Here is a 220,038-nt window from a genome sequence, read left to right as displayed (position 1 = left end):
TTCCAGCTCTGGCGCATATGCGGCGGCATAGGTGCGGTGACGTCGATGAAACCCTGGTCCGGATGCGGGATGACGATTCGGCGCGCGTGCAGATGCAGGCGGTTCTGCATCCCGCCCGGAAAATCCCAATTGGTGTCGGCCTCGAAATATTTGGGATCGCCGATGATGGGACAACCGATATGGGCGGCATGAACGCGCAACTGATGGGTGCGGCCGGTATAGGGCTCCATCTCCAGCCAGGTCAGCGCCTGCGCCGCCTGCTCGATGATGCGATAGTAGGATACGGCATGGTCGGCGCCCTTTTCGCCGTGCTTGGCAATGCGCACCCGATCGCCATCCGGCGTGGCTTCCTTGATCAGCCAGGTCGATATCTTATCCTCGCGCTTGGGCGGCACGCCTTTGACCAAAGCCCAGTAGGTCTTCTTAGTCTCGCGGGCGCGAAACGCCTCGGAGAGCTTCATCGCCGCCAGCCTGGTGCGGGCGACGACCAGCACGCCAGACGTGTCGCGATCGAGCCGGTGCACCAGCCGCGGCTTCTCGCCCTTCTGGTTGCGCCAGGCTTCCAACATGTCGTCGACGTTACGGGTGACGCCCGAGCCGCCCTGCACCGCAAGGCCAGCCGGCTTGTTGAAGACGAAAACCTTCGGATCCTCATGGATCAGCATCTTTGCCAGGACTTCGGCATCGCCCTGGTTGCGGATCGAATGGCCGGTCAGCGGGCTGTCGCCCTTCTTGTCCACTTCCAGCGGTGGAATGCGCACCGTCTGGCCAGGCTCGACACGGGTGTCGGCCTTGACGCGGCCGCCGTCGACGCGGATCTGCCCGGACCGAAGCAGCTTCTGCAGATGACCAAAGCCAAGGCCCGGGAAATGGGTCTTGAACCAGCGGTCGAGCCGCATGCCCGCCTCGCCGGCCTCCACCGTGATCTGTTCAACGCCTGCCATATTGTTTTCGCTTACCCGTTTCCTGGCAGGCCCAGGCCTGCTCTCGGCGCGGCAATAGCATTAAGGCAGGCTTCTTGCGAGCCAAAGACCCAAAAACAGGGCAATGATGGCGCCAATCACGCTGGCCAGCGCATATCCAAACGCCGGCAAGGTGGCTCCCCGCTCCCACAAGGTCGCGAAATCGAGCGAAAAGGCGGAAAACGTCGTGAAGCCGCCTAAGATGCCGGTGGCAACAAACAGCCTGACTTCGTTAGACCCGCCGCGGCGCGCCAGGGTGGCGATGAACAGGCCCATCGCGAACGAACCGACGATGTTGATCGCCATCGTGCCCCAGGGATAGTTGGGGCCGACAAGGCGCAGCGAGCCCATATTGGTCAGATGGCGAATGCCGGCGCCAATCCCGCCGCCGGCGGCCACGAGAAGCAGATTGAACATCGCCGTCTACTGTCCCCGACTGTTCATACCTATCCGGCGCGCCGGCTACGTTCGAAAACTTGCCAGCTCAGGTGGTTTCGACCTTTTTCGGCTTGGTCGAGCCGATCATCTTCCAATTCTTGTAGAACATCGAATTGATCCTCTCGACGCTCACCGAGACGATGGCGAGAAGGCCGGCGATAAGCCTGGGGACCGGGGACGGCCTGATAATGTCCATGAATACGCAGTAGCGGCGGCCGTCATACTCGTTGACCGAGCGGTGCAGCAGCGTGTCGTCGAAAATGAACAGCGGATTGTCGTGCCAGTAGTTCTTGACGTTGCCGCACTCGACGAAGATCTCTGACTTCACCGGAATGAGGTTGTAGAGGATGCGCAGGCTGAGCCGCAGCGGCCCGAAGTGCCAGGAAGTCGATTCACGCTTGCTGAAGACGGAGACGGCTATGGTCTTGATGTATTTGAAATCCTTGTTGAATTCGGCGACATTGTCGATCCTGTGCTTGCCATACCATTGGTAGACATACATGCCGCGCCGGCCGGCGCCGAAATTGGCGTCGATGTCGGCGATGATTTCGGCCTTGCGCGCCTTGAAGACATCCAAGACCTCGTTGACTTCGCGCTGATAATCCTCCGGGAACTGCTCCAGCTTCCACACGCCCGGATTTCTGTAGCACAGGAGGTCGACCAGCAGGTTGAACGGCGAAAGCAGCCAGGTGAAGATGCCATTGCCCAGGAAATAGCCGCTGAACAAGGACAGATTCTTGCGGTCGTTGCGCAGCACATCGATCAGGCCACAAACGATGAAAATCGTCGTGAGGATCGGGATGAAATAGAAGCCAAGGGCAAGGAGCGGGATGGCAATGGCGAATTTGCGAAGGGTTTTGCGAAGGTTTTTTGTCATTTTTCCACGCGCCGAGCGCGATCCTGTTGCGAACGAATAGCCAAAATCACGACAACGACCACCGCCCGGCCGTGCGCCTTGATAAGGTCTTTTGGGTTGCCACACAACGGCCACGGCATCGCGGCCGGCTGGCTGCCTTGTCAAGTTTGCCGATTGGGGTCAATGCACCGCCGGCAAGCCAAGCTCATCCCATTTTGCCCTGGGCACGGGATCGCCAACGAGGAATTCAAAGCCGACGACGCTTTCGCCGCCCCCAGCCAGCTGGCATCTGAATTTCAGACCATACCATTTTCCGCGACTGCGGAAAGCCGCACCATTTGCGGCGATTGTCGTGCCGGTGACCTTTTCCTGTGCCGTTGCATAAGGCACCACCCGGTCCGGCTGGAAATCCGCGCGCCATTGGCGGATCTGATCCATGGCCTCGAGATTGCACAACTGCACCATGCGCTCATCCGAGGCGAAGGTTTTGAGATCGGCGCGTGCCTGCCGGCTACGCGGGTCGGCGAGCGTCCTGGCCGACAGCATCTGCGTCGGGCGAATCATGGCTGGCGCCGAAGGTCGAGGCTGAACAGCGGCGGGAGCGGGCGGGGGCGGTTCAGGCGCTTGCGTGGCCGGCACCTCTGGCTCACGCTGCCGAAGCGGCCTTGTCGAGGCCTCGAACTGTCGCGAGGTCAGGATGTCGACCGTCACCCGCTCTTCCACCGGCCCGCTCGGGGCTTTCGGCATTGGTATCGATATAATCGTGGCCGCCAACACCACGTGCAGAAGAACCGACGTGGAGATGCCCCAAGGCGAAGCCTCGTTTCGGACCGCAACCGCTATCGGCCGCCGCAAGCCTGCTATTCCCGCTCTTTGCGCAGCTTCGCCCAGTAGTCGAGCCGTTTCCTGATATCGCGCTCGAAACCGCGTTCGGGTGGGTCGTAGAAGGTCTGGCGGCCCATCTTTTCCGGAAAATAGTCCTGGCCGGAAAACGCGTCCCGTTCGTCATGATCGTAGCGGTAGCCGGCCCCGTAATCTTCGTCCTTCATCAACTTTGTCGGCGCGTTGAGGATGTGCTTGGGCGGCAGCAGCGAACCGTGCTCCTTGGCAGCGCGCGTGGCGGCTTTGAAGGCGGTGTAGACCGCGTTGGATTTGGGCGCCGTGGCGAGATAGACGGTGGCCTCGGCGAAGGCGAGTTCGCCCTCGGGCGAACCCAGATAATCGTAGGCGTCCTTGGCCGCATTGGCGACGACCAGCGCCTGCGGATCGGCCAGCCCGATGTCCTCCATCGCCATGCGCACCAGCCGGCGGCCGAGATAGAGCGGATCCTCGCCGGCGTCGAACATGCGCGCGAGGTAGTAGAGCGCGGCATCGGGATCGGAGCCGCGCACGGATTTGTGCAGCGCCGAAATCAAATTGTAGTGACCGTCCTGGCCCTTGTCGTAGATCGGCGCCCGACGCTGGATGATGCGCTGCAAGCCTTCGGGGCCGAACACTTCGCCTGGTTTGGCGGCGCGCCACACTTCTTCCGCCAGCGTTAGCGAGGCCCGGCCATCGCCGTCGCTCATGCGGATGAGCATCGCTCGCGCCTCATCATCGAGCGGCAGCGCCCTGCCCTCCGTCTCTTCGGCCCTGGCCAGAAGCTTTGCGATGCTTTCCTCGCCAAGCGAATGGAAAACCAGCACGCGCGCACGCGACAGCAGAGCTGCATTGAGCTCGAAGGACGGATTTTCGGTGGTAGCGCCGACGAGCACGACGGTGCCGTCTTCCATGACTGGAAGGAAGCCGTCCTGCTGGGCGCGGTTGAAGCGGTGGATCTCGTCGACGAACAGCAGGGTCTGGCGGCCATTGGCGCGGCGCAGCTTGGCCGCCTCGAACACTTTCTTCAGGTCGGCTACGCCGGAGAAAACCGCCGAAATCTGCTCGAAGGCAAGGCTGGTTTCACCGGCAAGCAGGCGCGCCACCGTGGTCTTGCCGGTGCCGGGCGGCCCCCAGAAAATCATGGAGCCGAGCGAACCGGAATTAATCAGCCGGGTCAGCGCACCATCGGGGCCGGTCAGATGCTCCTGGCCGACGACCTCGCCAAGGTTTTTCGGGCGCAGCCTGTCTGCCAGCGGCCGGCCTGGCGGCGCCTTTTCCGGTTCATCGACACTGAACAGATCGGCCATGCACTTCTTTTTGGGTTTGGAGCGCGATCTCTTCAGCGATCGAGCTCAGTAACGCAACACCTGGCGCAGTATCTGCCCGCCGCGCTCGACGGTAAAGCGCCACCAGCGCGTATCCTGCTGGGAAGCCTGCGCCAGCGTCGCCGCCGTATCGATTGTCGTGCCGTTGACCTCGCGCACGATGTCGCCCGGCTGGAAGCCGAAATCGGCGGCCGGCGAATCGCGATTGATGTCGACCACGGTGACGCCCTTGATGTCGGTGCGCAGGCCGAGCTTCTGAGCCAGCCGCGGCGATAATTCCGCAACCTTGGCGCCCGAGAAGGGGCTGCGGCCATGCAGCGTCACCTCCGAGGGTTTTGCACCCTCGGGCGCGCGTTCCAGCGCGATGTCCATCGCCGCCTGCTGGCCTTTGGTCAGCACCGCGAAATTGGCCTTTGTACCGATCGACAGCGTCGCCATGCGATAGTCCAGTGCCTCGATGCTCTCGACCGGCCTGCCGTTGATCTGCAGGACGACATCGCCAGGCTTCAATCCGGCCTTGCCGGCCGGTCCGGACGCGTCAACGGACGAGACCAGCGCGCCGGCAGGCTTTTCCATGCCGAGCGACTCAGCGATCTGCGGCGTCACCGCTTCGAACTCGGCCCCGATGTAAGGCCGCTCGAAGAAATCGAGACCGGCCTTGGCGGCATCGGCGAAAGCGCGCACCATGTTGGCAGGAATGGCAAAGCCGATGCCGATCGAGCCGCCGCTGCGGCTGAAGATGGCGGTGTTGATGCCGACCAGCTGGCCGCCCATGTTGATCAGCGCGCCGCCGGAATTGCCGGGATTGATGGCAGCGTCCGTCTGGATGAAATAACCCGAATCCGAAACGCCTATATGGCTGCGGGCAAGTGCGGAAACGATGCCGCTCGTGGTGGTCTGCCCGACACCGAAAGGATTGCCGATGGCCAGCACCAGGTCACCGACTTCGAGCGCATCGGAATCGCCGATGGCGATGACCGGGAATGGCTTGTCGGATTCGATCTTGAGCACGGCAAGATCAAGCGTCTCGTCCTTGAGCATCACCTTGCTGGTGAATTCGCGCCCGTCGGCGGTCGCGACCTTCACCTCGTCGGCATTCTTGATGACGTGGAAATTGGTGACGATGACGCCGCTCGGATCGACAAGCACGCCCGAGCCCAGGGAGGACTGCGCGCGCGGCTGCGCGCGACCGAAGAATTCTTCGAAGAACGGATCGCCTTCGAAGGGCGAAACGACCTTGGCCGTTTGCGAGGCATAGACATTGACCACGGCTGGCGCCGTCTGCTTGACCAATGGCGCGAACGACAACTGCACCTCCTCACGGCCGAACGGCACGCGCTTGTCGGGGCCCGAGGTGGCGTTTTCGCCCTCGACGCCGTGCAGCAGGTCGGTGAGCACGTCGGAGAGGCCCGGATCGGCTTTGGGGGCATCCTCGGCCAATGCCTGCCGGACTGTCGGCGTGGTTGCGAACGCCATAAAGGCGCAGAGCAGAACCAGGGACAGTCTTTTAGCGCGCATTGCGAATCCTCCGTGCGAGTTGGGGCGCATTGTCCCGACGAATGTGCAAAATGAAAGGCTAAGGCGATTAAATCGAATTATTTTGACGCAGGAGCAGCCGAGGCGGCCAGAATATGAAAAAGGGGCCCGCAGGCCCCTTTAAATCATTTGAAAAGCGAAGCCTTAAGCGGCTGCGGCTTCCGCATCGGTGCCTTCGGCTTCGAGGCGGGCGCGGTCGCCGGCGCCCTTGGCCTCCGTGTCGCGGTCTACGAATTCGATGACCGCCATCGCGGCATTGTCACCGTGGCGGAAGCCCGCCTTCATGATGCGCAGATAGCCGCCGTTGCGGGTGGCGTAGCGCGGCGCGATGGTGTCGAACAGGCGCTTGACGACGCCTTCATTGCCGATCTGCGCGATCACCTGGCGGCGGGCGTGCAGGTCGCCGCGCTTGCCGAGCGTCACCAGCTTCTCGACGATCGGACGCAGGTCCTTCGCCTTGGGCAAGGTGGTGACGATCTGCTCGTGTTCGAGCAGCGACACGGCAAGGTTGGCAAACATCGACTTGCGATGGCTTATACTGCGGGCGAACCGGCGGCCTTTAAATCCATGGCGCATGGCTCTTCTCCTTCATTCCGGGTTCGAGAAGCTCCTCGGAGCCTCAATATTGATCTTCGTAACGCTTGGCGAGGTCTTCGATGTTTTCCGGCGGCCAGTCCGGCACTTCCATACCGAGGTGCAGGCCCATCGCCGCCAGGACTTCCTTGATCTCGTTCAGCGACTTGCGGCCGAAGTTCGGGGTACGCAGCATCTCGGCTTCGGTCTTCTGGATGAGATCGCCGATGTAGACGATGTTGTCGTTCTTCAGGCAGTTGGCCGAACGCACCGAAAGCTCGAGTTCGTCGACCTTCTTGAGCAGCGCCGGGTTGAAGGCAAGCTCGGTGACGGCTTCGGTGGCGACTTCCTTCTGCGGCTCGTCGAAATTGACGAACAGGCCAAGCTGGTCCTGCAGGATGCGGGCGGCGAAAGCCACCGCGTCCTCGCCAGAGATCGAACCGTCGGTCTCAATGGTCATGGTCAGCTTGTCGTAGTCGAGAACCTGGCCCTCACGGGTGTTCTCGACCTTGTAGGAGACCTTCTTGACCGGCGAATAGAGGCTGTCGACCGGGATCAGGCCGATCGGCGCATCCTCGGCGCGGTTGCGGTCGGCCGGCACGTAACCCTTGCCGGTATCGACAGTGAATTCCATACGGATTTCAGCGCCCTCGTCCAGCGTGCAGATGACGTGATCCGGATTGAGGATCTCGACGTCGCCCACCGTCTGGATGTCGCCGGCGAGAACCGCACCCGGGCCCTGCTTGCGCACAACCATGCGCTTGGGGCCGTCGCCTTCCATGCGGATGGCGATTTCCTTGATGTTGAGGACGATGTCGGTCACATCCTCGCGCACGCCGGCGATGGACGAGAATTCATGCAGGACGCCGTCGATCTGTACGGCGGTGACGGCCGCCCCGCGCAGCGAAGACAGAAGCACGCGGCGCAACGCATTGCCGAGGGTGAGGCCGAAGCCGCGTTCGAGCGGCTCGGCCACCAGCGTGGTCAGCGTCTTCTTCTTCGACGAGAACTCGATCTTGTTCGGCTTGATCAGTTCCTGCCAATTTTTCTGGATCATGATGCTTTCCTTCCGTTGACCCGCCACCATCCAATCGTGGCGGGCGACCTGGAAAACCGCGGAGGAACGCTTCTGGCGTTCACGCGGCGTTCGGTAATTCCTTAGACGCGACGCTTCTTGCGCGGACGGCAGCCATTGTGCGGGATCGGGGTCACATCACGAATCGAGGTGATGGTGAAGCCAGCCGCCTGCAGGGCGCGCAGCGCCGATTCACGGCCGGAGCCGGGTCCGCAGACCTCGACCTCGAGCATGCGCATGCCGTGTTCCTGGGCCTTCTTGGCAACATCCTCGGCAGCCATCTGGGCGGCGAAGGGGGTCGACTTGCGCGAACCCTTGAAGCCCTGGGCACCGGCCGACGACCAGGCGATCGAATTGCCCTGCGCGTCGGTAATGGTGATCATGGTGTTGTTGAAGGTCGAATTGACGTGGGCAACGCCCGACGAGATGTTCTTGCGTTCGCGACGGCGAACACGAGCGGCTTCCTTGGCCATGGTATTCCTTTCAGTTGATCTCTACACCGCCGTAATGCCAGCGGCTCCACCTTGGTAAGGGAGTGGGGAATAGGGCAGTAAGGGAGTAGGGAAAGTGCGACCCGATTGCCGGGCATTCCCTACTGCCTTACTCCCCTACTCCCTTACTGCCCTAAATTACTTCTTCTTGCCGGCGATCGACTTGGCCGGGCCCTTGCGGGTGCGTGCATTGGTGTGCGTGCGCTGGCCGCGAACCGGCAGCGAGCGACGGTGACGCAGGCCGCGGTAGCAGCCGAGGTCCATGAGCCGCTTGATGTTCATCGACACTTCGCGGCGCAGGTCGCCCTCGACCTGATAGTCGCGGTCGATCGTCTCGCGGATCTGCAGCACTTCCGCGTCGGTCAGCTGGTTGACGCGGCGCTCGGCCGGGATGCCGACCTTGTCGACGATTTCCTGGGCGAACTTCTTGCCGATGCCGTGAATGTACTGAAGCGCGATGACAACGCGCTTGTTGGTCGGAATGTTGACGCCGGCTATACGAGCCATGTTCTTCTCATCTCCATATGGGCCGGACGAGCCGGCGCTGTCTGCGTTGCCCCGCGTCCGGTGGAGGCCGGCCCTTGCGGGAGTTTCCTGGTCAAAAACGGCTGCCCTGCCCTTGCGGGCAAGCAAACTCCATGCCTGACAGGAAGACGGGCCGCCATACCCCAGCGGACCGCTTCAGTCAAGCACAATCGCTATTTGGCCGAGGCGGCCTCTTTCACCGTCGCCGCGAGCACGGCTTCGATCTCCGACGTCACGGCATCAATACCAGCCATGCCGTCCACGCTCTTCAGCCGGCGCTTGGCATAATAATAGCCGATCAGCGGAGCGGTCTTCTTGTAATATTCCCGCAGCCGCTCCTCGAACACCGCCGGATTGTCGTCCTTGCGCACCGGCTGACCGGCTGCCTTGGCCTCATCGGCTCGCTTGACGATGCGGCCGACCAGCGCCTTGTCGTCGACGACAAGCTCGATGACGGTGTCGAGCGCAATGCCACGTTCGTCAAGCATCGATTCAACCGCATCAGCCTGCACCAGCGTACGCGGGTAGCCGTCGAGGATGAAACCATTGGCGCAATCGGGCAGGTCAATGCGCTCGGCCACGATGGCGTTGACGATGGCATCCGAGACCAGCTCGCCGGCATCCATGACCGCCTTGGCGCGCTTGCCGACTTCGGTACCGGCCTGCACCGCGGCGCGCAGCATGTCGCCCGTGGAAAGCTGGGGGATGCCGTGTCTCTCTACCAGTCTTTGTGCTTGTGTCCCCTTGCCCGCTCCTGGCGGCCCAAGCAAAATCAACCTCATCTGGCTTTCTTCCCCCCGCGCAGCTTCGACTTCTTGATCAGGCCTTCATACTGGTGCGCGATCAGGTGGCCCTGAATCTGCGCAACCGTGTCGAGCGTGACACTGACCACGATCAGAAGCGATGTGCCACCAAGGTAGAATGGTACGCCAGTCGCCGAGATCAGGAACTCCGGCAGCAGACAGACCAGCACCAGATAGATGGCACCGACGACAGTGATGCGGGTAAGAACGTAGTCGATATAGTCGGCGGTGCGCTCGCCCGGACGATAGCCGGGGATGAAGCCGGAGTGCTTCTTGAGCTGGTCGGCGGTGTCCTTCGGGTTAAAGACGATCGCGGTGTAGAAGAAGGCGAAGAACACGATCATCGCCGCGTAGAACAACATATAGAGCGGCTGGCCATGGCCGAGCGAGGCCAGGATGGTGCTGGCCCAGGCCGGCATGTTCGTGGTCTGCGAGAAGCCGGCGACGGTGGCCGGCAGCAAGAGCAGCGACGAGGCGAAGATCGGCGGGATGACGCCCGACGTGTTGAGCTTGAGCGGCAGGTGGGAAGTGTCGCCCTGGAACATGCGATTGCCGACCTGACGCTTCGGATACTGGATCAGCAGACGCCGCTGGGCGCGCTCGAAGAAGACGATGAGCGCGATGACGACGATGGCCAGCACGATGATCGCCAGGATCAGGCCGGTCGACAGCGCTCCGGTGCGGCCGAGTTCCAGCGTGCCGGAAATGGCATGCGGCAGGCCGGCGACGATGCCGGAGAAGATGATCAGCGAAATGCCGTTGCCGATGCCGCGCGCGGTGATCTGCTCGCCGAGCCACATCAGGAACATGGTGCCGCCGACCAGCGTGACGACGGTCGAGATGCGGAAGAACATGCCGGGATCGCTGACGATGCCGTTGCCGCCTTCAAGCCCGACCGAAATACCATAGGCCTGCACCAGCGCCAGGAGCACCGTGCCGTAGCGCGTGTACTGGTTGATGACCTTGCGGCCCTGCTCGCCTTCCTTCTTCAGCGCTTCCAGCGACGGGATGACCGAGGTCATCAGCTGCATGATGATGGAAGCGGAAATGTAAGGCATGATGCCGAGCGCGAAGATCGCCATGCGTTGCACGGCGCCGCCGGCGAACATGTTGAACATGCCCAGCACGCCCTTGCTCTGCGAAGAGAAGGCCTGCGCGAAGGCATCGGGATTGATGCCGGGAAGCGGGATGTAGGTGCCGAGGCGGTAGACGAGCAGCGCGCCGACGGTGAACCAGATTCGTTTCTTCAGGTCCTCCGCTTTGGCGAAGGCTGAGAAATTCAGATTCGAGGCTAGTTGTTCAGCAGCCGAAGCCATGCCCGATTCTCCGCTTGGTCACGCTTGATGGCCCTAAGGTCAGGCGGCGCGTGTCACCGAAGCTCACGAGATAAGCTCCGGACTGTAAACATGCAAGCGGCCGCGTTGACGCGGCCGCCATATTGAACAGGTCGAAGCGCGATCGAAAGCAAAACCGGATCCGGCCTTGCCGAGCGCGCTTCAAATTGCTGTTACTCGGCGGCCGCCTCTTGCGGCAGCTTGACCGAACCGCCGGCCTTTTCGATCTTCTCGATCGCGGCCTTGGAGGCCCCGGCGACGTCAAAGGCGAGCTTCGCCTTGAGATCGCCGTCCGACAGCACGCGCACGCCGTCCTTCACGCGACGGATGACGCCGGCGGCTACCAGCGCCTCGGCCGTCACGGTCGCCTTCGCATCGAGCTTCTTGGCGTCTACAGCGGCCTGGATACGGGCCAGCGAGACGACGGTGAAGCTCTTGGCGAAGATGTTGTTGAAGCCACGCTTCGGCAGGCGCCGATAGAGCGGCATCTGGCCACCCTCGAAGCCGTTGACGGCGACGCCGGAGCGCGCCTTCTGGCCCTTGACGCCGCGACCGGCAGTCTTGCCGGAACCGGAGCCGATGCCGCGGCCGAGACGCTTCTTCGAATGCGTCGCGCCGTCCTTGTCACGCAGATCGTTGAGTTTCATCTTGCTTCTCCTGCGCCTGTGCTCAGCCCTCGTCCACGACGCGGACGAGATGCTGGACGGCAGCGATCATGCCGCGCACGGAAGGCGTATCTTCCAGCGTGCGCTGCTTGTGCATCTTGTTGAGGCCGAGGCCGACCAGCGTCGCGCGCTGTTCCTTCGGGCGACGGATCGGCGAGCCGATCTGCTCAACGGTGATGGTCTTGGTTGCTTTCTTGGCCATGGTCAAAATCCCTGGTCAGATCGACTATTCTTCAGCCGCGACGGCGGTGCCGCGGCGGGCCTGAAGGGTCGAATACTTGATGCCGCGCGCGGCAGCCACATCCTTGGGATGCATCTGGCTCTTCAGCGCGTCGAAAGTGGCGCGAACCATGTTGTAAGGGTTCGACGAACCCATCGACTTGGCGACCACGTCATGCATGCCGAGCGTCTCGAAGACGGCACGCATCGGGCCGCCGGCGATGATGCCGGTACCTTGCTTGGCGGCGCGCAGGAGAACACGGCCGGCGCCCCAGCGTCCCTCGACATCGTGGTGCAGCGTGCGGCCCGAGCGCAGCGGCACGAAGATCATGTCGCGCTTGGCCGATTCGGTTGCCTTGCGGATGGCTTCCGGCACTTCGCGCGCCTTGCCGTGACCGAAGCCGACGCGGCCCTTCTGGTCGCCGACGACGACGAGTGCTGCAAAACCGAAGCGGCGGCCGCCCTTGACGACCTTGGCGACACGGTTGATGTGGACGAGCTTGTCGACCATGCCGTCATCGCGTTCTTCACGATCGCGGCCGCGGCCGCCATCCCTACGTTCCTGTGCCATATCCTGTTCCTTGTTCTTTTCCGGAAGCACGGGTTGCTGAATGCCGACGCCTCATTGCGGGTCGCCGACGGTGAAAATCATCACTCCCTTGCATGATCCGTTTCGAAAAGTCTGCAACTTTCTGCCGACTTTCGGTCCGGATCAGGCTTAGAAGCTCAAGCCGCCTTCACGAGCCGCCTCGGCCAGCGCCTTGACGCGGCCGTGATAGATGTACGGGCCGCGGTCGAAGACGACTTCCTTGACTCCCGCCTTGGCGGCACGCTCGGCGATCAGCTTGCCGATCGCGGCAGCGGCAGCGGTATCGGCACCGGTCTTGAGCGAACCCTTGAGGTCCTTCTCGAGGGTCGAGGCGGCAGCGATGGTGTGGCCCTTGGCGTCGTCGATGACCTGGACGTAGATGTTCTTCGACGTGCGGTGAACCGACAGGCGCGGACGCTCGCCGGCGACCTTCTTGATCTGGCGGCGGACGCGCTGCGCGCGGCGCTGAGTGGCTTCCTTGGTACCCATGATGGTCTTCCTTGCCTTCAGAAAACGGGGGCCGCCCTGTGCGGTAGGCGAAAGCGCCTCCCGCGACCGCTCCCCGCGGCGTTACACTTCCTGGCTTGGCCCCTTCCGAAAAGTCTGCACCTTCCCCGGGGCCAAACCCACTACTTCTTCTTGCCTTCCTTGCGGACGATCTTCTCGCCTGCATAGCGGACGCCCTTGCCCTTGTAGGGCTCGGGACCACGGTATTCGCGGATTTCCGCGGCCACCTGGCCGACCTGCTGCTTGTCGATACCGGCAACGGTGATTTCGGTCGGCTTCGGCACGGTGATGGTGATGCCTTGCGGCGTCTCGTAGACGACGTCGTGGCTGAAGCCGAGCGCCAGCTGCAGGTTCTTGCCCTGCAAGGCCGCGCGATAGCCGACGCCGGTGATCTCGAGCTTCTTCTCGAAGCCGTCCTTGACGCCCTGCAGGATGTTGACGATCTGCGTGCGCGACATGCCCCACTTGAGCGGGCGGTCTTGGACTGGTCGCGCGGCTCGACAGCGATCTCGCTGCCTTCCATCTTGACCAGCACTTCGTCGTTGACCACGAACTTCAGCTCGCCCTTGGGGCCCTTCGCCGTCACGGTCTGGCCGTTGACGGTCGCGGTCACGCCCTGCGGCAGCGAAACGGGTTTCTTTCCAATACGAGACATTTTGTTGTCCTCGTCACTTCTCTTGTTTCAGGTCTCTGTCTTCGGGACGATCCGAAGACCGAATTCCATTTTTTCGGGATCACGCTGCCGGATCAGAAGATCTGGCAGAGGATCTCGCCACCGACGTTCTGTTCGCGCGCTTCGTGGTCGGCCATCACGCCCTTCGGCGTCGAAAGGATGGCGATACCGAGGCCGTTGGCGACATGCGGGATCGACTTGGCCGAAACGTAAACGCGGCGGCCCGGCTTCGAGACGCGGGCGATTTCGCGCACCACCGGCGCTCCGTCGAAATACTTCAGCTCAATCTCGATTTCGGACTTGCCGTTGTCGAAATCGGTCTGGCTGTAGTCGCGGATATAGCCTTCAGCCTTCAGCACGTCGAGGACGCGGGTGCGCAGACGCGAGGCCGGCGTCGACACGCTCGACTTCTTGCGGCCATAGGCGTTGCGGATGCGGGTCAGCATATCGCCGAGAGGATCGCTCAATGACATGTTATGTCCTCCTTACCAGCTCGACTTGACCAGGCCCGGGATCTGGCCGTTATTGCCGAGATCACGAAGCGCGATGCGCGATACTTTGAGCTTGCGATAGTAGGCACGCGGACGGCCGGTGACTTCGCAGCGGTTGCGGATGCGGATCTTGGCCGAGTTGCGCGGCATGGCGGCAAGCTTGAGCTGAGCGCGGAAGCGCTCCTCCATCGGCTTGGACTGGTCCATGATGATCGCCTTCAGGGCAGCGCGCTTGGGACCGTACTGGTCGGCAAGCTTGCGGCGCCTGTTGTTCTTCTCGACTGAGCTGGTCTTTGCCATTTCAGATTTTTCCTTTTCTCGCTGCCGTTACTGGCGGAAGGGGAAGTTGAAGGCCTTGAGCAGTGCCCTGGCTTCGTCGTCCGTCTTCGCAGTCGTACAAACGATGACGTCCATGCCCCAGATCTGATCAACCTTGTCGTAGTTGATCTCCGGGAACACGATGTGTTCCTTGATGCCCATGGCGTAGTTGCCACGACCATCGAAGCTCTTCGGATTCAGCCCGCGGAAGTCGCGGACGCGCGGCAGCGCGATGTTCACGAGGCGGTCGAGGAACTCGTACATGCGTTCCTTGCGCAGCGTGACCTTGGCGCCGATCGGCATCTTCTCGCGGACCTTGAAGCCCGCGATCGAATTGCGGGCGCGGGTGACGACGGCCTTCTGGCCGGCGATCATCGCCAGATCCTCGGCCGCGATCGAAGGCTTCTTCGAATCGCCGGTCGCTTCGCCAACGCCCATGTTCAGCACGATCTTGTCGATGCGCGGAACCTGCATCTCGTTGTCGTAGCCGAACTGCTCCTGCAAGGCCTTGCGGATGGTCTCGTTGTAGACCTGCTTGAGGCGCGGCGTGTTCTGGGCAGTCGCCTGCTTGGTTTGAGCCTTAGCCATTGATGACTTCTCCCGAGCGCTTGGCGACGCGCACCTTCTTGCCGTCCTTCTGGAAGATGAAGCCGACGCGGGTCGGCTTGCCATCCTTGGGGTCGGCCAGCGCGATGTTCGACAGCTGGATCGGCGCTTCCTTGGTGATGATCCCGCCCTCTTGGGACTGGGACTGCTTCTGGTGACGACGGATCATGTTGACGCCGCGCACCAGCGCGGTGTCGTCCTTCGGCTGAACCGACAGGACTTCGCCCGAACGGCCCTTGTCCTTGCCAGCAAGCACGACGACCTTGTCGCCTTTTCTAATCTTCTGCATTGGTCCGGCTCCTTACAGCACTTCAGGCGCGAGCGAGATGATCTTCATGTGGTTCTTGGCGCGGAGTTCGCGCGGAACCGGTCCGAAGATACGCGTGCCGATCGGCTCTTTCTTGTTGTCGACGAGAACGGCCGCGTTCTTGTCGAAACGGATCACGCTGCCGTCCGGGCGGCGGATGTCCTTGGCCGTGCGAACCACGACCGCCTTCATCACATCGCCCTTCTTCACGCGGCCGCGCGGGATGGCTTCCTTGATCGACACCACGATGATGTCGCCTACGGAAGCGTATTTCCGCTTCGAGCCGCCCAGCACCTTGATGCACATGACACGACGGGCGCCGGAATTATCCGCGACGTCGAGGTTTGTTTGCATCTGAATCATGACTGGCCGCCTTCTTCTTTTCTAACGGGACGGGTTCTTCACCCCTCCCCGGTCTGTCCAAAATTCGTTTGTTTACGCCCAGAGATCAGGCTTGGTCCGAAGACACGACGATCCAGCGCTTGTCCTTGGAAATCGGCTTCGATTCCTGGATGAACACCTGATCGCCAACCTTGTGGGCGTTGTTCTCGTCGTGCGCCTTGTACTTCTTGGTCATGCGCACGGTCTTCTTCATCACGGGATGCGTGAAGCGCCGTTCGACCTTGACGACAACCGTCTTCTCGTTCTTGTCGCTGACGACGGTGCCCTGCAGAATGCGCTTTGGCATGGTTTTCGTCCTTAAGCCTTCTTAGCCGCGGACTTTTCCGCAGCGATGGTCTTGATACGCGCAATGTCCTTGCGGACCTGCCTCACGCGCGCGGTCTTTTCGAGCTGGCCGGTCGCCTTCTGGAAGCGCAGGTTGAACTGCTCTTTCTTCAGGCTGGCCAGGTCGTCGGTCAGCTGGTCCTGGGTCTTGGTCCGGATGTCTTCGGCTTTCATGATCAGCCCGTCCTTATTCTGCGATGCGCTGTACGAAGCGCGTCCTGACCGAGAGCTTGGCCGCGCCGAGACGCAGTGCCTCACGGGCGGTTTCTTCGTTGACGCCGTCGATCTCGAACATGATCCGGCCCGGCTTGACGCGCGCCGCCCAGTAGTCGACCGCGCCCTTGCCCTTGCCCATGCGGACTTCGGTCGGCTTCGAGGTGACCGGCAGATCCGGGAAAATACGGATCCAGACACGGCCGGCGCGCTTCATCTCGCGGGTGATCGCGCGGCGGGCCGCTTCGATCTCGCGCGCGGTGACGCGGTTCGGCTCAAGCGCCTTCAGCCCGAAACCACCGAAATCCAGGTTGGTGCCGCCCTTGGCGGTACCGTGGATACGGCCCTTGAACTGCTTGCGGAACTTTGTGCGCTTTGGCTGCAGCATCGTTCTAACTCCAAATTCCTAAATGTCTCAGGCGTTTTCGCGACGACGACCGCGTTCGCGATCACCACCACCACCGCCATGCGCATGATCGCCCTCGGTCGCGCGGCGCTCCGAAGCCATCGGGTCGTGCTCGAGGATCTCGCCCTTGAACACCCACACCTTGACGCCGCAGATGCCGTACGCCGTATTCGCCTCGGCCGTGCCGTAGTCGACATCGGCGCGCAGCGTGTGCAGCGGCACGCGGCCTTCGCGGTACCATTCCATGCGCGCGATTTCGGCGCCGCCGAGACGGCCCGAGCAGTTGATGCGGATGCCTTCAGCACCGAGGCGCATCGCCGACTGCACGGCACGCTTCATGGCGCGGCGGAACGCGATGCGGCGCTCGAGCTGCTGGGCGATCGACTGGGCGACCAGGGTCGCGTCGATTTCCGGCTTGCGCACTTCGACGATGTTGAGGTGCGTCTCGGACTTGGTCATCTCCATCAGCTTCTTGCGAAGCTTCTCGATGTCGGCGCCCTTCTTGCCGATGATCAGACCCGGGCGCGCGGCATGGATGGTGACGCGGCACTTCTTGTGCGGACGCTCGATCACGACCTTCGAGATGGCAGCCTGCTTGAGCTCCTTCTCGAGGTACTTGCGGATCTTGATGTCCTCATGCAGCAGCTTGCCGTACTCGCCGGTGTTCGCGAACCAGCGCGAATCCCAGGTGCGGTTGATGCCGAGGCGAAGACCGATCGGATTGACTTTCTGGCCCATTATGCGGCCTCCCCTTTTTCTTCGACTTCACGAACGACGATCGTGAGGTGCGAGAACGGCTTCTCGATACGGCTGGCGCGACCACGGCCCCGGGCATGGAACCGCTTCATGACGATCGACTTGCCGACATAGGCTTCCGCCACGATCAGCGCATCGACGTCGAGGTCGTGGTTGTTTTCCGCGTTGGCGATCGCCGATTCCAGCGTCTTCTTGACCGTGCCGGAAATCCGCTTGGCCGAGAATTCCAGGTCGGAAAGCGCTGTCGCGACCTTCTTGCCGCGGATCAGCGCGGCAACCAGGTTCAGCTTCTGCGGGCTGATACGGATCGTGCGCAGTACGGCGCGCGCTTCGTTGTCAGCAAGCCTGCGCGGAGCTTTGGCCTTGCCCATGATTATTTCCTCTTCGCCTTCTTATCCGCGCCGTGACCGTAGTAGGTCCGCGTCGGAGCGAATTCACCGAACTTGTGACCGACCATGTCCTCGTTCACCGAGACGGGAACATGCTTCTGGCCGTTATAGACACCGAAGGTGAAGCCGACGAACTGCGGCAGGATGGTGGAGCGACGGCTCCACATCTTGATCACCTCATTGCGACCACCTTCACGAACCTTGTCCACCTTCTTGAGAAGGTAGCCGTCGATGAAGGGGCCTTTCCAAATAGAACGAGTCACTTGGCGTTACCTCTTCTTAGCTCTTGCGCTGATGGCGCGAGCGCAGGATGAACTTGTCGGTCGCCTTGTTGGACCGCGTCTTCTTGCCCTTGGTCGGCTTGCCCCACGGCGAGACCGGATGGCGGCCACCGGAGGTGCGGCCTTCACCACCGCCATGCGGGTGGTCGACCGGGTTCATGGTCACGCCGCGATTGTGCGGGCGCTTGCCACGCCAAACCGTGCGGCCGGCCTTGCCGTCGTTGATGTTGCCGTGGTCCGGGTTGGACACGGCACCGACGGTGGCCATGCAGGAGCCGTGAACGACACGCTGCTCGCCCGAGTTGAGGCGCAGGATCGCCATGCCCTGGTCGCGGCCGACGAGCTGGGCGTAACCGCCAGCCGACCGGGCGACCTGGGCGCCCTTGCCCGGCTTCAGCTCGATGTTGTGGACGATCGTGCCGACCGGCATCGAGGCCAGCGGCATCGCATTGCCCGGCTTCACGTCGACCGCTTCGCCAGCCACGATCTTGTCGCCGGCGGCAAGGCGCTGCGGAGCGATGATGTAGGACAGCTCGCCATCGTCATACTTGATCAGCGCGATGAAGGCGGTGCGGTTCGGATCGTATTCAATGCGCTCGACCGTGCCGACGACGTCGAACTTGCGGCGCTTGAAATCGATGATGCGGTACGAACGCTTGTGACCGCCGCCGATGAAGCGGGCAGTGATGCGGCCGTAATTGTTACGGCCGCCCGACTTGGTCAGGCCCTCGGTCAGACCCTTGACGGGCTTGCCCTTGTAGAGGCCCGAGCGGTCGACGATGACCAACTGACGGGTGCTCGGCGTTATCGGGTTGAATTTTTTAAGTGCCATTGTCCTGTCCTCGCGGCCTTGCTCAGAGACCCGTCGCGACGTCGATCGACTGGCCGTCTGCCAGCGTCACTACCGCCTTCTTGACGTCGCTCTGGCGGCCGATCGTGCCGCGGAAGCGCTTGATCTTGCCCTTGCGGACAAGCGTGTTCACGGCCATCACCTTGACGCCGAACAGCGCTTCGACGGCGGCCTTGATTTCCGGCTTCGACGCCTTCTTGGCGACGTTGAAGACGACCTGGTTCTGCTCGGAAGCCATGGTCGACTTTTCGGTGATCGCCGGGCTGACGATTACGTCGTAGTGACGAAGGTCGGTCATTTAAAGCGCTCCTCGAGAGCCTCGACGGCGGCCTTCGAAAGGACCAGCGTGCCGCGGCGCAGAATGTCGTAGACGTTGATGCCCTGGATGGGCAGCACGTCGATGTTCGGGATGTTGGTCGCGGCCAGCTTGAAGTTCCGGTCGAGCTCGGCGCCACCAATCACCAGGGCGTTCGTCAGGCCCAGCGTCGCGAAATTCGCGATCAGCGCCTTGGTCTTTGCCTCGGTCAGCTTCAGCTCGTCGATGACGATGATCGACGCGCTCTTGGCCTTGGCCGAGAGAGCATGCTTGAGGCCGAGCGCGCGGACCTTCTTCGGCAGCTCGTGCTCGTGGCTGCGAACGACCGGGCCGTGAGCCTTGCCGCCGCCGCGGAACTGCGGAGCGCGTGCCGAATGGTGACGGGCGCGGCCCGTACCCTTCTGCTTGTACATCTTGGCGCCGGTGCGCGCGATCTCGGCGCGGCCCTTGGCCTTGTGCGTGCCCTGCTGCTTCTTGGCGAGCTGCCAGCGCACGACGCGCTGCAAAATGTCCTCGCGCGGATCAAGGCCGAAAATCTCCTCGGAGAGTTTCACCTTGCCGGCGTCCTTGCCGCCCAGCGTTGTGATCTTGAGATCCATTATTCCGCTCCCTCTGTGGCCGGAGCCTCATTCTTCGTGCCCATACCGGCAGCAACTGGGCGGATCGCGGCGGGCTTCGGCGCATTGGCCGGAAGCGCCACCTTGGCGGCGTCGCGAACCAGGATCCACGCACCCTTCGACCCGGGAACCGCGCCGCGGATCAGGATCAGGCCGCGGTCGGCATCGGTCGAGACGATCTCGACGTTCTGCGTGGTGACGCGCGTGTCGCCCATGTGGCCGGCCATCTTCTTGCCCTTGAACACCTTGCCGGGGTCCTGGCGCTGGCCGGTCGAGCCGTGCGTGCGGTGCGAGACCGAGTTACCGTGGGTCGCGCGGCCACCACCCATGTGGTGGCGCTTGATGACGCCCTGGAAACCCTTGCCGATCGTCGTGCCGGTGACGTCGACCTTCTGGCCGGCGACGAAATGCTCGACCGTGATCTCGGCGCCGACATCGATCATGTTGTCGGCGGAGACGCGGAACTCGGCAAGCTTGGCCTTCGGCTCGACGGAAGCGGTCGCGAAATGGCCGCGCATCGCCTTCGACGTGTTCTTCACCTTGGCAAGGCCAACGCCGAGCTGAACGGCGGTGTAGCCATTCTTCTCCTGCGTGCGCTGCGCCACGACCTGGCAGTTCTCCATCTGGAGAACGGTGACGGGAACATGTTCCCCGGCATCGTTGTAGATGCGGGTCATTCCCACCTTCTTTGCAATCACACCTGAACGCATCGGTTCAATTCCTTTAGAGTTCCGGGCCAGGGGCACCGCCCCTTACCGCGCTCTCATTCCCTTAGAGCTTGATCTCGACGTCGACACCGGCGGCCAGATCGAGCTTCATCAAAGCATCGACGGTCTGCGGGGTCGGATCGACGATATCGAGCAGACGCTTGTGCGTGCGCATCTCGAACTGCTCGCGGCTCTTCTTGTCGACGTGAGGCGACCGGTTGACCGTGAACTTTTCGATCCGCGTCGGCAGCGGAATGGGGCCGCGGACGTTGGCACCGGTGCGCTTGGCCGTCGACACGATTTCGCGCGTCGAGGCGTCGAGCACCCGGTGATCAAACGCCTTCAGGCGGATGCGGATATTCTGTCCGTTCATGCGTCACTTCCTTGTTCTGGCGCGGCGCGGGCACCCGCGCCCGCGACAGATCGGTTTAAGTCCAAATTACTCTTTGATGGTGACGACGATGCCGGCACCGACGGTGCGGCCGCCTTCACGGATGGCGAAGCGCAGCTTCTCTTCCATGGCGATCGGCACGATCAGCTCGACGTCGACCGTGATGTTGTCGCCAGGCATCACCATCTCGGTGCCGGCCGGCAGCGACACGATGCCGGTCACGTCGGTGGTGCGGAAGTAGAACTGCGGACGGTAGTTGGTGAAGAACGGCGTGTGACGGCCGCCCTCGTCCTTGGTCAGGATGTAGGCTTCGGCCACGAACTTCTTGTGCGGCTTCACCGAACCGGGCTTGGCCAGAACCTGGCCGCGCTCGACACCTTCACGGTCGACACCGCGCAGCAGCGCGCCGATGTTGTCGCCCGCCTGGCCCTGGTCGAGCAGCTTGCGGAACATCTCCACGCCCGTGCAGGTCGTCTTGGTGGTCGGACGGATGCCGATGATCTCCAACTCCTCGCCGACCTTGACCACGCCGCGCTCGACGCGACCGGTCACGACCGTGCCGCGGCCCGAGATCGAGAACACGTCCTCGATCGGCATCAGGAACGGCTTGTCGAGCGGACGAACCGGCGTCGGGATGTAGGCGTCGACCTGAGCCATCAGCTCGCGGATCGCGTCCTCGCCGATCTTCTTGTCCGAATCTTCAAGAGCCGCCAGCGCCGAACCCTTGACGATCGGAATGTCGTCGCCGGGGAACTCGTTCTTGGTCAGCAATTCGCGAACCTCGAGCTCGACCAGCTCAAGCAGCTCGGCATCGTCGACCTGGTCGACCTTGTTCAAGAACACCACGATCGACGGTACGCCGACCTGGCGGGCCAAAAGGATGTGCTCGCGCGTCTGCGGCATCGGGCCGTCGGCGGCCGACACAACCAGGATCGCGCCGTCCATCTGCGCGGCACCGGTGATCATGTTCTTCACATAGTCGGCGTGGCCGGGGCAGTCGACGTGGGCGTAGTGGCGGTTCTCCGTCTCGTACTCGACGTGAGCCGTCGAAATCGTGATGCCGCGCGCCTTCTCTTCCGGCGCCGCGTCAATCTGGTCATAGCGCTTGTATTCGCCAAAATACTTGGTGATCGCTGCCGTCAAAGACGTCTTGCCATGATCAACGTGGCCAATCGTGCCGATGTTCACATGCGGCTTGGTGCGCTCGAATTTACCTTTTGCCATGTGATGTCTCCATTCCTGCTCGCCCGTACGGGCTCTTAATTAAGTTGCCGCAGCACCCTGCCGGGTTACGCGTATTTCTTCTGGACTTCCTGGGCGACCGCGGTCGGGACCGGCTCGTAGTGGTCGAACTGCATCGTGTAGGCCGCACGGCCCTGGCTCATCGAGCGCAGATTGTCGACGTACTTGAACATGTTGGCGAGCGGCACCATCGCGTTGATGACGACTGCCACGCCGCGGGCTTCCTGGCCCTGGATCTGGCCACGACGGCCGTTGAGGTCGCCGATGACACCGCCGACATAATCTTCCGGCGTCACGACCTCGACCTTCATGATCGGCTCGAGCAGCTGCACGCCGAGCTTCGGCGAAGCTTCCATAAAGCAAGCGCGGGAAGCGATTTCGAATGCGAGCACCGAAGAGTCGACGTCGTGGAAAGCGCCGTCGATCAAGGTAGCCTTGACGCCGATCATCGGGAACCCGGCAAACGGGCCGGAACCCATCTTGCTCAGCAGGCCCTTCTCGACACCCGGGATGTATTCCTTCGGCACAGCGCCGCCGACGATCTTGGATTCGAACACGAAATCCTCGCCATCGGGGTTCGGCTCGAACACGATCTTCACGCGGGCGAACTGCCCGGTACCACCGGTCTGCTTCTTGTGCGTGTAGTCCTGCTCGTGCCTGCGGGTGATCGTCTCGCGATAAGCCACCTGCGGCGCACCAACATTGGCCTCGACCTTGAACTCGCGGCGCATGCGGTCGACGATGATGTCGAGGTGCAGCTCGCCCATGCCGGAAATGATGGTCTGGCCGCTTTCCTCGTCGGTCTTGACGCGGAAGGACGGATCCTCGGCAGCCAGGCGATGCAGCGCGAGGCCCATCTTTTCCTGGTCGTTCTTGGTCTTCGGCTCGATGGCGATCTGGATGACCGGATCGGGGAATTCCATACGCTCGAGGATGACCGGATGCAGCGGATCGCACAGCGTGTCGCCGGTGGTCGTGTCCTTGAGACCTGCGAGAGCGACGATGTCGCCGGCATAGGCCTCTTCAACGTCGGCACGGGAATTCGCATGCATCTGCAGCATACGGCCGATGCGCTCTTTCTTGCCCTTCACGGTGTTGTCGACCGAGATGCCCTTGGAGAGCTTGCCCGAATAGATGCGGGCAAAGGTCAGCGAACCGACGAACGGGTCGTTCATGATCTTGAACGCCAGCATCGACAGCGGCTCGTTGTCGTCGGCGTGACGCTCGATCTCGGCATCGGTCTTGGCATCAACACCCTTAATCGCGGGCACATCGGCCGGCGACGGCAGGTATTCCACGACGGCGTCGAGCAGAGGCTGCACGCCCTTGTTCTTGAATGCCGAGCCGCAGAACATCGGGAAGAACTTGACCGCGATGGTGCCCTTACGGATCAGCGCGCGGATCTCGTCATTCGACGGCATCTTGCCTTCAAGGTAATTTTCAAGAGCCGTCTCGTCCATCTCGACGGCGGCCTCGATCATCTTCTCGCGGTATTCCTCGGCGCGGGCCTTGAGGTCGGCCGGGATCTCGACGACATCCCAGGCAGCGCCCAGCGTCTCATCGCGCCAGACCAGCGCGTTCATCTCGACCAGGTCGACGACGCCCTTGAATTCGGTCTCGGCGCCGATCGGCAGCTGCATGACGACAGCCTGCGCACCGAGGCGCGAGCCGATCATCTCGACCGAGCGGTAGAAGTCCGCGCCGGTCTTGTCCATCTTGTTGCAGAAGATCATGCGCGGCACGCGGTACTTGTCGGCCTGGCGCCAGACGGTTTCCGTCTGCGGCTCCACACCGGCATTGGCGTCGAGCAGCGCGATGGCGCCGTCGAGCACGCGCAGCGAACGCTCGACCTCGATGGTGAAGTCGACGTGTCCGGGCGTGTCGATGATGTTGAAGCGGTGCATCTTGCCGTCACGACCCTTCCAGAAGGTCGTGGTCGCGGCCGACGTAATCGTGATGCCGCGCTCCTGCTCCTGCTCCATCCAGTCCATGGTCGCGGCGCCGTCGTGCACTTCGCCGATCTTGTGCGACTTGCCCGTGTAATAGAGGACGCGCTCGGTGGTCGTCGTCTTGCCGGCGTCGATATGCGCCATGATACCGAAATTGCGGTAGTCTTCGATTTTATATTCGCGGGCCATCGTAACTGCCTCTCAGTCTCTTTCGCGCTTTACCAGCGGTAGTGCGCGAAGGCGCGGTTGGCTTCAGCCATCTTGTGGGTGTCTTCACGCTTCTTCACGGCGGTGCCGCGGTTGTTGGCCGCGTCCATCAGCTCGCCGGAAAGGCGGTCGACCATGGTGGTCTCGTTGCGGTTGCGGGCCGCGGCGATCAGCCAGCGGATGGCCAGCGCCTGACGGCGCTCGGGGCGCACGTCGACCGGAACCTGGTAGGTGGCGCCGCCGACGCGACGCGAACGCACTTCCACATGCGGCGCGACATTGTCGAGCGCCTGATGGAAGACGGTGACCGGCTCCTGCTTGGTCTTCGACTGGACCTGGTCGAGCGCGCCGTAGACGATGGTCTCGGCAACCGACTTCTTGCCGTCATACATGACGGCGTTCATGAACTTGGTGACGATCAGATCGCCGAACTTGGGGTCCGGATTGATCTCACGCTTTTCTGCACTGTGACGACGGGACATGGCTTTTGTCTCTCAATCTCTCATAGCCCGGCGCAGTCAAAAAAGCGCCGAAGCCGGAAAACCTTACTTCGGACGCTTGGCACCGTATTTCGAACGGCGCTGCTTGCGGTTCTTCACACCCTGCGTGTCGAGCACGCCGCGGATGATGTGGTAACGGACACCCGGAAGGTCCTTGACGCGGCCGCCGCGGATCATCACCACGGAGTGCTCCTGAAGGTTGTGACCTTCGCCGGGGATGTAACCGATCACCTCGAAACCATTGGTCAGGCGGATCTTGGCCACCTTGCGCAGCGCCGAGTTCGGCTTCTTCGGCGTCGTTGTGTAGACGCGCGTGCAGACGCCCCGCTTCTGCGGGTTCTGCTGCATGGCCGGGACCTTGTTGCGCTTCACCGGCGCAATGCGCGGCTTGCGGATCAGCTGGTTGACGGTAGGCATTAAACCCTCTTGTCTCTCAATTCCGTGTCTCGTGCCGGTCAAGGCTCGCTCAAAGCGTCATTTCCATACGCAAATTCGGGCCACAAACCGCGCCTTGCGGTCTCGCCCGAACAAATCGCAGAGGAAGCGGATACCGCTTCGTGCACGCCGGAAATGTCTTTTTCGCTCGTAAAACGAACCCTGTTTGAGGCAAACTCCAAAGCGTGTCGCTTCGGAAGGGAGAGCCTCACATCGGTTCTGACTGGGCGGCTTCTACTCGTAAGCCCGCGTACCGTCAACCCCGGAGCGGCAAATATTGCATTGAAGCCGGGGCTTGGCAGCCATGCGTAAACCGCATGTAATTTTCTTTCGTAATTTTGCAAGGGCGAGGAAGAAAGTGCCAAGCCTCTAGCAAAGTGAATGGCTTTTGGCTGTTGCGCGGCGCGGCTTCATGCGAAAAAGCCGCATGAACAGTCAAAGCCCCTCGCCGCGAAGGAATCGGCCCGTGAACGACAACGAGGAACGCCCGGTCACCATCATCACTGGCCGGGTGTGGAAGAGAAAAGGCGGCAAGCCGGAAGGCGTGCACGTCATGCTGGTTGCGCCCGATGACGATTCGGCGGTGCGCCGTGCGCTCGAATCGCTGGCGGCGGAGGGTTACGCCGAAGCCGAGCTCGACCAGATCGGCGACATGGAGGGCGAGCCCGACGAGGAGCCGCATCTTTCGGCCTTCCAGGGCGCGCTCGAAGGCGAAGTGTCGATCGTGACCTTCGATGTGCCGATCTGAAAGCGTGCCGGCCCTCGCCGTTCGAATCGGCGCTGGAGCCTTCCAACGAGTGAAAGGCCGGCGCTGCAGCTCCGGCAAAGACGGAGTTGACCTTTCGGCTTCGGCTTGCCCAGGGCAAGTGTTCTGATAAGAAGCGCTCACCATTATCCAACAGACGGAGCGGCCGTGTCCCAGCCCATCAAGATAGGCATTGTCGGTGTCGGCAAGATCGTCCGCGACCAACACCTTCCAGCGCTCGCCAAGGACCGGGACTACCGGCTGATCGCCGCTGCCAGCCGGCATGGCAAGGTTGAAGACATCCATAACTTTCCCGATATCGAGACGATGCTTGGCGCCGTTCCCGAACTCGACGCCGTCTCACTCTGCATGCCGCCGCAATTCCGCTACGCTGCGGCGCGCACCGCGCTCGAGGCGAAGAAGCACGTCTTCCTGGAAAAGCCGCCCGGCGCCACGGTCAGCGAGGTCGAGGACCTGAAGGCGCTGGCGACGAAACAGGGCGTGTCGCTGTTCGCCAGTTGGCATTCGCGCTACGCGCCGGCGGTGGAAGCGGCGCGGACATTCTTGGCCTCGACGCAAATCAAATCAGCGGCAATCGTCTGGAAGGAAGACGTGCGCCGCTGGCACCCGAACCAGGACTGGATCTGGCAACCTGGCGGCTTCGGCGTCTTCGATCCAGGCATCAACGCGCTGTCGATCGCGACCTACATCCTGCCCGCCATGTACATCACCTCGGCCGCGCTCGACTTTCCGGAGAACCGCGACGCGCCGATCGCCGCCCAGGTCGCCTTCCGCGCGGCGAACGGGTCGGCGGTGACGATGGATCTGGATTGGCTCCAGACCGGACCGCAGAGCTGGGACATTCTCGCCGATACCGATGCCGGCAAGATGGTGCTCTCGGGCGGTGGCTCGAAACTCGCCATCGACGACCGCGTCGTCCATGAAGAACCGGAAGGGGAATATCCTGAACTCTACAGGCGTTTCGCCGAAATCGTGCACGCCGGCACTTCCGATGTCGATCTCGCGCCCCTCCAGCATGTCGCCGACGCCTTCATGCTCGGCAAGCGCAATGTGGTCGAGGCGTTCTTCGACTGAACAGCGGCCGTAGACCGGATCCGCGATCCGGTCCGCCTATCGCAACAACTCAATCGACGATCGCTATGGCAAACCCGTCATAGCCCTTGGCGCCGACAGTCTGGATCGCGGTGCCGTCCAGGCGCTTGTCGCCGCCGATGAAAGAGAATGCAGCGCGTGCACCTTCGACGTTGGCGTCGCGGCCATTCTCGTCGAGCACCGCGCCGTCACGGATGACGTTGTCGCAGACGATGACCGTTCCCGAGCGCGACAGCCGCATGGCCCAGGAGAGATAGTTGGGGTTGTTAGGCTTGTCGGCGTCGATGAAAACGAGGTCGAACGGCCCGGCGTCTTCGGCGCCCAGCGCAGCGAGCGACTGCAGCGCCGGCCCGACCCGCAGATCGACCCGTTCGGAAACCCCTGCCCGCTCGAAATTCGAACGCGCGACCTTGGCGTGGTGCGGATCGAGTTCGAGCGTCACGATCTTGCCGCCGGCCGGCAATCCCCGCGCCATCCAGATGGTGGAATAACCGCCCAGCGTACCAATCTCGAGCACCTTTTTCGCGCCGCGAATGCGCACCAGCAGCGAGAGCAGCTTTCCTTGCGCCGCCGAGACGTCGATCGCCGGCAAACCACCGTCGCGGTTGGCCGCCAAGACCGCGTCGAGAACGGGATCCGCCTCGAAGAGCAAGGAAACGATGTAGTTATCGACAGCCGTCCAGGTTTTCGTGCTCATCTGCCTTCCTCGATTGTTCGTTGAAACGACAAGGCCGCCGGGTTGCCCCGGCGGCCTTGTTGCCTGAGATTTCTTGCCGCCGCGCCTACTGCGCGGCGGTTGTCATGTCGGCCAGCATCGGCTCGGCGACTTCGACACCGGAGGCCTTGCGGCGCTCGTCGATGATCAGTTCGTCGCGCGAGGTGGCGATGCGGCGGATCTGGCTCATCGTGCCGCCGGTACCGGCCGGGATCAGCCGGCCGACGATGACGTTTTCCTTCAAGCCCTGCAGCATGTCGGTCTTGCCGGCAACCGCGGCTTCCGTCAGCACCCTGGTCGTCTCCTGGAAGGAGGCGGCCGAGATGAAGGACGGCGTCTGCAGCGAGGCCTTGGTGATGCCGAGCAGCACCGGCTGGCCTTCGGCCGGCTTCTTGCCGTCCTCGACCAGGCGCTCGTTGACCTCTTCCAGTTCGATCACGTCGACGTGGTCGCCCGGAATATAGGTCGAGTCGCCCTGCGTGGTGATCTCGACCTTCTGCAGCATCTGGCGAACGATCACCTCGATGTGCTTGTCGTTGATCGACACGCCCTGCAGACGGTAGACCTCCTGGATCTCGTTGACGAGGTAGGACGCAAGCGCCTCCACGCCCTTGATCGCCAGGATGTCGTGCGGCGCCGGATTGCCGTCGAGGATGTAGTCGCCCTTCTCGATGACGTCGCCGTCCTGGAGATGGAACGGCTTGCCCTTCGGGATCAGGTATTCGACAGGCTCAAGCGTCGAGTCATGCGGCTCGATGATGATGCGGCGCTTGTTCTTGTAGTCGCGGCCGAAGCGGATCGTACCATCGATCTCTGCGATGATGGCGTGATCCTTCGGACGACGGGCCTCGAACAGCTCGGCAACACGCGGCAGACCGCCGGTGATGTCCTTGGTCTTGGCGCTTTCCATCGGGATACGCGCCAGGACGTCGCCAGGGCGAACCTGAGCACCCGGCTCGACCGAGAGAATGGCCTCGACCGAGAGCAGGAAGCGGGCATCGCCGCCCTTCGACAGCTTGCCGACCTTGCCCTTGGCGTCCTGAACGACGATCGCCGGCTTCAGGTCGTTGCCGCGCGGCGTCGAACGCCAGTCGATGACCTCGCGCTTGGTGATGCCGGTCGACTCGTCGGCCGTTTCCTGGACGGAAATGCCGTCGACCAGATCCTCGAACGCCACCTTGCCCTCGATTTCGGTGAGGATCGGGCGGGTGTAAGGATCCCATTCGGCGATGCGCTGGCCGCGCTTCACCTTGTCGCCATCGTCCACGAAGATGCGCGAACCATAGGTGACGCGGTGCGTGGCGCGCTCCTTGCCGGCCTCGTCGAGGATCAGCACCGCCATGTTGCGGCCCATGACCATCTGCTGGCCGTCCGAGTTGCGCACCACGTTGCGGTTGCGGATCTCGACCTTGCCCTCATAGGAGGCTTCAAGGAACGAGCTATCCACCACCTGCGCCGTACCGCCCATGTGGAAGGTACGCATGGTGAGCTGGGTGCCCGGCTCGCCGATCGACTGCGCCGCGATGACGCCGACGGCCTCGCCCTGGTTGACCGGGGTGCCACGGGCCAGATCGCGTCCGTAGCAGACCGCGCAGACGCCGACCCTGACTTCGCAAGTCAGCGCCGAGCGGATGCGGACCGACTGCACGCCGGCCTTCTCGATCTGCTCCACGTCGCGCTCGTCCATCAGCGTTCCGGCCTTGACCAGCAATTCGCCGGTCACCGGATGGTTGATGTCGTCGAGCGCGGTGCGGCCCAGCACGCGCTGGCCGACCGAAGCGACGACCTGACCGGCATCGACGATCGGCTGCATGGTGAGGCCCTTGTCGGTGCCGCAATCCACGGAGTTGACGATGCAGTCCTGCGCCACGTCGACCAGACGACGGGTGAGATAGCCCGAGTTCGCCGTCTTCAAGGCGGTGTCTGCCAGACCCTTGCGGGCGCCGTGGGTCGAGTTGAAGTACTCGAGCACGGTCAGGCCTTCCTTGAAGTTCGAGATGATCGGCGTCTCGATGATTTCACCCGACGGCTTGGCCATCAGGCCGCGCATGCCGGCGAGCTGGCGCATCTGGGTGGGCGAGCCGCGCGCACCGGAGTGCGACATCATGTAGATCGAGTTCATCGGCTTCTGACGACCATTGTCCTCGAACTCGACCGCCTTGATGCGGGCCATCATTTCGTCGGCGACCTTTTCCGAGCACTTGGCCCAGGCGTCGACGACCTTGTTGTACTTCTCGCCCTGCGTGATCAGGCCGTCATTGTACTGCTGCTCGTATTCCTTGGCCAAGGCCTCGGTGTCCGACACCAGCTTGATCTTGGTATCCGAATCAGCATGTCGTCCTTGCCGAACGAAATGCCGGCACGGCAGGCATGGGCGAAACCGAGCGCCATGATGCGATCGCAGAAAATGACCGTCTCCTTCTGACCGCAATGGCGGTAGACGGTGTCGATCATCTTGGAGATGTTCTTCTTGGTCATCTCCTGGTTGGCGGTCTCGTAAGGCACGTTGACGTTCTTCGGCAGAAGCTCGCCGATGATCATGCGGCCAGGCGTGGTGTCGTAGATCTTCGACACGACCTTGCCCTCGGCGTCGACCGAGCGGAAGCGGCCCTTGATCTTGGCGTGCAGGGTCACCGCCTTGGTCTCGAGCGCGTGCTGGAGTTCGCCCATGTCGGCAAACACCATGCCCTCGCCCGGCTCGTTCTGGTTGACGATCGAGAGGTAGTAGAGACCCAGAACCATGTCCTGCGACGGCACGATGATCGGCGCGCCGGAAGCCGGGTGCAGGATGTTGTTGGTCGACATCATCAGCACACGGGCTTCCAACTGCGCTTCCAGCGACAGCGGCACGTGGACCGCCATCTGGTCGCCGTCGAAGTCGGCGTTGAAGGCCGTGCAGACCAGCGGATGCAACTGGATCGCCTTGCCTTCGATCAGGATCGGCTCGAACGCCTGGATGCCGAGGCGGTGCAGCGTCGGCGCGCGGTTCAAGAGCACCGGATGCTCGCGGATAACCTCGTCGAGGATATCCCAGACTTCCGGACGCTCCTTCTCGACCAGCTTCTTCGCCTGCTTGACGGTCGAGGAGTAACCCTTCGCGTCGAGGCGGGCGTAGATGAAGGGCTTGAACAGTTCGAGCGCCATCTTCTTGGGCAGGCCGCACTGGTGCAGCTTGAGCTCCGGACCGGTGACGATGACCGAACGGCCGGAATAGTCGACGCGCTTGCCGAGCAGGTTCTGGCGGAACCGGCCCTGCTTGCCCTTGAGCATATCCGACAGCGACTTCAGCGGACGCTTGTTGGCGCCGGTGATGACGCGGCCACGGCGGCCGTTGTCGAACAGCGCGTCGACGGCCTCCTGCAGCATGCGCTTTTCATTGCGCACGATGATGCCGGGGGCACGCAGCTCGATCAGCCGCTTCAGACGGTTGTTGCGGTTGATGACGCGTCGATAGAGATCGTTGAGATCCGACGTCGCGAAACGTCCGCCGTCCAGCGGGACGAGCGGGCGCAGGTCCGGCGGGATCACCGGAACCACCTTCATGATCATCCATTCCGGACGGTTGCCGGACTCCATGAAGTTCTCGACGACCTTGAGCCGCTTCAGATACTTCTTCTGCTTCAACTCGGACGTGGTCGAAGCCAGCTCTGAACGCAGGTCGCCGGCGATCTTCTCCAGGTCCATGCCGGCCAGAAGGTCATGAATGGCCTCGGCGCCGATCATGGCGGTGAAGCTATCCTCGCCATATTCGTCGACGGCGATCATGTACTCTTCCTCGCTGAGCAGCTGGTGCTCCTTCAGCGCGGTGAGGCCGGGTTCGGTGACGATGTAGTTCTCGAAGTAGAGGACGCGCTCGATGTCCTTCAGGGTCATGTCGAGCAGCGTGCCGATGCGCGAGGGCAGCGACTTCAGGAACCAGATATGAGCGACGGGTGCCGCCAGCTCGATATGGCCCATGCGCTCGCGGCGAACGCGCGACAGCGTGACTTCGACACCGCACTTTTCGCAGATGACGCCCTTGTACTTCATGCGCTTGTACTTGCCGCACAGGCACTCGTAGTCCTTGATCGGGCCAAAAATGCGCGCGCAGAACAGACCGTCACGCTCCGGCTTGAAGGTGCGGTAGTTGATGGTCTCCGGCTTCTTGATCTCGCCGAACGACCAGGACAGAATCTTCTCAGGGCTGGCGAGCGATATCCGGATGGAATCGAACACCTGCGCCGGCGCCTGGGGATTGAAGAGATTCATGACCTCTTGGTTCATGCCGTTCTCCTTTCGGGGTCCTCGAAAACCCCTTGCATCTGATGCGGGGCAAATGCCCGCTGAGTGGTCGGCCCACCGGCCGAAGAATTTGGTGCACCCGGTCGCGGGAGCCTCTCCCGCGACCGGGTGTCTTGTTTATTCCGCTGCGTCGGGCAGCCGAACCGGGGCTTCGTCGAGCTTGGTGTTCTCCAATTCGACGTTGAGGCCGAGCGACCGCATCTCCTTGACGAGAACGTTGAAGCTCTCGGGAATGCCGGCCTCGAAGGTGTCGTCACCGCGGACGATCGCCTCGTAGACCTTGGTGCGGCCAGCGACGTCGTCCGACTTCACCGTCAGCATTTCCTGCAGCGTATAGGCGGCGCCGTAGGCTTCCAGCGCCCAGACCTCCATTTCGCCGAAGCGCTGGCCGCCGAACTGCGCCTTGCCGCCCAGCGGCTGCTGGGTGACGAGCGAGTACGGACCTATCGAACGCGCGTGGATCTTATCATCCACGAGGTGGTGAAGCTTGAGCATGTAGATGTAGCCCATCGTCACCTTGCGATCGAACGGCTCGCCGGTGCGTCCGTCATAGAGCTGCGACTGACCGCTGGTGTGCAGGCCCGCCTGCTCCAGCATGACGTTGATGTCGGCCTCGTGCGCGCCGTCGAACACCGGGGTTGCGATCGAGACGCCGCGGCGCATCTGCTCGCTCAGGCGAACGATGCTCTCGTCGTCATACTCGCGGACCGGCTCGTTGCGATCGTTGGCGGGCATGAAGCTCTCCAGCGTCTTGCGCAGCGGCTTGATGTCGCCGGCAGACTTGTAGGCGTCGATCATCTCGCCGATCTTCCTGCCCATTCCGGCGCAAGCCCAGCCCAGATGCGTTTCCAGGATCTGGCCGACATTCATGCGGCTCGGCACACCCAGCGGGTTGAGCACGATATCGGCATGCGTGCCGTCCTCGAGGAAAGGCATGTCCTCGACCGGAACGATGCGCGACACGACACCCTTGTTGCCGTGACGGCCGGCCATCTTGTCACCCGGCTGCATCTTGCGCTTCACCGCCACGAAGACCTTGACCATCTTCATGACGCCCGGAGGCATTTCGTCGCCGCGCTGCACCTTCTCGACCTTGTCCATGAAGCGCTGTTCGAGTGCCTTCTTGGAATCGTCGTACTGGCCGCGCAGGGCTTCCAGTTCGCTCTGGAGCTTTTCGTTCTCCACGGCGAACTGCCACCACTGCGAACGCGGATACTCGTCGAGCGTGTCCTTCGACAGCGTCGAGCCCTTCTTGAAGCCCTTCGGTCCGGCGATCGCTTCCTTGCCGACGAGCACGTCGGAAAGGCGCGCGTAGACGTTGCGATCCAGGATCGCCTGCTCGTCGTCACGGTCCTTGGCGAGGCGTTCGATCTCCTCGCGCTCGATCGCCATGGCGCGCTCGTCCTTCTCCACACCGTGGCGATTGAACACGCGCACCTCGACGACGGTGCCGAAGGTGCCCGGAGGCATGCGCATCGAGGTGTCGCGCACATCGGATGCCTTTTCGCCGAAGATGGCGCGCAGAAGCTTTTCTTCCGGCGTCATCGGGCTTTCGCCCTTCGGCGTGATCTTGCCGACCAGGATATCGCCCGGCTGAACTTCGGCACCGATATAGACGATGCCGGCTTCATCGAGGTTCTTCAGCGCTTCTTCCGAGACGTTCGGAATGTCGCGCGTGATTTCCTCCGGTCCGAGCTTGGTGTCGCGCGCCATGACCTCGAACTCCTCGATGTGGATCGAGGTGAAGACGTCGTCGGCGACGATGCGCTCGGACAGGAGGATCGAGTCCTCGTAGTTGTAGCCGTTCCACGGCATGAACGCGACCAGCACGTTGCGGCCGAGAGCCAGATCGCCGAGCTCGGTCGAAGGACCGTCCGCGATGATGTCGCCCTTGTTGACCCGGTCGCCCATGCGCACCAGCGGACGCTGGTTGATGCAGGTGTTCTGGTTCGAACGCTGGAACTTCATCAGCCGGTAGATGTCGACGCCGGACTTGCCCGGATCGAGGTCTTCCGTTGCGCGGATGACGATGCGCGTCGCGTCCACCTGGTCGACGATGCCGCCGCGGCGGGCGCCGATGGCGGCGCCCGAGTCACGAGCGACGATCGGCTCCATGCCGGTGCCGACGAACGGCGCCTCGGCGCGCACCAGCGGCACGGCCTGGCGCTGCATGTTCGAGCCCATCAGCGCGCGGTTGGCGTCGTCGTTCTCAAGGAACGGGATCAGGGCCGCGGCCACCGACACCATCTGCTTGGGCGAAACGTCCATCAGGTCGACGTTTTCGCGCGGCGCCATCATCACTTCGCCGGCACTGCGGCAAATGACGAATTCGTCGACAAAGCGACCATCCTTGTCGAGCTCGGCATTGGCCTGCGCGACATGGTGCTTGGCCTCTTCCATCGCCGACAGATAGACGACGTCATTGGTCAGCTTGCCGTCGACGATCTTGCGGTACGGGCTCTCGATGAAGCCGTACTTGTTGACGCGCGCGAAGGTGGCGAGCGAGTTGATCAGGCCGATATTCGGGCCTTCCGGCGTCTCGATCGGGCAGATGCGGCCGTAATGCGTCGGGTGCACGTCGCGCACCTCGAAGCCGGCGCGCTCGCGGGTCAGACCACCCGGTCCAAGCGCGGAGAGACGGCGCTTGTGGGTGATCTCCGACAGCGGATTGGTCTGGTCCATGAACTGCGACAGCTGCGAGGAACCGAAGAACTCGCGCACGGCGGCAGCCGCCGGCTTGGCGTTGATCAGGTCCTGCGGCATGACCGTGTCGATCTCGATCGAGGACATACGCTCCTTGATCGCGCGCTCCATGCGCAGCAGGCCGACGCGGTACTGGTTTTCCATCAGCTCGCCGACCGAACGCACGCGGCGATTGCCGAGATTGTCGATGTCGTCGATCTCGCCCTTGCCGTCACGCAGTTCGACCAGCGTCTTGACCACGGCCAGGATGTCGTCCTTGCGCAGCACGCGCACGGTGTCCTCGGCCTTGAGTTCGAGGCGCATGTTCATCTTGACGCGGCCGACGGCGGACAGGTCGTAGCGCTCGCTGTCGAAGAACAGCGAGTTGAACATGGCTTCGGCGGTTTCGAGCGTCGGCGGCTCGCCGGGGCGCATGACACGATAGATGTCGAACAGCGCGTCCTGGCGGCTCTCGTTCTTGTCGACGGCGAGCGTGTTGCGGATGTAGGCGCCGACATTGACGTGATCGATGTCGAGGATCTGGATCTCGTCCTCGCCGGTGCCAAGCAGCACCTTCAGCGTCTTGTCATCGATCTCGTCGCCGGCCTCGAGGAAGATCTCGCCGGTGGCGTAATTGACGATGTCCTCGGCGAGATAGTTGCCGAGCAGGTCCTCGTCGGTCGCCTTGATCGCCTTCAGGCCCTTTTCGCCGAGCTGGCGGGCCTGGCGGGCGGTGATCTTCTTGCCGGCCTCGACAACGACCTCACCCGTGTCGGCGTCGACCAGGTCGCCGACGGCCTTGAGGCCGCGGAAACGATCCACGTTGAACGGAATGCGCCAGTGATCGCCGGCGCGCTTGTAGGTGATCTTGTTGTAGAAGGTCGACAGGATCTCTTCGCCGTCCATGCCGAGCGCCATCAGCAGCGACGTCACCGGAATCTTGCGGCGACGGTCGATGCGGGCGTGCACGACGTCCTTGGAATCGAACTCGATGTCGAGCCACGAACCGCGATAGGGGATGACGCGCGCGGCAAACAGGAGCTTGCCCGACGAGTGCGATTTGCCCTTGTCGTGGTCGAAGAAGACGCCCGGCGAGCGGTGCATCTGCGAGACGATGACGCGCTCGGTGCCGTTGACGATGAAGGTGCCGTTCGAGGTCATGAGCGGCATGTCGCCCATGTAGACGTCCTGCTCCTTGATGTCCTTGATCGACTTCGCGCCGGTATCCTCGTCGATATCGAACACGATCAAGCGCAGCGTCACCTTCAGCGGCGCGGCATAGGTGAGGTCGCGCTGACGGCATTCGTCAACGTCGAATTTCGGTCCTTCGAACTCGTACTTCACGAACTCCAGCATCGAGGAGCCGGAAAAATCGGAGATCGGGAAGACCGACTTGAAAACAGCCTGCAGTCCCTCGTCCGGACGTCCGCCCTTAGGCTCGTCCACCATCAGGAACTGGTCATAGGACGCCTTCTGAACCTCGATGAGGTTCGGCATCTCCGCAACTTCAGGGATCTTTCCGAAGAACTTGCGTACGCGTCTGCGGCCATTGAAAGTCTGGGTCTGGGCCATCGTCGCTCCTTAGCTCTAAACTCGGGGCGAGCCTCGCCGCGGCTCGCCTTGCATCCGAACCGCCTGGGCAGCGGCTCTCTGTCTGTTCTCCGGCCCCATTACCAAACTACTTGGCGGCGGCCGGCTAAAACGGGAGAAAACCCGTTTCCTGAGGGCCGGTTTTCGGCCCTCAGGAAAGAGGTTTTCGTGCATCTCGCGCTACGCAGCCTCCCCAGGTCGCCCGAGGGAGTGGCGGACGGCGCGAGACCGTCCGCCGATTGTTACGCTTACTTCAGCTCGACCTTGGCGCCGGCTGCTTCCAGCTGGGCCTTGAACTTGTCGGCGTCGGCCTTGGAAACGGCTTCCTTGACCGGCTTCGGAGCCGCTTCGACCAGGTCCTTGGCTTCCTTGAGGCCAAGGCCGGTGATGGCGCGGACTTCCTTGATGACGTTGATCTTCTGAGCGCCGGCATCGGTGAGGACGACGTCGAATTCCGTCTTTTCCTCGACCGGAGCAGCGGCAGCGGCAGCGCCGCCGGCAGCGGCAACAGCCACCGGAGCAGCAGCCGAAACGCCCCACTTTTCTTCCAGAAGCTTCGACAGCTCAGCCGCCTCGAGGACGGTCAGCTTCGAAAGGTCGTCTACGATCTTTGCGAGATCAGCCATTGTTGTATTCCTTCATAAGGTTCGAACGTGTGTTTGTGATAGCGAGGAACGGCCTCATGCCGCCTCGTCCTTCCGGGCGTAAGCGCCGATGACACGCGCGACCGAAGCCGCGGGCGCATTGACGATCTGGGCGATCCGGGTTGCCGGCGTGGCGATCATGCCAACCAGCCTGGCGCGCAGCTCGTCGAGCGACGGGAGTGTGGCGAGTGCCTTCACACCGTCGGCGTTAAGCGAGGTGGTGCCCATTGCGCCGCCGAGAATGACCAGCTTGTCATTCCCCTTGGCGAAATCGGACGCGACCTTCGGCGCCGCAATCGGATCCTCCGAATAGGCGACCAGCGTCTGTCCCTTGAACAGATCGATGATCGATGCGGAGTCCGTGCCCTGAAGAGCGATTTTGGCGAGACGGTTCTTCGCGACTTTAACGGTGCCACCGGCAGCGCGCATTTTCGACCGGAGGTCGTTCATTTGCGCGACGGTGATACCGGCATAGTGGGCCACGACCACTGAACCCGCGTTCGAGAACGCATCGTTCAGGCCCGTGACGAGTTCGCGTTTTTCCGCTCTGTCCACTGCCTATCTCCAGTTGACCCCCACCCTGCTAACGGGAACATTCCCATTCACGAGGACAGGCGTCGGGTTGCCTTTTGCCGGCCGGGCCATCCAGTAACGGATCTCCCGAACAGCGCTCGAGGATCCTGCCCCCTTTCGCCACACCGCCGGCAAGCCGGACGATGCGCAGACAAAAGGCAAACACGGTTCGAACCTTTCATTGGAGCGCTTGCTCCGTTGTCAGGTCTTCACCCGTCTCATGCAGGCCCACATGAATTAAGGCCCCCCTTTTCAATCAAGGCCGGGCCGCCTGCAATCTCGGACAGGATGTCCGGAAACCTTTCGGCTCCCGGTACCGGGCCCAGAACGATCCAGGCCCGGAATTCACTTACGGATCGGCCCGTTCAGCGGCCGATCCAAACGGTTAATCAGGACGCCGCGAGCGTCGAGACGTCGAGCTTGAGGCCCGGGCCCATCGTCGAGGTGACGGACACCTTCTTGACGTAGTTGCCCTTGGCACCAGCCGGCTTTGCCTTGGTCACCGCATCGGCGAAGGCGCGGACGTTTTCTTCCAGCGCCTTGACGTCGAACGAGACCTTGCCGACGCCGGCGTGAACGATGCCGGCCTTCTCGACGCGGAACTCCACAGCGCCGCCCTTCGATGCCTTGACGGCGGCCGCGACGTCGGTGGTGACGGTACCGACCTTCGGGTTCGGCATCATGCCGCGCGGGCCGAGCACCTTGCCCAGACGGCCGACGAGCGGCATCATGTCCGGCGTGGCGATGCAGCGATCGAAATCGATCGTGCCCTTCTGGACGATGTCGACCAGGTCCTCCGCGCCGACGATGTCGGCGCCAGCGGCCTTGGCTTCCTCGGCCTTGTCGCCACGGGCGAACACGGCGACGCGGACCGAGCGGCCGGTGCCGTTCGGCAGGTTGACCACGCCGCGGACCATCTGGTCGGCATGGCGAGGATCAACGCCGAGATTCATCGCGACTTCGATCGTCTCGTCGAACTTGACCGTGGAGCGATCCTTGAGCAGCTTCAGCGCGTCACCCAAGGTATAAGCCTTGTTGGGATCGATGCCTTCGCGGGTCTTCGATACACGCTTTGCAATCTTTGCCATGATCTCAGCCCACCACTTCCAGACCCATCGAGCGGGCGGAGCCCTCGACCATGCGCATGGCCGCCTCGACGTCGTTTGCGTTCAGATCCTTCATCTTCTGCTCGGCGATGGCGCGCACCTTGTCGCGGCCGATCGTGCCGGCCTTGACCTTGCCCGGCTCCTTGGAGCCCGACTTCAGGTTCGCGGCCTTCTTCAGGAAGTAGCTCACCGGCGGCGTCTTCATGACGAAGGTGAACGACTTGTCCTGGTAGTAGGTGATGACGACCGGAATCGGCGATCCCTTTTCCATTTCCTGGGTCTGCGCGTTGAACGCCTTGCAGAACTCCATGATGTTGATGCCGCGCTGACCAAGCGCCGGGCCGATCGGGGGCGACGGCGTAGCCGAGCCCGCGGCAACCTGGAGCTTGAGCTGGCCTGCAATTTTCTTAGCCATCTCTATTCCTGCCTTTGTCTATGCCGGCCCCTCGATCTGGGAAAACACCGGCTGTTGCAGTCTGGTGGTGCGGTTCCTGCGGCCGGCTAAAGCCGCATTCGCCTCCCACCGTTCTCAGGCCGCGCGTTGCCGCGCCGCCTCCCTGACCACCGGAACGGCGCCAGGGATTTCGGATCAGCCTTTTTCGACTTGCCCGAATTCCAGATCGACAGGCACGGCGCGCCCGAAGATCGAAACTTCCACCTTGAGCCGCGCCCGCTCCTCGTCCACTTCCTGGACGAAGCCGTTGAAGGACGCGAAGGGGCCATCCGAAACGCGGATCGCCTCGCCGATCTCGAAGGTAACCGAGGGCTTCGGCCGCTCGACGCCTTCCTGCACCTGGTTCAGGATGCGCTGCGCCTCGGCCTCGGTGATCGGCACCGGCTTGGAGTCGCCCAAAAACCCGGTGACCTTCGGCGTGTTCTTGACCAGAGAGAACACGGCGTCGGTCAAGTTGGCCTTCAGGAGCACATAGCCCGGAAAGAACTTGCGCTCGGCGTCGACCTTGCGGCCGCGACGAACCTCGACGACCTTCTCGGTCGGCACGACGATCTGCTCGATATCGGCGGACAGGCCCTTCTGCTTGGCCTTGTTCTCGATGTCCTCGGCGACCTTCTTCTCAAAGTTCGAATAGGCGTGGACGATGTACCAGCGCGTAGTCATTTCACGACTTCTCCGTAATCGCCGGACTTAGCGTCCAATGCCCAGAATCTGTTCGACCGCGAGGCCCATGAGCTGATCGGCGGTGAAGAAAAAGATCATCGCGATCACAGCGAAAGCCAGAACCATCACCGTCGAGATCATCGTTTCGCGTCGCGACGGCCAAGTCACCTTGGCGGTCTCCGCGCGAACCTGCTGGAGAAAGACGAAAGGATTTGTGGTTTTCGAAGCCATATGCCGCTCTGTCTTCAAGACCCGTTGGCCGGGTCTCCTGGATGATCCCGCTGGCCGGGACGTGCCGCCTGGGTCCATTTTCGCGCCGAATCAGCGCAATCATTTCGCCCATGCAAATCAGACGCGTAAAGCCGGCTTCCCAGCTCCACGCGTCGCGTGTCTGTTTCGTCTACATAAAACCGATTCTTGATCCACGCAAGTGGCAAGTGTCCGCTTTATGACCAAACGCCGCCTCGGAACCATCCAGTCGTTCCGTCCCGGCTATGGCGCCCTTATGCCTCAATCAGCCTAATATGGCAAGCCGGTCGCCGATTTTCAAAGGGCAGCCCGCAGAAATATCGTTTCTGATGGCCATTTAGGAAATGGCTGAGTTTTTGTTTTGGCGTGCCATTTCTCGAAATGGCACGGGCAGCAGGGCTCGAACCTACGACCTGCGGTTTTGGAGACCGCCGCTCTACCAACTGAGCTATGCCCGTACACGTGCGCCTCGGCGCAGCAAGGGCTTCCTAAAAGCTTCCGCGCGCTCTGTAAAGAGCGGTTTGCAAGCAAACGCGCCTTCATCCCCTTTCCCGGAAATCGGGATGGTCGACGACCAGCCCGCCGCCATCGATCTCCGGTTTCATGCTCGAGTGCGCCGGCATGCTGTTCGCGGAGATCTTGCCTGCCGGCCCGTGTATCCGTTGGACGCTATTTGGTGTCCGGGACCCGGTAAGGCCCGCCGGGCACGCCCCAGCCCCAGGCCGGCATCGGCTCGGTCTCCGGGTCGCACGTTTCGCCGAGATTGGAATTCATCCTGGCGAGCCGCGATCCCCACTCGACATAGCCCATGAAGGCGGAACGGAACTCCGGATCGTCAGGCAGCCCGACGGCATCCGCGGCATCGGCCAGCAGGTTGATCCAGCGGCGGCGCTGCTCCTCCGTCAAATGCTTGCCCAGGTGATGCATCACCATCTCGCGGTGGCCGCCGAATTTTTCGCTGTAGGTTTTCGGCCCGCCGAAAACCTCGCCGATAAAGGCCGCGACATGGGCGGGATGGTCGGGCGACATATGCTTGAACACCGGCCCGACGACCGGATCCTGCGCCACCTTGTCATAGAAGGTCTGCGTCAGCCGGTTGAGCGCTTCGCTGCCGCCGGCCCATTCGTACAGTGTCGGAACATCCTGGCTCATACTTGACCTCCGCCCAGCGCCGCCTGCAGCGACGATAGCGGAAAAATCGAGCAAGCCTCAACCTGCCTCGATGGCCAGTTCGATGACGCGGCTACCGTTCGACCGCGTGTCGGCCCCTGCATGCCAACGCTGACCTTCGGTCGCCGACAAAAAGGGCGGCCCGAGGACCGCCCTTCCTTCTCGATCCGGCTGATGCCGGTGTCGATTACTCTTTGATGGTGACGACGATGCCGGCACCGACGGTGCGGCCGCCTTCACGGATGGCGAAGCGCAGCTTCTCTTCCATGGCGATCGGCACGATCAGCTCGACGTCGACCGTGATGTTGTCGCCAGGCATCACCATCTCGGTGCCGGCCGGCAGCGACACGATGCCGGTCACGTCGGTGGTGCGGAAGTAGAACTGCGGACGGTAGTTGGTGAAGAACGGCGTGTGACGGCCACCCTCGTCCTTGGTCAGGATGTAGGCTTCGGCCACGAACTTCTTGTGCGGCTTCACCGAACCGGGCTTGGCCAGAACCTGGCCGCGCTCGACACCTTCACGGTCGACGCCGCGCAGCAGCGCGCCGATGTTGTCGCCCGCCTGGCCCTGGTCGAGCAGCTTGCGGAACATCTCCACGCCCGTGCAGGTCGTCTTGGTGGTCGGACGGATGCCGATGATCTCCAGCTCCTCGCCGACCTTGACCACGCCGCGCTCGACGCGACCGGTCACGACCGTGCCGCGGCCCGAGATCGAGAACACGTCCTCGATCGGCATCAGGAACGGCTTGTCGAGCGGACGAACCGGCGTCGGGATGTAGGCGTCGACCTGAGCCATCAGCTCGCGGATCGCGTCCTCGCCGATCTTCTTGTCCGAATCTTCAAGAGCCGCCAGCGCCGAACCCTTGACGATCGGAATGTCGTCGCCGGGGAACTCGTTCTTGGTCAGCAATTCGCGAACCTCGAGCTCGACCAGCTCAAGCAGCTCGGCATCGTCGACCTGGTCGACCTTGTTCAAGAACACCACGATCGACGGTACGCCGACCTGGCGGGCCAAAAGGATGTGCTCGCGCGTCTGCGGCATCGGGCCGTCGGCGGCCGACACAACCAGGATCGCGCCGTCCATCTGCGCGGCACCGGTGATCATGTTCTTCACATAGTCGGCGTGGCCGGGGCAGTCGACGTGGGCGTAGTGGCGGTTCTCCGTCTCGTACTCGACGTGAGCCGTCGAAATCGTGATGCCGCGCGCCTTCTCTTCCGGCGCCGCGTCAATCTGGTCATAGCGCTTGTATTCGCCAAAATACTTGGTGATCGCTGCCGTCAAAGACGTCTTGCCATGATCAACGTGGCCAATCGTGCCGATGTTCACATGCGGCTTGGTGCGCTCGAATTTACCTTTTGCCATAGTCTCTTTCCTTGGACGGCCTGGACCTTCAGTTCAGTCGAATGCGGGGCGATTAGCGACAAAGGCCAAAAAACACAAGCGTCTTTTGCCCGGGCGCCTTCTCACTCGGTCCGAACCCGTGATCCGATTGCGGGGATATGACGCTGATATAGGAACGTGCCGCGCGAAATGGAATGGCCTAAAACCCCGGCGCAATGGCGCCGGTCTCCCGCTCGTCGGTCGCTGTCGGATTTGTCGGCGCTTCATGGCCCATTGCGGCGGTGTTCCCGCTCTGATTTCCTGCACCGATGCATTTCATCCCGACAGCCGTTCGCGGCCCCCTGTTCATGATCGTCTCGACCGGGTCGTATCTCGTCAACGATACGATGATGAAGCTCGCCACGGCGGGCCTGCCGTCCTATGAAGTGCTGTTCCTGCGCGGCGCAGCGGCAGCGCTCTGGGGCTTTCCGCTGCTGTTTGCGCTCGGTTATGGCAAGCAGATCCCGCTGATCTTCGACAAGCGCGTGCTGCACCGCAACCTGCTCGAACTGGCCGCCATCCTTTGTTACGTCGTGGCGCTCGCCAACATGCAGATCGCCGATTCCACCGCGCTCGGACAGGTCACGCCGCTCTTGATGCTGGTCGGCTCCTCCATCCTGTTCGGCGAGCGCATCGGCGGCCAGCGCATGGCGCTGATCGGGCTCGGCTTCATCGGCGCGCTGATGGTGGCGCAACCGACCATGCAGGGCATCTCGGTCTACGCCTTGCTGGCGCTCGGCAATGCGGCATTGTCTGCCGCGCGCGATCTCACCGGCAGGCGGGTTCCGGCCGAGGTGCCGGGAATGATCGTGGCGATTTCCGCCGTCGTCGTGGTGCTGATCGGCGCCGGTGCGGCACACCTGGTTTCAGAGCGCTGGATCATGCCCGGAGCACATCATTTGCTGCTCATGGCCGGAGCCGGGTTCTTCCTGATCTTCGGCCATTTCTTCATCTTCATGGCCTATCGCGTCGGACCGACCAGCGCGGTGGCGCCGTTCTACTACTGCTTCACCGTCTGGGCGATGATTTCGGGCCTGCTGGTGTTCGGACAATTCCCAAACGCGCTGGCGATTTGCGGCATCCTTCTGGTTGTCGGCAGCGGATTGGCCATCGTCTCGCTCGACCAGCGCAAGCGCCGGCTGACTGTCGTCGCCTAAGTCGGCTCCAGTTGCGGCCGATCATCGCCGGGGGTCTCGCCGCAAAGCTCAACACGCTGCCCGCGAGATCCTCAAGAGGGTCGGATAGGGCGCGCCAGACAGCGCTCCGCGGTGGCAAACACCGCCGATGATGGACAGACGACGGCGCATGACCCGAAAGGCGGGATCCGGTTTCGGGAAAGGTCATGGACAAGCGAACGGATAAAATCCCATCCCGAACCTTCGGAATGGGACTGGTGCTAAATAGTCCGCTTGCCGGCGAACTGGTGGTAGGCCCACAACACGACCACGGCGCCCACCACCGCGACGATCAGGCTGTATATGTTGAGACCGGTCACGCCCGACGCGCCGAAAGCGCTGAAGATCAGGCCGCCGACAATGGCGCCGACAATGCCGAGCACGATATCCATGATCATGCCCTGGCCGCTCTTGTTGACGATCTTGCTGCCAAGAAAGCCGGCGATGACGCCCAGAATAATCCAGCTGATGATTGACATTTTTCCTCTCCAATCCCCTGCCGCGTCCATCATTTTCATATGATTGTCAAAAGCTCAAGCCAGCTTGAAATTCCGCCCGATTGCGTCATTGTGAAGATGGGACGGGCTTGGTTGACAAGGAGATCCACGATGGGACTGTTTGACAATGCCGTTCCGGGCGGCAACATCACCAAACCCCTGATGATCGCGCTCGGCGCGCTGCTGGTCGGAAAGATGCTGAGCGGCAGGAGTGCCGAACAGCCGGAGCAACCCCAAGCTCCCGTACCGGCCGAGCCCAGTGAAACCACGGCCGGCGATGGCGGCCTGCTTGGCGGACTGGGCGGCCTGCTCGACAAATTGAAGAACTCCGGCCACGGCAACGTCGCTGATTCCTGGGTCGGCACCGGCCAGAACCAGCCGATCAACGCCAACGACCTGGGCAACGCGATCGGACCGCAGGTCATCCGCGAGATCGCGCAACGGACGGGACTCGACGAGCAGGAACTGCTCAAGCAATTGAGCACGGCCTTGCCTGGCATCGTCGACAAGCTGACGCCGAACGGCCAAGTGCCCCAGCAACACCAGGTCGCGTCGGCCTTCAACAGCTGAAGCGAGCGGACTGCCATCCTCTGCAGCGCTGCGCGACCTGGCCGTGCAGCGTTTCAGCTTACCGATGGCATGGGGTTGGAAATCTGGAGCGGGTAGCGGAATCGAACCCGCATATTCAGCTTGGAAGGCTGCTGCTCTACCACTGAGCTATACCCGCGCCGTGCACTGAAGTACCGGATTCCACGGAAAAGCGCCATGCGCTTTTCGCCTCCGATGCTTTCACGTTTCAGGGCTTCCGGGCCGGCAGTGGTGGAGAGGGTTGGATTCGAACCAACGTAGGCTAAGCCAACGGATTTACAGTCCGTCCCCTTTAACCACTCGGGCACCTCTCCAGTCTGCCGCCGGAGCCATGCAACGAGGCATTCTTGCCGATCCGGACCCGAGTATCACTTCTCCGAAATCAGCGAAGCGCCTTATGGCGGCAAGGCCAGTGGGTGTCAACCGCGTGGGAAGGGTTTTTCGATGTTGTTCGCCGGCTGCGGCGACGGGCCATATCCCTGGCCGCCGGAGACCGCTATAGAAGCCGGCCATGAGCAACAAGACCGGCACCCCGAAAGACACCCACTACGCCAAGCTGCGTCGTGCACACCGCGACGAAAAGAGCGGCGGCGCGCCGGCATTCCGGCCGCGCCAGCCCATGCCGCCGGGCGAGAACGCAGCCGACGGGCTGGTGCGGCTCTATGGCCTGCATACGGTGCGCGCGGCGCTCGACAATCCGCGCCGCAAGATCCGGAAAATGCTGGTGACGCGCAATGCCGCCGAGCGGCTGGGACTGGCCGACCTCGCGGCCCTGCCCTTCAAGGCGGAGTTGGTCGAACCCAGGGACATCGACAAGATCACGGGTTCGGATGCCGTGCATCAAGGCGTGTTGATCGAGGCCGAGCCGCTGAAGCCCAAGCGACTCGACGCTCTCGGCGATACAAAGCTGGTGCTGGTGCTCGACCAGATCACCGATCCGCACAATGTCGGCGCCATCCTGCGCTCGGCGGTCGCCTTCGATGCCGGCGCGCTGATCACCACGGCGCGCCACAGCCCGCAGGAATCGGGCGTGCTGGCGAAATCCGCCTCGGGCGCGCTCGAACATATCGACCAGATCGAGGTCAAGAACCTGGCCGACGCGCTCGCGCAACTGCATGAGGCCGGCTTTCAGACAATCGGTCTCGATTCGGACGGCCCGGCCGAACTCGAAACGAGCTTTGCCGGCGACAAGCTTGCCCTGGTGCTGGGCGCGGAAGGCAAGGGCTTGCGCCAGAAGACGCGCGAGACGGTGACGACACTGGCCCGCCTCGACATGCCCGGCGCGATCCGCTCGCTCAACGTGTCGAACGCGGCGGCGGTAAGCCTTTATGCGGCACGGAAATTCTTGAGGCAGTAGGGCAGTACGGCAGTAGGGTTTCCAAATCGGCCGGAACGGGCGGCTCCCACTGCCCTACTGCCCTACCTCATGCCCGGCCATCCGCTCCAGCGCCCTGACCAGGGCCGAGTGATCCTCCCTGGCGCCGCCATTGGCCGTGCAGGAATTGAACAGTTGCTGGGTGGTCGACGTGTTGGGCAGGGAGACGCCGAGCGCCCTTGCGCCTTCCAGGGCGAGGTTGAGATCCTTCTGGTGCAGTTCGATGCGGAAACCCGGCGCGAAGGTGCGCCTGACCATGCGTTCGCCATGCACTTCGAGGATGCGCGAGGCGGCCAACCCGCCCATCAGCGCCTGCCTGACCTTGGCGGGGTCGGCGCCGGCTTTTGAAGCAAAAACAAGCGCTTCGGCGACGGCTTCAATGGTCAGCGCGACGACGATCTGGTTGGCGACCTTGGTGGTCTGGCCGACGCCGTTCGGTCCGACCAGGGTGATGTTCTTGCCCATCTTCTCGAAAACGGGCCTGGCGCGCTCGAACGCCCTCTCCTCGCCGCCGACCATGATGGTGAGCGATGCGGCCTTGGCTCCCACCTCGCCGCCCGAGACCGGCGCATCGAGATAGTCGCAGCCCAGTTCGTTGATTTTTTTGGCGAAGACCTTGGTCTCGATCGGTGAGATCGAGCTCATGTCGATGGCCAATTTGCCTTTGGAAAGACCTGATGCGACGCCGTTGTCGCCGAACAGCACCTCGGCCACCTGCGGTGTGTCGGGTACCATGGTGATGATGATATCGGCGGCCTTCGCCACGGCGGCATGGCCGGTGACAGTTTTCAGTCCCTTGGCCACCAGTTCGGCCTGTGGCCTGGAGCGGTGGTCGCTGGCGATCACCGTGTAGCCGGCGTCCAGCAAATGTCCCGCCATCGGCGCGCCCATGATGCCAAGGCCGATGAAGCCGATGGTTTCCATTGTGGTTCTCCGTCTTGTTGAGGTTGCGTTCCTTCACGCCCCCCTCTGGCCTGCCGGCCATCTCCCCCACAGGTGGGGAGATTGGCAGTTTCGGCGCTGGCCCCAACTTTCCCGGTTCAAAATTTAGCGAAGCCGCCGGTGACATCCAACCTCCGCCCTTGGTGGGGGAGATGGCCGACAGGCCAGAGGAGGGCGTGAAGGAACGCGAGTTCGATTTCGACAGCTAAGCCGCCGCGCTTCCCTGCCCGGCCAGTTCCCGGAACCACCCCAACCCTTGCTCAGTTCCGGCCTTCGGCTTGTATTCCGCGCCGACCCAGCCGGAATAACCAATGCGGTCGATATGCTCGTACAGGAAGGGATAGTTGATCTCGCCCGTCCCCGGCTCGTGACGGCCGGGATTGTCCGCAAGCTGGATATGCGCGATGCGGCCGAGGTTTGCCTCGATGGTACGGGCGAGATCCCCCTCCATGATCTGCATGTGGTAGATGTCGTATTGCAGGAACAGGTTCTTCGAGCTGACGCGGTCGATCAGCGCCAGCGCCTGGTCGGAATAGTTGAGGAAGAAGCCTGGAATGTCGCGCGTGTTGATCGGCTCGATCAGCAGCCTGATGCCGGCCTGCTCCAGTTTCTCCGCCGCGAAGGCGAGGTTCTCGGCAAACACATCCTCGAGCACCTTGCGGTCGACGCCGGCGGGCGCGATGCCTGCCAGGCAATTGACCTGTGAGCAGCCGAGCGCCTGCGCGTAGGCGATCGCCTTGGCGATGCCCTGGCGGAATTCCGGCACTCGGTCCGGCAGCACTGCGATACCGCGCTCGCCCTTGCCCCAGTCGCCGGCCGGCAGGTTGAACAGCACCTGCGTCAGACCGTTCTTCTTCAGCCGCGCGGCCACCACCTCGGGCGCATGGTCGTAGGGGCCTATATATTCAACGCCTTTGAAGCCCGCGCGGGCAGCTGCGTCAAAACGTTCGAGGAAGTCATGCTCGCCAAAGAGCATCGAAAGATTGGCTGAAAAACGCGGCATTCTTTTTGTCCTTCTTCCGTCCTAGTCGAGCATGACGATCGCTGTCGGGGCATCCTCTTGATGTTCGGTAAGGTCTTCGAATTCGGTGATCTTGTCGATCTCGGTGCCCATCGAGATATTGGTGACGCGTTCGAGGATGAATTCGAGCACTACGGGAACCTGATGCTCCTTCATCAGCCGCTGCGCCTCCTTGAAGGCACCGGCGAATTCTTCCGGTTTGCGCACCCTGACCGCCTTGCAGCCCATCGCCTCGGCAACAGCGACGTGGTCGACGCCGTAGCCGGCCTCGGGATCGTCCGATCGGTTGATATTCTCGAAAGCAAGGCTGACCTCGTAATCCATCGAGAAGCCGCGCTGCGCCTGGCGGATCAGGCCGAGATAGGCATTGTTCACGACGACGTGGATGTAGGGCAGCCTGTGCTGCGCGCCGACCGCCAGTTCTTCGATCATGAACTGGAAGTCATAGTCGCCCGACAGCGCCACGATGGTGCGGTCGGGATCGGCGGCGCGCACGCCAAGGGCTGCCGGCAGTGTCCAGCCGAGCGGGCCGGCCTGGCCGCAATTGATCCAGTTGCGCGGCTTGTAGACATGCAGGAACTGCGCGCCGGCGATCTGCGACAGGCCGATCGTGGTTACGTAGGTGACGTCGCGCCCGAACGCCTTGTTCATCTCCTCATAGACGCGCTGCGGCTTCAGCGGCACCTGGTCGAAATGCGTCTTGCGCTTCATGGTCTTCTTGCGGCCTTGGCATTCCTTCGCCCAGCCCGACCAGTCGCGCAGTCTTCCGGCCGTTTTCCACTCGGTGGCGACGTCGAGCAGTATCTTCAGTGCGGCGCCCGCATCCGAGACGACGCCGAGATCAGGTGCGAACACGCGGCCGATCTGCGTCGGCTCGATGTCGACATGGATGAACTTTTTTCCCTTGGTGTAGACATTGACCGAACCGGTGTGGCGGTTGGCCCAGCGGTTGCCGATGCCGAACACGAAGTCGGCCTCGAGCATCGTCGCATTGCCGTAGCGGTGCGATGTCTGCAGCCCGCACATGCCCGCCATCAGCCGATGATCGTCGGGGATCGCGCCCCAGCCCATCAGCGTCGGGATAACCGGCACGCCCGTGATTTCGGCGAACTCGATCAACAGGTCCGACGCATCGGCATTGATGATGCCGCCGCCGGCGACGATCAGCGGCTTTTCGGCGGCGTTGAGTATCGCCAGCGCCTTCTCGGCCTGGGCGCGCGTCATCGCCGGCTTGAACGGCGCGAGCGGCTCATAGGTGTCGATGTCGAACTCGATCTCAGCCAATTGGACGTCGACCGGCAGGTCGATCAGCACCGGTCCCGGGCGCGAAGACCTCATCAGGTGGAATGCCTTCTGCAGCGCCATCGGCACGAGATAAGGCTCCATGACGGTGACCGCCCATTTGGCGACGGGCGACGCGATAGCGGCGATGTCGACGGCCTGGAAATCCTCCTTGTTCAGCCGCGCCCGCGGCGCCTGGCCGGTGATGCAGAGGATCGGGATGGAATCGGCTGCGGCCGAGTAGAGCCCGGTGATCATGTCGGTGCCGGCCGGGCCTGACGTGCCGATGCAGAGCCCGATATTGCCTGCCTTGGCCCTGGTGAAGCCTTCGGCCATGTGCGAGGCGCCCTCGACATGACGGGCCAGCACATGGCGGATCGTGCCCCTCGCCTTCAGGGCCGAGTAGAGCGGATTGATCGCCGCTCCCGGCACGCCGAAGGCGCAGGCGATGCCTTCCTTTTCGAAAACGAGAACCGCAGCGTCGACAGCGCGCATCCTGGCCATTGTTCCGGCCCTCCACAGGGTTGTGATTGTTGGATGACCGAGAATGTCAGCAAGCGGCCTATTTTTCAATTTTTTCAGAATATTTTTTCATTTCTAGGAAGCTGCCGTTGCCAATTGATTTCCTTTCTCTTTTTGTTTTCCAAAAAATGGCAATGCAGAAGAGTGAAAAACTTTTTCATTGTCCATTCGGGAAAATCGGGCATGATGGCGTGATGGAAACCGCCGAAAAACGCCAGCGCGGCCGGCCGCGCGCCTTCAACGGCCCGTCGGAAGCGGCTTCGGTGCAGTCGTTGGACCGGGCCTTGCGCATCCTGGCCATCGTTGCCGAAGGCAGCGGCCTGTCGCTGAGCGAGATATCCGCGCAAAGCGGCCTGGCTGCCTCTACCGCCTACCGCATGCTGACGACGCTCGAAAACCACGGCATGGTCGAGTTCGACAGTTCGGACCAGCTTTGGTCGATCGGCGTCGAGACCTACCGGATGGGCGCGGCGTTCCTGCGCCGCCGCAAGCTGGTCGACCGCGCGCGCATCGTCATGCAGGAGCTGATGGAGAAAACCGGCGAGACCGCCAATCTCGGCGTCGCCGAGGACGATTGCGTGGTCTTCGTCAGCCAGGTCGAGACGCACCAGGCGATCCGCGCCTTCTTCCGACCGGGCACGCGCAGCCCTTTTCACGCATCCGGCATCGGCAAGGCGGTGCTGGCCCATCTCGAGCCGGAGCGCGTCGGAGCCATCCTGCGCAAGGCCGGCCTGCAGCGCTTTACCGACAGGACGCTGTCCGACATCCCTGCCCTCGCGCATGATCTCGCGACGATCAAGCTGCGCGGCTGGTCGGTCGACGACGAGGAACGGCACCCAGGCATGCGCTGCGTGGCATCAGCCATCTTCAACGAATTCGGCGAGCCGATCGGCGGTGTCTCGGTGTCGGGGCCGACCGTTCGGGTTACGCCTGAGAGGCTGGCCGAGATCGGCCCGCTGGTGCACAGCGCCGCGGCCGAGGTGACCAAGATGATCGGCGGCGTGCAAACCGGATGATCAACCTGCTCCGGGCAGCGCGCTTCTGCTCGCAAGATCGAAGAAATCGAGCAGGATCGCCATGCCGACACCGCAGGCGGTGAAGACGAGGCCGGTGATGAAGATGCGGTTGGCGCGTTCATAGGCGCTCAGCCGCAGGCACTTTGTGTCGAGCAGAAGCGACAGTGCCCGCATCTGTAAGGCGATGCCGGCCAGGATGGGCAGCACGGCGACGAGATGATAGGTCTGCCACGGGATCGGATTGGCGGCCCAATGCGTGATGAATCCCAGCGAAAACGCCAGCAGGATGCCGACGGCCGGGACCGTGCCGTTGCGGAAAATAATCTCGACCTGTTCCTCTTTCGGGTCCTGCTCGTCCAAGGATCACCCTCCCCCATATCGCCCGCAGATTATCGCCAAGCAGATTAGGCCTTCGGGAAATGCCTGTACATTGCCGATCGCATCGACAAAAGCCGATGACCGAGGGTTCAGGCGTCTCCGTGAAAGTCGGCTAATCCAACAGGTGTGCCGCCATCCAAGCGTAGAAAAGGGGCTCGCCTGAGCCCCTCTTCTGGTGCTGAACGGTGCTCCTCCTCTCAGAGACGGCAGTAATGGCGATAGCCGTCGTAACCGATGTAGGTGTCGGAGTCCGGATCGTAGCTCGAATAGCGATCGAAGCAGCGGCGGACGTGCCACGAGCCGCCGCCCTCGTCGACGTAGACGGTGCGGGGCTGGGCAAGCAGGCTGCCCAGGACAAAACCGCCGACGCCGGCGGCAATGCCGATGCCGATGCCATGGTGGTGGTGATGCGAATGAGCCGCCGAGGACTGAACGGTGCCGACCAAAGCGGTGGCGGCGACGGTGGTGGCGATGAGGCTGGAAACGAGTGCGCGCTTGAACATGATGATCTCCTTGCTTCGTTTGGAGAGGCGACCCATCCGCCTCTTGATCATCTGTCGTTCGGCACAAGAAAAAGGTTCGAATCTTTTTTGAACGTGAACCGAGGAGGTCGTGCTGACGGCGGCCTGCAAGGGCCTGGCTAGACATTGATGACCGGTCCCATTTCGCCCAACGAAAAAGGACGGCCGAAGCCGCCCTTTCGGGAGAATTGGGTCCCTCCATCAAAGAAAGATGATCACCTTGCCGTGCTTGTGGTAATGATGGTTATGGTGCTTCCACCAAAACTTCTTGAAGTGCTTCTTGTGATGGTTGTGGTGATGATGGTGGCCGTGCATGCCGTGGGCCGACGACGTGCCGACGGTGCCGGCGAGCGCGCCGGTGGCGACGAAAATGGCAACGAGGCCTGAAACGAGAGTGCGCTGGAACATGATGATCTCCTGGATCTTTTGATCGAGGCGACCCATTCGCCTCTGACCATCAGTCGGCGCGGCGCGGGAAAAGGTTCGAAAGGTGGAGGAGATTTTTTTCGGCAAGGCCGGAGATGGGATGAATCGTGAGTGGTGAGTAGTGAGTACTACTGACTACTGACTACTGACTACTGACTACTGACTACTGACTACTGACTACTGACTACTGACTACTGACTACTGACTACTGACTACTGACTACTATTCACCACCCCATGCCCGTGACATGGCGCAGCCAGAAGGCGAGCGCGATGAAGCCGATGATGGTGGTGACGCCGGTCCAGTCGATATTGGCGTTCTTGAGGTTCCTGATGAGCTTCACCAGCAGCATCCAGGCTATGACGACGATCGGCAGGATGATGACGAATCTGATCATGCGACAGCCTCGCCCAAGCGATTGCACCTGCCAGAGATATAGGAAGCGAATTGGCCGTTTTCAGGATGCCGTGTCTGTTGCCCGGCAGCGTTCATGAGCGCCTCAAAACCGACATTTGTCTTTACTGGCGCCGCAAATATGGCTAACCGGTGCCGCATGCCCTTGTAGCTCAGCTGGTAGAGCAGCGGTTTTGTAAACCGAAGGTCGCGGGTTCGATTCCTGCCGGGGGCACCACCCTTCGTTCTTCGAGCTTCGGGTGGCAGGCCACCTTAGAGCTCCCTTGAGTCCAGTATGGCCCTTGTAAGTTTCCCCTTCCGGGACAATTTTCTTACCCGGTCACGACAGGCAGAACGATATAGTTGCCCTAGAGAGACACAATGAGAAGGAATGAGGCCATGATCGGCCGCGCATAGGCGGCGCTGGTCTTATCTTTCAGCCTTTGCTCTCGGCCGGGCCAGCTGACATAGACAAGCCAGATCGAGAAAAGGGTCAGAGCAATCGAGAACCCGAATATGACAAGCTCGAAGGCGTGAAAACTGTAGTGCCGAAGAAGTACGCCACCAACAACGAGAGGCATACCGATTAGCAGCCTCATCCTGATCCGATGGCATACATCCAAACTGGCCATGACGTGCCTTGCGATCCATCCTGCTTGCCAGGTGATCATAGGCAAACGAAATTACCCAACCCTTGATCTGGCGAAAACATACTGCACTGCGGATAAGTTCGGGCGCGGCGCTGCAGGCGATTTAGCCCAGCGCAACCGGCGCGCGGCCCGCCCGGATGGTAGGCCAACCAGCGCCCACTAGACTGAGGAGTCCTCCGAAGCCTTCGACGAAAGAGGACTGCTCATGGGAAGAGAGCCTGGCGGACTCTCGCTAGGAGGCTGTCGCAACCTGGCCGGCTGCCACTTCGCCGCCGAACGTGTTCTTCACCCTGACGGACTTGTAGACGTAGGCGACCCAAGCCCCGGTGAGGATGAACGACAGGACGGGTGTCGCCAGCGCATCTCCAGCAAGGATCTGGCTCACCGGGACGCCCAGAGTTGATGAGATCAAGATCGTGTCCAGGACGAACACAACCGGTATCGCAATCCACTGAACCAGAAACAATTGTGGAAAGCGTCGGCTTCGCCGCAGCATCGAAATGAGCACAACCAGTTGAAGCGCCAGAAATGCCAGATTGAGGGCAACCTCGCTATACACCGCAACCAGTCCATTTGGCAGGGGCATGAGTTGCCGGTAACCCTCGACCGAATTGGCCAAGTCGGCGAGCGTGCGCAGCGGCGACAACACCTGGCCGATCGCCAGCAGCATAAGCCAGCCACCGAATCCTACAAGAGCCGCCGGGCCCTGTGACGGCTTCACGGCTCGCGTGCAATGAGGTCGGTGCCGAAGCGGCGACTTTCTCCTGCTGTCCTGAGTCTCGAGCCCCAACCCGGAACCAAACCCGGCCGGGGAGGGTTAACGACCGAAGGGACCGCAAACTCTGTAGCGGAACAATGATCGAACTCTTGGATATGGAACTGGCCCAAGCCAGGCAGCGAATTGGCCGAGCGGAACTCGCCCTCAAGCGGGCGGAAGAAATGTTGGACGGAGACTGTGGCGTCGGCATCAATCTCGCGCTTTGCAGCAGGATAAGGTCCGCGCAGCGGCGCGTCACCGAAGCGCGAGAGCGCCTGACGAAGATCGATCCGACCGATCACTGATTTTTACCTGCGACACTGCGGCCGCGTCTTTCCTTTCGGTCGATGCTTCGAAGGGATCGCTGATTAGGCCCAGCGGCTACGCTGCCAAGTCCCCGTAACCTCAAGCCGCAGGGCCACCCTGTGCGCGGGGCCCGGCGGTGTAGACGGGCGCCGCCGTTGGCACTCATCGTCAGTCACACTGGCAGCGGAAGCTGGTTTCATGCCGCGGTCGCTTCCATCCTCACATCCCGATCGCCGCCACCAGGATCCGGTTCTGCCGTCGGATCGCCGCGCGCAGTTCCGCTATCCTTGCCTCGTCGCGCTTCACGAACTCGATGAACATCATGTTCATGTTGTTGAAGACCAGCTCACCCACCGCCTGCCCGTCGATGTCGCGCCGCACCAGGCCGATCTCCTGCAGCCTTGCGATCAGGGCGCGGATCTGTTGCGTCAGAGCGCGGTCGAGCGCTGTGTAGGCCTGGCCGAACGGGCTGTCGGGCAGTTGCGTCGAGATCGCCATCGCCTGGCGCCACATTTCCTTGCTGAGATAGTGCAAGGAGTGCTCGATATAGATGCCGATCAGCGTGTCCAGCGCATCGCCGACATTGGCCGGTGGGCTGTCGACCACGCCTCGCCCGGCATTCAGCACCTCGTTGACCTCCATGGAGACGATGGCGCCGAGGATGTCGCCCTTATTCTGGTAGTAATTGTAAATCGTCCCGATCGACACTTCGGCCTGGGCCGCGATCACCTCGATCTTGGCGCCTTCATAGCCGGCCTCGCGGAAAAGCTCGGCCGCCGCCTCGATGATGCGGCGGTGCCGGTCGGCCTTTTGCCTTGCCCTCAATCCACTCATACCGGCTGTCTGCCACAAAAACAGAATTGACTCAATTTTAGAATTGGTTCAACTTTTTGCAAGAAGCCACAAAGGCAAGGGAGAACACTCGATGTCCGCACGATCCGCAGCCAACAATCCGCTTTCAATCCTGAAGAGACATCTGGGCGCCGCTTGCGGCGCCACGGCGCTGGTGCTCTCAGCAGCCGGCGCCAGCCAGGCCGCCGATCTCAACGCCCTGATCTGGTGCGATCATGCCGACCCGGCGCTGCTGCAGCCCTTCGAAGAGGCCAACAACGTCAAGGTCAACGTCAAGGAATTCGAGGGCACCGGCGCGGGGCTCGCCATCGTCGAACAGTCGCAACCCGGCGACTGGGACGTGATGGTGATCGACAGCATCGACGTGCCGCGCGGCGTGGAAAAAGGCCTGTTCGAGCCGCTGCCGGAGGACAAGCTGCCGTTGGGCGACCTCTTTCCGCAGGTGAAGATGGACAACTCCACCGTGGTCGGCGGCAAGCGCTACGGCATCACCGAAAAGTTCGGCTACAACACGATCGGCTTCGACAAGACCAAGGTCGACCCGGCCGACATGCAATCCTTGGCGTCGCTGACAAGCGACAAGTACAAGGGCAAGGTCGCCATCTACGATTATTACCTGCCGGTCATCGGCATGGCGGCACTCGCCATCGGCAAGAAAACGGCTGAACTCACCGAGGCCGATCTTCCCGCCCTCAAGGCCGAACTGCTCAAGATGAAGGCCAACGCCAAGCTGGTCGGCGAGGTGACCGCCAGCCAGACAGCGCTCGCCACCGGTGAAGTCGATATTCTGGTCGGCGGCGGCGAATGGGTGACGGCGGGCCTGGCCAAGGAGAACCCGGCGCTGGACTTCTCGATCCCCAAGGAGGGAGCGGTGCTGTGGTCGCAGTCGCTGGCCATGTTCAAGGACTCCAAGAACAAGGACGTGGCGCTGAAATTCATCCAGTACATCATGAGCCCGGAAGGCCAGGCGCGGCTTGCCACCTCGTCCTGCTATTGGGGCATGCCGGCGAACAGCAAGGCGGCACTCACCGACGACCAGAAGAAGATCCTGCGCTTCGACGAGCAGCCCGAATTCCTTGCCCGCGCCCAGGCCTATCCGGCGCCGAATACCGATCTCGACAAGAAGATGCAGGACATGTGGACCGAGATGCTGCAGGCGCAGTAGACGGGCGTCGTGAGCAGCACCGCGAACAAGGCCTTGCCCTGGGCGCTGGTTACGCCGGCGCTCGGCTGGACCTTGCTGTTCTTCGTTTTGCCTTTCATCGCCGTGGGGCTTTCCAGCCTGACGTCGCATGAGGGCGGCGGCTTCACATCGGCCAATTACAGCCAGTTCTTCACCAATCCTGCCTATTGGCAAGCCATGGTGAACTCGCTTCAGGTGACGGCGATCGTCACCGTGGTCTCGGTGCTGCTTGCCTACCCTTTCGCCTGGATCCTGGCCGAACAGATACCGGAACGCTGGCAGCGGCTGGCGCTGATGCTGGCCGTGCTGCCGTTCTGGACGTCCTATGTCGTGCGCTCCTATTCCTGGCTTCTGGTGGTGGCGCAGAACGGCGTCATCAACCGGACGCTGACCGGCATCGGCTTGACCAGCGAACCGCTGCAGCTCGCCAATACGCGCTTCGCCACCGTGACCGGCTTCGTGCATTTCTTCGTCATGCTTTTGACGCTAACGATCTTCGCCAATTTGAAGCAGCTCAGTCCGAGCTACCGCAAGGCCGCCGCTGATCTCGGCGCCGGGCCGGTGCGCACCTTCCTGCACGTCATCCTGCCGCTGACCTTGCCCGGCATCATGGTCGGCGCCTTCCTGACCTTCGTGCTGTGCATCGGCGATTACATCACGCCGCAGATCCTGGGCGGCAACAACGAGCTGGTCATGCCGCAGCTGGTGATGATGCAGATCGGCCGGCGCGGCGACTTTCCGCTGGCCTCGGCGCTCTCGATCATCCTGATGGCGGTCGTGACCATCGCCTATCTCGCCTGCGCCCGCTGGCTGAAGATCGAGCGGGCCTGAGATGCGCCGGATCGTCCGAACCGCTTCCTGTCTCTACGCGATCGCCATCTATGGCTTCATTTTCCTGCCGGTGGTCGTGCTCGTGCTGTTCTCGCTGCAGGCAACCTCCTTTCCCATCCCGCCCTTCACCGGCCCGTCGCTGCGCTGGTACCAGGCCGTCCTGTCCGATGCGCGGCTGACCTCGGCGCTGGTGAACTCGCTGCTGGTGGCCGTCCTTTCGTCGCTCGCGGCCGTCACGCTCGGCTTCCTCAGCGCCTGGGCGTTCGCGCGCTTCGTGCTGCCGGGTTCGGCCCTGCTGCGAGGGTTGATCACGCTACCGCTTACCGTCAGCTATCTCATCATCGGCATGGGGCTGCTGGTGCTGTTCAACTGGGCCGGCGTGCCGAAATCGCTGATGGCCGCCGGCATCGGCCATGTCGTGATCAACCTGCCGCTCTGCTTCGCCATCGTCTACAGCCAGATGGGCGACCACCAGATCAACATCGAGCGCGCCGCGCGCGATCTCGGCGCGCCAGAATGGAAAGTGCTGCTCTTGATTACTGTGCCTGTCATGGCGCCGGCCATCTTCGCCGGCTTCTTCCTGTCGATGACCTTTTCCTGGGACGAATTCGTGATCTCCTTCCTGCTGACACGCTTCGAAACCACGCTGCCGGTCGAAATCTGGAATCTGCTGCGCTCTGGCCTCAACCCCAAGACCAACGCAGTCGGCTCGCTGGTGTTCGCCGTTTCCATCGTGCTGGTGGTGCTGTTCGAATTGACATTGCTGCGGAGGAAGCCGGCATGAGCGCGCCCCTGGTCGACATCCGCGGGATCTCGCACCGTTTCGGCCAGCTGGCGGTGCTGAAAGACGTATCGCTGCGGATCGAGCCCGGTAGCTACACCATCCTGCTCGGACCGTCGGGCTCCGGCAAGACGACGCTTTTGTCGATTTTGGGCGGCTTCGTCACACCGAGCGAAGGCAAGGTGTTCATCCGAGGCGAGGACTGCACCGCCGTTCCGCCGGCAAAGCGCCCGACAACGACGGTGTTCCAGGATTATGCGCTGTTTCCGCATATGAGCGTCGGCGGCAATGTCGGTTTTGGCCTGCGCATGCAAGGCGTCGATGGCGCGACACGCGCCGCGCGGGCGCGTGAGACGCTGGCGCTGGTCGGGCTGGATGCCGCCTTCGACAAGAAGCCGCACCAGCTCTCCGGCGGCCAGCGGCAGCGCGTAGCGCTGGCGCGCGCACTGGTGATCGAGCCGGCGGTGCTGCTGCTCGACGAGCCGCTCGGCGCGCTCGACCTCAAACTGCGCCGGCAGATGCAGGACGAATTGAAAGCGATCCAGAAGCGCGTCGGCACCGCCTTCATCCATGTCACCCACGACCAGGAAGAAGCGATGGCGCTGGCCGACCACTGCGTGGTGATGAGTGACGGCCGCATCGAGGACGAAGGGCCGCCCGAACGCGTCTATGCGCGGCCAAAGACACGCTTTTCGGCGACTTTCATGGGCGAGAGCACCATTCTTCGCGGAACGGTGGCGGAGATGATGGACAGGACAAGCACTGTCGCAACACAGGTCGGGCCGGTCTTGGCGTCCGGAGCGTTGCCGGTGGGATCGGCGGTTGCCTTGGCCATCCGGCCGGAGCACCTTGCCCTGGGCGCGACCTCAGGCGCCACAAAGCTGGGAAAGGCGCAGGTCAGTGATGTCGTGTTCCAGGGCAGCTTCAAGCGCGTGCTCGCGGTCTCCGCTGAAGACGCCAGGCTGCAATTCATCGCCAAACTGCCCGCGACGTCCGCCGTGGAGCCGGGCGACACGGTCTCGGTTTCCTGCGACACAGACAAGATCATCCTGCTGACGGATTGAACATGGGCATGCTTGCGGTCGTCGACGCACCTGACTGGTACGAAACCATCGGCATGGGCGACGGTGTCACGCTGATCCACGAGCCATGGATCAAACCGTTCTTCCGCTGCAATATGTGGCATGTGCGCGGCCGCGACCGCGACCTGCTGTTCGATACCGGGCTTGGCCATTTCAGCCTCAGGCGCCATGTGCCGCTGGTCAGCGAGCGCAAGCTCACCTGCGTCGCCAGCCACACGCATTTCGATCATATAGGCTGCCACCATGAATTTCCCGAACGTTGCGTGCATGCGGCCGAGGCTGAAATCCTCGCCGATCCGCGCAACGAATGGACGGTGGCTGACCGCTACGCCAATGAAGAGATGTTCGATCGCCAGCCGGAAGGCTGGGACACGGCGCGCTATCGCATCATGCCCGCCCCGGCGGACCGCCTGCTCGAACATGGCGACCTCGTCGATCTCGGCGATCGCGCCTTCGAAGTGATCCACACGCCCGGGCATTCGCCAGGCGGTATCGCTCTGTACGAGAAGAAGACCCGCATCCTGCTTTCCGGCGACATCATCTATGATGGCCCGCTGATCGACGACGTCTACCATTCCGATATCGATAATTATCTGGGGACGCTGCTTGCCATGCGCGACCTCGACGTCTCGGTCGTGCATGGCGGCCATTTCCCGAGCTTCGGCAAGGTACGCTACCGGCAGTTGATCGATGAGTATCTGGCGCAGAAGCGACAGGCCGGCTGCCATCTGCAACCACGCTCCTAGCAGTCAGCTTGTTTTGACCTACAGCGCCCTTTGCGGACAAGGCATACCGGCGGCGTCGCCGCAGCGCGAGGCCGTGGGCAAGGGCCTGAGGCTTGTTTCTTCCGAGCGGCGCACCAGTTCGGCGAAGACAAGCGCGAAGCTTCCCAGCACGACGGAGATGATGATCAGGCGTGTTACCAGCAATATGTTGGTCCCGGCTGGCGCGTGTCCCCGGAATCGGGCTCGACTCTCGAAGGATTCACGCACGATCAAAAGTGCCACAGCGTCTTTCGTATCCTGAAAGGCATAAAATCGCTGTGGGCGCCCCCACGCCACCATGCCGGCTAACATGATCGATGCGGCTTTACGAGAGTTTAAGCCCGGCCTTAACCATCACATTGGCTCGTTCCCTGATATGATTCGCGACTGCCGGTTCGAACCGCACGTCTGCGGGCTCTCTTTGCACACAGGCCCGCCCATGCTACCCCGGCCCAGCCGCCAACCGGTCACCGTCGGGGAGCCATGAGCAAAGCCGCCAACAGCATCGCCTTCGTCTCGTCCGGCACGCCTGACGCCAAAGCGGCGCTGGAAAGCCTGTCGGCGCGCTATGGCCAGCATTCGGTCGCGGAAGCCGAGGTCGTCGTGGCCCTGGGCGGCGACGGTTTCCTGCTGCAAACTTTGCGCGATACGATGGGGACCGGCAAAAAGGTCTACGGCATGAACCGTGGCACAATCGGCTTCCTGATGAACGAATACCGTTCCGGAGGTCTCGCCGAGCGCATCGCGGCCGCGGTCGCCGAAACGATCCGTCCGCTGGAGATGCAGGCCGTTACCTCGGATGGCGAAACCGTCTCGGCGCTGGCCATCAACGAAGTGGCGTTATGGCGCCAGTCCTATCAGACGGCCAAGATCCGCATCACCATAGATGACCAGGTACGGCTCGAGGAACTGAATTGCGACGGCGTGATGATCGCCACGCCGGCCGGCTCCACCGCCTACAACCTTTCGGCGCATGGGCCCATCCTGCCGCTCGACGCGCCGCTGCTGGCGCTTACCCCCGTCAGCCCGTTTCGCCCCCGCCGCTGGCGCGGCGCTTTGCTTTCCAACAAGGCAACCGTGCGCTTCGACATACTAGAGGCGGAAAAGCGGCCGGTGAACGCCGCCGCCGACCATACGGAGGTCAAGGCCGTAGCTTCCGTGACGGTGAGGGAATCTGCGACGGCGACCGCAACTTTGCTGTTCGATCCCAATCACTCGTGGAACGAACGCATACTGGCGGAACAGTTCCGTTATTGACCCGATATTGAGCCGGCGCGCGGATAAGCGGCCGGATCACACATAGTAATTAAGGTTACGACTTCACAATCGAACCATTGCCGGCCGTTTGTGTTGACAAATCGCGGGCTTGCGCCTAGTTGCAGTGATGATCTTGCGGGCGCGCGGCGCCTGCCGCGACGGATGCCGTTGCGCTTCCCCGAACAGCCAAAGACAGCCAGAACTTGTCCTCAGACACCCAGACCGCTCAAGAAGCATTGACTTTCGCGGACCTCGGCCTATCGCCGAAGGTCCTTTCCGCAGTCACCGACGCCGGCTACCTCAAGCCGACGCCGATCCAGGCCGGCGCCATTCCGCACGCGCTTCTGGGCAAGGATGTGCTTGGCATAGCACAGACCGGTACCGGCAAGACGGCCTCCTTCGTGCTGCCGATGCTGACACGACTGGAAAAGGGCCGCGCCCGCGCCCGCATGCCCCGCACGCTGATCCTGGAGCCGACCCGCGAGCTTGCGGCGCAGGTCGAGGAAAACTTCATAAAATACGGCAAGAACCACAAGCTCAACATCGCACTGCTGATCGGCGGCGTGTCGTTCGACGAACAGGACAAGAAACTGGAGCGTGGCGCCGACGTGCTCATCGCGACGCCCGGCCGCATGCTCGACCACCGCGAGCGCGGCAAGCTCTTGCTCAACGGCGTCGAGATCCTCGTCATCGACGAAGCCGATCGCATGCTCGACATGGGCTTCATTCCCGATATCGAGCGTATCTGCGAGATGATCCCCTTCACCCGGCAGACGCTGTTCTTCTCGGCGACGATGCCGCCCGAGATCACCAAGCTGACCGAAAAGTTCCTGCACGCGCCGGTGCGCGTCGAGGTTTCAAAGGCCGCCTCCGCCGCGACCAACATCATCCAGCGGCTGGTGAAGTCCGGTTCCAAACCCTGGGACAAGCGCGAGACGCTGCGCAACCTGATCAAAGCCGAGGATGCGGAGCTGAAGAACGCCATCATCTTCTGCAACCGCAAGATCGAGGTGTCGGAGCTGTTCCGCTCGCTGCTGAAATATGACTTCGACGCCGGCGCGCTGCATGGCGACATGGACCAGCGCGCGCGCATGCAGATGCTGGCCAATTTCCGCGACGGCAAGCTGCGGTATCTGGTCGCCTCCGACGTGGCCGCGCGCGGCCTCGACATTCCCGATGTCAGCCACGTCTTCAACTATGACGTCCCGATCCATGCCGAGGATTACGTCCACCGGATCGGCCGTACCGGCCGCGCCGGGCGCTTCGGAAAATCCTTCACCATCGCGACCAAGTCCGACACCAAGTACATCGACGCCATCGAACGGCTGATCGGCACCAAGATCGAGTGGCATGACGGTGACCTGTCGACGGTGGTGGCCAGCGAAGGCGAGGACGAAGCACCGCGCCGTGGCCGCGGTGCGCCGCGGCGCGCCGGCCGCAAGGACGACGACCGCAAGGACAGGGGCGAGCGCAAGAGAGGCGGACGCCAGGCCAAGCACGGCGAAGACGCGGCACCGGAAACCGTGCGCGAGGAACAGCCGGTCGCGACCGAGGAAACAGTCGCCGGCACTGGTGAGCGGCGCACGCGCAAGGACGCTATCCGCTCGGAAAATTCCGAGCGCAAGAGCTCCGCGGCGCGCAGCGAGCGACGTGCACCGGAGCGCGGCGACACCAGGCCCCAGCGCGATGACCGTCGCCCTGCCCGCAACCGAGAAGACGAAAACGACGCCACCGTTGGCTTCGGCGACGACATGCCGGCCTTCATGCGCATCGTCGCCAAGGGCTGACCGACGAGTGGTTCCAAGACAAGACGGCCATCCGGCTTGCCCTCCCGGCAAGCTCCTGGCTGGGCTGGCCGTTACATCGGCCCAGGCATCATCTTGGTCGGTTTCTCCAACATCGGAAACTCGGCCTTGTTGCATTTCACGTTCGGGTTCGTCGGACTGAACATGCCGTTCGGATTATCACCCAGCCAGGCGTGAAGATCGTAGTGGACGAACTCCCTCGGGATGAGCGGATAGTGTCCCTCCATCGGACCCATGAAGGTTTGGCCAAACAGCTTCGGCGGCTCTTTGAGGTCCGGCGTCAGCGGCACCAGCCATTCCGCCCCGACCAGGCGCAGACCGTTTTTCGTCGGCTCGTAGATCAGCACATTGGGGCGCATCGGGTCGAGTTTTTGGCCGACACTTGGGACGTTGACGAAATGGATGCCCATGGCGCCTTTCGGGTAGTACATCGCTCCGGATATCTTTTCTCCGCTATAGTAGACGCAGCCGACCGTCGACAGATAAAGGTCGCGGACGGCGGCGGTGTAGTCCTCATATTTGGCGAGCGACTTTTTCAAGGCCTCGATGTCAGCTTTGTTGACATCCTCGGCTCGAGCCGCCGCGACGCCCAACCATGCGCTTACAAGACCTGTTAAAGCGAAGACGCCGCAGCGCCCGAGGCTGGCTGTTCTTGTCATGCATTCCTCCCAGATTTTTTTGATCTGGCCGTGCAAGACCGAGGCTGAAAAAGAAAATGCTTATTGCGCGGCCAAGTGTACCGCCTCATCCCCTCCGGAACAGCGACGATGCTATTCCTTTCCATGGCTGCGGGAAAGCGCTTATTTAGGACTGGCTAATTCTCTGGCACGCCAATCTCAATCTGAGCGCGGCCGGTCGCGGCCGGTGAAGCTGTTGCCGTCATCGCCGAGTGACGCCACCGTTGGCTTCGGCTACGACACACCGGCCTTCATACGCATTGTCGCCAAGGTCTGATATCGTGGTGTGTTGCAAGGACGCACGGCCTCGCCGAAGATGGCGTGATGAAGCGTCTGGTGGAAGATTGGGTCTATGGTGGCGTGCTCGCCGGCCTCACCCTGTGCGTGGTGGCGATCGGGCTGGCCGCTCGATTGGAGACAGCCGAGTTCGCCGTCTTCCTGCTGATTCCGATTTACATGCTCCACCAATACGAGGAGCATGCCGAGGACCGATTCCGGCTTTTCGTCAACAAGATGCTCGGCGGTGGGGCGCCGCTGCTTACCCGCTTCGATGTCTTTGTGATCAACGTACCGGGTTTATGGGGCATCTATTCCCTGGTTTTCACCCTCGCTGTCACGGTCAATGCCGGGATAGGGCTGATCGCCGCCTACACCACCCTGATCAACGCTTTGGTTCACGTCGCGCAGGCCATCAGGATGCGCAGCTACAACCCCGGGCTCATCACCGCAATTGTCTTGTTCGTACCCGCATCCATCTGGTCGATCCTGACGCTTTCCGGTTCGGGAACGGGTTTCCATGTCCTTGGACTTGCGGCCGGGCTGCTCATTCATGGACTGATCGTTGCCCATGTCGTCCGGCGGCAGCGCCTGACCCAATGAGCGACGGTCGATAAGCCGACCTCACCGCAACATCATGGAAGAACCAGGCGGCCGCAGGCCTGGCCGTCGGTCGCATTTTGCAAACAAAAACGGCCCCTTGCGAGGCCGTTTTTGCATTCTGATCGATGCTGCTCAGGTGAGCGGCGAAAGCTGGATCTCGACGCGACGGTTTTGAGCGCGACCCTCGGCGGTGGCATTGGACGCTACCGGACGGGTCTTGCCGAATCCCGTGACGGCGAAGCGGCGCAGATCGACGCCCTGGCCAGCCAGGTAGTTGGCGACCGCCAGCGCGCGGCGCTGCGACAGATCGAAATTATGCTGGTCGCCGCCGGTCGAATCGGTATGGCCGAACACGTCGACCGTGGTCTGCTTGAACTTCTTCAGCACCAGCGCGACCGAATTCAGCACCTGGTAGAAGCCGGGCTTCACCGCATCCTGATCGACGTTGAAGGTGATATCGGACGGCATATTGAGGATGATCTGGTCGCCGGAGCGGGTGACGCTGACGCCTGTGCCCTCCAACTGCCGGCGCAGTTCGGCTTCGTTCTGGTCCATGGTGGCGCCGATGGCGCCGCCAGCCAGCGCCCCGATGCCGGCGCCGATCAGCGCGTTGCGACGATCATTGCCGCCCGCAAGCAGGCCAAGACTGGCGCCGGCCAAGGCGCCGAGGCCGGCGCCGGCCGCCGTATTGGAAATCTTCTGGTCGCCGGTATACGGATCGGTGGTGGTGCAGGCGCTCACCAGCACAGCCGTCGCCACGACGACGAGCACGGTCTTCTTCATAGGATTGTCCCTCTCCAAGTCACGCCTTGCGGTGGCGCCAAATCAGCCCTTCGCGCGACTTGTACCATGAAATGCGGCGAAAAGCGGAACGGGAAAAGCACCGGCGACGGCTTTTCCCCGGGGCACGATTTCCCGATTGGGCGTCCAGGAATCTACCAGAGATTCTTGCCGTCGATGGCCACCACTTCGACCTTGTCCAGGTCGAAATCGTCGAACAACCGCGAGTTGACACTGATCTTGGGATTGTCGAAATCCGGCTCTCCGCTCGACCAGTCCGGTGTTTCGGTGAAGGTCCCGCAGCCGCAGGTGTCGCAAAAACCGTGCTTAACGGTCTTTGATCCCCACTGATAGAAGGAAACATTCTTCTGCGGCGTGAGGAGCTTGAACTGCGCCGGAGTGTAGTAGGCCCAAAGCGAGCCGCGTTTCGAGCAGAACGAACAAGTGCACTGCGTCAGCGTCTGCGGTGCTTGCGAAACCTCGAATATCGTCGCCTTGCAGTGGCAGCTTCCCTTGATGGTCATGGACGTCACCTCTCCCTTGTCCGCCGCCCTCAGGCAACGCAACACAAAGAAGCGGTCCTGGCAACTGTCCGTCAGCAGGCCCCCTATCGCGGTCCGGGCCGGTCGCCGCTGCGCCTTTCGGGCTTAGTAGGAACGCGGCGGCACGAACAGGCAGATCGTCTTACCCGCGTCGAGACCCGCTTGATGCGCGCACCAGTGGAATTCGCCGTCCGGGCTGTCCTTCACACGCTTATCGGTCATGGGGACAACTTCCCCCGTGCCGGCGATCACATAACCCTCGGGTTTTTCCAAAACCTCGCCCGTATGGGCCGTGCGGCAATCGTAGTTAGCGCAGCATGCGAATGGATAGCTCCAACCCAGCGGCTTCGCCGCTGTAGGCTTGGCGTCGTGGGCGAAGGCAGGCGCCATCGGCAACGCAATCGCTGCGATTGCAAGCAGGCAGAGCATGAGTCGGCCCACCGCGGCCCGAGCCGATTTTGATGGGGCAGCAGACATGGAAGCGCTCCTTTCGACGAGCATCAAGCGTTTCGCTTGCCCGTTCCTGAAACGTGTCTTCCCAGCGGCCGGATCGTCAGCAGGCATTTCTGCCGCGCCCGGCCATAGATGCTTTTGTCTCCCCTCGACCATGGATGGTGGGCCGATTTGTGAGTCGGCGCAAGAAACCACTGCATGCCGATGTCGCAGGCTGAATGCCGCGCATCGGCAACAGAAAACAGGCGCCGTCTCTCGATTGGATAGGCAGGCACAACCATGCCCAGCAGACGGGATCGCAGATAACGAGATTCAGCGAGAGAAGTTCCGGCCTATTCGCCAGCAGGTCCTGTGATCACGTGTTCGTCATACTGCGGCAGGCCGTCGCTGATCGTGTACCATGGCGCCTTGGAACCGACGAAGATATGCTCGGTCGGGCGGATGCTCGGGTTGTCGACGAGCGTTCCCATCGCGACATGGACGAAGGCGCCCTGGCGCACGACCGAATAGAGCAGCGAACCGCACCGCTTGCAGTGCGCGTCATGGCCGTTGTCGTCGCCGAAGACCAGCAACATGTCGTGGCCCTTGGTCAGGACAAACTTGGCGCGTTCGATGCCCGCGAAGGGCTTGAAAGCCGAACCTGTCGTGCGCCGGCAGTTCGAGCAATGGCAATTCGCCGCGTACAGGAACTCGTCAGCGACCGCATAGTGCACCGCGCCGCAGAAGCACTTTCCAACAAGCTTGCGAGCCATCATCCAATCCAAATGTGTGGCACTGTAGGCGCCGGCCCTAATCCAGGTCCGCCACCGCTTCCCCAGCACCACCCTCGATGCGTTGCGACAGCGAGGCTTCCATGAAGTCATCGAGGTCGCCATCGAGCACGCTCGACGGGCTGGTGCTTTCGACACCTGTGCGCAGATCCTTCACCAGCTGATAGGGCTGCAGCACGTAGGAGCGGATCTGGTGACCCCATCCAATGTCGCTCTTCGATGCTTCGGTGGCGTTGGCGACGGCTTCGCGCTTCTTCAGCTCTTCCTCGTAAAGCCGCGAGCGCAGCATCTCCCAGGCCTTTGCCCGATTTTTGTGCTGCGAACGTTCGGCCTGGCAGGCGACCGCTATGCCGGTGGCGAGATGGGTAATGCGCACCGCCGAATCGGTGGTGTTGACGTGCTGGCCGCCTGAACCGGACGAACGATAGGTGTCGATGCGCACGTCGGATTCGGAAACGTCGATCTCGATCGTATCGTCGATGACGGGATAGACCCAGACGCTGGCGAAGGATGTGTGCCGGCGCGCGTTGCTGTCATAGGGTGAAATGCGCACCAGGCGATGGACGCCGGATTCCGTCTTCAGCCAACCATAGGCATTGTGGCCCTTGATCAGCAGCGTCGCAGACTTGATGCCTGCCTCTTCGCCGTCATGCACTTCCAGCACCTCGACCTTGAAGCGGCGGCGCTCGGCCCAGCGCGTGTACATGCGCAGCAACATCGAGGCCCAGTCCTGGCTTTCGGTGCCGCCGGCGCCTGCGTGGATTTCGAGATAGGTGTCGTTGGCGTCGGCTTCGCCCGACAGCAGCGTCTCGACCTGGCGGGCCTTCGCCTCGCCTTGCATCGAGCGGATCGCTGCCTCAGCCTCGGCAACGACGCTCTCGTCGCCCTCTTCCTCGCCGAGTTCGATCAGGCCGATATTGTCTTCCAGCGCCTGGGTCAGGCCCCTGACCGCCGCGATGCCTTCCTCGAGGCCCTGGCGCTCGCGCATCAGCTTCTGCGCTTCCAGCGGTTCGTTCCAGAGGCTGGCGTCCTCGGCGCGGACGTTGAGATATTCAAGCCGCTTTATGGCCTGATCCCAGTCAAAGATGCCTCCTCAGCAGGGTAATTGCCTGCCTGATCTCGTCGACAATATTCTGCGTTTCCGCGCGCATGGCCTGATGTTTTATCCTGTTGCTGAAAGTGACGCCTGGTCGGCGCGATACATAGGGACGGCGCCGCCGCCTGTAAAGCAAATTGGACCGGCCCAGGGCCGGCCCAATCCTGCATGCATACCCGTCAGTAGAGGCCGCCGCCGCCCGACTGGATGGCCTGGTTGGCCTGAGGCGACAGCGCGCCGCCGGAGGCATTGGACCCGTCAGCGCCCATGCCGATCACCCAATAGCTGTCGGCTGGCCCGGTGCCCGGCTTGAAGGCCTCGATGATGGTGCCGGGATCGCCCGAATTGGCCCGCATGCCGGTCTTGCGGTTGATGGCGACCAGATTCATGCCTTCGGGAACCTTGAAGTCGACATTGGGCGTGCCATCCAGCGCCACGCGCATGAAATCCTTGAAGATAGGAGCGGCGAGGCCGCCGCCGGTGGCGCCATGGCCAAGGCCGCGCGGCGTGTCGTAGCCCATATAGAGGCCGACGACGAGGTTCGGCGTGTAACCGATGAACCAGGCGTCCTTTTCGTCGTTGGTGGTGCCGGTCTTGCCGGCGATGTGGCGTCCGAGCTCGGCGATGGTGGCGCCGGTGCCGCGCTGGACGACGCCTTCCATCATCGAGGTGATCTGGTAGGCGGTCATCGGATCGAGAACCTGTTCGGAATTATCGACAAGCTCAGGTTCGGGCTGGTTCTGCCATTCGGCCGCGTTGCAGCCTTCGCAGCCGCGTTCGTCCTGCTTGAAGACGGTCTTGCCGTAGCGGTCCTGGATACGGTCGATCAATGTCGGCTTGATCGACTTGCCGCCATTGGCCATGATCGAATAGGCCGAAACCATGCGCATCACCGTCGTCTCGCCGGAGCCCAGCGCCATCGGCAAATACGGCGCCAGATGGTCATAGACGCCGAAGCGCTCGGCATATTCGACGACCAGCTTCATGCCCATGTCGTTGGCGAGGCGCACAGTCATCAGGTTGCGCGACTTTTCGATGCCGGAGCGCAGGGTTGCCGGACCAGCGACCGTGCCGTCGTAGTTCTTCGGCGTCCAGGTCGTGTTGCCGCTCTGGATGGTAATCGGCCCGTCCATGATCACCGACGCCGGCGTATAGCCATTGTCGAGCGCCGCGGAATAGACGATCGGCTTGAACGAAGAGCCGGGCTGGCGCATGGCCTGGGTGGCGCGGTTGAACTCCGACTGCGCGTAGGAGAAGCCGCCGACCATGGCCAGCACGCGGCCGGTGTGTGGATCCATGGCGATCAGGCCGCCTTCCACTTCGGGGACCTGGCGCAGGCTGTAGGCGTCGTCGGAGCCTTCGTTCTTCTGGACGAAGACGACGTCGCCCGGCTTCAGCACATCGGCCGGCGACTTGGCCCTGACCGTCTTGCCGCCGACCACATGGCGCATGGCAAAGCCCATGTCTTCCTTGCTGACGGTGCCTTCGACGCGCTCCTTGACGATGTCGCCCGACGCCTGGCGTGCCGGCTGCAAGCCAATCGACAGGCCGGATGCCGAACTGTCGAGCACGACTGCGAGCTTCCATTCGGGAACGTCTTCCAGTCCCTTCACATTGCCCAGCGGCACACCCCAGTCGCCGGACACGTCGATCGTCTTCAGCGGCCCGCGGTAGCCGCGCAGCGTGTCGTATTTGATCAAGCCGTTCTGCATCGCCTTGCGGGCGATGAGCTGGATCTTCGGGTCGAGCGTGGTGCGGACGGACAGGCCGCCTTCATAGAGCGCGTTCTCGCCGTAGCGGGCGATGATCTGGCGGCGCACCTCCTCGGTGAAGTATTCGCCGGCGAACAGATAGGTGCCGTTGCGGCGCGGTGTGACGCCGAGGGGCTCCGCCTTGGCCTTGTCGCCTTCCTCGCGCGTAACGTAGTCGTTCTCGACCATCTGGTCGATGACCCAGTTGCGGCGCTCAAGCGCGCGGTCGGCATGCTTGAAGGGGTGATAATTGTTCGGCCCCTTGGGCAGCGAGGCCAGATAGGCGGCCTCGGCCACGGTCAGCTCGTTCACCGACTTGTCGAAATAAGTGAGCGCGGCACCCGCCACGCCATAGGCGCCGAAACCGAAGAAGATTTCGTTGAGGTAGAGTTCGAGAATGCGGTCCTTGGAATAGGCCTGCTCGATGCGGAAGGCGAGGATCATTTCCTTGATCTTGCGCTCGTAGGTCTGGTCCGAGGTCAGCAGAAAATTCTTCGCCACCTGCTGGGTGATCGTCGAGGCGCCAACCTGACGCCTGCCCGAGCCGAAATTCTGCAGGTTGACGATGATAGCGCGGCCCAGGCCGGTCACGTCAATGCCGGGGTGGTTGTAGAAATTCTTGTCCTCGGCCGACAGGAAGGCCGCCTTGACGCGGTCGGGGATGGCCTGGATCGGCAAATACAGGCGCCGTTCGCGCGCGTACTCGGCCATCAGCGCGCCGTCCGAGGCATGGATTCGGGTGGTCACCGGCGGCTCGTACTTGGCCAGCACCTCATAGTCGGGCAGATCCTTGGACAAATGCCCGATATAGATGGCAACCCCCGCCGCGACCAGCAGGGCCAGCGTCGTGCCGATACCGAAGAAATAGCCAATGAGACGAATCATGCCCGCTCCAGTCCTTGGTTCGGGAATTTCCTAAACGAAGCCGCCTTCCGCGCAAGCATTCGAGCCGGTCCCAACCCGTAATCGAAAACCCATGTCGCTACCATGTGGGCAAAATACGGCAAGGCCGGATTTCGCGGCCGTGAGTCGGAAATAAAAGCGTCGGGTGTTGTCGCCGCGCAACGCTGCCTGTGGTTGCAGGCGTCGTCAGGCATTTCAGCCCCCGGTTCCCGTTCCGGCACGCGCGGAAGCGAACAGCGCGACGGCGTTGGTGATGCTTTGCGCCGCCTTGCCGCGCCAGTCGGCGTCGAGCAGTTGCGCCTCGTCCTTGGCATTCGAGAGATAGCCTAGTTCGACCAGCACGGAGGGGACGTCAGGCGCTTTCAGCACCTTGAACCCAGCGGAACGCTGCGGATTGTTGATGAGGCCGACGCTGGTCGACAACTGGCCGACCAGCGTGTGGGCGAAACTCATCGAAAAGGTGTGGGTCTCGCGGCGGATCAGGTCGATCAGGATATCGGTGACTTCCTTGTTGTCGTCCTTGATCACCATGCCGGCGAACTGGTCCGAGAGATTTTCACGGTCGGCAAGCGCCTGCGCTTCCGGATCCGAAGCCTTGTCGGAAACGGTATAGACGGTCGCGCCACGGATGCCCTTGAGGCTGATAGTGTCGGCATGAATGGAGATGAGCAGGTCGGCCTCATGCTGGCGAGCGATGCGCACGCGGTCGTCCAGCCGCAAATATTCGTCGGTGTCGCGCGTCATGAAGACATCGTATCTGCCGACGGCGGCGAGCTTGTCGCGCAGTTCCGTGGCGAAAGCCAGCGTGACGTTCTTTTCGACGGTGCCGTTCAGGCCCTCGGCACCGCCATCGACGCCGCCATGGCCCGGATCGATGACGACGGTGAAGCGATGGCCCGGATTGGAGACCGGCCCGGTGCCGACCCGCCCGCCCTTGTCGGTCGAAACCGTGGAACCGGTGGTCAGCGCCTGATTGGCAAGGGCAGTGTCGAACTCGCGTTCGGAGGCCGCCGACATGTCGATGGCGATGCGGTAGCCCGCGCCGTCCTCGTTCTTGAGAACATCGAGCTTGTCGACCGCGAACGGCCCCTTGCCGGTGAGAACCAGCCGCGACACGCCTGCCTCCAACTCACCCAGGCGCACGCCCTTGACCAGCCCGCGAGGCTTCAAATCCTTGGCATCGATGGCTAACTTCGTATTCGCCAGATCGATGACCAGACGATTGGGCCCGCGCAAAAGGAACCATTTGACGTCGGGCTCACGGTCGAAATCCATGACGATGCGCATCTTGGTGGCATCGCCCGCCATCTTGTAACCGGTTGCCGTGAGCGGGGCATCGGCGGCGTTGGCGACCAACGAGATGGTCATCGACAGCAGGAGGCAGAAGATCGCGAGCAAACGGCCGCCGGCACGACTGCCCTTGTCTGTGAAGCCTGCCAGTCCCATCTCTTTGCAGTCGCTCCCGGTTTGGCGCCAAGGCGCCCGGTCATGTAGTCGAAGTGCCGGTTAGGCCGCGAACTCGATTAACGATTGGTATCCAGAGAAGGTTAACCAAGCCTTTTCACGCGAGGCCCGGACCCGTGCTTACGTGGCGGAACCGCTTTTGCCGGCGTCGGAAATCGGGGTTGCCTTCCAACCCGCCAAATCATAAAAGCGATAGTGGATCACTGCAATCCTGGAACCGCCCTCCTCCGCAGCTTCCCGCTACAGGTGAGACGAAAGGCGGCTCCTTTCGCTCCATGAGAGAAGGGTTCAGGTGATCGCGACGAATTTCGCAGGTGTGCGCCCGTGGCGGGGGAATCGCCTGCGTGAGGAAAACGGCCGGGTTTGTCCCGCGCCGGCTCTGTATGAGCAAACAAGCTGGTCCGGTTTCCGGGCTTTGGTTCAAAAGGTTCTGCTGGTGACGATGGCTTCAAGCGCAATCATGGAAAGGTCCGCATCAAACCGCGCCAATATGGCTGCGGGCGGCACCGCCATGGCGCGCAGGCACCGTCCGGCGGACATTCAGACATCCGGCACCCACATTCATCCAGACACACAGCAGCGGCCTTTGCGCCGCAAGCTGCGGCTGACGGCTGCCGGGGGAAACGAAATAATGCCCAACAAAATGCTGATAGACGCCTCCCACCCGGAGGAAACACGCGTTGTCGTCGTACGCGGTAATCGTATCGAAGAATTCGACTTTGAATCACAGGACAAGAAGCAGCTCAAAGGAAACATCTATCTCGCCCGCGTAACGCGCGTCGAACCCTCCCTTCAGGCAGCCTTTGTCGAATATGGCGGCAACCGTCACGGTTTCCTCGCCTTCAGTGAAATACACCCCGACTACTACCAGATCCCCGTCGCCGACCGTCAGGCGCTGCTGCGCGCCGAAGCGCAGGAAGCCGAGGACGAGGACGATGAGGACGGCGAAGGCGACGACCGCCAGAGCCGTGATCGCGGCCGGCGCGGACGCCGGCGCGGCGGCAAGGGCCGCGACCGCGCAGAACACAAGCGCGATGCGGGCGGGACCGATGCCGACGAGGCAACCGAAACAGCCGGCGAGGCAGGCGACGCCGACAATGGCAATGACGCCGTCTCAGAGAACATTTCCCACGGTTCGGAAACCATCGAACATGCGGCCGATATCCCGGAACAGGCCGCGGATGCATCCAATCATGGCGAAGCCTCTCCCGAGCAGAGCGACGAATCGTCCGGACAGGACGAAGGCGAGACCCGCGAGGGCGGCCCGACGTCAATCGCCGCCTCCGTCGACGCCGATGTGATTTCCGAACCCGTCCCGCAGACGGAACAGGGCAGTGAATCCAGCGACGATGATCGCGGCATGCTGGAAGAGGTTCAGTCTTCGCATCCGGACGATCACGAGGTCGAATCGGTCGGTGCCGAGGATGCCCTGGAGGAAGCGCGCAACCGCCGCAAGCCGATGCGCCGCCAGTACAAGATCCAGGAAGTGATCAAGCGCCGCCAGATCCTGCTGGTGCAGGTCGTCAAGGAAGAACGCGGCAACAAGGGCGCGGCGCTCACCACCTATCTGTCGCTTGCCGGCCGCTATTCCGTGCTGATGCCGAACACGGCGCGCGGCGGCGGTATTTCGCGCAAGATCACCAGTGCTGTCGACCGCAAGCGCCTCAAGGAAGTGGTCGCCGATCTCGAAGTGCCGCAAGGCATGGGCGTCATCCTGCGCACCGCCGGCGAGAGCCGCACCAAGGCCGAGATCAAGCGCGATTATGAATATCTGATGCGGCTTTGGGAGAACGTGCGCAATCTCACGCTCCAGTCCACGGCCCCTGCCCTCGTCTACGAGGAAGGCAGCCTGATCAAGCGTTCGGTGCGCGACCTCTACAACAAGGACATCGATGAGATCCTCGTCTCCGGCGAAGAGGGCTACCGCGAGGCCAAGGACTTCATGCGCATGCTGATGCCGAGCCACGCGAAGGTGGTTCAGCCGTTCCGCGATACGACGCCGATCTTCGTGCGCAATGGCATCGAGGCGCAGCTTGACCGCATGCTGCAGCCGCAAGTGACGCTGAAGAGCGGCGGCTACATCATCATCAACCAGACCGAGGCGCTGGTCGCCATCGACGTCAATTCGGGCCGCTCGACCAAGGAGCACTCGATCGAGGACACCGCGCTCCACACCAATCTGGAAGCGGCGGAGGAAGTCGCCCGCCAGCTCAGGCTGCGCGACCTTGCCGGCCTGATCGTCATCGACTTCATCGACATGGAGGAGAACCGCAACAACCGTGCCGTCGAGAAGCGGTTGAAGGATCATCTCAAGAACGACCGCGCGCGCATCCAGGTCGGCCGCATCTCGCATTTCGGCCTGATGGAGATGTCGCGCCAGCGCATCCGCGCCAGCGTGCTGGAATCGACCATGAAGCCTTGCCCGCATTGCGGCGGCACCGGCCATGTGCGCTCCGATTCGTCTGTCGCGCTGATGGTGGTCAGGGCGATCGAGGAGTTCCTGCTCAAGGATCTCGCGCAGCCACATCACAGTTCGCACGCCCGCGGCGACCGCGCTCTATGTGCTCAACCACAAGCGCGGCACGCTGGTGGAACTGGAAAGCCGCTTCGGCCTGACCATTACGCTTGAGGCCGACGACACGGTCGGTTCGCAGCATTATGCGATCTTCCGCGGCGCGCTGGCCGAAAAGCCTGAAGGCTTCGTCGAGGCACGCACCCTGCCGGCCTATGTCGAACCGGAAGAGCTCGAGGATGAGACCATCGTCGAGGAGGAAGACGAAGCACCGGCCCAGGCCGAACAGCCGCGTCAGCCGCAGCAAGGTCAGCACCAGCAGAGGCCCGGCGAAGAGGGCGAAGGCCGCGACCGCAAGCGCCGCAAGCGTCGCAGACGCCGCGGCGGCAAGGATCGCGATCGCGAGCATGGCCACACCGACGGTGCTTCCGTGTCGGCGCAGGCCGACGAGTTGTCCACATCGGAAAACCTGTTGAGCCGTGACGAGGCGGAAGCCGGCGACGAGGCTCCGGTCCCCGCGGCCGGAACTGCCGAAACGGCGGAAGCATCCGACGAGGGCCAGGGCAAGAAGCGTCGCCGCGGCAAGCGCGGCGGCAAGCGCAACCGGCGCGAGGACGGCGAAGGCGAGGCCGAGGCAAGCGCCGATGAAGCGACCGAACCTTCCGGGGTCGATGCTTCCGAAAGCGAGCCTGCGATCGAGCCGGTAACCGTCGTGGCTGCGGAAGAGCCGGTGGCTCCAGTGAGCGACGAGGCGACGACCGCCGAGAAGCCCAAGAAGCCGCGGCGCGCAGCCAAGCCGAAGAAGGCAGCCGCCGAGGCTGTCGCCGAGGAGCCGATCGCTGAACTGGCCGTTCCGGCACCCGCCGAGACGCCAGCCACGGCATCGGACGAGGCAGCGGCAGCGACCGCCGAGGAAACACCGAAGGCCCGTCCGTCACGACGCAAGCCGGCGGCCATCGATGCGCCGGTCGTGCCGGTGGTTTCCTCGACTGTCGCCGAAGAGCCGGAAACCAAGACCGAAGAGAAGCCGAAGCGCGCCGGCTGGTGGCAGCGGAAAGGCTTCTTCTGAGATTTCAGCCCGTTGAACTGACTTCCTGAACAAAAAATCCCGCGCCGGTCGAAAGACGGTGCGGGATTTTTCATATCTGGTTTGCCGGAACGTTACGGCGCGAAGATCGACCAGTTCATCATCCTGGCGAGCTTTTCCAGGGCGATCGAGCCCAGCCTGGAATTGCCGTTGGCGTTGAGGCCGGGCGACCAGACGGCGAGCGAGGCGACGCCGGGCACGATGCCCAATATGCCGCCGCCGACGCCGCTCTTGCCCGGAATGCCGACGCGGAAGGCAAAATCACCGGAGCCGTCATAATGGCCGCAGGTCAGCATCATGGCGCCGATGCGGCGTGCCCGCTCGACTGACACCACGGAATGTCCGGTCGCCGGATTTTTGCCGCCATTGGCGAGGAACCGGCCGGCCATCGCCAGCTGCCGGCAGCTCATGGCGATGGCGCAATGATGGAAATAGACGCCGAGCGCCAGCTCCGGCGCATGATGAAGATTCCCGAAGGATTTCATGTAGTTGGCGAGCGCGAAGTTGCGATAGCCGGTGGCGCGCTCCGACGCCGCAACCTCGCGGTCGATGATGATGGTCTCGTCGTCGGCGAGGAACTGGATGAAGCGCAGGATCTCGCCGATCGCCTCGCGCGGCTGATGACCGGCAAGCAGGATGTCGGAAATGACGATAGCGCCCGCATTGATGAAGGGATTGCGCGGAATGCCGTTCTCATGCTCGAGCTGCACGATCGAGTTGAACGGATTGCCCGAGGGTTCGCGCCCGACCCTTTTCCACAGCGCATCGCCGACATTGCCCAGCGCCAGCGTCAAGGTGAATACCTTCGAGATGCTCTGGATCGAAAAGGGCTGGTCGGCGTCGCCCGCCATCAGCACACGGCCGTCATTGGTGACCGCTGCGATGCCGAATTTCTTGGGATCAACCTTGCCGAGTTGCGGGATATAGGTGGCAACCTCGCCGCGATCGGTGCGTTCGGCCATTTCGGCCGCGACTTCGGCCAGGGCCTGCTCGAGTTCCGGCATGTATCTACCTCAGCCAGCGTTCGATGCGCGCCAATGCCTCGACCATGTCGTCATGGCTGCCGGCATAGGAAAAACGCATGGTGCGGTGCCCGGCCTGGGTGTCGAAATCACGGCCGGGCGTGGCCGCGACATGCGCCTCGGCCAGCATCTTGCGGGCGAAAGCCATGCTGTCATTGCTGTGCCGGGTGACGTCGCAAAAGGCATAGAAGGCGCCATCCATCGGTGCGGCCAGCGGAAAGCCGAGCTCCGGCAGACGCGTCATCAGGAGCTCGCGGTTCCAGGCATAGCGACCCTTGACCGCTTCCAGCTCCTCGGTAGCGGCAAAGGCCTCGATTGCAGCGACCTGCGACAGTTCCGGCGGCGAGATGTAGAGGCTCTGCGCAATGCGCTCGATGGGCCGCACCAGCGCTTCCGGCAGCACCATCCAGCCGATGCGCCAGCCGGTCATGCAATAGTATTTCGAGAAGGAGTTGATCGCCGTGACACCGGTGCCAAAGGCGAGTGCCGTGGTGTCGGGCGCCGCATAGGCCAGCCGGTGGTAGATCTCGTCGGAGATGACGGCAATGCCGAGCGCCTCCGCCGTCCGGACCAGGTCCGCGAGATCATCGGCCGGAATGACCGCGCCGGTCGGGTTGGCGGGACTTGCGAACAGCACGCCCTTCAGCGGTTTTTCGCGATGCGCGGTCTCCAGGTGAGCGGCATGAAGATAGGCCGCGTCGCCGAGCTCTATCTCGATCACTTCGATGCCCAGCGCCGCCATGATGTTGCGATAGGCGGGGTAGCCGGGCGCTGCGATGGCGACGCGGTCACCGGGATCGAACATTGCCAGGAAGGCGAGATTGAAGGCGGCCGAGGATCCCGTGGTGACCGCGATCCGGTCGGGCGCGACATCAAGCCCGTAGTGATCCCCATAGTGTTCCGCGATCGCCTTGCGCAATCCAGCCAGGCCCAGCGCATCGGTATAGCCAATACGCCCGTCCTGCAAAGCCCTGGCCGCCGCGGCACGAACGCGGGCCGGAGCCGGATCGGACGGCTGGCCGACGGCCATGGAAATGACCGGCGCGCCCGTCGCTCTCAGCCGGTTCGCCTCGGCCAGCACATCCATGGCGTGGAAGGGTTCGACATTGCCACGGCGTGAGAGCGAAACGACCATTTTGACCTCGATCCGACGATTGAGCGCACCACGTCCTGGCGCATGCGCCGCACAAATGCCCGATTGGTGTGAGGATCACAAGTTGAGGAAGTTTTTCCGGTGCCGACTTTTCATCTTTCGCCCGCTCGTCTACCAGTGGACACGTCATGTTGAGCCGACCCAAATCGATGGTTGCCCGGGTAGCGCGCGTCGTTGCGACGCTTTCGCTTGGCGTCGCTGTCGCGGTGTCTGGTTCCATCAGCGCCTTGGCCCAGAACGTGCCGGTGGTGCGCGATGCCGAGATCGAGGCGCTGGTGCGCGACTACGCCCGCCCGATCTTCAAGGCCGCCGGTCTGGCGAATGACGGCATCGACATCGTCCTGGTCAACGACCAGAGCTTCAATGCCTTCGTCACCGGACGCAGGCTGTTCATCAACACGGGCGCCTTGATGGAAGCCGAAACGCCCAACGAGATCATCGGCGTCATCGCCCACGAGGCCGGCCATATCGCCGGCGGCCACCAGCAGAAACTGCGTGACCAGCTCGAGCGCGCCAAGACGATGGCCATCATCGCAACCTTGCTGGGCGCCGGCGCCATGGTCGCCGGGGCGACCACCAACAGCCGCGGACTTGCCGGCGCCGGCGTGGGCGTGGCGGCTGGCGGCGGCGAGATGGCGCAGCGCAGCATTCTCGCCTATCAGCGCACCGAGGAAATGACGGCCGACCGCTCGGCGATCACCTATCTCAACGCCACCGGCCAGTCCGGCATGGGCATGCTGAAGACGTTTCAGCGTTTCCAGACGGCCTTGTCGCTGTCGGGCGCGCAGGTCGATCCCTACCGGATCAGCCATCCAATGCCGCGCGATCGAATCTCCAACCTCGAAGTGCTGGTCAAGCAGAGCCCCTATCTCGACAAGGTCGATGCGCCGGCACTGCAATTGCGCCACGACATGATGCGGGTGAAGATCGCTGTCTACATGGAAGGCCAGGCCGCCGCGTCGCGGCTGATGCGAAAGATGCAGGGCAGCCTTGCCGCGCAGTATGGCGAGGCCCAATCGGCCTATCTTTTCGGCAACATCGCCACCGCACTCGCCAAGACCAACGCCTTGATCAAAGCCCAGCCCGGCAACGCCTATTTCCAGGAATTGCGCGGCGATATATTGATGAAGGCGAACAAGCCCAAGGAAGCTGCCGATGCCTACGCCAAGGCAGTCAGCCTCGACAAGGCGCGATCTGGATTGCTGCCGGTTTCGCTCGGCCAGGCGTTGATGGCGACGGGCACCCCAGACGCTCTGAAAAAGGCCGTGGTGCAGATCAACAACGGCTTGCGACGCGACAAGGAAAATTCCGTGGGATACCGCTATCTGGCGCAGGCCTATGGCGAATTGGGAGACATACCGGGCGCCGAGCTCGCCACGGCCGAGGGTCATTTCTATTCCGGTAACTACAAGGATGCGAAGATCTTCGCCATGCGAGCGCAGCAGCAACTCAAACGCGGCGAGCCGCGATGGATACGCGCCCAGGACATCATAAACTACAAGCCGTCGGGCAAGGTATAGTGAACCTTCCGGCCGTGCGCTGCGACGCAGCCAGACCGGAAAACAGGCAAAGGAACGGAACGATGAAAAAGGCACTGCTGCTGGGCACCACGGGAGTTGCGATAGCCCTTGCCATGCTGGCGTTCGGTTTCGTGGCCGGCAGCCCGCAAATCGCGGAAGCCGGTGCGGCGCAACCGCTTCAGACGGCAGCGGCCGATACCAAGATCGACCGCACCGAGGTCGAAGGCATCATCCGCGATTATCTCCTGAAGAATCCGGAAGTGCTGCTGGAAGTCCAGGATGCGCTCGAGGCCAAGCAGAAAGAAGAGCAGCGCATTGCCCATCTCGGCGTCATCAAGGGCGCCAAGGAGCAGATCTTCAACTCCTCCTTCGACGGCGTGGTCGGAAACCCGAAAGGCAAGGTCACGATCGTCGAGTTCTACGACTACAATTGCGGCTTCTGCAAACGCGCCATCGAAGACATGCAGGCGCTGACCAAGGCCGATCCGGACCTGCGTTTCGTGCTCAAGGAGTTCCCGATCCTCGGCCCGGATTCGCAGAAGGCCAGCGTCGTCTCGATGGCCTTCCACCTGATGATGCCGCAGAAGTACGGCGAGTTCCACAATGCGCTGCTCGGCGGCCAGGGACGCGCCACCGAGGCGGCGGCGATCAAGGTCGCGCTTTCGCTCGGCGCCGACGAAGCGACGCTGCGTGAAAAGATGAAGGACCCGTCCATCACCGAAGCCTTCTCCAAGACCTACGATCTCGCCAACAAGCTGGCGATCACCGGAACGCCGTCCTATGTCGTCGGCAACGAGGTCGTGTTCGGGGCGCTCGGACAGGAAGTCCTGGCGGAGAAGATCGAGGCGGCGAAAGCCGCGCTTTGATCGGCCGCGGGTTTTCTTCACGGGCGCATTTCCGCCTGTTGTGGACAGTGAAAGAACGCACTTGCGCTCTTTCCGCGGGCGTCTATGCCCATTATAGAGGGCCCAGCGCCGGTTTGACGCCGGTGCCGGAAAAGGTCGGCATTTTTTGAAAACGGTTTTCGTCCTGAACGGTCCCAATCTCAACGCGCTCGGCAAGCGCGAGCCTGGCATCTATGGCGGCAAGACGCTTGCCACCATCGCGGACGACTGCAGAGAGGCGGGCGCGGCGCTCGGGCTCGAAATCGATTTCCGCCAGTCGAACCACGAGGGCGACCTCGTCGACTGGATCCAGGAAGCCGGCGACAAGGCCGCCGGCATCGTCATCAATCCCGGCGCCTATAGCCACACCTCGATCGCGATTCACGACGCCATTCGTTCCGTGGCGCCGCTGCCGGTCGCCGAGGTCCATCTTTCCAATATCCATGCGCGGGAATCATTCCGCCACGTCTCCATGGTCGCGCCGGTCGCTGTCGGCATGATCTGTGGCTTTGGGCCGCTCGGCTACACGCTGGCGCTTCAGGCGCTGGCCGCACGCCTATGACCGGCCAACAAACAGAAGGCTCGAAAATGTCGATAAAGAAGACCGGTGTTGACCAGCAGCTGATCCGCGACCTGGCGGGCATACTGAACGACACCAATCTCACCGAGATCGAAGTCGAGCTGGGTGACCTGAAGGTGCGCGTATCGCGGCAGGCACCGGCCGTTCACGCGATAGCCGCGCCGCAGCCGGCCTTTGCGCCGGCGCCGGCGGCCCAACCTGCCACCGCAGCCGTTCCGGCCGCGGCCGACGTGTCGAAAAACGCCGTGGCCTCCCCCATGGTCGGCACCGCCTACCTGGCGCCCTCGCCGGATGCCAAGCCGTTCATCGAGATCGGCCAGAACGTCAAGGAAGGGCAGACGCTGCTGATCATCGAAGCGATGAAGACGATGAACCAGATCCCCTCGCCGCGCGCCGGCACGGTGACGGCGATCCTGTTCGAGGACGCACAGCCGGTCGAATACGGCATGCCGCTCGTCGTGATCGAGTAGAGCGGCCCTAATGTTCCAGAAGATTCTCATCGCCAATCGCGGCGAAATCGCGCTTCGGGTGCTGCGTGCCTGCAAGGAGCTTGGCATCCAGACGGTGGTGGTGCACTCGACCGCCGACGCCGACGCCATGCATGTTCGGCTCGCCGACGAGAGCGTATGCATCGGGCCACCGCCATCGCGCGACAGCTACCTCAATATCCACCAGATCGTCGCCGCCTGCGAGATCACCGGCGCCGACGCCGTGCATCCCGGCTACGGTTTCCTGTCGGAGAACGCCAAGTTTTCCGACATATTGGCCGCGCATAACATTACCTTTATCGGTCCGACCGGTGACCATATCCGCATCATGGGCGACAAGATCGAAGCCAAGCGCACCGCCAAGCGCCTCGGCATTCCGGTGGTTCCCGGCTCCGATGGTGCGGTGACCGAGGAAAAGGAGGCCAAACGCATCGCTGCAGAGATCGGCTATCCCGTGATCATCAAGGCGTCGGCCGGCGGCGGCGGACGCGGCATGAAAGTGGCGCATACCGAGGCCGACCTCGAAGTCGCCTTGCAGACGGCCCGCTCGGAAGCGGGCGCGGCCTTCGGCGATGACGCCGTCTATATTGAAAAGTACCTGCAAAAGCCGCGTCATATCGAGGTTCAGGTGTTCGGCGACGGCTTTGGCCGGGGCGTGCATTTCGGCGAGCGCGACTGCTCCTTGCAGCGCCGCCACCAGAAAGTCTGGGAAGAGGCCAACTCACCCGCCCTCAACGCCGAGGAACGCTCGCGCATCGGCGATATCTGCGCCAACGCCATCGCCGACCTCGGCTATTCCGGCGCCGGCACGATCGAGTTCCTCTACGAGAATGGCGAGTTCTATTTCATCGAGATGAACACGCGCCTGCAAGTCGAGCATCCGGTGACGGAGGCTATCACTGGCATCGATCTGGTGCATGAGCAGATCCGTGTCGCCTCGGGCGGCGGTCTTTCGGTCAAGCAGGAAGACATCCGCTTCCAGGGCCATGCCATCGAGTGCCGCATCAATGCAGAGGATCCGCGCACCTTCACGCCCTCGCCCGGCACGATCACCCATTTCCACACGCCAGGCGGCCTTGGCATCCGTGTCGATTCCGGCGTCTATTCAGGGTACAAGATCCCGCCTTACTACGACAGCCTGATCGGCAAGCTGATCGTGCACGGGCGCAACCGCGTCGAATGCATGATGCGGCTACGCCGGGCGCTGGACGAATTCGTCGTCGACGGAATCAAGACGACGTTGCCGCTGTTTCGCGACCTCGTCGGCAACGCCGACATCGCCAATGGCGACTATGACATCCACTGGCTGGAAAAATATCTGGCCAAAGGCGAATAGCCCCGGACTTGCCGCTATAATGAAGCGATGACTCGCCCCTACGCGCCAGGCTATCGTATCCCGACCGACCTTCTGCTCAAGGCCTACGCCTCGGGCGTCTTCCCGATGGCCGAAAGCGCCGCCGATCCGGAAGTGTTCTGGGTGCGGCCGGAGACGCGCGGCATCATTCCGCTCGACCGCTTCCACACGCCGAAAAGTCTGAAGAAGGCGCTTCGGCGAAACCTCTTCGACATCCGTTTCGACTTCGATTTCGAGGCGACGATCGATGGCTGCGCCGAAAGGCGCGAGGAGCGCCGTTCCACCTGGATCAACGCGCCGATCCGCGAGGCCTATGTGCAGTTGCATCGCATCGGCCATTGCCATTCTGTCGAGGCCTGGCGCGAGGGGCGGCTGGTCGGCGGCCTCTACGGTGTCTCCCTGGGGAGGGTGTTCTTCGGCGAAAGCATGTTTTCCCGGGAAACGGATGCTTCGAAGATCTGCCTTGTGCATCTCGTCGAACGCCTGCAGGCGCGCGGTTTCGCGCTGCTCGACACGCAGTTCACCACCGAACACCTCAAGCGCTTCGGCGCAATCGACGTGCCGCGCGGCAAATACGAGAAGATGCTGGCCGACGCGCTGAAGGGTGAAGCGGTGTTTTTCCCCTGATGATCCAGCCCGTCAGCGGACCTTCGTTTCCAGCGGAGCCTGCGAATGGAACATCATCTTCCAGCCGTTGACGCGATGGACATAGCCGGTGCTGACCAGCGCCGCGTAGGCTTCGCCATTGCCCCTCACGGCATGCGCTTCATAGGCCAGGATGACGATGTCGCTGCCTGGTTCGACCACGCCCTTGAGATCGATCTCGAGATCACGCCATCGCTTGGGATCGGCGGCGGTTTCGGCGAGATCGGCATTGCTCATGGTCTGGGCCATCCGCGGAAATGCCACAAGGCACTCGGTGTCGGCATTGGCCGCGAAAAATGCCGAATCGCCTGTCCAGAAGCCCTTTTCGAGCTCAAGCAGTTCCTTGATGCTGGCGGTGATCCGCTTTCTGGCAGACATTGGAAAATCCTCCCGGCGCGCATCGTATGGCCGTCAGGGCCCCAACGCGTTGCCATCAGGGCGGTTCCGAAGGATCAGTTGGTGCTGGTCGTAGGCGGTTCCGTTGCTTCCGGCTCGGTCGCAGCCGGAGCGGTCGTGGCATTCGGCTGGGCGGTATCGGACTTGGCCGCGTCGGTCTTGGCCGCATCGGGCGCTGGCACATCCGACTTCTGCTTGCAGGCCTTCAGCCAGACGTCATAGACGGCATGCTCCACGGCATTGAGACCAGGGCTTTCGGCAAACATCCAACCGGTGAAGATGCGGCGGATCTTGCGGTCGAGCGTGATCTCGTCGACTTCGACAAAAGAATCGGTCTTCGGCTCCTCGTTCTGCGGCCGGGAGTAGCAGACGCGCGGCGTCACCTGCAAAGCACCGAACTGCACCGTCTCGTCGATATAGACGTCGAAGGTGATGATGCGGCCGGTGATCTTGTCGATGCCGGCGAATTCGGCGACCGGGTTGGTGATTCGATCCGACCCCGGCGCTGGCGCGGGTGCGGCCGGCGTTGGCGAAGCGGCAAGTGCCGCGGTGCCAACGGTGAGCCCGGCGGCTACCATCAGTGCGCCCATCGATGTCAGGCTGGAAATGCTCATGCAGGGATACCGGTGGTTAGCGCCCGGGTGATTCTCTATCACAAAGGCTAGTCGCCGTTTTCTGATCAGCAAGCAGCTAAACACCAATTGTGGCGATAAAGGATCGACGCCCGCTTATGATCCGGGCGTCCAGGCGTCGTAGTCGCCGGTGACCTGCGGGCGGTGCTGGTTGGTCAGCACCGAGCCCTTCGGACGATAGGCTGAGGGCGAGCCGGTCAGGTTCGGTTGATGCGGTTTCTGCCAGTCGCGCGGCTTGTAATCGTCGCTCGGCGGCGCGACGTCGACGCGGTGATGAATCCAGCCGTGCCAGCCGGGCGGGATAGAAGAAGCCTCGGAATAATCGCGATAGATGACCCAGCGGCGCGTGCGTCCTTCGGAATCGACACCGCCTTCGTAGTAGACGTTGCCCACCTCGTCCTGCCCGACCTTCCTGCCGTGCCGCCAAGTGTGCAGGCGCGTGCCAAGCGTCTGGCCGTTCCACCAGGTGAAAAACTGCGTAAGGAAAGTCTTCATCTTCAAACCCTCGCGCCGATGGCGTCCGTTTCCTGCTTATGGCGTCAGCCCTTCGTGAAGGCAAGGGGCTTGCCGCCAAGAGGGCGCAAATGGCGCGCCGGTAAGGCGACACAAGCCTGTGATGCATTGCCGGCGCCGTATGGTGCTTGCCAAGCACCCTCAGCCTTTCTAAAGCTCTGCGCGCGCCCCGTGCGGGTATCCGGCCGACCGTTGGCCGAGGGAGGTGACGATTGGCCAGGAAATCGCCGACCGCCGACATTCGCATCGGCGCCGATGCCATTCGCCGCCGAAAGCGTGACGTGCCGATCGTCTGTCTCACCGCCTATACCTACCCCATCGCCCGCCTGCTCGACGAGCATGTCGATCTGCTCCTCGTCGGCGACAGCGTCGCAATGGTCCTGCATGGCCACAAAACGACGCTGGGCGCCTCGCTGGAGATGATGATCGCGCATGGGCAAGCGGTGATGCGCGGCTCGGCCAGGGCTTGCGTCGTCGTCGACATGCCAGCCGGCAGCTATGAGGATTCGGCTGCCCAAGCCGTTGCCTCGGCGCGGCGTATCGTTGGCGAAACCGGCTGCCAGGCTGTGAAACTCGAGGGCGGCGTCGGTATGGCCCGGCAGATCGCCGCGGTCGTCGATGCCGGCATCGCGGTCATGGGCCATATCGGCCTGCTGCCGCAATCCGTCGAGAAGGATGGCGGCTACAGGATCAAGGGCCGGACCGACGAGAATGCGGCAGCGCTGTTTGCCGATGCGCGCGCCGTCGAAGAAGCCGGCGCCTTTTCGATGGTCATCGAGGGCACGGTCGAAGCGGTCGCGGCCGAAATCACCCGCCGCATCGCCATTCCGACTATCGGCATCGGCGCGAGTGGCGTTTGCGACGGCCAGATCCTGGTCATAGACGACATGGTCGGGCTCACCGTCGACCGCGTGCCGAAATTCGTCAAGGAGTACGCCGATTTGCGCAGCGTGGTCTCGCAGGCGGCCGCACGTTACGCCAGGGAGGTACGAGACCGGACATTCCCCGGTTCCGAAAATGTGTTTTCGGCCACCTTGGGCAAGGACAACCGATGAGCCGGCCCCTCGTCGTCGACACGGTCGCCGGCCTTCGCGCGCGGATCCGCGACTGGCGGCGCGACGGCCTTCGCGTCGCCATGGTGCCGACAATGGGCGCCTTGCACGAAGGGCACCTATCGCTGGTCAGGATCGCGCTTGAAAGAGCCGAGCGCTGCATCGTCTCGATCTTTGTCAACCCGACGCAGTTCGCGCCGAGCGAGGATCTCGACAAATATCCACGTCAGCTCGCCCGCGATCTCGACCAGCTGGCTTTGGCCGGAGCCGATCTTGCCTACACGCCTGGGGTTGGTGAGATGTATCCTGCCGGCTTTGCCACCAAAATCTCGGTCGGCGGTCCCTCCGCCGGGCTCGAATCGGATTTTCGACCGACTTTTTCGAAGGCGTCGCCACCGTCGTGGCGAAGCTGCTCCTGCAGGCGTCGCCCGACGTCGCGGTCTTTGGCGAAAAGGATTATCAGCAATTGTGCGTCGTCAGGCAGCTCTGCCGCGACCTCGACCTGCCCGTCGAAATCATCGGCGCGCCGACGATCCGCGACGCGCATGGCCTCGCCATGTCATCGCGTAACGCCTATCTCGGTGAGGCCGAACTCCAGATCGCCCGCCGGCTCAACGTGATCCTGCGCAAGGCAGCCGCGGCGCTGGCGGCCGGCGCCGACCAGAACGGCGCGACAGGCGAAGCCAGCCGCGCCCTACTCGCGGCCGGCTTCCACAAGATCGATTATGTCGAAGCTCGCGAGAGCCGGACGCTGACGCCGTGGCGCCGCGGGCACGAGGGCCGCCTGCTCGCCGCCGCCTGGCTGGGCAAGACCAGGCTGATCGACAATGTGGACGTCTCCACCAGTTAGGCTGCGGCTCGATCGCTGAATTCGACCGCCGGATTGCGCACCCGAAAGGTCCGCCGCTATGCGGCAAGCGGCCTTTCATAGACGAGCGCCGGGATAGCGGATTGGGCCGAACCGCAATTGTCGGTGCGGCCGGTCTGGACGAAGCCGTTCGCCTGGTAGAAGGCAATTGCGCGCGTGTTCTTCTCTTCCACTTCCAGCCGGATGGCGCGGGCCTCAGGGAAGCTTTCGATGATCTCGTCGAGAAGCATGCCGCCGATGCCCCGGCCCTGCAGGCCGGGCTGCACGTAAAGCTGCTTCAGCATGACCACGCCGCCGCCATCGAGCGCTTCGGCAAATGCCATGCCGCCAATGCGCTGGCCATCGTCGGCGACGAGGAACTCGCTGTTTGGCTTCGCCAGCCGCGCCTTGAGCGAGGCGATCGAATGCCACGCATCGGTGATCTCTGTCACCCGTTCGGCGCCATAGATGGCGTCGTAAGTCGCATGCCAAGTCTCGACCAGCAGCGCCCGGATGGCGGCGAGGTCGCGATCCCCGGCGGTGCGCACGAACATAGCCTACTCGATGCCCAGCTTGGCCTTGACCAGGTCATTGACGGCCTGTGGGTTGGCCTTGCCGCCGGTCGCCTTCATCACCTGGCCGACGAACCAGCCGGCCATGGTCGGCTTGGCGCGCGCCTGCTCGACCTTGTCCGGGTTGGCCGCGATCACCTCGTCCACCGCTTTTTCGATAGCGCCGGTGTCGGTAACCTGTTTCATGCCGCGGCTCTCGACCAGTTGGCGCGGGTCGCCGCCCTCGTTCCAGACGATCTCGAACAGGTCCTTGGCAATCTTGCCGGAGATGGTGCCATCCTTGATCAGGTCGATGATAGCGCCGAGCTGGTCTGGCGAAACCGGAGCGTTTTCAATGTCCTTGCCAGCTTTGTTCAATTGTCCGAGTAGGTCGTTGATGACCCAATTGGCGGCGAGCTTGCCGTCGCGGCCGGCGGCCACCTTCTCGAAATAGTCGGCGATCGGCTTTTCCGACACCAGGATCGAGGCATCGTAAGTCGAGAGGCCGAGCGAGGAGATCAATCGCGCCTTCTTGTCGTCGGGCAGTTCCGGCAACTCCTTGGCCAGCGCTTCGACATAGGCCTGGTCGAATTCCAGCGGCAACAGATCGGGATCGGGAAAATAGCGGTAGTCGTGCGCCTCTTCCTTGGTGCGCATCGAACGGGTTTCGCCCTTGACGGCGTCGAACAGCCGCGTTTCCTGGTCGATCGTGCCGCCATCCTCGATGATGGCGATCTGCCGGCGCGCCTCGAAATCGATCGCCTGGCCGATGAAGCGGATCGAATTGACGTTCTTGATCTCGCAGCGCGTGCCGAATTCGCCGCCCGGCCGGCGCACCGAAACATTGACGTCGGCGCGCATGGAGCCTTCGTCCATGTTGCCGTCGCAGGTGCCGAGATAGCGGACGATGGTGCGCAGCTTGGTAACATAGGCCTTGGCTTCGTCGGCCGAACGCATGTCCGGTTTCGACACGATTTCCATCAGCGCCACGCCGGAGCGGTTGAGATCGACATAGGACATGGTCGGATGCTGGTCGTGCATCGATTTGCCGGCATCCTGCTCCAGATGCAGGCGCTCGATGCCGACCTCGATGTCCTCGAACTCGCCCTGGCGGTCGGGCCCTACGGAGACGATCACCGTGCCCTCGCCGACGATCGGCTGCTTGAACTGCGAGATCTGGTAGCCCTGCGGCAGGTCCGGATAGAAGTAGTTCTTCCGGTCGAAGACGGACTTGTGGTTGATCTGCGCCTTCAGCCCGAGGCCGGTCCGGATCGCCTGCTTGACGCATTCCTCGTTGATGACGGGCAGCATGCCGGGCATTGCGGCATCGACCAGGCTGACATTGGCGTTGGGGGCGGCACCGAACGACGTCGAAGCGCCGGAAAACAGTTTTGCTTCCGATGTCACCTGCGCATGGACCTCGAGCCCGATGATGATTTCCCAGTCGCCGGTGGCGCCGGGGATCAGGCGTTTCGCGTCGGGCGTGCGGGTATCGATGATGCTCATGGTGGCCTGCGTAGTAGAACGATGGAAACGTGCGTTTTGCACATCCTGATTTGCAACTTCGCTAGTGCAAACCGCCTCCCGAGACAAGCGTAAAGCCGCCCGCTGGCCTTTTCCGCCGCTTTCGCCTATAGGCCATCCATCCCAATGGAGAGTGGATGTCCACTTACGCTCAGTCCCGGTAAGGCCCTGACCTCATAGCGAGGCAGGGTAGAAAACCTGAAACCCCGCGCCGCGAAGCTTCGCGGCGGCGGCTTTTGTTGTTTTCCCGGAAACTCTCCCATGGATATTTCGCGTATTGAACAACGCGTCCTGCACCTGCTCGCGCAGGGCGGACGCATCGAGATCGAAAAAAGTGAGAAGAAGCGGATCGCGTCCGTCAAATGCCTGACCCGCGACGGCTGGCACTACCCCGGCGTCGATCTCGACCTGTTCGGAAGCTGAAGCGCAAGAAAGCGGTTTCGTCGTCGGACGGCGGCCCCTACCGCATCACGCGGCGCGGGCTCCAACTCGTCCGCTCCGAACTCGACAACAGGTAGCCTATCGCCCGCCGGCCGTTTGCGCGGCCGGCGGTTGCTTGCCGCTCAGGCGGTAGCGATATAGGCGCGGATTTCCTCAGCCTCGCGCTCGACATCCTCGATACGACGCTTGACCACGTCGCCGATCGAAACGATGCCGTCGAGCATGCCGTCCTTTTCCACCGGAAGATGGCGGAAGCGGCCCCGGGTCATGATCTCCATCACCTCGTTGACGGTGTGATTCTCGTTGCAGATCTTCACTTTCGGCGTCATCGCGGAACGAACGGCTATGTCGAGCGCGGCAGCGCCTTCCCTTGCGACGACGCGCACGATGTCGCGCTCGGACAGGATGCCGACGATCTTGCGGTCTCCATTGGTGATGACCAGCGCCCCGATCCTGTGTTCGGCAAGGATGCGGATGGCCTCGCTTAGTTTTTCGTTCGGCCCGAGCGTCAACACGTCGTGGCCTTTTTGCTCGAGAATGGCCTTAACCGTCATGGCGTCCTCCTCTACTTTGCCAACCGGTTCCTGCCCTGACCGGCTTTCACGTAAGAGTGAACATCGTGCGCCGCGATCGGTTGCATTTCAAGTGCGGTGGTCGGTCGTCTCCCAGTCGAGCGGCTGCCAGCGCCTGTCGAACCAGCGCAAGCTGAAGAAGCCGGCGACAAAGCCGCCAATGTGAGCCTCCCAGGCGATCTGGCTGTCGACCCCGGGGGCGAAGCCGACAAGGCCGGTGACAAGGTTGATCACCATCCAAACGGCAAGGAAGATCATCACGCCACGCGAGCGCAGCACCATTGCGATCGGCAGCACGGGGCCGGCGAAAGCGGCTTTGCCCGCCGAACGATCCGTACGGAAGCCAAAGCGTGCCGCCGCTCCCATCATGCCCGATATCGCACCGGAAGCGCCGACCAGCGGCGCTTCGCCATATGGATGCATGGCCCAGAAAAGCGCCACTGAAGCCAGTCCCGTCGCGGCGAAGAACAACGCGAACCAGAAGGCTCCGAGCCGATTGGCCAGCGGCGAGCCAAAGGCAGCGAGCCAGACCATGTTGATGGCGATATGGGCAAATCCACCATGCATGAAGGCATAGGTGAAGGGCCGCGTGAACAGGAACCAGTCGAAGCCGTATTGGCCGGTGTAGAGGACAGGGATGAAGGCCCCATCGTAAAGCAGTGTCATTTGCTGAGCATCACTCAGCACGTATTGCTGCAACAGGTAGATGGCCACGCAAATGGCGATCACCGCCAGCACGATCGGCGGCAGGTTGAAGATCGGCTCGCGACGCGGCTCGGGCTCGCGATCCGCCTGTTCTATTTCCGGTGGGCTTACAGGTTCACTCATGCGCACTAGCACTCGGTCCAGGATCTGTTGTTGCGAGCATCTAGACCACTGCCCGCCGGACCACAAAGGGCGAATCGCCGAGCGCGAATCAAAAGTGCCGAATCAAAAGAAAGCCGTCCAAGGTTTCCCTTGAACGGCTGTCGAGTCCCCTGTTCCCCCGAACTCTTGACTGAAGTGCTGCCGATCGTCGCGAAACGACCGCTTCTGGAGTGGTTTTTGTGTGCCACGCGGCTCGACCGGGCGCAACGTAAACCACTTGTTAACCTTAACGGCCCCGACCCGTGAACAAGTGTTAACGACGCTGGCACGCTTCCTGCTCCGCAACGCATGTAGGTCATCGGAGGGCGCCCTTCTGTTCACCGATGGGACATCAGACGACAGAATGCGCGGAGCTGCTTAGCATGAACCAGAACGGATCGATCACGCTGTTCCAGTATTGGAACCGCTTGCGTGATGGACGCCCTGCCCCGAAGCGCTCGGAAGTGGAGCCGGCCGATATCAAGTCGCTGCTGGCCGACACCTTCATCCTGGAAAGGGACACGCGTGGGCAAGCGGTGTTCCGGCTGGCCGGCACAAGGCTCTGCGCCTCCTATGGCCGCGAACTCAAGGGGTTCTCCTTTCCCTCGCTATGGCGCGAGAAGGACCAGCGGCTGGTCTCGAAGCTGATCCATGGCGTGTTCGACCAGAAATCCGTCGTGCTGATCATGTTCGAGGGCTTCAACCGCAACGGCCGTTCCAACAAGTTCGAACTGCTTGCCTTGCCGCTGGATGGCGGCGTCGAAAACCCGCGTTGCCTTGGCGTGATCAGCGCTGTGGAGAAGCCGTTCTGGCTGGGCGCCGACCCGCTCACGGACGCGTTGATCGATTCGATCCGTGTCATCGATCCCGAAAAAGAGTTGCTGGCGAGCCGGCCGGCGATCGACGTTCCCTCGCTTGTTCCCGCCGAACTGGAGGCGCCCGAAACCATCTCCGCGCTCGGCCGAGCGCGCCGCATCCGCCACCTCGTCGTCTTCGATGGCGGGCGCGAGGAATAGTTGACGATCCTACAGCCCCGCCTGCCCGTTTTTCCCCTTTGTTAACCCGCTTTGCTGTAGTTCTGGGATGAAGTCCCTGGCATCGGCGCGCGGGGATGCCAAACGGGGTGTAGGCAGTCATGAGGTCAGCGGCGGTCGACTACGCGCCGTCCCAAGCTGAGAGACGTAACTTTCAGCGCGTCCGGGTCAAGATATACGGGCGCTTCATGCTGGAAGACCGCACCGAACATCCTTGCCAGGTCGTCGATATGTCGCCGGGTAACGTCGCGTTTCGCACGGACCGCATCGGCATGCCCGGTGAAAAGGTCATCGCCTATATCGACCATATCGGCCGCATAGAAGGCGTCGTCACCCGCACCTTGCAGGACGGTTTCGCAATGACGGTGATTGCGTCGGACCGCAAGAAGGACAAGCTCGCCGCGCAATTGACGTGGCTCGCCAACAAGCACGAGCTCGATCTGCCGGAAGACCGCCGCCACGAGCGCGTCGCCCCCCGCAACCCGACCAGCATCCTGCAGCTCACCGACGGCCGTCAGTACCAGTGCCGCATCATCGACCTGTCGCTCTCCGGCGCCGCGATCGAGATCGATGTCAAGCCGGCGATCGGCGTCCAGGTCATGCTCGGCACCATGCGCGGACAGATCGTGCGTCATTTCGAGGATGGCGTCGCCATCGAATTCGCCGTCATCCAGCGGCCTGAGACGCTCGATTCGGAATTCAACACGCCGCGCGCCTGAAGGCCGAACAGCGTCCAGATCAAAACCGGCCTTCGCGGCCGGTTTTTTTGTATTTCACGACAGCGCAATTAGAGTCACTTCAGTCCCCGAAACGTTAAACGATTGACCGTTCAAAAGTTTCAACTTTGATACTTATTCTAGGGGCGTTTTACTCAATGTCTACTGCGCGCTTTTGCGTCGAATAAATCCACCTGTGGCAATGTCTCCCTCGAACGGGGAGACAAAAACAATGAAGAAAACGAGGGGCAAGCTGTTGCTGATGGCGATGGCGATGCAGCTTTCCGCTTGGGGATCAGCATATGCCGCGGGACCGGCCTATATGCACACCGGCGGCCGCACCACACAGCCTGTCGGCCACTATGAATTCTGCCAGCGCATGCCGGGCGAATGCAGCGAGCGGACGCCCAAGGGGGCGCCGGTCGAACTGACCCGCAAGCTGTGGGCGACGATCCTCAGCATCAACAATTCGGTCAATACCCGCGTCAAGCCGCGCACCGACATGGAAAACAACGGCGTCGAGGAATATTGGGCCTATCCCGACAACGGCTATGGCGATTGCGAGGACTACGCGCTGGAAAAGCGCCGCGAGCTGATGGACGCCGGCGTTCCGGCCGGCAACCTGTTGATGACGGTCGCGCGCCAGCCGAACGGTGACGGCCACGCGGTGCTGACCGTGCGCACCAGCCTCGGCGAGTTCATCCTCGACAATCTGGAAACCAAGGTCCTGTCCTGGACGGACACCGACTACACCTACCTCAAGCGACAGTCGGATACCAATTCCGGCGTCTGGGTGACGATCAACGACGGCCGCGCCGACGCGGTCGCCAGCGTCCGCTGACGGCGTCGATCCGGCACGCGTGAACCAGAGACCAGGCGCTACGCATCAAGGCGATGCGCCTAAGGAGAAACCCGGTCGAGTCCCCACCCTCCCCGTCCCAACGACCGGGTCCAAGGAGCCGGCCCCGTCCCCGGGCCGGCTCCGCCATTTCTGGCTTAGACCTTCTCCAAACCCGCCTTGAAGCGCCTGCCGTTGGCGACATAGTGCGCGGCCGAGGCCCGCAACCTTGCAATCGCAGCCTCGTCCAGGACCCTGATCGCCTTGGCCGGCGAGCCGACGATCAGCGAATTGTCCGGGAATTCCTTGCCTTCGGTGACCAGCGCGCCGGCGCCGACCAGCGAATTCTTGCCGATCCTGGCGCCGTTGAGCACGATTGCGCCCATGCCGATCAGGCTGTTATCGCCGATGGTGCAGCCATGCAGCATGGCGCGGTGGCCGATCGTGCAGCCTTCGCCAATGGTCAGCGGGAAGCCGGGATCGGTGTGCATGACCGTGTGCTCCTGCACGTTGGTGTCGGCGCCGATCACGACAGGCTCATTGTCGCCGCGAATGACGACGCCGAACCAGAAGCCGGCATTGCGGCCGATGCTGATGTCGCCGATCAGCATCGCATCGGGCGCGATCCAGTTTGAGCCCGCATCCGCGAAGTTCGGTTCGGTGCCATCGATCGCATAAAGCGGCATTTCTGGTCTCCGATTCGTCTCAAGCCTAGAAGTCGAACGACCCTAGGTTGGCACCTCCCAACACGCAACGGCCACAAGAACGATGCCGAGCGCCAGCGTCCAGGCGACCGCCGTGCAGCCACAGGAAATCAGCGCCACCGACGAAATGCGACCGTCGCGGCGGGCGTCCAAGGCATCGTTGACCAGCATGAACGGCCCGGCGCACGCGGTGGCGGCGAGCGAACGCAGTACGTGCGCGGAGGACACATAAGGCTCGGTGAACGCGACCTTGCGCCCGGCAACCAACTCCATCGCCGATCCGACCAGCCCGCAAGCCGTCAACCCGACAAGAAAAGCGAACGCAGTTAGCTCAACCGGGCCCATCTTTACCTTCCGTTTACCATGAAATCGCACAGTCGCTGGAAGGACTGCAAGAGCCGTGCCGTGCGATGCGTGCCGTCACGGGACAGGATCCGGGGACAGAGATGAAGCAGGCAGCGATCGCCGACGACCCCCAATTCACCGTGGTCGATTCCACGCTGATGAAGCGGGTGTTCTACGCCTTTGCAGCACTCGCCCTGCTGTCGGTCGCAATCAGCCTGGGCGGCAAATGGTTCGGCCATTCGATCGCCATGGCCGGCTACACGGATGATGCGACGATGCGCAAGGTGGTGGTCGGCAACAATGTCATCGCCGTGCCTGCCAACTTTATCCGTTTCGAACAGGCGCGGCGCGACGGCATCGCCTCGCGGCTCGACCTCTACCTGCGCTATCCCCAGATGGATGGCTACAGCGAGGCCGCCCGCGGCGATTTCAACCACACGGGGCCAGCCAAAAGCATCGTCTTCCTGTCCTTCGAACAGCAGATGATGTCTCGCGACATGAGCGGACGTTTCGGGCCGATCTACAGCGCGCTGATCGTGCAGCCCGGCACGGCAGGTCCGGGCGGCACGGCGATTTACGGTTTCAACGCGAAATCAGGTTACCTCAACGAGGTGCTCGTTGTCGGCAACCGGCCCGGCAAGGACCCATTCGTGGCCCGCTGCCTGAGCGGGCCGGCAGCAGAACAATCGCTGGCGCCTTGCGAGCGCGACATCCATGTCGGCGAGGATCTCAGCCTCACCTATCGCTTCCCGAAGGAATTTCTGGGGGATTGGCAGGCGCTTGACGCGGCAATCACCGCCGAGGCCGGGCGTGTCCTGAAGGCCGGACATTGACGGGAAAGGCCGGTCGCGTTTGCGTCCGGCATCGCCATGGGCCGGTGGGATCAGCCCAGATCGATGTCGAGGATCGCCATCGAGAAATTGTAGTCGCCGTCATCCTCGTCCTTGAAGACGATGCCGAGGAACTCGTCGCCGACATAGACTTCGGCCGAATCCTCCTTGCGCGGCCGTGCCTTGACCTCGAGCTTGGGGTTCTGGAAGACGCGCTTGAAATAGGCGTCCAGCTTTCTGATTTCGTCAGGCTTCAACAGTCTTCTCCGATCATCGGGCTTGCTCGTTTGAACGGCGCTTCTGACACGTCGACGATGGCCATGTAAAGGCAAGCTCGCCGTATTGCACGGCAATCGAAGCCGCCGGCGCGAGCAGTGCGAAACTCCGCGACGCCCCTCAGTAAAACTAGATGTCGAAGCTGACGACCTGGTCCATCGTCTGCGACGGCAGAAGCTGGTCCATCTGGCGCGACGGCTGGTCGCAGCCGGTCTCGCCGACGACGCGAGCCGGCACGCCTGCGACCGTCTTGTTATGCGGCACCGGCGACAGCACCACCGAACCGGCGGCGATCTTGGAGCAATGGCCGATTTCGATGTTGCCGAGAATCTTGGCGCCGGCGCCGATCAAGACGCCACGACGAATCTTGGGGTGACGGTCTCCGCCGGCCTTGCCGGTGCCGCCGAGCGTGACACCGTGCAGGATCGATACGTCGTCCTCGATGACCGCTGTCTCGCCGACGACCAGGCCGGTGGCATGATCGATGAAAATGCCCTTGCCGATGCGGGCCGCCGGATTGATATCGGTCTGGAAGACCGAGGACGAACGGCTTTGCAGATAGAGCGCGAAATCCTTGCGCCCCTGATTCCACAGCCAATGCGCCAGCCTGTGGGTCTGGATGGCGTGAAAACCCTTGAAGTAGAGCACCGGCATGATGAAGCGGTCGCAGGCCGGGTCGCGGTCGTAATAGGCCTGGATGTCGACACGCACGGTGGTCGGCCAGTCCTTGTCGTCGGCCAGCATCGACTTGAAGGTCTGGCGGATGAGATCGGAGCCTATGTCCTGGTGCGCCAACCGCTCGGCCAGCCGGTGGATGACCGCCTCCTCCAGGCTCTCCTGGTTGAGGATGGTCGAATAGAGGAAGGCGGCGAGCAGCGGGTCGCGATTGACCGCGTCCATCGCTTCGTCACGGATCGAGCGCCAGATCGGATCGACCGGCTGCAACGCGCTGTGTCGGGAAATGCTGATGCTGTTCATCGACGTCGTCCTGCCGCCTTGCCTAATATCGGGCCGCACATATAAGCCAGATCATAGCACGATTGAACTCAATTTTCCTTAGTGCTCTGTCAAATGGATTTGGTTCGCGGGAATTCAAGCCGGCATGGAAAATGAACTCTTGCTCGACAATGCCCTCAAACGCGAGCTTTCCGTCCTCTATGAGGGACGGGATCGCCACTACCACAACCTTGCCCATATCGAGGCGATGCTGGCGCTCGCCGGCGAGTACCGGAAGCTGCTCGGCGATCCCGAGGCCGTCGAGGCGGCGATCTGGTTCCACGACGCCGTCTACGACAGCCGGGCCAAGGACAATGAGGCGCAAAGCGCGGCGCTCGCGGAAAAAAAGCTCGCGGGCCGCATCGACGCCCAGCGCCTCGGCCGCATCAGCGCCATGATCCTTGCCACCGCAACACACCAGTTGCCGGGCTTCGAAGACACGGCCGCGATGCATGACGCCGCTCTTTTCCTGGACATGGACCTGTCGATCCTCGGCGCAGCGCCGGATGCATTCGATGCTTATGAGCGCGCGATCCGCGCCGAATATCAATGGGTGGAGGAGCCGATCTGGCGGGCCGGACGCGGCGCGGTGCTGAACAGCTTCCTGACACGCCCGCACATCTTCCACAGCGAGGAATTCCGTCGGCGCTTCGAGCAGCAGGCCAGGCTGAATCTCACCCGATCGCTCGAAGCGCTGCAAAAACCAGCGTGACATCTGGCTTGTGCATCAGGTTTTATCGGGCTCTTGCGCCGGGTCAAAGCGGATTTTCGGCGTAGAATTCCAGCACACGCCGCTTGAAGGTCTTGTCGCCGACGGCCAGCATATGGTCACGGCCTTCGATGTGGAAAGCCTTGGCATTGGGCATCAGTGCGGCAAGTTCGTCGGGCGAGCCGCCAATGTCGTCGGTGGTGCCGACGGCGATCAGCGTCGGCTGGGCGATCCGGGCGATTTCATCCTCGCTCAGCAACTCGCGGGAGGTGGCGATGCAGGCCGCGAGCGCCCGGCGGTCGCTGCGAGTCTGGTCGGCGAAGGCGCGAAACGAACGGCCGCGGGGATGAGTGGTCTTGGCCGGATCGTCGGCAAGAAGGGCTGCGGCGATCGGATCCCAATCGCCGACGCCGTCGATCATGCCGATGCCGAGACCGCCGAAGACCAGCGTCGCCACCTTGTCGGGATCCGACAGCGCCAGGAATGCCGCTATCCTCGCGCCCATCGAATAGCCCATGACATGGGCGCGCCCGATGCCGAGATGATCGAGCAAAGCAGCCGCGTCCGAGGCCATCCGGGCCGGGGTGTAATCTGCCTCTTCGTAGCTTTTCGATGACGAGCCGTGGCCGCGATTGTCCAGCGCAATGGCGCGGTAGCCGTCATCGTTCAGCGTCTTGAACCAGCCGGGCGAAACCCAGTTGACGTAATGGCTGGAGGCAAAGCCATGGATCATCAGCACAGGATCGCCCCGGCCCCATTCCGGCTGGCGGTCGAGGAAGGCGATATCGAACCCGTCATGGGAAAAAAACTGCATCGGCTATACTGCCCGCGTCCTCAACCGCCACCGCCGTTCGGCGCATCGCCATTGTCCGATGGCGGCACCTCGGGGCCTGATATGGTGCCAACGGCCGGATGCCGCACCAGGTCGCCATAATCGATACCGTTCCTGGCGGCGGTGCCCGCCTTGAGCTCAAGCACGAAGCGCACCGGCACGCCGGGCGAAATGAGCGCCTGGGATTGCGGCTCGCCGTGCTTGACCGCCCGGATCTTGCCATCCTGGCCGATAAAAACCAGGTCAAGCGGCATCGGCGTGTTCTGCATCCAGAAGTTGACCTGCTGCTGCATGTCGAAGACGAACAACATGCCGTGATCGTCCGCCATGTCCTGGCGATACATCAAGCCGGCCTCGCGTTCAGCATCGGTGTCGGCGATTTCGATGGAAAAGGAGCGATCTCCGCCTTTCGTCGCCACGACCAGCGGCGTCGGGTCCACCGGCAGGGTCATCACCCGGCTGTCGGCCGCCGTCGATGCAGGCGAATAGAAATAGGCGCCCGCGGCGACGATGACGGCAGCCAGGACGCACATTGCGCCCGCCGTCAGCCAGTTCCTATGTGTCATGCGAAAATCCTCGGCAACCGCCCTAATGCGCGACCGGCAAGGTTCCCATATCGGGGTGGATTTCGGCAGCCATAAGGCCTTTGTCGCCGCGCCCGAAGCGGACAAGCACGACCTGCCCCGGCCGAAGCTCGGTGATGCCGTAACGACGCAAGGTCTCCATATGGACGAAGATGTCCTCGGTGCCCTCGCCCCGGGTCAGGAAACCAAATCCTTTGGTGCGGTTGAACCACTTCACCAAGGCACGCTCCAGCCCGCTTTCGGGCGTCACCGAGACATGGGTGCGCTGTTCCTGCATTTCCGCCGGATGGACCGCTGTGGTGACATCCATCGAGAGAACCCGAAAAGCCTGCAATCCGCGCTCGCCCTGCTTGACGAGGCAGACAACGCGCGCTCCCTCCAGAGCAGTCTGGAAACCATCCCGTCTAAGGCATGTCACATGGAGGAGGATGTCGCCTGAAACGCCGTCATCCGGGAGGATGAAGCCATAGCCCTTGGCTACATCGAACCACTTGATGGCGCCGGATATTTCGGTCAGATCGACGGCATCGCCGCCTTCGTCGCGCTTCATGGCGTCGCCAAGGGTTTCGGACCGCCCCGTCAAAGAGGCTTTTTCCCCCATAAGAATGCCCCCTTTTTTCAAGAACACCGCAACTGATTCTTGACACCAGATTAACACTGCGGCTTCCGGTGAGTGCAAGACCTGACGTGCCTTTTTTCACGGTTCATTATGCGAATACCGGATTTGTTCTTTGGCGGCGCCGGCAGCCGCCTGGGATTTGCCCTTTGGACGGCCCACCCCTATGTTGCGCCGCAACCCAACAAGTCGAGGAAATCACATGCGCTATCTGCACACCATGGTTCGCGTCGCCGACATCGATGCTTCGCTCGATTTCTACTGCAACAAGCTCGGCCTGAAGGAAGTGCGCCGCTACGAGAACGAGCAGGGCCGCTATACGCTGATCTTCCTGGCCGCGCCGGAAGACGAGCAAAGCGGCATCGACGAGAAAGCACCGCTGGTCGAGCTCACCTACAATTGGGACCCGGAAGACTACAAGGGCGGCCGCAATTTCGGCCACCTCGCCTATGAAGTCGACGACATATACGCCACCTGCCAGCGGCTGATGGACAGCGGTGTCACCATCAACCGGCCGCCGCGCGACGGCAACATGGCTTTCGTCAAGTCGCCGGACGGAATCTCGATCGAACTTCTGCAGAAAGGTCCGGCGAAGGCAAAGGCCGAACCGTGGGCGTCGATGCCGAACACCGGAAGCTGGTGATCGATCACCTTTTCGAGCGGTCGGCAGCCGGCCTATGGCGGCGGGCGAGCTTGCGCCTATCTATGCGGCGATAGCGCCCGCCTCGAAAGCGGGCACCGTTTCGTGCGTTTCACCCTCGGAGATCCCTTCATGACGATCAGCCATGCCGATGTCACCACCGCACATGCAAGCCGTTATCTGCAGCAATTGTGCAAACATTGGGCGCACAAATTCCCCGTGGAATTCGATCCCAATCATGGCGCCATCGACCTTTCGCTCGGCCGCACCATCATGGATGCCGATGGAGCTGCGCTGCACATCACCGTATCGAGCGACGACCCCGGCTCTATCGAACGCCTCGAAAGCGTCGTCGCCGACCACATCAAACGCTTTGCGTTTCGCGAGGAGCTGACGTTCGACTGGAAACGCGCCGAGGCGGCGTAGGCTCTTGTCTGCGCATTACGGCAGGCATCAATCAGCCGCCGCCGGGCTTGCCAGCCATCTCCAGCAGCGCCAGCACCGAGCGCCAGTTGCGCGCAGTGCCAGGTACCTTCAGTACGCGTGGGATCAGATTGGCAAACACCGATTTGCCCAGTCCGCCGGGTGCATGCAGGTAAAGCACGTCGCCCTTGATCTCGAACCGCTCCGGACCCGTACATTTTTCGGCCAGCCGCGCCGCCTCCTCGGCGGTAGGCGCGCGCTCCAGCGCATACGCGTGCAGCTTGGTTGGCTCCTCGGCAATCTCCGGATAGGGATTTTCCCTGACCAGCCGTTCGACCCAGCCGAGATCGCGCACCATGATGCGCGAATGAAAACCCCATTTCTCCTCGAAAGCCGCTTCGATCTGTTTGGTCAGCGTGGCGGCGTCACCTTCCTTGGCCCGGAACACCGCATTGCCGCTCTGCACGTAGGTAGCGACATCGCAAAACCCGAGATCCTCCAAGAACGCCCGCAACTCGGCCATCCTGACGATGCGGTTGCCGCCGACATTGATGCCTGAAAACAGGGCGATGAAGACGTTTCCGCTCATATGATGAACCCGGCCAATGTCTCGTTGTCGGTGATATCCTGATACTGGACGCCTTCGGCCTCGAAATTCGCTTTCAGCAGGTCGAAATTGCGGCGATCCTTGGTTTCGATGCCGATCAGAACCGAGCCGAAATTGCGTGCCGACTTCTTCAGATATTCGAACCGGGCGATGTCGTCGTCCGGCCCCAGCATTTCAAGGAAGTCGCGCAGCGCGCCCGGCCGCTGCGGAAAGCGGATGATGAAGTATTTCTTCAGGCCCTCGAAGCGCAGTGCCCGTTCCTTGACGTCCGGCAGCCGTTCGAAATCGAAATTGCCGCCCGAAACCACCGCCACGATGGTCTTGCCGCGGATTTCCTTCCTGGAAAAATCCTTCAGCGCATCGATAGCCAGCGCGCCGGCCGGCTCCAGCACCACGCCCTCGACATTGAGCATCTCGATCATGGTCGCGCAGAGCCGGTTTTCCGGGATCAACCGCACCGTGTCGGCGGCGAAGTCCTTGAGGTGACGCAGGGGCTCACGGCCGATCTCGGCGACCGCCGCGCCGTCGACGAAATTATCGACCTTGGCGAGTTTGAGCCGTTTTCCCGCTGCAAGGCTCTCGCGCAGGCTTGGCGCCCCTGCCGGTTCGCAAAAGACGAAGCGCGCCTCACGCCCCTGATCGGCGAAGTAGTGCGTCACCCCTGCGGCCAGACCTCCGCCGCCGACCGGCAGCACGACGATGTCGGGCATGCCCGCGCCGGGCATCTGGTGGGCGATCTCATAGGCGACCGTCGCCTGTCCCTCGATGATGTCCTTGTGGTCGAAGGGCGGCACCATATGAGCGCCGGCGCTTTCGGTGAATTCGATGGCGGCGCGATAGCAATCGTCGAAGAAATCGCCGACGAGCCTGATCTCGACGAAGTCGCCGCCGAACAGCCGCGTCTTGTCGATCTTCTGCTGCGGCGTCGTCACCGGCATGAATACAACGCCCTTTTTACCGAAATGGCGGCAGACGAAGGCGAAACCCTGCGCATGGTTGCCGGCGGAAGCGCAGACGAACAGTTCGGCCTGGTTGCCTTCGCCAAGTGCCTTGCGGAAGAAGTTGAAGGCGCCGCGGATCTTATAGGAGCGCACCGGGCTCAGGTCCTCGCGCTTCAAAAGCACCCGCGCGCCGGTCTTCTTCGACAGATAGTCGTTCTCCTGCAGCGGCGTTTCCGGAAAGATCCGGCGGATCGCGGAAGCAGCGGTGGCAACACGGGAAGAGAAGCTGGTCATCGGAAAGCCACCTTGAACGCATGTCGTTTGGGAACGTCTATCATCGATTGGCCGCGGAACGACCGTTTGTCGCGAGCCTTGCCGCCGAGCAACCCGATTCCGTCTATTGCACAGGCGACCCCGTGAAACCATTGCCCGGTCACTCATGTTCCCAAGCGGTCGGCATTTAGTCACATGTTTGCCGTTAGTTGGAGGCGAATATTCATGTGATTCTTGAAATTCATGTGGGTGCCAAGCCTCGAAAGGGCCCGCCCTGATGCCAGTCTGGCTTTCGTGCAACACTGTGGCGGCGGTCGCCGTACGCCGATCGCTTTTCGGCTGGGCACGACTTACTTCCGCCGCACTTGCGCTGTCGGGGGAGACTTGCGGAGGCGATTGGCCTTTTCGGGCCGGAGTGGAATTTCAGACGTGCCGTTGAAAACGATTTTTGCCATTGGCCTAGCCTTGCTTGTCGCGGGCTGCGCGGGACAGCAGACCCAGGAACTACTCGGCAGTGCCATCGTGGCAGCGCCGGTGACCGAGATCGCCGGCAATCACAGCATCTTCATCGCCACCACGCGCAAGAAATCCGACGATCCGAACAAGGTCTTCGACGGCGAGCGATCGGCCACGCTGAACTACGCCCGCGTCAACGTCACCGTGCCCGGCATCCACCAGACCGGGCAGATCGAACGCCGCTCGCGCGGCAAGTCGAACGATCCGGCCAAGTATTTCATGGCCTCCGAGGTGGTCGGCTACGACACCCAGCCGAAATTCGCCAATGCGCTAAGTTCTGACATCGCGGCGCGCGGCGACCGCGTCATGGTCTTCGTCCATGGCTACAACACCGGCTTTGACGACGCCGTTTACCGCCTGACCCAGATCGTCCACGATTCTGGCTATCCCGGCACACCCGTGCTGTTTTCCTGGGCATCCGGCGCCAAGACCACCGACTATGTCTACGACAAGGAAAGCGCCAGCGCTGCGCGCGACCAGCTCGAGGTGACGTTGCGTATGCTTGCGCAGACCGGCGCGCGGCGCATCGATATCGTCGCCCATTCGATGGGAACCTGGGTGACCATGGAGACGCTGCGCCAGCTCGCCATCACCGGCGACCGTGATCTCGGCGGCAAGCTCGGCGACGTCGTGCTCGCATCGCCCGACATCGATGTCGACGTGTTCAAGAGCCAGATGCGCCGCTATGGCAAACCCAACAAGCCGTTCATCCTGTTGTTGTCCGATGATGACCGCGCGCTCCGGCTCTCCGGCCTGATTGCCGGCGCGCGGCCGCGCGTCGGCGACTACAAGGACGCCGCCGACCTTGCGTCCTACGGCGTAACGGTCGTCGACCTCTCCAAGATCAAGGGAGGGGACAGTTTCAACCATACGAAATTCGCCGACAATCCCGCGCTGGTGAAGATGATCGGCCAGCGGCTGCGCGAAGACGATGGATTTGCCAGCGACCGCGACGTGACCGACCGCATCAGCCTGCTCGGGCAATAGATGCATCGCCGCGGGTTCGCGTGGCCCGCTCGGCCTTGCGACGGTGTCGATCAACTTTGAACTGGACCGCGCCCGCCTCTGGCCTTATCGAAACATCCAGCGACGTCACGCGTTTGACGTCCTCCTTTGCGGGAGCCGGCGTGTGACGGTGCATTCGAAGAGTTTCGTCGTCATTGCGTTCGCGCTGCTGGTCGCAGGCTGCGCCGGCCGAAACACGCACGATCTGCTGAACAGGACGACAATTGCGGTACCCGCGTCCGACATCGCGGCCACCCACGAGATATTCGTCGCCACCACCCGCCAGAAGGCGACGAAGGACCCGCGGCAGGTGTTCGACGGCGATCGCTCCTTGACCACCAGCTTCGCCCGGGTCGACGTCACCGTGCCGAAAAGCCACAAGGTCGGCATGATCGAGCGTGTCCGAGGGTCTGCCAACAGCAATCCAGCCAAGGATTTCACCGCCAGGGATGTCGCATTCTATGCGGATGCGCCGCAATTCGCCAAGGCGGTCGGTGCCGACATCGCCATGCGCGGCGACCGTGCGTTGGTTTTCGTGCACGGGTTCAACAATGGTTTCGACGACGGCATCTACCGGCTGACGCAGATCGCGCACGACACGAAATATCCGGGCACGCCGGTGCTGTTCTCCTGGGCTTCGAGCGGCAAGACGACGGGCTACATCTATGACAAGGAGAGCGCCAACGCGGCGCGTGACGACCTCGAGGCAACGCTCAGGATGCTGGCCAAGACGCGGGCCAAGAGCATCGACATCGTTGCCCATTCGATGGGAACATGGGTGACCATGGAGGCGCTGCGCCAGCTTGCCATCACCGGCGACCGCGATCTCGACGGCAAGCTTGGTTACGTCATCCTGGCCTCGCCCGACATCGACGTCGACGTGTTCAAGAAACAGATGATCCGCTACGGCAAGCCGGACAAACCGTTCGCCATCCTGCTTTCCGCGGACGACCGGGCGCTCAAATTGTCTTCCCTGATTTCGGGCGACAAGCCCCGCGTCGGCGACTATGGCGACGCGGCCGATCTGGCCAGCTATGGCGTGTCTGTGGTCGATCTCAGCCAGACCAAGGGTGGCGACCGGCTGAACCACGCCAAATTCGCCGACAATCCGATCCTGGTTCAGTTGCTCGGCGACCGGCTGCGGGCCCCGGCCGGCCTGGCGTCGGACGAACCTCCAGTGCAGCTCAACAATCTCGGCCAAGGCCTCGGCAAGGCCGTCGGCTCGGTTGCCGAGATCGTCATCACTACGCCGTTCAAGGTGCTGACGATCGCCACCGGCGGATGAGCGAAGCGACCGCAACTGCTCTTACACGAAGAGGTCGACCTTCTGGAAGGTCGTCACGTCGATCAGGCCGACATCGGAAATCCTGAGCTCCGGAATGACGACCAGAGCCAGCAGCGAGTGCTGCATGTAGGCGTTGTTCAGCGAGCAGCCCATCTGGCGCATGGCCTCGGTCAGTTTGTCGGCCTTGGCCGCTACGATTTCGGCCCGCTCGTCCGACATCAGCCCGGCGATCGGCATTTCGACCAGTGCAAGTTCCTTACCCTTGGAAAACAGCACGACGCCGCCACCGACCTCGCCCAGTCGGTTGACCGCAAGCGCCATATCCCGCTTGTTGGTGCCGACGACGATGATGTGGTGGGCATCATGCGCCACGCTCGACGCCATCGCGCAATCGCCGATGTAGCCGAAGCCGGAGACAAAGGCATTGGTGACGCCGCCGGTACCCCTGTGGCGCTCGACCAGCGCGATCTGGCAGACGTCGTTGCGGCGATCCATGGCGACCAGCCCGTCCTCGACGGCGAGATCCGCTTCCAGCGCCCGCGTCGGTGCCTGATTTTCAATGACCCCGATGACCCGAACCCGAACCTCGTTCGCGCCCTTGGGTGCCGTGATATCGAAATCGTTGGCCTTCAGCTTCTTGCCGAGCTTGACGGTGTTCTTCGCCGCCTTGGGATAGTCGTAGACCGGAATGTCGATGTCGAGCTTGCCGGCCCTGGCCAGCCTGACGCCACGCGCATAGACCTCGTCGATGGTCATTTCGGCGAGATCCGAGACGATCAAAAGGTCAGCCAGCCGCCCCGGCGCGATCGATCCGATCTCGCGCTCCAGCCGGAAATGCTGAGCGGTGTTGAGCGTCGCCATCTGGATCGCTGTCACCGGTTTCAAGCCCTGGCTGATGGCGTGGCGGACCACGCGGTCCATATGCCCCTGGTGAACCAAGGTGCCGGAATGGCTGTCGTCGGTGCACAGGATGAAATTGCGCGGATCGATGCCGCCCTCGGTAACCGCCTTGATCTGCGAGGCGACGTCGTACCAGGCCGAGCCTAGCCGAAGCATCGCCTTCATACCCTGGCGCACGCGGGCGATGGCATCTTCGGCGCGCGTGCCCTCATGGTCGTCCTCCGGGCCGCCGGCGACATAGCCATGGAACGGCAGGCCGAGATCGCGCGAGGCATAGTGCCCGCCGACGGTCTTGCCGGCTTTCACGGTCGCGGCGATCTCGCCCGACATCACAGGATCGTTGGCGGCGACGCCAGGGAAATTCATCACCTCGCCCAGCCCGATGATATTTTCCCAGCCCATCGCCTCGGCGACGTCGGCGACCGTCAGTTCGGCGCCGGCATGTTCGAGCCCGGGGGCCGAGGGCACGCAGGACGGCATCTGGACATGCACGTTGATCGGCATGGCGACGGCCTCGTCATGCATCAGCCGCACGCCGGGCAGGCCGAGCACATTGGCGATCTCGTGCGGATCGATAAACATCGAAGTCGTGCCGTGCGGGATCACCGCGCGGCAGAATTCGGTCACCGTCACCATGCCGCTCTCGACATGCATGTGCGCGTCGCAAAGACCGGGCACCAGATAGCGCCCGCTGGCATCGACCACCTTGGTGCCCTGCCCGATGGCATGGCCGGCATTCGGGCCGCAATAGGCGAAGCGGCCGCCGGCAATGGCGATGTCGGTGCCGGCTACGATCTCGCCGGAGTGGACATTGACCCAGCGCCCGTTGCGGATGACGAGATCCGCGGGTTTCCTGCCCATGGCGACATCGACCAGATGTGTCGCCATTTCAGTCCAAGGTCTGGGCTTATTGCCCGAAGGCGTGTTCGCCATGAAGCGACTCCTGTTTGCCCGACTGTGCCAAGCCGCCACGGTTTTGACCAGCCTCACACTTTCTCCCGATCGTTCCAAGACCGACGGGGGGCGTAAATCAGCCGCACAGAAATGCGATTCCGTTTTGCCGCAAATCGGGTTACCGTGCCTGCCAGGATCTTCCAGCTCTTCGTTCGGGGAGTTCGATGCGTCGCCTAATGCTTGCAAGTGTCGGTTTTCTTGCCGCTCTGGCCGCACCGGCTTTCGCAGCCGAACCTGTGGCCGATGTGCCGATGACCGCCCCCGGTTTCGACTGGACCGGCTACTATGCCGGCCTGCAAGGCGGTTATGGCTGGGGCAGTTCCGACATTTCGGGAACCGAGGGCGAGCCGTTTGCCGCCTCGCCAGACCTCGACGGCGGTTTCGTCGGTGGCCATGTCGCCGGTCTGTGGCAATTCGACCAGGCTGTGCTCGGCGCCGAAGCAGAGCTTAACTATTCCTCGGCAAAGGGCGCCGAAGAACTGGGTGCGGGAAATCTGCTCGGCACGGATGTCAAGTGGTTCGGTTCCATCAATGCCAAGGCCGGCTATGCGATGGATCGGTTCCTGATCTACGGCATCGGCGGCGTCGCCTTTGCCGGCATCGAAACCTCCCAAGATGCCGGTACCTCGTTCGACAACACGCGAACCAGCATAGGCTGGACGGTTGGGGCCGGCGTCGACTATGCGCTGACCGACAGGTTCGTCGTCGGGGCGCAGTATCGCTACTATGATTTCAGCAAGGAGCATTTTGATGCGCCGGACGATTTTCTCGATCGCGACCAGAATGTGAAGCTGAATACGGTCGGCATCAATCTGAGCTACAAGTTCTGAGCCCCATCGCCGCGCCCGGTCACCGGGCAGAATCATGCTCGATCTCGCATGGTCCGCGACGGCAATTCTACGGCAATTCCAAGGACTGAGGGGCCGGCGTCCCCCAGTGGGCGGGGGGATGGGTTGGGCCTGGTAGACGCCGGCCTCGACGGATCAGATCCGCCGCGCAGACACCGTATCATTGCCTGCGGCGCGCGGAATTGCGTGATCGCACCAGTATCACCATGCCCGCTTGTCTGAACGTCACCGGCGCAGCACTTGATGCCGCGTGCCGTTTATGATCCTGCCCTCGCACGCAGGCGCGCGTCCGCCATCGCAGTACCCGCGCCCGATCGCGCAGTGAACACTCAAAGAATTGCATCGAGAAAAGAGCCATCGAACCGCAAGTGCGGACGAAGGTCCAAGAACATCAGCAAGACCTTGGTCCGAATACCTACAGCAGAGGTCCGATCAGCTCTCCTGCAAGGAACGTACTCGCATTCCTTCCATTTGTTGAACGGGTGCAGCAATGGTCCTTCATGTGCCCACGAGAGCAGGGTTACAATCATTTGCACCCTCAACCCCCTGCTCAGTTCGCAGGCAGAAAGCTCAAATCGAGATCTCGTGCGGCTTGAGCTGTCGTGAAACTACCCCGAGGGATCTGGAATGGAGAAACACTTATGAAAGCGATTTTTCTGACAAGTGCCATGGCGCTCGTTTTCGTTGCAATGCCGGTTGTCGCTTCGGCGGCAGAAGCGGACGTCGTCATCAAAACCCATCGCCATCATCACCGCCACGTGGCAGTGATCAACGATCAGGGCCAGCGCCTCCATCATCGGCGCCATGGCACGGTGGCCTTCTATGACCAAGGTCGCCGGCATCATCGCCGCGACACCGTCGTCATAACGGGCTCAACTGAACGCCGTCACCACCGGCATCACCCAGTGGTGATCTACGACAGCAACGACTAATGTTGTGCAATCCGGCCCGGCTGATCGACAACCCTGCCGGGCCGTGCCGCGAGCGGCCGGCCGACAACAAGGGAAGTGGAAGCTGAGGAAGCCAGGCGGGGCTTCCCTATTGAAAATGAGTGCTAAATCGAGCCGGGGTATGAGAGGCCGGTCGTGCTCTCCAGCTTGTGCTTCTGGTTCCTCAAAAGGGCGCCAGTAAAAAATAAACGCCGGCGACCAGTGTTGATGTCAAACAAATCGCCATTGCCACGACCACCTTGGTCGCGAAGCGCTCAGCTCTCGCGCAAAGCGCGTCAGCAAAATCGTCGCTCTGGATGCTTTTCAAGAGCGGCTTGGTGTCGACGCCAGCCATGTGATTGTCGTTGTCGGGGATTGTGACACGGTCGCGACCATCAGTTTTGATGGAACCAGGGGTCATGCTTTGCCTCACGAAGCGTCGGATTGACATCAGCCACCCGTTCGACGGAGCTGCCGGATTCGCCGGTGCGGACGGCACTTCGACTTTGGGAGCGTCAATCTTGACGCCAAATGTTCTTTCCGCCGCTCCCAACATTTATCGCGCCCGCAAAGATTATCAGGACAACAATTGCAATAGTTTCTAGAAGAATTCCCACGGCACCGCCGCCGCCGCCACCATTTACCAGAGTGGGGCGAGCTGCCATGATCGGCCTCCTCTGGAAGATCATTAGCAAACGCAACGCACGCTTCCTACCGGCAGTTCCACTGCTGGGGCTTCGGTCCTATTGAACATGCGACCAAAGTCAGATGGTAGCGCGCAAAAGGCCCAAACCCACGGTTGTTCGGAACCCACGCGTCTAAAAGCGATTGCCTGACAGGCCATCGAACGATGGTTCCCCTGATCGATGGCCAGCATTGGGAGCCCTTGCCAATCCCTGGCAATCCTTCGGGCGCTACCGCGCTTCGCGCCAACTCAACGAGAGAGAAAGGAAGTAACAATGAGAACCGATCTTACAACCATCGCAGCGGGAGTTCTGCTGCTTGCCGGCATCGGCGCCGCCGCCGCACAGGACGTGGTCATTCAGCCGCAGGACGAAACCGTCATACAGGAATACGTAAAGAAACAGCCTCTGGCCTCAGTCAAGATTCCCGGCGTTGAGCTCAATGTCGGGACCGCCCTGCCCGATACAGTCGAGCTTCATGAAATTCCCAACGTCAAATATCGCTATGTCGTCGTGGACAATCACACCGTCGTCGTGGATCCCGGCACACGCAAGATCGTAAAGATTATCCAGTGAGCGCTTGAACGCCGCGATCCGCCGTTTCAGGTCGGCGGATCGTGGCAATGTCCGGCCGAGAAACCCAATGCCGGACGGCTCGCCGGGCGCCGCTAAACGCCAGGCGGTACCCGCCGATGGCGGCTAGGCTCTGCCGAACGCTGAAGTAGAGTTAAGGTGGTGCGGACGACGGGAATCGAACCCGTACGATCAGAGATCGAGGGATTTTAAGTCCCTTGCGTCTACCAATTCCGCCACGTCCGCGCGCCTTTCGTTTCAACTACCTAGGCGATCTCGTCAATCGGGGCCATGCAGTCCCAAAAAAGCGTTGTGCAAAACACGTTCGTTTTCATTCGCCCCGCACCGATTCTTCGTCCCGCAGGGGCGACCGGTATCGGTCAAACAGCGATCGGATGGAGCTTCAGATGCTGGATCAGGATGATGGTCTTGGCGTCGATGATGCGGCCATCGGCAATGCCGGCCAGAGCCTCGTCGAGCGGCATTTCCAGCACCTCGATGTCCTCGCCTTCGTCCGCTGCGCCGCCACCGGCCGAAATGCGGTCGGCGGGCGAATAGAGGGCGGTGAAGAACCAGAGCCGCTCGGTGACGCTGCCCGGGCTCATATAGGGCGAAAACAGCCGCTCCACATGGTTCAGTCGATAGCCGAGCTCTTCCTCCGCCTCCTTGCGGATGCAGGTCTCCGGATCGTTTTCGTCGAGCAGTCCCGCGCAGGCCTCGACCAGCGGTTCGCGGTGGCCGGTGACATAGGCGGGATAGCGGAACTGGCGCACCAGGAGCACGGTTGAACGCTGGGGATCATAGGGCAGGATCACCGCGCCATCGCCGCGATCGTAAGTCTGGCGAATTTGTGTCTCCCATTGTCCGTCGCGGCGACGGTAGTCGAGGACGGTCTTCTTCAGAATCGCCCAGTCGTCGGATAGGATTTCTTCAGAACGGATGCGGATACGATCTTCCATCGGCTGCCTCCACGTTGCCCGGGAGGCGTAGCCGCGAACCGGCGTTCACGCAATCGGGGCAGCGGTTGGTCCAGTAAGCATTTCACTCTCTCGTGTGTGGCATGGCGGCGATCGATCGCCTAAATAGCGCATCCTATTCCCGGAGTTTCGTTCATGACCACATCGCTTTTCCAGCCGATCACGCTCGATGGCTTGAGCTTTCCCAACCGCATCGCCGTTGCGCCGATGTGCCAGTATTCGGCCGAGGACGGCTCGGCGAGCGACTGGCATCTCCACCACTGGATGAACCTGGCAATGTCCGGCGCCGGCATGGTCACGGTCGAGATGACCGATGTCGAGCGGCGTGGCCGCATCAGCCATGGCTGCCTCGGCCTCTATTCCGAAGACAATGAAGCCGCTGCGCGCCGCGCCCTGGACGCAGCAAGGCGCGTGGCCGCACCCGGCACCAAATTCGGCACTCAGCTTGCCCATGCCGGCCGCAAGGCCTCGAACCGCAAGCCCTGGGAGGGGGGCGGACCGCTGCAGCCGAACGAGGATCCCTGGCAGACCGTCTCGGCCTCGGCAATCGCCTACGATACCGGCTGGAACGTGCCGCGAGCGCTGGAGGAAGAGGAGATCCTCCAGCTCATCGAGCGGTTCGCCGAGGCGGCGAGGCGGGCCGAACGCGCGGGCTTCGACTTCATCGAGCTGCACGCGGCGCACGGCTACCTGATCTTCCAGTTCCTGTCGCCGCTCTCCAACCAACGCACGGACCGCTGGGGCGGCTCGCTGGAAAACCGCATGCGTCTTGTCGTCGAGATCGCCAAGGCGGTGAAAAAGGCAGCGCCAAAACTGATGCTGGGCGCCCGGCTGTCGGTCAAGGATTGGGTCGATGGCGGTTTCGACGTCGAGGATGCGATCGAAGTGGCGAAAGCGCTGAAGGCCGAAGGCGTCGCTTATCTCTGTTGCTCGAGCGGCGGCAATTCACCCTTGCAGAAACTGCCCTCCGGGCCCGGCTACCAGGTGCATCTGGCGGAAGCCGTGCGCAGGGGCGCCGGCATCCCTACCCGCGCGGTCGGTCTGATCGACGATCCCAAGCAGGCAGAGGCGATCATCGCCGAAGGCCGCGCCGACATGGTTGCGCTGGCGCGCGCCTTCCTCGCCGACCCGCGCTGGGGGTGGCGAGCGGCCGCCACGTTCAGCGAGACGATCCATCCCGCGCCGCAGCTCGCGCGCTCGGTGACGACGATGCAGCACTGGATGAAGGCGGCGGGCTGAGCGCCCTTCCGAGCAGCGCGGAACGCGTCGTCGGACGACCGCCGCAATAGAGCTTCCAAGGAGGTCTGGGACGTTTGGGCGCAGGCTGAGGACACGGTTGCAACCAAATTGACTGCTTTGCGTTGCGGCCATGATGGACAACAAGCCTTTTGAAACACCGGTCGTGGTCGAACTCGGCCATGTCGGCAAATATCGCCACATCCGCAGTACCCAGGAGGCGGCGGAGTGCCTGATGACGGTTTGGCCGCTCAATCGCGGCCCCCGTCATCGTGATGCTCTCGACACTTGCCTCAAAGTGCTGGAAGGTTATCGTTCGACAGCGGATGCGCGCCGGGCCCTTACCGAAGCCGCCAAGGAATCGGAAGTGCTGGTGCCAGACGACAAGCTGTCCGACGACCGCCTGCATTGAGCGGACGGACCTTTAAACCGGAGGTTATTGATGGCGAAGCTGACTTACAAGATCGTCGAGCATGATGGCGGCTGGGCCTACAAGGTCGGAGCGACCTTCTCGGAGACGTTTCCCACGCATCAGGACGCGTTGCGGGCCGCCGAGATCGCTTCAGCCGAGCAGCAGGTCGCGGGGTCGACGGACGGCATCCAGTACGAGGATGCCGACGGCAAATGGCATGAGGAACTGGCTGATGGACGCGACCGGCCGCAGACCGAGGTTTCCGACTGATCTTTCAGCCCAAAGCCCGATCGCCCCAAAGGCCGGCCGCCCCGGAGCGCCGACCGCGGACGTCGGGAGAGAAAAACGTCCTACGGTCAGCAGGGAGCTTACGGCTGATTATTTGCCGCAGTACTGGTCATTGACGTTGCCTTGAGCATTGGCGTCCGGACCCGGGGTGTTGTGAGCACATGGGCCCATCCCACCGGTATTGCCTTGGGTGCTCAACCCGGAGCCGTATGCGTTGATGCTCCCGGTGGTGCTCTGGTCGATGGCTGATGAATCCTCATTGCCGAACAGCGACCAATTGTTCCACCAACTGTCATGGTTGTAATACCTGCCGTCCGTCGACTGCGCCATCGCCGATGTGGCAAGACCGGCCGTCAGAACGAATGCCGCGAAAAGTTTTTTGTACATTGGATCACTCCGTTTTGTATTCGTCGCCTTGGGTGCGACACGGGGCAAACCAGTCACCAGCCGAATGGTTCCTTGAATTCCTTGTGAAGCGTCGGTGAAGCCTAATCCCGAATGCGCGAGCCACTGTGCCCTGGACGAAGGCAGCGACCCGCATGGCGAAACTGATCTGGGGAGGTGCCAGTCCCGTTCAGGAAGACGATCGCCTCCGGCGGCCACCGACAGGTTGAAATGCGGAGATAGATGATCCTCGGCCGCCCGGCCACGCCAGGGTACTTAGGGCGCCAATATTCGGGGAATACCGCGATACGGGCACAGTTTGTTCACCGGTCGGATGGCATTGCCGCTGGCCGCGTGCCGCGCTATTTCAGGCGACCCGTTTTTGCCGGAGCCATCGATGTCCGAAATCGTTACCGCCGCCATGCTCGTCATCGGCGATGAGATCCTGTCCGGCCGCACCAAGGACAGGAATATCGGCCATCTGGCTGACATCATGACGGCCATCGGCATCGACCTGAAGGAGGTGCGCATCGTTCCCGATGAGGAAGACGAGATCGTCGCCGCGGTAAATGCGGTGCGGGCTCGCTATACCTATGTGTTCACAACCGGCGGCATCGGCCCGACCCATGACGACATCACAGCCGATTCGATTGCCAAGGCCTTCGGCGTGCCGTGCGAATACGATGCCAAGGCCTATGCCCTGCTGGAAGCAAGCTATGCCGCTCGCGGCATCGAATACACCGAGGCCCGCAAGCGCATGGCCCGAATGCCGCGCGGCGCCGACCATATCGACAATCCGGTGTCGGTCGCGCCCGGATTCCGCATCGGAAATGTCCACGCGATGGCGGGCGTGCCCTCGATCTTCCAGGCCATGCTCGACAATGTCGTGCCGACGCTGAAAGCCGGCACGAAAATGCTGTCGGCGGCGGTGCATTGCCCGTTCGGCGAAGGTCTCGTCGGCGGGCCGCTGGGCGAGATCCAGAAAGCGCATCCGGACACGATCATCGGTTCCTATCCGAAGTACGGCGACGGCAAGTTCTGGACCGAACTGGTGGTCCGTGCCCGCAGCCAGCAGGCTCTGGACGCCGCGCGCGCCGATGTCGAGGCGATGGTAGCCGGCTTTGCCAGCAGCGCGAGCTGATCCGGTCCAGGCCGGAACCAAGCACAACACCGCGACGTTTCCTTGCCGCGGGCGGATCGCTCACAAAATGAGGGGATCACCATGCGCTTCAAGACCATCGTCGCCATTCTGCAGAACGAGCAGGACGCGGAGCGCGTGCTCGACTTCGCCATTCCGCTTGCCGGCCGCTTCCAGAGCCATCTGATCGGCATCCACGCCGAAGCGCTTCCGGTGCCCTACACATCGGCCACCGGCTTTCCCGACACCGAGTTCCTGCAGGTTTCGGCCGACATGAACCGCGAACGGGCCGAAAAGCTGCGGGCCGCGTTTCTCAGGCATATCGAGAATTCCGGCCTGTCCTTCGAATGGCATAGCCTGGAGAGTTTTTCCGGCGACAGCGCCCTGACTGGCATTTCAAGCGTGCGTGCCGCCGACCTGATCATCGCCGCGCAGCGCGAGACGGGCGGCGATGCGAGCGCCGACGTCGACACGCTGGTCTACGACGCCGGACGGCCGGTGCTTGTGGTGCCGCACCTGGGTCCGCTGATCACCACCTTCAAGCGTGTGCTGCTTGCCTGGAACGGCAGCAAGGAGGCCGCACGCGCCGCCTTCGATGCGCTGCCCTTCATCATCGAGGCCGACAAAACCGACATTCTGGTCATCGATCCGCCGGACACGCTCGATGAACGCCCCGAGGCCGCCGGAGCGGAAATCGCTTCCGCCTTGTCGCGTCATGGCGCCAGCGTGAGTGTCTCGGTGCAGAGATCGGGCGGCACCTCGGTCGACGAGGTGATCCAGACCAGGATCGCGGAGACCGGCGCCGATTTGCTGGTGCTTGGCGCCTACAGCCACTCGTGGCTGCGCCAGCTCCTGTTCGGCGGAGTGACGCGCTCCGTGCTGCGCACCGCGCCGGTGGCGGCTTTCCTGTCGCGGTAAGTTCACAGTGTCGTTTGCGGCCGCTCTTGCCAAGCGCGAGGTTTTCCAGTTACTTCCGCGCGCATTCCCCTGTTTTCTGCGCGCGACCGCGCGTGCTGCGGAGTGCGCGAAAGATGTCCCTTCCCGAAAAAGCCTTTCCGGTCTCCTGGGACCAGTTCCACCGCGATGCGCGCGCGCTCGCCTGGCGGCTTGCCGGCACCAACAAGGCGCAATGGAAAGCGATCGTCTGCATCACGCGCGGCGGCCTCGTGCCGGCGGCGATCATCTCGCGGGAGCTTGGCATACGCGTTATCGAGACGGTCTGCGTCGCCTCCTATCATGACTACAGCAGCCAGGGTCAGCTGCAGGTGCTGAAGGAGGTCACGCCGGCCCTGCTTGCCGACGACGGCGCGGGCGTGCTGATTATCGACGACCTGACCGACACCGGCAAGACGGCTGGCATCGTGCGCGCCATGATGCCGAAGGCGCATTTCGCCACCGTCTACGCCAAACCGAAGGGGCGGCCGCTGGTCGATACTTTCGTCACCGAGGTCAGTCAGGATACCTGGATCTATTTTCCCTGGGACATGGGCTTCACCTACCAGAAGCCGATCGCCGACGATCACGCCGGCTGATTCGCGGCAAGCAACCTGCTGCAAATCGAGCCGCAGGGAAGCCTCATCCACTAGGCGAAGGGTCTCGCGAGGCTGGCTGGCGCGCGGAAATCGGCGTCTATTGGCGAAAATCGGCCATCCTGATGAAAGTTTTTACTTTTATTGCCGATAATTGGCCGTAAGATTCGTGAGACGGCAAACGATTCTGGAGGCTGGGGCTAGCTTCTCCGATGCTGACGAGGCCAACGACGCACAACCATCTGGCCGAAAGGGTCCGGCGACTCTTCGGCACCGCGCCGTGCCGTCTGCAGGTAGCCGCCCTGCCCTGGCGCGAAACCGGAAACAGCGTCGAGATCATGCTGATTACCAGCCGCGATACCGGCCGCTGGGTGCTTCCGAAGGGCTGGCCTGAAGCCAGGGAGCCGCTTTGCGAAGCCGCGGCGCGCGAGGCTGTCGAGGAAGCCGGACTGCGCGGGACGATCTCGCATCTCGAGGCCGGCCGCTACTTCTACGCCAAGGCCCTGGCCTCCGGCGAGGAAGTGCCGTGCGAGGTATTGGTGTTCCCGCTGCATGTCGACAAGGTCGCCGACCATTGGAAGGAAAAACGCTCCCGCACCCGCAAATGGGTCAGTTCGAGCGAAGCGGTGCGCATGGTCAACGAACCGGATCTTTGCCAGATCATCGCCTATTTCTGCGCCGACCCGCGTCGGTTTGCCTGAACCGGGACCGGCCGCGCCACCAAGCAGCTCGGACGGGGGCGCCTGCGGCGTGAATGCTTTTCTAATGAAGACGTAATAGGATCTGATCCGATCCTGGCGTTTTACCGATGACAAATCCCGCAAATCCCAATCCAGAGAGATCCGACGAGCACAAGCGCGAGCATCGCCAGCGCGTGCTCAAGGGCGGCACGATCATCACGGGCATCTCGAATTCGGAAGTTGGCTGCACGCTGCGCAATCAAAATGAAGGTGGCGCCGAACTCAAGGTTCCGCCCGAAGCAACGATTCCGGATCATTTCCTTCTCTATGTGCCCGTCGACGGCATCGGCTATCGATGCGAAGTCCGCTGGCGCCGCAACGGCCGGATCGGGGTGCACTTCACCGGAACCGAGCCGAAGCCCAGGACGCATTACGGCTGATCCGCGACGTCGGATGCGCCAGATGGTCTGTGCCTGGATCACGCCCCGGAGCCGTCGCGAAGCCTGACAAGCGCGTCTTTGTCCCCTCGGCCGGGGGCTACCGCGGCAGCTCCATTCTATCCCCGTTATCCACATGTGTGACACACAAGATGTTGAGGTCACAAAAGCTACGCAAACGAATCCTTGACGGCGCAAAACGAGTCGCCTTTTATAGGCCATGCGCTCCTGTTGAGAGCGCGACCGGAAAGTTCTGAGCCCGGTCTTTTTCCCGGATTATGTGCGTTTTTCCCCACATTTCCGCCTGTTTACGAGGCTGGCGGAAGCGTTGGGATTGCGGGGGCGTGGGCGATAAAAGGGAGAATTGTCGGACTGGAATAAATTGTCTGTTAACACTATATTTAGTGTTTGCAGGCAGGTTCGACGCTAGATAATGTGAATTTCCCTCGAGTGAGGGAATCGGAAAAAATCAGTTTTGAGGGACCCGCGGGTTCGTCGGTGAGTTGGACAGGCGCTTCGCAAGAAGTTTGACCAGCAAGGCGGACGAAGACCGCGAAAATGGAGAGCCGGCCGTTTTCGAACGCCGGCAGACGGCGGACATGCGCGTTTCGCATTGGGAGCAGAAATCTCCTGACGAAAGCGCTATATATAGACAAAAGGGACCGGACAATGCGCATCGAGCGTCGTTTCACCAGGCAGGGACAATCGGCTTACGCGGAGATCGAATTCCGCAAGGCGCTCTCCGAGATCAAGAATCCGGATGGCTCGGTGGTGTTCCGCTTGGACAATATCGACGTGCCGGCGCAATTCTCCCAGGTCGCCGCCGACATCCTGGCGCAGAAATATTTCCGCAAGGCCGGCGTCCCCGCGCGGCTGAAGAAGGTCGAGGAGAACGATGTTCCCTCCTTCCTGTGGCGCTCCGTCGCCGACGAGGCCGAACTTGCCAAGCTGCCGGAAGCCGAGCGCTACGGGTCCGAGATCGACGCCCGCCAGGTCTTCGACCGGTTGGCCGGCACCTGGACCTATTGGGGCTGGAAGGGCGGCTATTTCAAGTCGGAGGAAGACGCGCGCGCCTTCCGCGACGAGCTTGCCTACATGCTTGCCACCCAGCGCGTGGCGCCGAACTCGCCGCAATGGTTCAACACCGGCCTGCACTGGGCCTATGGCATAGACGGCCCGAGCCAGGGCCACTTCTATGTCGACCCGTTCACCGGCAAGCTGACCAAGTCGAAATCCTCCTACGAGCACCCGCAGCCGCATGCCTGCTTCATCCAGGGCGTGCAGGACGACCTCGTCAATGAGGGCGGCATCATGGATCTGTGGGTGCGCGAGGCGCGCCTGTTCAAATACGGCTCGGGCACCGGCTCCACTTTCTCGCTGCTGCGCGGCGAGGGCGAAAAGCTGTCCGGCGGCGGCCGTTCGTCCGGCCTGATGAGCTTCCTCAAGATCGGCGACCGCGCCGCGGGCGCCATCAAGTCGGGCGGCACGACGCGCCGCGCCGCCAAGATGGTCATCGTCGACGCCGATCACCCCGACATCGAGGAATTCATCGACTGGAAGGTCAATGAAGAGCAGAAGGTCGCCTCGCTGGTGACCGGCTCCAAGATCGTCAAGAAGCATCTCGAAGCGATCATGAAGGCCTGCGTCAACTGCGAAGGCCATGACGACGACTGCTTCGACCCCGCCATCAACACGGCGCTGAAGCGCGAGATCAAGGCGGCCAAGAAGGACGCGGTGCCGGAGAACTACATCTACCGCGTCATCCAGTTCGCCAAGCAGGGCTACACCTCGATGTCGTTCAAGACCTACGACACCGACTGGGATTCCGACGCCTACCTCACCGTCTCCGGCCAGAACTCCAACAATTCGGTGTCGCTGAAGGACAATTTCCTGCGCGCCGTCGAGGATGATGCCGACTGGCATCTCACCGCCCGCAAGGACGGCAAGGTGCTGAAGACGCTGAAGGCCAGGGATCTCTGGGAAAAGATCGGCTACGCCGCCTGGGCATCCGCCGATCCGGGCCTGCACTTCAACACGACGATGAACGACTGGCACACCTGCGCCTCCGCCGGTGCGATCCGGGCCTCCAACCCATGCTCGGAATACATGTTCCTCGACGACACGGCCTGCAATCTCGCCTCGATCAATCTGCTCCCCTACCGCAATGCCGACGGCACGATCGACATCGCTGCCTATGAGCATACGGTCAGGCTGTGGACCATCGTGCTGGAAATCTCGGTCATGATGGCGCAGTTCCCGTCAAAGGAGATCGCCAAGCTCTCCTACGACTACCGCACGCTGGGCCTCGGCTATGCCAACATCGGCGGCCTGTTGATGACCTCGGGCATTCCCTACGATTCCGATGAGGGCCGCGCCATCTGCGCCGCGCTCACCGCCGTCATGACCGGCACCGCCTACGCCACCTCGGCCGAGATGGCGTCCGAGCTCGGCGCCTTCCCCGATTACGACCGCAATGCGCAGAACATGCTGCGCGTCATGCGCAATCATCGCCGCGCCGCCTATGGCGACAAGGACGGCTACGAGAAGCTGGCCGTCAACCCGGTGCCGCTGGTCGCTTCCGACCTCAAGCAGCAGGAGCTGGCGACGCACGCCAAGGCTGCCTGGGACCGTGCCATCGAACTCGGCGAGGAGCATGGCTATCGCAACGCGCAGGCGACCGTGATCGCGCCGACCGGCACGATCGGTCTGGTTATGGATTGCGACACAACCGGCATCGAGCCCGACTTCGCGCTGGTGAAGTTCAAGAAGCTCGCCGGCGGCGGCTATTTCAAGATCATCAACCGCGCCGTGCCGGAAGCGCTGCGCACGCTGGGCTATTCGGAAAGCCAGATCGCCGAGATCGAGGCCTACGCCGTCGGCCACGGCAATCTCAACCAGGCGCCCGGCATCAACCCCGGCTCGCTCAAGGCCAAGGGCTTCACCGACGACAAGATCGCGGCGCTCAACGCGGCGCTGAAGTCGGCCTTCGACATCAAGTTCGTCTTCAACCAGTGGACGCTCGGCGCCGACTGGGTGAAGGAGACCTTTGGCTTCACCGACGAGCAGCTCAACGACTTCTCGTTCGAGATGCTGCCGGCACTGGGCTTCTCCAGGAAGGACATCGAAGCCGCCAACATCCATGTCTGCGGTGCGATGACGCTCGAGGGAGCGCCCTTCCTCAAGGCCGAACACCTCCCCGTGTTCGATTGCGCCAGCCCCTGCGGCAAGATCGGCAAGCGCTCGCTGTCGATCAACAGCCACATCCAGATGATGGCGGCGGCACAGCCTTTCATTTCCGGCGCCATTTCCAAGACCATCAACATGCCGAACGACGCCACGGTGGAGGACGCCAAGAACGCCTACATGCTGTCGTGGAAGCTGGCGCTGAAGGCCAACGCGCTCTACCGCGACGGCTCGAAGCTCTCGCAGCCGCTCAATGCCTCGCTGCTCGCCGATGGCGAGGAGGACGAGGACGAGGCGATCGAACAGCTGGTCGCCGCGCCTGCCGCGCAGCGTGCGGTGCAGGTCACCGAAAAGATCGTCGAGCGCGTCGTGGAGCGTCTCTACCGCGACCGCGAAAAACTGCCGAACCGCCGCAAGGGGTATACGCAGAAGGCGGTCGTCGGCGGCCACAAGGTCTACCTGCGCACCGGCGAGTTCGACGACGGGCGTCTCGGCGAGATCTTCATCGACATGCACAAGGAAGGCGCTGCCTTCCGGGCGATGATGAACAATTTTGCCATCGCCATCTCGCTCGGCCTGCAATATGGCGTGCCGCTCGAGGAATTTGTCGAAGCCTTCACCTTCACCAAGTTCGAGCCGGCCGGCATGGTGCAGGGCAATGACGCGATCAAGAACGCGACGTCGATCCTCGATTACGTGTTCCGCGAACTTGCCGTGTCCTATCTCAACCGCCACGATCTCGCCCATGTCGACCAGTCGGATTTCGACAAGACGGCACTTGGGCGCGGCATCACCGAAGGCAAGGCCACGCCCTTCTCCAAGGGCCTCTACCGCGGTGCCTCGCCGGTCAAGCTGGTGTCGGGCGCCGAACCCAAGGGATTCGGCGGTTCCGCCCCGGCCACGGCCCCTGCCCGCGTGGCGCCGACGGCCTTCTCCGGCTCTAACGTACTGGCGCTGAAGCCGGCGAGCGACGAGGCCATCGCCTACAAGCGCGACTATGAGGAACGCGCCAGGGAACTGGTCGAGGACATCGCCGAGGAGGAAACCGAGGCTTCGGGTGCCGAGGGGCTGTTCTCCGACGCCGCCGCGCACGAGGCCGCCGAGGCCAAGGCACTCGCCGCCACCCGGCGCCAGCAATCGCTGATGCAGGGCTACACCGGCAACGAATGCTCGGAATGCCACAACTTTACCATGGTGCGGAACGGCACCTGCGAGAAGTGCGATACGTGTGGCTCGACGAGCGGGTGCAGCTGAGAATCTGAAGCGCTAGTAAAACGCAGCAGCATTTCGGCCCGATCGTACGATCGGGCCGAAATGGCAAAGGGAACAAAAAGGGTACATCGTATAAGGAAGTCTTTATGTGACATCCCCGAAACACCAAAGGCCAATCCTTCCGGATCGGCCTTTGGTGCCGCGAATAAGCCGAAGCCCACGCGGGGCGACGAGATCAGAATCCCATCTCCTATGACAAGGTTACTATATGGAGATTCTGATCTAAGAGTCGAGAAGGCATCGGCAGCTAGTGTGACTTTAACGGCTCCCGGAAAGGGCTTTTTCGTTATGAAAATTGAACCCAGAATTAGCGCTAGTAAATTGGTTGAGTATTGTTTCGCTCGCTCCACTCGGCGAACTGCGATCATTGAAGACATCATCAGACCTAAGAACTTCCTCCTCGACACCCGCTACAACGAGATTGAACGTGCAATGATGCATTTCATTGAAACTCACGGGCAGGATGACAGCCGACTGTCCCAGCTCGACAGGGCCTTGTTGTCACGCCAACCTGCCACCTCGCACGATGAACAAAGGCTTCTCACAGCTCACGATGCTATCGAACTTTGCCGTACTATGAGCTTGGCCAAGCTACCTACTGCTGCCAAATCAACCGGCGTTTCCGATAGCCAGCCAAAATTCCTTCTTGCCGGTGTCTCTATTAGCGTTCGACCGACAAACTCGGTCAAGATACCACAGGCAGGAAGGAGGGAATTTGGCTTCGGCTTGATCAAACCTTATCTCTCCAAAACACTACCATTGTCGACAGAAACTTCGGCGCTGCATGGAGCGCTTCTCCATTGGTACGCGGAGAAATGTTTCGGGGATGCCGGAGAACCACGCGCCGAACTTTGTTTTGTGCTTGATGTGTTTGCCCAAAAGACTTTCGCTGCACCCGGTAGCTTCAACCAACGCAGGAAGCTGCTGGCAGCTTCCTGCCAAGAGATCGCGGACAGGTGGCAGTCAATTCGGGCGAGACTAATTACTGACGAAGAAGCTAGCCGGAAACGCCATTAATAGCCTTGGTGCTGCAGTAGTTCTTGGTGCTGCTCGCCTTCGCCCCTTGATGTGGCAAAGGGTGAGCAGCGCCAGGAACAGCATGAAACTTTTAGGCAGCTTTGAACGAGGACTGTATGCGCTACGCCGTAGCGATTGAAAAAGCAGGCGATAATTTCTCAGCTTATGTGCCGGATTTGCCCGGCTGCATCGCGACGGGTACGAGCGTATCTGAGGTGAAAAACGAGATTCACACCGCAATACGCTTCCACATCGAGGGTTTGCAAGCCGACGGGCTGGACGTGCCGAAGGCGTCAGCTTTGCGGAATATGTAGAGGCATAGTCGATATCCAGGCACTGCTCAACACGGCGCTTAAAGACCTTCCTGCGAGCGAGGAGCAACTGGCCGGAGCAAGTAGATTAAAAAGGCACCAGGAAGGGGTGAACGATCGGCGCGCGTTTCAATCCGCGTCGGCCACCGTCTGCCGGCCGCCGGCCCAGGCGCGCCATTGCCGTTCGTCGCCGTGGAAGACGTTGAGATCGATGCGGCCGGTTACGCCGTGCGACAGGCCGGAGCCGGAATATTGCCAGAACAGCCATTTGCGGCCGGGATAGACTTTTGAGGGGTGCTGCGCCACGGCGCGCAGCCAGAACGAATAATCGAGGAATTCGCCGCGAAGATTGTCGCGGTAGAAATCGGGCGCGGTGTAGATGATGGGCCGCTGGCCGTAATGGCGTTCAAGCTTGTCCATGAACACCTGCATCTTCTCCAGCACCTTTTCGCGCGACGGCCGCCGCTTGCAGCTGGATTCGCCATTCCATTCGACATCGATCACCGGCGGCAAGGCGCCCTCGACCCTGGGCACGTTGCGGATGAACCAGTCGGCCTGCTCGCCGGCGGTGCGGCACCAGTAGAAGAAGTGATAGGCGCCGCGCTTCAGCCCTGCGGCGTCGGCGTTGCGCCAATTCCTGGTGAACATCGGATCGAGATGGTCGCCGCCGTCGGTCGCCTTGATGTAGGCGAAGTTGGCGCCTTGGGCGCGCAGCTTCTCCCAGTTGACGTTGCCTTGCCAGCGCGACACGTCGACGCCATGCACGGCAAGGTGTCGCGGCGAAGAGCGGCCGAAATTGATCGGCTTGGCATCGCGAAAGCCGTAGCGCGTGACAGGCCCGGCCAGCATCGGAGGTGCCGCCCGCGACAAGAGCTTCGGCGGCGATACAAGCGCCGCCGGCTCGACGACCGGCGGCTCGACGCTGTCCGGCAGGTCGGGCGCCGGAAACGCCACCGTCTCTTCCTCCGCCAGGCCATAGGGCCGGACATTCTCGTCCACCGGCGTGGCTTCCGCCACCCTCCGTTCGGCTGCCATTCTCCGTTCGGCCTTGGTCACGGGGGCGGATGCGATCGGCGCGCTTGGCCGCACCACCGAGTTGGTGATCTCGTTCGACGGCTTCTGGATGTCCAGCGCGTCCATGCCGGATGTCGATGAGCAGCCGGCAAGGCATAGCGATGCGATCACGAAACTGACGGCGCCTGGTAACCGCATCTGGACCTGTACTCAAACACAACAGACCGAAGGCGACGGCCGACGGACAAACCAGGTCTAGTTATGAACGAGAAATTACCAATAAAGATTGAATCAAGTTTTTAAGCATGTTCGGCACGGTTGCGGGTGTGGGCCGTGCGCGACGACAAGCGCAATCTACGCCTGCCCCATCCTATCGCCTGAAGACGCCGATCATCGGCCCCAGGTTCCAGTAGTCGTCATTGCGGCCGATGGCCGGCGCGAGCAGGCTCGATATCGACCCGTCAAGGAACAGCGCATTGTCGCAGCCGAGCCCGTCGCGAAACAGGCGTGCGAATGCATGGAATGTCACCGTGCCATTCGAAATGGCGAAGACGACGACGCCGTCCTTTCGCACCCCGACACCGTCGCGCGTCTTGCGCGAGGTGCTGTCGGCCCGGAATTTCTGGTGCAACTTGCCGTTGATCACCAGCATCGGCCCGGACTGAGTGGCATAATCGGTGGGCGGACGCTTCTTTAGGAAATCCCTTGTCGCGCGGACCGCGGCCTTGCCGTCGCTGATGTAGAAAATACCGTTGGGCTGGAGTGAAAAATTGCCGCTTCCCGACCCGACCTTCGCCGAGGCCAGTTCCTGCCCGCGCTCGACATACAGGCCGACCGGCGCGAGGTTTGGATGGTACATTCCGGCATTGATGGCGAACAGCATCGTGCGCCCGGCCCGCCGCTGGGCATCGTCGAGATTGTGCAGCGATTGATAGGGCTTGCCGGCCGGATCCTTCCAGAACAATTCGATCCGATATTGCTTGGGATCGACCTCGCAGACCAGGTAGCTGGTGGCCTCGAAGACGAGGTCGCGGCACGGCGGCAACGAGGCGAACCATTGGCCGACCCCCATGCCGATCGCTGCCGCCGACGGCAGCGCGGTCTTGACTAGCCCGAGCAGCAAAGGCGCGGATTGGAGGACAGTCAAAAGATCCATGCGCGCACCGGATTGCCAGTTCCAACGAGCCGCTGCCAGCATTCGCCGGCACGACGCAAGAACGGTCCCAAGCGGGAATGGATCAAACGGCCAAGGTCGAAGTGCGGCTGCCGACGCAAGACATCGGCGACATCATTGAACAGAGCTGACGAGCCGCTCGTCGCCGCCAAGGATGGAAACCCAGCGACCGCTGTTGTCGCTCGCCTGTCTCTTCAGATAGCGATAGCCTGTCTGGTTCCAGAGGCGAACCTTGTCGCTGAGATTGTCGAGGACGAAATCGCCCTTGTCGGTGCGCACCGTAAGCACGGCGTGGCCTTCGCCGTCCGGCTTGCGCACCACCGTCATCAGCAGATTGGCGATTGCAATGCCGGCGGCCTGGAGCTCGCGCTGCTTTTCAAGCGCGTAGTCTTCGCAGTCGCCAAACCCGTTATCGGGGTAGGCCCACCACTCATCCTTGCCGTAATTGTCCATGTCGCTCATCGGCTTGACGCGGGTGTTGACCGAGAGATTTACGGCGGAAATTTCCCGCAACAGCTGGCCGGTCATGCTCTCCGGAGCGTTGGCGGGCGAGCGGATGGAGCATTCGGCAGAATGGACCTTGCAAAAATCATAGTGCCCGATCGGCTGGGAGGTTTGCCCGCCGATGGTCATGGAAAGCGGTCCCGCATTCGCCAAACCCGCGGCCGAACAAAAAGCCGTCAGCGCCAACGCAAACCCCAAACCCCTCGCCTTGCGGCGCCAACCCACCGAGGATGCCATACGGCCCCACCCATCTATTTTTGTTAACAGAACGTTAAAGATGGATTTTGCCTGGAGTCAATGAAGGCGGCCGATCACATCTTTGGCGATCGACGCATGCCCGACCGGGGTTGCGCCGAAGCAACACCGGCTCGCACATTCCTGGAGTTGCCCTTTAGTCCCTTGTTTGACGCCGGCGGAAAACCGCTGCGCGCTTTCCGGGATTGCTTCAGGCAAGCCATCCCATCGCCAGGCCCAGCAGCAAGGCGATGCCGAGCACGCCGCGATAAATGACGAAAGGCCAGGCTGAGAAGCGTTCCAGCACGCGCATCAGGCCCCATATGGCGAAGAAGGCGGATAGCGAGGCGACGACCAGGCCGACCGCGAGGATCGACCAGCCATGGGCATCGAGATGGGCCTTGTGCAGTTCCCAGAGCTCCTTGAGACCGGCGAGTGCGATGGCCGGCAGCCCCAGCAGGAATGAAAAGCGCGCCGCTTCTTCCCGCTTAAAGCCGAGCCCCAGTGCTGCCGTCAAGGTCGAACCGGACCGCGAGACGCCCGGGATCAATGCGCCGATTTGGGCGATGCCGACGAGCAGCGCATCGGCCATGGATGCCTGGCCCATGGTGCGCGCATGGCGGGCACGGAGTTCGGCCAGCGCCAGCAGGAGTGCCATGACGATGCAGGCCCAGCCGATGACCCCGAGGCCGCGCAGCGGCGAATTGCAGGCGTTGAGAAGGCCAGACAGAGCCACGCCGGCGATGACGATCGGGATCGTCGCCAGCACGATCCAGAGCGCCAGCCGGAAATGTCGGTCGGCGAAATCGCGCCGTTTCAAGGCACTGACCGAACCGGACAGGATGTCCCTGACATCGTTCCAGAAGTAGCTGATCACCGCGGCGAGGGCCGCAAGCTGCATGGCGGCGGAGAAAGCGGAGCCGGGATCCCGCCAGCCCAGCATCGCCGGGACGACGCGCATGTGGGCGGTCGAGGAAATCGGCAGCAGTTCGGTGATGCCTTGCACCAAGCCCAGAAATGCGACCTTGGCGTAGCCCAGGCCGACAAAGCCCATGTCCATGCCTTGCATGCAGCTGTCGGCCATGTCGAATTCCATGTCAGAGAGATCGGAGTTGCGCGGGGAACGACTGGTGGCGATCGGCCCTAGGCAAGCCATACCGCCATGGGACGGAAAATCAATTTACGGATCTGTGAACTGGCACCCGGGAATGGGCGTCAGCGAGTGCGGAAGGCGCGTTCGAATATCAACACCGCGCCGCCTCGGCGCGTTGGCAGCGCCAGGCAGTGGCCAGACCGGCCCGTTGGGTCGGCCTGTAAAAACTGGAGGAAATCACGATGCGATCAGGGGCACAACCAGAGCTTCTGGCACGCCCTGGCGATCACGTGCGCCGGCGGCACAACCGGCTCCTCGACGGAAGGCCGACGCGCCCGTTCGAGCAGCATGCGCACCTGTTCCGGGCGCACACGATCGCGCTCCATCACAAGCAGGACCATCGGATCGCTCAAAAGCTCGTCCAGGGTACTGATGCTGTCGTTCATCCGTCGTCTCCTCGAATGCCGGCCCGCACCGGTTAAATAGGGAGACAATGATGGCTCGCCAATGACGCTTTGCCGGCTTTCGCGTGACTGTTTCGGTTATTTCGTGACTGTTTCGTCATAGTCGCGTAACTTCACTCTTCTGTTGGCCCACTTCATCCGGTACGGCTCATCGGTTTCGGCGCTCAAGCGCAGATCCACCTTCTTTCATAAGTCGAGAAGGGAGGCCGGAGGCCTCAGGCAGGCGGCGCGCGTTCGTGCTGCGGCAAGCCGTCATCGAGCACCACCCAGGGCTGCTTGGAGGCGGTCCAGATATGCATCTGCGGCTTGAAGACGGACGGATCGTCGAGTGACCCGGTGGTGACGCCCATGATGCCGGCGGCATCGCGCCGCGAAAACATCGTCGTACCGCAGCTTGGGCAAAACCCGCGCTTAATATCCGGCGAGCTGTTCACGATCGCGAACGGCCCTTCGACCGTCACATCGTCGATGCGAAACAGCACACGCGCGTTGAAGGCGGCGCCGATCGCCTTTTGACAAAGCCGACAATGGCAGATGCGTTCGTTGACGGGCTCGACGTCGGCGCGATAACGCACCGCTCCGCACAGGCATCCGCCCTGATATTTAGCCATTGCCGCATCCGTTCGTGAGAAGATTTGATGCGAGACTATCGACGCCCGACATCGGGTCAATTCAATAGCATTGATGCGATCCCATCGACGGCTGCGATGGCTGCGATGGCTGCGGCGACAAAAACTGCCGGCCGCCTCGAAGGAGACCGCCGGCAGCCAATGCCGGGCAAGCTATTCGGTTTCGCCGACCACCTCATCCCAGCTCTTCACCTTGGTCTCACCGTTGAGGAACGGCAGCGCGGCGGCCGTCAGCTCTGGAGCGAAGAAGACGTCGTAGTGGGTCCGGTTGGGCAGGATCGCCAGGCGGTTCCGCGACAGGTTTTCACGCATCCAGCCGGCGTCCTTCAAACCGCCGCCGAGCATCTGGTAGAACTTGATCTCGTGCTCGGGCTTGTACATGTCGCTGTCGCCGTAGGCCAGCATGACCGGCATCTTCAGCTTGGGAACATCGGCCGAGTAGTCGTAGTTCTGGCGCATGAAGTTGCCGAGCGTGTCGAGCAGCTTCGGGAACTCCTCGGGATGCGGCGCCACGGCGACGTAGGATTTGTACATCGGCGTGTCCTTCATGAAATCGGCCGCTGCCGCGCTCACCTGCGCCTGCTGGGGACGCAGCTCGTCATAGAAACCGTCGGCGGCATAGCCGGTCGAGACCAGCACAAGCCGGCGCACCGCTTCGGGGTGCTGGACGGCCATGCGGAAGGCGACGCCGCCGCCCAGCGAATAACCCATGACGTCGACCTCGCCGTAGCCAAGCCGTTTGACGATATCAGCCATGTCGTCGCCCATCGCCTCCAGCGTGAACGGCCGGTCGCCAAGTGCGGTGCGACCATGGCCTTGCAGATCGACGGTGATGACAGTGCGATGCTCGGCAAGCTTCGACAGAATGGGGGCGAACATGTCCGATGTACCGAGACCGCCATGCAACAGAAGCAGCGGCTCACCCTTGCCGTGGACGGCATAATAGTAATTCAGGCCGTTGATCGGCAGCAGGCCGGATTTTTCAGGCTTCGGCGGTGTCTTCGCTTCGGTCGTCATGGCAGATTTTACCTCGTTTGCGTTGGCGATGCCCGGACAGGCGAGAAGCGCCGTGGCCGAAGCAAGAATGGCGAAAAGCAGGGCTTTGGACATATCGATCTCCTCCAGTCTGTCCGTGTGTCGGTGCGTTCTTGAGCTGGCTGGTGCATCGGCCCCAACCTGGGCGAAAACCGATCGAGAATATTGGTCTGACCCGGCTTCCGTCCCAAGGACGAACCAGCGAAATGCAAACCGACATCATCAAGGAAAAATTCCGGGGCTTTCCCGTGGATGGGGATCAACGGCGAAATCGAGGACGCGTCAGTGGCGCTTGGCTTGCACCAGATAGGCATCAATCTCGGTCTCGCCGAGCCACTTGGCCGCTTCCAGCCGATGCAGGCCTTCTACCAGGATATGACGCTTGCCGTCGTGACGGACCTGGATCGGCATCTTCATGCCATTTTCCAGAATGTCCTCAGCGAGATGACGGACCGTCTCGGGATGCAGCGTCTTCTTACGCGCCGTCGGCACGTAGATGTCGTCGACCTTGACCTTCTGCACTCTGAGCATGTCGACTCCCGGGGCGGAACGCCGCCTTGTCCTGAGATAGTCGCTTTGTTGACGAGGGCCAAGGGCATGGCGACGAATAGGGCGGAGGCAACCGGGTTTGTCTGCTGCCGCGCAGTCGATATTGCGTATCAGCCTTTGTAGATACGTTCCTCGAGCGGCGTCTCGGCAATCAACGCCTGCAGCCCTGACAGCAACGCCTTCTCGGCGCGGTTCATCGCCTTGTCCGGATTGACCAGCAGGAAGATATCGATGGCCGGCGGCGCATCATAGGGCGGCAGCCGCCACAGCGCGCCGTCGGCCACATCGCGCCGCGCCACATGCAGCGGCAGCGGGCCGATGCCGAGCCCGGCGACGATCATGCGCCGCACCTCCTCCAGGCTCGACGAAACGCCCACGACATCGGCGTTCAGCCGTGCTTCGCTACGCAACAGTGCGACCGGCCGCAGCGCATCCGAAATATGGTCGGTCTGGAACGATACTGACGGCTCGTCGCGGAGATCGGCGAGCGTCAGTCCGGTTTGCCCATAGAGCCTGTGCCGCGGCCCGCAAAAGAAGCCGAAGAACTCGCGATAGACCATGTCGTATTGCAGCGCCGGATCGCGCTGGCTGACCAGGCAGACGCCAAACGAAGCACGGCGCTCCCTCACCTGCTTGGCCACTTCGGTGCTTGCCGCGACCGAAATGGTGATGCTGGCGCGCGGATAGTTGCGGTGGAATTCCGACAGCGCCCGATCGAACAGCGGCGAGACCACGTGGCTGGCGGTCGCGATCATGACGTGGCCGGTGACATCGTCGCTGATGCCGCGCATCAAGAGCGGCAGCTGCGATATGGTGCCGAACACCTCGATGCTCTGCTCGTAGAGAAGCCGTCCAACCTCGGTGAGCTCGAAGCGCGTCGCATCGCGTTCGACCAGCCGCCGGCCGACCCGGTCTTCCAGCCGCCGCAGCGCATTGCTGACGCTTGGCTGCTTGAGGTTCAGCCTCTCGGCGGCACGCGTTATGCTCTTCACCTCCGCGATGACGACGAATGTCCGCAAAAGGTTCCAGTCCAGATCCCAGACCAGCCGTTCGGGGCGCGGCAATGCCATTCCTGATATCTATGCTCCCTATTTCCATTATCTATTTGCGCAATGCTACCGCAAAGGCAATCATTGCCGTCAGGAGTGCGCCCCAACGCCTCCCAAGAACAAGCCTTCGCGCTCCATCCAGAGGACAGGTTTCAAATGAACAAGGTATTTTCCGGCATTGCCGTCGCGGCGCTGCTGTTTGCGTCTTCCTTCGCTAACGTCTCGGCCAGGGCCGATGACCTCGAGAAGGTCAAGGCGGCGGACGAATTGAAGATTTCCATGAGCGGGCAGTATCCCCCTTCAACTTCGTCAACGACCAGAACGAGGTCGTCGGCTTCGACGCCGATATCGGCAAGGCCATCGCCGAGCGTATCGGCGTCAAGGGCACCATCATCACGACCGCCTGGGACGGCATCATCGCCGGCCTGCTCGCCAACAAATACGACACCGTGGTCGGCTCGATGACGATCACGCCCGAGCGTGAGAAGGTGGTCGATTTCGTCGGCCCCTACTATCACGCCGGCCGTGCGGTTTTCGTCAACCAGGATTCCAAGGTGCAGAGCCTCGACGAACTCAAGGGCAAGACCCTTGGCGTGACGCTCGGCGAAACACATGAGAAATGGGCGCGCCAACAGGGCGGCTGGGACATCCGCACCTATAAGGGGCTGCCGGAATTGCTGCTTGAGCTGAAGGCGGGCCGCGTCGACGCCATCGTCGTCGACAACATTCCGGTCATGGTCGCCGTCAAGGAGACCGGCGAGAAGGTACGCAAGCTCGACACGCCGGGTATCGAAGGCGGCAGCGTCGCCATCGGCATCGCCATCCGCAAGGACAATCCCGAGCTCAAGGCCGCCATGCAGAAGGCGCTGGACGGCATGATGGCCGATGGTACCTACGAGAAGATATCGATGCACTGGGTCGGCAGCGACATCCGCTAACTTCGCCAGGCTTCGGCGGTCCAGGCCGCCTGAAGCCGAAAGCCACTGCGCCGGGCCATTCCATGGATTTCTCCTTGATGCAGCGCGTCTTCCCGTTCTTCGTGGAAGCCGCCTTGGTGACGCTGGAACTGACAGCGCTGGCCCTGGTTCTGGGGCTGGCCGTGGCAGCACTGGCCGCGACCGCAAGAATGTCGAGATCGGCGGTCCTGCGGGCCATCGGCACGCTCTATGTGAGCCTGTTCCGTGGCACACCGTGCCTGATCCAGCTCTTCGTGCTCTATTTCGGCGGTCCGCAGATCGGCATCAATCTGGATCCGTTCGCGGCCGGCGTGATCGGCCTCGGCCTCAACATCGGCGCCTATATGGCGGAGTCAATCCGAGGCGCGGTGGTTGCGGTCGACCGGGGCCAGACGGAGGCGGCCCGCACAATCGGATTCGGCCGGTTCCAGACCTTGCGCAAGGTCGTGCTGCCGCAAGCCGCCCGGCTGATGATCCGCCCGCTTGGCGTCAACACGGTCGCGCTGTTGAAAGGCTCGGCCCTGGTGTCCACCATCTCGGTCGTGGAATTGACCTACACCGCGCAGCGCTTCATCGGCTCCACCTACAAGCCGTTCGAAATCTTCGGCGTCGCGGCCCTGCTCTACATGATCATGGTCTATGCCGTCGCCCGCATAGTCGACATGCTCGACAAACGCTTCGCGATCGTCTGAGGCAGAACACGATGCAAGGCCTGGATTTCACAGTCATCGCGCCCTACTGGGATCTTCTGCTGACCGGCGCCTGGTGGACATCAGTGCTGACGGTCTCGGCGGGAGCGCTCAGCTTCGGCGGCGGCATCTTCTTTGCCGTGATCGTACTTTACGCGCCGGCAATCCTGGCCTACCCCGTACGCGCCTTCATGTGGGTATTCATGGGCACGCCGCTGCTATTGCAGCTCTTCCTGATCTATTTTGGCCTGGTGCAGGTCGGCATCGACATCCCTGCGCTTGCGGCCGGCATTGTCGGCCTTGGACTGCATTTTGCCGTCTACAATGCCGATGTCATCCGCGCAGGCATCGTGGCCGTCGATGTCGGCCAGACGGAAGGCGCGCGCAGCATCGGCTTCGGCAAGTGGCAGACGCTGCGCCACGTCGTGATACCGCAAGCCATCCGCAACACGGCGCCACCGATCGGCAGCAATTTGATCGCGCTGTTGAAGGAATCCTCCATCGTCTCGGTCATCGGCATTGCCGAACTGGTTCACTCGGCGCAACTGGCGATCAGCGAAACGTTTCGCCCTTTCGAATTCTACATCACTGCCGCCGCGCTCTACTACATTCTCAACCTCGTGCTCGAAGCGGCCCTGCATCGGTTCGAAAGACATGTGGAGGTTTCCCGATGAGCACGCAGCGGCCAATGGTCGAGGTCCGCGGCGCACGCAAATCGTTTGGCGCCGTCGAGGTCCTCAGAGGTATCGACCTGTCGGTCGAACGTGGGCAGATCGTCGCCATCATCGGCCCGAGCGGCTCCGGCAAGAGCACGCTGCTGCGTTCCATCAACCATCTCGAGGGTTTGAACAGCGGTGAGGTCTGGCTGGACGGCCTGCAAGTGAACCAGAAGCTGCATGGCCAGGCGTTCGAAAGGCACATCAACAAGGTGCGCCAGCAGATGGGCATGGTGTTCCAGCACTTTAACCTGTTCCCGCATTTGACCGTGATCGAGAACATCACGATGGGGCCGGTGATCCTGAAAAGCATGCCGAAAGCCGAAGCTCGTGCGCTGGCGCTTGAACTGTTGTCCAAGGTCGGGCTCTCCGACAAGATCGACGCCTATCCCTCGCGTCTTTCGGGCGGGCAGAAGCAGCGTGTGGCGATTGCCCGCGCGCTGGCCATGCAGCCCAAGGTGATGCTGTTCGACGAGGCCACCTCGGCGCTCGATCCGGAGCTGGTCGACGAGGTCAACGCGGTGATGAAGCAGCTTGCCGCCGAGCACATGACCATGCTCATCGTAACGCACGAAATGCGCTTTGCCGGCGAAGTGGCCGACAGGGTGCTGTTCATGGATGGCGGCGTGGTAGTGGAAGAAGGCCCGCCGGGCGACATCTTCCGCGCCCCGCAAAAGGAACGCACCCGCACCTTCCTCAAGAAATACCTTTCAGCCTGAGCATGACAATGACCAGATTGACCACTGAATTCCCCGATTTCGGATTGACGCCAGAGCAACGCCGGCACGCGGTGCGCGGACACTACTACGAATGGCCAAGTATGGATGGCGAGCGCGGTGAAATCTGGTGCTACAGCGACCGGTTTTCCTATCGCGCCGGCGAGACAGTGACGCTGCATGTCAGTTCGACGGCTCCGTCCTTCATCATGACGATCGTCCGCGACGGTGGCACCGAGACAAAGGTATTCGAGAAGTCCGGCATTCCGGCGCGTTGGCAGGAAAGTCCAGACCAGTGCTCGGCCGAAGGCTGCGGCTGGGAAGCCTCGTTCGAATTCCGCGTCGGCAGCGACTGGCCGTCCGGCGCCTATCGCGTGACGCTGACCGCGGACGGCCGTGACGGCAAGCCGATCCAATCCTATCATCTTTTCATCGTCGCGCCCCTGCCCGGCAAGAAGCCAGGCCGTGTGCTGCAGGTGGCGGCGACAGGCACCTGGCTCGCCTACAACACCTGGGGCGGCTCCAATCACTACCAGGGCATCACCGGGCCGGACCGTAACCAATATTCTCCGATCGTCTCGACGCAGCGCCCCTGGTGCCGCGGCTTTGTCATGCTCCCCAAGGAGGCGCCGCGCGTGCCGCTGGAGGTCGCGGTGCCACCCAGGACCGTGCCGCGCTATCCTCACATGGAATGGGCGCTTGCGACGGGCCATTCGAAGAAATACGCCTCGTCGGGCTGGGCGAGCTATGACAGCCATTTCTTCCGCTTCGCCGAACGGGCGGGCTACGCCGTCGATCTCGCCAGCCAGCACGATCTGCATTTCTCGCCCGACATTCTCGATGGCTACGACTGCGCCGTCTTTGTCGGCCATGACGAGTACTGGACCTGGGAAATGCGCGATGCGGTCGACAGCTACGTCGAACGTGGCGGCCATGCGGCGCGCTTCGCCGGCAACTTCATGTGGCAGACGCGGCTGGAGGATGAAGGCCGGCGGCAGGTCTGCTACAAATACCGCGCCCGAGCCGAGGACCCCGCCTATCGCGGCGGCGACGTCACCCGCGCCACCAATTCCTGGGAGGCGCCCGAGATCGGCCGGCCGGGTTCGGCGACCTTCGGGCTCAACGCCACACGCGGCCTCTATGCCGGATGGGGCGGCTGCGCGCCACGCGGCGTGCGCGGCTTTCCCGTGTATCGGCCCGAGCACTGGGCCTTTGCCGGAACCGGCATCTACTATGGCGACCTGCTTGGCGCCGACAGCCATGTCTATGGCTATGAGGTCGACGGGCTGGATTTCGAAATCCGCGGCGGCCTTCCCTACCCGACCGCGACCAGCGGCGCACCGGACGGCTTGCAGGTTCTCGCCGTCGGCATGGCCAGCCAGGTCGAGGAAAGCGCCGATATCCCGATCGAGGATCAGTTTCTCACCGACGAGGATGGTCGCTTCAGCGCCGAGACGCTGTTCGGCGATCGGAGCGACGCCAATCTGGAAAAGGTCAAACGCGGCAACGGCATGATCGTCAGTTTCCCGCGCGGCAAGGGCGAGGTCTTTCACGCCGGAAGTTGCGAATGGGTCGCCGGCCTGCTGAGGCAGGACCCGATGGTCGAACGCGTTACCCAAAATGTCCTCGATCGTTATCTCGGAAAGTCCTGACATGTCGAAAGCCCAGACCGCCGCCCCGGACATTGACGCCCGGCGCCAATCGCATCTGTTCTACCTCTCCAGCCTGCGCCGGCCGCTGATCGACCGTGCCGAGGGCATCTATATGTGGACGCAGGACGGCCGCCGTTTCATCGACGGATCGAGCGGCCCGATGGTCGCCAATATCGGTCATTCCAACCGCAATGTGCTCGACGCCATGAAGCGGCAGATGGACCGCGCCACCTTCGCCTACCGGCTGCATTTCGAGAACGAACCGGCAGAAGAGCTGGCGCGTGAGCTGGCCGGCAAGCTGCCCGAAGGCATGGATCGCATCTTCTTCGTCTCAGGCGGCTCGGAAGCGACCGAATCGTGCATTAAGCTGGCGCGGCAGTGGGCGGTGGCCACCGGCCAAGCCAGCCGCTGGAAGGTGATCACGCGCTTCCCCTCCTATCACGGCGGCACGCTGGGTTCACTGTCGATCACCGGCGACTACGCGCTGGCCGAGACCTTCACGCCAATGATGCGGGTGATGCCGACCGTGCCGGCACCGGCAGCCTGGCGCGACCGCGACAATCTCTCGATGGAACAGCGCGGTCTCCGCTATGCCGACATGCTGGAGGAGAAGATCCTGGCCGAGGGGCCGGAGAGCGTGGTCGCCTTCATCATGGAACCGATCGGCGGCGCGGCGACAGCGGCGCTTGTCGCGCCGGACAGTTATTATGGGCGCATCCGCGAAATCTGCGACCGCTACGGCATCCTGCTCATCCATGACGAAGTGATGAGCGGCGCCGGCCGCACGGGAAAATTCCTCGGCGGCGACCATTGGAACTGCAAGCCGGACATCGTCGCGCTATCAAAAGGCCTGGGATCGGGTTACGCGCCGCTCGGCGCGCTGGCGGCGCCGATGCGGCTGGTGCAGCCGCTGCTCGCCTCCGGCGGCTTCCAGCACGGCCATACCTATGCCGGCAATCCGCTCGCCTGCGCCGCAGGGCTGGCCGTGCTCGGCGAAATGGACCGCCTCGACCTGATCGCCAATGCCGCCGCCATGGGCGATGTGCTGATGGAGGGATTGCGGGAGCTAGCCAAGCGCTTCCCGTTCATCGCCAACGTGCGCGGCAAGGGCCTGCTCACCGGTGCCGAGATGGTTGCCGACCCCGAAACGCTGCGGCCGATAGACCAGGGCAAAAAGGCCACGCAGCGCCTCCTCGACCTCGCCTATGAGCGCGGGCTGATCATCTATGGCCGCAAGGTCAAGGGCGGTGTCGACGGCGACAATTTCATGGTCGCGCCGCCGATGATCGTCACTAGCGAACAGGTCGGCGAGATCGTCTCCATCATCGGCGAGTCGCTCGAAGTTCTGGCTGCCGAACTCGACCTGCCGGTCGAAGGCCAGGGATAAAACAATGGCGCCGAGAAAGGTCATCATCACCTGCGCCGTCACCGGCTCGGTCCATACACCGTCCATGTCGCCTTATCTGCCGGTAACGCCGGACCAGATCGCGGCGGATGCCATCGCCGCGGCCGAGGCCGGTGCCTCGATCCTGCATCTGCATGCCCGCGACCCAAAAGACGGCCGGCCAACGGCCGATCCGGACGTGTTCATGCAGTTCCTGCCGCGCATCAAGCAGGCGACGTCGGCGGTGATCAACATCACAACCGGCGGCTCCTCCCTGATGACGCTGGACCAGCGGCTGGCGGCACCTTTGCGGGCCGAGCCCGAAATGTGTTCGCTCAACATGGGCTCGATGAATTTCGCGCTGTTCCCGGTGCTCGACAAGCCAAGGGAATGGCAACACGAATGGGAACCGAAGCTGCTGGAAGCCACACGCGACACGATCTTCAAGAATACCTTCGCCGACATGGAGGGCGTTCTCGAGAGACTGGGCAAGGGCTGCGGCACGCGCTTCGAATTCGAATGCTACGATGTCGGCCATCTCTATTCGCTGGCGCATTTCCGAGACCGCGGGCTGGTGTCGGGGCCGCTGTTCATCCAGTTCGTGCTGGGTATTCTTGGCGGCATTGGCGCCGATCCGGACAATCTCATCCACATGAAGCGCATCGCCGACAAGCTATTCGGCGACAGCTACCAGTTCTCGGTGCTGGCCGCGGGCCGCCACCAGATGCCGCTGATCTCGATCGCCGCGGCGATGGGCGGCAATGTCCGTGTCGGGCTCGAAGATAGTCTCTACGATGGCCGCCAGTTGGCGAAATCCAACGCCGATCAGGTGCGCCGTATCCGTGGCATTCTCGATGGACTGTCGCTGGAGGTTGCCACGCCGGCCGAAGCACGCGACATGCTGGCGCTGAAGGGTGGCGACAGGGTAGCGTTTTAATGCGACTGGCTGAGATGATAGTGCTCCGTCACACCTTGGCTCCCTGCTTGCCATGACAAGTCCGGAAAAAATCCTCCTCCGCCCCGGACGAATCGAAGACGTCGAAACCATCCATGCCGCAATTCTGAAGCTCGGCACCCATATCGGCGCGCCCGAAGAAATCGTCTCAACGCCAGACGATCTCAGGACCTGGGGCTTTGGCGAAAGACCTGCCTTCTCGACCCTGATCGCCGAAGTCGATGGCGAATTCGCCGGACTGTGCCTCTATTTCCCGATCTTCTCGACCTGGATGGGGCGGCCCGGCGTCTATGTGCAGGACCTCTATGTCGAGGACCGGTTTCGCGGCCGCAGGATCGGCGAGCGCCTGCTGCGGCGCGTCGCGGCCGAGTGCCGCAAGCAAGGCGGCGCTTATCTCAGATTGTCCGTCGATACCGACAATGAGAGCGCAAAGGCCTTTTATGAACGGCTGGGCATCGCCTGGTCGAGCTACGAGCAGACGCAGAAGATCATCGGCGACGCTTTCTTCGCCTTTGCCGACGCGCCGGAGAAAAAAGAATGAAAGCCTTCTACGCGCAGGAGCAGAAGCGCCACGACCCCAAGGCTTTCCTTTCCAGCGGCGCCCCGCAGCCCAATCCGGAAAAGCCGGAGCGCGTCGAGAGATTGTTAGCAGGCGCAAAATCGGCCGGCTGCACGATCCAGCGGCCGCGCAATCACGGACTTGGTCCGGTCGCGGCGGTGCACACGCCCGAATATCTCGATTTCCTGGAGCATATCTACACGCGTTGGCAACGCATCGAGGGTGCCTCGGCGGAAGTGATCCCCAACATTCACCCGATCGTGCGCAACGGCTCCTATCCGGCCTCCGCGGTCGGCCAGGCTGGATACCACATGGCCGACACGGCCTGCCCGATCTCTGGCGAGACCTGGCAAAGCGCGCTGTGGAGCGCCTGGAGCGCGGTCGAAGCGGCGGAAGCGGTGATGGCGGGCGCGCCGGCCGCCTATGCGCTTTGCCGCCCGCCCGGTCACCATGCGTTCGCCGATGTCGCCGGCGGCTTCTGCTTCATCAACAATTCGGCTGTGGCGGCGCAGGTACTGCGCAAACAGGCGGCACGCGTGGCGATCCTTGACGTTGACCTGCATCACGGCAACGGCACGCAAGGCATTTTCTATGGGCGGCCCGACGTGCTCACCGTCTCGCTGCATGCCGATCCGGTGCGGTTTTATCCGTTCTTCTGGGGCCATGCTGACGAGCGCGGCGAAGGCCCCGGCCTCGGTTATAATTTCAACCTGCCGCTGCCACGCAAATCCGCCGACGCGGCGTTTCTGGAAGCGCTTCAGGTGGCGTTCCAGCGCATCCGCGCCTTCGCGCCCGACGCGCTGGTCGTGGCGCTCGGGCTCGACGCGTTCGAGGGTGATCCGTTCGGCGGGCTTTCGGTGACGACGCCAGGTTTCTCGCGCATCGGCGAAGCCATCGCCAAGCTCGGCCTGCCGACGACAATCGTTCAGGAAGGCGGCTATCTCTGCGACGAACTCTGTGACAACCTCACCGCTTTCCTGACCGGGTTCGGCACCAAGGCACGCTGACAGGTCGAGCTGCGCCTGAGACCTCCATCGGTCAGAGCGAGAGCGGGAAATTTTCCACGCAATGTTTCGATCGGAAAATCCACCATCGTCTCCATCGCGCTGTTATTCCCAGACAATTCAACTTCCGAGTCGATCAAGGACAGGGATTGCCGACCCGCTGATGAATGGCGTCCACTGCCTTCTGCATCTCTTCGGTCCAGACAACCTCCACTGAAGACAGCGCCATTTCCAACTGCGAAATGGTCGTCGCGCCAATGATGTTCGACGTGACAAAGGGCCGGCTCGATACATAGGCGTTGGCGAACAGCGCCGGCTCCAGGCCGAAGGAGCGCGCCAGCTCGTTGTATTCAAGCTGCGCCTCTGCGGCATTGGGGGTCTCGTAACGCTGGCCGCGGTTGAAGAGCTGCGAGCGCGACCCCTGCGGGCGCGCGCCGTGATCGTATTTGCCCGAGAGATAGCCCTGCGCGAGCGGCGAATAGGCAAGCAGCGAGACCTCTTCGCGATCGCAGACTTCGGCGAGGTTCACCTCGAAGGTCCGGTTGACCAGATTATAGGCGTTCTGAATCGAGGCGACCCGTGGACCAATAGCTTTGTCAGCCTCTGCAATGAAGCGCATGACGCCCCAGGAGCTCTCGTTGGAGAGACCGAAATGCCGGATCTTTCCGGCCTTCATCAGTTCATCAAAAACGGCAAGCGTCTCCGCGATCGGCGTTTCTCCGGTCGGCGCCCCGACGGAATCAGCGCGGCGCGCCACGGCCCCCACGCGCGTCGGATTGGCGCCCCAGGGTATGTCCCGCTCCGGCCAGTGGATCTGGTAGAGGTCGATATAATCCGTGCCGAGCCTGATCAGCGATTTGTCGACGGCATCGAAGATATCGGCGCGCACAAGCTGCGACGGCCTGTCGCCGCGAAACCAGTTGTTTGCGGTGCGGCCGACGACCTTGGAGGCGAGTATCACCTTGTCGCGGTTGCCCTTTGCCTTCATCCAGCTGCCGATGATCTTCTCGGTCCGTCCTTGCGTCTCCGCCTTGGGCGGGATCGGGTAAAGCTCGGCAGTATCGATGAAATTCACCCCGCGCGCGAAGGCCAGGTCCATCTGGGCGTGGCCGTCGGCTTCGGTGTTCTGCTGGCCCCAGGTCATCGAACCGAGGCAGATCTGGGTGACAAGAAGATCGGTCCGACCGAGACGGCGTTTGTGCATGGAAGTGTGCTCCGGCGGGAAAAGCTTGCGCGGCTGCGCGGGGAAGGAAGTTTCATCCTACAAGAAAGCAGAGGCGCTCTCCAAGCCTCGGCAAACCGACTTTTGCGTGAACCAGACTGCGCTAGCGGCGAGCCCCTGCCAGGGCGCGCCGCTTGGCCTCGTCGATCAGCATGTTGGCTACCTGCATGCGGATCATGGCGCGCTGGCGCAGGTGCGGCGCGACGCGATCGGGATGGTTGGAAAAGGCGAAACTGCGGCGCATGCGACCAAAGTCGGCGACAGCCTTAGGCGTGTCCAATCCCAATTCCACGGCAATCGATTCGGGATCGATCGGCGGCAGTTTTTCTTCGGGCCTCGTCTCTTCACCCGCAAGTGCCAGCTTCGCATGATCGAGCAGAGCCGCGAATTCTGCGGCGAGATCCGCGCCTGCCTCGCGATATTCCGTGGCAAATCCGCTGCCAGAAACCTTGATGCGGCCGGAATGGAGCTCGTCGGCGACGGAAAGATAGTCAAACGGAATCGACGGGCGAGTGGCGGCCTCTTCGCCTCCCCCGTCCTTGTCGGAGGCAACGAAGAGATCATCGAGCAACGAAGCGAAATCCCGCTTGGCGCTGGTAACGATGTCAGCCTCCCCAGTCTCACGGTGTGTCCGAGACATCCACCTTAGGGTCCGCTCGTTAAAAATGCATGCCGCCGATTTTAACAATTGAAGGTTTACGGGGCTGGACCACGCCCGGTCAGTCACAAAAAAGCCGGACTGCGGTTGGTGCAGTCCGGAATTCGCCAGAAGCGGCGAGGAAAAACCGGCCATGTGCCAGCAACAGGGATACGATTCGCGATCTGCGAAAGTTTCAGGCGATGCAGGATCATGGCAGAAAATTTTGCTGAGCATGGCAGGCATGCAAATGCTGCACTGCACAATTGTCACGAATCCCCTATACTCGGACGCTGGGAGGTCCAATAGGGGCCTGGATTATGGGGTTCTTCACTGAAATGTTCGCACGGCCACGGCCGCAGGAACATCTGCGTTATCGTGCCGCGCTCGCGCTGCTGCATTCCATGAGCAATGCGGACCGCGCCGACATCGGCATCAAGCCCGCCGATTTCCCGCGCATCGCCCGCGAAATGTCCGTTCGCTAGTTCGGCCAGCCAGGGATATTCCGGCTCCGGACGGGCAACGCCTTGACGACGTGATCCGTCAACGCGAGCCCAGGAACGTTGCCTTGCCCAGCGGCACGCCATTATGGCGAAGAATGTCGTAGGCGGTGGTGAGGTGGAAATAGAAGTTGGGCATGGCCAGATGCAGGAGATACTGCAAACCGGCCATCGAGACCTCGCGCCCGCCGAGCCTGACCTCGACAATCCGCTCGTCCGAACCTTCCAGATCGGCCGCGGAGAACGTCGCCAGATGGTCAAGCGTCTTAGCGATGCGCGCATGCAATTCGGCAAAGCTCGCCTCGTTGTCCTCGTATTTGGGAACCTCCCGGCCGGCGAGCCGCGATGGGGCTCCCTTGGCATGGTCGGTGGCGATCTGCACCTGCCTGGTCAAGGCGAACATGTCGGGCGCCAGCCGCGCCGTCAGGAACACCTGCGGGTCGATCTTGCGCTCGCCGGCGTTTTGTTCGGCCGTGGACAGCACGCTGGACAGCGCTTTCAACCGGGCCGAAAACACAGCCACCGATACTTCATACATGGATAGGGTCACGCAATTATCTCCCGGGGCAGTTGAAGCGCCGCGAGCGCGAACTAGCGCCTTCCCGGGCTATTCTTCAAGCGATACCCGCAAGGCGTCACCACGTCGCCGCAATCACCGTGGTAGAATCTCCGTTACCGCGTGGAGATTCCCGATGAGACACGCTTTTCTCGCAGCGACTGCCTTGTTCTCCCTTGCCTCGACCGCCCAGTCGGCACCTGCCGACGAGCCCCCTACGTCGATGACAGGTCGAGCGCCGAGGCAGTTGTCCGCTCGCTCTACAGTGCCATCAACCGGCATGAATTCGCACGTGCCTGGGGTTATTATGGCGATACCAAGCCGGCCAAGGACTTCGACAGCTTCGTCAAGGGCTATGACGGTACCGACAAGGTGGATGTCAGGACCGGCGCCGTATCCAATGAGGGCGCGGCAGGCAGCATCTACTACAGCGTGCCGGTCGCCATCCAGGCAACCGACAAGAAGGGCGAGGCGAAGGTCTTTGCCGGCTGCTACACGCTGCGCCAGGTCAATGCCCAGATTCAGGCGCCGCCATTCCAGCCGATCTTCATCGACAGCGGGGCGCTGAAGCCGTCGAGCGCGGATTTCGAGGAGGCTGTGCCCGCTAGCTGTGGCGACGGCCCGCCACCTCCGAAAAAGGATGCAGCGCTGGAGCAGGCCAAGAAGGCTTTCCTGGCCAGCTATAGCGACCAATGCGACAAGGATCTCGCGGCCAAGGAGCCGGAGATTTTTTCCATCAAATACAGGGACAAGGATGCGGCGGCCGGCGATCCCGACAAGGAAACGCGCCTGTTCCATTTTTCCTGCTCGGCGGCCGCCTACAATGAAAGCTCGATCTACTACATGACCGACGAGGCGAACGGCGTCAGGCAATTGCAGTTCACCGAACCGGAGATGGACATCCGCTACGTGAACAACGACAGCGAAGGCAAGGTCGAATCCATGCACATCGTCGGCTTCCGGACCACTGGCTGGGCGACCAATTCCAGCTACGACCAGGACGCCCACACGATCACCACCTTCAACAAGTGGCGCGGCGCCGGCGATGCCTCGTCAGCAGGCACCTATCTGTTCCGCAACGGCGATTTTTCGCTCGTCCAGTACGACGTCGACGCTTCCTACGACGGCGAGGAGAACCCGCAGACGGTTGTCGACTACAACACCGCTCCTTGAGCCGTGCGGCGTCCGATCAGGGCGCCTTCGACAGCATCCAGTTCAACGCGCCGCGCCAGTCGACCATGCGGATGGGGGTGCCGTGCGTGCCCGTCTCGAAGCGCACGAAGCGGGTCGGATAGGCTTTCGATTTGGCAATGATGGACCGGAAGAAGGATTCCTGGTTTGCCACGGGAAAGACCACGTCATGGCTGCCCTGACCGAAGAAAACCGGCACGTGGCGCCTGAAGGCTGGGCTGGAGAAGAAACTCTCGTCCCAAAGCGAGCCAAGCAGCAGAAGCCCGTCGATTTGCCCGCCCGTGTCCGTGCGGGCGGCAAGCTTCCAGCACAATGCGCCGCCCATCGAGCCGCAGGCGACGAAGATCTTCGCGCCCGGCGACTGTTGCGCATAGTGATCGATCAGCGCCGCGACCTGTGCCGCGCCCTTGTCGCCGAAATCGGGGAAGTCAGGGCTGAGATAAAGGCCGCCATTGCCTGCCATCAGGTTTTTGATGCGGTTGAAATTGCCGCCGAAGGTGAAGTCGTCGACACCTTGCTTGCGGCTGCCGCCCTGCCCGTGCAGGTAGAGCACGATGACGGAAGCCCCTTGCGCCTTGCCTACGGCGATGTGCCGGACGTCGCCGGCATCGGTTTTCAACAGCAGATCCTGCTGCACCTTGCGCACACCGGTATCGGTATACTGTGCATGCACGCGCTTTTCCGGCACCTCGTCGCGCTGGTTGATGTCGCGCATCTCGCGGTAGTCGATCACCGTGTAGTCGCCGTTGGTCTCTGACGAGAGCGTAGCGGGATAGGCGAACAGATCGTCCTTGAAGGGTTTTAGTTGGAGAGCAGAGGCCTGGGCAGCAGAAAACAGGAAAAATATCGAAATCAGAAAGGCAGGGAACGTGAGTGCCCCCCTCTGGCCTGCCGGCCATCTCCCCCTCAAGCGGGGAGATTGGCAGTTTCGGTGGCCGCGCCCTTCTGCCGGCCTTCGAGATTGGCGAAAGCCGAAATGATGTCCAATCTCCCCGCTTGAGGGGGAGATGGCCGGCAGGCCAGAGGGGGGAAGAAGCGCTGACATTAACGAAATGAAACCGGAAGCCATACCGCAGGCTTGCGTAATTCGGCCTGGGTTTGTCAATCCTGCAGCACGCCGCCGGCGCCTTCCAGCGCCTCGCGAGTGTCAACATCGACGGATGCGCCCTCGCCGATCTCTACATCGACGACGTCAAGTCCTCCGGCCTCGACCAGGTGGCGTGCGCCGGTATCACCTTCGAGATGGGCGACAGCCGGAAACAGCGAGCGCGGCAGGAGGACCGGATTGCCGCGTTTGCCAAGGTGCGAGGCGCGGACCACCGAATTGCCTCCTGCCCCGCGAAACGCATCGATCAGCCGGTCGAGATCGCCGGACGAGACACCCGGCATGTCTCCGAGGACGATCATCGCACCGGCGGCATCTCCCGGCAGATAGGCCATACCGGCTTTCAGGGAGGTGGAGAGCCCATCGGCAAAATCGGGATTGTCGGCGAAGGTCACGTCCAGGCCCGACAACGCGCCGCGCACCCGCTCACGTTGATGGCCGGTGACGACGATCGTGCCCGAAGCTTTCGAGGCGAGCGCACGCTCTGCTGTACGGCGGACCAACGGTTGGCCGTCGAAAAGCGCCATAAGCTTGTTCGGCCCGCCCATGCGGCTCGAACGGCCCGCCGCCAAAAGCACGATCCCGACCTTGAGCCGGCTTACGGCCGGCAGCGGTTCGCGCGGCTGGGGGCGTGTCGGGATTTCCATCAGCAGGCCGCCGACGCCCATGCCGGCGATGTCGGTCGCCGTTACGTCGAGGCCGGCGATCAGCCGGTCGAGCACCCAGTCGAAGCCGTTCTCCTTGGGGCTGCGGGCGCAGCCCGGCGCGCCGATGATCTGCTTGCCGGCGAGCCTGCCGAGCACCAGTAGATTGCCGGGGTCGACCGGCATGCCGGCGCGGATGACAGTACCGCCCGCTTCCTCGATCGCGGCCGGAACGACGTCGGCGAAATCGCTCATGGCCGAAGCGCCGAAGATCACCACCATGTCGTTATCGCGCGCCAGCGAGGCGGCCGCCTCGGCAACCGGCGCAACCTCGTGCGGCGTGCGGCGCTCGGCCGTCAGCCGCCCGCCCGAACGCGCCAGCCGTGCCTCGGTGACGCGCAGCGTCTTGTCGAGCACGCTCGGCTTGACGCCCGGCAAGACGGTCTGGATGACACCGACACGAATGGGCCGATAGGCATTGACGGCAAAGATCTCGCCGCCGGCGCAGATTTCCAGTACGGCATCGACCAGCGCCGACCCGACGGCGAAGGGAATGATTTTCACGGTTGCCACCATCTGGCCCTTTTCGACCGGCGCATGCTGGCCAAGCGTGGCGATGGTGATGGTTGGATCGACGGCATTGATGGCGTCGATCATCGCGCTGTTGACGGTGAAGACGCCAGCGGCTTGGGCATGGAGGTTGACCCGCCCGGTCGCGGCAGGCTTGGCCTCTACGTTGCGGTGGCGCATACCGGTCGCGATCCGTTCGGCGGCGGCGTCTTCGCCCAGATCGCCGGGAGAAAGCACGGCCGCGACGACTTCGCTGATGCCCGCCGCTTTCAGCACCCCGACATCCTCTGCACTCAGCCGATGCGCTTTGCGGAAACGTCGCTCGCCGACCGTCGTCGCGTGCGCAAGCACGGCGCCCTCGGCCTGTTCGATAGGAACCGGGCCGAATTTCACGCTGCGGCTTCCCTGGCTTCAAGGCCGCGCGAGCGAAACGCGTGAATGACCTGCGCCAGCACGGCGACGGCGATCTCGGCGGGGCTGGCCGCGCCGATGTCGAGACCGATCGGCGCCTGGATGCGGGCGATCTGCTCGGAACTGGCGCCTAGCGCCAACAGGCGCTCGACCCGCTTGGCATGGGTTTTCCTGCTGCCGAGTGCCCCGACATAGAAGCACCTGGCGTCGAGCGCCGCCTTCAGCGCGAAATCGTCGATCTTGGGATCGTGGGTGACGGCGGCGACCGCCGTATAGCTGTCGAGTGGCTGTCGTTGCAGCACCTCCTCAGGCCATTCGGCGTGCAACGCGACGTCGGGAAAGCGGTCCGACGTGGCAAAAGCCGTGCGCGGATCGATGATCTCGACTGGATAGCCGGCGATCCTGGCCATCGGCGCCAGCGCCTGGCTGATGTGCACGGCGCCGATCACCACCAGGCGCGGATGCGGCAGATGCGCGTTGAGAAAAAGGTGCGCCCTTCCGCTTCGACCGAGCCGGAATTCCCGGTGCGGAACGCCTTGCTGATCGCGGCACCGAGATCGCCGGCGACCGGATCGCCTTCGCGCACGATACGGTCGCGGCCGTCACCAAGATCGGTGACCAGGATCGTGGCGCGGCGGGCGCGGCGCTCGGCGTTGAGTGTTTTCAGCGCATAGGGATCCATCGAAGATCAGCCTAGCCTTTCCACATACACTTTGATGCGGCCGCCGCAGGAAAGGCCCACCTGCCAGGCGGTCTCGTCGGCGACGCCGAATTCCAGCATTCTGGGCTTGCCGGTACCGATGACGTCCATGGCCTCCGTGACCACGGCGCCTTCGACACAGCCGCCCGAAACCGAGCCGTGGAAATTGCCGTCGGCGTCGATGACCAGGTGGCTGCCGGCCGGGCGCGGCGCGGAACCCCAGGTCTCGACAACGGTCGCGATGGCGACATCCTTGCCATCCTTCACCCAGCCTTCCGCGATGATCAGCGGGTCGCGGGCCTCGTCGAGATAAATGCTGTCGCTCATCGTTGCTTCTCTCAGGGTCTGTTTTTCCTGGAAATATGTGTCTTCAGCAGCATATGGCTATGCGGCGCGCCTCGCGCCACCCTCCATCCATCGCCGCGGATCGACGGCATGTCCCGGCTTCCGGTCCAGCGAGGCGCAGAGATCCGCGAGCGCGTCGAGATTGTGCACGGCACGGAATTCATCGACATGCGGCAGTATCGCCCTGACGCCGCGGGCGCGCGCCTGGAAGCCGTCGAAGCGCAGCAAGGGGTTCAGCCAGATCAGCCGCCGGCAGGATTTGTGCAGACGCTCCATTTCCTCCGACAGGCCGTCGACCTCGTCTCGCTCCAGCCCGTCGGTGATCAAAAGCACCACCGCGCCCTGTCCCAGCACGCGACGCGACCACATCAGGTTGAACTCGGCCAGCGTGTCGCCGATGCGCGTGCCGCCCGACCAGTCCTTGACCGCGGTGGAACAGTCGGCCAGGGCGGCGTCGGGATCGCGATGGCGCATCTGTCGGCTCAGATTGGTGAGCCTGGTGCCGAAAACGAAAGTGTGCACGCGCCGGCGCTTTTCCGTCAGAGCATGCAGGAAATGCAGGAAGATGCGCGTGTACTGGCTCATCGAACCGGAAATGTCGGCAAGCACGACCAACGGCGGATACACTTCGCGGAGCGAGCGGAATTTCGGCAGGATCAGTTCGCCCCCAGTGCGTGCGGCCGAGCGCATCATGGCACGCGGATCGATGCGGCGACCGTGCGAATCGGCCTTGAAACGGCGCGTCCGCACCATATCGAAGGGCAACCGCAGTTCGGCGATCGCTTTCCTGGCGTCGGCCATCTCGGCGGCATTCATCTGAGCGAAATCCTTGGCCCTCAGCACCTCGTTGCCGGAGAAAGTAAAGCGCGCGTCGACCTCGATCTCGGGGATTTCCTGCGCCGGCTGGTTCCTGCTGTGGCCTGCGAACATGGCCTGGCTGACACGGCTTTCGGCCGCGCGTGGCTTCTGCTTCTCCCTGGTATCGGGCGCCACCGGCGAAAGCATCGCCAGCATCTTTTCGATCAGCTCACGCGACTTCCAGAATAGCCGGAAGGCCTCGTCAAAGATGGCATGGTCCTCATGCCGCGACACCAGCACGGCATGCAGCGTCCAGTAGAAATCGTCGCGCGCGCCGATGCCGGTGGCAAGTACCGCCTCGATGGCATCCTTGACCGAGGCCGGACCGACGCGCATGCCTGATTTGCGCAAGACACGGGCGAAATAGACGATGTTGTCGGCGATGTGACCGTCGACAGTCGCCTCCCTGGGTTCCGCGCGAGGCATGGCCATGAGCCCTACTCCGCCGCCGAAAGCTCGGCCTTCACCTCGTCGAGGATACGCCGGCCTTCGCCCTCGCCGATGCGGGCAATGTCGTCCTGGTATTTCAGCAGCACGCCGATCGTGTCGGAGACGGTTTCCGGGTCGAGCGCGACCTTGTCGAGTTCGGTCAACGCGCCGGCCCAGTCGATGGTCTCGGCAACGCCCGGCATCTTGAACAATTCGATCTGGCGGAGCTTCTGAATGAAGGAGACCACCTCGGCCGAAAGCCGGCTGTTCGCCTGCGGCACCTTGCGGCGCACGATCTCCAACTCCCGCTCGGCGCTGGGATAATCGACCCAGTGATAGAGGCAGCGCCGCTTCAGCGCGTCATGGATCTCGCGGGTGCGGTTGGTGGTGATTATGACGATCGGCGGCTCCTCCGCCCTGATCGTGCCGAGTTCGGGCACCGTCACCTGGAAATCGGAAAGGATCTCGAGCAGGAAGGCCTCGAACGCCTCGTCGGTACGGTCGAGCTCGTCAATCAGGAAAACCGGGGCGGCGCCGGCCTTGCCGGTCAGTGCATCGAGCACCGGACGGCGTATCAGGTATTTTTCCGAGAAAACATTGCGCTCCATGTCGGAGCGGTCAACCTTGCCGGCCGCCTCCTCCATGCGGATCTCGATCATCTGCGCGGCATAATTCCACTCATAGACGGCGGACGAGACGTCGAGACCTTCATAGCATTGCAGACGGATCAGCCGGCGGCCGAGCGCCTCTGCCAACACCTTGGCGATCTCGGTTTTGCCGACGCCGGCCTCGCCCTCGAGGAACAGCGGCCGCTTCATGCGCAGCGACAAGAAAAGCACGGTGGCCAACGACCGGTCCGCCACATAGTCCGCGCCGGTCAGGAGATCGAGCGTCTCGTCGATCGTCCGCGGCACGGGGCGCGGTTTTAGCTCGGTCATTCCTTCTCCGTGGACGCCTCTGCCCCGCTTTCCAGAACGTGGTAGCCGCGGGCGTGATAGATCAGCGGCCGTAAATTATCGCCCATGCGCAGGCCTGTCACCTTGCCAAAAAGCACACGATGGGTGGCCAGGTCCTTCGTGTCGATCAGTTCGCAGTCGAACACGGCGAGCGCGCCCTTCAAGGTCGGCGCGCCGGTGGAGATCGCATCCCACTCGCCGAGCGCGAAACGTTCCTCGACCGGCAGGCCGGTGATGCCGGAAAAGCCGATCGACAGCGGCTCCTGGTGCGAGGCAAGCGTGTTCAAGGCAAACCTGCCGTTTTTCACGAACGGCTCGTTCTTGGGATTTTCACGGTTCAGGCAGACCAAAATGGTCGGCGGCGTATCGGAAACCGAACAGGCGGCGATGACTGTCGCGCCACGCTTGCCGGCCGGCCCGTCGGTGGTCACCACATGGACGTGACCGGCAAAATGGCTCATCGCGTCGCGATAGGCCTGCGGTCCTATGTCGTTCTTCTTCAACACCGGAGATTTTCCATAGCCTGAACCCTACCGCTATATATGGCTAGATATGACATGCCACAAGCGAAGTGCTTGGCCCATATCCCGAAATTCGCGTGTTGCGCCAAGACCGGGCAGCCTTTAGGTCTTGGCGGGAGTGGCGCCGGGACCATCCGGGCTCGCTTGGAGGAAGTCTTCGACAGGATGCGACCCGGGGCAACGATATCTGCCGCGCTGGCCTGGCTGCTGCTAACCGGCGCTGCCAACGCCCAGACGCTGCTCGTCGGTGTTGCCGCGCCGCTCTCCGGATCCTCGGCGATCCTTGGCAGGCAGATCGAAGCCGGCGCCGAAGTGGCGGCCCAGGCGAACGGCATCGAGCTCAAGACCATCGACGATGCCTGCACGGCCGAGGGGGTGCCGCGGCAGCCCGGGAATTCGCGACCGCCAAGGTCAATGTCGTCGTGGGATTTCTCTGTACGGAAGCGATCGAGGCGGCGATGCCGATCTTGAAGGACGCAGGCATCGCCGTCATCACCGTTGGCGTGCGAACCGAAAGCCTGACTGACCGTCGTCCCAAGACCGGCTGGCCGGTCTACCGGCTCGGACCGAGGGGCGACGACGAGCGCAATGCCGTCGCCAACACCCTTACCCGGCTTTGGCAGAACGAACTGTTCGCCGTCATCGATGACGGCACCATCTACGGCCGTGAGATCGCCGAGACGTTGCGGGCGGCGGCCGAACAGGCGGCGCTGAAGCCGGTGTTCGTCGATACGTTCCGGCCGCAGCTCGACAACCAGATCGGTCTGATTGGCCGGCTGAAGAAGGCCGGCGCAACCCATGTCTTTGCCGGTGGCGACGGCGACGACATCGCCATCATGGGTCGCGACGCCGCGCAACTCGACGCCGGCATCGTATTCGCCGGCGGCGAGAACCTGCGCACTCCGCCCGGCGCAGTGCCCTATGCCACGGGAACGCTGATGATCGCTCCCCCGGAATGGGCCGATGTCGCCAATCCCAAGGTGCTCGAGGTGTTTGCCTCGCAGAAGATCGTGCCGGACGGCTACACGCTGCCGGCCTATGCGGCGGTAGAAACCGCCAAGGCGGCGATGGCGGAAGCCGCAAGCTCCGGCAGGCCGCTTGCGGAAGCGCTCATCGGGCATGATTTCACCACGGCGATCGGGCCGGTGCGCTTTGATGCGAAGGGCGACCTCAGCCGGAATCCGTACCGCGTCTTCCGGTTCGATGGCGCCCGCTTCGTACCGTTGGAAAGCAACTGATGTTTCGCACCGGCCCGCGCAACCTGATCACCGATGTCGCCGGTCTCAGCGTCGGCAATGCCTCCGATGCCCGACTGAAATCCGGCGTGACGACGGTCCTTTGCGACGAACCGGCCGTAGCCGGCGTCCAGATCCTGGGCGGTGCGCCGGGCACGCGCGAGACGGACCTGCTCGAACCCCACAATTCGGTTGAGACGGTCCATGCCGTGGTGCTGTCGGGCGGGTCGGCTTTCGGCCTCGACGCAGCGTCCGGCGTACAGGCAGCACTGCGCGAGCGTGGCATCGGCTTCGAGGTCGGCGGCTTTCGCGTGCCGATCGTGCCGGCGGCGATCCTGTTCGACCTGCGCAATGGCGGCGACAAGGACTGGGGCCGCTATCCGCCATACCGCGACCTCGGCTACGAGACGGTGCAGGCCGCCGGTTCGGATTTCCAGATCGGCACGACCGGCGCCGGCACCGGCGCGCTGACCTCCGGTCTCAAGAGCGGGCTTGGCTCGGCTTCGACGCTGCTTGACAATGGCGTCACCATCGGCGCGCTGGCGGCGGTCAATCCGATCGGCTCGGTGACCATCAGCCGAAGCCGCCATTTCTGGGCGGCTCCGTTCGAGATCGGCGATGAATTCGGCGGGCTTGGCTATCCCTCGCCAATGCCGGACGACGCCAAAAGCATCCTCTTGAAGTTTCGCGACAAGACGTTCACGGGCAAGGCGGATGCCGGCGGCAACACCACCATCGCCGTTATCGCCACCGATGCCGTTCTCACCAAGGCCGCCGCAAAGCGCCTGGCCATGTCAGCGCATGACGGTTTCGTGCGGGCCATATGGCCGACGCACACGCCGGCCGATGGCGATCTGGTCTTCGCGCTGGCGACCGGCAGGAGCGGTATCCGGCTCGAAGCCGACGCGGCAATCGACCTTTATGCCGCGGCAGGCGCCACGATGGCGCGCGCCATCACGCGCGGCGTTTTCGCCGCGACGCCCGCCGAGGGCGATCTGTTTCCGGTCTGGTCTTCGCGCTGACTTATACGCGATCAGGTGGGGTCGGACTTTTCTTCCTCGAAAGTGACCGCGACGTCGGAATTCGCCGACAGCCAGACCTTCTTTCCCTCGACCTCCGCGACAAGGCTCAGGGGAATGAAATGATGGTGCCCCTTATGCGTGCCCATGCCGCTGTCGGACTTGGTCAGCTTGATCCGCTGCCCCTCGACTTTGTCGACCGTGCCGACATGAACGCCATCGGCACCGATCACTTCCATATGCTCACGAATTTTGCTGGTGTCGGTCATGGTGGTTCTCCATTGGGACTGCCGACAATAACAGACGAGGCTGCGATTGGATGCATGGCGCTTGCTTTATCGGACAGCGCGACGCCGGTATCTTGTCGTGATAGGGAATGGCGATATCGTTGGCCGGCGGAAAACCTCATGCAAAACCTTCTTCTGTTTGCCGTTTGCCTGCTTGCGCAGTTTTGCGCAGTCGTCGCCGCCCGGGCCGGGGATGTCGCCGAGCTTGAAATCCTGGGCTTCACCAAGGACGGCGGCATCTTCGCGTTCGAAGAATATGGCGTGCAGGATGGATCGGGATTTCCCTACGCCAATCGCTATTATATCGACACCAGCAACGACAGCTTTCTCCAGGGAACGCCTATTCGCGTCCGGCTCGACGACGAGAACGCCACGTTGACGGCGGCTCGTATTCAGGCCCGCGAGAAGGGCGAAGCGGTCGTCAGCCAAGCGGAGTTGGCCGCGAACAAGGGCATTACCGCAGGCTTCAACCCGGTAACGGAGATGTCCGCCGACCCGCATCGGATGGCGGTCAATCCGCGTCCGATCTTCTCGCCGGTCGACCAGCCGCTCGAGTTCCGGCTGGACGAGATCGGCATGAACGAGACTAAGGGCTGCGAGAGCCAGGGTGAGATCAACGGCTTTCGGCTGCTGCGTGTCGAGGCGCAAGCCGGCGGTACGACGAAGCTGTTGCACGAGGACAAATCGATCCCCAAGAGCCGGGGTTGCCCGAACGGCTACCGCATCGGAGCCGTGCAGACATTTTCGATGGACAGTCCCAGCGCCTATGCGGTGCTGATCGCGGTGCGCCAATATGGCTTCGAAGGCCCGGACTATCGCTGGATCGCGGTGACCGGCCGCCTGTGACACCGCTCGTCCACCCCGCCAGGCGTCATCGCGCCCTGGGCCGCCTCCGCGGCGCCATACCAACGCCGGGCACGGCGCTGCTCGGCGCGCTGCTTTGGGCCGCCACGATGGGCGCCAGCGCGCTCCTCAACCTGTTGCTGGAAAGTTGGGTGACGCCAGATAAAATCCGCACCGTGACGCTGCTGTTTGCAGTCGGCGGCGCTCTGGCCTTTCCTGTTGGCCTGTTCGCGGCACGGCTGGTCTCGCTCGGAAGGAGCTGGGAAGTCGCCTTCGCGGCGGCATTCGTGGGTCTAGCCGCCGCGACGATCGGCCTGACCGCCGGGCTGTATGCCTTGCAATACCGCTCCTACTATGCCGAATGGCATGCACCCACCTTCACCCTCACCTGGGGGCTTCAGTTCGTCTTCACGATGGCTGTGGCGCTCTACCAGTTCGTGGTGCTGGGCATCCGGCTTTATTTTCCGCTCGGCTTCGTCGCCTTGTTTGCCGCCAGCCTCTGGTTTGCGCGGCGGCGGCGTTGAGCATTTTGTCCGCCTCTGTTAGGACGCGGGCAAATTTCTCGACACGTCAGGACTGACCGATGATCCCTCGCTACTCCCGGCCGGAAATGGTGGCCATATGGTCGCCCGAAACCCGGTTCCGCATCTGGTTCGAGATCGAGGCTCATGCCTGCGACGCGCTGGCCGAACTCGGCGTCATCCCGAAACAGGCGGCGAAGACCATCTGGGAAAAAGGCAATGCCGCGAAGTTCGACGTCGATGCGATCGACGAGATCGAGCGCGTCACCAAGCACGACGTCATCGCCTTTCTCACCCATCTCGCCGAATTCGTCGGACCCGACGCCCGCTTCATCCATCAGGGCATGACATCCTCGGACGTTCTCGACACGTGTTTCGCGGTGCAGCTCACCCGTGCCAGCGACATGCTGCTGGCCGACATCGACGCGCTGCTTGCGGCGCTGAAGCGCCGCGCCTTCGAGCACAAGGATACCGTCACCATTGGCCGCAGCCACGGCATCCACGCCGAGCCGACCACTTTCGGCGTCAAGCTGGCGCAAGCCTATGCCGAATTTTTCGCGCTGCCGCGAGCGGCTCGTGCACGCTCGCGAGGACATAGCCACCTGCGCCATTTCGGGAGCGGTCGGCACCTTCGCCAATATCGAGCCTTATGTGGAAGAGCATGTCGCGGCAAAGCTCGGGTTGAAGCCGGAGCCCGTATCGACGCAGGTGATCCCGCGCGACCGCCATGCCATGTTCTTCGCCACGCTCGGCGTCATCGCATCGTCGGTGGAGCGGCTGGCGATCGAGATCCGGCATCTGCAGCGCACCGAGGTGCTGGAAGCCGAAGAGTATTTTTCGCCTGGCCAGAAAGGTTCGTCGGCGATGCCGCACAAGCGCAACCCGGTGCTGACCGAGAACCTCACCGGCCTTGCCCGCATGGTGCGCTCCTTCGCGCTGCCGGCGATGGAGAATGTGGCGCTCTGGCACGAGCGCGACATTTCGCATTCCTCCGTCGAGCGCATGATCGGGCCGGATGCGACGGTGACGCTGGATTTCGCGCTGGCGCGGCTGACCAGCGTCATCGACAAACTGCTCGTCTATCCCGACAACATGCTGAAGAACATGAACAAGTTCCGCGGCCTGGTGCATTCACAGCGCGTGCTGCTGGCATTGACGCAAGCCGGTGTCTCGCGTGAGGATGCGTACAGGCTGGTGCAGCGCAACGCCATGAAGGTGTGGGAACAAGGCGCTGATTTTCTTGAAGAACTACTGGCCGACAAGGACGTCACCGCCGCCTTGCCGGAAGCCGAGATCCGCGAGAAATTTGACTTGGGCTACCACACCAAGCATGTCGACACGATCTTCCGGCGGGTGTTCGGAGAGGCGTGAGGGCTTTCCTTCTCCCCGTCGCTATACGAGGAGAAGGTACCGCAGGATGTAACTGCCGATCACGCTTTGCCGGGAATGGTCCTGATCACCGTGCCCCATGGATCTTCGCGGGTCGTTTCACTGGCCACGTTGTCGGAACGCATCTCGACCCAGGCAAGGCCCGACCGGGCCGGGTCGCGGCGGCCGGCGCCGGCGCTCTGCCACGCATTGGCGCCTATATGATGATGGTAGTGGCCTGACGACAGGAACACAGCCTGGCCGCCGTATTTGGCCACCGTGTCGAAGCCGAATTCCTGGTTCCACCAGGCTTCCGCGTCTTCCGGCCGGCCGACGCGCAGGTGGACGTGGCCGACAATGCTGTTTTCAGGCGCTCCCTGCCAGCCCGCGTCGCCGGCCGGCACTTCGGCGACGACCGAAGGAATGTTCAACCGTTCGGTCGCCATCGCGATCTTGTCGCCGTTCCACGTCCAGTCCTGCGGACGGCGATCGGCATAGATCTCGATCCCGTTGCCCTCGGGATCGGTGAGGTACAGCGCTTCGCTGACCAGATGGTCCGAAGCGCCCTCTATGGCGATCTTGTCTGATATGGCGTGGTTGATCCAGCGGCCAAGGTCGGCACGGCTGGGCAGCAGGAAAGCCGTGTGGAACAGGCCGGCGCTGCGCGGATCGTCAGTCTTGGCCGAGGCATCCGGCTCCAGCACCAACAGAGGACGGTTGGCGGCGCCCAGGGTGATCGCGCCATCGGCGCGGCTCAATTCCTGCAAGCCGACAACAGCGCGATAGTAGGCGGCAAGGCTTTCGGCGTCGCGCGCCTTCAGCCCGACCCGGGCAACGCTCACCGGCGTGGTGGCGGCAAAGGGCAGTTCGCTCATCATTGTCTCCGTTGCGGCGACGCTTGGCATAAACCCCGAGGTCAGGAGCCCGGCGCCGGCGATCATTGTACGTCGTGTCAGCGCCAAAATGCGGTCCTTCACGGCTGTTTCTTTCCTGACGATAAATCGGCGATCGTGATCGTTCACACAAGACAGCGAAAAGCGAACATGGTGTTCACCATTGCAAGCAGGAGCGCACCCATCGGCGGTTGCATGAGGCAATCACGCTCGCTATCTCAGCGCCATGAAAGTCAAAGACGCAGATATTCTCATCATCCCGGGCTACACTAACTCCGGACCCGAGCACTGGCAGACCCGCTGGCAGTCAAAGCTGTCGACCGCGCGGCGCGTCGAGCAGGCGGAATGGTCGAAGCCCGTGCGCGAGGACTGGACGGCGAGCGTGGCTAAAGCGGTCAACGAAGCCGAGAAGCCCGTCGTCCTCGTCGCGCACTCCCTTGGCGTTGCCGCGGCGGTGCAAGCCATCCCGCAGTTTCGCAAGCCGGTCGCCGGCGCATTCTTCGTGGCGCCGCCCGATGTCGCCAATCCGGAGGTACGGCCAAGGCACCTGATGACGTTCGGCCCCTACTCGCGCGAGCCGTTGCCCTTCCCGTCCATGGTGATTGCCAGCCGCAACGATCCGTTCTGCGCCTTCCACGTCGCCGAGGACATTGCCGGCGCCTGGGGATCTCTGTTCATCGATGCCGGTGAAGCCGGTCACCTCAACACCGATTCAGGCTTCGGCCCATGGCCCGAAGGTTCGATGACCTTCGCCAAATTTCTCACCGAACTGAAGGCCTGACGACCCCGACCGGATCGCGGCTCTCAGCCGCCGATCGAATCCTTGATGCCTTTCAACAGCGTCTTCGCCCCTAGTGAAATCAGCGCGTGCTCGGACCCTGTGGCCAGCAGGCGGTAGCCCATCGCCACGACGCGGCCGGCGATGGCCGGTTCGATGACGTAGATCGCCGCATGCTTGCCGGCCTTGCGGGTACGCTCGGCGATCGAACCCACCGTTTCCATCATGCTTTCGAGCGTCGAATTGACGGTCGTGCCGTTCGACCAGGCAATCGAGAAGTCCGATGGCCCCAGGAAAATGCCGTCGATACCGGGTGTATCGAGGATGCCGTCCAGCGCATCGAGCGCCGCCCGCGTCTCGACCATGGCGAAGGCCATGGTGCGCTGGTTGCTGTCGCGCAGCCATTCGGCATGATCACCCTTGCCATGGCGTGGGAAGGCATAGGTGGGGCCCCAGGAGCGCTCGCCCACCGGCGGGTATTTCATCGCCGCAGCGAACAGTTTTGCATCCGCCACCGAGTTGACCATCGGCGCGATCACCGCCTCGGCGCCGAAATCGAGCGCCCGGCTGGCCATGTCGAAACGGCCGACGGGAATACGCACCAATGCCGGCTTGCCGGTGGCAAGCACGGGCGCCAGGCCGCGCAACACGCTGTCTTCATGATGGCCGCCATGCTGCATGTCGAGCGTGACCGCATCGAAGCCCTGCCTGGCAAGGATTTCGACGGTCAGCGCGTCCGGCACGCCTGACCATGCGGTGACCAGCGTTTCATCGGCCGCAAGGCGGGATTTCAGGGACATCGGCTCTTTCCTCGCTAAGGATCGCAGTTTCAGCTGGAAACGACGGGAAACGCAAAGAAAAACCGCCCGGCTGGGCCGGGCGGTCGATTGGTCCAGTCGTTCTCCTATTTGCCGCAGGTTTCGTCGCAAAACCATGGGACACTTTTGCAGAAACCTGCTTCGGCTGGATCAGGTGTTCTTGATCTGCTCGATCGCCTGCGCCATCAATTCGTCCATGGTGCGGCGGATCTGATGGTCCGACTGGCTGACGCCGGCAGCGTCGAAATCCTTGCGGATCTTGCGGAAGACGTCGTGATCGCCGGCTTCCTCGATATCGGAAACAACCACTTCCTTGGCGTAGGCATCGGCCTCGGCGCCGGATTTCCCGAGCTTTTCCGCGGCCCAAAGGCCGAGAGCCTTGTTGCGGCGCGCCGACGCCTTGAACCGAAGCTCCTCGTCGAACACGAATTTGCGCTCAAAACCCTCTTCGCGATCCTTCATGTTGCTCATGGCGTCCCTCCGATGGAAATCGATTCGCTGGCATTGATGAATATGTGATGGCGAAGCACAAACCAAAAGGCTGGCGGCCGGTCAATACGCTTCGTGGCTTGCTGCGCTGCGGCATTTCGGTCCCGAAAGCAGTTGATTGAAAGGATTTGCCGATTGAGCAAACAAGGCGATTACGATAGACACCGGCATTGAACGCCACCGTCGCCACACTAATTTAGGCAGACGGACAGGAACTGGTCGCTTGCCGCCTGCCCGCAAATCCAGAGAAAAATCAAATGAAAAATCGCCGCCGCATTTATGAAGGCAAGGCCAAGATACTTTATGAAGGCCCTGAGCCCGGGACGCTGATCCAGTTCTTCAAGGATGACGCCACCGCGTTCAACAAGAAAAAACACGAAGTCGTCGATGGCAAGGGCGTGCTTAACAATCGCATTTCCGAGCACATCTTCAATCATCTCAACCGGATGGGCATTCCGACCCACTTCATCCGCCGGCTCAACATGCGCGAGCAGCTGATCAAGGAGGTCGAGATCATCCCGCTCGAAGTGGTGGTGCGCAATGTCGCCGCCGGTTCGCTGTCCAAGCGCCTTGGCATCGAGGAAGGCACGGTCCTGCCCCGCTCGATCATCGAATTCTATTACAAGGCCGATGCGCTCGACGACCCGATGGTCTCTGAAGAACACATCACGGCCTTCGGCTGGGCGAGCCCGCAGGAAATCGACGACGTCATGGCGCTGGCCATTCGCGTCAACGACTTCCTGTCCGGCCTGTTCATGGGCGTCGGCATCCAGCTCGTCGATTTCAAGATCGAATGCGGACGCCTGTTCGAGGGCGACATGATGCGCATCGTCGTCGCCGACGAGATCTCGCCCGATTCCTGCCGGCTGTGGGACGTGGCGACGCAGGACAAGCTCGACAAGGACCGTTTCCGCCGCGACATGGGCGGCCTCGTGGAGGCCTACCAGGAAGTCGCCCGCCGTCTCGGTATCATGAACGAGAATGAGCCGCCGCGTCCAACCGGACCGGTGCTCGTCGCGTCGAGCGAGCCGCCGAAGGGCATGAAGCACTAATTGCCAGCAACGGGCTTGCCGGAAACGGCAGGTCCGGCGCAGACCGATACCGATCATTCAGGAGCATCGATGAAAGCCCGTATCACCGTAACCCTCAAGAACGGCGTGCTGGACCCGCAAGGCAAGGCGATCGAGCATGCGCTGTCGGGGCTAGGTTTTGACGGTATCGGCTCGGTGCGGCAAGGCAAGGTGTTTGACGTCGAGCTCGCCGGGACCGACAAGGCCAAGGCCGAGGCCGATCTCAGGGCCATGTGCGACAGACTGCTGGCGAACACGGTGATTGAGAACTATAGTGTGACGCTTACCTGAGGTTGCGCCGGAGGCACGGATGCCCGAAGTCACCGACGATGTACGAACTGCTGAAGAAAATTCATTCGCGAATGGATCGACTTGAGAATGGTCTCGGCGAGGTTAAGCACGAGATCGTCGCGATCAGATTGCAGGCGTTGAGCACGCAGACAGACATCAACAATATCTACTCAATAACAAGCCGTATCGATCAACGTCTGGAGCGAATCGAGCAGCGCCTCGAATTGCGCGAACTGGCCGAAAAAGGCACAAACGCCTTATGATCCAAGACCATGAGAGATTGCCTTCATGGTTCGTCGAAATAGCTGACTAAATGGCGTTCCTCACGAGACAGATCAGATTGACCCAAACGATCAGGGTGCCAACAAAATGAAATCAGCCGTCGTCCTCTTGCCTGGCCTTAACCGCGACCGCGATATGATCGCGGCGCTGACCAAGATTTCCGGCAAGGCGCCAGCCACGGTCTGGCAGACCGACACCGAAATCCCGGATGTCGACCTGATCGCCATTCCCGGCGGCTTCTCCTTCGGCGACTATCTGCGCTGCGGCGCGATCGCGGCGCGCATGCCGGTGATGCGGGCGGTCGCTGAAAAGGCGGCCAAGGGCGTCATGGTCATCGGCGTCTGCAACGGTTTCCAGATCCTGGTCGAGGCCGGCCTGCTGCCGGGAGCGCTCATGCGCAACTCCTCGCTCAAATTCGTCTGCCGGCAGGTGAAGCTCGAGATCGCCAACGCCAACACCATGTTCACCCGCCGCTACCAGCCGGGCCAGATCATCCGCTCGCCGGTGGCGCATCACGACGGCAACTACTTCGCCGATGCCGAGACGCTTGCACGCCTGGAAGGCGAAGGCCAGGTGGTGTTCCGCTATGCGGACGGCACCAATCCCAACGGCTCGATCAACGACATCGCTGGCATCATCAGCAGCCAGGGCAACGTGCTGGGCCTGATGCCGCATCCCGAGAACCTGATCGAAGCGGCACATGGCGGCAATGACGGGCGGGCGTTGTTCGAAGGCGCGCTCGGCATCGCCGCCTGATATCTTCCGAAATTCTTTCAGAACCTGGGGGCGGCCTGACGATGAGACTGACGATTGCTCGCTTTGCTCTCCTGGCTGCCGCCGGCCTTGCGCTGGCATCCTGCCAGTCGGGTCCGAAGAGCGCTCCGCCGCCTTCCGGCAAGAGCGCGGCGCTGCTGGCCATGGAACAGGTGGCGATCTCCGCCCACAAATGCTGGATCGCCAGCAAGGACCCGGCCTTCAAATCCTACCAGATGGCCAATGAGCTGAATTCGTTCAGCGGCACGCCGCGCTTCCTGCTGGTGCCGGCCAAGCATTATGGCGGCAAGCCGCTGCTGGTGGTGCAGGCGCAAGGCAATTCGAGCCGTGTAGACGTGTTCGGTCCGCTGATGGCCGAGCCGCTCGGCGCGCGCATCGGCTCCGACATCGCCCGCTGGCAGGCCGGCAATCCGGCCTGCGCCGCCGCCGCGTAAGATGGACCGGCTGCTGCAGGTCGCGGGTCTGGTCGCAGGGCTGGCCGGTCTTTTCCTGCAGTTCTCGATCACCGTTCCGGCCTCGATGGAAGCCGGCCGCGGCCTGATCGGTTCGGTCGTCTTCTACTTCAGCTTCTTTACCATCCTGACCAATATCGGTGCGGTGCTCGTCCATGCGTCGCTGCTGTCGCCCGCCGGCCATGCCTGGTTTCCGGCCTTTGCCGGAGCGCGGATGCGGGCAGGCGTCGCCGTCGCCATCACCGTGGTCTTCATGGTCTACGCCACCGTGCTGGCACGCCTCTGGCAGCCGCAGGGCCTGTTCCTGCTGTGCGACGTGCTGCTGCACTATGTGACGCCTGCACTGTTCGTGCTGTGGTGGCTGGCCGCCGGTGCCGACGGCAAGACGCGATGGCGAGACGTTTCCTGGTGGATGCTCTATCCGCTCGCTTATCTGGCCTATGCGCTGGCGGGGGCGTCCATAACAGGCGAAGTGCCCTACCCGTTCCTCGATGTCGCCAGGTACGGCATCGCCAGCGTCGCCATCGCCTCGCTGGCCATCACCGCCCTTTTCCTGGCGCTGTGCGTTGGCGCCGTGCTTGCGGACCGCGGCCTGTCGCGGATCAGGGCGCCAGTTGTGCAGCCACGCAAGCAGGATTGAACATTGCATCGCGCCTGTTCATTCCCAGAATGGCCTGATCCCTTCGCGATGGGCGTCGCAGCGGGAAATGCCGATGTCCTTCAACTGGTCGTCGGTCATGTCCAGCAAGGCGAGCCGGCTGCGCCTGCGCTCCAGCAGGCCGTCGATCCAGCGCCCCAGCGATTTGACCCTACGCACGATGCGGCTGACAAAGCCGCCGCGGTCCACAGGTCGCGCGGCGAACAATCCTGCGGTTGTCTGGCTGATTGTCTCGATTGTATCCATCTTCGCTCTACCAAAGCTGCAAATTGCACTCTTTTATTCCACACAACGCATGTGAATTGACTCATCGTTCGACGCAATATACAAAATTGTCACCATGACAAATTGGCTTCCCGACCTCACGGCCAGCTCCGGCCCGCTTTATCAGCGCCTTGCTGACAGCATTGAGTCAGATATCGACCGCGGCGTGATCGACGCCGGGGCAAAGCTGCCACCGCAGCGGGATCTCGCCTATGACATCGGCGCAACCGTCGGCACGGTCGGCAGGGCCTATCAATTGCTGCGCGAGCGCGGGCTGGTCAGCGGCGAGGTCGGGCGCGGCACCTATGTCCTCGGCCGGCAGAACGCGAAGCCCGACTTCATAGCGCCGGACGCGCAAGGCACGCGCGACATCGATGCGCCGCGCGGCAAGCTGCGCTTCGACAGCACCGCGGCGCCCGATGTCGGCCAGGGCGCCATCGTCACCGAAGTGCTGTCGCGCACGGCTTCGGATCATGCGCATGAGATTTCGAGCTACACGCGGGATTTTCCCGAGCGCTGGTTCGAGGCCGGCGCCAGTTGGCTGTCGCGCAACTCGTTTCGACCGAGCGCCGATACGATCGTGCCGACGCTCGGTACCCATGCCGCTGTCATGGCGGCGATCGCCGCACTGACCACGCCCGGCGATTACGTCGCCTTCGAGCACCTGACCTATTCGCAGATTTCGCGCAGCGCCGGCCTGATCGGTCGTCGCACGGCGCTGGTGGCATCGGACCATCAGGGTCTCGACCCCGACGATTTCGAGCGCGTCTGCGCGCAAAAGCATCCGAAGATGATCTTTCTGATGCCTACGGTGCAGAATCCGACGCTGGCGATCCTGCCGGCAGCGCGACGTGAGGCAATCGCGCGGATCGCGCGTGAATACAATGTCGTCATTATCGAGGACGATCTTTACGGCGGCCTGACCGAAGATCCGACGCCAATGCTGGCCGACTATGCACCCGAGCGCACCATCGTCGCAGGCGGCCTGTCGAAATCGGTAGCGGCTGGCGTTCGCGGCGGCTGGCTTTCCTGCCCGCCTGCTTATCGCCATCGCATCCGTGTTGCCCACAAGATGATGACCGGCGGCATGCCTTTCCTGCTGGCCGAGGTGAATGCCCGGCTGGTGCTGACGGGCCAGGCCGCGGACATACGCAAACGCGCCATCGCCGAAATCAACGCCCGCACCGCCATCGTGCGCGAGACTTTGGCCGGCTTCGAGTTCAAGTCGCGGGACAATATACCCTTTGTCTGGCTGACCTTGCCCGACCCCTGGCTTTCCGGCACGTTCAAGAACGCCTGCCTCGAGCACGGCGTGCTGATCGACGACGAAGACGAGTTCAAGGCGGGCCGTTCCGAGCAGGTCTTCCACGCCGTGCGCTTCGGCATTTCGCAGCCCAGGCAGCGCAAGGACATCGCGGACGGCGTTGCGGCGATCCGGAGGCTCCTCGACGAAGGCCGCGCCGGCTACGACAGTTTTTCCTGATCCGCATCGCCTTGGAGCGCCGGCGGTTCAGGACGACGGCATGCCTCCAGGCAAGACCGAGGCGCATCGGTTGAGTCCGGTCCGGTGGGACGCGCGTTCAAGGCGCCGCGGCTTTCTCCGGATTCAGCCACTTTTCGTCGGTCCATGGGTGTATCGGCCGCAAAGCTTGCGATAAGAGGAGACTCAAAATCCCAAGCTCCCACGGATAAAAACCGCCGCCCATGACCATTTCCAATTCCGTGCCGATCACGCCCGAGCTCATTGCCGCGCACGGGCTGAAGCCAGACGAATACCAGCGCATCCTCGACCTCGTCGGGCGCGAGCCGAGCTTCACCGAACTTGGCATCTTCTCGGCGATGTGGAACGAGCATTGCTCGTATAAATCCTCGAAGAAATGGCTACGCACGCTGCCGACGACCGGTCCGCGGGTCATCCAGGGGCCCGGCGAGAATGCCGGCGTGGTCGATATCGGCGACGGCGACTGCGTCGTCTTCAAGATGGAGAGCCACAACCACCCCTCCTTTATCGAGCCCTACCAAGGGGCGGCGACAGGCGTCGGCGGCATATTGCGCGATGTCTTCACCATGGGCGCGCGGCCGATCGCGGCGATGAACGCCTTGCGCTTCGGTGCTCCCGATCATCCCAAGACCAAGCACCTGGTGGCGGGAGTGGTTTCCGGCGTCGGCGGCTACGGCAACTCCTTCGGCGTGCCGACGGTCGGCGGCGAGGTCAATTTCGACGCCCGCTACAACGGCAATATCCTGGTCAACGCTTTTGCCGCGGGTCTTGCCAAGACGGACGCGATTTTCCTGTCGGAGGCCAAGGGCGTCGGCCTGCCGGTCGTCTATCTCGGCGCCAAGACCGGTCGCGACGGCGTCGGCGGCGCCACCATGGCCTCAGCCGAATTCGACGACAAGATCGACGAGAAGCGCCCGACCGTGCAGGTCGGCGATCCCTTCACCGAAAAGTGCCTGCTTGAAGCATGTCTCGAACTGATGGCGTCCGGTGCGGTCATCGCTATCCAGGACATGGGTGCTGCCGGCCTTACCTGCTCGGCGGTCGAGATGGGCGCCAAGGGGGATCTCGGCATCGAGCTCGAGCTCGACAAGGTGCCGGTGCGCGAGGAGCGCATGAGCGCCTACGAGATGATGCTGTCGGAAAGCCAGGAGCGCATGCTGATGGTGCTGCGCCCCGAAAAGGAAAAGGAGGCCGAGGCGATCTTCCACAAATGGGGGCTCGACTTCGCCATAGTCGGCAAGACGACCGACGATCTGCGCTTTCGCGTCCTGCATCAGGGTGATCAGGTTGCGGACCTGCCGATCAAGGATCTCGGCGACAAGGCACCGGAATATGACCGTCCGTGGGTCGAGCCGAAGAAGCCGGCGCCGCTTGCGGCCAATGACATTCCGCAGGCCGATGTCGCCGAAGCACTGCTGAAGCTGCTCGGCGGCCCTGACCTGTCGTCGCGCCGCTGGGTGTGGGAACAGTACGACACGCTGATCCAGGGCAATTCGCTGCAGCTTCCCGGTGGCGATGCCGGCGTGGTGCGGGTCGAAGGCCATCCGACCAAAGCGCTGGCTTTCTCGTCGGACGTGACGCCGCGCTATTGCGAGGCCGATCCCTATGAGGGCGGCAAGCAGGCGGTGGCCGAATGCTGGCGCAACCTGACCGCCACCGGCGCGCTGCCGCTGGCCGCCACCGACAATCTCAATTTCGGCAATCCGGAACGGCCGGAGATCATGGGTCAGTTGGTCGGCGCGGTGAAGGGCATTGGCGATGCCTGCCGCGCGCTCGGCTTCCCGATCGTTTCGGGCAATGTCTCGCTCTACAACGAAACCAATGGCCAGGGTATCCTGCCGACACCGACCATCGGCGGCGTCGGGCTGATCGCCGACTGGTCGAAGATGGTGCGGGCCGGCTTCGCGGCGCAAGGCCAGATGATCCTGCTGGTCGGCGCGCCGGCCTCATGGGGCACGCATCTCGGCCAATCGGTCTACTTGCGCGACATCCACGGCCGCAGCGACGGCCCGCCGCCGCCGGTCGACCTCGACCATGAAAAGCGTGTCGGCGACCATGTGCGCGCGCTCATCGCGTCCGGCATCGTCACCGCGGCTCACGACGTTTCCGACGGCGGCATTGCGGTCGCGCTGGCCGAGATGGCGATGGCATCAGGCATCGGCGCGACCGTCCCCGGACTGGCCGGCACCGATCCTATTCCGGTCTGGTTCGGCGAGGACCAGGGCCGCTATCTCCTGACGCTGTCAATCGATCCAGACAGTGAGGACTGGGACGCGATCCGCAAACAGCAAAGCGAACTCGCCATTTTCGCGCCCTGGATCGGCTCGACCGGCGGCGACACGCTGAAACTCGGCGAGGCACGGGCGATCCCGCTCGGCGAATTGACCGCCGCGCACGAAGGCTGGTTCCCGCGCTTCATGGATCAGGCCATTTGAGCAGAGCGTGATCCCGAAAAGTGGGAAACGATTTTTTCGGAAAAATCATGCTCAACCACAGGAAACTGGCCGTCCGGGCACTGCTTGCAGTCGTCTTCTGGCCATCGCTGTTCTTCTACTGGTTTCTCGGCCCGTTCGTCTTTTTCCTGCTGTCTACGACATCGAGCGAGGTCTGCGCCCGGTTGGATACACGCGCGGAGTTCCTCGCCGCGGCCAACGACACGCTTCCGATGCTTGGCCTGCAAAACCTTTTCTATGCAGTTCCGCTTGTCTGCCTGGTGCTTTGGAGCCGGCTTCTGCCGGACCGGGCACGGACAAGGCACATCTTCACCTGCATAAAACTTTTCGCCGTCGCGGCCGCATTGGGGGCACTGTGGGAGTATGGCTCCTCGCTGGCCTGCGATGGCTACGGCCAGCCGTTCTTCTCGCCCGTCTGGCGGATGACCGCCTACCTGCCGATTGCCAACCTGGCGATCAACCTTCCCCTCTATGTGCTGACCTTCAGCCTTGGGCGGACCTTCTCGACGCCCGAGGACGACCCCGCGGACGACGCCGGCGGTCAGAGCGAGAACGCGTCGTGAGCCACAATCGCGCTGGGGCTGGACGGAACGGCTTCAATCCCGGCCGGAAAGGCTTTAGGTTCACTCCGACTCTCATCGCACGGGCAGCCATGCCGCAGCCCGCCCGAAAACAGGAACTTGCCATGGCAATGGATGCCCGCGACATCGAAAAACTGATCAAGGAGGGCATCCCGGATGCCAGGGTGACCATCCGTGACCTTGCCGGCGACGGCGATCACTATGCGGCCGAAGTCGTGGCCGAGAGCTTTCGCGGAAAAAGCCGCGTGCAGCAGCACCAGATGGTCTATGACGCGCTGAAGGGCAATATGGGCGGCGTGCTGCACGCGCTGGCGCTGCAGACCAGCGTGCCGGACTAGGGGCTTCCAACGCCAAAGTCGCTTGGCCCAAAACGCCGCATCTTTTGCGCCATTCAGGCCACCACGCGGCTAAAGTCTTGTTTCGGGCAACCTATGGGTTTATCTGATGGAAAAGCTTCGAGCCTGACTCCCACAGGCGGGAAAGGATATTCCATGAGCGGCATCAACGACTACATCGACAACGAAGTGAAGGGCAACGACGTCGTGCTTTTCATGAAGGGCACGCCCGGTTTCCCGCAGTGCGGATTTTCCGGCCAGGTTGTCCAGATCCTCGACTATATCGGCGCCGACTACAAAGGCGTGAACGTGCTGGATTCGGCCGAACTGCGCCAGGGCATCAAGGAGTACTCCAACTGGCCGACGATCCCTCAGCTCTATGTAAAGGGCGAATTCGTCGGTGGCTGCGACATCGTGCGCGAAATGTTCCAGGCGGGCGAGTTGCAGACATTCCTTGTCGAGAAGGGCGTGAGCGTCAAAGGCGCCGCCTGATTTCGGTTGGGCATGTCGCCGTCGACATGCCCTGAGCACCGGGGCAGCCCCGCCTCGGCAATTTTGCGTCCGGGACCCGGACCAGGACGAGCCAATGCGCCGGGCCACCGGCGCGTTTTCGTTTGAGAGATCGGACTTGCCGTGGACCAGCAGACGTCAGCACCGCAATCGGCAAGCAAATTGCCCATTCCGCGCTGGGAGTTCATCGCGCTGTGCGCAGCGCTGATGGCGCTCAATTCGTTGGCCATCGACATCATGCTGCCGGCGCTGCAGCAGATCGGCGCCTCGCTTGGCGTCGAGAACGAAAACCACCGGCAATATGTCATCACCGCCTATATTCTGGGTTTTGGCGGCGGACAGCTGTTTTTCGGACCGCTCTCGGACCGATTCGGGCGCCGTGCGCCGCTTGTCGCCGGCCTGATCATTTATGTGGCGGCGGCCGCCGCGGCCGCCATATCGCCAAGCTTTGAAACGCTTCTACTTTGCCGGGCCGTGCAAGGCATCGGTGCGGCCGCGACCCGCGTCATCGCCGTCTCGATCGTGCGCGACACGTTCGATGGCCGGCGCATGGCCGAGGTGATGTCGCTGATCTTCATGGTGTTCATGGCGATCCCGGTGATTGCTCCCGGCATCGGCCAGTTCATCATGCTGTTCGCGACCTGGCATTTGATCTTCGTCACCATGGCCGTCGGCGCGCTTGTCGTCTCGGCCTGGTCGCTGCTGCGCCTGCCCGAGACGCTACATCCGGAATATCGCCGGCCATTGACCGTCAATGCCATTGTCGGCGGGTTCCGCATCGTGCTGACCAACCGCGTCGCGATCTGCTATGCCTTCGCCAGTACGTTCATCTTCGGCGCCATGTTCGGCTTCATCGCCTCGGCGCAGCAGATTTATGTCGACATATTCAATGTCGGCGAATTGTTTCCGGTCATCTTCGCCGGCGTTGCCGGCGTGCTCGCCTTCTCCAACTACCTGAATTCGCGTCTTGTCGGCCGCGTCGGCATGCGCCGCCTGTCGCAGAGCGCGCTGCTGTTGTTTCTGGTCATCAGCCTGGCCTGGCTGGTGGTTTCGCTGGAAATGAAGATGCCGCTCTGGCTGTTCGTCACCTTCTTTGCCTGCGCCATGCTCCCTTTCGGCGCGCTCGGCGCGAATTTCAACGCGCTCGCCATGGAGCCGCTCGGCCAACTGGCCGGCACGGCCTCGTCCATCCTGGGCTTCATGCAGACGTTTCTCGGCGGCATTCTCGGCACGCTGATCGGCCAGGCTTTCAACGGCACGGTGACGCCGTTGGCCGCCGGCTTCTGCAGCGTCTCGGTCGCAGCCCTGCTGATGATCTTCATCGCCGAACGCGGCAAGATGTTCCAGCCGCAGAATCAACCCGTCTCGGGGCACATTGCCGATCTGCATTGAATTGTCGCCTTTGCGGCGCTCGGCTGGTAATCGAATTGGCAGCCGGCTATTGCGTCCAGAGTTCGCTGCGCAACTCGCGCCAGCTTTCCCGGTCGGGTGCGACAAGCAGGCCGCCGCCGACATGCGACGGTAGGTAGGCACTGGCGTCGAAACGCGCGGCGTGGCCGCCGGCCTCGGCATGGATCAGGACACCGGGCAGATGGTCCCACGGCATCAGCTTGTTGTAGACGACGAAATGGGCATGGCCGCTGGCCAGCAGGCGATATTCATGCGCGGCGCAGCGATAGGCGAATTGCGACAGGATTTTCGTCTGGTTGCGCGCCAGCCGCGACCGCTCTGGTTCGGCCATGTACTGCCAGGAGACGGAGCCGGTCATTCCCGAGATCGGCACGGGCGCCGCGACACGCACTTTTTCCAGGTTGCCATGCGCGTGCCTGATATGACTGCCGGCGCCCCTGGCGCCGATCAGCCAGTCCTTGCCGACCGGATCGTGGATGATGCCTGCGACGGTCTCACCCCGGACCACGACACCCAGCATGACGCCGAACAACGGCACGCCGGAAGCGAAATTGAAAGTGCCGTCCACCGGGTCGATGGTGAAAGCCAGATCGGCATCGCCAAGACCGTCGAGCAGCGCCGGATTGTCGGAACAGGCTTCCTCGCCGACAATCATGGCCGTTGGGTAGCGCTCACGCAGCTTGGCGGTGATCAGCCGCTCGGCACTAACGTCGGCTTCCGTCACCAGGTCGGCGGCCGACGTCTTCTGGCGGACGTCGCCGCCGCCCAACCGGCGAAAGCGCGGCATGATTTCGGCTTCGGCTGCTTCGGCCAGGGTGCTGGCCAGCCAGTCGATCGCGGTATCGTCAAATGTCATCGGAAATGTCTTGCCTGCTGGAGAGCGTTTCATCGAGTGCGGCGAAATCGAACAGTTTCCTGTCGAGCAGATGCGACGGCCTGGTGTTGGACAACGCACGCAGCATCGTGTCCTTGCGCCCGGGCATGCGCTTTTCGATATCGTCGAGCATGGCCTTCATGGCGTTGCGCTGGAGACCTTCCTGGCTGCCGCAGAGATCGCAAGGGATGATCGGGAACCGCATCGCCGCGGCGAGCTTTTCCAGATCGATTTCGGCGCAATAGCTCAGCGGCCGCAGCACCATGACGTCGCCCTCGTCGTTGAGCAGCTTTGGCGGCATGGCGGCGAGACGGCCGCCGTGGAACAGGTTCATGAAGAAGGTTTCGAGAATGTCCTCGCGATGATGGCCGAGCACCAGCGCCGAGCACCCCTCCTCTCGGGCTACGCGATAGAGATGACCACGCCGCAGGCGTGAACAGAGCGAGCAATAGGTGCTGCCCTGCGGCAGCTTGTCGGTGACGACGGAGTAGGTGTCCTGGTATTCGATGCGGTGTGCAATGCCGTGGGCATTGAGGTAATCGGGCAGGATGTGCTTGGGAAAGTTCGGCTGGCCCTGGTCGAGATTGCAGGCCAGCAGCTCCACCGGCAGCAGGCCGCGCCATTTGAGGTCCAGCAGCATGGCAAGCAGGCCGTAGGAATCCTTGCCGCCCGACAGGGCCACCAGCCAGCGCTCGCCTGGCCTGACCATCGAAAAATCCTCGATCGCCTGGCGGGTCAGCCGCAGCAGCCGCTTGCGCAATTTGTTGAACTCGACCGAAGACGGCACATCGGCGAACAGCGGGTGAAAACCGCCTTCGATGTCGGCGGCCTGCTCAAGCGATTGAGCGTCTGGCAGCATGTTCATGGCGTCGGTTCCAAATCCTGGAGCAACGAACGTTCGGAGCTTCGTTGCCGCCCGGATTAGCGGACATGGCCGACAAAGAAAAGGCCGCCTCGATGGGCGGCCCCTTCCGGTCTCGCAAAAAGCCTTCGCTTAACGCGAATAGAATTCGACGACGAGGTTCGGTTCCATCTGGACGGCGAACGGAACGTCCGCCAGGCCCGGGATGCGCGAGAAGGTCGCGGTCATCTTGTTGTGATCGGCTTCGATGTAGTCCGGCACGTCGCGCTCGGCGAGGCCGACCGATTCCAGGACGATCACCAGCTGCTTCGACTTTTCACGCACTTCGACGACGTCGCCCGGCTTGCAGCGGTACGAGCCGATGTTGACGCGCTTGCCGTTGACGTTGACGTGGCCGTGGTTGACGAACTGGCGGGCGGCGAAAATGGTCGGAACGAACTTGGCGCGATAGACGACCGCGTCCAGACGCGACTCGAGCAGGCCGATCAGGTTCTCCGAGGTGTCGCCCTTGCGGCGATCGGCCTCTTCATAGACCTTGCGGAACTGCTTTTCCGAAACGTCGCCATAGTGGCCTTTCAGCTTCTGCTTGGCGCGCAGCTGCAGGCCGAAATCGGAAAGCTTGCCCTTGCGGCGCTGGCCGTGCTGGCCGGGGCCGTATTCACGCTTGTTGACCGGGGACTTCGGGCGGCCCCAGATGTTTTCGCCGAGACGGCGGTCGATCTTGTACTTCGCGGATCCGCGCTTGCTCATCGCATTCCCTTTCAAAATAACATAACCCGGAGCCTCATGGTCCGGGTGAAGGAAACGCGCCCTCCTCTGGCCTCCGTTTTCGAGACCTGACAGGGTTTTTCCACGCAACGCGGCGAAAAACCCACGGGACACGTCAGTTCAAACAAGACCTTGGAAAACAGACTGGCTTCCGTCGAGGTCTTGCGCATGCAAAACAAACCACCGGGCGTTGCGGCCCGGTGTTGGGAGCGCTGTTAAACAGAGATTTAACCGCTGTCAAGGTTCCAACTGGCGCCGCCCGCGCTATTAGAACAATTCCCGGAAAGCGCTAGCGGTTTCTACCCGGGATTGTGTAAAAAATCGGAGCGGGGCGGCGATTCCCTGAAGCTGAACCGCTCCAGGAAGGGACTTGAGCAGAGGAGCCTGAATTCGGATGAAGAAGTTCTTTCTAAGCCTGACTGGTGCGGCGGTGTTGGCCGGATCGATGGCCGTCATTACTCCTGAGCCGGCGATGGCAAGGCATTGGCAAGGCCACCGGCCTCATCAGGTATGCCGGATTGTGGTCAGGAAGCGCGTCGTCTGGAGCCATGGTCACCGCCATGTCATTCGCCAAAAAGTGCGACGTTGCCACTGGCGCTAACAGCTGCCACTGGCGCTAACAGCCGCCACTGGCGCTGATTACGTCGGCAATTGACCCGACTAACATTAAGGCCTGCGACCCCGTCGCGGGCCTATTTCTTGCCATTGGACGAACCCTTCAAGAAGGTCGTTGCCAAATAGCGCTTCCCTCAGTGCTTCTTTTTCTCCGGCAGATCCTTGCGCTTGGTTTCGGCGAATTCCTCGAGCTGCTTTTCGCTCATGGATTCGTACATCCCTTTGGAAGCGCCTTTGAGCTCGCTCTTCTTGGTCTCGCCGCGCTTGGCCGACAATGCGGCGCCGGCGGCCTTCTGCTGGGCTTTCGAGGTGGCAGGCATGGTTTTTCTCCCTTCATTGCCTGGGAGAAAACGAAACGGCCTCGCCAATGTTCCGGAAATCAGGCGACCGCCAGTCCAAAGCCCTGCATCAAACGGCTGGTGGCAAAATCCGCCTTGCCGGACGTGAAGACCGCGATGTCCGGCTCACCATGCGGCAACTGCCCATTGACCGGCGACAGCAGCGACATCGCCCGCCGGGCGATCGCTTCGGCAGGATCGATCCAGTCGACCGGCCAGGGTGCGGTCTTGCGCATGCGGTTAACCAGAAAAGGATAGTGCGTACAGGCGAGCACGGCGATGTCGGTGCGCATGCCGTCGCGCTCGATGAAACACGGGGAGATCTCGGCGCGCACGGCTTCCTCGTCGACGAACCCTTCGCGCATATAGGCTTCGGCCAGCCCCGCCAGGCGGTCGCTACCGACCAGCCGGACATGGCACTTCTGCGCCCATTTGCTGATCAGGTCGCGCGTGTATTGCCGTTTCACCGTGCCCGGCGTCGCCAGCACGGAGACGAGGCCGGAGCGGGTACGCTCCGCCGCCGGCTTGATCGCAGGCACGGTGCCGACAAAGGGATGGCCGGGAAATCTCTCGCGCAACGCATCGATCACCAGCGTCGAGGCGGTGTTGCAGGCGATGACCGAGATGGCCGGGGCGAACCGGTCGAGCAATTTGCCGAACAGGTCGAGAATATGGACCCGCAGCGCCGGTTCCTCCCAGGCGCCAAAGGGGAAGGCGGCATCGTCGGCGATGTAGACGAAGCGGCGGTCGGGCATCAGCACGCGCGCCTCGCGCAGCACAGTCAGCCCGCCAATGCCGGAATCGAACATCAGGATCGGCTGATCAGTCATTGTCGGTTCCCTTGCCGCCGAGCGGCGGCGCGGCGTTGTCGTCGTCATCGGCCACCTGACGATCCGCATTGGTCTTGCGGCCGGGACCGCCGGCGCGCGCCGCTGCCGGAAGCCGCCTTGGATCATCTCCCGGAGAGCCGTCGCCGCGCGGCATCGCCGGCGAGAACCTGTCCAGCGACGAGATGATGCCGCGCAGCACCTTGAGCTCCGGCTCGGCAAATCCCGCCCGGGTCAATACGGCGCGCAGATTGTCAACCATCTTCGGCTTCTTCGGCGCCGGCCGGAAATAGCCGCGCGCTTCGAGTGCGCCTTCGAGATAGGCGAACAGGCCGTGCAGTTCTTCCTTGCTGGCCGGCTTCATGTCCGGACCCGTAAAGTTGGTCTTGGTCTCGTCCTCGAGGCCGGATTTCATCCACTCGTAGGACATGAGAAGCGCGGCCTGGGCGATGTTGAGCGAGGAAAAATCGGGATCGACCGGAAAAGTGACGATCTCGTCGGCGAGGCCAACCTCGTCATTATAGAGGCCGAAACGCTCGCGGCCGAACAGGATGCCGGTTCGCTGACCCATGCCATGGCGAGCCCGGAGCACCCTGCCCGCCTCGACCGGCCCGCGCACGGGCTTGAAGCCGTCGCGTTGCCTTGCGGTGGTCGCGAAAACGAAATTCAGGTCGGCCATCGCCGTGGCGAGATCGTCGAAAACCTTGACGGCGTCGATGACATGGTCGGCGCGGCTGGCCGCCGCCCGCGCCTTCTCGTTCGGCCAGCCGTCGCGCGGGTTGACGAGGCGAAGTTCGACCAGGCCGAAATTGGCCATGGCGCGCGCAACCATGCCGATATTCTCGCCGAGCTGCGGCTCCACGAGGATGATGGCGGGGCTGGCGACTGAAGCGGTATCGGAATCTTTGATGACGGGCATGATTGTCAATGAACTGCTGTTTGCGGCATTTCAGCGTCCCCTGCCATATTCGGCCGCGAAAATGAACCATTCGCAAATGGCGGGGCGATCGCTTCGCTTTCGTGACCGATCGTCGTTTGCGCGGCCAAAAACGCTTTGATATAGGGGCGCATCCCCGGCCGAACGCCACGCGGGCAAGGCCGTCCCATTTCCCAGCAACGAGGCATTCTTTCCATGGCGAAGATCAAGGTGGCGAACCCGGTCGTCGAACTCGACGGCGACGAGATGACCCGCATCATTTGGCAGTTCATCAAGGACAAGCTGATCCACCCTTATCTCGACCTCAAGCTTGAATATTACGACCTCGGCATCGAGCATCGCGACGCCACCAACGACCAGGTGACCGTCGATTCGGCCAACGCCATCAAAAAATACGGCGTCGGCGTGAAATGCGCGACCATCACGCCCGACGAGCAGCGCGTCGAGGAATTCAAGCTGAAGAAGATGTGGAAGTCGCCGAACGGCACCATCCGCAACATTCTCGGCGGCACCATCTTCCGCGAGCCGATCATCATGAAGAACGTGCCGCGGCTGGTGCCCGGCTGGACCAAGCCGATCATCGTCGGCCGCCACGCCTATGGCGACCAGTACCGCGCCACCGATTTCCGTTTTCCCGGCAAGGGCAAGCTGACGATCAAGTTCGTCGGCGAGGATGGCCAGGTGATCGAGCACGACGTGTTCGACGCGCCCGGCGCCGGCGTCGCCATGGCCATGTACAATCTCGACGAGTCGATCCGCGAATTCGCCCGCGCTTCGCTGAACTACGGCCTGCTGCGCAACTACCCGGTCTATCTCTCGACCAAGAACACCATCCTCAAGGCCTATGACGGCCGCTTCAAGGATATTTTCCAGGAGGTCTACGAGGCTGAGTTCGAGGCCGAGTTCAAGTCCAAGAAGCTGTGGTACGAGCACCGCCTGATCGACGACATGGTGGCCTCCAGCCTGAAATGGTCGGGCGGCTATGTCTGGGCCTGCAAGAACTATGACGGCGACGTACAGTCCGACACGGTGGCGCAGGGGTTCGGCTCACTTGGCCTGATGACGTCGGTGCTGATGACGCCGGACGGCAAGACGGTGGAAGCGGAAGCCGCGCACGGCACCGTGACGCGCCACTATCGCCAGCACCAGAAGGGCGAGGAAACCTCGACCAATTCGATCGCCTCGATCTTCGCCTGGACCCGAGGGCTGGCCCACCGCGCCAAGCTCGACGACAATGCCGAATTGAAGCGTTTTGCCGAAACGCTGGAAAAGGTCTGCATCCAGACGGTCGAATCCGGCTTCATGACCAAGGACCTGTCGCTGCTGATCGGCCCCGACCAGCCTTGGCTGTCGACCACCGGATTTCTCGACAAAATCGACGAGAATTTGCAGAAGGCGATGGCGTAAGCACCCGCGGGTTCAACACGCCGAAGGCTCCGGAAGGAGCCTTCGCTTTTTTGGGCCAACGAAAACGAGGCAAAGGACTGGCAACATGGCCAAACCGGTCCTCTACGGCGCGGATTACAGCGTCTATGTGCGCATCGCGCGCATGACGCTGGAGGAGAAGGGCGTCGACTATGAGCTTGTCCCGGTCGATGTCTTCGCCGCCGAGGGCATCCCCGGCTGGTATTTCGAGCACCACCCGTTCGGCCGCATCCCCGCCTTCGAGCATGACGGTTTTCGCCTGTTCGAGGCCAGCGCGATCACGGGCTATGTCGATGAAGCTTTCGACGGACCGCCCTTGCAGCCGAACGATCCGCGCGGCCGCGCGCGGATGAACCAGATCATCGGCATGCTCGACGCCTATGGCTATCGGGCCATGGTCTGGGATGTCGCCGTGGAGCGGCTGGAGAAGGAAGCGCCCGACGAAGCGCTGATTGTCAGCGGATTACGACAAGCAGAAACGGTCCTTCAGGTGCTCTCATCATTGAGATCCCCGGGGCCGTGGTTGCTCGGCAATCAACTGACGCTCGCCGACCTGCATGCGGCACCGATCATCGGCTATTTCGTCAAGGTGGCGGAAGGGCGCAAACTGCTGGCTCGCTTTGCCGACATACAGGACTGGTGGGATTGTATTGCTAAACAGACAAGCTTTGCCAGGACTGAAAAGGCCGGCTGATCTGCGACAGCGCAGCGCAGCGATGTTCGATTCAGGTCAACGATTTCGCGGATAACCGATCATTGATGTCGCGCCGCCCCTCATGAGGGGCGGCGCGACCTCGAAGGGAAGCAACCGGCCTGGAGCGTTGCCCCCCAATTCTGCAATGAATCACGCCGCCTCCAGCGCCGCCCTCACCGCAGCAATCGCGTCGTCGGCCTTCGAGGCATCGGGGCCACCGGCCTGCGCCATGTCGGGCCGGCCGCCGCCGCCCTGCCCGCCGAGGGCGGCGGAGGCGACACGCACCAGGTCGACGGCGCTGAAACGGCCGACGAGATCGTCGGTGACGGCGACCACGACGCTCGCTTTGTTGTCCTCGCCCGCACCGACGAACACGACCACGCCGGAGCCGAGCGAGCTTTTGCCGGCGTCGGCGAGCGGCTTCAGATCCTTCGGCGAGACACCGGAAACCGACTTGCCGAGGAAGCCGACGCCCGCGACGGTCTCGTTGGCGGCCGGCGCGTCAGCGGGCGACCCGCCGCCCAGCGCCAGCTTCTTGCGCGCTTCGGTGAGCTCCTTCTCGAGCTTCTTGCGCTCTTCGAGCAGGGCTTCAACACGCGCCGGCACGTCGGCCGGCGAGATTTTCAGTGTTGCCGCGGCCGCCTTCAGCCGCCGGTCCTGTTCGTCGAGATGCTTGCGCGCGGCCTCGCCCGTCAGCGCCTCGATGCGGCGCACGCCTGCGGCGACGGCGCTGTCGGACACGACGCGCACCAGGCCGATGTCACCGGTTGCCCTGACATGCGTGCCGCCGCAAAGCTCGACCGAATAGGGGCGGTTGGCCTTGGCGCCATGTAGGCCCGTGCCCATAGACACGACGCGCACCTCATCGCCGTATTTCTCGCCGAACAGCGCCATGGCGCCTTCGGCAATGGCATCGTCGACCGACATCAGGCGCGTGATCACCGGGCTGTTCTGCACCACGATCTCATTGGCCATGCGCTCGACCTCCTCGAGTTCCGAGGGCGAGATGGGCTTGTTGTGCGAGATGTCGAAGCGCAGGCGCTCGGGCGCGACCAGCGAGCCCTTCTGTGCTACATGGGTGCCCAGCACCTCGCGCAGCGCCTCATGGATCAGATGCGTCGCGGAATGGTTCGCGCGCAGCCTGGAGCGCCTCGCATGGTCAACCTTCAGCTCGACGGCGGCACCCGTCCTGGCAGTGCCGCTGACCACCTTGCCGAGATGCACGAACAGCCCGTCGGCCTTCTTCTGCGTATCGGAAATCTCGATCGAGAAGCCTTCGCCTGAAATGGTTCCGGTGTCGCCCATCTGGCCGCCGGATTCGGCATAGAACGGCGTCTGGTTGACGACCACGGCTACCGCTTCGCCCTTGCCGGCGCTGTCGACGGTCTTGCCGTCGCGGACAACCGTCTGGATGATGCCTTCCGCCTGCTCGGTCTCGTAGCCGAGGAATTCGGTGGCACCGGCTTTTTCGCGCACCGGGAACCAGACCGCTTCCGTCGCCGCCTCGCCGGAACCTGCCCAGTGCTTACGCGCCTCGGCCTTCTGCTGCTCCATCGCATTGGTGAAGCCGGCAAGATCGACCGAGATGTTGCGCTGGCGCAGCGCATCCTGCGTCAGGTCGAGCGGGAAGCCGTAGGTGTCATAAAGCTTGAAGGCCGTCTCGCCGTCCAGCATATCGCCGGCGCCGAGCTTTTCCGTCGCCTCCGACAGCAAACCGAGACCGCGCACCAGCGTCTTGCGAAACCTGGTCTCCTCAAGCTTCAGCGTCTCGGTGATCAGCTGTTCGCCGCGCACCAGTTCCGGATAGGCCTGACCCATCTCGCGAACCAGCGCCGGCACCAGCTTCCACACCAGCGGCTCGTTCGCACCGAGCAATTGCGCATGCCGCATGGCGCGGCGCATGATGCGGCGCAGCACATAGCCGCGGCCTTCGTTCGATGGCAGCACGCCGTCTGCGACCAGGAACGAGGACGAGCGCAGGTGATCGGCTATGACGCGATAGGATGCGACGGTCTCGGCGTCGGGACCGCGGCCGACCGCGGACGACGCCGCATCGATCAGATGGCGGAACAGGTCGGTCTCAAACACGCTTTCCACGCCTTGCAGGATGGAGGCCATGCGCTCCAGCCCCATGCCGGTGTCGATCGACGGGCGCGGCAGGTCGATGCGCTCGTCCTTCGTCACCTGCTCGTACTGCATGAACACCAGGTTCCAGAATTCCAGGAACCGGTCGCCATCCTCCTCCGTGGTGCCGGGCGGACCGCCCCAGATGTGCTCGCCGCGATCGATGAAAATTTCCGAGCATGGCCCGCACGGCCCGGTGTCGCCCATCGCCCAGAAATTGTCGGAGGTTGGGATGCGGATGATGCGATCATCGGAAAAGCCGGCGATCTTCTTCCAGAAGCCGGCCGCCTCGTCGTCGGTGTGGTAGACGGTGACGAGCAGCTTGTCCTTCTTAAGCCCGAACTCCCTGGTAATGAGGTTCCAGGCCAACTCGATGGCGCGCTCCTTGAAATAGTCGCCGAAGGAGAAATTGCCGAGCATCTCGAAGAAGGTCAGGTGGCGCGCGGTGTAGCCGACATTGTCGAGGTCGTTGTGCTTGCCGCCGGCGCGAACGCTTTTCTGGGCGGTCGTGGCACGCGAATAGGGCCGCTTCTCCAGGCCGGTGAAGACGTTCTTGAACTGCACCATGCCGGCATTGGTGAACATCAGCGTCGGATCGTTGCGCGGCACAAGCGGGCTCGACGCCACGACCTCGTGACCCTCCTTGCGGAAATAGTCGAGAAATGTCGACCGGATCTCGTTCACGCCACTCATGAATGCTGCCTTTTCGAGAGAGCCGCCGGCCGGACCGGCGGAAAATGGGCTCTGCTTTAGAAGATGGAGCTGGCCTTTTAGCCGCCGCTTGGCACCCTGTCCAGAAACACGCAAGCTGGCCAATTCGCGGTTCGCCAGCCGCTCAAAACGCAAACCGCCGGCACGGGGCCGGCGGTTCGAAACGCAATACTACAGAACTCGATTACATAAGCTCAAGTTGATGAACCGGGATTATGGCCGAACTCGGGCCGTAAACCGAACGCTAGATCGCGCCAGCGAACGCTAGATCGTGCCGACGAGCGCTTACATCGCGCCGGCTTCATCCTCGAAGCCATCATCGCCACCTTCGGAGCCGCCATTCTCGAGGAATTTTTCGGCGATCAGTCCGGCGTTCTGCCTGAGCGCAAGTTCGATCTCGCGCGCCGTATCGGGATTGTCGCGCAGGAACAGCTTCGCGTTCTCGCGGCCCTGGCCGAGACGCTGCGAATTGTAGGAGAACCAGGCGCCCGATTTCTCGACCACGCCGGCCTTGACGCCGAGATCGACCAGCTCGCCGGTCTTCGACACGCCTTCGCCGTACATGATGTCGAACTCGACCACCTTGAAGGGCGGCGCCAGCTTGTTCTTGACCACCTTGACGCGGGTCTGGTTGCCGACGACCTCGTCGCGGTCCTTGACCGAGCCGATGCGGCGGATATCGAGACGCACCGAGGCGTAGAATTTGAGCGCATTGCCGCCGGTGGTGGTTTCGGGCGAGCCGAACATGACGCCGATCTTCATGCGGATCTGGTTGATGAAGATGACCATGGTGTTGGAGCGCGAGATCGAGGCGGTCAGCTTGCGCAGCGCCTGGCTCATCAGGCGGGCCTGCAGGCCGGGCAGCAGAATCACCCATTTCGCCCTCGATTTCCGCCCGCGGCGTCAACGCCGCGACCGAATCGACCACCAGCACATCGATGGCGCCGGAGCGCACCAGCGTATCGCAGATCTCAAGCGCCTGCTCGCCAGTGTCAGGCTGCGAGATCAGGAGGTTTTCGAGATCGACGCCGAGCTTGCGGGCATAGACCGGATCGAGCGCATGCTCGGCATCGACGAAGGCGCAGATGCCGCCCTTCTTCTGGGCTTCCGCCACCGTGTGCAGCGCCAGCGTCGTCTTACCCGAGCTTTCCGGCCCGTAGATCTCGATGATGCGGCCGCGCGGCAGGCCGCCGACGCCAAGCGCGATGTCGAGACCGAGCGAGCCGGTCGGCACGGTTTCGATCTCGACGACCTGCTCGTTCGCGCCGAGCCGCATGATCGAGCCCTTGCCGAAAGCCCGCTCGATTTGCGACAGCGCCGCATCCAGAGCCTTTGATTTGTCCACTGCCTTATCCTCTACAAGCCGCAAGCTGTTCTGAGCCATGATACATCACCCCGTAGTCGTCAATGAAGGCCGGACAATCCGTAATCCTTGGTTATTTGTACCTTTTTTGTTCTCATTTGGCAAGAGGGATCAAGCATTTGAAAAATAAGCTACATCCTGATTTGTTCTTTTTTTGTCTCACGATTCGGCTCCAACATGGTCCGAATATTAGGCCAGGCTGGTTCGCCGTGCCGGCCCCACGAATCGCTGGCTGTTGCCTGCGAAGCTCCGTCGCACAGTATGGCGCTTGTGCGTGACCGCCAACAAAGGTCATATCGGCGCATGGTGAGATCTCCAAGAGTCCTGGCGGTGGGCGGCGCCCATATCGACAGGCGCGGCCAGGTGTCCGGCGCTTACGTGCCGGCTGCCTCCAACCCGGGCACGATGCGCGAGGACGTTGGCGGCGGCGTCTTCAACGCATTACGCAGCACGGTGCGGCGAGGCGTCTCGGGCTCGTTGCTGTCGGTGCGCGGCGGTGATGCCGCCGCCGACACGGTTTCGCGCGCCATCGCCGAAGCAGGCATTGCCGACCTGTCCGCGGTGTTCCTCGACCGCACGACGCCGAGTTATACGGCGCTGATCGACCGCGAGGGCGAACTGCTCGTCGGCTTTGCCGACATGGCGCTTTATGAGCTGGCATTTGCAAAGCAGATCCGCCGCTCCAGGGTGCGGGAGGAGATCGCCGCCGCCGATGCCGTCCTGTGCGACGCCAACCTGCCATCGGCGGCTCTGGAGCGGCTGGTGTCGCTTGCCGCCGGCAAGCCCGTGTTCGCCATTGCCATTTCACCGGCCAAGGTCGTGCGCTTGACACCGGTGCTCGGCGGCCTGGCCGTCGCCTTCATGAACAGGCGCGAGGCGGTGGCGCTTGCCGCACTTGAGGATGCCGCCTCTCAAAAAACTATCCTCGACGGGCTGAGAAGCGCCGGCCTCGACAGCGCGGTGGTCACGGCGGGCGGCGGCCCGGTGCTGGGCTTCGACCGCGACGGCAGCTTTGCCGTCGTCCCGCCCCTCCAAGAAAGGTCGTGGACGTCACCGGCGCCGGCGATGCGCTTGCCGGCGCGACGGTCGCCGCCCTACTGCGCGGCATGCCCTTGCGCGCGGCGTTGCGCGAGGGCGTCGCCGCCGCGACGCTGGCTGTTGAAAGCGCGGGCGCCGTTCCCGATTTCACCACGGCGACTTTCGCGCAAGCGCTGGCTCTTGTGCCCGAAGAGCAGGAAGTGGCATGAGACCGGCCAGTTCACAGTGCCGCAGTGCCGATCGAGCGTCCAAAAAGATGCGCCGCACTCCGGATTGGAGATCAAGATGACCCCAGACACCGCCCGCCCCTTCATCGATGTCCACGCGCCGGTGGCGCAGGCCCTGTCGGCCGGGAAGCCCGTGGTGGCGCTGGAAAGCACCATCATAACCCATGGCATGCCCTACCCCGACAATGGCGCCATGGCGGCCGACGTGGAAAAGATCATTGCGGATGGCGGCGCGGTGCCGGCGACGATCGCCGTGGTGGCGGGCCGCATCAAGATCGGCCTCTCCGACGGAGAACGCGAATCGCTCGCCATGACCGGCGATGCCATGAAGCTCTCTCGCGCCGATCTCGGCTTCGCCGTCGCGCAAGGGCGCACCGGCGGCACCACGGTTGCCGCCACAATGATCGCCGCGCATATGGTTGGGATAGAGGTGTTCGCCACCGGCGGCATTGGCGGCGTGCACAAGGGCGCCGAAAAAAGCTTCGACATTTCGGCTGATCTCGATGAGCTGGCGCGCACGCCCGTCATCGTCGTCTCGGCCGGGGCCAAGGCCATCCTCGACATCGAAAAGACCCTGGAAGTGCTGGAGACCCGCGGCGTGCCGGTGATCGGCCATGGCTGCGAGACCATGCCGGCCTTCTGGTCGCGGCAGTCGCCGTTCCGCGCGCCGCTGACCTTGCACGCGCCGGAAGACATCGCGCATTTCTACAAGACGCGACAGGCGTTGGGCCTGAGCGGCGGCATGCTGATCGCCAATCCGGTGCCGGAGGATCACGAGATCCCGGCCGGCGAGATGGGCGGTTATATCGAGGCCGCCCAGAAGGCCGCCGAGGCGCTCAACGTCACCGGCAAAGCGGTGACGCCTTTCCTGCTCTCCAAAATCCTCGAACTCACCGGCGGCCGGAGCCTGAAGACCAACATCGCGCTGGTGGAAAACAATGCTCGGCTGGCGGCGCGGATTGCCGGGGCGCTGTAGGACGCCGGAAATACGAGCGGCGGCACCACGGCTACTCGCGACCACCGAGTTCCGTCACGCCCTCATCTGTCCTGCTGGACGTCTCCGAAAAAGTCTGCGCTGCCTCATCGCCCCGAGGTCCTAGCGTTATTTTCCCGCCCGCCGCCCCGCCTCATAGGCCCGCCGCGCCCAGACCGCCATCTCGTCGGGGTCGTCGAAGGCACTATCGGGAATGCTCCAATAGGGCATCGCCACCAGCTTGCCGTGCCGGGACCCGGTGTAGGTCCACTGCGTGCAGCCGGCGGCCTCGAAGTCGGGCGCGCTTTGCTCGTCCGCTTTCAGCATCAATTCGCCGCGCAGCACGACGGCGACGATGACGCCGTCGGCATAGATGCCCTTGCCGCCGAACAGCTTGCGGATGCTGACCAGGCCCAGGCTCTGGAAGAGTTCTTCTATGCGTTCATTGTCCATGCGCGGATCATGTCACCGCGATCCGGCCTTGTCATCGGCGCAACCAAAACCATGCTGACAGGTTGAAAGGGGATCGACCGGAGTTCCCGCCATGCCTGTCCTGCTCAAGGGGTCCTGCCGCTGCAATGCCGTTCGTTTCGAGGTGGAAAGCCACACGCCCGTGCCGTTCATGCTGTGCTACTGCTCGATCTGCCGCAAGCAGCAGGGCGGCGGCGGTTTTGCCATTAATCTTGGCGCCGACTACGAGACGATGACCATCCGCGGCAAGGGGAGCCTCGGCGTCTATCGGGCCGAGATCGAGGACGACGAACATCCGCATTGCGAAATCTCGACCGGAGAGCGCAATTTCTGCCGCAAATGCGGATCGGCGCTGTGGCTCTACGACCCGACCTGGCCGGAACTCGTTCATCCCTTCGCCTCGGCGATCGACAGCGACCTGCCGAAACCGCCAAGCAAGGTGCATCTGATGCTGAAATACAAGGCCAACTGGGTCGAGCCCGATGTCGGGCCGAGCGACAAGGTGTTCGACGTCTATCCCGAGGAATCGATCGCCGACTGGCATAAGCGAACCGGGACGTGGGTGGAGTGAGTGTCTTCGCTGCGTTCTAAGGGAGGTGAGGAGTGTCTGCGCAGCAGGCGGGAAGCCAATTGCGCGGCTTTTCGAATGACGAACGCCGGCAGCGGGGCTATTGAGGGGCCAGCGCTGCCCCTCATCCGGCCCTTGGGGCCACCTTCTCCCCGTAAACGGGACGAAGGAAGGTCAGGCGGAGGCGCGTGCTTCTGCCAGCGCCTTGAGGTCGGCCGGCTTCAGTTCGACGGATTCGCCGCAGCCGCAGGCCGAGCTCTGGTTCGGGTTGCGGAAGGTGAAGCCGGTGCGCAGCGTCGTCTGCTCGAAATCCATCTCGGTGCCGAACAGGAAAAGTGCTGCTTCCGGCGCGACATAGACATGGGCGCCGTCGCGCTCGATGTGGTCGTCCTTGGTATTGGGTTCGGTCACCAGGTCGACCGTGTATTCCATGCCGGCGCAACCGCCCTTCTTGATACCGAGGCGAATGCCATGCGCATTCTCACGCGTGGCAACGATCTCGCGCACCCGGTCGGCGGCCTTTTCGGTCATCGTGATGACGGCAAAGCGTCCCATCTTTTTCCTTCTCCATTCCATGCAGGTTCAAGGCCTGCCGAATGATTCCTCACCTAAAATGGTGAAGTTTTACCACTGGCGCAAGTGTGCCGGACTCAAGGTCAATACCAGCCCACCGCCACCTGCGCCTCTTCCGACATGCGATCGGGCGACCAGGGCGGGTCGAATGTCATGTTGACCTCGACGCCCGACACGCCTTCGACGGCGCCGACGGCGTTCTCAACCCAGCCCGGCATCTCGCCGGCCACCGGGCAGCCGGGCGCGGTCAGCGTCATGTCGATCTTGACCGAACGGTCGTCCTCGATGTCGATCTTGTAGACGAGGCCAAGCTCGTAAATATCGGCCGGGATTTCCGGGTCGTAGACCGTCTTCAGCGCCGAGACGATGTCGTCGGTCAGCCGCGCCAGTTCGTCGGCGGCAATTGCGGAGGCGGAAACCACCGCATTGGCGGCCGCGTCGGGAACAGCATCGGTGGCTGTGCTGGCATCTTCCATTATCGTCACCCGAAAAACTTGCGCGCTTTTTCCAACGCATCAGCCAAAGCATCGACTTCGGCTCGCGTATTATACATGCCGAACGACGCCCTGCATGTGGAGGTTACGCCGAAGCGTTTCAACAGGGGCTGGGCGCAATGGGTGCCCGCGCGCACAGCCACGCCTTGCCGGTCGATCACCATCGACACGTCATGGGCATGAATGCCTTGCAGCTCGAACGAGATGATGGCGCCCTTGCCGGGCGCGTCGCCGAAGATGCGCAGCGAGTTGATGGCGCGCAGCCGCTCGTGCGCATAGTCCTTCAAATCGGCCTCGTGCGCGGCGATGCGCTCGCGGCCGATCTTTTCCATGTAATCGAGCGCGGCGCCGAGCCCGATCGCCTGGACGATCGGCGGCGTACCGGCCTCGAAGCGGTGCGGCGGGTCGTTGTAGGTGACGATGTCTTCCGTCACCTCCTCGATCATCTCGCCGCCGCCCATGAACGGACGCATGCGCTGCAAGATGTCCTTCTTGCCGTAGAGTACACCGATGCCCGAGGGACCGTAGACCTTGTGGCCGGTGAGGACGAAGAAATCGCAGTCGAGGTCCTGCACGTCGATGGGCATATGGACGGCGCTCTGGCTGCCGTCGACGAGCACGGGAATGCCGCGCGAATGCGCGATGCGCACGATCTCCTTGATCGGCGTCACCGTGCCCAGCGCGTTCGACATCTGCGTGATGGCGACTAGCTTTGTGCGGTCAGTCAGTCGCTTCTCGAATTCCTCGATGTGGAAGACGCCGAGATCGTCGACCGGCACCCAGACCAGTTTGGCGCCCTGCCGCTCGCGGATGAAATGCCATGGCACGATGTTGGAGTGGTGCTCCATGATCGACAGCACGATCTCGTCGCCCTCGCCGATATTGGGCATGCCATAGCCATAGGCGACCGTGTTGATCGCCGATGTCGTGTTCGAGGTGAAGACGATATTGTCGGTGCTCGGCGCATTGAGGAAGCGGCGAACCGTCTCCCGCGCCTTCTCATAAGCGTCGGTCGCTGCATTGGACAGGAAGTGCAGGCCGCGATGGACGTTGGCGTATTCCTGGGCATAGGCGTGCTGGACCGCGTCGAGCACCGCCTGCGGCTTCTGCGCCGAGGCGCCATTGTCGAGATAGACGAGAGGTTTGCCGTAGACTTCGCGTGACAGAATCGGGAAATCGCGGCGGATCGCCTCGACGTCGTAGGTTTCGACTTTCTGGTCCATCATAAGCTCTCTTGAGGCACTGCCTCATTCCGTCCAACACCCCTCATCCGTCTCGGCGCTACGCGCCGATCCACCTTCTCCCACAAGGGGAGAAGGTCAGGCGCTCTTCCTTCTCCCCTTGTGAGAGAAGGTGGCCGCGAAGCAGCCGGATCAGGGGTGTTCGCCGGAGCGAGCCCTATCCACTCATCCATGCGCCGCAAACCAGCCGTCGAGCCTGGTCTCCAGGGCCTCGACGATCACCTCGTCGTCCAGTTCCTCGATCACCTCGGCGATGAAGGCCTTCACCAGCAGACCACGGGCGCTCTTCTCGTCGATGCCGCGCGCCATCAGGTAAAACAGATGGTTGTGGTCGATCTCGGTGACGGTGGCGCCATGACCGCAGACCACGTCGTCGGCGAAGATTTCGAGTTCCGGCTTGGTCGAGAACTCGCCGTCGTCCGACAGAAGCAGCGTGTTGCAAGCCATTTTGGCGTTGGTCTTCTGCGCGTATTGATGGACGTTGATGCGGCCCTGGAAGACGCCACGCGCCTTGCCGGTCACGACGTTGCGGATCACTTCCGTCGACGTGGTGTGCGGCACCGCATGATCGAGCACCATGGTGGTGTCCGTGTGGGCGTCGCCGGCCAGCAGGTTGATGCCGCGCAATTGGAAGTCGGCGCCCTCGCCCGTCGTCTTCACCACGACCTCCTGGCGCACGAGCTTGCCGCCGGCATTCATGACGAACAGCGTCAGTTTCGCGTTCTTGCCGATATGAGCCTTGAACTGCGCCAGATGCGTTGCCGTGTCCGGCTGCTCCTGGACGATCAGCCAGGTCACCTCGGCGCCTTCGCCGAGCACGAGCTGGCTGACCGAGCTGACAAGGGCCGCGCCCTCGCCGGCCTGGCGCTCGACGATCACAGCCTTGGCGCCGGCGCCGACGCGCACGGCCAGGCGTATATGCGTCTGGCCGCCGGCCTGCAGGTTCTGCAATTCGATCGGCTTTTCCACTTGGGTGCCATCGGCGATGTCGACGAAATAGCCGTCGGCGACGAAGGCCATGTTCAACGCCCCGATGGCATCGTCGCTGCCATAGGGATCGAGCCCAGGCGCGATGCTGCCGTCGGTCAGTTTCTCCGACAAAGCCTGGACGCTGACGCCTTCGATTGCGGGCGTTTTTGCGCTCGACACGCCGTTGAGAAGCGGCAACACGGTGGAACCTTCAACGACTGGCGCGATGGCTTTGGCCACGGCCGTCGGGTCGAAGTCCGGCACCGCACTCAGCAGCCGGCGCAGGTCCGTGTAATGCCAGGATTCGACGCGCCGCGTCGGCAGTCCGTGCTTCACCGCCTCGATGGCGTCGTCGCGCTTCAACATCACCGCGCCGTCGCCCGGCAGCAGCGACAACCGTTCGCCGAAAGCGTCGATCAACGCTGTTTCGGCCGGTGTCCGCTGGGGTTGTGTGTGCATGTTCATCAGTTTGACCTTGCCTTCTGGCATCTCACGCGGCTTCACCGATCACGCCGGCATAGCCATTGGCCTCGAGGTCGAGCGCCAGCGACTTGTCGCCGGACTTGATGACCTGGCCCTTGTAAAGCACGTGCACGGTGTCGGGCACGATGTGTTCGAGCAGCCGCTGATAGTGCGTGATGACGACGATGGCGCGCTCGGGCGAGCGCAGCGCGTTGACGCCATCGGAGACGATTTTGAGCGCATCGATGTCGAGCCCGGAATCGGTCTCGTCAAGCACGCAGAGCTTTGGCTCCAAAAGCTTCATCTGCAGAATCTCGGCGCGCTTCTTCTCGCCGCCGGAGAAGCCGACATTGAGCGGCCGCTTGAGCATGTTCATGTCCATGTTGAGCGAGGCTGCGGCATCCTTCACGCGCTTCAGGAATTCGGGGATCTTCAGCGGCTCCTCGCCTCGCGCCTTGCGCTGCTCATTCATGGCAACCTTCAGGAATTCCATGGTCGCCACGCCCGGTATCTCCATCGGATACTGGAAGGCCAGGAAAATGCCCGAAGTCGCGCGCTCGGCCGGATCCATTTCGAGGATCGACTGGCCGTTGTACAGGATATCGCCCTCGGTCACTTCGTAGTCCTCGCGGCCGGCGAGAATGTAGGACAGCGTCGACTTGCCCGAGCCATTCGGCCCCATGATCGCGGCGACCTCGCCGGCTTTTACCGAAAGATTCAGGCCGCGGATGATTTCGGTGCCGTCATCGACGATGCGGGCATGCAGGTTCTTGATCTCAAGCATTCTTTTCTTCCTGAATATCTGTCCGGTCAGCCGACCGAGCCCTCGAGCGAAATCCCGATCAGCTTCTGTGCCTCGACGGCGAATTCCATCGGCAGCTGCTGGATGACGTCCTTGACGAAGCCGTTGACGATCAGCGCGATCGCTTCCTCCTCCGGAATGCCGCGCTGCATGACGTAGAACTTCTGGTCCTCGGAAATCTTCGACGTCGTCGCTTCGTGCTCGAACTGCGCGGTCGCGTTCTTGGCTTCCATGTAAGGCACCGTGTGGGCGCCGCACTGGTCGCCGATCAGCAGCGAGTCGCAATTGGTGAAGTTGCGCGCATTGGTCGCCTTGCGATGCGCCGAAACCTGGCCGCGATAAGTGTTCTGCGAAAAACCGGCGGCGATGCCCTTGGAGATGATGCGGCTCGACGTGTTCTTGCCGAGATGGATCATCTTGGTGCCGCTGTCGACCTGTTGGTAGCCGTTCGACACGGCGATCGAATAGAACTCGCCGCTGGAATCGTCGCCGCGCAGGATGCAGCTCGGGTATTTCCACGTGATCGCCGAGCCGGTCTCGACCTGCGTCCACGAGATCTTCGAGCGGTGGCCACGGCAATCGCCGCGCTTGGTAACGAAGTTATAGATGCCGCCCTTGCCCTCGGCGTCGCCGGGGTACCAGTTCTGCACCGTCGAATATTTGATCTCGGCATCGTCTAGCGCCACCAGTTCGACGACCGCCGCATGGAGCTGGTTCTCGTCGCGCTGCGGCGCCGTGCAGCCTTCGAGATAGGAGACGTAGGCCCCCTCCTCGGCGATGATCAGCGTGCGCTCGAACTGGCCGGTGTTCTTCTCGTTCATGCGGAAATAGGTCGACAGTTCCATCGGGCAGCGAACGCCCTTGGGCACGAAGACAAACGAGCCGTCGGTGAAGACGGCCGAATTCAGCGTCGCATAAAAATTATCCGACGTCGGCACGACCGAGCCGAGATATTTCTTCACCAGTTCCGGATGCTCGCGGATGGCTTCCGAGATCGAGCAGAAGATGACGCCCGCCTGCGCCAGTTCCTTCTTGAACGTGGTGACGACGGATACCGAATCGAACACGGCATCGACGGCGACGCGGCCGGACTTGTAGACATTGTCGCTGGCTTCCTCGAGCTCGGACGCATCGGTCTTCTGCACGCCGGCCAGGATCTCCTGCTCCTTCAGCGGAATGCCGAGTTTCTCGTAGACCTTCAAGATCTCCGGATCGACGTCGCTGAGCGAGCTCGGTCCGGGCGTGCTCTTCGGCGCCGCGTAGTAATAGATGTCCTGGAAATCGATCTTGGGATAGTTGACGCGCGCCCAGGTCGGCTCTTCCAGCGTCAGCCAGCGCCGATAGGCTTCCAGACGCCATTCCAGCATCCAGGACGGTTCGTCCTTCTTCGCTGAAATGAAACGGATGATGTCTTCGCTCAGGCCCTTGGGGGCCTTGTCGACAGCGATTTCGGTCTGGAACCCGTATTTGTATTGGTCGACGTCGATCTTTCGGACCCGATCGATCGTGTCCTGCACAGCAGGCATATGCGTTCTCCATCCACGCCGGGGTCAAGGCCCGACAGTTTTCAAACTATGGCACCGCCGGATAAGCACCCAAGGAGCACCCGCGGCGGCGTAAGTTTCATATAGTGCGCCTCGGCCGGAAATTCACCCGGCCAGCATGAAACGCACGGCTCTACCAGGCCGAAAGGCCCAAATTCGTCGAACCGCTACGCGGCCTTCTCCTTGCCCACCCGACGTGCGGCGATTTCTGCCAACGCCAGGCGGAACGCCTCGATGTCCTGCGCGCCGGTCGCCGCGCCGATCGACACGCGCAACGCACCTAGACTGTCACCTTGACCCATAGCCTTCAGCACATGGCTCGGACCGACTTTACCCGACGAGCAGGCGGAACCCGCCGACAGCGCCACACCGGCCAGGTCGAAGGCGATCTGTACCGTTTCGGCCTTGGCGCCGGGAATAGCGAAGAATGTCGTGTTGGCAAGCCTCGGTGCGCCGGTTCCGAAGATTTCCACGTCCGGTATCAACATTTTAACGATGGCCTCGATCTCGTCGCGGCGCCGACGCAGGGCGTCGATGGCCTCCAATCCGATGAGAGCCTCCCGCGCCGCCGCGCCAAATCCCGCAATGCCGGGCAGGTTCTCGGTGCCGCCGCGATGGCCCTTTTCCTGGCCACCGCCGTTGATGAGCGGCTTCGGCATCATCAGATCGGCAGCGGCGACGATGGCGCCGACGCCCTTGGGGCCGCCGATCTTGTGCGACGATAGTATCAGATAGTCGGCGTAACCCGCCGAAATGTCGATTGAAATGCGCCCTGCCGCCTGAACCGCGTCTACGACGAGGACACCGCCGACCGACTTTACGATTTCGGCGATACGATCGACCGGCTGGATGACACCAGTCTCATTATTGGCGGCATGGATTGCCACCAGCGGCAGGCCGGCGGCCTTATCGTGCGCGGCAAGCGCGTTTGCCATTGCTTCGAGGTCGACAATTCCATTGGCGTCGACGCCGATCCGCATCACCTGCGAGGCCGGGAAGGACCCGCCGTTCAACAGGCAGGGGTGGTCGGCTTCGCAGATATAGAGATGGCTCATGCGGATGATCCCGCGCCCCATCCGCCAATCGGGCGTCAGCAGCGTCGAGGCGGCTTCCGTGGCGCCTGACGTGAACACGACATGCCCAGCCTTGGCCTTCACCAATTCCGCCACATCACGCCTTGCAGTTTCGATCAGGCGACGCGCCGCACGCCCTTCGGCATGGACCGATGATGGGTTGGCGGCCACATCGAGCGCCGCGACCATAGCCTCGCGTGCCGCTGCAAGCAGCGGCGCACTGGCATTGTAGTCGAGATAGGCGCGCATTCCGGCCATTTTCTTCCAGTTGGTCCCGTCAGAAGCCATTCCACCGAGATATCGCGTTATTTCCTTGAAATTCCAAGGCAAGCCGTCCTATTTACGCGGCTTGCGGCGCGGGTAGCCGGACGATTGCGTTCCGGCCACCCAGTTTTGAACAATTCTAAACTAGCTTCTATGAAGACGCTCGCCCTGCGTCAAGGCCAGAGGAAGGTTCTCCGGGCGCCGCGCATTCTTATTACCCAAGTTGGAGTATTTCATGCCTGAGGTCATTTTCACCGGTCCGGCCGGCCGTCTGGAGGGTCGCTACCAGCCCTCGAAGGAAAAGAGCGCGCCGATTGCCATTGTCTTGCATCCGCACCCGCAATTCGGCGGGACGATGAACAACAAAATCGTCTACGACCTCTTCTACATGTTCCAGAAGCGCGACTTCACCACGCTGCGCTTCAATTTCCGCGGCATCGGGCGCAGCCAGGGCGAATTCGATCACGGCACCGGCGAATTGTCGGATGCGGCCGCCGCACTCGACTGGGTGCAGTCGCTGCATCCGGATTCCAAGAGTTGCTGGGTTGCCGGCTATTCGTTCGGCTCGTGGATCGGTATGCAGCTTTTGATGCGCCGGCCCGAGATCGAAGGCTTCATCTCGGTCGCGCCGCAACCCAACACCTACGACTTTTCCTTCCTGGCGCCCTGCCCCTCCTCGGGGCTCATCATCCATGGCGACGCTGACAAGGTGGCGCCGCCGAAGGACGTGCAAGGCCTGGTCGACAAACTGCACACGCAAAAGGGCATCACCATCACGCAGAAGACATTGCCCGGCGCCAATCATTTCTTCGCCAACGATGCCGAACTGCTGATCGAGGAATGCGCGGATTATCTCGATCGCCGGCTGGCCGGCGAATTGTCGGATCCGCGCCCGAAGCGGCTGCGCTAAAGGACGGATGATCGCGATGTACCAGCCTCCTCATTTCCAGGAAACACGGCCGGAGGTGCTGCACGGGCTGATCCGGGCACATCCGCTCGGCCTCTTGGTTTCCAGCGGACCCGAAGGGCCGGTCGCCGACGCCATTCCGTTCCTGATCGACGCCGATGTCGGGCCAAATGGCAGGCTGCGCGCACATCTGGCCAAAGCCAATCCGCAATGGCGGCTTATCGCCGACAATCCGGCCTCGACGGTGCTGATCGTCTTCCAGGGCACCGACGCCTATGTGACGCCGTCCTGGTACGAGACCAAGCGCGAGACCGGCAAGGTGGTGCCGACCTGGAACTATGCCATCGTGCAGGTGCGCGGCATCGCGAAGGTGATCGACGATCAGGACTGGCTGGCGCGGCAGATCGCCGACCTGACGGCTTCGCAGGAAGGCACGCGTGAGGCGCCATGGGCGGTAACGGATGCGCCTGCCCCGTTCATCCAGTCGCAGATCAAGGGCATCATCGGGCTGGAGATCGAGATCGCCGAAATCCATGGCAAATGGAAGGTCAGCCAGAACCGTCCCGTCGCGGATCGCGCAGGCGTTGCGAACGGGCTTGAAAGCGAGACGGCAAATTCGTCCGACATGGTGAACCTGGTAAGGTCCTATGGCGGACTGAACGGCGACTAAATCCCAGGCTCGATGGATCAGACGGCCGTTCGGCTTGTTCGACCGATCAGCCGAAACGTCTGCTTGCGCACCGGCAATCCCGATCGTGTCGGGCTGAAGATGAAGCCGAGCCGGGCAAAGACCAGTCCGCAAACCAGCGCGAAGGCAAAGCCAAGACCAAAGCCGGCGACGGTATCACTCGGATAATGCGCGCCGACGAAGACCCGCGTCGAGGCGATGCAGGCCGTGATCGGCAAGGCGATGTACCAGCGCCGCGGGAACAAAAGCAGCAGGATGCCGAACACGGCCCCCATGGTCGTGGCGTGACCGGACGGGAAACCGGCAAAGCGCGCATCGAAGGCCAAGGGACGCAGCGAGAGCACGCCGAGATCCTGAAAATAGAGCGGACGCGCCCGGCCGACCGCATATTTCAGGACATTGACCAGCAGGCCGGACAGACCGACGGCGCTCAGTGCAAGGAACGCCAGGCAGGTCCAGTTGTAGACGAGCATCAATGACCGCCGCGACAGGCTTCGCCAGTCCGTCAGATTGGCCCCTATGAGCAAGAGTGCCGGCGGGATGAGATACCAGCCGCCCAGGCCGAACTGTGTCAGGAACTCGGCGAGCCGGCCGAAGCCCGCCGACCACCGGCCGTGCAGCAGTCCCGCCGGCGTGTCGAGGCCGACGAACGCCGCTGCCGTGAGCAAAATCCAGGCCGAGATCCAGAGCGGCCATAGGACCTTGGGATACGAGGCGGAACGAGCGGCGAAGCGCCCTCTCACGATCCGCAGCGTGTCGCGGAAATTGCCAACGGACCGACGCACCACCGCAGCGGGCGCAACGGATACGGAAGGGCGCGGTTTCACCAGCATTGAAAACCGGATCCCATTGTCGAACTCATTGGGCGATACGGTAGAGGCCGAGCGACATTTTGTCTCCCGATGAAAAGTTGAGCCCGTCGATCGTCGTAAGATGGCTCGCCGCCTTGCCTTGCCCCGCCAGCAATCCATTGAGTTTCTGCTCATCTTCGACCGGCGCCAGCCCCAGCGCGCAGGCGGGGTCGGCAAGCAGATGCTTTGCCACGCCATCGATGTCGGTCAGTATCGTTTTCGTGCCCACCAGGAACACAAGGCTCGGCTCGTGATACCGCGCCGACGCCAGCACCGAGGTGTCGCAAGGCTTGTTGGCGCGCACAGCCTCGTTGATCGCCGGGCTCAGCCATATCGGCTTCAAGGACGGGGCGATGACACCAAACAGCAACCCGTAGGCGATGCCCGCACAAGCCGCGACGGCGCCGATACGGGCAAGCGGCACTTGCAACTGTCGCGAGAAGGCCAGGTAGCCGGCGCCGAGCGCTGATGCGGCCGCCGGAATGCTCCACCACGAGAAAGTATGGGTGAGATAGATCGGGGCGCCCACACAGACCGCGGCCAGGCCGAGGCTGACCACGACCAGGCCGAAGGCAGTCGACCACCACAACCATTGCTGCCAGCGCCGGAGCGGCGCATTGGCTTCCTGCGGCTGCAATGTCAAAAGCCAGCCGATCAGCAGCGCCATGCCGGGATAGGCCGGCAGCACGTAGTGCGGCAGCTTGGTCGGAATCAGTTCGAATACCAGCCAGAAGGGGATGTACCAAGCGAGACAGAAGCGCAGCCTGACATCGTCGCGCAGCCGGTTGAGGGCTTGCAGGCCGGCGCCGACGGCGATCAGGCCGAACGGCCACATGAACAGCGAATAGGTCAACATGTAGAAGCCGGGCGGCAGGCCGTGCGATTCCTCGCCCTGGGCGACCTTGCCGAGCATGTCCTTGCCGACGGCTTGCTGGAGGAAGGCGCCGTGGCTTTTCCAGGTGATCAGGGCGAGCCAGGGCAACACGATCAGGACGACGAGCAGCAGGCCGCGCCCCACCTTGAGCTTCGACAGCCAGCGCCCGTCGCGTTCGAATGCAAACAAGACAGCGATGGTGAGCGCCGACAGCAGTGGGGCGATCGGCCCCTTGATGAGGATCGCGGCCCCTTGCGCCAGCCAGAATATCCACCACAGATGGCCGGCGACGGGCTCGTTGCGGCGCGATGCCAGGTAAATCTGCGCCAGCGCGCCCTGCGCCGCCACGCAGCAGGCCAGCAGCATCGCATCGGTCTTGGCGTCGCGGCCCTCGAAGGCGGTGGCGAAGATCGCCGCCATCACCAGGCCGGCGGCGATGCCGGCACTGGCTCCGAAAAGCCTGGTGCCCGTCCAGGCGATGCCGAGAACGGCCAGGGCGATGCCCAGCGTCGACACCAGGCGGTAGACCCATATTGGTGCGGCGGCGCCCTTGCCGCTTAGAGCCACGGCCGCGGATTGCAGCCAATAGATGCCGATCGGCTTCTGGTAGCGCGAAGCGTCCTGAAAGCGGATGTCGACATAATCGCCGCTCTCGACCATCTGCTTGGTGGCCTGGACGAAGCGCGGCTCGTCACGGTCCAGCGGCGGCATGGACGCAAGTCCCGACACCGTCATCACCAGGCTGAACAGGAAAAGAAGGATGTAGTTCCTGTTCAGCGCCATATTCCAGCCTCTCCGACCATTCTTCCCTGATGCGCAAAGTCGCTCAATCGACCTTCGTCATCGCCGCCTTGCGTTCATTGGCGATCAGCCAGAGATTTCTGATGTAGATGAACAAGCCCATGCCCTGGCCGGCGATGAACACCGGGTCCTGCCGCTTGATCGCATAAATCAGCAACAGACCTCCGCCGAACAGCGAGAAGAACCAGAAGGCGATCGGCACGACGCTTCGCTTGGCCTTTTCCGATGCGAGCCACTGCACGACGAAGCGCATGGTGAAAAAGAACTGGGCGACGAAGCCGAGCAGGATCCACGCGTTGAACTGTTCGATGAAGACCCGGTGGATCCAGGTCACCAGTTCCTGAAGCACGTTAACCATGCGTGATTTCCTCTACTTTTGGCATCCGGCGACGCCTGCGGCGCAGCCACCAGACGCCGCAGAGATCGAGCACGCCCTGCAGGCCACGGTCGAAAATTCCGTAGTTCGACTTGCCGTGGCGGCGGGAGCGGTCGACGACGTCGCAATGCACGACATGGTATCCTTCCTGGATGACCAGCGCCGGAACGAAACGATGGGTGCCGTCGAAGAACGGCAGCTTGCGCAGGATCTCGGTGTGGACCGCCTTCAGGCCGCAGCCTGTGTCGCGCGTCTCGTCATGCAGGATGGCGTTTCTCAGCCAGTTGGCGAACCGCGATGCCAGTTGCTTGACCTTGCTGTCGCGGCGCTTCAGGCGCTGCCCTTGCGCGGCGCCGTAGCCGGGCCCGGCCCGCCGCAAGGCGTCGACCAGCATGGGAATGTACTGAGGATCGTTCTGGCCATCGCCGTCGATCGTGGCGACGATGCTTCCGCGCGCCGCCCAGGCGCCGGAGCGTACCGAGAGGCTCTGGCCGGCGGATTTCTCGTGCCGCAATTCCCTGACTGGAAACGGGCGAAGTGCTGCCTGCCTGGCGAGAACGGCTGCGGTTTCGTCGGTCGAGCCGTCGTTGACGATGATCAGTTCGAAGTCGCGCCCGGTCATCGCCGCCTCGATCTCATCGATCAGCAGCGGCAGGTTTGCCGCCTCGTTCCTGCAAGGAATGACGATGGATATCAATGCGTCCGGCATGTCGCGTGGGGCTCTGTCGTCGGATATGGCATTGGGTGGATGCCGTGCGGTGCCGCTTGAGGTCGTGGGCTGCAAGGACCTTTTGGCGCGCGCCTCATTACGCCAGCACAAACAATGAAGCAAGCATCCGCGCCGAGGGGTGTCGTAAGCACATGAGTTGTCCGGATTAGGTAGCACGTGAGTTGTCCGGTTTTATCGCCAGCGGATGGAGGCTGGGGATGAAGCGGACGGCATGGCTACAGGAACGGAGAATGCAAAAGTTTCGGGACGTATTGAGCCGCTGGAATGGCGGCGATCTTTCGATGATGGAGGCAGGGGAGTTGCTTGGCATGTCGGAGCGGCAATTCCGACGCTACCGCGACCGGTACGAAGAAGCTGGGGAAGCAGGGTTGCTGGATCGGCGCTTGGGCAAGCTTTCGACGCGTCGGGTGCCGGCGGAAGCGATTGAGGAGATGCTGGAGCTTTACCGTCATCGCTACCTCGGCTGGAATGTGAAGCATTTCCACGAGCACCTGCTGCGCGATCACCATTTCAGCTGGGTCTACACCTTCATCAAGACGCAGCTCCACGCGGCGGGCCTTGTGGAACGGGCCAAGCGGCGCGGTGCTCACCGGCGCAAGCGGGAGAGGAAGCCTTGCGAGGGGATGATGCTGCATCAGGATGGCAGCCGTCATCGATGGCTGGCGGGTGAGCCGATGCTGGACCTGATCGTGACGATGGACGATGCGACGAGCACGATCTATTCGGCCTTCCTGATCGAGGAGGAAGGCACGGCGTCGAGCTTTCAGGGCCTTCTGGAGACATTCGTCGCCAAGGGATTGCCATCGAGCCTCTACAGCGATCGCGGCAGCCACTATTTCGTGACGCTGAAGGCCGGCGAGGCGGTCGACAAAAGCCGGCTGACCCAGGTCGGCCGGGCACTCGAGCGGCTGGGTATCGAACATATTCCAGCCTATTCCCCTGAAGCGCGAGGCCGCTCGGAGCGGATGTTCTCCACCTTGCAGGATCGGCTACCGAGAGAGCTGGCGCTGGCCGGAATTGCCGACATCGAGGCCGCCAACCGGTTCATCGCACAGACCTACCTACCAGCTCACAATGCCCGCTTCGCCAGGCCGGCCGCGGTCGAGGACAGCGCCTTTGTCGCCGCAGACCCGCAACAACTGGCCCAGATCCTGTGCATCGAGGAGGAGCGCGTCGTTGCCCGCGACAACACGGTCGCCTTCGCGCGGCTGCGATTGCAGCTGCCGCAGAGCCCGATCCGGCATCACTTCGTCAAAGCCACCGTCAAGGTCAGGCACTACCCGGATGGAACCCTCGCGATCTTTCACGGGCCGCGCCGCATTGCTCGCTACAGCTCTGACGGCGCCGCAATCGAAGACACTTGCCCCATCAGGCAAGCCGCGTGAACCGCTTCGACGCCAAAACAGAAGCGGACAGATCATGTGCTACCAAACCGGACAACTTGATTAGCTACCGACAGCATCCGCGCCGAGGGGCGGCTTGCGTCGTTTCAACAACAAGTGATTGCCAAGCCCCTGGTCGAAGTGCGATCGGGCGCAAAACCGGAATCCACTTTTGCTGATCGCGCTTGGGTGCTAAACGCGCGCTTTCACATACGCCCGCGCCGGACGGGCGGACGCTTCGGGAAAGAAAAAATGCCTGCCTTCAAATCCGATTTCCTGCGCACGATGAGCGAGCGCGGCTTCATCCACCAGACTTCGGATGATGCCGGGCTGGACGATCTCTTCGCCAAGGAGACGGTGACGGCCTATATCGGCTTCGACGCGACCGCCAAGAGCCTGCACGCCGGCTCGCTGATCCAGATCATGATGTTGCACTGGCTGCAGCAGACCGGCCATCGGCCGATCGCCTTGATGGGCGGCGGCACCTCGATGATCGGCGACCCTTCCTTCAAGGACGAGGCGCGCAAGCTTCTGACCCCGCGCGACATCGACGACAATCTCGCCGGCATCCGCCGCAATTTCATGCCGTATCTCAAATTCGGCAGCGGCCCGAATGACGCGACCATGGTCAACAACGCCGACTGGCTGATGGAGATCAACTACGTCAATTTCCTGCGCGACGTCGGCCGTCACTTTTCGGTCAACCGCATGCTGGCGTTCGATTCCGTCAAGCTGCGGCTCGACCGCGAGCAGTCGTTGTCCTTCCTCGAATTCAACTACATGATCCTGCAGGCCTACGACTTCGTCGAGCTCTACAAGCGCCTCGGCTGCCGTCTGCAGATGGGCGGCTCCGACCAGTGGGGCAACATCATCAACGGCATCGATCTCGGTCGCCGCATGGAGGACGCGCAGCTTTATGCGCTGACGACGCCGCTGCTCACCACCTCGTCGGGCGCCAAGATGGGCAAGTCCGCCACGGGCGCGGTCTGGCTCGATGCCGAGATGCTCTCGCCTTACGAATTCTGGCAGTATTGGCGCAACACCGAGGACGCCGATGTCGGCCGTTTCCTGAAGCTCTACACGACGCTGCCGTTGGACGAGGTGGCGCGCCTGGAGAAGCTCGGCGGGTCCGAGATCAACGAGGCGAAAAAGATCCTCGCCACGGAGATCACCGCGTTGCTCCATGGTCGCGGCGCCGCCGAACAGGCCAGCGAAACCGCACGCAAGACCTTCGAGGAAGGTGCCCTCGCCGAGACGCTGCCGAGCGTCGAGGTTGAAAACGCCAAGCTCGAAGCCGGCGTCGGCATCCTGGCGCTGCTGGTGACCGCCGGGCTGGCGGCGTCCAACGGCGAAGCGCGGCGGCATGTGCAAGGCGGTGCGGTGCGGCTCAACGACCAGCCGGTCAGCGATGACCGCCGCACGGTGACGCTTCAGGATTTGAGTCCGGAAAACGTAGTAAAGCTTTCACTCGGCAGGAAAAAACACATTCTGGTGAGGCCGATCTGAGGCCCCTTCACCGGTACTCGAAGATCGACCTGAATATCCCCGGCGCGATCACCGAGAGCGGGTTGATGTCGAGCAGCGGCTTGTTGGCGTTGCCCTTGAGCCGGTAGGTCACGCCGATCAGGCCGCGGTCGCGGCCATTGCCCAAAAGCGCGCCGACGATGGGCAGTTCACCGAAGATGCGGTTGAGGCCGTAGACCGGCATGAAGGTGCCGGTCATGTCCATATTGTTGTTCTGGTCATAGAGCGTGCCCTGGAACGTCGTGCCGATGCGGGGACCGCGCAGCACGCCGTTGGCCAGCCTGAGATAGCCGCTGCCCTTCTCGATCTCGGCGTAGCCGCGTTCGAACTGTACCCGCGAGGTGTCGAGCTTGCCCTTGACCGCCTGATTAAGGCTGCGGCTGTCGCCTGCGGGTGTGGTCGAGACGATGGATGCGAGCTTCGGTTCGTTGACGACGAAGAAGTTCGTCGTGTCCACCTTGCCCTTCATCGGCCCGTCGCCCGCTCCCGACAAGGCCAGGGCAATCGCCCCACCTTCCATGTGCTCGTAGATGTTGAGGAATCTCAGTATCGCACCGGCGTCCGCCGACTGTACGTTGAGCGAGCGTCGGCCGGCGCTGCTCGTGTTGCTGATAGCTATGGCGGCTCCCGAGCTTGCAGTGGCGCTCACCTTCAGCCCGTTCACCTTCGAACCGGCCGCGCTGTAGTCGAGCTTGAGGTTGGACAGTTGCTCGTCGTGGAAACCGGTCAGCCGATCGACGTCGGCGCTGACGGAAATCGCGTCGGCGCCCGTCGTCTTGGTCGCGGTGTCGACGTCGGAGGTGAACTGCTTGATCAGCGAGCGGGCATCCAGGGCGTTGCCGCTGATGTTGACTGCATAGCCCCTGCCCGATCGCTTGACGGATACCGCCACGTCGTCGCCCCGGTTCAGCGCGACTTTGCTGAACTTTGCCGACGACAGGGCCCCGTTGACCAGCACGATGTTGCCGTCGACGGAAAATGTCTTGCCGCCGAGGTCGAAGTCGGACAGCGTCGTGGTATCGCCGGACGTGGTCATGACGAATGTAGCACTTGCGGGGACCCCTGCCCCCTTGCTCCATCCGGCCCAGGGAATGTCGAGCCTGGCATTGGTCAGGTCGGCCGAGACGTTCTGGTTGCCGTCGCCGCTTTTGTCGATCGCGACTTTCACGGTTCCGCCCAGCAACGGGGCCAGCCCCGGCATGGCGGCGGCGCGGATCTTGTCGTCGAGCACCAGGGCCACCTTGCGGCTGCGTGCCGGTCCGCCATCCTCCAGCGGCTCGATCAGGTCGAGTTCGGCCGGAATGCCGTTCAGGGATGCCTTGGCGGAAATCACAGCCTTTTCAGGGTCGACCGTGACGGAACCGTCGGCATCCGTGACGCTCTGGCCTTCGAACGGCTTGGCCAGTGAAAGCCCGCTGTAGTCGAGCGATACCAGCCAATCGAGCTTCGAGCTGTCGACGCCGGATTGCAGCGGAATATCGGCCCTGACATGGCCGGTGACGCTGCCGGACAGGTCTTCGGGCAGGAAGCCGACATGGCGCATGGCATTGATCGGCTCGTAGGAGGCAAGTTCAGCGACCGCGGACGCTTCGCCGGCAACGTCGATGTCGAGCGCGCCGACGACCGGCGGGCGGTTGGCCGCCTTGACCGTCAGCGTGCCGTTGCTGGCCGCCACCGTGCGGCCGCTGGGCATGAAGACAGTACCGGAAGACAGGGAGATATCGACGTCATTGCCGTGGAAGGCGACGACACCGACAGCATCGCGTATCGGCGGGATGCGGCCAGCCGTGTCGAAACGCGATCCTTCGATCTGGAAGCGGCCGAACACCTCGTCGGCGGAAAGCGGCACGCCATTGCCGAGGCGATCAGGCACCACCTGGAATTGAAGATTGGCATCGACGACGCGGCCGCCGAACAGATTGTCCAATACCCAGAGCCGTGCATTGCGCGCCGAAAACCATGGCCAAAGCTGCTTGACGTGCGAGACCGGCATGTCATGCACGTTGAGCGCCAGATTGATGCCTGGAGCCTTGCCATCAACGAACTGCACGGCCGCGGTTCCAAGGACCTCGCTGGAAGCGGCCGACCGGACTGCGATCTGATCGGCTACCAATTTATGGCTTTTGGTCTGGTAGACGCCGGCGATGCGGGCAAGGAAGGTGAGCGCTGGCTCCGGCGATTCCGAAGGCGCCAGTGTCGAGCCGTCACTGGTCAGATCGTATCGGTAGGCCGGCTCCTCTCCGGCGGCGCCGGTCGCGGGCCTGGGCCCGATCGATCCGGCGAAATCGAAGGTCGAGCGGCCGGTCTTCAGCAACAGCCTGTCCACCTGGATCTTGTTGCTGCCGCGGACGAGCGTGGCGCCGACATCGACATCGGCCGACAGCAGGCCACGCGTGCCGAGATCAAGCACCGATCCCCTGGACGACAGGGCAGCCGTCAGCCGCGACGCGGTGTCGTCGGCCCCCTGCGACCCTTTGAGCGTCACGCTGAGCGCCCCCAACTTGCCGCCGGACGCCATTGCGCCGCTTTCGCCGCCGTCTTCGGCGATGCCGACGGTGGCATCCAGCGACATCACGCGCCGGGTCTCGGCATCGCGGCTGGCGGATGCGGCGACGGTCACCGCCTTGCCGTCGACATTTGCCTGCGAGGAGAACTCCATGCCGCCTGTCCCCGACTGCAGGACGACCGCGTCGGCGACGGTGATCAACCTGACCGCCTCGGTGTCGGGCAAGACGAATGCCACATTGTGAAGATCGATACGGTGCAGCGATTCCTCGCGCACCGCATCGAGAGCGTGATTGATGTTGGCAAAGAGCGCATCGGACAGTTTTTCGGGATCGATCAGCCCGTCCCGATTGCGCAGCTCGGCTGTCCAGTCGCCGCCCGACGGCATCGCCGCGGTAACGATGCGCGCATCGGAAATCCTGGCGCTGGTCAGCCGCACCTCGCCTCGAAGCAGCGGCAGCAGGCGGATGCCGAAACGCACCCTGCCCGCATCGGCCATGGGTTTACCGTCGCTGGCCTTCAGGCTGACGTCGCTCACCTGGAGCGCGACGAAGCTCGAACTGTCGAGGGTGATGCGGGCCGGCCCGACCGCAACATCGACATCGACACCCGCTAGCTTCTCGATGGCGGCCTCCGCCTCGACGCGCAGCCGGTCGGCCCCTATTCCGGAGACACCGATGAGATAGACAGCCACCCCCGCCAGCAGCACCAGCGCAACGGCGCCGGCAAACAGCCGCGATAGGATACGAAAGCCGCGCCCGATCGCCGCCTGGCCGAGCGGCGGAACGCGGCAAGCCGATGGCAAGGCGCCCAGGTCGGTGATTTCATCCCGCCTGAACCTGATCTTCTCGTGCTGCGGTTGCTCCTGATCCACGCAATTTTCCGTTCTACGAACTCGCTCGTGGACGAATCCCCGCTCGACACTATATCGGTGTGGCTTCGCGCGTAACCTCAAACAAGGGCATGGATATGGCTGACCTCAATGTGGGCGATCCCGCGCCGCAATTCGAGTTGCCGCGGGACGGCGGTGGTTCGCTCAGCCTGGCCGGCTTTGCCGGCAGACCTGTCGTCCTCTACTTCTACCCACAGGACGACACCACCGGCTGCACCGCCGAAGCGATCAGCTTTTCGCAGCTGAAGCCGGAGTTCGAGAAGGCCGGCGCCGTCGTGATCGGCCTGTCGCCCGACAGCGCCAGGAAGCACGACAAGTTCAAGTCGAAATACGATCTTACCATCGACCTTGCCTCCGACGAGGAGCGCAAGGTGATCGAGGCCTACCACCTTTGGGTCGAAAAATCGATGTATGGCCGCAAATACATGGGTGTCGAGCGCGCGACGTTCCTGATCGGCCGCGACGGGCGCATCGCCAGGATCTGGCGCAAGGTCCGCGTCAAGGGCCATGCCGAGGAGGTGCTGGAAGCTGTGCGGGCGATTTGAGGGGGCGCCTCCGCGCCCTTGTTTTCAGAAAGCGACGCGAAGCAACCCCATGCTCGCTTTGCGGGCAATTCTTGCCGGCGTCTTGCTTCGGCAAAGCTTTGTTAACCTTAATAATGTGTAGTCGGGCTGTCGTGGTGTCGTAAACGAAAGCTTGGTCCCGTGAACGCAACCGGTCAGTCCGCGATCTTTGGCAGGCGCAAGGAACCGCATACAGTCATCATCGCCCGCGGCAGCGAGATCAGGCACTTCACGATCCGGCCCTGGCTGGTTGTATTTCTCGGTTCGGCGCTGGCGGCGATCGCCATCGGTTACCTGCTGGCCACCTCCTATCTCGTGCTGCGCGACGACCTGATCGGCGCCACCACCGCGCGCCAGGCGCGCATGCAGCAGGCTTACGAAGACCGCATCTCGGCGCTTCGCGCCCAGGTCGACCGCATCACCAGCCGGCAGTTGCTTGACCAGCAATTGATGGAAACCAAGGTGAGCGAGCTTTTGGAGCGCCAGACGCAGCTCAGCCAGCGCCACGGCCGCCTCGGCCCGCTGCTCGACCGCGCCGAAAATGAAGTCGGCGCAGCGACGGCCGAAGATCCGGCAGTGCCGGCAAAGCCTGACAAACACGCCGAAGTGACCGGCAGCATCGCCCAGCCTGCTCAAAGCTACGCGCTGGCCAGCCTCGGCGCCGCCACTGGCACCGCCGACACCAGGCCGTTCTCCCTGTGGGCGACCCGCTCCGATCCGCTGCCGAACGATTCAGCCGCCGATCGTGCCGACAAACTGTTCATTTCGATCAACAAGTCGTTGAAATCCATCGAGAACGACCAGCTCACGCGCATCAGCATACTTGCTGATAACGCCTACAAGAATGCCGACGCCATAACCCAGGCGCTCGAGGCGGCCGGACTGCCGGTCGACAGTGATTTCGGCAAGAACGAAAGCGATGTCGGCGGACCGCTGATCCCGCTCGACAGCTCGATGTTTTTCGACAGCAAGGTCAAGGAACTGGACGAGGCGCTGGACACGCTCGACCAACTCAAGAAGGAAGCACGCCGGCTGCCGCTCGCCAATCCCGCACCCGGTCATTCCGTCACCAGCCCGTTCGGCGTGCGCACCGACCCGATCCTCGGCACGGCCGCCCTGCATTCGGGAATGGACTTCAGGGCGCCGATCGGCATGGCGGCCAAGGTCACCGCGCCAGGCGTGGTCACCAAGGCCGGCTGGAATGGCGGCTATGGCCGCATGGTCGAAGTCGATCACGGCAATGGGTTTGCCACGCGCTATGGACATCTCAGCGAAATCGACGTGACCGTGGGCGAAAAAGTGGATGCCGGCGCTGTCATCGGCAAGACCGGCAGCAGCGGTCGCTCGACCGGCCCGCATCTGCATTACGAAGTCCGCCACAATGGCGAAGCGATCGATCCTTTGCGTTTCCTCACGGTCGGCAAGAAGGTCGCGCAGTATCTCTAACGAACGGGCCCAGGCCGCCGCCGTCCCGCGCCGTCCTCATCGCTTTTTCGCATCCTTGTCGCCGTTCAGGGCTTTTCCCTTTCGGGGCGACCGCAAATTGTCGAAGCCCATATAGTGGTCGGTATCAGATGTGTTCCATCTGCCGCCCAGGCAGATGATGGCAATGGCCGCGGCAAAGATCAGCAAGACATAAATCTTATCCATGTCCCGCTATCTAGGGCGCGGTGATCAGCCGGACACCGGCCGGCTTTTCCGCCGTAGCGGGCGCGTCCCTTAAATGCGGTGCATTTTTGAATTCCATTTGACTGAATAAATATTTGGTGCCAACCTTGCCTCAACCGGGGACGCAAGGCATGGCATTGCGAGGGACCAATCAGGAGTTCGGGCGGCCGTACAACCGACGCATCGTGCTCGAATCGATCCGCCGGTACGGCCCCATCGCCAGGGGCGATATCGCCAGGCATGTCGGCCTCACCGTTCAAACCGTATCGACCATCGTTCGCGAACTGGAGGAGCAGGGTTACGTCCTGTCCGTACGCGAGGAGCCGAAGGGCCGTGGCCTGCCACCGGCGACGCTGCGCATCAATCCCGAGGGCGGCTATGCCGTCGGCATCCACCTGACGCCGCTGGGGATCGACGCGGCGCTGATCAATCTCAGCGGTGACGTGATCGACAGCTTGCACCGCGAGGCCCCCAACGCGACGCCCGATCATGCGTTCGACCAGGTCCGCGCCATGGTCCGCGACCTGACCGGAACGCGCGCCGCGGGCCGCGTCATCGGCATCGGCATGGCGCTTCCCGGCCCGTTCGGCGTGGACACGATGAGCTTCATCGGGCCGACCACAATGGCCGGCTGGAAGGACGTGGCGCTGCGCGAGCGGCTGACGGCGGCGACAGGATTGCCGGCCTTTTTCGACGGCGACATGGCTGCGGCCGCCATGGGCGAGCGCCTCTACGGCATCGGCGCCCAGCATTCCGAATATTACTATCTCTATTTCGGCGTCGGACTTGGCAGCGCCATGATGCATGACGGCAGCGTGCTGCGCGGCGCCTGGGGCAATGCCGGCGAGATCGGCCATATTCCCGTCGTTCCCAATGGCGAGCTTTGCCCGTGCGGCAATCGCGGTTGCCTCGAACGTTATGTCTCGCTCGAAGCGCGAGGGCGCTGGAAGGGCAGCGATGCCGATTGGGTCGCCGAGGTCGGCCCGATCTTCCGCAACGCCATTGCCATCATCGAGAACCTTTTCGACCCCGAGACGGTCGTGCTCGGCGGGCTGGCGGCGCCGGACCTGCTCGAACGCCTGGCGAGGTCGGCTGCGCCTCTGCACAATTCGGTTTCGGCCCGCAAGGACCGCAAGACGCCACGCATCGTCGTCGCCGGCGGCGGCCAGCAAGCCGTGCTGCGCGGCGCGGCCGCATTGGCCGTCTCTGGCGTGTTGTCGCCACGCTTCGGCCAGATGTTCACCGCCGAGCGCGAACGCGGCCGCGATATTCTGACAGCCAGGGAGGTTGCCTGATGAGCGAACCCCTGCTGGTGCTCGACAACGTCACCAAGAACTATGGCGCGATCCAGGCGCTGAAGGGCATCAGCTTCTCGATCGGCAAGGGCGAGGTGGTCGCGTTGCTGGGCGATAACGGCGCCGGGAAGTCGACGCTGGTCAAGATCATCGCCGGCGGCCTGGAGCCCACCTCCGGCCGCATGCTGTTCGAAGGCAAGGAGTTCCTTGCCAAATCCCCTGCCGAGGCCAAGGCGGCGGGAATCGAGACCGTCTATCAGGACCTGTCGCTGTGCACGAATGTCGACGTGGTGGCCAATTTCTTCATGGGCCGTGAGATCACGCGCAAGGTGCTCGGCATTCCAGTGCTCGACGAGCGGGCGATGGAGGCCGTGGTCGGCAAGGCGCTTGCCAGCGCCGGCACCCGCATTCCGTCTTTGCGCACCAATGTCGAGCATCTTTCGGGCGGCCAGCGGCAAGCCATCGAGCTCAACCGCTTCGTGCACTGGGGCGGCAAGCTGGTGCTGCTCGACGAGCCGTTTGCAGCGCTTGGCGTCGAACAGACGCGGCGCGGCCTCGACATGATCCGCCAGGTGGCGAACCAGGGCATCGGCGTCGTCATCATCACCCACATCATGCAGCAGGCCTTCCAGGTCGCAGACCGGATCGTAGTGATCCGGCAAGGCGTCGTGGCCGGCGATGTCGCACGCAACAAAACAAGTCCCGATGCGGTGATCAACATGATCACCGGGGAGACGCTTGCCGGTGCCGGACCGGCGGGCTGAGGGACAAAAGAGGGGTCCGGCACTAGAGGAGCCAACGACATGAAACGAATACTTCTTTCTGTCCTCGGTATCCTGGCACTGGCAGTTGCCACGCTCACGCCGGCATTCGCCCAGTCCAAGGGTACCGTCTACTACATGGTGCCGACCTTGCTCGATGAGTTCCAGACCGGCTCGGTGAGCGCGCTGGAACTGTTTCTGAAACAGGTCGGCTACGAGATGAAGACGCTGAACGCCGACAACAAGACCGACGCCCAGCAATCGCAGATGAACGACGTCATCGCGCTGAAACCGAAGGCGATCATCCTGGCCGCCGTCGACTTCAACGCGCTGAAGCCGTCGATCGAGGCCGCGCGCGCGGCCGGCATACCTGTCGTGGAATTCGATCGCCAGATCACCTCCACTCCGTCCGACTTCACCTCGGTAGCCGGCACTGTCGAGATCGGCCACGTCGCCGCCGAACAGGCCGAAGCGCTGCTGAAGGCCAAGAACGGCGCTGTGAAGGGCAAGATCCTGCAGGTGCTCGGCGACCCCGGCGATCCCTACACGCTCGACATCCAGAAAGGCTTTGAAGAGAAGATGAAGGCGTTCCCGGACGTCAAGATCATCTCGCTCCCGGCCATGCAATGGGAGGCCAGCAACGCCGGCACCATCGTCGCCGACCAGATGCTTGCCAACCCCGACATCGACTTGATCTTCAGCCACGCCGCGCATCTTTCGGTCGCCGCCGTCGCCTCGCTCGAGGCCGCCGGCAAGAAGCCGGGCGACGTCATGCTGATGAGTTCGAACGGCGCGCCGGTCGGCCTCGACCTGATCCGCAAGGGCTGGCTCAACGTCGAAGTCGAACAGCCGCTCTACGCGCAGGCCGCGGCGGTCGCCATGTTCATGGACAAGGTCGTCAACAAGCAGGAGATCAAGCCCGGCGACTATGACGTGCTTGGCCTGAAATCGGTGGTGACCAAGGAGGCCTGGGGCCCGAACATCAAGATCCCGGGTGCCGCGATCACCAAGGAGAACGTCGACAACCCGGCCTTCTGGGGCAACCAGAAGCCGCCGAAGGACACCGTGAAGTCCGTCGAATAAACGTTCCCCAGAACGGCTCCGGGCCACCCGCCCGGAGCCGCCCTGCCCGGCAGAATTGCCCGGCATAGAGCCGCCGCGGCATTCGAACCCAAACCGGATCAGCCCATGAGCCCCCGCACCCGTCAAATCCTCGAGTTCGTCCTCGATAATCTCGTCTGGTTCATGCTGGTCTTCGTGCTGGTGGTGTTCTCCTTTTCATTCCCAACTATTTCCAGCTCGGTATTTTCGCCAACATCATCGAAGCCTCCAGCGTGCTAGGCGTGATGTCGATCGGCCTGGCGCTGGTCATCATCGCCGGGCACATGGACCTGTCGGTCGAATCGGTGGCTGCGCTCAGCGCCATGGTGGTCGGCATCCTGTTCTGCTCTTCGGGCATCGGCTTCGGCGTACAGTTGCATCCGGACTGGCTGATGGTGCCGGTCTCGCTGCTGCTGGCGCTTGCCGTCGGCGGCGTCATCGGCGCTTTCAACGGATTCCTGGTCGTCAAGGTCAAGATGAGCGCCTTCATCATCACGCTGGCCTCCTACATCTGGGTGCGCGGCCTGGTGCTGGTCATTTCGGGCGGCCGCTCGGCGCAGGATCTGGCGCCTGCCATCCGCTGGTTCGGCATCCAGCGGCTGATCGGTCTGCCGCTCACCGCCTGGATCGCGATCGCCTGCTTCGTCGTCTTCTCGCTGATTATGGCCAAGACGCCTTTCGGCAGGCATCTGGTGATGATCGGCGGCAACGAGACGGCGACCTTCCGCGCCGGCATCCGCGTCAACCGCAACCTGATCATCGCGTTCGTACTTGCCGGCGCCATAGCCGGCCTTGCCGGCTGGCTGCTCGCCATCCGCACATCGGGCGCCACCGCCAATCTCGGCGTCGGCCTGCTGTTCAACGCCTTTGCCGCCGTCGTCATCGGCGGCGTCAGCCTGAAAGGCGGCGTCGGCACCTTACCCGGCGTCTATGCCGGCGTGCTGCTTTTGTCGGCAATCAACACGGCGATCAATCTGATGGGCCTGCCCGCCAACTTCACCCAGGTCATTCACGGCTTGCTGGTGCTGGCGGCGGTCCTGCTCGACGCCTTCAAGCAAACCATTCGCCAGAGGCTCGCATGACCGTACGGCCAGAGACCGGAAGACTGTCGGGCAAAGTAGCGCTGATCGTCGGCGCCGCGCGCGGCATCGGCAAGGGCATCGCCCAACGTTTCGCCGAAGAAGGCGCCAGGCTTGTGCTTGCCGACACCGAGATCGAGGTGGGGCGAGCGACCGCCAGTGAACTTGACGCCGCCTTCATCGGCACGGACATCTCGCTTTTGGCCGATGTCGAGGCCGCCGTCGCGCTGGCGCTCGCGCACCATGGCCGCCTCGACATCATCGTCCAGAACGCCGGCATTTATCCCTGGCAATTGCTGGAGAACACCAGCCCGGACGACTGGGATCGCGTCATGGCGGTCAATCTGCGCGGCAGTTTCAATGCCGCTCGCGCCGCACTGGTGCCGATGAAGGCGCAGCGCCGCGGGCGCATGCTGTTCACCTCCTCGATCACCGGACCGCACGTCACCAGTCCCGGCCACGGCCACTATTCCGCGACCAAGGCAGGCATAAACGGGCTGATCCGTTCGGCGGCGCTCGAATTCGCCGGCTACGGCATAACCGTCAACGGCGTCGAACCCGGCAACATTCTCACCGAGGGAATGGAGCTTCACCGGGGTGCTGCCTTCATCAAGAACATGGAAGACGCCATTCCGCTGGGCCGGCTGGGCAGCCCGCGCGACGTCGCCAATGCCTTCCTGTTCCTGGCCTCCGACGATGCCAGCTACATCACCGGCACCACGATTGTCGTCGATGGCGGGCAATTGCTGCCGGAGGGGAGCGACTTCAGGCTGGCGCCGCCGTGAACAACGCGTGAGGGGAACAAGAAAGCCAGCGCACATCATCACTGATGCCAAGCGCAACCGCAGCGTTCCCGCTGGCGGTGATCGACGGGGATTTGGCCCACCGGAACCTCATGGCGATACACCCGTTCTTCCATGTGTGATTCAGGAGATAGCCACAATGGATTGGAACCGCGTCGAAGGAAACTGGAAGCAGGTCAAGGGTAAAGTCAAGGAGCAGTGGGGGAAGCTCACTGATGATGATCTCGACCGCATCGCCGGCAAACGCGATCAGCTTGAGGGCATTATCCAGGAACGCTACGGCATCGAGAAGGATCGCGTACGCCGAGACGTCGACGACTGGTATAGTCGGCAGGGCTGGTAGATAGCAGAGCTGCCATAAAAGGCATCTTACCGAGAGCCGTTGTGCCTACGGTGGGCGGGCTCCCCGCCCTCCTAGCCATCCGTACGATGGCGCTCGGCGCACAAAAAGCACAACGTCTACACCTTCAAGATCTGCGGCCAGAAAGCCGATATGCGCTACCAACGCTAGGGATGAACAGCCGAACCACAAGCCCCTTGAGATCGGCTGGAACTCACGCATGTCGCGCAGATGTTCCGTTATCGCGGAATATCGAACCATAAGGTTTTCTGGCATTATAGTTCCCGGCGGACCCCAACCCGCCTGGCCGGCGTCCTGCAAGTCGGGTTTACCCCACCCGCCCCCAAAAAAGGGCGCCGGCCACCTCCGCTCGGCACGGCGCCAAGTACATCGTATTCAAGCAGCCCCACGCCATGATGTTGCAGGTCAAGGAGCGACGCAATCGACGCCCAAGCGGCAGCAACCGAGAAGCCGACCTCCCACTGATGCCAAACGTAATCGTGTTAACCCCCGGCGCCATCACTCATCGAACGGGCACGTGCCGTCGATATGGTAGAGCGGCAAATATGAGGACTATCGCCTTCACTTCGCCGACCCGCCGCGACGAAGGCGTTCGTTGACCATTTTGGCGGAGACATGTTCGATCGCAAAAATCCGAAATGTTTGGCGCCGCACAGCGACAGAGTGGCTCACTAGCGACACGCTGTCGCGGCCATTTCCGTCACCACAAGTTTCTCGAAGTGTGAAAGATTTGTGACAAATGTCTGGTCAAACGCGTTGGATCGCATTAAAGGCGCATTAAACAGCAACCGCGCGCAGAGCCGATGGGGAGTATGGGCCTTTGTACAAGATGAGACTGACAGCTTCACTTGGGATGCTATATTTATTGAGTCTGACGGTGTCGGCTCACGCATATCTCGACCCGGGCACCGGGAGCATGCTGCTGCAGGGCTTGATTGCAGGTGTCGCGGCGGGCACCACCGTGTTAACCATCTATTACAATCGCCTCAAACTGCTGTTGGCGCGCATTTTCGGTAAGAATCGTACAGACCGGAAATGAAAGGTTCAGGACTAGTTTTTGAGGACGGATCGTTCCGAGATCCTTCCGGGTCGGTCTTTGTTTCCGATGGCCGGGTTTTCCGCACAGTGACCGACCAGGGCAAAGCGAGCTATGAGGCCGCCCGGGATGCGGGCATCCTGCTACGTTACGCCGAGCTGGATAAAATAGTCCGGACCAGTGAGGTTGCCCCCGCAGATTGGCCCGAGGTCGTAGGAAAACCAGCTTACGTGTTGGAACACGGAGCGATACCATTCTTGAGCTATCCCTACGAATGGTCTTTCGGTGCGTTGAAGGCAGCAGCACTGCATCATCTTGACCTGCAAATACAACTATTGGCCGAGAATTTTGTCCTTTCTGACGCAAGCGCCTACAATGTGCAGTTCGTTGGCTCCAAGCCCATCTTCATCGATATCCTCTCTGTTAGGCCATATCGGGACGGGGAGTATTGGACGGGTCACAGACAATTCTGCGAGCAGTTTCTTAATCCGCTGCTTCTCCGAGCTGTGAAGGGAATCGCCCACAATTCATGGTTCAGGGGTGCGCTGGAGGGCATTTCCACCCGCGATTTTGCTCGCTTGCTCACATTTTCTGAGCGATTTTCGTGGAACATGTTGACCCACGTCACGCTGCAAAGTCGCCTTGAACAGAGCTCCGTGAATGATCCCAGCAACGCTGTCAAAAGGGTTAGCCGAAGCAGAAAGCTACCGCGGGCGGGGTATCACGGCATTTTATCCCAATTGCGCCGGTGGATCGCACGCCTAGAGCCGGCCGACACCGGCAAGACTGTGTGGGGCGCATACGCGAGTATGAACACCTACTCCAGTCAAGAGGCCTCGACAAAGCGGCAAATGATCCACGATTTCGCGGCATCCGGCCAAGTCGCCACCGCAATCGATCTGGGCTGCAATACTGGCGACTTTTCGGTCGCCGCCTTGGAGGGTGGCGCGAAAGCGGTAGTTGGCTTCGATTTCGATCAGACCGCAGTCGACATCGGATTTTCGCGGGCCGCGTCAGCTAAAATGAACTTTCTTCCGTTGTGGCTGGATGCTGCGAACCCCAGCCCTGATCAAGGATGGGCTCAGAAGGAACGAAAGGGTTTCTCGTCCAGATTCAGAGCTGATGCGGTTCTTGCTCTCGCTTTTGAGCACCATCTTGCCATTGGCAGAAACGTGCCTTTGCACCAGGCCGTCAAATGGATTGTTGACGTTGCTCCCACCGGCATAATCGAGTTCGTCCCTAAGGATGATCCAACAATTCGACACATGCTTGCTCTTCGAGAGGATATCTTCCCCGATTATAACCCTTCTTCGTTCGAATGCGCACTCACGTCCGTTTCCCGCATTGCGAAGAAACAAACAGTGTCAGCCACCGGCCGTACACTTTATCAATTCGATAGACGATGAATTAAAAAGAGATGGTACTTCATCGGGGTATTTTCGAATGGGCATTAATTCCAATCGCATTGTTAGAATTTCGATGGCATTTCTCGCCTTACTGTTTCCAATATTAGTTCTTTTCGTATTTTTTCCATTGGAACTTTATGCGAAAAACGCCAAGGAATTGGGGTATGATATTTGGCTCCCCACTATTTTCATTTATGGTGGCGCATTTATTTTGATATTTGTATCCACTCTAACCTTGTTCGGAATTCGGGATTTCGTAAAAAAGGCGTATTTGCTTCTAGGGGCCTTCGTATTACTCGCCGACGTTTTTGCCCCCGTTCAGCTGAGTCGCTTAGATGGCGCATCATTCGCAAGCCCGGAGCCCATCTCCATCACTGCGGTAGAAGTTGCCATCTTGGTCGCGCTGTTGGCGGTGGGTGCAGTTACGACTCTAGGCACGCTGGTTCGGGTTTTTGCCATCCTGTCGATCGCGTTAATTGCCGGATTGGCCACTGTTGCTGCGGGCCTGCCAGTGCCACCGGCTGAAACCGAAAACTCTCCTAAATCCGGCTTGTCTATAAATGGCCGCTCGGACCTTCCAAATATATATCACTTTCATCTCGATGAGATGCAGTCAGATTTTGCACTTGCCGCCATCGAAGAGATGAATGACCGGAGCATTTTTCGCGGGTTTACGTTTATGCGCCGGAATATTTCAAACTATCCGTATACGTTATCGTCGGTTGCGAGCTATCTGACCGGTACCATATTTCGGAGCGGAAGCTTTCCCGCCTGGAGAGCAGCCTTCGATCAAGGATTGCTGAAAGATCTTCGGACGGATGGTTATGCAGTTGATGTTGTGGGGCTTCCGGAGATATTGCAGACAAATGTTGCAGATGTATTCTTCACGCCAGAGCAGATCACCAAGTACCAGTACTCAATAAAGCATCCGCAAATTGTCGAATTTTCTGGACTATTGTTTGCAAAATTGTTTCCAAATTTCTTGACAAATGAGGCCCTGGGGTGGGGACACTCGGCCGGCGAACGGATTAGCGCGGTATTTGAGCGCAAAGCGGAAAGCTACATCCCGAAGACCGTAGAACAAGGCGTCCATCCATTTCAGGCTGTTGTGGGGATGAAATATCTGATCGCGAATGAACAGCGGTTTGCCGCGCGCGGCAGATACACATTGTTCCAAGCGATCCTTCCTCATGGCCCCTACGTGCTCGATGCAAATTGCATGGTCGATCCCGAACGTGCGGCGGTCGGGATCCAGGCTGCCTATAGGTCTCAGGCCAGTTGCGCCATGAAGCTTGTTGTGGAGTTCTTGCAAGAGCTCAAGCGACTGGACCGCTATGACGACGCCATTATCGTCATACAATCTGACCACGGGTCCGGGTGGGCAGGCTTTTTGAATGGACTCGTTGGCTCAGAGATGAGTCCGCCGTATCACTCCGGCATCACCGCATTTGGAGGCACCACCGCAGCATTTGAAAGCAGGTCGATGGCAACCCTCATGATTAAGCCATCTCAATCGGACTCTGATTTTGCGGTATCTGACGGAGAATCGCAGTTGATCGACGTCTATCCCACAATAATGGACGCGATCGGGCACCAGCCTAACCGACCTCACGATGGTCTGAGTTTGTTGCCCTGCCTAACAGGATCCTGTGAAAGCATCCGCGTGCGCCCGCAAAAATTCTTTGTCTATCCGCACGATGGGGGCATTTCTCCGCTGCTAGCCAATACCGTAGTGTTCACGGCCGGACATGCAGTCTTCACACAAACCGAGACTATACCGGTGCCGTAGCGGTTGAACCGCTTGAATATCGCGATGCGTCCCCCTCGGCCCGCCCGGTTCATGGACGTTGGGCGTTCCGGTGCGGTCGAGGCCAACGCCGCGCCAGCGGCGCTTCGATCGAGGCGATCTCGGCCAAGATGGCCAATTCAATCGACCAGAACAAGGCGCTCCAGAAGACGTACATGCCGGTCAATCTGGTGGCCGTCTGCGCAGCCCGACGCAAGGGCAGAAACTGCTCGGCCAGGAACGGAATGAATACGAAAAGTTGAAACTCTCCGGAAAATGAGAGTTGAAACTTTTTCAAGGGGCGGTAGCTAACCCCTTGAAACTAATGGCGCGAGTGACGGGGCTCGAACCCGCGACCTCCGGCGTGACAGGCCGGCACTCTAACCAACTGAGCTACACCCGCGCATTGACGAGCACGTGTCAGCCGTGTTCGTCGTTGGGCGCTGGATAAGGGGTTCGCCACCGGGTGTCAAGCGCACGAAACCATCATAACATCAAACTGGAGAAGGTTTTTTGACAGCCGGCGTTTTGTTCGCAAATACGGCCCGCAACGACGGCGTCCCACGCTCATTTGGCCTTGCGAAGCTGGCCCCGACCGCTTAAAGGTCCGGCCCGGAGCGGGCGATTAGCTCAGTTGGTAGAGCGCTTCGTTTACACCGAAGATGTCGGCGGTTCGAGCCCGTCATCGCCCACCATTCCCACAAGGCTTTGCGACAATTTTACGAAGCGCTCCGCAGGTTCATCAAACCTGTCCGAGGTGCGCGCGGCCAGCCTAACCCCTTCACCCGAGAGGATCTGAACATGAGCGAGAAACGCGATTGGCAAGACGCTGCACCACGGCGAGCGTTGCCGCTTGAGCGTCTGAACGTTGCGTTCGCCGTGGTATCCGGACATGACGATGTACGTCTATTATCAGCCGACGCATTGGGCCCGCGTCATCGATCTTCGTCCAGACCGTGACATTCTCCGGGGCGCTGGCGCCGGTCTAACCCTCCGCATGGCCGCAGCACCGGAATAGGAGAGAAGAATGGCATCCCGCTTTCCTGGCGACACCAAGCTGATCCTTTGGCTCGCCGCGATTTTCGTGCCGGTCATCCTGCTTGGGGAGATCGGATACCGAGCGCTGCAATGGCTGGGCTGGCTCTAAGCGCATCACGCTGGGTCTTCGCGCCAGATCGGCACGCGTTGGACCTTTAGAGCCACCAGGCGACGGATGCGCAGTCCTACGGCTTCCCTGCCTGTCGGCGCGAACGCCTCGACATCGAGCCGGCCGTGGCTTGGATCATTTTCGCACTTCATTCCATCCATCAGGGAATCGACATCGACGTCCCCGAATATCTGGATGAGGTCGGAGGGATGGTAGCAGTGGGTCCGCTTGCAGTAGCGACAGCGGATGCGCACCAGGCGCATGCCGTCGTTCAAATTCGACAGCGGATAGTCTCGTCTCTTGGGCGCGTAGGTCTCTGGCATACCCTGAAATGAGGAACATATTCCTCACTCGTCAAGAGGGGCTTGACTCCAATGTTCTCATTTCGTTCACTGTTGGCAGGATAGCCACAGGAGGATGACATGGACCTTGTTCTGTCAGTTCCGGGCGCCTCGCCCGAGGAAATTTCGCGCGGCTTAGCGGCAGCAGAGGAAGCGCTAGAACGCGCTGGTTTCACTGCCGAGGAAGCCGCTTACGGTGCCTTCGTAGTTGAAGGTTGGGACATCAACGGTCCGCCCGATGGTCCCGACCATTCGGCGTCGCGCGCCGCAAGTGCTTGGGGGCAAGCCCATGCGGCAGCATTGGAGGCCTGTTGTAAGACCTGGCCGGAGAGCCGCACGCCCATATCGGTAAGGCTCGAGTTGTTGACCGATCCCGAGACGCAACTCGCCGATCGTTCGACAGCGCTGGCGATGCTTCGCGAACATCTCGAGCAAGATGGCAAGGACACGTTGAACGGGGAGGACGCGGTTTTGGCTTGGCGGGTTGCTGCCGAGGTCGTCGACCAGCTTTCAATGCGCGACCTTATTGGCGACCTGTCCATGGCCTTTACCGCCCTCTCCCATTCCCATCTCCGCCCGGATGAGCCGATCGAAGCGAAGCGCCGAGCTGTGCGCGACGCTATCAACGCGCTGGAGGCAGCTACCGAGAAGCCGTCGTTACACTGATGCCGAAACGCAATCGCGTCACGCCCGCGCCATCGGTTATCGACCGGGATTGGCCGCACCAGGTCGCCTTGCCGGATGACATCTGCACTGATCGAAACTTGACCATGATCACGCAGTTCTGCCAGGACATCGGCGTCAAGCCTCAGATAAGGCGGGTGCAGGCGATATGGCCGAGCGGCAAATATGAGGACTATCGCATCCACTGCTTTTCCGACCCCGCCGCGGCGAAGGCCTTCCTTGACCATTTTGGCGGCGACGTGTTCGATCCGAAACGCGATCGGGAGAATGGGAAGATCCGGGGTGCCTGGCGCCGCACGGGCGAATACAAGCGCATCCTCGACCTGGGGCCGTTGAGCGTTCCCGAGATCCTGCGCAACTAGGGCAAGACATGTGCAATCTCTACAATCTCACCACCAGCCAAGAGGCCATACGCCAGTGGACGGGTGCCCTCCGGGATATCCTCGGCAACCTGGAACCGTCGATTGACATCTATCCGAACAGGCCGGGCCCGGTAGTTCGCAACGCCAAGGATGGGCAGCGCGAGGTCGCCAACCTTCTCTGGGGGATGCCGACGCCGGCCGAGCGCGTGAAAGGCGCCGCCGACTATGGCACCACGAACATACGAAACCCACAGTATGGCCACTGGCAGCAATATGTCGGGATCGAGCATCGCTGCGTGGTTCCCGTAACCAGCTTCGCCGAGCCGTCCCCGGCGCCTGGCGACAAAGACCCCGAAACCGGTATCCAGCGGAACTACTGGTTTGCGCTGAACGAGGAGCGTCCGTTGTTCTTCTTCGCGGGCCTGTGGACGCCCTGGCATGGCGTGCGCAAGGTCAAGGATGGTCCGGGAGACTTCGAGCTCTATGGCTTCATGACGACCGCGCCCAACGCGCTGATCAAGCCGATTCACGAGAAGGCTATGCCGGTGATCCTGACCAGCCGGGAAGAAATCGAGACCTGGCTTACCGCGCCCTGGTCGGAGGCGAAGAAGTTGCAGCGCCCCGCGCCCGACGATGCCCTCGTGATCGTCGACAAGCCAGCGACGCAGATCAAATTCCCGCAACAGGCGCCGCAGCAGGGCTCATTGTTCTAAGCAGTGGAGGTACCGCTCATGGCAGACCGCATCATCACTCTCGACAGTCGCCAGGAAGCAGCATTGCAAGCCATAGCCGACAATTTCGTCGCCCTCCACAAGGGCGATCCTATGAAAGCCCTGAAGGAAATGATCGTGCTGAACGGCCGCCTTCAGGATCAGCTCGACGCCCTCAAGACCCCTCCTCTCGGCAAGCGCTACGGATGAGCTTTGTGCCGAGTGGTCCGGCGTCAGTGACCCCGTAACATTCCCTCTTCTTTAGCAGCCTCCTCGAATGCCTTCCGGACATCCTGGGGTGACGCTCGGTCCGCAAAGCAGTCGACGCAGAGCTGCACCGCCGTCTTCCATTTGGGTCCCCTCTTGCGCCACTTTATGAGTTCCTGAGCGGCGCCCTCGACGTGACTTATGCCTGTCGTGATGCCGACCTTGTCTGACCTAACGTAGACCGGAGGGCTGAACCAATGGAGTGCCATTAAAGGTCACCTCGGGCCGCCCTACGTTTCAGGTCGGCAGCATTCAGGAGATCGACCAAATCGTCGGCATACTCCATTTCGAGACCTTCGGCGGGTGTGCCATACACATCAGCCGGCTGACCGGTGAACACATCGAACACCGTCCAGGTCCCATCTGGTTCCTTTCTGAGGTCAAATCTCTGCTGCGCCATGAGCGTTAATTTAGGGTTCGCTTATGAGCCTCTTCAATGGCGTCCAGCAGTGAGGTTAGCGTTGGTGGCAGCGCAGGTTCAGCCTCCAACCCGAAGACCTTCTGTATTTGTCGGCGATTGTCCTCGTTGCGTATCAAATCGCGAAGATGATCGGCGACGGTCTTGTGACCGGCTTTGTCGCGCTTGGGCATTAAGCTGTCCCCGACATCCCCCGCAACGTTTTGTCCGACAAATGGTTCCCCTTACGACGGTGAAGCCGCCGGCGTCTTGCCGATGATCCAACCTAGCAAGCCAACTTCGACCTGCTCGCACCCGACATATTCGAGTACCAGGCTCTTAGCTAGACCGGGCCATTGAGACTCCGGCAAGTTCATTTCCACGACCAAATCTCTAAATGAAGCGCGGAGAAGGTCGGCATCGAACGCGGACACGGCAATGGCAGCCGGATCTGCATCTTCCCAGGGTCGGACGGTGGCTTCGCTCTGCCGTTGGCGAAGGCGCTTCAGCAACTCGCGCGATGCTTTGATCGCGTTTCGGGTCTTGTCTATCTCGCGGCGAAAGGCGGGGGTTCCAGCAATAGACTTTTGCCGCAGAAGGATGGTGGCTTTGATGGCCGCGCGCGTGGTGTCTGTGTGCGTGTCGAGCATCGCCCGCCTCCCTTCGTAGAATTTTATTTAGTCCCTTTCCAACCGAGCCTCCAATCAAATCAGACGAAAGCAGCCCGCCTCGAAGCCATTGCCGTGGAGCGAGGCGGGCTGCGGAAGCTGGGGAGTTGTCGTCGCGAAGCTTCCGCGCCTTCAACCGGGCAAACAGCCGGTTTGTTCCGCGTTAAAGGCAAAAAACCCGCCCCGGCGTGAGCCGAGACGGGCTATTGAGCCGACGCGGGCGGAGGGGAGGGAGACATCGGCCACACGCCTAACCTCTCACGGCGCTGGTCGTTCCGGGCTGGACGAAAAAAGCCCGCCACCTTTCGGCAGCGGGCAACGTCTGGGGGGAAACATGCACTGAATGGGAACAGTGCAAGGGCCGAAGCTCTTCGGCGCAGGAATGTTCCAGAGTACAAGAAGCAAAAGGCGCCGTGACGGCAACAGAGAGCCGCTAGGGCTGGTTGCGACCCGCACGAAGCGCATCCACTTACTTGTGGCCGTTAGACGATTCGGTTTAAGTGGAATCAGAAGGCCGGGCCGTCGGGGGGCGCTATCACTATGAAATTTAACCCATTTAAACCAAACGGAATCATTTCACCTGGAATATTTACTGGGCGGCTCGATGAAATGAGAGCTATTGAACATGGACTGTTCCAAGCCAAGCACGGCAATCCCATACATTTTATGATTCAGGGAGAACGTGGGATCGGAAAGAGCTCTCTGTTTTTCGTCACCAAGCTTGTTGCCAACGGCGAAATAGAGACATTCACGAATGAAAAATTGAATTTCCTGGTAATCTCGGTAGATCTTGGCGCAGCCTCGACCCAAATGGATATCGTCCGAGCGATCGGCCGGGAGTTGAAAGAAACGATCGGGGCTAAGTCTGCCATCAAGGAGAGGGCAAGAGCCTTTTGGGATTGGGCCACAAACTGGGAAATATTAGGCGTCAGGTACCATAAAGATGCGGACGCATTCGACCCTCATGAGGCTCTCGATGCATTCGTCTCCCAGGTTGCGAGCCTCTGCGGGACTCTTTCTGCAGATATCGACGGTATATTGATTTTGATCGATGAAGCGGACCGCCCCGGCCCAGAGGCAAAACTCGGCGAGTTTTGCAAACTGATGACGGAGCGTTTGGCACGAAAAGAGTGCAACAATGTTGTTCTTGGGTTAGCTGGACTCCCGACGTTACTGGGCCGGCTGAAGGAAAGCCACGAGTCTTCCCCCCGACTGTTTAC

230 protein-coding genes, 7 tRNA genes and 13 pseudogenes (2 of these 250 cut by a window edge) are annotated in these 220,038 nt (G+C 62.3%); 105 read left to right on the top strand and 145 right to left on the bottom strand.

Annotated elements, in window-relative coordinates:
• From ACIU1A_RS10615 to rpsL, 37 genes and pseudogenes are all read right to left on the bottom strand, one after another.
• A protein-coding gene (locus ACIU1A_RS10615; RefSeq protein WP_140515445.1) for an RluA family pseudouridine synthase crosses the window boundary here: on the bottom strand, window positions 1-944 show its 5' portion. The gene continues 37 nt to the left of window position 1, outside the view; only the first 944 of its 981 coding nucleotides appear in the window; the start codon lies at window positions 942-944; its stop codon lies off the left edge, out of view.
• Between the two features lie 60 nt (window positions 945-1,004).
• The gene (crcB, locus tag ACIU1A_RS10610) at window positions 1,005-1,379 is read right to left on the bottom strand and encodes a fluoride efflux transporter CrcB (RefSeq protein ID WP_404927253.1); all 375 of its coding nucleotides are present in this window, start codon (window positions 1,377-1,379) and stop codon (window positions 1,005-1,007) included.
• 67 nt (window positions 1,380-1,446) lie between these two features.
• Window positions 1,447-2,277, bottom strand: coding sequence for an aspartyl/asparaginyl beta-hydroxylase domain-containing protein (locus ACIU1A_RS10605; protein WP_224658237.1), 831 nt, complete (start codon window positions 2,275-2,277; stop codon window positions 1,447-1,449).
• Between the two features lie 159 nt (window positions 2,278-2,436).
• Complete coding sequence (locus ACIU1A_RS10600) at window positions 2,437-2,820, bottom strand: DUF930 domain-containing protein (RefSeq protein ID WP_404927252.1); 384 nt, start codon at window positions 2,818-2,820, stop codon at window positions 2,437-2,439.
• 296 nt (window positions 2,821-3,116) lie between these two features.
• On the bottom strand, window positions 3,117-4,424 hold the full coding sequence (locus ACIU1A_RS10595) for a replication-associated recombination protein A (RefSeq protein WP_404927251.1): 1,308 nt from the start codon (window positions 4,422-4,424) through the stop codon (window positions 3,117-3,119).
• A gap of 45 nt (window positions 4,425-4,469) precedes the next feature.
• On the bottom strand, window positions 4,470-5,960 hold the full coding sequence (locus ACIU1A_RS10590) for a DegQ family serine endoprotease (protein WP_140501281.1): 1,491 nt from the start codon (window positions 5,958-5,960) through the stop codon (window positions 4,470-4,472).
• Between the two features lie 162 nt (window positions 5,961-6,122).
• A complete protein-coding gene (gene rplQ, locus ACIU1A_RS10585; RefSeq protein WP_140501279.1) occupies window positions 6,123-6,554 on the bottom strand; it encodes a 50S ribosomal protein L17 in 432 nt (143 codons plus the stop codon).
• A gap of 43 nt (window positions 6,555-6,597) precedes the next feature.
• On the bottom strand, window positions 6,598-7,608 hold the full coding sequence (locus tag ACIU1A_RS10580) for a DNA-directed RNA polymerase subunit alpha (protein ID WP_023682599.1): 1,011 nt from the start codon (window positions 7,606-7,608) through the stop codon (window positions 6,598-6,600).
• A 101-nt stretch (window positions 7,609-7,709) separates the two neighbouring features.
• A complete protein-coding gene (gene rpsK, locus ACIU1A_RS10575) occupies window positions 7,710-8,099 on the bottom strand; it encodes a 30S ribosomal protein S11 (RefSeq protein ID WP_006205444.1) in 390 nt (129 codons plus the stop codon).
• A 156-nt stretch (window positions 8,100-8,255) separates the two neighbouring features.
• Window positions 8,256-8,624, bottom strand: a complete 369-nt coding sequence (gene rpsM / locus ACIU1A_RS10570) for a 30S ribosomal protein S13 (protein WP_006205445.1) — start codon at window positions 8,622-8,624, stop codon at window positions 8,256-8,258.
• 191 nt (window positions 8,625-8,815) lie between these two features.
• Window positions 8,816-9,424, bottom strand: coding sequence for an adenylate kinase (locus ACIU1A_RS10565; RefSeq protein ID WP_404927250.1), 609 nt, complete (start codon window positions 9,422-9,424; stop codon window positions 8,816-8,818).
• Complete coding sequence (gene secY / locus ACIU1A_RS10560; protein ID WP_140501275.1) at window positions 9,421-10,761, bottom strand: preprotein translocase subunit SecY; 1,341 nt, start codon at window positions 10,759-10,761, stop codon at window positions 9,421-9,423. Before secY ends, ACIU1A_RS10565 begins: the two co-directional genes overlap by 4 nt.
• A 191-nt stretch (window positions 10,762-10,952) precedes the next feature.
• The gene (rplO, locus tag ACIU1A_RS10555) at window positions 10,953-11,426 is read right to left on the bottom strand and encodes a 50S ribosomal protein L15 (RefSeq protein ID WP_140501273.1); all 474 of its coding nucleotides are present in this window, start codon (window positions 11,424-11,426) and stop codon (window positions 10,953-10,955) included.
• Window positions 11,427-11,448: 22 nt separating this feature from the next.
• On the bottom strand, window positions 11,449-11,646 hold the full coding sequence (gene rpmD / locus ACIU1A_RS10550; RefSeq protein ID WP_006205449.1) for a 50S ribosomal protein L30: 198 nt from the start codon (window positions 11,644-11,646) through the stop codon (window positions 11,449-11,451).
• A gap of 24 nt (window positions 11,647-11,670) precedes the next feature.
• A complete protein-coding gene (gene rpsE / locus ACIU1A_RS10545) occupies window positions 11,671-12,234 on the bottom strand; it encodes a 30S ribosomal protein S5 (RefSeq protein ID WP_006333394.1) in 564 nt (187 codons plus the stop codon).
• A 147-nt stretch (window positions 12,235-12,381) separates the two neighbouring features.
• Complete coding sequence (gene rplR / locus ACIU1A_RS10540) at window positions 12,382-12,741, bottom strand: 50S ribosomal protein L18 (RefSeq protein WP_140501271.1); 360 nt, start codon at window positions 12,739-12,741, stop codon at window positions 12,382-12,384.
• Window positions 12,742-12,881: 140 nt separating this feature from the next.
• Window positions 12,882-13,414: pseudogene (rplF, locus tag ACIU1A_RS10535) on the bottom strand (50S ribosomal protein L6).
• Window positions 13,415-13,506: 92 nt separating this feature from the next.
• Entirely contained in the window at window positions 13,507-13,905 is a 399-nt protein-coding gene (gene rpsH / locus ACIU1A_RS10530; RefSeq protein ID WP_006205453.1) for a 30S ribosomal protein S8, read from the bottom strand.
• Window positions 13,906-13,917: 12 nt separating this feature from the next.
• Window positions 13,918-14,223, bottom strand: a complete 306-nt coding sequence (gene rpsN / locus ACIU1A_RS10525) for a 30S ribosomal protein S14 (protein ID WP_013895695.1) — start codon at window positions 14,221-14,223, stop codon at window positions 13,918-13,920.
• A gap of 27 nt (window positions 14,224-14,250) precedes the next feature.
• On the bottom strand, window positions 14,251-14,829 hold the full coding sequence (rplE, locus tag ACIU1A_RS10520; protein ID WP_023717521.1) for a 50S ribosomal protein L5: 579 nt from the start codon (window positions 14,827-14,829) through the stop codon (window positions 14,251-14,253).
• Window positions 14,822-15,136, bottom strand: a complete 315-nt coding sequence (gene rplX, locus ACIU1A_RS10515) for a 50S ribosomal protein L24 (protein ID WP_006205456.1) — start codon at window positions 15,134-15,136, stop codon at window positions 14,822-14,824. The genes rplE and rplX overlap by 8 nt, the downstream gene beginning before the upstream one ends.
• Window positions 15,137-15,148: 12 nt before the next feature.
• Complete coding sequence (gene rplN, locus ACIU1A_RS10510; protein ID WP_006205457.1) at window positions 15,149-15,517, bottom strand: 50S ribosomal protein L14; 369 nt, start codon at window positions 15,515-15,517, stop codon at window positions 15,149-15,151.
• 85 nt (window positions 15,518-15,602) lie between these two features.
• Window positions 15,603-15,842, bottom strand: a complete 240-nt coding sequence (gene rpsQ / locus ACIU1A_RS10505) for a 30S ribosomal protein S17 (RefSeq protein ID WP_010909280.1) — start codon at window positions 15,840-15,842, stop codon at window positions 15,603-15,605.
• A gap of 11 nt (window positions 15,843-15,853) precedes the next feature.
• A complete protein-coding gene (rpmC, locus tag ACIU1A_RS10500) occupies window positions 15,854-16,054 on the bottom strand; it encodes a 50S ribosomal protein L29 (protein ID WP_006205459.1) in 201 nt (66 codons plus the stop codon).
• A gap of 13 nt (window positions 16,055-16,067) precedes the next feature.
• Complete coding sequence (gene rplP / locus ACIU1A_RS10495; protein WP_027026963.1) at window positions 16,068-16,481, bottom strand: 50S ribosomal protein L16; 414 nt, start codon at window positions 16,479-16,481, stop codon at window positions 16,068-16,070.
• Window positions 16,482-16,508: 27 nt separating this feature from the next.
• The gene (gene rpsC, locus ACIU1A_RS10490; RefSeq protein ID WP_140501263.1) at window positions 16,509-17,237 is read right to left on the bottom strand and encodes a 30S ribosomal protein S3; all 729 of its coding nucleotides are present in this window, start codon (window positions 17,235-17,237) and stop codon (window positions 16,509-16,511) included.
• Complete coding sequence (gene rplV / locus ACIU1A_RS10485) at window positions 17,237-17,626, bottom strand: 50S ribosomal protein L22 (RefSeq protein ID WP_006205462.1); 390 nt, start codon at window positions 17,624-17,626, stop codon at window positions 17,237-17,239. Before rplV ends, rpsC begins: the two co-directional genes overlap by 1 nt.
• A 2-nt stretch (window positions 17,627-17,628) precedes the next feature.
• Entirely contained in the window at window positions 17,629-17,907 is a 279-nt protein-coding gene (rpsS, locus tag ACIU1A_RS10480) for a 30S ribosomal protein S19 (protein ID WP_006205463.1), read from the bottom strand.
• A gap of 16 nt (window positions 17,908-17,923) precedes the next feature.
• Window positions 17,924-18,757, bottom strand: a complete 834-nt coding sequence (gene rplB, locus ACIU1A_RS10475; RefSeq protein WP_140501261.1) for a 50S ribosomal protein L2 — start codon at window positions 18,755-18,757, stop codon at window positions 17,924-17,926.
• Window positions 18,758-18,779: 22 nt separating this feature from the next.
• A complete protein-coding gene (locus ACIU1A_RS10470) occupies window positions 18,780-19,073 on the bottom strand; it encodes a 50S ribosomal protein L23 (protein ID WP_006205465.1) in 294 nt (97 codons plus the stop codon).
• Complete coding sequence (gene rplD, locus ACIU1A_RS10465) at window positions 19,070-19,690, bottom strand: 50S ribosomal protein L4 (RefSeq protein WP_140501259.1); 621 nt, start codon at window positions 19,688-19,690, stop codon at window positions 19,070-19,072. The genes ACIU1A_RS10470 and rplD overlap by 4 nt, the downstream gene beginning before the upstream one ends.
• Complete coding sequence (gene rplC, locus ACIU1A_RS10460; protein WP_140501257.1) at window positions 19,690-20,418, bottom strand: 50S ribosomal protein L3; 729 nt, start codon at window positions 20,416-20,418, stop codon at window positions 19,690-19,692. Before rplC ends, rplD begins: the two co-directional genes overlap by 1 nt.
• A 61-nt stretch (window positions 20,419-20,479) precedes the next feature.
• Window positions 20,480-20,788, bottom strand: coding sequence for a 30S ribosomal protein S10 (rpsJ, locus tag ACIU1A_RS10455; RefSeq protein WP_006205468.1), 309 nt, complete (start codon window positions 20,786-20,788; stop codon window positions 20,480-20,482).
• A 66-nt stretch (window positions 20,789-20,854) separates the two neighbouring features.
• On the bottom strand, window positions 20,855-22,030 hold the full coding sequence (gene tuf / locus ACIU1A_RS10450) for an elongation factor Tu (protein WP_140515452.1): 1,176 nt from the start codon (window positions 22,028-22,030) through the stop codon (window positions 20,855-20,857).
• Between the two features lie 65 nt (window positions 22,031-22,095).
• The gene (fusA, locus tag ACIU1A_RS10445; protein ID WP_404927249.1) at window positions 22,096-24,186 is read right to left on the bottom strand and encodes an elongation factor G; all 2,091 of its coding nucleotides are present in this window, start codon (window positions 24,184-24,186) and stop codon (window positions 22,096-22,098) included.
• Window positions 24,187-24,215: 29 nt separating this feature from the next.
• A complete protein-coding gene (gene rpsG, locus ACIU1A_RS10440) occupies window positions 24,216-24,686 on the bottom strand; it encodes a 30S ribosomal protein S7 (RefSeq protein WP_008875664.1) in 471 nt (156 codons plus the stop codon).
• A gap of 63 nt (window positions 24,687-24,749) precedes the next feature.
• Entirely contained in the window at window positions 24,750-25,121 is a 372-nt protein-coding gene (rpsL, locus tag ACIU1A_RS10435) for a 30S ribosomal protein S12 (RefSeq protein WP_006333356.1), read from the bottom strand.
• Between the two features lie 484 nt (window positions 25,122-25,605).
• On the opposite strand from rpsL, the gene ACIU1A_RS10430 reads away from it, so the two are divergent.
• Entirely contained in the window at window positions 25,606-25,887 is a 282-nt protein-coding gene (locus tag ACIU1A_RS10430) for a transcriptional regulator (protein WP_140501636.1), read from the top strand.
• A 165-nt stretch (window positions 25,888-26,052) separates the two neighbouring features.
• A complete protein-coding gene (locus ACIU1A_RS10425) occupies window positions 26,053-26,979 on the top strand; it encodes a Gfo/Idh/MocA family protein (protein ID WP_404927248.1) in 927 nt (308 codons plus the stop codon).
• 49 nt (window positions 26,980-27,028) lie between these two features.
• On the opposite strand, the gene ACIU1A_RS10420 is transcribed toward ACIU1A_RS10425, so the two are convergent.
• The 12 genes and pseudogenes from ACIU1A_RS10420 to tuf (ACIU1A_RS10365) form a co-directional block, all read right to left on the bottom strand.
• Entirely contained in the window at window positions 27,029-27,694 is a 666-nt protein-coding gene (locus tag ACIU1A_RS10420) for an O-methyltransferase (RefSeq protein ID WP_404927247.1), read from the bottom strand.
• A gap of 85 nt (window positions 27,695-27,779) precedes the next feature.
• A pseudogene (rpoC, locus tag ACIU1A_RS10415) lies at window positions 27,780-31,975 on the bottom strand (DNA-directed RNA polymerase subunit beta').
• A gap of 135 nt (window positions 31,976-32,110) precedes the next feature.
• A complete protein-coding gene (gene rpoB / locus ACIU1A_RS10410) occupies window positions 32,111-36,247 on the bottom strand; it encodes a DNA-directed RNA polymerase subunit beta (RefSeq protein ID WP_140501628.1) in 4,137 nt (1,378 codons plus the stop codon).
• Between the two features lie 266 nt (window positions 36,248-36,513).
• Window positions 36,514-36,891 (bottom strand): 50S ribosomal protein L7/L12, encoded by a 378-nt coding sequence (gene rplL / locus ACIU1A_RS10405; RefSeq protein WP_027146630.1) that lies wholly within the window; start codon window positions 36,889-36,891, stop codon window positions 36,514-36,516.
• A gap of 54 nt (window positions 36,892-36,945) precedes the next feature.
• The gene (gene rplJ, locus ACIU1A_RS10400) at window positions 36,946-37,464 is read right to left on the bottom strand and encodes a 50S ribosomal protein L10 (RefSeq protein ID WP_140515456.1); all 519 of its coding nucleotides are present in this window, start codon (window positions 37,462-37,464) and stop codon (window positions 36,946-36,948) included.
• Between the two features lie 407 nt (window positions 37,465-37,871).
• Window positions 37,872-38,570, bottom strand: a complete 699-nt coding sequence (gene rplA, locus ACIU1A_RS10395; RefSeq protein WP_140501624.1) for a 50S ribosomal protein L1 — start codon at window positions 38,568-38,570, stop codon at window positions 37,872-37,874.
• A 4-nt stretch (window positions 38,571-38,574) separates the two neighbouring features.
• Entirely contained in the window at window positions 38,575-39,003 is a 429-nt protein-coding gene (gene rplK, locus ACIU1A_RS10390) for a 50S ribosomal protein L11 (protein ID WP_140501622.1), read from the bottom strand.
• A gap of 174 nt (window positions 39,004-39,177) precedes the next feature.
• Window positions 39,178-39,705 (bottom strand): transcription termination/antitermination protein NusG, encoded by a 528-nt coding sequence (gene nusG, locus ACIU1A_RS10385; protein ID WP_140501620.1) that lies wholly within the window; start codon window positions 39,703-39,705, stop codon window positions 39,178-39,180.
• A 27-nt stretch (window positions 39,706-39,732) separates the two neighbouring features.
• Window positions 39,733-39,936, bottom strand: coding sequence for a preprotein translocase subunit SecE (gene secE / locus ACIU1A_RS10380; RefSeq protein ID WP_013531408.1), 204 nt, complete (start codon window positions 39,934-39,936; stop codon window positions 39,733-39,735).
• A gap of 400 nt (window positions 39,937-40,336) precedes the next feature.
• Window positions 40,337-40,412 (bottom strand) — tRNA-Trp (locus ACIU1A_RS10375).
• A gap of 211 nt (window positions 40,413-40,623) precedes the next feature.
• A complete protein-coding gene (locus ACIU1A_RS10370; RefSeq protein WP_140564602.1) occupies window positions 40,624-41,106 on the bottom strand; it encodes a group II truncated hemoglobin in 483 nt (160 codons plus the stop codon).
• A 205-nt stretch (window positions 41,107-41,311) separates the two neighbouring features.
• Window positions 41,312-42,487, bottom strand: coding sequence for an elongation factor Tu (gene tuf / locus ACIU1A_RS10365; RefSeq protein WP_140515452.1), 1,176 nt, complete (start codon window positions 42,485-42,487; stop codon window positions 41,312-41,314).
• Window positions 42,488-42,774: 287 nt separating this feature from the next.
• On the opposite strand from tuf (ACIU1A_RS10365), the gene ACIU1A_RS10360 reads away from it, so the two are divergent.
• Window positions 42,775-43,662 (top strand): DMT family transporter, encoded by an 888-nt coding sequence (locus ACIU1A_RS10360; protein ID WP_140517617.1) that lies wholly within the window; start codon window positions 42,775-42,777, stop codon window positions 43,660-43,662.
• A 239-nt stretch (window positions 43,663-43,901) separates the two neighbouring features.
• On the opposite strand, the gene ACIU1A_RS10355 is transcribed toward ACIU1A_RS10360, so the two are convergent.
• Window positions 43,902-44,159: a GlsB/YeaQ/YmgE family stress response membrane protein gene (locus tag ACIU1A_RS10355; protein ID WP_140493554.1), complete on the bottom strand. Its 258-nt coding sequence runs from the start codon at window positions 44,157-44,159 to the stop codon at window positions 43,902-43,904.
• Between the two features lie 129 nt (window positions 44,160-44,288).
• Between ACIU1A_RS10355 and ACIU1A_RS10350 the strand changes: the two genes are divergently transcribed.
• On the top strand, window positions 44,289-44,747 hold the full coding sequence (locus ACIU1A_RS10350; RefSeq protein WP_140493557.1) for a YidB family protein: 459 nt from the start codon (window positions 44,289-44,291) through the stop codon (window positions 44,745-44,747).
• Between the two features lie 84 nt (window positions 44,748-44,831).
• Here ACIU1A_RS10350 and ACIU1A_RS10345 read toward each other — a convergent pair.
• Together ACIU1A_RS10345 and ACIU1A_RS10340 are read right to left on the bottom strand one after the other, a co-directional pair.
• Window positions 44,832-44,904, bottom strand: a tRNA-Gly gene (locus ACIU1A_RS10345).
• A 90-nt stretch (window positions 44,905-44,994) separates the two neighbouring features.
• Window positions 44,995-45,079: transfer RNA gene (locus ACIU1A_RS10340), tRNA-Tyr, on the bottom strand.
• A gap of 197 nt (window positions 45,080-45,276) precedes the next feature.
• On the opposite strand from ACIU1A_RS10340, the gene ACIU1A_RS10335 reads away from it, so the two are divergent.
• The gene (locus ACIU1A_RS10335; RefSeq protein WP_140880444.1) at window positions 45,277-46,122 is read left to right on the top strand and encodes an RNA methyltransferase; all 846 of its coding nucleotides are present in this window, start codon (window positions 45,277-45,279) and stop codon (window positions 46,120-46,122) included.
• A gap of 54 nt (window positions 46,123-46,176) precedes the next feature.
• Here ACIU1A_RS10335 and ACIU1A_RS10330 read toward each other — a convergent pair whose 3' ends face one another.
• The 3 genes from ACIU1A_RS10330 to gcl all read right to left on the bottom strand — a co-directional run bounded on the left by ACIU1A_RS10330 (window position 46,177) and on the right by gcl (window position 49,888).
• Window positions 46,177-47,064, bottom strand: a complete 888-nt coding sequence (locus ACIU1A_RS10330) for a 2-hydroxy-3-oxopropionate reductase (protein WP_140558704.1) — start codon at window positions 47,062-47,064, stop codon at window positions 46,177-46,179.
• Between the two features lie 223 nt (window positions 47,065-47,287).
• Window positions 47,288-48,085, bottom strand: coding sequence for a 2-oxo-tetronate isomerase (gene otnI, locus ACIU1A_RS10325; RefSeq protein ID WP_140561035.1), 798 nt, complete (start codon window positions 48,083-48,085; stop codon window positions 47,288-47,290).
• A 21-nt stretch (window positions 48,086-48,106) separates the two neighbouring features.
• Window positions 48,107-49,888: a glyoxylate carboligase gene (gene gcl, locus ACIU1A_RS10320; protein WP_404927246.1), complete on the bottom strand. Its 1,782-nt coding sequence runs from the start codon at window positions 49,886-49,888 to the stop codon at window positions 48,107-48,109.
• Between the two features lie 212 nt (window positions 49,889-50,100).
• On the opposite strand from gcl, the gene bhcR reads away from it, so the two are divergent.
• The gene (gene bhcR, locus ACIU1A_RS10315; protein ID WP_140517623.1) at window positions 50,101-50,922 is read left to right on the top strand and encodes an HTH-type transcriptional regulator BhcR; all 822 of its coding nucleotides are present in this window, start codon (window positions 50,101-50,103) and stop codon (window positions 50,920-50,922) included.
• Here bhcR and ACIU1A_RS10310 read toward each other — a convergent pair whose 3' ends face one another.
• The 4 genes from ACIU1A_RS10310 to ACIU1A_RS10295 form a co-directional block, all read right to left on the bottom strand.
• Window positions 50,923-51,282, bottom strand: a complete 360-nt coding sequence (locus tag ACIU1A_RS10310) for a hypothetical protein (RefSeq protein ID WP_404927245.1) — start codon at window positions 51,280-51,282, stop codon at window positions 50,923-50,925.
• Window positions 51,283-51,497: 215 nt separating this feature from the next.
• Entirely contained in the window at window positions 51,498-51,803 is a 306-nt protein-coding gene (locus ACIU1A_RS10305; RefSeq protein ID WP_140558701.1) for a BA14K family protein, read from the bottom strand.
• Window positions 51,804-52,022: 219 nt separating this feature from the next.
• Window positions 52,023-52,229 carry a hypothetical protein gene (locus tag ACIU1A_RS10300; RefSeq protein WP_140493585.1) on the bottom strand — a complete coding sequence of 69 codons (207 nt, stop codon included), beginning with the start codon at window positions 52,227-52,229 and terminating at the stop codon, window positions 52,023-52,025.
• A gap of 244 nt (window positions 52,230-52,473) precedes the next feature.
• Entirely contained in the window at window positions 52,474-52,644 is a 171-nt protein-coding gene (locus ACIU1A_RS10295) for a hypothetical protein (protein ID WP_140517626.1), read from the bottom strand.
• A gap of 158 nt (window positions 52,645-52,802) precedes the next feature.
• Between ACIU1A_RS10295 and ACIU1A_RS10290 the strand changes: the two genes are divergently transcribed.
• Window positions 52,803-52,878: transfer RNA gene (locus tag ACIU1A_RS10290), tRNA-Thr, on the top strand.
• Window positions 52,879-53,522: 644 nt separating this feature from the next.
• Here ACIU1A_RS10290 and ACIU1A_RS10285 read toward each other — a convergent pair.
• Window positions 53,523-54,011: a DUF2569 domain-containing protein gene (locus ACIU1A_RS10285; RefSeq protein ID WP_404927244.1), complete on the bottom strand. Its 489-nt coding sequence runs from the start codon at window positions 54,009-54,011 to the stop codon at window positions 53,523-53,525.
• Window positions 54,012-54,145: 134 nt separating this feature from the next.
• Between ACIU1A_RS10285 and ACIU1A_RS10280 the strand changes: the two genes are divergently transcribed.
• Window positions 54,146-54,352: a hypothetical protein gene (locus ACIU1A_RS10280; RefSeq protein ID WP_140522156.1), complete on the top strand. Its 207-nt coding sequence runs from the start codon at window positions 54,146-54,148 to the stop codon at window positions 54,350-54,352.
• 220 nt (window positions 54,353-54,572) lie between these two features.
• Here ACIU1A_RS10280 and ACIU1A_RS10275 read toward each other — a convergent pair whose 3' ends face one another.
• A complete protein-coding gene (locus ACIU1A_RS10275; RefSeq protein WP_140655964.1) occupies window positions 54,573-55,187 on the bottom strand; it encodes a TetR/AcrR family transcriptional regulator in 615 nt (204 codons plus the stop codon).
• Window positions 55,188-55,278: 91 nt separating this feature from the next.
• Here ACIU1A_RS10275 and ACIU1A_RS10270 point away from each other — a divergent pair, with 91 nt between their 5' ends.
• From ACIU1A_RS10270 to ACIU1A_RS10250, 5 genes are read left to right on the top strand one after another with little or no spacing between them, the layout of a single operon-like run.
• Window positions 55,279-56,370 carry a spermidine/putrescine ABC transporter substrate-binding protein gene (locus tag ACIU1A_RS10270; RefSeq protein ID WP_404927243.1) on the top strand — a complete coding sequence of 364 codons (1,092 nt, stop codon included), beginning with the start codon at window positions 55,279-55,281 and terminating at the stop codon, window positions 56,368-56,370.
• Between the two features lie 9 nt (window positions 56,371-56,379).
• Entirely contained in the window at window positions 56,380-57,219 is an 840-nt protein-coding gene (locus ACIU1A_RS10265) for an ABC transporter permease (RefSeq protein ID WP_404927242.1), read from the top strand.
• Window position 57,220: 1 nt separating this feature from the next.
• Entirely contained in the window at window positions 57,221-58,003 is a 783-nt protein-coding gene (locus tag ACIU1A_RS10260; RefSeq protein WP_140817267.1) for an ABC transporter permease, read from the top strand.
• Entirely contained in the window at window positions 58,000-59,064 is a 1,065-nt protein-coding gene (locus ACIU1A_RS10255) for an ABC transporter ATP-binding protein (RefSeq protein ID WP_404927241.1), read from the top strand. Before ACIU1A_RS10260 ends, ACIU1A_RS10255 begins: the two co-directional genes overlap by 4 nt.
• 2 nt (window positions 59,065-59,066) lie before the next feature.
• Window positions 59,067-59,828: an MBL fold metallo-hydrolase gene (locus tag ACIU1A_RS10250; RefSeq protein ID WP_404927240.1), complete on the top strand. Its 762-nt coding sequence runs from the start codon at window positions 59,067-59,069 to the stop codon at window positions 59,826-59,828.
• Between the two features lie 18 nt (window positions 59,829-59,846).
• Here ACIU1A_RS10250 and ACIU1A_RS10245 read toward each other — a convergent pair whose 3' ends face one another.
• Window positions 59,847-60,011, bottom strand: coding sequence for a hypothetical protein (locus tag ACIU1A_RS10245; RefSeq protein WP_181167386.1), 165 nt, complete (start codon window positions 60,009-60,011; stop codon window positions 59,847-59,849).
• A gap of 318 nt (window positions 60,012-60,329) precedes the next feature.
• Between ACIU1A_RS10245 and ACIU1A_RS10240 the strand changes: the two genes are divergently transcribed.
• The gene (locus ACIU1A_RS10240) at window positions 60,330-61,103 is read left to right on the top strand and encodes an NAD kinase (RefSeq protein ID WP_140522140.1); all 774 of its coding nucleotides are present in this window, start codon (window positions 60,330-60,332) and stop codon (window positions 61,101-61,103) included.
• 203 nt (window positions 61,104-61,306) lie between these two features.
• On the top strand, window positions 61,307-62,890 hold the full coding sequence (locus ACIU1A_RS10235; RefSeq protein ID WP_404927239.1) for a DEAD/DEAH box helicase: 1,584 nt from the start codon (window positions 61,307-61,309) through the stop codon (window positions 62,888-62,890).
• 71 nt (window positions 62,891-62,961) lie between these two features.
• Here ACIU1A_RS10235 and ACIU1A_RS10230 read toward each other — a convergent pair whose 3' ends face one another.
• On the bottom strand, window positions 62,962-63,567 hold the full coding sequence (locus ACIU1A_RS10230; RefSeq protein WP_404927896.1) for a hypothetical protein: 606 nt from the start codon (window positions 63,565-63,567) through the stop codon (window positions 62,962-62,964).
• 342 nt (window positions 63,568-63,909) lie between these two features.
• On the opposite strand from ACIU1A_RS10230, the gene ACIU1A_RS10225 reads away from it, so the two are divergent.
• Window positions 63,910-64,464: an HXXEE domain-containing protein gene (locus ACIU1A_RS10225; RefSeq protein WP_404927238.1), complete on the top strand. Its 555-nt coding sequence runs from the start codon at window positions 63,910-63,912 to the stop codon at window positions 64,462-64,464.
• 132 nt (window positions 64,465-64,596) lie between these two features.
• On the opposite strand, the gene ACIU1A_RS10220 is transcribed toward ACIU1A_RS10225, so the two are convergent.
• The 7 genes from ACIU1A_RS10220 to ACIU1A_RS10190 all read right to left on the bottom strand — a co-directional run bounded on the left by ACIU1A_RS10220 (window position 64,597) and on the right by ACIU1A_RS10190 (window position 72,205).
• On the bottom strand, window positions 64,597-65,247 hold the full coding sequence (locus tag ACIU1A_RS10220) for an OmpA family protein (RefSeq protein ID WP_404927237.1): 651 nt from the start codon (window positions 65,245-65,247) through the stop codon (window positions 64,597-64,599).
• Window positions 65,248-65,399: 152 nt separating this feature from the next.
• Complete coding sequence (locus ACIU1A_RS10215; RefSeq protein WP_140493629.1) at window positions 65,400-65,768, bottom strand: GFA family protein; 369 nt, start codon at window positions 65,766-65,768, stop codon at window positions 65,400-65,402.
• 123 nt (window positions 65,769-65,891) lie between these two features.
• A complete protein-coding gene (locus ACIU1A_RS10210) occupies window positions 65,892-66,263 on the bottom strand; it encodes a hypothetical protein (RefSeq protein ID WP_140493631.1) in 372 nt (123 codons plus the stop codon).
• A 308-nt stretch (window positions 66,264-66,571) separates the two neighbouring features.
• Window positions 66,572-66,991 (bottom strand): GFA family protein, encoded by a 420-nt coding sequence (locus tag ACIU1A_RS10205; RefSeq protein ID WP_140517633.1) that lies wholly within the window; start codon window positions 66,989-66,991, stop codon window positions 66,572-66,574.
• A 37-nt stretch (window positions 66,992-67,028) separates the two neighbouring features.
• A protein-coding gene (gene prfB, locus ACIU1A_RS10200; RefSeq protein WP_140493636.1) for a peptide chain release factor 2 occupies window positions 67,029-68,160 on the bottom strand; the annotation gives its coding sequence in 2 pieces (ribosomal slippage) (window positions 67,029-68,093 and window positions 68,095-68,160; 1,131 coding nt in all).
• A gap of 124 nt (window positions 68,161-68,284) precedes the next feature.
• The gene (locus tag ACIU1A_RS10195) at window positions 68,285-70,741 is read right to left on the bottom strand and encodes a penicillin-binding protein 1A (protein WP_404927236.1); all 2,457 of its coding nucleotides are present in this window, start codon (window positions 70,739-70,741) and stop codon (window positions 68,285-68,287) included.
• Window positions 70,742-70,954: 213 nt separating this feature from the next.
• Window positions 70,955-72,205, bottom strand: a complete 1,251-nt coding sequence (locus ACIU1A_RS10190) for an N-acetylmuramoyl-L-alanine amidase (RefSeq protein WP_140493640.1) — start codon at window positions 72,203-72,205, stop codon at window positions 70,955-70,957.
• Window positions 72,206-72,854: 649 nt separating this feature from the next.
• Here ACIU1A_RS10190 and ACIU1A_RS10185 point away from each other — a divergent pair.
• Window positions 72,855-75,804 (top strand): annotated as a pseudogene (locus tag ACIU1A_RS10185) (ribonuclease E/G).
• A 92-nt stretch (window positions 75,805-75,896) separates the two neighbouring features.
• On the opposite strand, the gene ACIU1A_RS10180 reads toward ACIU1A_RS10185, so the two are convergent.
• Window positions 75,897-76,826, bottom strand: coding sequence for a glutaminase (locus tag ACIU1A_RS10180; RefSeq protein WP_404927235.1), 930 nt, complete (start codon window positions 76,824-76,826; stop codon window positions 75,897-75,899).
• A gap of 4 nt (window positions 76,827-76,830) precedes the next feature.
• A complete protein-coding gene (locus ACIU1A_RS10175) occupies window positions 76,831-77,979 on the bottom strand; it encodes a pyridoxal phosphate-dependent aminotransferase (protein WP_140517636.1) in 1,149 nt (382 codons plus the stop codon).
• A 146-nt stretch (window positions 77,980-78,125) separates the two neighbouring features.
• On the opposite strand from ACIU1A_RS10175, the gene ACIU1A_RS10170 reads away from it, so the two are divergent.
• The 6 genes from ACIU1A_RS10170 (at window position 78,126) to aat (ending at window position 83,450) form a co-directional block, all read left to right on the top strand.
• Window positions 78,126-79,517, top strand: a complete 1,392-nt coding sequence (locus tag ACIU1A_RS10170) for a M48 family metalloprotease (RefSeq protein WP_140493655.1) — start codon at window positions 78,126-78,128, stop codon at window positions 79,515-79,517.
• Window positions 79,518-79,579: 62 nt separating this feature from the next.
• Window positions 79,580-80,383, top strand: a complete 804-nt coding sequence (locus ACIU1A_RS10165; protein ID WP_140493657.1) for a DsbA family protein — start codon at window positions 79,580-79,582, stop codon at window positions 80,381-80,383.
• A 145-nt stretch (window positions 80,384-80,528) separates the two neighbouring features.
• Complete coding sequence (gene aroQ / locus ACIU1A_RS10160) at window positions 80,529-80,963, top strand: type II 3-dehydroquinate dehydratase (RefSeq protein WP_140493659.1); 435 nt, start codon at window positions 80,529-80,531, stop codon at window positions 80,961-80,963.
• Window positions 80,964-80,989: 26 nt separating this feature from the next.
• Complete coding sequence (accB, locus tag ACIU1A_RS10155; protein WP_140493661.1) at window positions 80,990-81,451, top strand: acetyl-CoA carboxylase biotin carboxyl carrier protein; 462 nt, start codon at window positions 80,990-80,992, stop codon at window positions 81,449-81,451.
• A gap of 10 nt (window positions 81,452-81,461) precedes the next feature.
• Window positions 81,462-82,805, top strand: a complete 1,344-nt coding sequence (accC, locus tag ACIU1A_RS10150; RefSeq protein ID WP_140493663.1) for an acetyl-CoA carboxylase biotin carboxylase subunit — start codon at window positions 81,462-81,464, stop codon at window positions 82,803-82,805.
• A 27-nt stretch (window positions 82,806-82,832) separates the two neighbouring features.
• Complete coding sequence (gene aat, locus ACIU1A_RS10145; RefSeq protein ID WP_404927234.1) at window positions 82,833-83,450, top strand: leucyl/phenylalanyl-tRNA--protein transferase; 618 nt, start codon at window positions 82,833-82,835, stop codon at window positions 83,448-83,450.
• Between the two features lie 12 nt (window positions 83,451-83,462).
• On the opposite strand, the gene ACIU1A_RS10140 is transcribed toward aat, so the two are convergent.
• From ACIU1A_RS10140 to ACIU1A_RS10130, 3 genes are all read right to left on the bottom strand, one after another.
• Window positions 83,463-83,846 (bottom strand): hypothetical protein, encoded by a 384-nt coding sequence (locus ACIU1A_RS10140; protein ID WP_140762323.1) that lies wholly within the window; start codon window positions 83,844-83,846, stop codon window positions 83,463-83,465.
• 74 nt (window positions 83,847-83,920) lie between these two features.
• The gene (locus ACIU1A_RS10135; RefSeq protein WP_404927233.1) at window positions 83,921-84,478 is read right to left on the bottom strand and encodes a DUF2155 domain-containing protein; all 558 of its coding nucleotides are present in this window, start codon (window positions 84,476-84,478) and stop codon (window positions 83,921-83,923) included.
• 114 nt (window positions 84,479-84,592) lie between these two features.
• Complete coding sequence (locus tag ACIU1A_RS10130; protein ID WP_140493670.1) at window positions 84,593-84,991, bottom strand: NADH:ubiquinone oxidoreductase subunit NDUFA12; 399 nt, start codon at window positions 84,989-84,991, stop codon at window positions 84,593-84,595.
• Between the two features lie 230 nt (window positions 84,992-85,221).
• On the opposite strand from ACIU1A_RS10130, the gene panB reads away from it, so the two are divergent.
• Together panB and panC are read left to right on the top strand one after the other, a co-directional pair.
• Window positions 85,222-86,064 (top strand): 3-methyl-2-oxobutanoate hydroxymethyltransferase, encoded by an 843-nt coding sequence (gene panB / locus ACIU1A_RS10125; protein ID WP_404927232.1) that lies wholly within the window; start codon window positions 85,222-85,224, stop codon window positions 86,062-86,064.
• Window positions 86,061-86,911 (top strand): annotated as a pseudogene (gene panC, locus ACIU1A_RS10120) (pantoate--beta-alanine ligase). Before panB ends, panC begins: the two are co-directional and overlap by 4 nt.
• Before the next feature lie 56 nt (window positions 86,912-86,967).
• Here panC and ACIU1A_RS10115 read toward each other — a convergent pair.
• A complete protein-coding gene (locus ACIU1A_RS10115) occupies window positions 86,968-87,462 on the bottom strand; it encodes a GNAT family N-acetyltransferase (protein ID WP_140561020.1) in 495 nt (164 codons plus the stop codon).
• Between the two features lie 3 nt (window positions 87,463-87,465).
• Window positions 87,466-88,965 carry an Asp-tRNA(Asn)/Glu-tRNA(Gln) amidotransferase subunit GatB gene (gene gatB / locus ACIU1A_RS10110; protein ID WP_140493678.1) on the bottom strand — a complete coding sequence of 500 codons (1,500 nt, stop codon included), beginning with the start codon at window positions 88,963-88,965 and terminating at the stop codon, window positions 87,466-87,468.
• A gap of 279 nt (window positions 88,966-89,244) precedes the next feature.
• Between gatB and ACIU1A_RS10105 the strand changes: the two are divergent.
• Window positions 89,245-89,501, top strand: a pseudogene (locus ACIU1A_RS10105) (YjhX family toxin).
• A gap of 45 nt (window positions 89,502-89,546) precedes the next feature.
• On the opposite strand, the gene ACIU1A_RS10100 reads toward ACIU1A_RS10105, so the two are convergent.
• Both ACIU1A_RS10100 and ACIU1A_RS10095 read right to left on the bottom strand, forming a co-directional pair.
• Window positions 89,547-89,978 (bottom strand): CBS domain-containing protein, encoded by a 432-nt coding sequence (locus ACIU1A_RS10100; RefSeq protein ID WP_140493682.1) that lies wholly within the window; start codon window positions 89,976-89,978, stop codon window positions 89,547-89,549.
• Window positions 89,979-90,065: 87 nt separating this feature from the next.
• On the bottom strand, window positions 90,066-90,824 hold the full coding sequence (locus tag ACIU1A_RS10095; RefSeq protein ID WP_140561017.1) for a rhomboid family intramembrane serine protease: 759 nt from the start codon (window positions 90,822-90,824) through the stop codon (window positions 90,066-90,068).
• Window positions 90,825-91,225: 401 nt separating this feature from the next.
• On the opposite strand from ACIU1A_RS10095, the gene ACIU1A_RS10090 reads away from it, so the two are divergent.
• The 3 genes from ACIU1A_RS10090 (at window position 91,226) to ACIU1A_RS10080 (ending at window position 93,433) form a co-directional block, all read left to right on the top strand.
• Window positions 91,226-91,858 (top strand): PAS domain-containing protein, encoded by a 633-nt coding sequence (locus ACIU1A_RS10090; protein ID WP_404927231.1) that lies wholly within the window; start codon window positions 91,226-91,228, stop codon window positions 91,856-91,858.
• A gap of 119 nt (window positions 91,859-91,977) precedes the next feature.
• A complete protein-coding gene (locus ACIU1A_RS10085; protein ID WP_404927230.1) occupies window positions 91,978-92,595 on the top strand; it encodes a PilZ domain-containing protein in 618 nt (205 codons plus the stop codon).
• 229 nt (window positions 92,596-92,824) lie between these two features.
• Entirely contained in the window at window positions 92,825-93,433 is a 609-nt protein-coding gene (locus tag ACIU1A_RS10080) for a transglutaminase-like cysteine peptidase (RefSeq protein ID WP_140493691.1), read from the top strand.
• 155 nt (window positions 93,434-93,588) lie between these two features.
• Here the strand turns inward: ACIU1A_RS10080 and ACIU1A_RS10075 are convergent, their stop codons facing one another.
• Window positions 93,589-94,116 carry a gamma carbonic anhydrase family protein gene (locus tag ACIU1A_RS10075; protein WP_404927229.1) on the bottom strand — a complete coding sequence of 176 codons (528 nt, stop codon included), beginning with the start codon at window positions 94,114-94,116 and terminating at the stop codon, window positions 93,589-93,591.
• 42 nt (window positions 94,117-94,158) lie between these two features.
• The gene (locus ACIU1A_RS10070; protein WP_140493695.1) at window positions 94,159-94,479 is read right to left on the bottom strand and encodes a DUF6949 family protein; all 321 of its coding nucleotides are present in this window, start codon (window positions 94,477-94,479) and stop codon (window positions 94,159-94,161) included.
• Window positions 94,480-94,580: 101 nt separating this feature from the next.
• Here ACIU1A_RS10070 and ACIU1A_RS10065 point away from each other — a divergent pair, with 101 nt between their 5' ends.
• Window positions 94,581-95,312: a hypothetical protein gene (locus tag ACIU1A_RS10065; protein WP_404927228.1), complete on the top strand. Its 732-nt coding sequence runs from the start codon at window positions 94,581-94,583 to the stop codon at window positions 95,310-95,312.
• 50 nt (window positions 95,313-95,362) lie between these two features.
• Here ACIU1A_RS10065 and ACIU1A_RS10060 read toward each other — a convergent pair whose 3' ends face one another.
• Window positions 95,363-95,566, bottom strand: coding sequence for a DUF3126 family protein (locus ACIU1A_RS10060; RefSeq protein WP_019857879.1), 204 nt, complete (start codon window positions 95,564-95,566; stop codon window positions 95,363-95,365).
• Window positions 95,567-95,714: 148 nt separating this feature from the next.
• Window positions 95,715-96,563 carry a serine O-acetyltransferase gene (gene cysE, locus ACIU1A_RS10055; protein ID WP_140493699.1) on the bottom strand — a complete coding sequence of 283 codons (849 nt, stop codon included), beginning with the start codon at window positions 96,561-96,563 and terminating at the stop codon, window positions 95,715-95,717.
• A 124-nt stretch (window positions 96,564-96,687) separates the two neighbouring features.
• On the opposite strand from cysE, the gene ACIU1A_RS10050 reads away from it, so the two are divergent.
• Window positions 96,688-97,293 (top strand): hypothetical protein, encoded by a 606-nt coding sequence (locus ACIU1A_RS10050; protein WP_140493701.1) that lies wholly within the window; start codon window positions 96,688-96,690, stop codon window positions 97,291-97,293.
• Between the two features lie 43 nt (window positions 97,294-97,336).
• On the opposite strand, the gene ACIU1A_RS10045 is transcribed toward ACIU1A_RS10050, so the two are convergent.
• Genes ACIU1A_RS10045 through ACIU1A_RS10035 form a run of 3 tightly spaced genes read right to left on the bottom strand, consistent with a single transcriptional unit; the run spans window position 97,337 to window position 99,256 of the window.
• Entirely contained in the window at window positions 97,337-98,104 is a 768-nt protein-coding gene (locus tag ACIU1A_RS10045; protein WP_404927227.1) for an alpha/beta fold hydrolase, read from the bottom strand.
• 20 nt (window positions 98,105-98,124) lie between these two features.
• Window positions 98,125-98,688 (bottom strand): DUF192 domain-containing protein, encoded by a 564-nt coding sequence (locus ACIU1A_RS10040; RefSeq protein WP_404927226.1) that lies wholly within the window; start codon window positions 98,686-98,688, stop codon window positions 98,125-98,127.
• 22 nt (window positions 98,689-98,710) lie between these two features.
• Window positions 98,711-99,256 (bottom strand): cold-shock protein, encoded by a 546-nt coding sequence (locus ACIU1A_RS10035; RefSeq protein ID WP_181165163.1) that lies wholly within the window; start codon window positions 99,254-99,256, stop codon window positions 98,711-98,713.
• A gap of 268 nt (window positions 99,257-99,524) precedes the next feature.
• On the opposite strand from ACIU1A_RS10035, the gene gloA reads away from it, so the two are divergent.
• Together gloA and ACIU1A_RS10025 are read left to right on the top strand one after the other, a co-directional pair.
• The gene (gloA, locus tag ACIU1A_RS10030) at window positions 99,525-99,965 is read left to right on the top strand and encodes a lactoylglutathione lyase (protein WP_140522101.1); all 441 of its coding nucleotides are present in this window, start codon (window positions 99,525-99,527) and stop codon (window positions 99,963-99,965) included.
• A gap of 129 nt (window positions 99,966-100,094) precedes the next feature.
• The gene (locus ACIU1A_RS10025) at window positions 100,095-100,388 is read left to right on the top strand and encodes a DUF2218 domain-containing protein (protein WP_140522099.1); all 294 of its coding nucleotides are present in this window, start codon (window positions 100,095-100,097) and stop codon (window positions 100,386-100,388) included.
• A gap of 31 nt (window positions 100,389-100,419) precedes the next feature.
• On the opposite strand, the gene ACIU1A_RS10020 is transcribed toward ACIU1A_RS10025, so the two are convergent.
• Window positions 100,420-100,974, bottom strand: coding sequence for a DUF1697 domain-containing protein (locus ACIU1A_RS10020; protein ID WP_140517654.1), 555 nt, complete (start codon window positions 100,972-100,974; stop codon window positions 100,420-100,422).
• Window positions 100,971-102,227 (bottom strand): threonine ammonia-lyase IlvA, encoded by a 1,257-nt coding sequence (gene ilvA / locus ACIU1A_RS10015; protein WP_404927225.1) that lies wholly within the window; start codon window positions 102,225-102,227, stop codon window positions 100,971-100,973. Before ilvA ends, ACIU1A_RS10020 begins: the two co-directional genes overlap by 4 nt.
• Window positions 102,228-102,635: 408 nt before the next feature.
• On the opposite strand from ilvA, the gene ACIU1A_RS10010 reads away from it, so the two are divergent.
• Together ACIU1A_RS10010 and ACIU1A_RS10005 are read left to right on the top strand one after the other, a co-directional pair.
• Entirely contained in the window at window positions 102,636-103,709 is a 1,074-nt protein-coding gene (locus ACIU1A_RS10010; RefSeq protein WP_404927224.1) for an alpha/beta hydrolase, read from the top strand.
• 142 nt (window positions 103,710-103,851) lie between these two features.
• Window positions 103,852-105,012, top strand: a complete 1,161-nt coding sequence (locus ACIU1A_RS10005; protein ID WP_404927223.1) for an alpha/beta hydrolase — start codon at window positions 103,852-103,854, stop codon at window positions 105,010-105,012.
• A 21-nt stretch (window positions 105,013-105,033) separates the two neighbouring features.
• On the opposite strand, the gene ade is transcribed toward ACIU1A_RS10005, so the two are convergent.
• Complete coding sequence (gene ade / locus ACIU1A_RS10000; protein WP_404927222.1) at window positions 105,034-106,845, bottom strand: adenine deaminase; 1,812 nt, start codon at window positions 106,843-106,845, stop codon at window positions 105,034-105,036.
• 185 nt (window positions 106,846-107,030) lie between these two features.
• Between ade and ACIU1A_RS09995 the strand changes: the two genes are divergently transcribed.
• Window positions 107,031-107,696 (top strand): outer membrane protein, encoded by a 666-nt coding sequence (locus ACIU1A_RS09995; RefSeq protein WP_140493722.1) that lies wholly within the window; start codon window positions 107,031-107,033, stop codon window positions 107,694-107,696.
• 659 nt (window positions 107,697-108,355) lie between these two features.
• Window positions 108,356-108,646 (top strand): hypothetical protein, encoded by a 291-nt coding sequence (locus tag ACIU1A_RS09990; RefSeq protein ID WP_140671726.1) that lies wholly within the window; start codon window positions 108,356-108,358, stop codon window positions 108,644-108,646.
• 181 nt (window positions 108,647-108,827) lie between these two features.
• Here the strand turns inward: ACIU1A_RS09990 and ACIU1A_RS09985 are convergent, their stop codons facing one another.
• Complete coding sequence (locus ACIU1A_RS09985; RefSeq protein ID WP_404927221.1) at window positions 108,828-109,199, bottom strand: hypothetical protein; 372 nt, start codon at window positions 109,197-109,199, stop codon at window positions 108,828-108,830.
• A 403-nt stretch (window positions 109,200-109,602) separates the two neighbouring features.
• On the opposite strand from ACIU1A_RS09985, the gene ACIU1A_RS09980 reads away from it, so the two are divergent.
• Window positions 109,603-109,902 (top strand): DUF1236 domain-containing protein, encoded by a 300-nt coding sequence (locus ACIU1A_RS09980; RefSeq protein WP_404927220.1) that lies wholly within the window; start codon window positions 109,603-109,605, stop codon window positions 109,900-109,902.
• A 157-nt stretch (window positions 109,903-110,059) separates the two neighbouring features.
• Here ACIU1A_RS09980 and ACIU1A_RS09975 read toward each other — a convergent pair.
• Both ACIU1A_RS09975 and ACIU1A_RS09970 read right to left on the bottom strand, forming a co-directional pair.
• Window positions 110,060-110,145 (bottom strand) — tRNA-Leu (locus ACIU1A_RS09975).
• A gap of 134 nt (window positions 110,146-110,279) precedes the next feature.
• Window positions 110,280-110,858 carry an NUDIX domain-containing protein gene (locus tag ACIU1A_RS09970; protein WP_140522089.1) on the bottom strand — a complete coding sequence of 193 codons (579 nt, stop codon included), beginning with the start codon at window positions 110,856-110,858 and terminating at the stop codon, window positions 110,280-110,282.
• A 153-nt stretch (window positions 110,859-111,011) separates the two neighbouring features.
• On the opposite strand from ACIU1A_RS09970, the gene ACIU1A_RS09965 reads away from it, so the two are divergent.
• From ACIU1A_RS09965 to ACIU1A_RS09955, 3 genes are all read left to right on the top strand, one after another.
• Window positions 111,012-112,115 (top strand): NADH:flavin oxidoreductase/NADH oxidase, encoded by a 1,104-nt coding sequence (locus ACIU1A_RS09965; protein WP_140584161.1) that lies wholly within the window; start codon window positions 111,012-111,014, stop codon window positions 112,113-112,115.
• A 130-nt stretch (window positions 112,116-112,245) separates the two neighbouring features.
• On the top strand, window positions 112,246-112,524 hold the full coding sequence (locus tag ACIU1A_RS09960) for a DUF982 domain-containing protein (RefSeq protein WP_404927219.1): 279 nt from the start codon (window positions 112,246-112,248) through the stop codon (window positions 112,522-112,524).
• A gap of 30 nt (window positions 112,525-112,554) precedes the next feature.
• On the top strand, window positions 112,555-112,794 hold the full coding sequence (locus ACIU1A_RS09955) for a DUF2188 domain-containing protein (RefSeq protein WP_140493732.1): 240 nt from the start codon (window positions 112,555-112,557) through the stop codon (window positions 112,792-112,794).
• A 108-nt stretch (window positions 112,795-112,902) separates the two neighbouring features.
• Here ACIU1A_RS09955 and ACIU1A_RS09950 read toward each other — a convergent pair whose 3' ends face one another.
• The gene (locus ACIU1A_RS09950) at window positions 112,903-113,199 is read right to left on the bottom strand and encodes a hypothetical protein (RefSeq protein WP_140494988.1); all 297 of its coding nucleotides are present in this window, start codon (window positions 113,197-113,199) and stop codon (window positions 112,903-112,905) included.
• Window positions 113,200-113,593: 394 nt separating this feature from the next.
• On the opposite strand from ACIU1A_RS09950, the gene ACIU1A_RS09945 reads away from it, so the two are divergent.
• The 8 genes from ACIU1A_RS09945 (at window position 113,594) to ACIU1A_RS09910 (ending at window position 122,766) form a co-directional block, all read left to right on the top strand.
• A complete protein-coding gene (locus ACIU1A_RS09945; protein WP_404927218.1) occupies window positions 113,594-114,337 on the top strand; it encodes a competence/damage-inducible protein A in 744 nt (247 codons plus the stop codon).
• 81 nt (window positions 114,338-114,418) lie between these two features.
• On the top strand, window positions 114,419-115,252 hold the full coding sequence (locus ACIU1A_RS09940; protein ID WP_140493736.1) for a universal stress protein: 834 nt from the start codon (window positions 114,419-114,421) through the stop codon (window positions 115,250-115,252).
• 113 nt (window positions 115,253-115,365) lie between these two features.
• On the top strand, window positions 115,366-115,866 hold the full coding sequence (gene gpt / locus ACIU1A_RS09935) for a xanthine phosphoribosyltransferase (protein WP_140493737.1): 501 nt from the start codon (window positions 115,366-115,368) through the stop codon (window positions 115,864-115,866).
• Window positions 115,867-116,075: 209 nt separating this feature from the next.
• The gene (locus ACIU1A_RS09930) at window positions 116,076-116,564 is read left to right on the top strand and encodes an NUDIX hydrolase (RefSeq protein WP_140493739.1); all 489 of its coding nucleotides are present in this window, start codon (window positions 116,076-116,078) and stop codon (window positions 116,562-116,564) included.
• Between the two features lie 107 nt (window positions 116,565-116,671).
• Complete coding sequence (locus ACIU1A_RS09925) at window positions 116,672-116,983, top strand: PilZ domain-containing protein (RefSeq protein ID WP_140493741.1); 312 nt, start codon at window positions 116,672-116,674, stop codon at window positions 116,981-116,983.
• A 666-nt stretch (window positions 116,984-117,649) separates the two neighbouring features.
• Window positions 117,650-121,417 carry a vitamin B12-dependent ribonucleotide reductase gene (locus ACIU1A_RS09920; protein ID WP_404927217.1) on the top strand — a complete coding sequence of 1,256 codons (3,768 nt, stop codon included), beginning with the start codon at window positions 117,650-117,652 and terminating at the stop codon, window positions 121,415-121,417.
• A gap of 306 nt (window positions 121,418-121,723) precedes the next feature.
• A complete protein-coding gene (locus tag ACIU1A_RS09915) occupies window positions 121,724-122,452 on the top strand; it encodes a hypothetical protein (protein WP_404927216.1) in 729 nt (242 codons plus the stop codon).
• 116 nt (window positions 122,453-122,568) lie between these two features.
• Window positions 122,569-122,766, top strand: coding sequence for a type II toxin-antitoxin system HicB family antitoxin (locus ACIU1A_RS09910; protein WP_404927215.1), 198 nt, complete (start codon window positions 122,569-122,571; stop codon window positions 122,764-122,766).
• A 126-nt stretch (window positions 122,767-122,892) separates the two neighbouring features.
• Here the strand turns inward: ACIU1A_RS09910 and ACIU1A_RS09905 are convergent, their stop codons facing one another.
• The 9 genes from ACIU1A_RS09905 to ACIU1A_RS09865 form a co-directional block, all read right to left on the bottom strand.
• Entirely contained in the window at window positions 122,893-123,975 is a 1,083-nt protein-coding gene (locus ACIU1A_RS09905; protein WP_404927214.1) for a GH25 family lysozyme, read from the bottom strand.
• A 172-nt stretch (window positions 123,976-124,147) separates the two neighbouring features.
• Window positions 124,148-124,933 (bottom strand): phosphodiester glycosidase family protein, encoded by a 786-nt coding sequence (locus tag ACIU1A_RS09900; protein WP_404927213.1) that lies wholly within the window; start codon window positions 124,931-124,933, stop codon window positions 124,148-124,150.
• A 132-nt stretch (window positions 124,934-125,065) separates the two neighbouring features.
• The gene (locus ACIU1A_RS09895) at window positions 125,066-125,692 is read right to left on the bottom strand and encodes a transglutaminase-like cysteine peptidase (RefSeq protein ID WP_140517673.1); all 627 of its coding nucleotides are present in this window, start codon (window positions 125,690-125,692) and stop codon (window positions 125,066-125,068) included.
• Window positions 125,693-125,900: 208 nt separating this feature from the next.
• Complete coding sequence (locus tag ACIU1A_RS09890) at window positions 125,901-126,773, bottom strand: undecaprenyl-diphosphate phosphatase (protein WP_404927212.1); 873 nt, start codon at window positions 126,771-126,773, stop codon at window positions 125,901-125,903.
• Window positions 126,774-127,030: 257 nt separating this feature from the next.
• On the bottom strand, window positions 127,031-127,228 hold the full coding sequence (locus tag ACIU1A_RS09885) for a hypothetical protein (protein ID WP_140493757.1): 198 nt from the start codon (window positions 127,226-127,228) through the stop codon (window positions 127,031-127,033).
• Window positions 127,229-127,461: 233 nt separating this feature from the next.
• Complete coding sequence (locus ACIU1A_RS09880; protein ID WP_140650680.1) at window positions 127,462-127,857, bottom strand: GFA family protein; 396 nt, start codon at window positions 127,855-127,857, stop codon at window positions 127,462-127,464.
• 171 nt (window positions 127,858-128,028) lie between these two features.
• Window positions 128,029-128,985, bottom strand: a complete 957-nt coding sequence (locus ACIU1A_RS09875; protein ID WP_404927211.1) for an alpha/beta fold hydrolase — start codon at window positions 128,983-128,985, stop codon at window positions 128,029-128,031.
• Between the two features lie 207 nt (window positions 128,986-129,192).
• Window positions 129,193-129,441 (bottom strand): ParB N-terminal domain-containing protein, encoded by a 249-nt coding sequence (locus tag ACIU1A_RS09870; protein WP_006206067.1) that lies wholly within the window; start codon window positions 129,439-129,441, stop codon window positions 129,193-129,195.
• 128 nt (window positions 129,442-129,569) lie between these two features.
• On the bottom strand, window positions 129,570-130,529 hold the full coding sequence (locus ACIU1A_RS09865; protein ID WP_404927210.1) for a LysR family transcriptional regulator: 960 nt from the start codon (window positions 130,527-130,529) through the stop codon (window positions 129,570-129,572).
• 135 nt (window positions 130,530-130,664) lie between these two features.
• On the opposite strand from ACIU1A_RS09865, the pseudogene ACIU1A_RS09860 reads away from it, so the two are divergent.
• The 9 genes and pseudogenes from ACIU1A_RS09860 to ACIU1A_RS09820 all read left to right on the top strand — a co-directional run bounded on the left by ACIU1A_RS09860 (window position 130,665) and on the right by ACIU1A_RS09820 (window position 139,142).
• Window positions 130,665-131,446: pseudogene (locus ACIU1A_RS09860) on the top strand (ABC transporter substrate-binding protein).
• 62 nt (window positions 131,447-131,508) lie between these two features.
• Entirely contained in the window at window positions 131,509-132,156 is a 648-nt protein-coding gene (locus ACIU1A_RS09855; RefSeq protein WP_140564666.1) for an amino acid ABC transporter permease, read from the top strand.
• Between the two features lie 11 nt (window positions 132,157-132,167).
• Window positions 132,168-132,827 (top strand): amino acid ABC transporter permease, encoded by a 660-nt coding sequence (locus tag ACIU1A_RS09850; RefSeq protein WP_404927209.1) that lies wholly within the window; start codon window positions 132,168-132,170, stop codon window positions 132,825-132,827.
• Entirely contained in the window at window positions 132,824-133,588 is a 765-nt protein-coding gene (locus tag ACIU1A_RS09845) for an amino acid ABC transporter ATP-binding protein (RefSeq protein ID WP_140560999.1), read from the top strand. Before ACIU1A_RS09850 ends, ACIU1A_RS09845 begins: the two co-directional genes overlap by 4 nt.
• Before the next feature lie 8 nt (window positions 133,589-133,596).
• A complete protein-coding gene (locus ACIU1A_RS09840; protein WP_404927208.1) occupies window positions 133,597-135,237 on the top strand; it encodes a N,N-dimethylformamidase beta subunit family domain-containing protein in 1,641 nt (546 codons plus the stop codon).
• A 1-nt stretch (window position 135,238) separates the two neighbouring features.
• On the top strand, window positions 135,239-136,624 hold the full coding sequence (locus ACIU1A_RS09835; protein ID WP_404927207.1) for an aspartate aminotransferase family protein: 1,386 nt from the start codon (window positions 135,239-135,241) through the stop codon (window positions 136,622-136,624).
• A 4-nt stretch (window positions 136,625-136,628) separates the two neighbouring features.
• Window positions 136,629-137,558: a 3-keto-5-aminohexanoate cleavage protein gene (locus ACIU1A_RS09830; RefSeq protein WP_404927206.1), complete on the top strand. Its 930-nt coding sequence runs from the start codon at window positions 136,629-136,631 to the stop codon at window positions 137,556-137,558.
• A gap of 52 nt (window positions 137,559-137,610) precedes the next feature.
• Entirely contained in the window at window positions 137,611-138,117 is a 507-nt protein-coding gene (locus tag ACIU1A_RS09825; protein ID WP_140493779.1) for a GNAT family N-acetyltransferase, read from the top strand.
• Window positions 138,114-139,142 (top strand): histone deacetylase family protein, encoded by a 1,029-nt coding sequence (locus ACIU1A_RS09820; protein ID WP_404927205.1) that lies wholly within the window; start codon window positions 138,114-138,116, stop codon window positions 139,140-139,142. The genes ACIU1A_RS09825 and ACIU1A_RS09820 overlap by 4 nt, the downstream gene beginning before the upstream one ends.
• Before the next feature lie 133 nt (window positions 139,143-139,275).
• Here the strand turns inward: ACIU1A_RS09820 and ACIU1A_RS09815 are convergent, their stop codons facing one another.
• Together ACIU1A_RS09815 and ACIU1A_RS09810 are read right to left on the bottom strand one after the other, a co-directional pair.
• Window positions 139,276-140,343, bottom strand: a complete 1,068-nt coding sequence (locus ACIU1A_RS09815) for an aldo/keto reductase (protein WP_140673344.1) — start codon at window positions 140,341-140,343, stop codon at window positions 139,276-139,278.
• Between the two features lie 121 nt (window positions 140,344-140,464).
• Window positions 140,465-140,932, bottom strand: coding sequence for a hypothetical protein (locus ACIU1A_RS09810; protein WP_140494990.1), 468 nt, complete (start codon window positions 140,930-140,932; stop codon window positions 140,465-140,467).
• A gap of 386 nt (window positions 140,933-141,318) precedes the next feature.
• On the opposite strand from ACIU1A_RS09810, the gene ACIU1A_RS09805 reads away from it, so the two are divergent.
• Window positions 141,319-141,483, top strand: coding sequence for a hypothetical protein (locus ACIU1A_RS09805; protein WP_140493788.1), 165 nt, complete (start codon window positions 141,319-141,321; stop codon window positions 141,481-141,483).
• Between the two features lie 58 nt (window positions 141,484-141,541).
• On the opposite strand, the gene ACIU1A_RS09800 is transcribed toward ACIU1A_RS09805, so the two are convergent.
• Entirely contained in the window at window positions 141,542-142,048 is a 507-nt protein-coding gene (locus tag ACIU1A_RS09800) for a DUF1993 family protein (protein ID WP_140517685.1), read from the bottom strand.
• A 142-nt stretch (window positions 142,049-142,190) separates the two neighbouring features.
• On the opposite strand from ACIU1A_RS09800, the pseudogene ACIU1A_RS09795 reads away from it, so the two are divergent.
• Window positions 142,191-143,227: pseudogene (locus ACIU1A_RS09795) on the top strand (DUF1176 domain-containing protein).
• Window positions 143,228-143,243: 16 nt separating this feature from the next.
• Here the strand turns inward: ACIU1A_RS09795 and ACIU1A_RS09790 are convergent.
• From ACIU1A_RS09790 to ACIU1A_RS09760, 7 genes and pseudogenes are all read right to left on the bottom strand, one after another.
• A complete protein-coding gene (locus ACIU1A_RS09790) occupies window positions 143,244-144,092 on the bottom strand; it encodes an alpha/beta hydrolase family protein (RefSeq protein WP_404927895.1) in 849 nt (282 codons plus the stop codon).
• A 254-nt stretch (window positions 144,093-144,346) separates the two neighbouring features.
• On the bottom strand, window positions 144,347-145,957 hold the full coding sequence (locus tag ACIU1A_RS09785) for an NTP transferase domain-containing protein (RefSeq protein WP_404927204.1): 1,611 nt from the start codon (window positions 145,955-145,957) through the stop codon (window positions 144,347-144,349).
• Window positions 145,954-146,657 (bottom strand): annotated as a pseudogene (locus tag ACIU1A_RS09780) (XdhC family protein). The gene ACIU1A_RS09785 and the pseudogene ACIU1A_RS09780 overlap by 4 nt, the downstream one beginning before the upstream one ends.
• Before the next feature lie 6 nt (window positions 146,658-146,663).
• Complete coding sequence (locus tag ACIU1A_RS09775) at window positions 146,664-147,002, bottom strand: XdhC family protein (protein ID WP_404927203.1); 339 nt, start codon at window positions 147,000-147,002, stop codon at window positions 146,664-146,666.
• Between the two features lie 57 nt (window positions 147,003-147,059).
• Window positions 147,060-148,304 carry a vWA domain-containing protein gene (locus ACIU1A_RS09770; RefSeq protein ID WP_404927894.1) on the bottom strand — a complete coding sequence of 415 codons (1,245 nt, stop codon included), beginning with the start codon at window positions 148,302-148,304 and terminating at the stop codon, window positions 147,060-147,062.
• Window positions 148,305-148,315: 11 nt separating this feature from the next.
• A complete protein-coding gene (locus tag ACIU1A_RS09765; RefSeq protein ID WP_140493800.1) occupies window positions 148,316-149,245 on the bottom strand; it encodes a MoxR family ATPase in 930 nt (309 codons plus the stop codon).
• Entirely contained in the window at window positions 149,242-149,769 is a 528-nt protein-coding gene (locus ACIU1A_RS09760) for a flavin reductase (protein ID WP_404927202.1), read from the bottom strand. The genes ACIU1A_RS09765 and ACIU1A_RS09760 overlap by 4 nt, the downstream gene beginning before the upstream one ends.
• A gap of 180 nt (window positions 149,770-149,949) precedes the next feature.
• Here ACIU1A_RS09760 and ACIU1A_RS09755 point away from each other — a divergent pair.
• Window positions 149,950-151,022, top strand: a pseudogene (locus ACIU1A_RS09755) (branched-chain amino acid ABC transporter substrate-binding protein).
• Complete coding sequence (locus ACIU1A_RS09750) at window positions 151,022-152,041, top strand: P1 family peptidase (protein ID WP_140493806.1); 1,020 nt, start codon at window positions 151,022-151,024, stop codon at window positions 152,039-152,041. The pseudogene ACIU1A_RS09755 and the gene ACIU1A_RS09750 overlap by 1 nt, the downstream one beginning before the upstream one ends.
• A gap of 11 nt (window positions 152,042-152,052) precedes the next feature.
• Here ACIU1A_RS09750 and ACIU1A_RS09745 read toward each other — a convergent pair whose 3' ends face one another.
• On the bottom strand, window positions 152,053-152,307 hold the full coding sequence (locus tag ACIU1A_RS09745) for a DUF2171 domain-containing protein (protein ID WP_140493808.1): 255 nt from the start codon (window positions 152,305-152,307) through the stop codon (window positions 152,053-152,055).
• Between the two features lie 138 nt (window positions 152,308-152,445).
• Here ACIU1A_RS09745 and ACIU1A_RS09740 point away from each other — a divergent pair, with 138 nt between their 5' ends.
• The 3 genes and pseudogenes from ACIU1A_RS09740 to purB all read left to right on the top strand — a co-directional run bounded on the left by ACIU1A_RS09740 (window position 152,446) and on the right by purB (window position 155,060).
• Window positions 152,446-153,171, top strand: coding sequence for a DUF2259 domain-containing protein (locus tag ACIU1A_RS09740; protein ID WP_404927201.1), 726 nt, complete (start codon window positions 152,446-152,448; stop codon window positions 153,169-153,171).
• Window positions 153,168-153,692 carry a hypothetical protein gene (locus ACIU1A_RS09735; RefSeq protein ID WP_404927200.1) on the top strand — a complete coding sequence of 175 codons (525 nt, stop codon included), beginning with the start codon at window positions 153,168-153,170 and terminating at the stop codon, window positions 153,690-153,692. The genes ACIU1A_RS09740 and ACIU1A_RS09735 overlap by 4 nt, the downstream gene beginning before the upstream one ends.
• 59 nt (window positions 153,693-153,751) lie before the next feature.
• A pseudogene (gene purB, locus ACIU1A_RS09730) lies at window positions 153,752-155,060 on the top strand (adenylosuccinate lyase).
• A 59-nt stretch (window positions 155,061-155,119) separates the two neighbouring features.
• Here purB and ACIU1A_RS09725 read toward each other — a convergent pair.
• On the bottom strand, window positions 155,120-155,932 hold the full coding sequence (locus ACIU1A_RS09725; RefSeq protein ID WP_404927893.1) for a VOC family protein: 813 nt from the start codon (window positions 155,930-155,932) through the stop codon (window positions 155,120-155,122).
• Between the two features lie 244 nt (window positions 155,933-156,176).
• Between ACIU1A_RS09725 and ACIU1A_RS09720 the strand changes: the two genes are divergently transcribed.
• On the top strand, window positions 156,177-156,731 hold the full coding sequence (locus ACIU1A_RS09720) for an alpha/beta hydrolase (RefSeq protein WP_140656047.1): 555 nt from the start codon (window positions 156,177-156,179) through the stop codon (window positions 156,729-156,731).
• A 23-nt stretch (window positions 156,732-156,754) separates the two neighbouring features.
• Here the strand turns inward: ACIU1A_RS09720 and ACIU1A_RS09715 are convergent, their stop codons facing one another.
• Both ACIU1A_RS09715 and ACIU1A_RS09710 read right to left on the bottom strand, forming a co-directional pair.
• Window positions 156,755-157,528 (bottom strand): HpcH/HpaI aldolase/citrate lyase family protein, encoded by a 774-nt coding sequence (locus ACIU1A_RS09715; protein ID WP_140493818.1) that lies wholly within the window; start codon window positions 157,526-157,528, stop codon window positions 156,755-156,757.
• A gap of 168 nt (window positions 157,529-157,696) precedes the next feature.
• Window positions 157,697-158,017: a DUF1476 domain-containing protein gene (locus ACIU1A_RS09710; protein ID WP_140493820.1), complete on the bottom strand. Its 321-nt coding sequence runs from the start codon at window positions 158,015-158,017 to the stop codon at window positions 157,697-157,699.
• Window positions 158,018-158,292: 275 nt separating this feature from the next.
• On the opposite strand from ACIU1A_RS09710, the gene purC reads away from it, so the two are divergent.
• The 6 genes from purC (at window position 158,293) to ACIU1A_RS09680 (ending at window position 161,544) form a co-directional block, all read left to right on the top strand.
• Window positions 158,293-159,087 carry a phosphoribosylaminoimidazolesuccinocarboxamide synthase gene (gene purC, locus ACIU1A_RS09705; protein ID WP_127282327.1) on the top strand — a complete coding sequence of 265 codons (795 nt, stop codon included), beginning with the start codon at window positions 158,293-158,295 and terminating at the stop codon, window positions 159,085-159,087.
• 69 nt (window positions 159,088-159,156) lie between these two features.
• Window positions 159,157-159,396 (top strand): phosphoribosylformylglycinamidine synthase subunit PurS, encoded by a 240-nt coding sequence (gene purS, locus ACIU1A_RS09700; protein ID WP_140625559.1) that lies wholly within the window; start codon window positions 159,157-159,159, stop codon window positions 159,394-159,396.
• A gap of 38 nt (window positions 159,397-159,434) precedes the next feature.
• Complete coding sequence (locus ACIU1A_RS09695; RefSeq protein ID WP_246670994.1) at window positions 159,435-159,659, top strand: hypothetical protein; 225 nt, start codon at window positions 159,435-159,437, stop codon at window positions 159,657-159,659.
• A gap of 106 nt (window positions 159,660-159,765) precedes the next feature.
• A complete protein-coding gene (gene purQ / locus ACIU1A_RS09690; protein WP_140493824.1) occupies window positions 159,766-160,434 on the top strand; it encodes a phosphoribosylformylglycinamidine synthase subunit PurQ in 669 nt (222 codons plus the stop codon).
• A gap of 41 nt (window positions 160,435-160,475) precedes the next feature.
• Window positions 160,476-160,886, top strand: coding sequence for a hypothetical protein (locus tag ACIU1A_RS09685; protein WP_140517698.1), 411 nt, complete (start codon window positions 160,476-160,478; stop codon window positions 160,884-160,886).
• A gap of 1 nt (window position 160,887) precedes the next feature.
• Complete coding sequence (locus ACIU1A_RS09680; protein ID WP_404927199.1) at window positions 160,888-161,544, top strand: Pr6Pr family membrane protein; 657 nt, start codon at window positions 160,888-160,890, stop codon at window positions 161,542-161,544.
• An 18-nt stretch (window positions 161,545-161,562) separates the two neighbouring features.
• Here ACIU1A_RS09680 and ACIU1A_RS09675 read toward each other — a convergent pair whose 3' ends face one another.
• Window positions 161,563-161,808 (bottom strand): DUF1127 domain-containing protein, encoded by a 246-nt coding sequence (locus ACIU1A_RS09675; protein ID WP_404927198.1) that lies wholly within the window; start codon window positions 161,806-161,808, stop codon window positions 161,563-161,565.
• 94 nt (window positions 161,809-161,902) lie between these two features.
• Here ACIU1A_RS09675 and ACIU1A_RS09670 point away from each other — a divergent pair, with 94 nt between their 5' ends.
• The 6 genes from ACIU1A_RS09670 to ACIU1A_RS09645 all read left to right on the top strand — a co-directional run bounded on the left by ACIU1A_RS09670 (window position 161,903) and on the right by ACIU1A_RS09645 (window position 168,598).
• Window positions 161,903-163,309: a PLP-dependent aminotransferase family protein gene (locus ACIU1A_RS09670; protein WP_404927197.1), complete on the top strand. Its 1,407-nt coding sequence runs from the start codon at window positions 161,903-161,905 to the stop codon at window positions 163,307-163,309.
• Between the two features lie 221 nt (window positions 163,310-163,530).
• Window positions 163,531-165,762 (top strand): phosphoribosylformylglycinamidine synthase subunit PurL, encoded by a 2,232-nt coding sequence (purL, locus tag ACIU1A_RS09665; protein WP_140671749.1) that lies wholly within the window; start codon window positions 163,531-163,533, stop codon window positions 165,760-165,762.
• A 47-nt stretch (window positions 165,763-165,809) separates the two neighbouring features.
• Complete coding sequence (locus tag ACIU1A_RS09660; protein ID WP_140671751.1) at window positions 165,810-166,343, top strand: hypothetical protein; 534 nt, start codon at window positions 165,810-165,812, stop codon at window positions 166,341-166,343.
• A gap of 122 nt (window positions 166,344-166,465) precedes the next feature.
• A complete protein-coding gene (locus ACIU1A_RS09655; RefSeq protein WP_140493839.1) occupies window positions 166,466-166,699 on the top strand; it encodes a BolA/IbaG family iron-sulfur metabolism protein in 234 nt (77 codons plus the stop codon).
• Between the two features lie 153 nt (window positions 166,700-166,852).
• Window positions 166,853-167,188, top strand: a complete 336-nt coding sequence (gene grxD, locus ACIU1A_RS09650; RefSeq protein WP_013532137.1) for a Grx4 family monothiol glutaredoxin — start codon at window positions 166,853-166,855, stop codon at window positions 167,186-167,188.
• Window positions 167,189-167,329: 141 nt separating this feature from the next.
• Window positions 167,330-168,598, top strand: coding sequence for a multidrug effflux MFS transporter (locus ACIU1A_RS09645; protein WP_140631631.1), 1,269 nt, complete (start codon window positions 167,330-167,332; stop codon window positions 168,596-168,598).
• 46 nt (window positions 168,599-168,644) lie between these two features.
• Here the strand turns inward: ACIU1A_RS09645 and ACIU1A_RS09640 are convergent, their stop codons facing one another.
• The 3 genes from ACIU1A_RS09640 to rpsD form a co-directional block, all read right to left on the bottom strand.
• Window positions 168,645-169,472 (bottom strand): inositol monophosphatase family protein, encoded by an 828-nt coding sequence (locus tag ACIU1A_RS09640; RefSeq protein ID WP_140656062.1) that lies wholly within the window; start codon window positions 169,470-169,472, stop codon window positions 168,645-168,647.
• Window positions 169,462-170,355: a tRNA 2-thiocytidine(32) synthetase TtcA gene (ttcA, locus tag ACIU1A_RS09635; protein WP_140493845.1), complete on the bottom strand. Its 894-nt coding sequence runs from the start codon at window positions 170,353-170,355 to the stop codon at window positions 169,462-169,464. The genes ACIU1A_RS09640 and ttcA overlap by 11 nt, the downstream gene beginning before the upstream one ends.
• A gap of 129 nt (window positions 170,356-170,484) precedes the next feature.
• Complete coding sequence (gene rpsD / locus ACIU1A_RS09630; RefSeq protein ID WP_404927196.1) at window positions 170,485-171,102, bottom strand: 30S ribosomal protein S4; 618 nt, start codon at window positions 171,100-171,102, stop codon at window positions 170,485-170,487.
• Between the two features lie 412 nt (window positions 171,103-171,514).
• Here rpsD and ACIU1A_RS09625 point away from each other — a divergent pair, with 412 nt between their 5' ends.
• Window positions 171,515-171,721: a hypothetical protein gene (locus tag ACIU1A_RS09625; protein WP_404927195.1), complete on the top strand. Its 207-nt coding sequence runs from the start codon at window positions 171,515-171,517 to the stop codon at window positions 171,719-171,721.
• A 148-nt stretch (window positions 171,722-171,869) separates the two neighbouring features.
• On the opposite strand, the gene ACIU1A_RS09620 is transcribed toward ACIU1A_RS09625, so the two are convergent.
• Genes ACIU1A_RS09620 through ACIU1A_RS09610 form a run of 3 tightly spaced genes read right to left on the bottom strand, consistent with a single transcriptional unit; the run spans window position 171,870 to window position 173,819 of the window.
• Window positions 171,870-172,055, bottom strand: a complete 186-nt coding sequence (locus tag ACIU1A_RS09620; RefSeq protein WP_140493851.1) for a DUF3008 family protein — start codon at window positions 172,053-172,055, stop codon at window positions 171,870-171,872.
• Window positions 172,056-172,114: 59 nt separating this feature from the next.
• Window positions 172,115-172,903 (bottom strand): glutamate racemase, encoded by a 789-nt coding sequence (gene murI / locus ACIU1A_RS09615; RefSeq protein ID WP_404927194.1) that lies wholly within the window; start codon window positions 172,901-172,903, stop codon window positions 172,115-172,117.
• Window positions 172,896-173,819: an RNA methyltransferase gene (locus tag ACIU1A_RS09610; protein ID WP_404927193.1), complete on the bottom strand. Its 924-nt coding sequence runs from the start codon at window positions 173,817-173,819 to the stop codon at window positions 172,896-172,898. The genes murI and ACIU1A_RS09610 overlap by 8 nt, the downstream gene beginning before the upstream one ends.
• 213 nt (window positions 173,820-174,032) lie before the next feature.
• Here ACIU1A_RS09610 and ACIU1A_RS09605 point away from each other — a divergent pair, with 213 nt between their 5' ends.
• Entirely contained in the window at window positions 174,033-175,244 is a 1,212-nt protein-coding gene (locus ACIU1A_RS09605) for an NADP-dependent isocitrate dehydrogenase (RefSeq protein ID WP_140493857.1), read from the top strand.
• A gap of 85 nt (window positions 175,245-175,329) precedes the next feature.
• On the top strand, window positions 175,330-175,956 hold the full coding sequence (locus ACIU1A_RS09600) for a glutathione S-transferase family protein (protein WP_404927192.1): 627 nt from the start codon (window positions 175,330-175,332) through the stop codon (window positions 175,954-175,956).
• A 150-nt stretch (window positions 175,957-176,106) separates the two neighbouring features.
• Here the strand turns inward: ACIU1A_RS09600 and alaS are convergent, their stop codons facing one another.
• Together alaS and recA are read right to left on the bottom strand one after the other, a co-directional pair.
• The gene (alaS, locus tag ACIU1A_RS09595) at window positions 176,107-178,773 is read right to left on the bottom strand and encodes an alanine--tRNA ligase (RefSeq protein WP_404927191.1); all 2,667 of its coding nucleotides are present in this window, start codon (window positions 178,771-178,773) and stop codon (window positions 176,107-176,109) included.
• A gap of 303 nt (window positions 178,774-179,076) precedes the next feature.
• A pseudogene (gene recA, locus ACIU1A_RS09590) lies at window positions 179,077-180,175 on the bottom strand (recombinase RecA).
• 282 nt (window positions 180,176-180,457) lie between these two features.
• On the opposite strand from recA, the pseudogene ACIU1A_RS09585 reads away from it, so the two are divergent.
• Both ACIU1A_RS09585 and ACIU1A_RS09580 read left to right on the top strand, forming a co-directional pair.
• Window positions 180,458-181,401, top strand: a pseudogene (locus ACIU1A_RS09585) (carbohydrate kinase family protein).
• 76 nt (window positions 181,402-181,477) lie between these two features.
• On the top strand, window positions 181,478-182,395 hold the full coding sequence (locus ACIU1A_RS09580) for a pseudouridine-5'-phosphate glycosidase (RefSeq protein WP_404927190.1): 918 nt from the start codon (window positions 181,478-181,480) through the stop codon (window positions 182,393-182,395).
• A gap of 126 nt (window positions 182,396-182,521) precedes the next feature.
• On the opposite strand, the gene ACIU1A_RS09575 is transcribed toward ACIU1A_RS09580, so the two are convergent.
• A complete protein-coding gene (locus tag ACIU1A_RS09575; protein WP_404927189.1) occupies window positions 182,522-182,845 on the bottom strand; it encodes a TfoX/Sxy family protein in 324 nt (107 codons plus the stop codon).
• 91 nt (window positions 182,846-182,936) lie between these two features.
• Between ACIU1A_RS09575 and ACIU1A_RS09570 the strand changes: the two genes are divergently transcribed.
• Window positions 182,937-183,434, top strand: a complete 498-nt coding sequence (locus ACIU1A_RS09570) for a GFA family protein (RefSeq protein WP_404927188.1) — start codon at window positions 182,937-182,939, stop codon at window positions 183,432-183,434.
• A gap of 171 nt (window positions 183,435-183,605) precedes the next feature.
• On the opposite strand, the gene sufA is transcribed toward ACIU1A_RS09570, so the two are convergent.
• From sufA to ACIU1A_RS09535, 7 genes are all read right to left on the bottom strand, one after another.
• Window positions 183,606-183,986, bottom strand: coding sequence for a Fe-S cluster assembly scaffold SufA (gene sufA / locus ACIU1A_RS09565; protein ID WP_006206001.1), 381 nt, complete (start codon window positions 183,984-183,986; stop codon window positions 183,606-183,608).
• Between the two features lie 101 nt (window positions 183,987-184,087).
• On the bottom strand, window positions 184,088-184,480 hold the full coding sequence (locus ACIU1A_RS09560) for an SUF system Fe-S cluster assembly protein (protein WP_404927187.1): 393 nt from the start codon (window positions 184,478-184,480) through the stop codon (window positions 184,088-184,090).
• Between the two features lie 5 nt (window positions 184,481-184,485).
• Window positions 184,486-185,721, bottom strand: a complete 1,236-nt coding sequence (locus ACIU1A_RS09555; RefSeq protein WP_404927892.1) for a cysteine desulfurase — start codon at window positions 185,719-185,721, stop codon at window positions 184,486-184,488.
• 183 nt (window positions 185,722-185,904) lie between these two features.
• Window positions 185,905-187,173, bottom strand: a complete 1,269-nt coding sequence (gene sufD / locus ACIU1A_RS09550) for a Fe-S cluster assembly protein SufD (RefSeq protein ID WP_404927186.1) — start codon at window positions 187,171-187,173, stop codon at window positions 185,905-185,907.
• A gap of 25 nt (window positions 187,174-187,198) precedes the next feature.
• Window positions 187,199-187,954, bottom strand: a complete 756-nt coding sequence (sufC, locus tag ACIU1A_RS09545) for a Fe-S cluster assembly ATPase SufC (RefSeq protein WP_140564708.1) — start codon at window positions 187,952-187,954, stop codon at window positions 187,199-187,201.
• Between the two features lie 26 nt (window positions 187,955-187,980).
• Complete coding sequence (gene sufB / locus ACIU1A_RS09540) at window positions 187,981-189,498, bottom strand: Fe-S cluster assembly protein SufB (RefSeq protein ID WP_140493879.1); 1,518 nt, start codon at window positions 189,496-189,498, stop codon at window positions 187,981-187,983.
• 185 nt (window positions 189,499-189,683) lie between these two features.
• Complete coding sequence (locus tag ACIU1A_RS09535) at window positions 189,684-190,847, bottom strand: cysteine desulfurase family protein (RefSeq protein WP_404927185.1); 1,164 nt, start codon at window positions 190,845-190,847, stop codon at window positions 189,684-189,686.
• Between the two features lie 241 nt (window positions 190,848-191,088).
• Between ACIU1A_RS09535 and ACIU1A_RS09530 the strand changes: the two genes are divergently transcribed.
• Window positions 191,089-191,763 (top strand): alpha/beta hydrolase, encoded by a 675-nt coding sequence (locus tag ACIU1A_RS09530; RefSeq protein WP_140493883.1) that lies wholly within the window; start codon window positions 191,089-191,091, stop codon window positions 191,761-191,763.
• A gap of 16 nt (window positions 191,764-191,779) precedes the next feature.
• Window positions 191,780-192,430: an FMN-binding negative transcriptional regulator gene (locus tag ACIU1A_RS09525; RefSeq protein WP_404927184.1), complete on the top strand. Its 651-nt coding sequence runs from the start codon at window positions 191,780-191,782 to the stop codon at window positions 192,428-192,430.
• 17 nt (window positions 192,431-192,447) lie between these two features.
• Here ACIU1A_RS09525 and ACIU1A_RS09520 read toward each other — a convergent pair whose 3' ends face one another.
• From ACIU1A_RS09520 to ACIU1A_RS09505, 4 genes are read right to left on the bottom strand one after another with little or no spacing between them, the layout of a single operon-like run.
• A complete protein-coding gene (locus ACIU1A_RS09520) occupies window positions 192,448-193,281 on the bottom strand; it encodes a phosphatase PAP2 family protein (RefSeq protein ID WP_404927183.1) in 834 nt (277 codons plus the stop codon).
• A gap of 25 nt (window positions 193,282-193,306) precedes the next feature.
• Window positions 193,307-194,956, bottom strand: coding sequence for an ArnT family glycosyltransferase (locus tag ACIU1A_RS09515; RefSeq protein ID WP_404927182.1), 1,650 nt, complete (start codon window positions 194,954-194,956; stop codon window positions 193,307-193,309).
• A gap of 43 nt (window positions 194,957-194,999) precedes the next feature.
• A complete protein-coding gene (locus ACIU1A_RS09510) occupies window positions 195,000-195,332 on the bottom strand; it encodes a lipid-A-disaccharide synthase N-terminal domain-containing protein (protein ID WP_140493889.1) in 333 nt (110 codons plus the stop codon).
• Window positions 195,325-196,059, bottom strand: a complete 735-nt coding sequence (locus tag ACIU1A_RS09505) for a glycosyltransferase family 2 protein (protein WP_140515786.1) — start codon at window positions 196,057-196,059, stop codon at window positions 195,325-195,327. The genes ACIU1A_RS09510 and ACIU1A_RS09505 overlap by 8 nt, the downstream gene beginning before the upstream one ends.
• 251 nt (window positions 196,060-196,310) lie before the next feature.
• On the opposite strand from ACIU1A_RS09505, the gene ACIU1A_RS09500 reads away from it, so the two are divergent.
• Window positions 196,311-197,465: an ISNCY family transposase gene (locus ACIU1A_RS09500; protein WP_404926836.1), complete on the top strand. Its 1,155-nt coding sequence runs from the start codon at window positions 196,311-196,313 to the stop codon at window positions 197,463-197,465.
• 249 nt (window positions 197,466-197,714) lie between these two features.
• Window positions 197,715-198,968, top strand: coding sequence for a tyrosine--tRNA ligase (tyrS, locus tag ACIU1A_RS09495; protein WP_404927181.1), 1,254 nt, complete (start codon window positions 197,715-197,717; stop codon window positions 198,966-198,968).
• A 7-nt stretch (window positions 198,969-198,975) separates the two neighbouring features.
• On the opposite strand, the gene ACIU1A_RS09490 is transcribed toward tyrS, so the two are convergent.
• A complete protein-coding gene (locus ACIU1A_RS09490; RefSeq protein WP_404927180.1) occupies window positions 198,976-202,365 on the bottom strand; it encodes a DUF3971 domain-containing protein in 3,390 nt (1,129 codons plus the stop codon).
• Between the two features lie 95 nt (window positions 202,366-202,460).
• Between ACIU1A_RS09490 and ACIU1A_RS09485 the strand changes: the two genes are divergently transcribed.
• Together ACIU1A_RS09485 and ACIU1A_RS09480 are read left to right on the top strand one after the other, a co-directional pair.
• Window positions 202,461-202,928: a peroxiredoxin gene (locus ACIU1A_RS09485; protein ID WP_140493897.1), complete on the top strand. Its 468-nt coding sequence runs from the start codon at window positions 202,461-202,463 to the stop codon at window positions 202,926-202,928.
• 159 nt (window positions 202,929-203,087) lie between these two features.
• The gene (locus ACIU1A_RS09480; protein WP_140560972.1) at window positions 203,088-204,392 is read left to right on the top strand and encodes a M23 family metallopeptidase; all 1,305 of its coding nucleotides are present in this window, start codon (window positions 203,088-203,090) and stop codon (window positions 204,390-204,392) included.
• Window positions 204,393-204,428: 36 nt separating this feature from the next.
• On the opposite strand, the gene ACIU1A_RS09475 is transcribed toward ACIU1A_RS09480, so the two are convergent.
• Window positions 204,429-204,596 carry a hypothetical protein gene (locus tag ACIU1A_RS09475; RefSeq protein WP_181169680.1) on the bottom strand — a complete coding sequence of 56 codons (168 nt, stop codon included), beginning with the start codon at window positions 204,594-204,596 and terminating at the stop codon, window positions 204,429-204,431.
• A 149-nt stretch (window positions 204,597-204,745) separates the two neighbouring features.
• On the opposite strand from ACIU1A_RS09475, the gene ACIU1A_RS09470 reads away from it, so the two are divergent.
• From ACIU1A_RS09470 to ACIU1A_RS09430, 9 genes and pseudogenes are all read left to right on the top strand, one after another.
• Window positions 204,746-205,909: an ROK family transcriptional regulator gene (locus tag ACIU1A_RS09470; protein ID WP_140515776.1), complete on the top strand. Its 1,164-nt coding sequence runs from the start codon at window positions 204,746-204,748 to the stop codon at window positions 205,907-205,909.
• Complete coding sequence (locus ACIU1A_RS09465) at window positions 205,909-206,673, top strand: ATP-binding cassette domain-containing protein (protein WP_140493903.1); 765 nt, start codon at window positions 205,909-205,911, stop codon at window positions 206,671-206,673. Before ACIU1A_RS09470 ends, ACIU1A_RS09465 begins: the two co-directional genes overlap by 1 nt.
• A 39-nt stretch (window positions 206,674-206,712) precedes the next feature.
• Window positions 206,713-207,753 carry a sugar ABC transporter substrate-binding protein gene (locus ACIU1A_RS09460; protein ID WP_140556945.1) on the top strand — a complete coding sequence of 347 codons (1,041 nt, stop codon included), beginning with the start codon at window positions 206,713-206,715 and terminating at the stop codon, window positions 207,751-207,753.
• A gap of 105 nt (window positions 207,754-207,858) precedes the next feature.
• Window positions 207,859-208,853 (top strand): annotated as a pseudogene (locus tag ACIU1A_RS09455) (ABC transporter permease).
• Complete coding sequence (locus ACIU1A_RS09450; RefSeq protein ID WP_140522020.1) at window positions 208,850-209,635, top strand: SDR family NAD(P)-dependent oxidoreductase; 786 nt, start codon at window positions 208,850-208,852, stop codon at window positions 209,633-209,635. Before ACIU1A_RS09455 ends, ACIU1A_RS09450 begins: the two are co-directional and overlap by 4 nt.
• 157 nt (window positions 209,636-209,792) lie before the next feature.
• Window positions 209,793-209,996 carry a CsbD family protein gene (locus tag ACIU1A_RS09445; RefSeq protein WP_140493912.1) on the top strand — a complete coding sequence of 68 codons (204 nt, stop codon included), beginning with the start codon at window positions 209,793-209,795 and terminating at the stop codon, window positions 209,994-209,996.
• A gap of 838 nt (window positions 209,997-210,834) precedes the next feature.
• Window positions 210,835-211,053: a hypothetical protein gene (locus tag ACIU1A_RS09440; protein ID WP_404927179.1), complete on the top strand. Its 219-nt coding sequence runs from the start codon at window positions 210,835-210,837 to the stop codon at window positions 211,051-211,053.
• Complete coding sequence (locus ACIU1A_RS09435; RefSeq protein ID WP_140631590.1) at window positions 211,050-212,456, top strand: 50S ribosomal protein L11 methyltransferase; 1,407 nt, start codon at window positions 211,050-211,052, stop codon at window positions 212,454-212,456. The genes ACIU1A_RS09440 and ACIU1A_RS09435 overlap by 4 nt, the downstream gene beginning before the upstream one ends.
• A 73-nt stretch (window positions 212,457-212,529) precedes the next feature.
• Window positions 212,530-214,245 carry a hypothetical protein gene (locus ACIU1A_RS09430; protein WP_404927178.1) on the top strand — a complete coding sequence of 572 codons (1,716 nt, stop codon included), beginning with the start codon at window positions 212,530-212,532 and terminating at the stop codon, window positions 214,243-214,245.
• Window positions 214,246-214,294: 49 nt separating this feature from the next.
• Here the strand turns inward: ACIU1A_RS09430 and ACIU1A_RS09425 are convergent, their stop codons facing one another.
• On the bottom strand, window positions 214,295-214,540 hold the full coding sequence (locus tag ACIU1A_RS09425; RefSeq protein WP_404927177.1) for a hypothetical protein: 246 nt from the start codon (window positions 214,538-214,540) through the stop codon (window positions 214,295-214,297).
• A gap of 28 nt (window positions 214,541-214,568) precedes the next feature.
• Window positions 214,569-214,645 (bottom strand) — tRNA-Asp (locus ACIU1A_RS09420).
• Window positions 214,646-214,861: 216 nt separating this feature from the next.
• Here ACIU1A_RS09420 and ACIU1A_RS09415 point away from each other — a divergent pair.
• Window positions 214,862-214,937: transfer RNA gene (locus ACIU1A_RS09415), tRNA-Val, on the top strand.
• Window positions 214,938-215,394: 457 nt separating this feature from the next.
• Here ACIU1A_RS09415 and ACIU1A_RS09410 read toward each other — a convergent pair.
• Window positions 215,395-215,652, bottom strand: a complete 258-nt coding sequence (locus ACIU1A_RS09410; RefSeq protein ID WP_404927176.1) for a hypothetical protein — start codon at window positions 215,650-215,652, stop codon at window positions 215,395-215,397.
• A gap of 159 nt (window positions 215,653-215,811) precedes the next feature.
• Here ACIU1A_RS09410 and ACIU1A_RS09405 point away from each other — a divergent pair, with 159 nt between their 5' ends.
• From ACIU1A_RS09405 to ACIU1A_RS09390, 4 genes are all read left to right on the top strand, one after another.
• The gene (locus ACIU1A_RS09405) at window positions 215,812-216,396 is read left to right on the top strand and encodes a hypothetical protein (protein ID WP_404927175.1); all 585 of its coding nucleotides are present in this window, start codon (window positions 215,812-215,814) and stop codon (window positions 216,394-216,396) included.
• 104 nt (window positions 216,397-216,500) lie between these two features.
• Window positions 216,501-216,776 (top strand): hypothetical protein, encoded by a 276-nt coding sequence (locus tag ACIU1A_RS09400; protein WP_404927174.1) that lies wholly within the window; start codon window positions 216,501-216,503, stop codon window positions 216,774-216,776.
• 8 nt (window positions 216,777-216,784) lie between these two features.
• Window positions 216,785-217,489, top strand: coding sequence for an SOS response-associated peptidase (locus ACIU1A_RS09395; protein ID WP_404927173.1), 705 nt, complete (start codon window positions 216,785-216,787; stop codon window positions 217,487-217,489).
• A gap of 18 nt (window positions 217,490-217,507) precedes the next feature.
• Window positions 217,508-217,696, top strand: coding sequence for a hypothetical protein (locus tag ACIU1A_RS09390; RefSeq protein ID WP_404927172.1), 189 nt, complete (start codon window positions 217,508-217,510; stop codon window positions 217,694-217,696).
• 23 nt (window positions 217,697-217,719) lie between these two features.
• On the opposite strand, the gene ACIU1A_RS09385 is transcribed toward ACIU1A_RS09390, so the two are convergent.
• The 3 genes from ACIU1A_RS09385 to ACIU1A_RS09375 all read right to left on the bottom strand — a co-directional run bounded on the left by ACIU1A_RS09385 (window position 217,720) and on the right by ACIU1A_RS09375 (window position 218,800).
• Window positions 217,720-217,962, bottom strand: coding sequence for a DUF982 domain-containing protein (locus ACIU1A_RS09385; RefSeq protein ID WP_404927171.1), 243 nt, complete (start codon window positions 217,960-217,962; stop codon window positions 217,720-217,722).
• A 196-nt stretch (window positions 217,963-218,158) separates the two neighbouring features.
• The gene (locus ACIU1A_RS09380) at window positions 218,159-218,344 is read right to left on the bottom strand and encodes a hypothetical protein (RefSeq protein WP_404927170.1); all 186 of its coding nucleotides are present in this window, start codon (window positions 218,342-218,344) and stop codon (window positions 218,159-218,161) included.
• 51 nt (window positions 218,345-218,395) lie between these two features.
• A complete protein-coding gene (locus ACIU1A_RS09375) occupies window positions 218,396-218,800 on the bottom strand; it encodes a hypothetical protein (protein ID WP_404927169.1) in 405 nt (134 codons plus the stop codon).
• 558 nt (window positions 218,801-219,358) lie between these two features.
• Between ACIU1A_RS09375 and ACIU1A_RS09370 the strand changes: the two genes are divergently transcribed.
• Window positions 219,359-220,038, top strand: partial view of an ATP-binding protein gene (locus ACIU1A_RS09370; protein WP_404927168.1) — the 5' portion only. The gene runs 598 nt beyond the window's last position; only the first 680 of its 1,278 coding nucleotides appear in the window; it begins with the start codon at window positions 219,359-219,361; its stop codon lies off the right edge, out of view.

Source organism: Mesorhizobium maamorense (assembly GCF_044998965.1).
Taxonomy (GTDB): Bacteria; Pseudomonadota; Alphaproteobacteria; order Rhizobiales; family Rhizobiaceae; genus Mesorhizobium.
Note: the sequence above shows the minus strand (reverse complement) of the source record. Positions and strands in the feature narration are given on the sequence as shown.

Excerpts from the sequence above, each read along its gene's own strand:
- crcB (WP_404927253.1), bottom strand. The coding sequence starts at position 1,379 with ATGTTCAATCTGCTTCTCGTGGCCGCCGGCGGCGGGATTGGCGCCGGC.
- ACIU1A_RS10605 (WP_224658237.1), bottom strand. The coding sequence starts at position 2,277 with ATGACAAAAAACCTTCGCAAAACCCTTCGCAAATTCGCCATTGCCATC.
- ACIU1A_RS10600 (WP_404927252.1), bottom strand. The coding sequence starts at position 2,820 with ATGATTCGCCCGACGCAGATGCTGTCGGCCAGGACGCTCGCCGACCCG.
- ACIU1A_RS10595 (WP_404927251.1), bottom strand. The coding sequence starts at position 4,424 with ATGGCCGATCTGTTCAGTGTCGATGAACCGGAAAAGGCGCCGCCAGGC.
- ACIU1A_RS10590 (WP_140501281.1), bottom strand. The coding sequence starts at position 5,960 with ATGCGCGCTAAAAGACTGTCCCTGGTTCTGCTCTGCGCCTTTATGGCG.
- rplQ (WP_140501279.1), bottom strand. The coding sequence starts at position 6,554 with ATGCGCCATGGATTTAAAGGCCGCCGGTTCGCCCGCAGTATAAGCCAT.
- ACIU1A_RS10580 (WP_023682599.1), bottom strand. The coding sequence starts at position 7,608 with ATGATCCAGAAAAATTGGCAGGAACTGATCAAGCCGAACAAGATCGAG.
- rpsK (WP_006205444.1), bottom strand. The coding sequence starts at position 8,099 with ATGGCCAAGGAAGCCGCTCGTGTTCGCCGTCGCGAACGCAAGAACATC.
- rpsM (WP_006205445.1), bottom strand. The coding sequence starts at position 8,624 with ATGGCTCGTATAGCCGGCGTCAACATTCCGACCAACAAGCGCGTTGTC.
- ACIU1A_RS10565 (WP_404927250.1), bottom strand. The coding sequence starts at position 9,424 with ATGAGGTTGATTTTGCTTGGGCCGCCAGGAGCGGGCAAGGGGACACAA.
- secY (WP_140501275.1), bottom strand. The coding sequence starts at position 10,761 with ATGGCTTCGGCTGCTGAACAACTAGCCTCGAATCTGAATTTCTCAGCC.
- rplO (WP_140501273.1), bottom strand. The coding sequence starts at position 11,426 with ATGAAACTCAACGATCTGCGTGACAAGGACGGCGCGACGCATTCGAAG.
- rpmD (WP_006205449.1), bottom strand. The coding sequence starts at position 11,646 with ATGGCCAAGAAAGCAACCAAGACCATCACCGTTGAGCAGATCGGCTCG.
- rpsE (WP_006333394.1), bottom strand. The coding sequence starts at position 12,234 with ATGGCACAGGAACGTAGGGATGGCGGCCGCGGCCGCGATCGTGAAGAA.
- rplR (WP_140501271.1), bottom strand. The coding sequence starts at position 12,741 with ATGGGTACCAAGGAAGCCACTCAGCGCCGCGCGCAGCGCGTCCGCCGC.
- rpsH (WP_006205453.1), bottom strand. The coding sequence starts at position 13,905 with ATGTCATTGAGCGATCCTCTCGGCGATATGCTGACCCGCATCCGCAAC.
- rpsN (WP_013895695.1), bottom strand. The coding sequence starts at position 14,223 with ATGGCAAAGACCAGCTCAGTCGAGAAGAACAACAGGCGCCGCAAGCTT.
- rplE (WP_023717521.1), bottom strand. The coding sequence starts at position 14,829 with ATGGCTAAGGCTCAAACCAAGCAGGCGACTGCCCAGAACACGCCGCGC.
- rplX (WP_006205456.1), bottom strand. The coding sequence starts at position 15,136 with ATGCAGAAGATTAGAAAAGGCGACAAGGTCGTCGTGCTTGCTGGCAAG.
- rplN (WP_006205457.1), bottom strand. The coding sequence starts at position 15,517 with ATGATTCAGATGCAAACAAACCTCGACGTCGCGGATAATTCCGGCGCC.
- rpsQ (WP_010909280.1), bottom strand. The coding sequence starts at position 15,842 with ATGCCAAAGCGCATTCTGCAGGGCACCGTCGTCAGCGACAAGAACGAG.
- rpmC (WP_006205459.1), bottom strand. The coding sequence starts at position 16,054 with ATGAAAGCCGAAGACATCCGGACCAAGACCCAGGACCAGCTGACCGAC.
- rplP (WP_027026963.1), bottom strand. The coding sequence starts at position 16,481 with ATGCTGCAGCCAAAGCGCACAAAGTTCCGCAAGCAGTTCAAGGGCCGT.
- rpsC (WP_140501263.1), bottom strand. The coding sequence starts at position 17,237 with ATGGGCCAGAAAGTCAATCCGATCGGTCTTCGCCTCGGCATCAACCGC.
- rplV (WP_006205462.1), bottom strand. The coding sequence starts at position 17,626 with ATGGGCAAGGCCAAAGCTCCGCGCAGGCTTGCTGACAACGAAGCGCGC.
- rplB (WP_140501261.1), bottom strand. The coding sequence starts at position 18,757 with ATGGCACTTAAAAAATTCAACCCGATAACGCCGAGCACCCGTCAGTTG.
- ACIU1A_RS10470 (WP_006205465.1), bottom strand. The coding sequence starts at position 19,073 with ATGACCGACCTTCGTCACTACGACGTAATCGTCAGCCCGGCGATCACC.
- rplD (WP_140501259.1), bottom strand. The coding sequence starts at position 19,690 with ATGGATCTCAAGATCACAACGCTGGGCGGCAAGGACGCCGGCAAGGTG.
- rplC (WP_140501257.1), bottom strand. The coding sequence starts at position 20,418 with ATGCGTTCAGGTGTGATTGCAAAGAAGGTGGGAATGACCCGCATCTAC.
- rpsJ (WP_006205468.1), bottom strand. The coding sequence starts at position 20,788 with ATGAACGGACAGAATATCCGCATCCGCCTGAAGGCGTTTGATCACCGG.
- tuf (WP_140515452.1), bottom strand. The coding sequence starts at position 22,030 with ATGGCAAAAGGTAAATTCGAGCGCACCAAGCCGCATGTGAACATCGGC.
- fusA (WP_404927249.1), bottom strand. The coding sequence starts at position 24,186 with ATGGCCCGCGAATATAAAATCGAAGACTACCGCAATTTCGGTATCATG.
- rpsG (WP_008875664.1), bottom strand. The coding sequence starts at position 24,686 with ATGTCCCGTCGTCACAGTGCAGAAAAGCGTGAGATCAATCCGGACCCC.
- rpsL (WP_006333356.1), bottom strand. The coding sequence starts at position 25,121 with ATGCCTACCGTCAACCAGCTGATCCGCAAGCCGCGCATTGCGCCGGTG.
- ACIU1A_RS10420 (WP_404927247.1), bottom strand. The coding sequence starts at position 27,694 with ATGAGCACGAAAACCTGGACGGCTGTCGATAACTACATCGTTTCCTTG.
- rpoB (WP_140501628.1), bottom strand. The coding sequence starts at position 36,247 with ATGGCCCAGACCCAGACTTTCAATGGCCGCAGACGCGTACGCAAGTTC.
- rplL (WP_027146630.1), bottom strand. The coding sequence starts at position 36,891 with ATGGCTGATCTCGCAAAGATCGTAGACGACCTTTCGAAGCTGACCGTC.
- rplA (WP_140501624.1), bottom strand. The coding sequence starts at position 38,570 with ATGGCAAAGATTGCAAAGCGTGTATCGAAGACCCGCGAAGGCATCGAT.
- rplK (WP_140501622.1), bottom strand. The coding sequence starts at position 39,003 with ATGGCTAAGAAAATTGCAGGCCAGCTCAAGCTCCAGGTTGCCGCGGGC.
- nusG (WP_140501620.1), bottom strand. The coding sequence starts at position 39,705 with ATGACTACGCGCTGGTACATCGTCCACGCCTATTCGAACTTTGAGAAG.
- secE (WP_013531408.1), bottom strand. The coding sequence starts at position 39,936 with ATGGCTTCGAAAACCACAAATCCTTTCGTCTTTCTCCAGCAGGTTCGC.
- ACIU1A_RS10370 (WP_140564602.1), bottom strand. The coding sequence starts at position 41,106 with ATGAGCCAGGATGTTCCGACACTGTACGAATGGGCCGGCGGCAGCGAA.
- tuf (WP_140515452.1), bottom strand. The coding sequence starts at position 42,487 with ATGGCAAAAGGTAAATTCGAGCGCACCAAGCCGCATGTGAACATCGGC.
- ACIU1A_RS10360 (WP_140517617.1), top strand. The coding sequence starts at position 42,775 with ATGCATTTCATCCCGACAGCCGTTCGCGGCCCCCTGTTCATGATCGTC.
- ACIU1A_RS10355 (WP_140493554.1), bottom strand. The coding sequence starts at position 44,159 with ATGTCAATCATCAGCTGGATTATTCTGGGCGTCATCGCCGGCTTTCTT.
- ACIU1A_RS10350 (WP_140493557.1), top strand. The coding sequence starts at position 44,289 with ATGGGACTGTTTGACAATGCCGTTCCGGGCGGCAACATCACCAAACCC.
- ACIU1A_RS10335 (WP_140880444.1), top strand. The coding sequence starts at position 45,277 with ATGAGCAACAAGACCGGCACCCCGAAAGACACCCACTACGCCAAGCTG.
- ACIU1A_RS10330 (WP_140558704.1), bottom strand. The coding sequence starts at position 47,064 with ATGGAAACCATCGGCTTCATCGGCCTTGGCATCATGGGCGCGCCGATG.
- otnI (WP_140561035.1), bottom strand. The coding sequence starts at position 48,085 with ATGCCGCGTTTTTCAGCCAATCTTTCGATGCTCTTTGGCGAGCATGAC.
- gcl (WP_404927246.1), bottom strand. The coding sequence starts at position 49,888 with ATGGCCAGGATGCGCGCTGTCGACGCTGCGGTTCTCGTTTTCGAAAAG.
- bhcR (WP_140517623.1), top strand. The coding sequence starts at position 50,101 with ATGGAAACCGCCGAAAAACGCCAGCGCGGCCGGCCGCGCGCCTTCAAC.
- ACIU1A_RS10305 (WP_140558701.1), bottom strand. The coding sequence starts at position 51,803 with ATGTTCAAGCGCGCACTCGTTTCCAGCCTCATCGCCACCACCGTCGCC.
- ACIU1A_RS10300 (WP_140493585.1), bottom strand. The coding sequence starts at position 52,229 with ATGTTCCAGCGCACTCTCGTTTCAGGCCTCGTTGCCATTTTCGTCGCC.
- ACIU1A_RS10295 (WP_140517626.1), bottom strand. The coding sequence starts at position 52,644 with ATGATCAGATTCGTCATCATCCTGCCGATCGTCGTCATAGCCTGGATG.
- ACIU1A_RS10280 (WP_140522156.1), top strand. The coding sequence starts at position 54,146 with ATGATCGAACTCTTGGATATGGAACTGGCCCAAGCCAGGCAGCGAATT.
- ACIU1A_RS10275 (WP_140655964.1), bottom strand. The coding sequence starts at position 55,187 with ATGAGTGGATTGAGGGCAAGGCAAAAGGCCGACCGGCACCGCCGCATC.
- ACIU1A_RS10270 (WP_404927243.1), top strand. The coding sequence starts at position 55,279 with ATGTCCGCACGATCCGCAGCCAACAATCCGCTTTCAATCCTGAAGAGA.
- ACIU1A_RS10260 (WP_140817267.1), top strand. The coding sequence starts at position 57,221 with ATGCGCCGGATCGTCCGAACCGCTTCCTGTCTCTACGCGATCGCCATC.
- ACIU1A_RS10255 (WP_404927241.1), top strand. The coding sequence starts at position 58,000 with ATGAGCGCGCCCCTGGTCGACATCCGCGGGATCTCGCACCGTTTCGGC.
- ACIU1A_RS10250 (WP_404927240.1), top strand. The coding sequence starts at position 59,067 with ATGGGCATGCTTGCGGTCGTCGACGCACCTGACTGGTACGAAACCATC.
- ACIU1A_RS10240 (WP_140522140.1), top strand. The coding sequence starts at position 60,330 with ATGAGCAAAGCCGCCAACAGCATCGCCTTCGTCTCGTCCGGCACGCCT.
- ACIU1A_RS10230 (WP_404927896.1), bottom strand. The coding sequence starts at position 63,567 with ATGACAAGAACAGCCAGCCTCGGGCGCTGCGGCGTCTTCGCTTTAACA.
- ACIU1A_RS10225 (WP_404927238.1), top strand. The coding sequence starts at position 63,910 with ATGAAGCGTCTGGTGGAAGATTGGGTCTATGGTGGCGTGCTCGCCGGC.
- ACIU1A_RS10220 (WP_404927237.1), bottom strand. The coding sequence starts at position 65,247 with ATGAAGAAGACCGTGCTCGTCGTCGTGGCGACGGCTGTGCTGGTGAGC.
- ACIU1A_RS10215 (WP_140493629.1), bottom strand. The coding sequence starts at position 65,768 with ATGACCATCAAGGGAAGCTGCCACTGCAAGGCGACGATATTCGAGGTT.
- ACIU1A_RS10210 (WP_140493631.1), bottom strand. The coding sequence starts at position 66,263 with ATGTCTGCTGCCCCATCAAAATCGGCTCGGGCCGCGGTGGGCCGACTC.
- ACIU1A_RS10205 (WP_140517633.1), bottom strand. The coding sequence starts at position 66,991 with ATGGCTCGCAAGCTTGTTGGAAAGTGCTTCTGCGGCGCGGTGCACTAT.
- ACIU1A_RS10195 (WP_404927236.1), bottom strand. The coding sequence starts at position 70,741 with ATGATTCGTCTCATTGGCTATTTCTTCGGTATCGGCACGACGCTGGCC.
- ACIU1A_RS10190 (WP_140493640.1), bottom strand. The coding sequence starts at position 72,205 with ATGGGACTGGCAGGCTTCACAGACAAGGGCAGTCGTGCCGGCGGCCGT.
- ACIU1A_RS10180 (WP_404927235.1), bottom strand. The coding sequence starts at position 76,826 with ATGCCGGAACTCGAGCAGGCCCTGGCCGAAGTCGCGGCCGAAATGGCC.
- ACIU1A_RS10175 (WP_140517636.1), bottom strand. The coding sequence starts at position 77,979 with ATGGTCGTTTCGCTCTCACGCCGTGGCAATGTCGAACCCTTCCACGCC.
- ACIU1A_RS10170 (WP_140493655.1), top strand. The coding sequence starts at position 78,126 with ATGTTGAGCCGACCCAAATCGATGGTTGCCCGGGTAGCGCGCGTCGTT.
- ACIU1A_RS10165 (WP_140493657.1), top strand. The coding sequence starts at position 79,580 with ATGAAAAAGGCACTGCTGCTGGGCACCACGGGAGTTGCGATAGCCCTT.
- accB (WP_140493661.1), top strand. The coding sequence starts at position 80,990 with ATGTCGATAAAGAAGACCGGTGTTGACCAGCAGCTGATCCGCGACCTG.
- accC (WP_140493663.1), top strand. The coding sequence starts at position 81,462 with ATGTTCCAGAAGATTCTCATCGCCAATCGCGGCGAAATCGCGCTTCGG.
- aat (WP_404927234.1), top strand. The coding sequence starts at position 82,833 with ATGACTCGCCCCTACGCGCCAGGCTATCGTATCCCGACCGACCTTCTG.
- ACIU1A_RS10140 (WP_140762323.1), bottom strand. The coding sequence starts at position 83,846 with ATGTCTGCCAGAAAGCGGATCACCGCCAGCATCAAGGAACTGCTTGAG.
- ACIU1A_RS10135 (WP_404927233.1), bottom strand. The coding sequence starts at position 84,478 with ATGAGCATTTCCAGCCTGACATCGATGGGCGCACTGATGGTAGCCGCC.
- ACIU1A_RS10130 (WP_140493670.1), bottom strand. The coding sequence starts at position 84,991 with ATGAAGACTTTCCTTACGCAGTTTTTCACCTGGTGGAACGGCCAGACG.
- ACIU1A_RS10115 (WP_140561020.1), bottom strand. The coding sequence starts at position 87,462 with ATGTTCGTGCGCACCGCCGGGGATCGCGACCTCGCCGCCATCCGGGCG.
- gatB (WP_140493678.1), bottom strand. The coding sequence starts at position 88,965 with ATGAGCATCATCGATACCCGCACGCCCGACGCGAAACGCCTGATCCCC.
- ACIU1A_RS10100 (WP_140493682.1), bottom strand. The coding sequence starts at position 89,978 with ATGACGGTTAAGGCCATTCTCGAGCAAAAAGGCCACGACGTGTTGACG.
- ACIU1A_RS10095 (WP_140561017.1), bottom strand. The coding sequence starts at position 90,824 with ATGAGTGAACCTGTAAGCCCACCGGAAATAGAACAGGCGGATCGCGAG.
- ACIU1A_RS10090 (WP_404927231.1), top strand. The coding sequence starts at position 91,226 with ATGAACCAGAACGGATCGATCACGCTGTTCCAGTATTGGAACCGCTTG.
- ACIU1A_RS10085 (WP_404927230.1), top strand. The coding sequence starts at position 91,978 with ATGAGGTCAGCGGCGGTCGACTACGCGCCGTCCCAAGCTGAGAGACGT.
- ACIU1A_RS10080 (WP_140493691.1), top strand. The coding sequence starts at position 92,825 with ATGAAGAAAACGAGGGGCAAGCTGTTGCTGATGGCGATGGCGATGCAG.
- ACIU1A_RS10075 (WP_404927229.1), bottom strand. The coding sequence starts at position 94,116 with ATGCCGCTTTATGCGATCGATGGCACCGAACCGAACTTCGCGGATGCG.
- ACIU1A_RS10070 (WP_140493695.1), bottom strand. The coding sequence starts at position 94,479 with ATGGGCCCGGTTGAGCTAACTGCGTTCGCTTTTCTTGTCGGGTTGACG.
- ACIU1A_RS10065 (WP_404927228.1), top strand. The coding sequence starts at position 94,581 with ATGAAGCAGGCAGCGATCGCCGACGACCCCCAATTCACCGTGGTCGAT.
- cysE (WP_140493699.1), bottom strand. The coding sequence starts at position 96,563 with ATGAACAGCATCAGCATTTCCCGACACAGCGCGTTGCAGCCGGTCGAT.
- ACIU1A_RS10050 (WP_140493701.1), top strand. The coding sequence starts at position 96,688 with ATGGAAAATGAACTCTTGCTCGACAATGCCCTCAAACGCGAGCTTTCC.
- ACIU1A_RS10045 (WP_404927227.1), bottom strand. The coding sequence starts at position 98,104 with ATGCAGTTTTTTTCCCATGACGGGTTCGATATCGCCTTCCTCGACCGC.
- ACIU1A_RS10040 (WP_404927226.1), bottom strand. The coding sequence starts at position 98,688 with ATGACACATAGGAACTGGCTGACGGCGGGCGCAATGTGCGTCCTGGCT.
- ACIU1A_RS10035 (WP_181165163.1), bottom strand. The coding sequence starts at position 99,256 with ATGAAGCGCGACGAAGGCGGCGATGCCGTCGATCTGACCGAAATATCC.
- gloA (WP_140522101.1), top strand. The coding sequence starts at position 99,525 with ATGCGCTATCTGCACACCATGGTTCGCGTCGCCGACATCGATGCTTCG.
- ACIU1A_RS10025 (WP_140522099.1), top strand. The coding sequence starts at position 100,095 with ATGACGATCAGCCATGCCGATGTCACCACCGCACATGCAAGCCGTTAT.
- ACIU1A_RS10020 (WP_140517654.1), bottom strand. The coding sequence starts at position 100,974 with ATGAGCGGAAACGTCTTCATCGCCCTGTTTTCAGGCATCAATGTCGGC.
- ilvA (WP_404927225.1), bottom strand. The coding sequence starts at position 102,227 with ATGACCAGCTTCTCTTCCCGTGTTGCCACCGCTGCTTCCGCGATCCGC.
- ade (WP_404927222.1), bottom strand. The coding sequence starts at position 106,845 with ATGGCGAACACGCCTTCGGGCAATAAGCCCAGACCTTGGACTGAAATG.
- ACIU1A_RS09995 (WP_140493722.1), top strand. The coding sequence starts at position 107,031 with ATGCGTCGCCTAATGCTTGCAAGTGTCGGTTTTCTTGCCGCTCTGGCC.
- ACIU1A_RS09990 (WP_140671726.1), top strand. The coding sequence starts at position 108,356 with ATGAAAGCGATTTTTCTGACAAGTGCCATGGCGCTCGTTTTCGTTGCA.
- ACIU1A_RS09985 (WP_404927221.1), bottom strand. The coding sequence starts at position 109,199 with ATGTTGGGAGCGGCGGAAAGAACATTTGGCGTCAAGATTGACGCTCCC.
- ACIU1A_RS09980 (WP_404927220.1), top strand. The coding sequence starts at position 109,603 with ATGAGAACCGATCTTACAACCATCGCAGCGGGAGTTCTGCTGCTTGCC.
- ACIU1A_RS09970 (WP_140522089.1), bottom strand. The coding sequence starts at position 110,858 with ATGGAAGATCGTATCCGCATCCGTTCTGAAGAAATCCTATCCGACGAC.
- ACIU1A_RS09965 (WP_140584161.1), top strand. The coding sequence starts at position 111,012 with ATGACCACATCGCTTTTCCAGCCGATCACGCTCGATGGCTTGAGCTTT.
- ACIU1A_RS09960 (WP_404927219.1), top strand. The coding sequence starts at position 112,246 with ATGATGGACAACAAGCCTTTTGAAACACCGGTCGTGGTCGAACTCGGC.
- ACIU1A_RS09955 (WP_140493732.1), top strand. The coding sequence starts at position 112,555 with ATGGCGAAGCTGACTTACAAGATCGTCGAGCATGATGGCGGCTGGGCC.
- ACIU1A_RS09950 (WP_140494988.1), bottom strand. The coding sequence starts at position 113,199 with ATGTACAAAAAACTTTTCGCGGCATTCGTTCTGACGGCCGGTCTTGCC.
- ACIU1A_RS09945 (WP_404927218.1), top strand. The coding sequence starts at position 113,594 with ATGTCCGAAATCGTTACCGCCGCCATGCTCGTCATCGGCGATGAGATC.
- ACIU1A_RS09940 (WP_140493736.1), top strand. The coding sequence starts at position 114,419 with ATGCGCTTCAAGACCATCGTCGCCATTCTGCAGAACGAGCAGGACGCG.
- gpt (WP_140493737.1), top strand. The coding sequence starts at position 115,366 with ATGTCCCTTCCCGAAAAAGCCTTTCCGGTCTCCTGGGACCAGTTCCAC.
- ACIU1A_RS09930 (WP_140493739.1), top strand. The coding sequence starts at position 116,076 with ATGCTGACGAGGCCAACGACGCACAACCATCTGGCCGAAAGGGTCCGG.
- ACIU1A_RS09925 (WP_140493741.1), top strand. The coding sequence starts at position 116,672 with ATGACAAATCCCGCAAATCCCAATCCAGAGAGATCCGACGAGCACAAG.
- ACIU1A_RS09920 (WP_404927217.1), top strand. The coding sequence starts at position 117,650 with ATGCGCATCGAGCGTCGTTTCACCAGGCAGGGACAATCGGCTTACGCG.
- ACIU1A_RS09915 (WP_404927216.1), top strand. The coding sequence starts at position 121,724 with ATGAAAATTGAACCCAGAATTAGCGCTAGTAAATTGGTTGAGTATTGT.
- ACIU1A_RS09910 (WP_404927215.1), top strand. The coding sequence starts at position 122,569 with ATGCGCTACGCCGTAGCGATTGAAAAAGCAGGCGATAATTTCTCAGCT.
- ACIU1A_RS09905 (WP_404927214.1), bottom strand. The coding sequence starts at position 123,975 with ATGCGGTTACCAGGCGCCGTCAGTTTCGTGATCGCATCGCTATGCCTT.
- ACIU1A_RS09900 (WP_404927213.1), bottom strand. The coding sequence starts at position 124,933 with ATGGATCTTTTGACTGTCCTCCAATCCGCGCCTTTGCTGCTCGGGCTA.
- ACIU1A_RS09895 (WP_140517673.1), bottom strand. The coding sequence starts at position 125,692 with ATGGCATCCTCGGTGGGTTGGCGCCGCAAGGCGAGGGGTTTGGGGTTT.
- ACIU1A_RS09890 (WP_404927212.1), bottom strand. The coding sequence starts at position 126,773 with ATGGCCGACAGCTGCATGCAAGGCATGGACATGGGCTTTGTCGGCCTG.
- ACIU1A_RS09885 (WP_140493757.1), bottom strand. The coding sequence starts at position 127,228 with ATGAACGACAGCATCAGTACCCTGGACGAGCTTTTGAGCGATCCGATG.
- ACIU1A_RS09880 (WP_140650680.1), bottom strand. The coding sequence starts at position 127,857 with ATGGCTAAATATCAGGGCGGATGCCTGTGCGGAGCGGTGCGTTATCGC.
- ACIU1A_RS09875 (WP_404927211.1), bottom strand. The coding sequence starts at position 128,985 with ATGTCCAAAGCCCTGCTTTTCGCCATTCTTGCTTCGGCCACGGCGCTT.
- ACIU1A_RS09870 (WP_006206067.1), bottom strand. The coding sequence starts at position 129,441 with ATGCTCAGAGTGCAGAAGGTCAAGGTCGACGACATCTACGTGCCGACG.
- ACIU1A_RS09865 (WP_404927210.1), bottom strand. The coding sequence starts at position 130,529 with ATGGCATTGCCGCGCCCCGAACGGCTGGTCTGGGATCTGGACTGGAAC.
- ACIU1A_RS09855 (WP_140564666.1), top strand. The coding sequence starts at position 131,509 with ATGGATTTCTCCTTGATGCAGCGCGTCTTCCCGTTCTTCGTGGAAGCC.
- ACIU1A_RS09850 (WP_404927209.1), top strand. The coding sequence starts at position 132,168 with ATGCAAGGCCTGGATTTCACAGTCATCGCGCCCTACTGGGATCTTCTG.
- ACIU1A_RS09845 (WP_140560999.1), top strand. The coding sequence starts at position 132,824 with ATGAGCACGCAGCGGCCAATGGTCGAGGTCCGCGGCGCACGCAAATCG.
- ACIU1A_RS09840 (WP_404927208.1), top strand. The coding sequence starts at position 133,597 with ATGACCAGATTGACCACTGAATTCCCCGATTTCGGATTGACGCCAGAG.
- ACIU1A_RS09835 (WP_404927207.1), top strand. The coding sequence starts at position 135,239 with ATGTCGAAAGCCCAGACCGCCGCCCCGGACATTGACGCCCGGCGCCAA.
- ACIU1A_RS09830 (WP_404927206.1), top strand. The coding sequence starts at position 136,629 with ATGGCGCCGAGAAAGGTCATCATCACCTGCGCCGTCACCGGCTCGGTC.
- ACIU1A_RS09825 (WP_140493779.1), top strand. The coding sequence starts at position 137,611 with ATGACAAGTCCGGAAAAAATCCTCCTCCGCCCCGGACGAATCGAAGAC.
- ACIU1A_RS09820 (WP_404927205.1), top strand. The coding sequence starts at position 138,114 with ATGAAAGCCTTCTACGCGCAGGAGCAGAAGCGCCACGACCCCAAGGCT.
- ACIU1A_RS09815 (WP_140673344.1), bottom strand. The coding sequence starts at position 140,343 with ATGCACAAACGCCGTCTCGGTCGGACCGATCTTCTTGTCACCCAGATC.
- ACIU1A_RS09805 (WP_140493788.1), top strand. The coding sequence starts at position 141,319 with ATGGGGTTCTTCACTGAAATGTTCGCACGGCCACGGCCGCAGGAACAT.
- ACIU1A_RS09775 (WP_404927203.1), bottom strand. The coding sequence starts at position 147,002 with ATGAGCGACAGCATTTATCTCGACGAGGCCCGCGACCCGCTGATCATC.
- ACIU1A_RS09770 (WP_404927894.1), bottom strand. The coding sequence starts at position 148,304 with ATGCCTCGCGCGGAACCCAGGGAGGCGACTGTCGACGGTCACATCGCC.
- ACIU1A_RS09765 (WP_140493800.1), bottom strand. The coding sequence starts at position 149,245 with ATGACCGAGCTAAAACCGCGCCCCGTGCCGCGGACGATCGACGAGACG.
- ACIU1A_RS09750 (WP_140493806.1), top strand. The coding sequence starts at position 151,022 with ATGTTTCGCACCGGCCCGCGCAACCTGATCACCGATGTCGCCGGTCTC.
- ACIU1A_RS09745 (WP_140493808.1), bottom strand. The coding sequence starts at position 152,307 with ATGACCGACACCAGCAAAATTCGTGAGCATATGGAAGTGATCGGTGCC.
- ACIU1A_RS09740 (WP_404927201.1), top strand. The coding sequence starts at position 152,446 with ATGCAAAACCTTCTTCTGTTTGCCGTTTGCCTGCTTGCGCAGTTTTGC.
- ACIU1A_RS09725 (WP_404927893.1), bottom strand. The coding sequence starts at position 155,932 with ATGAGCGAACTGCCCTTTGCCGCCACCACGCCGGTGAGCGTTGCCCGG.
- ACIU1A_RS09720 (WP_140656047.1), top strand. The coding sequence starts at position 156,177 with ATGAAAGTCAAAGACGCAGATATTCTCATCATCCCGGGCTACACTAAC.
- ACIU1A_RS09715 (WP_140493818.1), bottom strand. The coding sequence starts at position 157,528 with ATGTCCCTGAAATCCCGCCTTGCGGCCGATGAAACGCTGGTCACCGCA.
- ACIU1A_RS09710 (WP_140493820.1), bottom strand. The coding sequence starts at position 158,017 with ATGAGCAACATGAAGGATCGCGAAGAGGGTTTTGAGCGCAAATTCGTG.
- purC (WP_127282327.1), top strand. The coding sequence starts at position 158,293 with ATGAAAAATCGCCGCCGCATTTATGAAGGCAAGGCCAAGATACTTTAT.
- purS (WP_140625559.1), top strand. The coding sequence starts at position 159,157 with ATGAAAGCCCGTATCACCGTAACCCTCAAGAACGGCGTGCTGGACCCG.
- ACIU1A_RS09695 (WP_246670994.1), top strand. The coding sequence starts at position 159,435 with ATGTACGAACTGCTGAAGAAAATTCATTCGCGAATGGATCGACTTGAG.
- purQ (WP_140493824.1), top strand. The coding sequence starts at position 159,766 with ATGAAATCAGCCGTCGTCCTCTTGCCTGGCCTTAACCGCGACCGCGAT.
- ACIU1A_RS09685 (WP_140517698.1), top strand. The coding sequence starts at position 160,476 with ATGAGACTGACGATTGCTCGCTTTGCTCTCCTGGCTGCCGCCGGCCTT.
- ACIU1A_RS09680 (WP_404927199.1), top strand. The coding sequence starts at position 160,888 with ATGGACCGGCTGCTGCAGGTCGCGGGTCTGGTCGCAGGGCTGGCCGGT.
- ACIU1A_RS09675 (WP_404927198.1), bottom strand. The coding sequence starts at position 161,808 with ATGGATACAATCGAGACAATCAGCCAGACAACCGCAGGATTGTTCGCC.
- ACIU1A_RS09670 (WP_404927197.1), top strand. The coding sequence starts at position 161,903 with ATGACAAATTGGCTTCCCGACCTCACGGCCAGCTCCGGCCCGCTTTAT.
- purL (WP_140671749.1), top strand. The coding sequence starts at position 163,531 with ATGACCATTTCCAATTCCGTGCCGATCACGCCCGAGCTCATTGCCGCG.
- ACIU1A_RS09660 (WP_140671751.1), top strand. The coding sequence starts at position 165,810 with ATGCTCAACCACAGGAAACTGGCCGTCCGGGCACTGCTTGCAGTCGTC.
- ACIU1A_RS09655 (WP_140493839.1), top strand. The coding sequence starts at position 166,466 with ATGGCAATGGATGCCCGCGACATCGAAAAACTGATCAAGGAGGGCATC.
- grxD (WP_013532137.1), top strand. The coding sequence starts at position 166,853 with ATGAGCGGCATCAACGACTACATCGACAACGAAGTGAAGGGCAACGAC.
- ACIU1A_RS09640 (WP_140656062.1), bottom strand. The coding sequence starts at position 169,472 with ATGACATTTGACGATACCGCGATCGACTGGCTGGCCAGCACCCTGGCC.
- ttcA (WP_140493845.1), bottom strand. The coding sequence starts at position 170,355 with ATGAACATGCTGCCAGACGCTCAATCGCTTGAGCAGGCCGCCGACATC.
- rpsD (WP_404927196.1), bottom strand. The coding sequence starts at position 171,102 with ATGAGCAAGCGCGGATCCGCGAAGTACAAGATCGACCGCCGTCTCGGC.
- ACIU1A_RS09625 (WP_404927195.1), top strand. The coding sequence starts at position 171,515 with ATGAAGAAGTTCTTTCTAAGCCTGACTGGTGCGGCGGTGTTGGCCGGA.
- ACIU1A_RS09620 (WP_140493851.1), bottom strand. The coding sequence starts at position 172,055 with ATGCCTGCCACCTCGAAAGCCCAGCAGAAGGCCGCCGGCGCCGCATTG.
- murI (WP_404927194.1), bottom strand. The coding sequence starts at position 172,903 with ATGACTGATCAGCCGATCCTGATGTTCGATTCCGGCATTGGCGGGCTG.
- ACIU1A_RS09610 (WP_404927193.1), bottom strand. The coding sequence starts at position 173,819 with ATGCCCGTCATCAAAGATTCCGATACCGCTTCAGTCGCCAGCCCCGCC.
- ACIU1A_RS09605 (WP_140493857.1), top strand. The coding sequence starts at position 174,033 with ATGGCGAAGATCAAGGTGGCGAACCCGGTCGTCGAACTCGACGGCGAC.
- ACIU1A_RS09600 (WP_404927192.1), top strand. The coding sequence starts at position 175,330 with ATGGCCAAACCGGTCCTCTACGGCGCGGATTACAGCGTCTATGTGCGC.
- alaS (WP_404927191.1), bottom strand. The coding sequence starts at position 178,773 with ATGAGTGGCGTGAACGAGATCCGGTCGACATTTCTCGACTATTTCCGC.
- ACIU1A_RS09580 (WP_404927190.1), top strand. The coding sequence starts at position 181,478 with ATGACCCCAGACACCGCCCGCCCCTTCATCGATGTCCACGCGCCGGTG.
- ACIU1A_RS09575 (WP_404927189.1), bottom strand. The coding sequence starts at position 182,845 with ATGGACAATGAACGCATAGAAGAACTCTTCCAGAGCCTGGGCCTGGTC.
- ACIU1A_RS09570 (WP_404927188.1), top strand. The coding sequence starts at position 182,937 with ATGCCTGTCCTGCTCAAGGGGTCCTGCCGCTGCAATGCCGTTCGTTTC.
- sufA (WP_006206001.1), bottom strand. The coding sequence starts at position 183,986 with ATGGGACGCTTTGCCGTCATCACGATGACCGAAAAGGCCGCCGACCGG.
- ACIU1A_RS09560 (WP_404927187.1), bottom strand. The coding sequence starts at position 184,480 with ATGGAAGATGCCAGCACAGCCACCGATGCTGTTCCCGACGCGGCCGCC.
- ACIU1A_RS09555 (WP_404927892.1), bottom strand. The coding sequence starts at position 185,721 with ATGGACCAGAAAGTCGAAACCTACGACGTCGAGGCGATCCGCCGCGAT.
- sufD (WP_404927186.1), bottom strand. The coding sequence starts at position 187,173 with ATGAACATGCACACACAACCCCAGCGGACACCGGCCGAAACAGCGTTG.
- sufC (WP_140564708.1), bottom strand. The coding sequence starts at position 187,954 with ATGCTTGAGATCAAGAACCTGCATGCCCGCATCGTCGATGACGGCACC.
- sufB (WP_140493879.1), bottom strand. The coding sequence starts at position 189,498 with ATGCCTGCTGTGCAGGACACGATCGATCGGGTCCGAAAGATCGACGTC.
- ACIU1A_RS09535 (WP_404927185.1), bottom strand. The coding sequence starts at position 190,847 with ATGGCCGGAATGCGCGCCTATCTCGACTACAATGCCAGTGCGCCGCTG.
- ACIU1A_RS09530 (WP_140493883.1), top strand. The coding sequence starts at position 191,089 with ATGCCTGAGGTCATTTTCACCGGTCCGGCCGGCCGTCTGGAGGGTCGC.
- ACIU1A_RS09525 (WP_404927184.1), top strand. The coding sequence starts at position 191,780 with ATGTACCAGCCTCCTCATTTCCAGGAAACACGGCCGGAGGTGCTGCAC.
- ACIU1A_RS09520 (WP_404927183.1), bottom strand. The coding sequence starts at position 193,281 with ATGCTGGTGAAACCGCGCCCTTCCGTATCCGTTGCGCCCGCTGCGGTG.
- ACIU1A_RS09515 (WP_404927182.1), bottom strand. The coding sequence starts at position 194,956 with ATGGCGCTGAACAGGAACTACATCCTTCTTTTCCTGTTCAGCCTGGTG.
- ACIU1A_RS09510 (WP_140493889.1), bottom strand. The coding sequence starts at position 195,332 with ATGGTTAACGTGCTTCAGGAACTGGTGACCTGGATCCACCGGGTCTTC.
- ACIU1A_RS09505 (WP_140515786.1), bottom strand. The coding sequence starts at position 196,059 with ATGCCGGACGCATTGATATCCATCGTCATTCCTTGCAGGAACGAGGCG.
- ACIU1A_RS09500 (WP_404926836.1), top strand. The coding sequence starts at position 196,311 with ATGCAAAAGTTTCGGGACGTATTGAGCCGCTGGAATGGCGGCGATCTT.
- tyrS (WP_404927181.1), top strand. The coding sequence starts at position 197,715 with ATGCCTGCCTTCAAATCCGATTTCCTGCGCACGATGAGCGAGCGCGGC.
- ACIU1A_RS09485 (WP_140493897.1), top strand. The coding sequence starts at position 202,461 with ATGGCTGACCTCAATGTGGGCGATCCCGCGCCGCAATTCGAGTTGCCG.
- ACIU1A_RS09475 (WP_181169680.1), bottom strand. The coding sequence starts at position 204,596 with ATGGATAAGATTTATGTCTTGCTGATCTTTGCCGCGGCCATTGCCATC.
- ACIU1A_RS09470 (WP_140515776.1), top strand. The coding sequence starts at position 204,746 with ATGGCATTGCGAGGGACCAATCAGGAGTTCGGGCGGCCGTACAACCGA.
- ACIU1A_RS09465 (WP_140493903.1), top strand. The coding sequence starts at position 205,909 with ATGAGCGAACCCCTGCTGGTGCTCGACAACGTCACCAAGAACTATGGC.
- ACIU1A_RS09460 (WP_140556945.1), top strand. The coding sequence starts at position 206,713 with ATGAAACGAATACTTCTTTCTGTCCTCGGTATCCTGGCACTGGCAGTT.
- ACIU1A_RS09450 (WP_140522020.1), top strand. The coding sequence starts at position 208,850 with ATGACCGTACGGCCAGAGACCGGAAGACTGTCGGGCAAAGTAGCGCTG.
- ACIU1A_RS09445 (WP_140493912.1), top strand. The coding sequence starts at position 209,793 with ATGGATTGGAACCGCGTCGAAGGAAACTGGAAGCAGGTCAAGGGTAAA.
- ACIU1A_RS09435 (WP_140631590.1), top strand. The coding sequence starts at position 211,050 with ATGAAAGGTTCAGGACTAGTTTTTGAGGACGGATCGTTCCGAGATCCT.
- ACIU1A_RS09430 (WP_404927178.1), top strand. The coding sequence starts at position 212,530 with ATGGCATTTCTCGCCTTACTGTTTCCAATATTAGTTCTTTTCGTATTT.
- ACIU1A_RS09410 (WP_404927176.1), bottom strand. The coding sequence starts at position 215,652 with ATGCGCCTGGTGCGCATCCGCTGTCGCTACTGCAAGCGGACCCACTGC.
- ACIU1A_RS09405 (WP_404927175.1), top strand. The coding sequence starts at position 215,812 with ATGGACCTTGTTCTGTCAGTTCCGGGCGCCTCGCCCGAGGAAATTTCG.
- ACIU1A_RS09400 (WP_404927174.1), top strand. The coding sequence starts at position 216,501 with ATGATCACGCAGTTCTGCCAGGACATCGGCGTCAAGCCTCAGATAAGG.
- ACIU1A_RS09395 (WP_404927173.1), top strand. The coding sequence starts at position 216,785 with ATGTGCAATCTCTACAATCTCACCACCAGCCAAGAGGCCATACGCCAG.
- ACIU1A_RS09390 (WP_404927172.1), top strand. The coding sequence starts at position 217,508 with ATGGCAGACCGCATCATCACTCTCGACAGTCGCCAGGAAGCAGCATTG.
- ACIU1A_RS09385 (WP_404927171.1), bottom strand. The coding sequence starts at position 217,962 with ATGGCACTCCATTGGTTCAGCCCTCCGGTCTACGTTAGGTCAGACAAG.
- ACIU1A_RS09380 (WP_404927170.1), bottom strand. The coding sequence starts at position 218,344 with ATGCCCAAGCGCGACAAAGCCGGTCACAAGACCGTCGCCGATCATCTT.
- ACIU1A_RS09375 (WP_404927169.1), bottom strand. The coding sequence starts at position 218,800 with ATGCTCGACACGCACACAGACACCACGCGCGCGGCCATCAAAGCCACC.